The organism is Acinetobacter sp. GXMZU3951, assembly GCF_054457875.1.
Genome location: NZ_JBTLFO010000002.1, coordinates 1 through 230,686, shown reverse-complemented (window position 1 = coordinate 230,686; position 230,686 = coordinate 1). Strand labels below are relative to the sequence as shown.

Genomic DNA, 230,686 nt, shown 5'->3' with positions numbered 1-230,686 from the left:
TGTCCACACCTTAAAGCCTAAATCCTGATGCATCGTCGGTAAATCTAAAAAGATACTTGCGCCCAAGACTTGATGATGACATTTATCCATCAATTGTTTGACTGCTTTTAAGGTTCCACCGGTCGCCAGTACATCATCCACAATAATGACTTTTTGCGGTTGAATATCGGCTGCAATTTCTAAACGGTCGACACCATATTCAAGGCTATAACCCACACCTACCACTGGAGGCGGTAATTTACCTGCTTTACGGACCAGCAATAAGCCCTTGTTTAAACGCTGAGCCAACAAACTCGCAAGTACAAAACCACGTGCTTCAACAGCTACAAAACTTTCAACCTCTGCCAGCTGCTCTGCTGGAATGCTCGCAATCAACGCGTCAGCCAATGGACCAATATTGCTCATGAATAAAGGGGTTAAATCATAGAAGCAAATCCCTGGTTTTGGGAAATCTTGGACAGTACGAATGTGTGACCACAACACAGCAGACAAATTTTTCATGGGAGAGGATTTTAAAACAAAAGGAATAGGTGAATTTTAACGCTTATTCAACTTTCTGAATAGTAAATATACAGCATTTCCCGCTTGTTTCGTTTTTCATGATTCTTACAAGATATTGAATTTAAAAAATAATTTTTATATAAAATATTAACTATAGAATAGGGTTATCCTAATATAACAATTTAAGCCTTTTAAATCTGCTCGACTTTAGTCGGATAATACACGACTCATCCATTTTTTGAGCCTACAACTTGAAATTGTCTAACAAAAATACACTGCGGTGTTTGAATTGATATATTTTGTCCTGCTCAGCCATTCTGATTCATCATTCTCCAATTAAAATCCGATATTTGCTTTACATTCGTCCTAGAACTGCGTAAAAATTTAGGCGAAAATAACGCTAGCAATTAGATCATTAGAGCCATGCGGTATATGAGTTATTGCTGATCTTAATTGACCCGATCAGAATTGGAGAATCAGATGAAAAAGTATCAATGCATCGTTTGTGGATGGATTTACGACGAAGCAGAGGGCTGGCCGCAAGACGGTATCGTGGCGGGCACCAAATGGGAAGATATTCCAGATGACTGGACTTGCCCTGACTGTGGTGTTTCTAAAGCCGACTTTGAAATGATTGAAATTTAATAAGAACAAAAAGACCCTGAGTGTGGTCTTTTTTTACAACCTATTTGGGAGAACAAAATGCATCCTATCGTTATCATTGGTTCGGGTATGGCTGGCTATACTGTAGCACGCGAGTTCCGTAAGCTAAATGCAGAGCAGGAACTGGTTATGATTACTGCAGATGAAGCCAGCAATTATGCCAAGCCAACGTTATCGAATGCGCTAGCGGGCAAAAAATCTCCTGAACAAATTGCATTAGGTGATGCAGAAAAGATGAGTGCTCAACTCAATATGCGGATTGAAACACATACTTGGGTGAAAGAAATTCGTAGCGAGCAACATCAAATTATTTTAGAAAAAGATGGGCAAGTGACCACACTCGACTATGCCAAACTGGTTCTGGCGATTGGTGCCAACCCTATTCGCCTTGCGATTGCGGGCGATGGCAGTGACGATATTCATGTTGTTAACTCTTTAAATGATTATAAATTATTCCGTAGCAATTTAGACAAACGCCAAGACAAACGCGTCGTGATTTTAGGTGCAGGTCTGATCGGTTGCGAATTTGCCAACGATTTACAAAATACAGGGCATCAAGCCACTGTGATTGATTTGGCTGCCCAACCTTTAGGTCGTCTATTGCCTGCCCATATTGCGACAGCGTTTCAAGAGAATTTAGAAGAAACCGGCATTCATTTTGTGTTGGGCACAACGGTAGAAAAAGTCTCCAAAGTCGACAATGGTGATTATCTTGTCACTTTAGCCAATGGACAATCTGTCATCGCTGATATAGTACTCTCCGCAGTGGGTTTACAGCCCAACATCAGTCTGGCCAAAACTGGGAATATCCATACCAGTCGTGGTGTCATCACCAACAGTCATCTGGAAACCAATCAGGCGGATGTCTATGCGGTAGGTGACTGTGCGGAAGTGAATGGCACATTACTGCCTTATGTCATGCCTATTATGCAGCAAGCCCGCGCCTTAGCAAAAACCTTGAATGGTGAGCATACTGCGGTCCATTACCCTGCTATGCCTGTAGCGGTAAAAACACCTGCTGCACCGCTGACGGTTCTCCCCGCGCCGATTGATGTGGAAGTGAACTGGGAAACAGAAGAATTTGATGATGGCATGCTTGCCAAAGCACTGGATAATTCAGGCACGCTGCGTGGATTTGTTTTACTCGGTGCCACTGCTGCAAAGCAACGTCTAGCACTAACAAAGTTAGTTCCAGACTTGATTCCTGTCACAGTTTAAGTTCAATATATAGAGGACATTCACATTTTGAGTGTCCTCTTTAGGGGAGCAAGAAGAATGAATAGCGTATTACAATTCAAAAATTCACCTTATACCCCGTTTATGCATGAAACCAAGGTAGACTTGGGGAATGGTATTGAATTACACGTTGAAGTCGGTGGACATCCTGAGCATCCCACCATTCTGTTAATTATGGGTTTAGGCGCTCAATTATTATTCTGGCCTGATTTCTTTTGTAAAACATTAATTGACCACGGTTATCGGGTGATTCGTTACGATAACCGCGATATTGGCTTATCTTCTAAAATTCGTCATCAAGGGCCACGGCTGAATACCATTAAATTAATGGGACGTTTTGCCCTCGGTTTAGAAAATCAAGGGGCCCCTTATAATCTGCATGATATGGCAGATGATGCTGCGTTATTAATTGAACGCATGGGACTCGAGAACGTATTTGTGTTGGGTGCCTCCATGGGCGGAATGATTGCCCAAATTCTGGCGGCAAAAAATCCAGACAAGGTCAGTAAATTAGGGTTGGTCTTTACCAGTAATAATCAACCGTTATTACCCCCTCCTTTTCCCAAACAACTGTTCAGCTTAATTGGAAGACCTGATTCGAATGATGAAGAAGGCATTATCAACCACAGTTTGAAAGTGTTTAACATGATTGGCTCGCCAGGTTATATCAACCAACTCGAGACCATGCAAACAGCACGTAAATTATATCAACGAAGTTATTACCCAGCGGGTGTACTTCAACAGTTTTTAGCAATATTATGTACAGGCTCCTTGCTACAACTGGACAAGCAGATTCAACAACCGACCCTCGTGGTGCATGGTTCACGCGATCGCTTGCTCCCACCTAGCCATGGTAAGGCTGTTGCAAAAGCAATTACAGGCGCTAAGTTTGAATTAATTGATGGAATGGGGCATGATATGCCTCCGCATTTCATTCCTCATCTTAGCGGATTATTTGCTCACCACTTTAAATCTTAAACATTAGGACACTATGGCTGCATTACCATCCCTGAGACAGCTGTCATACCTTGTAACACTGTCGGAAACGCTGCACTTTACTGAAGCAGCGCGTCGTTCGTTCGTGACCCAATCTACTCTTTCAGGTGGGATCATGGAGCTTGAACGCTTACTGGGTGGCGTACTCGTTGAACGTGACCGCCAAAATGTACGTTTAACCCCACTTGGCGAACAAGTGGTCGCCCGAGCCCGTGTTCTACTTGCCGATGCTCAAGACTTAATGCGTTTAAGTCGTGAAATGAGTGAGCCTTTAACAGGTGACTTGCATTTAGGGGTCATTCCAACAATTGCTCCATTTATTTTGTCGCAGTTACTTGAAGAAGTGCATAAACAACTGCCAAAAATTCAGTTGCATTTGCATGAAGCACAAAGTGAAAAGATTGTTGAAAAACTTGAACATGGCAATCTAGACATGGTGTTGCTGGCGCTGCCGTTCGACACGCGTGGTTTAAAAGTTGCTGAAATTGCCAAAGAAGACTTGTTCTTGGTGTGTCACAAATCTGATCAGCGTTCAGCGCAGGCTGCGACACTGGAAGATCTGGATTTATCCCGTTTGATGTTACTTGAAGAAGGACATTGTTTACGTGATCACGCTTTAAGTGCTTGCCCGATTGGTGAACGTAAAAATGACCATCGCTTAAAAGCCAGTTCATTACCGACACTGATTGAAATGGTCTCAGCAAACTTAGGTTTTACCCTGTTGCCTGAAATTGCATTACATACCAATATGATTAAAGCCAATCCTGATTTGGTGGTAAAACCGATTGAGGATGCACCAAGTCGCACCTTGGCTTTAATTACCCGTAAAAGCACCCCACTTCAAAGCGAATTTGATGTGCTGTTACAAATTCTGCAAAAGATTACCTAAATCTTGGATCTTTAGCTCCACGATTAAAAAGACCAGTCATCATACTGGTCTTTTTTATGGCTGATTTTTTCAGGTAACTGATCCCCCCTCAAATACAGCCAAATTTTTTAGTATTGGATTGTGTTTTTTCTGTATACATCATGAGAAAAAACACATTTTTTTAAGAAAACTTTCAGCTTCAGTGTCTATAAATGCGCGATGAACAAAAGACCTTAGTCGGCTCTCAGAAATAAATACAAATTTGAGTTTTTGTGGTCACTAATCTCCCGTAAAAAATCGCATTTAGAAGATATCCATATGCTGACTCGTTTTGCATCTCCTTTGTTGCCGTTGTGCTTAGCCGTGTTATCTGCATTCAGTGCCACTCTCAGCACCGCAGCAGAACCCACAAAAATTGATCCCTCAACCCTGACCATTATTGGCTACCATGAAATCACGGATAGCAAAGATGCACTGATTCCAGCCTATGCTGTAACGCCACAACAATTTAGTCAGCACATGGATTGGCTCATCAAAAATGGCTTTCACTTTGTCAATGTCGAGCAATTGATTCAGGCACATCAAGGTAAATACCACTTACCGACCAAGCCCGTCTTACTCACTGTAGATGATGGCTATCAATCTTTTTATACCCTTGCCTACCCGATTATAAAAGCCAAACATATTCCCGTGGTGCTAGCGGTGGTCGGTTCGTGGCTCACGCCAAAAACAACTCAACCCGTGCATTTTGGTGATGATGTGATTAGCCGAGACAAGATTCTGACTTGGTCAGAACTCAAAGAAATGCAAGACAGTGGTTGGGTTGAAATTGGCAATCACAGTTTTAATTTACATCGCGGCATCAATGCCAATCCGCAAGGCAACTCTGAACCCGCTGCCATTACCCGCGAATATGATGCCCAGCATCGGCGTTATGAAAGCGATCAACAATATACCGCACGAATTACCCGTGACCTAAAAACTAATAATCAGCTCCTCAGCGCCCATGGGCTAAAAGCACCACGCGTCATGGTTTGGCCTTATGGCCGCTACAACATGCAGGATGTGCAGATTGCCAAACAATTAGGCATGCCGATTACTATCACTTTGGATGATGGACCCGATCATGTCCGTGGTTCATTACAAACCTTAAATCGCATCTTGATTGAAGGCAATATGACCACTGCCGATCTTGCTCAAGAAATCAAAAATCGCGAGATGAACTTGGGGGATAATAATCGTGCACAAAAAATCATGCACATTGATTTGGACTATATCTACGACCCAAACCCCGAGCAGCAAGAACGTAATTTGGGGATTTTATTAGATCGTATTCGTGCCATGGGCGTAAATACCGTCTATTTACAAGCCTTCTCTGACCCCGATGGTGATGGTTCTGCGGATATGGTATATTTCCCGAATCGCCATGTGCCTATGCGCGCTGATTTATTTAATCACGTGGCATGGCAGATTCAAACCCGCACCCAAGTCAGCCGGATTTACGCTTGGATGCCTTTATTGGCATGGGATTTACCAAAAAACAATCCTGTGAGTAAAGATGTAGTGGTGACTGAACAAGTCAGCGCGGATCACTTGAATATGGGCTATTTACGTTTATCCCCCTATTCTGCTCAAGCACGCCAAACCATCAGAGATATTTATCAAGATTTGGCCAAGTCCACACCATTTAACGGCATTTTATTCCATGACGATACCACCTTGTCCGATTATGAAGATGCTAGCCCAAATGCCTTAAAAGCTTATGCTGCACAAGGCTTACCGACAAATTTAGCGCAAATTCGTGCGGACGATGCGCTATTACAAAAATGGACCGCGTATAAAACCAAAAGCATTGATGATTTTGCCATGCAGCTTGCCAGCCAAGTTCGTCAATACGAGCCTTTCTTGCTCACAGCACGCAATCTGTATGCACAAGTGGCACTCAAACCTTATTCAGAAAACTGGTATTCGCAGTCTTTAGAGCAGTCATTACAACGTTATGATTTCACCGCCATTATGGCCATGCCTTATATGGAACAGGCCACTGATGCAGATCAGTTTTATCGTGACATTCTGCAACGGGTCAAAAGCTATCCGAACGGCATAAAGAAAACCGTATTTGAACTACAAGCTACCAACTGGCGCACCAATCAAAAAATTCCATCTCAAGAGCTAGCTTCAACCATTCAAGATTTGTATGCACATGGGGTCATGCATGTTGCCTATTATCCGGACGACCCCATTCAAGGACATCCTGATGCAAACGTGATGCATGATGTTTTTGCGACCAAATCTTCTCAATTAGTGCCTTAACAGGAGTTACGCATGTACCCGTATTTTACTCAAGGCTTGCGTCATGCACTCAACTTTGTATTTTATTATCCGCTGTTTATGTCTTATCTCTGGATGTTAGGGGCACTAATTTTCTATGCCAAAGAACGTAAGCAACCCGCCTATCAGCAGCCAGCAACCTTAAACCATTATCCCTTGGTTGCTGTACTTATCCCCTGTTTTAATGAGGGAGATAATGCTGAAGAGACCATCAGCCATGCTTTAAAACTCGACTATCCGAATTTTGAGGTAATTGCGATTAATGATGGCAGCTCCGACAATACTGCTGAAGTACTGAATCGATTGGCACACCAGCATGAACGCTTACGCGTGGTACATCTGGCGCAAAACCAAGGCAAAGCCATGGCTCTACAAGCAGGTAGTCTTGTGACAGAAGCAGAATTTCTGTTAGGGATTGATGGCGATGCCCTGCTTGATCCACATGCGGCAACATGGATGATGCGACATTTTATTCAAAACCCGAATATTGCAGCGGTGACAGGCAATCCCCGCATTCGTACCCGTTCGACACTATTGGGGCGAATTCAAGTCGGTGAGTTCTCCTCCATTGTGGGGATGATTAAGCGTGCGCAGCGTAGTTTTGGACGGCTATTTACCGTTTCTGGCGTGATTACCGCATTTCGTAAAAGTGCAGTGCATCAAGTGGGGTACTGGTCGCCCAATATGCTCACCGAGGATATTGATATTACTTGGAAGCTACAACGTGCAGGCTGGGACATTCAATTTGAGCCGAATGCCTTGGTCTGGATTTTAATGCCTGAAACGCTATCGGGACTTTGGAAACAGCGGTTACGCTGGGCCATGGGCGGTGCACAGGTGCTGATTAAAAATCTGGATGTATTGTTAAAGCCACAGTTAAATTTTTTATGGCCTTTGATGCTAGAGCTATGCCTGACCTTGGTCTGGTCCTATTTGATGCTCATCCTCGCCATCTTTTGGTTCATCCATTTCATTTTCCCAATCACAGCACTGAATGGCATTAGCTCCCCTTTCCTGCCTTATGGCAGTGGTGTCTTGCTGGGAGCCACCTGCCTGATTCAGTTTGCTTTAAGCAAATGGATGGATAGTCGATATGAACCAAACCTGGGGAAAAATTACTTCTGGATGATTTGGTATCCCTTTGTATTTTGGCTGATCACCCTCAGTGCCACCATTATGGCCTTCCCTAAAGTTTTACTACGTGGCGAAGATAAACGCGCCCGTTGGGTCAGCCCTGATCGTGGTATTCGTTTATAACGTTTTACATATTTAGAGTAACTTCAAATGAAATCACAACATGATTTAGTGATTGATTTACGCCAGCATTTACCATGGCATAAACGCTATGTGTCGAATACTAGCACCGCTTTAATGTGGGGGGCTTGGCTGATGCTGTGGCGTCCCTTTTTGCTGGTGTGGATTTTGATTCAATTACAAAAGAGTGCCGCAGTCCATCATCTCCTGAATGCCCTGAGTCTAAGTCTTGAATATGGCGGGCTAGAGTTACTGCTGTGTAGTGTGGGTTTATTGCTTTGGAGTCGATTTATGCCATCTGCAAGTGTGAAGACCGAATCACATGCGCAGCCTATAGCGACCCAGCAATATGCCGATTATTTTGCGCTGGATAACCAGAAAATTGAACAGTCACGGCAGCATAAAATCACCACCGTGCATCATAATGCCCATGGGCAAATTATCGATTTAGAATAAACAAATAAAGAAACAGCCTAGTCTAAGTACAAATAATTAACCTCAAGTTCCGCTTGAGGTTTTTTTATCTGTATACCATTTGAGACTCACCAAGTCCTTTAAATGGCTCCAGCATTCGGTTCAATCCTCTAGATCAAATCTCATTCTTGGCTCATAACCAGATCCTCTATCCAGCTATGTACTTCAATCATTGCACACTTCTCAGCTGCACGAGACTGATTGTCTGATTTAGACTCTGAAAGTCTATACCACACGATCCCACAATACTTTGCATAGCATTCTTGCAACCAATCCAGCATTCGATAATTTCACAAGCATAAAAAAGCGCTGACAGATGCAGCGCTTTTATTTCATTTCTTGAGCCTAGAAATATACTTAAGAAACGAACTGGAGGAATAACCAGTATAAACCGCCAGATAAACAGATAGTGGCAGGAAGTGTAAAAATCCATGCCGAAAGAATCGTCTTCACTGTAGCCAAGTTCAAGCCTGACTTATTGGCCACCATCGTACCTGCCACCGCACTATTTAATACGTGCGTGGTTGATACTGGCATACCAAAGCCATCTGCTGCTGCAATGGTAGACATCGCAACAAGTTCAGCCGACATACCTTGACCATAAGTCATGTGATGTTTACCAATACGTTCACCCACAGTCACTACAATACGCTTCCAGCCGACCATAGTTCCCAGACCAAGCGCCAAGGCAACTGCTACTTTGACCCATGTCGGGATGTATTGTAAGAAACCATCGAGATTGCTGCGGTATTCTTTCACGACTTTTTTGTCTGCCTCAGACATTGCAGGTAACTGATCTGCTTTGTCTAAGCGCTTGAATGCAGTCGTGCTTAAATACATGTCATTACGAATAGAAGAAACCGCTTCTTCAGGAATGTTCTTTAAGTCACCATATTCAGCAACACGGTCACCCAAATGATCAGTCAAACTTGCCAAAGCTGGTACTACAGCTGGCGTCATTTCTTTGGTTTGAATGTACGTGGTAATGGTCTGGCGCGCTTGTTCATCTGGAATATCCGCATGAGCAGGATAAATGGCTACTGCCGCTTGAGATGACAATTGCTCAAATGACTGGATATGCGCTTGATCAAGGTTTTTATTCAATGAATAAGCCAATGGCACCAAACCAATCAAGATCAACATGATTAAGCCCATGCCTTTTTGACCATCATTTGAACCATGTGCAAAACTCACACCGGTACAGGTAAAGATCAAAATGGCACGAATCATTGGTGGTGGTGGCTTATTGCCTTCAGGTGGTTGGAACAATTCCAGCTGACGCTTGAAGATTTTCTTCACCAACAAAAATACGATCGCAGCAAATGCAAAACCGATTAATGGAGAAAACAACAGCGCTTTACCCACTTTCATGACTTGGTCCATATCGACACCGCTGGCGCCACTGCCTGAATGCAACAGGTAATTCATTACCCCTACACCCAAAATAGAACCAATTAAAGTGTGCGAACTCGATGCTGGAATACCCAAGAACCAAGTGCCCAAATTCCATAGAATTGCCGCAATCAGCATGGCAAAGACCATCGCGAAGCCTGCACCCGAACTCACATTCATAATGAGTTCGACAGGCAGCAAGGCGATGATGCCGTAAGCAACTGCACCGCTGGCAACCATTACCCCAAGGAAATTACAAAAACCAGCCCACATGACCGCAACAGGTGCAGACAATGCGTTGGTATAAATAACAGTTGCAACTGCATTGGCTGTGTCATGGAAACCATTCACAAACTCAAAGCCTAAAGCAATCAGTAATGCCGTCGCTAAAAGAATAACTGAATACAAACTTAACGGTGGCACATGCGACAAATCAGCAGAAACCTGAAATCCGATATAAATCAGAGTCGCAATAATGACCGTAAAAAACACCGGCATAAAAAATTTCGGTGTTGGAACATGCACATTCGTCGATTTGTTCGATGCCGAATGCATACGATCTTGGACGGGAGGAATTTTTGAATTCATGCAGACGGTTTAAGAGGATAATAAAATCCCCTTATTGTTAAATTAAATTATGACAATTATATGACAAACAGGTGCCATATAAAGCCAAATTTTTAACAATTGACCTGTTTTAAATCATTCTGCCCTAACTTGGTGATGATTTTTTGTTGTAAATCAGTTTTTTTCAAATACTTATAACAAAAAAATATTTCATGCAAAAAAGTAAATGAAATTCTGAATTGTAAAAAAATTTATCGCCTATCGATGTGCTTTCACCTTGAATTCGAAACGGATTCATCTTGCCTGTGTAATATTTCATTTCTATGAAAACAACCGATAAAGCCATTTTTTTGCATGAATCCTGCTAACTCGCCAGTCGAAAAGCTGAATTAAACTCAAAATAAGCCTGAGTTCTGCTAAAATATGCGCCATTTCAAGAATTGTCGTGTATTGGGGTTATTTATGTCCACGCTTACCACCCTTAGAGAACTTCTCGCCGAGCGTATATTGATTATTGATGGTGCAATGGGCACCATGATTCAGCGCCACAAGTTAGAAGAAGAAGATTATCGTGGTGAGCGTTTTGCAGATTGGGCACACGATCTGAAAGGCAACAATGACCTCTTGGTACTTACTCAGCCGCAAATTATTCAAGGCATTCACGAAGCTTACCTCGATGCCGGTGCAGACATTATTGAAACCAACAGCTTTAACGGCACACGGGTTTCCATGTCTGACTACCACATGGAAGATCTGGTTCCTGAAATTAACCGTGAAGCAGCACGTTTGGCCAAAGCGGCTTGTGAGAAATACTCAACGCCTGAAAAGCCTCGTTTTGTGGCGGGTGTATTGGGACCAACCTCACGAACCTGCTCGATTTCACCCAATGTAAACGACCCTGCGTTCCGTAACATTACTTTTGATGAACTGAAAGAAAACTACATTGAAGCGACGCATGCGTTGATTGAAGGTGGTGCAGACATCATCCTGATTGAAACGGTATTTGATACCCTGAACTGTAAAGCGGCAATCTTTGCCGTGAAAGAAGTGTTCAAACAACTTGGTCGTGAACTGCCCATCATGATTTCAGGCACCATTACCGATGCTTCAGGTCGTACCTTAACCGGTCAAACTGCGGAAGCGTTCTGGAACTCGGTACGTCATGCCGACTTGCTCTCGATTGGTTTTAACTGTGCGCTGGGTGCCGATGCCATGCGTCCCCACGTGAAAACCATTGCTGATGTGGCGGATACCTTTGTTTCTGCCCATCCCAACGCAGGCTTGCCAAATGCCTTTGGTGAATATGACGAAACACCTGAACAAACTGCGGCATTCATCCAAGAGTTTGCTGAAAGCGGGTTGATTAACATTACCGGTGGTTGCTGTGGTACCACGCCAGATCATATTCGTGCCATTTACAATGCCGTGAAAGACATTAAGCCACGCCAAGTGCCTGAAACCGTACCTGCGTGTCGTCTCAGTGGTCTAGAACCGTTTAACATTTATGATCACTCACTCTTTGTAAACGTGGGCGAACGTACCAACGTTACTGGATCGAAAAAGTTTCTGCGCTTAATCCGTGAAGAAAACTTTGCCGAAGCCTTAGAAGTTGCACAGCAACAGGTTGAGGCCGGTGCACAGATCATCGACATCAACATGGATGAAGGCATGCTCGATTCGCAAAATGCGATGGTGCACTTCCTGAATCTGGTGGCATCTGAGCCTGATATTTCCCGTGTGCCAATTATGATTGACTCATCAAAATGGGAAATCATTGAAGCGGGTTTGAAATGCGTACAAGGTAAGCCTGTCGTCAACTCGATTTCCTTAAAAGAAGGTTATGACGAGTTTGTCGAAAAGGCCCGTTTATGCCGTCAGTACGGTGCTGCGATTATTGTCATGGCTTTTGACGAAGTCGGTCAGGCAGATACCGCTGCGCGTAAGCGTGAAATCTGTAAACGTTCTTATGAAATTCTGGTGAATGAAGTTGGCTTCCCTGCTGAAGACATTATTTTTGACCCGAACGTGTTTGCGGTGGCAACGGGGATTGAAGAACACAACAACTATGCTGTGGATTTTATTGAAGCCACAGGCTGGATTAAACAAAACTTGCCACATGCCATGATTTCAGGTGGTGTATCGAACGTTTCGTTCTCATTCCGTGGCAATGAGCCTGTGCGTGAAGCGATTCACTCGGTATTCCTCTACCATGCCATTAAACAAGGCATGACCATGGGGATTGTGAACGCTGGTCAAATGGCGATTTACGACGATATTCCACAAGAGCTGAAAGACGCGGTTGAAGATGTTGTTTTAAACCAGAACCAAGGTGAATCTGGTCAACTTGCGACAGAGAAACTGCTTGAAGTCGCTGAAAAATACCGTGGTCAAGGCGGTGCAGCAAAAGAAGCGGAAAATCTGGAATGGCGGAATGAATCGGTTGAAAAGCGTCTGGAATATGCCCTCGTTAAAGGCATCACCACTTATATTGACCAAGATACTGAAGAAGCACGCTTAAAAGCTAAACGTCCACTCGATGTAATTGAAGGTGCTTTGATGGATGGTATGAACGTGGTCGGCGACTTGTTCGGTTCGGGCAAAATGTTCTTACCACAAGTGGTGAAATCTGCACGTGTAATGAAACAGGCCGTGGCTTGGCTCAACCCGTACATTGAAGCTGAAAAAACCGGTAGCCAATCTAAAGGTAAAGTGTTGATGGCGACCGTAAAAGGCGACGTACACGATATTGGTAAAAACATCGTGGGCGTCGTCCTTGGCTGTAATGGTTACGACATTGTTGACCTTGGCGTGATGGTACCGTGTGAGAAAATTCTACAAACTGCGATTGATGAGAAATGTGACATCATCGGGTTGTCGGGTTTGATTACCCCATCTTTAGATGAAATGGTGTTTGTAGCCAAAGAAATGCAACGTAAAGGCTTCAACATTCCATTGCTGATTGGGGGGGCAACCACCTCTAAAGCACATACCGCAGTGAAAATTGACCCGCAATATTCCAATGATGCGGTGATTTATGTGGCCGATGCTTCACGTGCTGTGGGTGTGGCAACCACGCTGCTGTCTAAAGAAATGCGTGGCAACTTTATTGCCGAGCATCGTGCTGAATATGCCAAAATTCGTGAGCGTTTAGCCAACAAGCAACCAAAAGCAGCGAAACTCAGCTATACAGAATCGGTTGAGAATGGCTTTAAGATTGATGACAACTATGTACCACCAAAGCCAAATGCTTTGGGTACACAAGTGATCACCAACTATCCTTTAGCAACGCTGGTTGAATATTTCGACTGGACACCATTCTTTATTTCTTGGAGCTTGGCGGGTAAATTCCCGAAAATTCTAGAAGATGAAGTGGTGGGTGAAGCAGCGACAGATTTGTATAACCAAGCGCAAGCGATGCTGAAAGACATTATCGATAACAATCGTTTTGATGCACGTGCTGTGTTCGGTTTATACCCTGCACAACGTACCGGAGCGGATACGGTCAGCGTGTTTGATGAAGCTGGGCAAACCGTTACTCATACCTTTGAGCATTTACGTCAGCAGTCGGACAAAGTGACAGGTAAACCAAACTTGTCTTTGGCGGACTATATTAAGCCGACGACAACCCAGCAAGATTATTTAGGCGGCTTTACTGTGTCGATTTTCGGTGCGGAAGAGTTGGCGAATGAATATAAAGCCAAAGGTGATGACTATTCAGCGATCTTGGTTCAGTCTTTAGCAGATCGTTTTGCCGAAGCTTTTGCCGAACACTTACACGAGCGTATTCGTAAAGAGTTCTGGGGTTATAAAGCCGATGAAACGCTGAGTAATGAAGAACTGATTAAAGAGAAGTATGTCGGTATTCGTCCTGCGCCAGGCTACCCTGCTTGCCCAGAACATTCTGAAAAAGCGGCATTGTTCGACTGGTTAGGTTCTGAAGCGAAGATTGGTACCAAGTTGACTGAACACTTTGCGATGATGCCGCCTTCTTCTGTGAGTGGTTTCTATTACTCGCACCCTGAAAGTGAATACTTTAACGTGGGCAAAATTTCTCAAGATCAGCTTGAAGATTATGCAAAGCGTAAGGGTTGGTCTCTAGATGTCGCGAAGCGTTGGTTAGCACCGAATTTAGATGATTCGATTGTTTAATTAATCTCCCCTAACCCCTCTTTAAAAAGAGGGGGATGTCATGTGATTCAATTTGTTTCGTGACTGCTCCTCCCTTTTTCAAAGGGAGGTTGGGAGGGATTAAATCCAGTCCGTTGATTCTTTCATTCTTGGATGAGAGATATATTCAATCTCAGTTGTAATTGCTATTGATTTAACTTGTGAAATACTTAAACCAAGCCTTGATTCCTTATTCCATGAAAAATACATATTGTTATTCCCTTCTGAAAAAGAGGTATCTATTCCATCATCTGTAACCTCAGGAAATAAAATAATATTATCAGCAGTAGGTAATTGAACTGATTTCAAAAAAACCCCATGAATCTGATCTCCGAATTTCACTCTCAAGTACTCAAAAAAGTATTGGCTTACCAAATAATCAAATTTTCCACTCTCAAGTTTGGGTTTTGACACACTTGCTATAAGTTTTTTGAAAAATACATAAACATCCAATTTTTCCAAATAATTTTCATCTAAATGATTAGGATATAAACCCTCTGCTAATTTATTTAGATTTAATAATTTCAGTTCTATTCTATTAGAAAATTGTGCAATACCAACATATTGTCCAACTAAAGCTCTAATTTCAGCGACACATGCCATTTTATTTGTAGATAAATAAAGAGCAGATATCCCAAAAGGTGTCATTCGTTGATCACTAGCTAGGGATGAAGGTACTAGTCCAAATTTATCTCGAATATTTTTTGCAATATCTTCATTTTCTTGTTCATACTCAATCTCTATGTCATCTTTATTAATTTCTTTCATCAATAGCTTAAAACTATCAAAACTTCTGCCACGATATAAAATAGTGTTTGGCTTTATGATGGTTAAAAGTGATTGATTAACAACATTATCATCAAGTAAATATTCAAATGTATGATTTAAGAAATCCATCAGATTTGAATTAAAGAATCTAAACTCATGTTTAAAACCCTTTTGAATATGCTCCCATTCAAATTCTTTATTACAACCTTCATATTCTTCCAAAGAGTCGTCATATAACACTAATAACTTATCACTAAACTCCTTATCACCATCATCAGCTAATTTTTCTGTTAATTCCGCATCTAATTCAAGCCATTCAATTAAATTATAAAAATTACTTACTCCGTCTTCCTGATGCCCTTCATAAAACCAACCTGCTCTAGATGGTAAATCATCTAAAAATTTATAATTGGTGGTTATCACCTCAAATAACTTGTTTTTAAAATTTTCATAATCTAAATGCTGAGTTTCACTCAGACACTCTTCACAAAATTGTCTTCCAAAATTTTCATTATTATATGTATAAGATGGTAATTTCTTTCCAATACACATTTTACAAAGCAACATTTAAACAACCACCTCTGATTTTTTTTACACAGTAAATTCAATATATTACAAATAATTATATCAACCTTTTTTTTCAACAAATCCTCCCCAACCCTCCTTTTAAAAGGAGGGAGTACCGTGAATTCAATACCATCATCAAATTCACGGAAAGTCCCCCTTTGCAAAAGGGGGATTTAGGGGGATTCTTTCAAACAATATAAATAAATCTGCTCCACCACAGCATCCGTTTCAGCCAAAATCTGCCGATTACTAAACCTCAGTACCACAAGCCCTAAGTCACTTAAAGCTTGATCACGAATTTGATCAGCCAAACGACCATCTTCGGTGTAATGTTGTGCTCCATCACACTCAATGACAAGGTTCGCTGCGGAACAATAAAAATCCACAATAAAGTTTAGGATGGGCTTTTGCCGATAAAACTGTAATCCTAAAATTTGCTTACGGCGTAATCTTTGCCATAAACATTGTTCTGCATCAGTCATATTGCTTCGCAAATCACGCGATGGAAGCTTTAGGTTTTTATTATAAGGTTGCATCACACGCTCTTAGTTTTTATATCTTCTTTTAAGAATCTTGGCATAATATCTAGCAGAAAATAACAATGCACGAAACATCATCATGAACACTACCCAACTTTTCCTCGGTGTGATCTTTAGCTCCATTGGTTTAGGCTATTTTCTCTATGGCAAAAAGCAAAAAATGACTGTGCCCTTTGTTGCCGGTCTAGTTTTAATGGTTTTCCCTTATTTTATTGAGAGCAATTTCCTACTGAGTGGCATTGGTATTGTGTTGTCTGTCATTCCCTATTTTTTACGTTTTTAAGCTATTCAAAAGATTCAAATTTGATGTCCACGACATTCCAGTGATGCATCATCTCACGTAAAAATACAAAGTAAACTAGGCTGAATACCCCTTGTTCCGCCACTTTACACACATAATATTCACGACGCTCAATAAACGCATTAAAACCACTTTCAAGTTGTACGCGGTCTATGCTGTGCTGATTCGGGAAAAATAAAGTTAGTACGTCTTGCAGTAAACTATCAGTACTGATGGCTCTTTTCGGTTGAGCATATTGGATCGGAATGGATTCTAATATTTCTTCAATCACATAGATCATCAGCTCGATGGCCAATTCATCCAGCACACCATGACGCATACTGTTCGACTGAATAAAGCCTAAACCTTTATCCACCTGAAAGTGCTGCCCGTCTATGTCGAAGCTGAGCTGTTCTAAACCTAAGGAAAATTGAATTACAGCATCGGGATTCGTCATGGCTGTCATCCTCCAAAACTAAAGCGCGTCCACAGCCTCGGCATCAGATCTCTTACATCATTGCTGCACTCGCTTTATTTTTCTCTCATAGCGAAAAACAAAAAATCGGATGTAAAAAGTTCGATGCCGTACATTATTACAACGCAGCTAAAAGAAAAACGCGCCATCTTATTCTTTTAAGATAGCGCGTCTAAGCCTAAGGTTCTGCTGTAATCGGTTTAGTTTGCTTGAGTCTTCGGTAAAAATGCCGTGGCAAAACCGAGTAATGGCAATAACGAACACACGCCAAACACCCATTCAATGCCTTTTAAGTCGGCCAAATAACCCAAACCTGCTGCGGCAATCCCACTCACCCCAAACATTAAGCCAAACATCAACCCTGCAATCATGCCGACTCGCCCGGGTACCGCTTCTTGCGCATACACCACCATGGCAGCAAAGGCAGAAGACAACACTAAACCGGTCATGACTGACAGCACCGTAGTCCAGAACAGATTGGCAAAGGGCATCATTAACGCAAACGGTGCCATGCCAACAAAAGACACCCAAATCACTGCTTTACGTCCAATTTTGTCTCCAATCGGGCCACCTGCAAAGGTGCCTAAAGCCACCGCTGCCAAGAAGGCAAACAAATGTAACTGAGCCGATTGCAGACTGATCTGGAATTTATGCATGAGGTAAAAGGTAAAGTAATTACTGATACTGGCGATATAAGTAAATTTGGCAAACATCAACACGCAGATGGTGGATAAGGCAATCACCAACTGACGACCATGCAATTTGCTTGGTACCTGCTGTGCTTTAGCCACCAATTGTTTTTTACAGTGACCAATACTCCAGCGGCTCACACCAAACAATACCCAGATGGCAAGCAGTGCAAACACAATTAACAAGGCCACCGCATGTTGCCCAAACGGCACAATAATCAGTGCAGCGAGCAAAGGACCAATCGCAGTACCGGTATTACCCCCGACCTGAAAGGTGGATTGTGCCGTACCAAAACGCCCGCCCGATGCCATCCGAGCCACGCGGGAGGCTTCAGGGTGAAAGGTGGATGAACCCACTCCAATCAAGGCAGACCCGATCAGTAAGACGGTAAAGCTTGGTGAAAATGCCAGCAATAAAATACCGCTCAAGGTCACCAGCATCCCCAATGGCAACAAATACGGTTTGGGATGTTTATCGGTATACAGTCCAATCCACGGTTGTAGCAAGGATCCCGTAATTTGATACACCATTGAGATGAGTCCCACTTGGGCAAAACTGAGTGAAAAATTGGTTTTCAGCATCGGATAAATCGCAGGCAGAACAGCTTGAATCAAGTCATTCAGTAAATGTGCCAGCGCCACTGCACCGACAATTTTCACAATCATCCCTTGTGGCTGAAGACTTGCCACAGCGTCATCCATGCTTTCCTTGGCCTGTATTGAAGAGGTCATAGCCGAAAAACTCCAATCATTGATCTTTCAACCAATATTGTAAAATGTCATTCAGAGCGATATCTTCCAATAATCCCTGTCTAAGTGACAAATTTCATAAAAATGTCAGATTCGTTGATTGAAACCGAAATGTCCGAACTGGTGATTGGACTTTCTTCGGAACATACTTACCGAGAAATTACCCCTGCCCATCATCATTCACGCGCCCAGTTTCTATATGCCTCGACAGGGATTATTCAGGTTTTTACTCCGAATCATGTCTGGCTGATTCCGCCGATGTGTGCACTGTGGATTCCCGCCTATGTGGAACATAGTGTGATTTCTTTAAGTCGGGTCAAAATGAATACTGCACTGGTCGAAGCTCAAGCAGCATCGGTTTTGGGTCAGCAGTGTTTTATTATTCGAGTCAGCAAGTTATTGCATGAACTACTGATTCGTTTAAATGTGATCGAACACATTCCAGCATCCGAATTACTCAGTTCCGATGAACTTTCTCGCGCCTTACAAATTCTGATCTTTGATGAAATTCAAAAAGCCAATTCTCTACCGATTCAGATACCGTGGCCACAGGACAAACGCCTGATGAACATTTGCCAAACGCTTTTACATGCACCGCAACAGCATAAAGACTTAACGACTTGGGCCGATGAAATTGGCACCAGTGCCAGAACCCTCATGCGCATGTTTCAGAAGGAAACTGGGCTGTCTTATCGCGCATGGTTACAACAAATGCACATTGCCCAAGCCCTGAGTAAAATTGCCAGTGGTGAGTCGATTGCTCACATATCGGAGTCCCTTGGTTATACGAATCCGAGTGCTTTTAGTGCCATGTTTAAAAAGCATTTGGGACAAACCCCGCAGCAATTTAAATATAAAGAGGAATAGCGCGGTGAGCCTTAAGTTAAACCGACAAGCGGTCTACAAATAAAATTCCATTCAGATGATCGACTTCATGTTGCACAATCCGCGCTGGGAATCCCTCAAATGAGGTTTCCATAACATCACCTTCTAATGTGTGATAAAGCACTCGGATGGCTTGTGCCCGCTCAACCTGTGCACGTTCATTTGGCACACTTAGGCAGCCTTCTTCACCCATACAAGTACTTTCAGAAAACTCCAAAATTTGCGGATTGACCATTACAACGGGCTGCATTTCGGGTGCGTCGGGATAACGCGGATTAGGTCGTGAAGCAACAATAATGATCTGTTTAGAGATATACAATTGTGGTGCGGCAATCCCGACCCCATTACGTTCTAGCATGGTGGCATGCATAGCAGAAGCCAATTGCATGAGCCAATCACTATTAAATTCTGTGTCAGCAACTGGCGCAGCTTTCAGTTTTAAAATGCCTTCAACACGTTCTGCCACAGGTAAAATTACGCTCATCACTTAACCTTTTTAGTCTCAATTAACTCATCGTATCCTTATTTATTCAGGCTGCTATCATCTCTCTCCTAGAGGCAAGGTAGCGGCTCATTCATACTTATGGATACACCCGCTATCAACTCTAATATAGCCAATCCTCAGAAATTATTCCAATCTAGAAAAGTTAAGAAATCTCAGGCAAAACTTGGGATTTTTTTTAAATAATTTCAAATACTTTAAATAAAATTACTCTTTCTGTTCTTGGCTTTCTATACGGTCTGAACTAAAGCGTGGATATGTACCGTTCAGTCAACTTTATTGGGAAAAGGATGTGCTATGAAGTGATTACTTATTAATTCAAGTCTGTCGATCTTTGTTATAGAAAAAAGTGAAAAGTAAAATTGAATCGGCAGATTCAATTTATGCCTAGCTCTAAAAATTTATGCATGATTATGATGCTTAATGAATGCCGCTTAACGAAAAGCCCTATCGAAGGTGACAGGGCTTTTATTCTAAACAATGGATAACGGTTTGTACCAATTTCTAAGTAAAGGTGCTGTTATCATAGAATACAAAAACAGTAGCCAGTTTCAGACTTCTTCTAGCAGTAACTATTTGTTCTCCATGTGATTTAGAAATGGTGATCAAAGTATAGGCAAAACAAAAAGCCTGTCTACTTATTATTTTAAATATAAATGAATATATAATTTAAATAAATGATTAAAGATAGAAGTTTCACTAATTTATTTTTTTTAATTTATAATATTATTGTTATTTTTCAACATTTTGAATTTTTAAATTCACTTTTTTTGGTTAAGAAATTTGCAATTAAGAGTTTTGTAACTCAGCCTAAAGTCTTAAATTTTGATACAAATAAGCCCCGTGAGTTTGGGGCTTAGCTATAATAATAAATTTTACACTATGGATATTACAAAAGCTTATCTTTCAATTAAGTGCCAAATAAATAACGTATTCTTCACATGGAATAAAAATAGAAGCCTATTCCAAAGTTTTCTTCAGCATTCACGATATGCTTCTGAAATGTAGATTCATCCAATACTTCACATAGCCATTCAAATGACTTCGAAACAGTATCCATATTGAATACACAGCATGATTATTTTGATTATTTATCAATCTTTTCTACCAATAATTCTGCCGAGAAGGTGAAGAATGCTGTTTATACACTCGTATCTACAAAGTATTAAAATTACTCTAGAATACAAAATAGCAATTCTAGATTTATATATCAGAAGCCATATCTAACAACCAAATACCCAAAAGCCCAGCATTTTTCTGGGCTTTTACTTTTTAAATATTGCCAAAAATATCATTATATAAAGCTAACTCTAATTGCTCAGGTGCTTTACCAGTTTCAAGAATTTCTTGTATTTCCAACCATACCGTATCCAAATCCAATAAATCTCGATCAGAATAATGGAAAGTTGGAATTTGATAGCGCTTTAAAAACCGATTACTCTTGTCAATTTCTTTTTGGAAATTTGCTTGCGCCTCCTCATTTAACTGAACTAAAGTCTTACTCTTTCCACTCAATTGCCCATGCGTTGACCAAGGCGAAATTTCAAAACCAGTTTTTTCCATGGTAGCAGCATTAATAACCATAAAATCCAAGCGATATAAATGCTTTTTCTCTTTACCTCCAAATCTCATTTCCGGGATTAATAAAGGCAAATCCTCAGGATTAGAGTGCCCTTTTATATAAGTAATATATTGCTCAGCTATATATATTTGGTATGGAGACTTCGTTAGCTTTATCAAAGCCATATAAAAATTCAAAAAATCAGATAATTGAGTAAAAGTATATTTCTGATCTTTATCAGGTATACATAAACCTGTTTTAAGTATATGACCAATAGACCAATATTTAAATTGAACTGCTCTTATTTCAGAGTTATCATTTTCCCATTCTTGTTTTACCTGATTCCATCTTGGTGTAATAAAAAATCCATAAAAATTGTCATTATTACCAAACCATAAATGAGCATCATTAACATCAGGTCTTACTTTCGATAGTTCATTATAGTAGTTGAGAAATGATCTAGTTAAAAATAAGTGGACATATTTTTTAAAATGAGGCTTATTTTCATCTTGTAAATCATTAAAAATATTATTTGCTCTATTAGTCTTTGAAGCTTGATCCTTCATCCCCTCCAGCCATTTTAAAATATACTTCTGAGGTGTATCTATCACTTCATGTTTTAAATCAATAAAATCAGCAGCTTTTGAACCCACATAAGCATTTAATTTTAATTCACTTGCCCTATCCGGCAATTCTTCAAATACATTAGCCTGTAATAGTCTTAATTCATTCTTAATTTTTTGAATTTCTTTATTACGTATAGTTAAATTAATATCTCTCTTTGCCACAAATTATTACCTTTTAAAAAAGCCCGACATAAAGTAGGGCTTTTCTCAAACAATTTCAAATACTTTAAATTAAGCTGTTAATTGCTCTTTCTCTTCTTGGCTTTCCAAAAAGTCCTGAGCAAAACGCTGAAGTACACCACCCGCTTCATATACAGACACTTCTTCTTCTGTATCTAGGCGGCAAGTCACAGGCACTTCTACAGTTTCACTCTTACCATCAGCCGTGGCACGCTCAATCACTAAAGTTAAAGTCGAACGTGGTGCAATATTACCAATCACGCTGTATAGCTCAGTACCATCTAGCTTTAAGGTTTTACGGTCTGTTCCAGCTTTAAACTCAAGCGGCAACACGCCCATACCCACCAAGTTGGTACGGTGAATACGCTCAAAACCTTCCGCAACAATGGCTTCTACACCTGCAAGACGCACACCTTTGGCAGCCCAGTCACGGCTTGAACCCTGACCATAGTCTGCACCCGCGATGATGATCAGCGGTTGCTTACGGTTCATGTAAGTTTCAATCGCTTCCCACATACGCATTACTTCGCCTTCTGGCTCTACACGTGCTTTTGACCCTTGCTTAATGGTGCCGTCTGCACGAACCACCATTTCGTTATAGAGTTTCGGGTTGGCAAATGTTGCACGTTGTGCAGTCAAATGGTCGCCACGGTGTGTCGCATATGAGTTGAAGTCTTCTTCAGGTACACCCATTTTGTGCAGGTATTCACCCGCCGCAGAGTCCATCAAAATCGCATTGGAAGGCGACAAATGATCTGTGGTGATGTTGTCACCTAAAATTGCCAACGGACGCATATTGGCCAAAGTACGTGACGCAGCCAACGCCCCTTCCCAGTACGGCGGACGGCGAATATAGGTACTTTGTGGACGCCAGTCGTAAAGTGGGCTTTCGGCCTCTACGGTTACGCCCAAGTCAAACATAGGAATGTAGACTTTACGGAATTGTTCAGGCTTCACCGCTTCTTTTACTAAGGCATCAATTTCAGCATCCGAAGGCCAGATGTCTTTCAGGTAAATCGGGTTACCGTCTTTGTCTGTACCGAGTGCATCTTTTTCGATGTCAAAACGAATCGTCCCCGCAATGGCATACGCGACAACCAGCGGTGGAGATGCCAAGAACGCTTGTTTTGCATAAGGATGGATACGACCATCGAAGTTACGGTTACCCGAAAGCACCGCAGTTGCGTACAAGTCACGGTCAATAATTTCTTGCTGAATCTTCGGATCAAGCGCACCTGACATGCCGTTACAAGTGGTGCACGCATAGGCCACGATACCAAAACCGAGTTGCTCTAGGTCTTTCAGCACACCCGCTTCTTCAAGATACAATGCAGCCGCTTTAGAACCCGGTGCAAATGAAGATTTTACCCAAGGCTTACGCACTAAACCCAGCTCATTGGCTTTACGCGCCAACAAACCAGCCGCCACGGTGTTACGTGGGTTAGAAGTGTTGGTACACGAAGTAATTGCCGCGATGATGATCGCGCCATCAGGCATTAAACCATCGGTACGCTGCTCAACCACACCCGCAATGCCTTTTTCTTTCAGGTCAGCAGTCGAGACACGTGCATGCGGGTTTGACGGACCAGCAATGTTACGCGTCACGGTTGAAAGATCGAAACGAAGAACACGCGGATACTCTGCTTGAGTCATGTCCGATGACCACAGACCAATTTGTTTCGCGTATTGTTCAACCAATGCCACTTGTGCATCTTCACGACCTGTCAGGCGTAAATAATCAATAGTGTTTTGGTCGATGTAGAACATGGCAGCCGTTGCACCATATTCTGGGGTCATGTTGGAAATCGTGGCACGATCCCCCACCGACATGCTGTCTGCACCTTCACCGAAGAACTCAAGGTATGCACCGACTACACGCTCTTTACGCAAGAACTCAGTCAATGCCAATACGATATCGGTTGCGGTAATGCCCGCTTGACGCTGACCGACCAACTCAACCCCAATAATGTCTGGCAGACGCATCCACGATGCACGACCCAACATCACGTTTTCCGCTTCTAAGCCACCCACGCCCACAGAAATCACACCCAGTGCATCGGTATGTGGCGTGTGTGAGTCTGTCCCCACACAGGTATCTGGGAAAGCTACACCATCACGCGCCTGAATCACTGGAGACATTTTCTCTAAGTTGATTTGGTGCATAATGCCGTTACCCGCAGGAATCACATCGACATTTTTAAATGCAGTCTTGGTCCACTCAATAAAGTGGAAACGGTCTTCGTTACGACGGTCTTCCACCGCACGGTTTTTTTCAAACGCGTCTGGGTCAAAACCACCGTATTCCACCGCTAATGAGTGATCCACGATCAACTGGGTTGGCACCACAGGGTTGACTTTCGACGGATCGCCGCCTTTGTCTGCAATCGCATCACGCAAGCCCGCAAGGTCAACCAACGCAGTTTGACCTAAGATGTCATGACACACTACACGCGCAGGATACCAAGGGAAATCCAGATCCTGACGACGTTCAATCAATTGTTTTAAGTATGCAGTCAAGTTTTCTGCATCTGCGCGACGGACCAACTGTTCGGCCAACACTTTAGAGGTGTATGGCAGCGTCGCATAAGCACCGGGTTGAATATCTTCAACCGCTTGGCGAACATCATAGTAGTCTAATGATGTGCCTGGTAAATTCTTACGATACTGGGTATTCATTAATCACGCTCTGCTAATGGTTTAAATTCGAGATTTTCAGGGCCCGTATAGTTCGCGCTTGGACGAATGATCTTGCCGTCTTGACGCTGTTCAATCACATGTGCTGACCAACCTGCGGTACGCGCAATCACGAATAGCGGGGTGAACATTGCAGTTGGAACACCCATTAAGTGGTAGCTGACTGCACTGAACCAGTCGAGGTTCGGGAACATGTTTTTCACTTCTTTCATCACAGCTTCTAAACGCTCTGCGATTAAGTACATTTTTTTGTTTTCTTGCGCATCCGCCAATTCAAGCGCCACTTGCTTAATCACTTCGTTACGTGGGTCTGCAATGGTGTAAACAGGATGACCAAAACCAATCACCACTTCTTTGTTTTCTACACGCTTACGAATGTCCGCTTCTGCTTCATCGGCATTGTCATAACGCTGTTGAATCACGAATGCGACTTCGTTCGCGCCACCGTGTTTCGGACCACGTAATGCACCAATCGCACCAGCAATGGTGGAGTACATGTCTGAACCTGTACCTGCAATTACGCGTGAAGTAAATGTCGATGCGTTAAACTCATGCTCTGCATACAAGATTAATGAAGTGTGCATCGCTTGAATCCATTGTTCACATGGCTTTTCACCATGCAACAAATGCAAGAAGTGCGCACCAATTGAATCATCATCAGTTTCTACTTCAATGCGTTTGCCGTTGTGGCTAAAGTGATACCAGTACAGCAACATTGAACCGAAAGACGCCATCAACTTGTCTGCGATGTCACGTGCACCCGCATAGTTATGGTCTTCATGTTCAGGCGTTAAACAGCCCAGCACCGATACGCCTGTACGCATCACGTCCATTGGGTGTGCATACGGCGGTAGCTGCTCTAATGCTGCTTTGAGTGAAGCTGGTAAACCACGTAACCCTTTCAGTTTGTTTTTATACGCTTTCAGTTCGGCTTTGTTCGGTAATTTGCCGTGTACCAAAAGGTAAGCCACTTCTTCAAATTCGCTTTGACCCGCAAGGTCTAAAATGTCGTAACCACGGTAGTGCAAGTCATTACCACTACGGCCTACGGTACAAAGTGCCGTATTCCCTGCAACTTGACCGCTAAGCGCGACTGATTTTTTTGGCTTAAATCCTGTTGTTGTAGCATTCATGAGATCTTCCTTCTTCCATTGGGTGGATCAAATTATTTTTATTCATCGTGACAACTATATTTCCTGTGCTGACACGATGAATGGTCTAGTCAATAGTGTTGTTATTTATTTTTTACAAAAGACGCATCAAGGTATTGTTCAAACGCATGGTAGTTGATGCGGTCATACAATTCTTGACGGGTTTGCATGGTGTCGACCACGTTCTTTTGCGTACCTTCTTTACGTAAGGTGGTATACACATTTTCTGCAGCTTTGTTCATGGCACGGAAGGCAGAAAGTGGATACAAGGCAATGCTGACATCCGCAGAAGCCAACTCGTCGGTGGTAAAGAGTGGCGTCGAACCAAATTCGGTAATGTTGGCCAAAATAGGTACATGTGTCGCTTCCGCGAATTGTTTATACATTGCCAATTCAGTAATGGCTTCTGGGAACAGCATGTCTGCACCAGCTTCAATATAAGCACCTGCGCGGTCAATTGCGGCCTGTAAACCTTCTACTGCCAATGCATCGGTACGCGCCATAATCACAAACTTGTCGTCACCACGTGCATCTACAGCGGCTTTAATACGATCCACCATTTCTTGTTGTGAAACAATGGCTTTATTTGGACGGTGACCACAACGCTTGGCACCAACTTGGTCTTCAATATGCATCGCAGCAGCGCCAAACTTGATTAAAGACTTGGTGGTACGCGCAATGTTAAATGCCGAAGCACCAAAGCCTGTATCGGCATCGACCAATAGTGGTAAATCACAGACATCGGTAATACGGCGGACATCTGTCAACACATCATCAAGGTTGCTAATGCCCAAATCGGGTAAACCTAAAGAACCCGCTGCCACCCCCCCGCCAGATAAATAAATTGCTTTATAGCCTGCACGTTTAGCCAATAAAGCGTGATTGGCATTGATGGTGCCGACCACTTGTAATGGATGCTCGCTTGCGACTGCATCACGGAATTTTTGTCCTGCTGATAAGGTTGACATAGGTTCTCCCTCTTTCCTCATGATTAAGAAAAATGTTGTTGAATATTCTGGTATGACGCAGCAATGTGGCGTCGCATAAGCAGCTCAGCCAATTCCGCATCACCTTCGGCAATCGCGTCTAAAATACGAATATGTTCTGACAAGGCTCTGTGTGGACGATTTGGCGTTTTGGAATACTGAATTCGATACATCCGAATCAAGTGATACAACTCATCACATAGCATCTTTTCTAGGGTTTTATTGCCGCAGTTTTTAATGATGCAATAATGAAAATCGTCCTGACCCTCTTGTAAGTAATAGCCTTTCCCTTCTTTAAAATCTGGGTCTTGTGCATGTTTATGCAGCACTTCACGCAAGTTTAGAATCTGTTGTTTGTCGATGCTTTGCGCTGCCAAACGGCATGCTAGACCTTCTAGATTTTCACGGATTTGATATAACTCAAATAACTGTTGATCTGACAAAGACACCACACGTGCCCCCACATGCGCAGTCCGCTCCACCAATTTTTGTCCTTCAAGGCGGTGAATCGCTTCACGTAAAGGACCACGACTGATGCCATAAACCCGCGCCAGTTCAGGTTCAGAAATCTTACTGCCAGCTGCAAGTTCACCACTGACAATTGCAGTTTGAATCTTTCTGAAAATTTGGTCGGTTAGCGTCGCATTCGAGGCTTGTTTGGTCTGTGTAGACAGCTCATCGGTTCGCATATTGTCAACAATCAGTTTAATTATTAGCTAAAATAAGCACAAATAAATTAAAATGCAATAAGATTGTCAACAACTTTGGTCTTAGACTTGAAACCATGTCTAGAGATGACTTGACAATCCTTCCGTAGCATCATATCTGGCATCTATCCTGAAAATTGTGCATAAGAAAATCCATATAATTCATTTTAATTCAATGTTTTAAATCTTATATCTGTGTTTATTTTTTTAGCGTAACCACATTTTTTTACTATTAGTGTACTAGCCCTCGATTCGCTGCTGCGGTCGCAAAATCACAATCTCATGCCGAGTGACCCTTGAGTTTTATTGTCGACACTTTATAGATGGGACGACGCTCTCATTGTTATGCCGTAAACAGTAAAAAGCCTCAAGGGAATGCTTGAGGCTTTTGTTACGATTTATAAGCATGTAGTCAACATGCAAACTTATTTTGCCTTTTGTAAACGTAGCGCATTCAGCACCACTGAAAGCGAACTGAGTGACATGGCCACAGCAGCAAACATTGGGGTTAATAATAACCCTGTGAGCGGATAAAAAATCCCTGCGGCTACTGGCACGCCTAAACCGTTATAGACAAAAGAAAAGGCCAGATTCTGTTTCATATTGCGTACCCCCAGCTTCGCCATATGTAAGGCATCGGCGGCACCACGAATATCGCCTTTCACCAAGGTCACTTGTGCCGTTTGTTTGGCAATATCGGTGCCGTTCCCCATGGCAATCCCGACATTGGCTTGCGCCAGTGCAGGCGCATCGTTAATGCCATCCCCTGCCATGGCCACAACTTTGCCTTGTGCCTGATATTTTTTCACCAGCTCCAATTTTTCGGTTGGGGTACAGTTGCCATGTACATGTTGAATCCCCAGCTCTTTTGCCACCAGCTGTGCATTCTGCTCATGATCACCTGTTGCCATAACCACTTCAATGCCATCGGCCATGAGTTGCTGAATCACCTGCTGTGCATTGGCTTTAATCGCATCGTGAATCGCAATATACGCCAGTACTTCTTGGGAATTACTCAAGAAACTGATGACATTCCCTGTGGCACGTTGCTGATCTAACTGGCTTTGCAGATGTGCATCTAAACTAATGCCGAGTTGTTCCAGTAACTTTTGACTCCCGATATATAACGTTTGTTCGCCAATCTGCCCTTTGACCCCAAAGCCAGTCACATCTTCGAAATCTACCACTTTCAGCAATTGCTGCGCAGGTACAATTTGCGTCAGGGTTTGCGCAATCGGATGACTTGAATACTGTTCGATTGAAGCAATCCACTGCTCTACTTGCACCTGTTCCACTTTCGGACTCAGCAACTGGATTTCTTTGAGACTCGGCTTGCCTTCGGTCAAGGTTCCGGTTTTATCGACAATTAAGGTATTCACCTTGCTCAGGGCTTCAATCGCTTCGGCATCTTTAAACAACACGCCTTTTTGTGCCGCACGACCTGTGGTGGCCATCACCGACATCGGGGTGGCTAAACCGAGTGCACACGGGCAGGCAATAATCAGCACGGCCACCGCACACATCAGTGCCAAGTCAAACTGCGCGCCCCCAAAGATCATCCATGCCACAAAGGTCAATGCACTGATCAACAACACCACAATCACAAAATACTTGGCGAAGATATCGGCTAGACGTTGTAATGGCGCTTTAGAACGCTGGGCTTCCGCCACGGTCTGAATCATTTTGGCTAAGGTGGTATTGGCTCCCACTGCAGTGGTTTGTATGCGAATACTGCCTTGCTGGTTCACGGTTCCGCCAATCACACTATCATGCACTTGCTTTTTCACCGGCACAGGTTCACCGGTCATCATGGCTTCATCGACATAGGTTTTACCTTCAACCACCACCCCATCCAGTGGAATCTGTTCACCCGAGGCAATCTGTAAAATATCGCCCTGCTTGACCATGCTAATTTCCACTTCAACCACTTGATCGGCCTGTACCAATTTGGCGGTGTGGACTTGCAGTTTGAGCAAAGCTTTTAGTGAGTCGGCGGTTTTGGCACGAGCTTTCAGCTCCATGATTTGACCGAGCAAACTTAAGGACACAATCATACAGGCCGCTTCAAAGTACACGGCAACCCCATGTCCAGTTTTGGCTTCCACGGGAATCAGGCTTGGGAACAGGGTTGCCACGACACTGTAAATATAAGCGGCTAATACCCCAACCCCAATCAGGCTCCACATATTCAGATTGCCAGTTTTATAAGAGCTCCAGCAGCGCTCAATAAACGGTTTACCCGCCCACAACACTACAGGAGTCGCGAGGACTAGCTCAATCCACGGCTGAATATGCGGTGAAATAAAACTGTGAAGATGTGAACCCATCGCCATTACAAACACGATTAAGGTCAGCGGTAAAGTGACCCAAAAACGATGACTAAAATCCACCAACTCTGGGTTTGGTGCATCATTTAAAGTCGGTTGCATTGGCTCCAATGCCATACCGCAAATTGGGCAAGTTCCCGGACCTTTTTGCACAATTTCAGGATCCATTGGGCAGGTATAATCCATATCTGCGGCACCCTCAGGTACAGGACGCTGATCGGGCGGAATTAAATAAAACTCAGGATCAGCCTTAAACTTGTCTAAGCAAGAAGGGTTACAGAAATAATAGGTCTGCTGCTGGTAATCGGTTTTTAATTCTGTATTCGGATCCACAGACATACCGCAGACTGGGTCGATAAACTCAGCTGCCCCCGATGGCGCAGAATGCTCATGTTGATGTTTCCCTCCAGCACAACAGCTACTTTTGGCAGCTTCAACTTTAGGCTTTGCTGCGCAACAGCTCGACTGAGTTTCCTCTGCCTGTGTTACAGGGCTTTTCGATGGGCTATCGCAACATGAGGTGGTTTTTTCAGGCTGTTTTTGCTTAGAACCACAACAGCCCGAAGTGGATGCCGACAGTGCTGCTGTATCTTTAGATTTTACATAAGCCTCTGGATTGGCAATAAATTTTTGCTGACATTTTTCACTACAAAAATAGTAGTTCTGTCCCTGCCATTCCGTATGCGGTTTGCTTAAGTCCGTCACAGTCATGCCACACACAGGGTCAATATATTGTGCTAAGACTTGTGACTGCTCCTTCGCTTGCTGCTGTGATGTGCAACCACAGCTTTTGGACGCAACTGTTGCAGCTTCAACCTTAGCTTCAGATGAAGCCTCCGTTACATCCGCTTCTGTTTTGCTGCAACACGTCTTTGGCGCTTTTTCTGATGATACATAAGCCGCAGGATTGGCCGAAAATTTCGTTAAACAAGCTGAGCTACAAAACAAATAACGTACGGACTGATGCTCATAGACATATGGAGAATCTGCCGCAACTTTCATTCCACAAACGGGATCAATCTCGATTAGCATTGGCGATTCTTTTTCTTTGGAACAACAAGAGGTTTTATTTTGCTCGCTCATGGGGTTCACCATTTATTTCTAGATTGTGCTAGCATAAAGTCTGTACCTAGGTACTGAGTCAAGCCTTTTGGAGATTATTTTATGCTCACTATTGGCAAACTAGCAAAACACTGCCATGTGAATGTCGAAACCATTCGTTATTATCAACGGATTGGGTTGATGCGCATTCCGGAAACGACTCAAAACTATCGTTACTACAATCAACAAGATATTGAAACCTTAAGTTTTATTCAAAAAGGTAAAGATGCTGGTCTGCAACTGAGTGAAATTCAAGACCTGTTACAATTACAATTAGATGACCGCGAAAAAGTCCGTGAAGTCATTCAACAACGGCTGGAAAAAATTGACCAGCGGATTCAGGAACTGAATGCTTTAAAGCAACGCCTCTCGAGTTGGATTGATGAATGTAAAACCACTACAGACAGTTGCTGTCCTATTTTACAAGCACTCAAACAAGACGCTGAACATTAAGCATTTTTCAACTCGTTTAACGCCAACTTCCACAAGGATACTGCTCTGCCATGTCGCATGATCTAAATCAACTTCGTAAAAGCATTCGCCAAAAACGCAGAGCAGTATCGGCATTTCAACAGCGTCATTCTGAACAACTTATTATACAACGCCTCAGAATGCTGCCCGAATTTAAACATGCCAAACGGATCGGTATTTATTTACACGCTTTTGGTGAAATCCAGACCCATAAAATTATTCAGTATTGTTTTCATCAAAAAAAATCGGTCTATCTCCCGATGATTTGCAATATGAATCAGCACTTAGTTTGGGTCAAAATTTCTCAGAACCAGTTTCAAAATCGACGCTTTTCACATCATCCACTGGGTATGCAAGAACCTATGGCAACCCGTGGACAATCGGTGTCGCATTTAGATCTATTATTAATGCCTTTATTGGCATGTGACCGCTTGGGAACCCGTATTGGAATGGGCGGTGGTTTTTATGACAAAACCCTCGCTTTGGCACCTTATCATCGACCTTTTCGTTTAGGACTCGCGCATCATTTTCAATTGGTGCCTGAAACCTTGCATCGTGAAAAATGGGATCAGCCCCTCGATGCCCTACTTATGCCGGAACAATATTTACGCTTCAATCGTTAAAATTGGCATTTTTGACTGTTGTGAATACTTAAAAATCACATATTTAGTCATTTTTTATACAATTTGTTTTGACCTGCCCTTGTATTTTTTGAAATACCCATCACTATTAAAAACATGGCAACATCGTTGTCACTCATTAGGAGTGCCCATGTCTGAAATTATTATGAATCAAGAAACCTTAGAGCCTCAGGTTCCAAGTGTATTACCGCTTTTAGCGTTACGTGACGTGGTGGTTTATCCGCACATGCAAATTGCGCTATTTGTAGGTCGTGAAAAATCGATCAATGCAGTTGATGTGGCTCGTAACAGTGACAATCTAGTATTTGTAGTTGCGCAGAAAGATTCTCTGACAGAAGAAATTGATCATGACAACTTATACCAATACGGTACTGTCGCGAAGATTGTGCAAGTTGTGAATCATGAAAATGATGAGAACTGTATAAAAGTATTAATTGAAGGCTTACATCGTTCTAAGCTAGAAAAAATCATTGATGAAAATGATTATCTGACTGCAGAACATGTGCTTAGCCCAATGTCTGTCCACATCGACGAAAATACCCAAGAAACTCGTGTTCAAGAGTTACGCACCTTGTTTGCACAATACGCTGAAGCAAAACTGCGTAATGCCCGCGAACTGGTCGCGGCTGCCAACAAGATTGACGATTTACTACAATTGTTGTTCTTCGTGGCAACACGTGTTCCATTGAATATCGATGTGAAGCAAAAATTCCTCGAACATGATGAATTTGAAGCGCACTTACAAGAGCTCATGACCTATTTGTTGCAACAGTCTGAAGAGCAACAGATTGAACAGACTTTACATGACTCTGTAAAACGCCAAATGGAAAAAAATCAACGCGAATACTTCCTCAATGAAAAGATGAAGGTCATTCAGCGTGAACTTTCCGACATGAATGGCGGTGCAGAAGACGACGTTGCGGAAATTGAAAAACGTCTTGCTGAAGCGGACTTGCCTGAACATGTCCGCAAAAAAGCGGAAGCAGAATTCCGCAAGCTTAAAGCAATGCAACCCGCTTCTAGTGAAGCCGCTGTGGTACGCAACTATTTAGAGGTGATTTTAGATACACCTTGGAATAAAGCCAGCAAAGTCAGCATCAACCTTGCGAAAGCACAGGAAATTCTCGACGCAGACCACTATGGTCTAGACGATGTTAAAGACCGTATTGTCGAATATCTGGCTGTACAGTCACGCGTGAAAAAGCTTAAAGGTCCGATTCTTTGCTTAGTGGGTCCTCCTGGTGTCGGTAAAACCTCACTCGGTGAATCTGTAGCAAAAGCGACAGGCCGTGAGTTCGTGCGTATGGCTTTAGGTGGTGTACGTGACGAAGCTGAAATTCGTGGTCACCGTCGTACCTATATCGGTGCGATGCCGGGTAAAATTGTGCAGTCGTTAACCAAAGTTGGCGTGAAGAACCCATTGTTCTTACTCGACGAAATCGACAAGATGGCACAAGACTACCGTGGCGACCCTGCTTCTGCCCTGTTAGAAGTGCTGGATCCATCGCAAAACAACAAATTCAACGATCACTACCTCGATCTTGATCTGGATTTGTCTGAGGTGATGTTCATCTGTACTGCCAACAGCATGAATATTCCGGAAGCCTTACTTGACCGTATGGAAGTGATTCGTCTACCGGGTTATACCGAAGATGAGAAAATCAACATTGCTGAACGCTACCTCGTTCCTAAAGCCATTAAGAACAATGGCCTACGTGCCAAAGAACTGACTGTGCATGAAGAAGCGATTCGCGATATCGTACAACGCTACACCCGTGAAGCTGGTGTGCGTAGCTTAGAACGTGAAGTGTCTAAAATTGCGCGTAAAGTGGTGAAAGAAGCGGTCAGCAAAAAAGCGAAAAACTTGCAAGTGGATGTCACTTCGAGCAATCTTCCTGACTACTTAGGTCCATACAAATTTGACTTTGGTATGGCAGAAGATGAAGCTCAAGTCGGTCGCGTGAATGGTTTGGCTTGGACTTCGGTTGGTGGCGAGTTACTCACCATTGAAGTTGCTGCGGTTAAAGGTAAAGGTAAATTCATTACCACTGGTTCTTTGGGTGATGTAATGAAAGAATCGATTACCACTGCAATGACCCTTGTACGTACTCGTGCCGATGACTTGGGCATTGAATCTTCACGTTTTGAAGAAACCGATGTGCATGTGCACTTACCTGAAGGCGCGACTCCGAAAGATGGCCCTTCTGCAGGTCTGGCACTCACAACAGCATTGGTATCTGCGTTCACAGGCATTCCAATTCGTCCTGACATCGCCATGACGGGTGAAACCAGCCTAGGTGGTCGTGCCATGCGTATTGGCGGTTTGAAAGAAAAATTGCTTGCTGCTCACCGTGGTGGCATTAAATTGGTCTTCATTCCTCAAGAGAATGTCCGTGATTTAGCGGAAATTCCTGCCAATGTGAAAGAAGGTCTGGAAATTAAAGCCGTGAAATCCATTGATGAGATTTTACCCCTTGCCTTAACGTCTATGCCTGAACCGTTGCCTAAAACCCCCATTGTAAAAACAGTGGATGAAAGTAAAAAGGCAGCCCGTCACTAATTTCAGTGAAAATGAGAAAGAGAGCTTCGGCTCTCTTTTTTTATTACAATTTACTCTGCATAACACCACACATCGGGCTGCTTTTATCCCCTAAAATGAATGGCACACCAAGGATGCAACAGGACAATTACAATGAAAAACCCTGTCGGATGGTTTGAGATTTATGTGGATGATCTCGAGCGCGCTAAACAGTTTTATGAAGCTGTATTTAATATTCAACTCAGCACACTCACTCCACCTTCAGACGAGATGCGTCTGCAAATGCTGGCTTTTCCTTCAGATATGCAAAGTTACGGAAGCTCTGGTGCATTGGTGCACATGTCAGGAATTGCCGCAGGGGGCAATAGCACATTAATCTATTTTTCATGTGAAGATTGTGCCGATGAAGCTGGCAGAATTGATGCCGCAGGCGGCAAAATTCATCAGGATAAAATGTCGATAGGTGAATATGGATTTATTGCTTTAGCCTTTGATAGTGAAGGAAATCTATTCGGCTTACATTCAATGAAATAAGATCAAAAATTGATAATATCAGCGGTTTAAATTCTGAGTTCAAACCTAAATCCATCTACCATATTGTGCGATATTTAAACTTGAAAAAGTTTAGCTTAACCCCATATCTATTATAAGAAGATATATGCGCTGTATGTTTCTTCATTCATAAAGGTTATCTGTTTCTCCAGGCGGGTAACCTCTTGATCGCAGTCCTTAAACTATTCAAGGACTGCGTTTTTTTTCTAAATTTTAACTCAATCTTCAACTTGACCAAGATCAACTACCGTCATCTTTAAGCTCAGCAGCGTGTTTATTTTAAAAGTGTCTGGACCAAACCATTAATGACTTGCGTCATTTTTTCAAGGTTTAAAGTTTTTAAAGTATCCGCCGTTGTATGATAATTCTGGTTACGATAAGACGCCGTATCGGTCACCATAATCGCAGGAATGTCATAATTCCAATAATTGCTATGCCCTGAAAAATTAATTCCCGGTGTAAACGCTGGCGCAACCAAACGCTGACATTCCAATTGCCTTAATTGCTGCATGGCTTCACAAAAATTTTCACCTAAGCCACGTGAATTGATATCACTCACGGCCGCAATAAAATTGCCATGGCTTGGATAAATCCATTTCAAGCCCACAGGATATTCCTGTATCAGCGCGGCATCGTAATAGCCAATCATTTCCAGAATATACACCCCCTGAATTTTATCGCGCTGTGCCTGAATTGATTTGGCATGTACATAACTGCCCATGTATTCCGTGTTGGTATAAGGCGGCTCTTCTAGCGTATAAAACACAAATTCAACATTGTGACTCAGGTTGTTTTTCTCTTGCGACAAAATACGGGCAGTTTCTAAAACCCCTGCTACGCCAGAAGCATTGTCATCTGCTCCTACCTGTTGGCCAAACACGTCATAATGCGCCCCCACAATTGCTTTTTCGGGTCGTCCTACATTTAAAGCGCACACCACATTGCGATAGTTTTGTCGATTCACAATATAGTTTTGGAACTGGCAAGGAATGCCGAACAAACGCATTTGCTCTTTAATCCAAGCGGACACCCGATTTAACTCTTCAGTATTTTTATGGTTCCGGAACGAACCATTACCCATAATTTGCTGTAAATAAACCTGTAAATTTTGCACATCTGCCTGCTGGCTGATTGCAGAATTCGCCTGTATAGCGCTGGCATTCAACAGGAACATGAGGCTGAATACCCCGAGCCAGCTTGTTTTAAATACCCTGTTTCTTTGCATTTATTGTTATTCCATGACTTTTGCAAATTTTTAATCACTCTCTAGTGCATTAATGCAACAGCCAGTAATTATTTTCAATTGCAAAATGTATATGCGCATCAGATTACTGAGTTTCGACGTTATAATTCTGCTGAATTTATCTGCGATCGCGAAATATGAAAATACGGATTCTGACTATTGGTCAAAAAATGCCTGCTTGGGTGCTGACAGGTTTTGAAGATTATTTCAAACGAATTCAACCTTTTGTACAAACGCAAATTATTGAGCTTCCGATGGCCAAACGGGGCAAAAATGATTCAGAAGCAGATATTTTAAAGTACCGCCAAATTGAAGGTGACAGTATTTTAAATGCCTTAAAGTCCAATGAAACCCTGATTGCCCTTGAAGTTGGTGGGCGTGAATTCAGCACAGAAAAACTGGCTGAAACCATGAAATCATGGATGCTGGAAGGTAATGATGTCGCATTGGCGATTGGTGGTCCAGATGGTCACTCTGAAGCGGTGCGTAAGGCGGCTGCATGGCACTGGTCGTTGTCCAAACTCACATTGCCCCACCCACTGGTGCGTGTCATGCTGATTGAGCAGCTCTATAGAGCCATGAGCATTAACCACAATCACCCTTATCATCGTGCAGGCTAAAGCCTGTTATTCATCATTCCATTATTGCAACAATACGTTGAATAAAAGCTATTTCTTCATATATTTGCCTTTGGCATGATAACCCCATTCTCTCCTTCGACTTAGGCGCAAGACTATGAATCTTCAAACTTTACCTGGTTTATTTATTTCACATGGTTCGCCCATGCTTGCGCTTAATCCTGAACAAGTGGGTCCTGCTTTACATCGTTTAAGTCTGAACCTGCCACGACCTAAAGCAATTGTCATCATGTCTGCACATTGGGAAAGTCAGGCACTTGAAGTAAACACGGGTGTGCGCCCTGAAACGTGGCATGACTTCCGCGGTTTTCCGCCTGAACTCTACGAGATTCGCTACCCTGCACCGGGTCAACCTGAACTGGCAGAAGAGGTTTTAAAACATCTTTCTGAGGCTGGACTCGAAGCACATGCCAATAATAGTCGCCCGCGCGATCATGGCGTGTGGATGCCATTACTGCATATGTTTCCTGAGGCCGATATTCCTGTCGTTGAAATATCCTTACCCATGCATATGAGCGCAGAGCAGATTTATCAAATTGGTCAAATCTTGTCTGTATTAAGGGAACAGCAAATTTTACTGATTGGTTCTGGCAGCATCACCCACAATTTGGCTGAACTTTCATGGCATGGTGATCGCCAAGATGTGCCAGTTTGGGCTTCGACCTTCCGTAATTATGTGGTGCAAAAACTCAGCCATCAAGATTATGACGCGATTTTAGACTGGCAAACACTCCCTTATGTGCAGCGTAACCATCCAACCCTAGAGCATTTTGCACCCTTATTTTTTGCCATGGGAACAGGCAACCGATTCAATATTGTGCATAGCAGTTTTACCATGGGGGCTTTAGGTATGGATATTTACCGTTTTGACTAGAATTTTATGAATGTTAAAGAAATGAATACAAATGTTGTACAGGTATTCATTTCTTTTTTTTATTAATCAATTAACCTTTAGTTTTATATCTTTCAGACCAAAGTGTTAATTTAAAAATGAAATTGAAATACGTTTTACTTGCTTTATTGCCTTTTTCTTTAGCTGCTTGCCAATCAACTCAAACTCAATCAAATTTGGATCAAGCCGTGAATGTTCAAACAATTCCAAATCAGAACAAAACCCTTGCTGCCTATGAATGGATCAGCACCACATCCACGACACCAAAACCTTTAACCTTGTCTTTTAATGAACAAGGACAATTGGCCGTCAAAACCAGCTGTAATGGCCTAGGTACCAACTGGAAAATTGAAGGTGACAAAATAATCACGGGTGCCATGATGGGCACAAAAATGGCTTGCGCAGAGCCAGCCATGCAACAAGAGCGTTTAGCTGCTGAATTACTCGGTGAACGTGCAATTCAGTTCAGTTTAAATAGCCAAAATGTTGAAGCACCGACTTTAACGCTCACTTCAGCCAAAGGTGAAAAACACGTATTTGTCGGTCAGATGACAGCTGAAACCAAATACCAATCTCAAGGTGAAATCATGTTTCTCGAAATCTCACCTGAAACCAAAGCCTGCTCTGGTGTCGGCCCAATGACCTGCTTACAAGTACGTGAAATTAAATATGATGACAAAGGGCTAAAAACAGCCGTCGATAAAAATTGGACTTTATTCTACAGTCAAATCGAAGGTTATCAGCATGACCCTAAAACACGTCAAATCATCCGCGTAAAACGTTTTGAACGTCAAAACCCTGCCGCAGACCAATCGAAATATGCCTATGTAAAAGATATGGTGATCGAAACTGAAACTGTGAAATAAGTTCGATGAACAAAAAAGCCGATACAATGCATTGTATCGGCTTTTTCACATCATAAAAGCTTAGGTTTTAGAACACACCTTGAGCCAACATGGCATCTGCAACTTTTACAAAGCCCGCAATATTGGCACCATCCACATAGTTGACGCTACCATCGGCTTTGGTTCCGTACTTCACGCAGTTACGATGAATGTCTTTCATAATGGCATGTAAGCGCTCATCCACTTCTTCAAAGCTCCAGCCCAAACGAAGTGCATTTTGTGACATTTCTAAACCAGAGGTTGCGACACCACCCGCATTGGATGCTTTACCTGGTGCATACAAAATATTGGCTTGGACAAACTTTTCTACCGCATCTAAGGTTGAAGGCATATTGGCACCTTCGGCCACACACAAAACACCATTCGCCAACAGTAAATCAGCATCTTCACCAGTGAGCTCATTTTGAGTTGCACAAGGTAATGCGATGTCACATGGAATACTCCAAGGACGTTGACCTGCCAAGTATTCGAAACCATGTTGAGCCGCAAACTCTGAAATACGACCACGTTTTACGTTTTTCAGTTCCATCACTTCAACCAGAAGTTCGTCGGTAAAACCATCTTTAACGTAAACTGTCCCGTTAGAGTCAGAAAGTGAAACCACTTTCGCCCCTAAGAACATGGCTTTTTCAGCGGCAAATTGCGCCACATTGCCTGAGCCCGAAATGGTCACTGTTTTACCTTCGAAACTGTCACCACGGGTTTTTAACATTTCTTCGGCAAAATAAACCGTACCGTAACCTGTAGCTTCTGGACGTGCCAGTGAACCCCCAAATGCCAAGCCCTTACCTGTAAATACGCAAGACGTGTCATTGCTGAGCTTTTTCATCATGCCGGCCATATAGCCAACTTCACGACCACCAACACCAATATCCCCTGCCGGAATATCCGTGTTTGAACCTAAATGGCGATACAGTTCAATCATCAATGCCTGACAGAAGCGCATGATTTCACCTTCTGACTTGCCTTTCGGATCAAAATCAGAACCGCCTTTTCCGCCACCCATTGGCAAGGTTGTTAAGGCATTTTTAAAAGTCTGTTCAAAACCTAAAAATTTGAGAATCGATAAATTGACTGAAGGATGGAAACGCATTCCGCCTTTGAAAGGACCAATCGCTGAATTGTACTGTACACGAAATGCACGATTTACATGGGTATTGCCTTGATCATCTACCCAAGATACTCGAAATTGGATCGCACGCTCAGGTTCAACCAAACGTTCAAGTAAACCATGTGCAGCATATTTCGGATTCTTTTCAATAAATGGCCAAAGACTGGTCATCACCTCTTCGACGGCCTGTAAAAACTCGGGTTGCTGTGCATCACGGGCTTTTACGTAATCTAAGAAGTCGTTCAGGCTACTATATTTCAACACTTTATCCTCAGCAAAAAATGGATCAAAATAGGTCAAAATTAAAATAAGTGATAAATTTTGGCGCAAAACATTAAATAACTTTTGATCAACTTCCACAACATAAATTTAAAATACTGTAATATTTTTAATATATAACAAATAATTATATTAACTATTCCTAAAACTATTCCGCTGTACTTTATCAACCTAGACTTAACAATCCTGTCAAGAATTGCACCATTTAAAAACAGCCATTGCATTAATTTGGAACACAAGATAAATCATGGGAATCATGTTAAAATTCACAAAATTTGATTCTATTTTTCTAATCCTGTTTTAAACACAGGCGTGGTTTTCGCATGATTTCGCAAATTGCTCTCATCCAACAGATTGACTCCTTACTGCCACAAACCCAATGTGGTTTATGTGGTCACCGTGATGGTTGTTTACCTTATGCCAAGGCAATTGCAGAAGGTGAAGCAGCGAACAAGTGCGTACCAGGTGGGCAACCAGTTGCTGATGCCTTAGCCGATGTGCTGCAACGCCCGTATTTACAAGCAGAAGAAAGTGTCTGGCCCATTCAGCAGGATGGCCGTCCACAGCGCATGAAAGCTGTTATTCGTGAAGATGAATGTATTGGTTGCACCAAATGTATTAATGCCTGCCCTGTCGATGCGATTATTGGTTCAGGCAAATTAATGCACAGTATTTTGACTGACTTATGTACTGGCTGCGAACTGTGTATCCCGCCTTGCCCAGTCGACTGTATTGATCTGGTGGAAGATTTAAATGCGCTGCCGAACGATGCCGCGCGTCTGGCAGGGCAAAATGATTTGCGTCATCGCTATTATGCACATATTCAACGTGAAGAAACGCGTCGACTGCATCGTAAAGGTCCTGTGGTTCGTGCGGAAATTGACACGGCGCTTTTCGCCCAGTTCTCTACACAAATTGATTCGGTCCCTGCCATTGCCGTGACTGAAAAAGTATCGGCTCTCGTCGACACTCAGGATGCCAAGTCAACCATTGAACTGGCCAAGTTGCGAACCCAAATCAAGAAATTGGAAAAACAGTTAAGTGTCCGTGAAGATGCGACTAAACGTGCGCAATTACAGACCTTGACTGAGCAACTGAACGCGCTACAAGGACTGTGATCATGGCAACAAAAACATCAACTGTGAAAAACATGACCAAGAAGCAGATCCAAATCTTCTTTGAGCGTTTACGTGATCAACGTCCAAATCCAACCACGGAATTGAACTTTTCCAGCCCGTTTGAATTATTAATTGCTGTGACTTTATCGGCTCAGGCGACCGATGTGAGTGTCAATAAAGCTACTGACAAGCTCTTCCCGATTGCCAATACCCCAGAAGCGATTTTTGGCTTGGGCGTGGAAGGCTTAAAGGAATATATTAAAACCATTGGTTTATATAATTCCAAAGCCGAAAATGTCATTAAAACCTGCCAAATTTTGATTGAACGACACAACAGTGAAGTCCCCAATAATCGTGCGGATTTAGAGGCCTTGCCAGGAGTGGGGCGTAAAACTGCCAATGTGGTACTCAATACCGCATTTGGATACCCCACCATGGCAGTAGATACGCATATTTTCCGGTTGGGTAACCGAACTGGTTTGGCGGTGGGAAAAAATGTGCTTGAAGTAGAACATCGTTTGGTGAAAGTCATTCCGAAAGAGTTTATGGTCGATGCCCATCACTGGCTGATTCTGCATGGCCGTTACTGCTGTATCGCACGCAAACCGAAATGTGCCGAATGTGTCGTGGCTGATGTATGCAACTGGCCAGACCGTTTTGAATTTGGTGCGGCACGAGCCATACCTGTCACCAATCTCTAAAGCTAAAGTGCATGTCACCTCGGCATGCACTGCGATCTAAAAAGATTCTGCTTATTTTTCAGGATTTTTCTGTTTTAATTTCGGATGGAGTTCATACTGGGGCTTTGCCGCAGTTTTACTTGCTTCCTTTTGTTTTTGTTGAGTTTCTCTTAGCATTTTAAAGCTGATGTATAACAAACCAAGCAACAAGGCCAAGCAGGCAATCACTAAAATGATTAAACCAATTTTTAACAAAATCGTATCCTCAAAAAGTTCGGACAAATAAAAAGAGCCCTAATATGACTTAGGACTCTTTTAAAGTCAAAAATTCAGTTTTGAATTATTTTGACTGGTCTAAAATCGCGAACAAATCTTTTTGTACGTCTTCAATTGCACGTAAACCATTAAGTTTGTCGTAAGTTGGGGCATTTTCACCCGAAGCAGCACGACCTTGGTAGAATCCAACCAACTGTTCAGTTTCGGTATGATATGAACCAAGACGCTTACGAATGGTTGCTTCTTGGTCATCTGGACGTTGTACCAAATCTTCACCCGTTTCGTCGTCTTTACCTTCAACTTTCGGTGGGTTGTAAACAACATGATAAACACGACCAGATGCAGGGTGTTGGCGACGACCAGACAAACGCTGAACGATTTCTTCGTCAGGTACATCAATTTCGATCACGTGGTCGATGTTAATACCTTCTTTTTCCAAAGCTTCGGCTTGTGGAATCGTACGCGGGAAACCGTCAAAAATGCAGCCGTTTACACAATCAGGTTGAGCGATACGTTCTTTTACAAGACCAATGATCAGTTCATCAGAAACCAGACCACCGCTTTCCATTACGCTTTTAGCTTTAAGACCTAATTCAGTACCTTCACGAATTGCAGCACGGAGCATATCACCGGTTGAAATTTGTGGGACATTGTAGCGCTTACAGATCAACTGAGCTTGTGTACCTTTACCTGCTCCAGGTGGTCCGAGTAAGATAATGCGCATAAAAAAACATCCTCATTTAAAACAATATGTATGATACTTCGAGCCAACTTTCCTGCAGATTTGAACAGTCGGCATGAGCATCTAATTATAAGAAAGCCACAAACAAATGTATTGTACCAGCTATAAATCCAGTGACCCCACCTAATACAATCAGAATCCATTCGTCTTCCTGAAATGCAGGACGTAATAGGTTCTGGAATTCTTTCGGCGTTAACTCTCGAATACGCTCTCGGAACATTTGAAAGATTTTCTGTGCACGGCTCGCATTGAACGCAGGGTCGCATACTGGCACCATCGTAATTTCAATTGAGCGATCAATCAAGTCCGTCTTGAGTTTTGCGTACTCTTTTGGCCCTAAAGACAACTGTAATGAGGTCCGAACCAGAGGAGTTTCCATAATTTGGTTAATATGGCGTTTGACAATACGACGGGTTTTGTCTTTTTTCCCACCATACATCATTTCCGTCATGATGGATTTTAACGTAATCAGGTCTTCTGTGACTACACTTGCGAACACGTCAGAAACTTCTTCCTGACGTTTCATAAATGCACCCTGGATGTTATAGGTGCCAATTCTAGGCCAGACTGGTTTCACCCATGGGAACTTACGATCTTTAGTTAATTCAGTCAGTTGCGGATAACGTACATAATGCGGTTCAATCGGATTAAAGACCATCCAAATCGCAATCCAGTTGGTTAAAAAGCCCCAAATGGATGCCCAGAAGGGTACGGTCCAGTGCCATGGCACCACAAACCAAACGATCATCTGGAAAATACCAAAAAACATACCAATTAAGGCACTAATATGCCAAATAAAGTTGATTTCCTTCTGACCCACTTTCAGGAACATACGCACCATTAAACGGCGATCACCCTCCATTTGGCTGACCACCATCTCACGCATATCTACCAATGACTCAACGTTCACCGTTAATTCTGTTACCAGTTCTTTCAATACTTCGGGCAGCTGTTTATGTGCCTGCGCATAAATACGGCGCTTAATCGAATAAGGCAGGTTTTCCCACAAAACCGCATTACGGTCGACCATAACTTCATCAATCAGATGTTCCAGCTCAAAGCCGACTTGTTCACCAATAATCCGAGCCATATCCTCAGGATCCATGGCATCGAGAAATTCCCTTAAGGACCCCAGTTTAGACAAGGTATTATCGGTAATAATACCTGAAATACGTCCCGCTTTTCGTGGCACAATGCCCTGCCAACCAACAGGCAAAGGGCCCAAATGGAATCCCCAAAAATTAATTGGGTAGAACACCATTTTCAAAGCCATCCAGACGTGAGCCCAGGTCACAAAAGCAGTTACAGGAATAATGCTTAGCACAGCCCAAAAATCGGGACGGTTCAAAAAGGTTTGCCACAACTGATTGATGTACTCAAGCATGCATATATTCCAAAATAGTGACCAAATAACAAAGATTCATTCTTAATTTTTTTAAACAGGTTATTTTCTGCCTAAGCCCATACTAAGTGTATAAGAGAATTGTATTTTCGGTTCAATGTGCTCCACAACTGTCCCCTCACGATTCTTTAATTCTTCTCCTGCCCCGATACCTACGCTAAAGGTGCTAATGCGATCTGGATCTAATAGAACATATGCAAGATCCACACCCGCACCGAATCGTGTTTCATCTTTATTATCCACTTGCTTACTGCCAATATGCCCAGCATAGGCGCCAATATAATACCCATTTTTATCCTTACCCGTGAAATAGTAGGGATATCTAAAACCGAGTTGAGCCCCAAAAGGTGAATCATCTGTCAAAAAAAAACCGACCTTAGCATAGGCTATACCATAAGGGTTGACCCATTCAGTATTTAAATGAATTAATTGTTGAGTTACCCCGGCACCAAAATTCCACATTTTGGCACTTTCGGGTGTCAATTTCGCGTCAAGGAAATTATTCTGATCTTTTGCATAAGCTGTATTGAGTAACGTAATTAGAATTAACAAGGAATAAACTCTTGTCATTATTGTCACCTTTGTCCTTATTTTAATTTGTGCATGCATTCCAGATTTTTTGCATGTTTTTGACTTTAACAGAATTGTTTCTATTCCTATATACAACACCTTAGCTTTTTGCTGTCTGTAAAGTCAAATCGTCTGGTTGCAAGAAAACAACCCAGCCGCGCTTTCTCCGCGCAGATAAGCATTATCAAAGCCTGTGACTTGGGGTAGAATAGCCGCTTCCTGATTCCCTCCCAGCAGTGTAAGTCAATCGCGTATGAAGCAGCACTTTCCTTTAAAAAATGTCCAACAAGAAAAGCGCATTTATCGCAATCGAGTCTTTATTTCTATTGGGATAGTCAGTTTTTTTATGCTGCTGTTAGTGGCACGCTATGCCTATTTGCAGATCATGCAATATCAGCAGTTCTCAACAGCATCAGATCAAAACCGTATTCGACTACAACCGCTCGCCCCTGCACGTGGTTATATTTATGATCGAAACGGCATTTTGCTGGCTGATAATTATCCGGTATTCACCGCAACCATGAGTCGCGCTGATATCGATAATATTGATGATACCATTAAACGCCTTACCCCCATTTTAAATTTGACTGACGAAGATATTGAACGCTTCCAGTCACGTATTAAAACCTCAAAAAAAACCGAACGGGTTTCCATTAAACTGAATTTGACCGAAACCGATATCGCCAAATTCAGTGAAGTTAAATTTCAGTTTCCTGGCGTCAATATAGAGACCCAAATGACCCGTTATTACCCTCATGGAGAGCTGTTCGCGCACGTGATTGGCTATGTGGGACGTATTAACGACAAAGAGCTGAAAAGTATTGATAAAGATTTATATGCAGGCACCAACCTGATCGGCAAAATCGGGGTCGAAAAGTCTTATGAAGAATTACTGCATGGTGTTCCTGGCAATGAATCCGTAGAAGCGGATGCTCATGGCAACGTGCTGCGTCATTTAGGGCGGAAAGAACCTATTCGCGGCAATGATTTATATCTTTCTCTGGATTATGGCTTACAAGTCGTTGCAACCGAGCAGCTGGCTGGTCGTCGTGGTGCAATTGTAGCTATGGACCCACGCACCGGTGAAATTCTTGCTCTGGTTTCCAGTCCAAGCTTTAACCCGAATTTATTCGTGACCGGGATTAGTCATACTGACTATAGCGGCTTACGAGACAACCTAGATCAACCGCTCTACAACCGTGCCGTGCAAGGGGTGTATCCCCCAGGTTCGACCATTAAACCAATGTTTGGTTTAGGCGGTATTCATTACGGTTATGTTGACTGGGGCACGGCTATTTCGGATCACGGCTATTTCACCCTCCCCGGTGATTCACACAAATTCCGTGACTGGAAAAAATCAGGTCACGGCGTGGTAAATCTGCATAAATCCCAAGTGGTTTCCTGTGATACGTTCTACTATGTGCTCTCTTACCGTATGGGCATTGAGAAAATGAACGCTTGGATGCGTCAATTTGGTTTTGGGCAAAAAACAGGCGTCGATTTACCGAGTGAGAGTGAAGGTTTATACCCTAATCCAGACTGGAAAATGCGTACTCGCAAAAGCAAATGGTTAAAAGGTGAAACCATTTCGGTCAGTATTGGTCAGGGTGCTTTTACGGCGACCCCGCTGCAATTGGCCATGGCAACCGCCATTACGGCCAATCATGGCGCACATGTAATTCCGCATGTACTTCGTTCAAGTAAAGGTGCCAAACAGCATAAAGTCTTGAATGCACCAGATGGACACATTCAGTTTAATGGTACGGATGATGACTGGGTCAAAATGCGGGATGCTATGGTTGATGTCATTGAAATGGGTACAGGCCGAGGCATCCGTACACCAATGTATAAAATTGCCGGTAAAACAGGAACGGCACAGGTTAAGAGTATTGCTCAAGGGAAACGCTATAACGAAGCACTGTTAACCGAACGTCAACTCGACCACGGTTTATTTGTAGGTTTTGCACCTGCGGAAAACCCTGAAATTGCGATTGCCGTGGTTTGGGAAAATGGTCGACATGGCGGTTCTGCGGCACAACTTGCCCGCCCTGTATTTGACTATTGGTTACTCCAGCGCAATAAGACCCCGATTAAACCAGAAGGTCATCAAATCAGTGGTGGCTTAATGACTGCGGGCATTAAACCTGGCGAACTCCCAAGTGGCTCGGGGGTTCCAAATACGAATACCAACACACCAACTAACTCAGCAACGTCTACCCCCCCTACAGCACGCCCACAAGCGCAAGCTGCGGCTGCAAATGCTGCGGAGGAAAGTGAATAATATGAAAAATCAGCTCAGAATTATTGGCGGTGAATGGAAACGCCGCCAACTGGCTTTTGCCAGTATTGAAGGCTTGCGCCCCACACCAGACCGAGTACGTGAAACGCTGTTTAATTGGCTGATGTGGGATATTCAGAATGCTCAAGTCCTTGACCTATGCACAGGTTCAGGTGCCTTAAGCTTTGAAGCTTTATCTCGTGGTGCTAAACATGTCACCATGATTGAACCTGACCGTAGCCAAGCGCAATTTTTAAAGCAAAATATTCAGTTATTAAAAGCTGAGAACTGCGACTTAAAAGTTGCTACCGCACAGCAGACCCTGCCTAGCTTAAAAACTATGTTTGATCTGGTTTTTCTTGATCCACCTTATAGCTTAAATCTCTGGCAAGAATTGGCGCAACTCACGGACCCGCTGATTGCCGAAAATGGATGGATTTACGTAGAGGCAGATCGTGATTTAAGTAGCCTAAATTTACCGAGCACATGGCAACAAATCAAGCACACCAAAGCAGGTACGGTGCGGGCGGGCTTGTATCAAAAATCCAAAGCTGTTTAATGGCGAGAAATGCCGAGCGGCGGTTCTAGTTATTGTATGTGTTTTCCACAATTGAAGTCATCAATCTGAGGATTTGAGCATGATGGCACTGGTGAATCATGCTCCTGCTCACTTCCGCTAGCATTTTAAAAGCCCATCAACTGAATTACAGCTAAAACCCATCACACAATATTTTCGGTTCATTCTTTTACTTGAAGTTTTAGCGCTCAATTTTCTTATTCATAATGAAACAATCTAAATATCCCTCGATTGAATACCAAGGGATCTCAACATAAAAACCAGAAGGAGAAGCTGATCTCCCTCTGGCGTCATGATACTCATAAATCAATTAATGGGTATCGAATAAAATCAACGGTGGGAGATGAACCATTTTTATCCTTCATATATTTTTGATTCGATGGTTCTGGTTGATAATCCGTCGGTTGTAGCATCGGCGTAGAATTTGAGTTGCTCATACCCGTACTATTAGATGTACAACCTATAATCAAGCCTGCTGTAAGTGCAAGCAACAAGGCTGTTGTTCTCATTTTCACTCCCCTTTTAACTAGGGTCGAATCTATATTATTCTCCTTTCATCGAGCATAAAGCTTTTATGTTTGTGCGTTTTTTGTACTATTTTTTAAAATGTGCCAAGCTAGTCTCCAATATCCTCATGTGGAAACCCTGTTTGCAACGCCTAATCCCACTTTTAATCTCGTTTTGATCTAAACAAACATCCTTATTCAATATCTAAATCGTGAAGTTCAATCCATCATTAACTCTGGATTGCTTTTCTGAGCAGTATGTGACGATTCCTTAGCACTTTATTTAATGGGGCAATGGTCGAGTTTGCTTATAATCCGGTCGTTGACCAGGTGGTCGACCTTCTGGCGGACGATGCACTGGTGGCCGATTTTCTGGACGATGATTATGGGGTGGCCTATAGTCTGGATATCCATCATCCCAAGCATATGGTGGTCGATGATCATAGTCATAATCATAACTGTAACGATGGTGATGGTCGTACCAGTCATCGTCATACCAAACACAACCCGACAACATTACAACGGCAAACGATGAGAATAGTATGAGTTTTATCATGATGTTCCCCCTGTTGATTTGGGTACTTGTTTTTATTATTCAGTATAACCATGAATAAAAAACAAACAACATGTTCATTTTTTGTTATGTCTTGACCGTGATCTGCACCAAGCCTCCGCTATAAATGAATACAATATTCAGCAACATACCGCTTTGAACTGTCAGCCAGAATTCCCCCTTCAAAAGTATGCCCTAGGCTTATGTCATCGGACAGATCTATTCCTCTGGACACATCTGAAACATTACAGAACAGCATGAAATTGTTTCGCTGTATTTACGATCAAAATCCTGAAACCGTAATATTTTTTTACAAGTTCAATCAATCAGAATATTGAAGATCATGGCTGTTACGTAGCTTATTGTGCAATTTCCGTAAATCAGGCCCACTCGATTTCATGCATTTGAAATATTTACATACATATTCAGCCGAAGCTTTCATCTATTTGTTACCGTCGCTACACAGTTCCTATATTACTGTACTCTTCACGTAATTCCATGCGTTTCACTTTGTTGCTTTTATTGCTTGAAACAGCCTGAATCCTTAGCATGAAGCCTGTTCTTACTTAAGTGATGATGAGTAGAACAACTCTAATTAATCTCTTTTAACCACGATTCAGGATGCCAATTATGAAATTAACTCATATCCTATTTGCCACCACCTTTGCCGCTGCGACGACGACAACTTTTGCAGCAACCACAGAGCAGCCAAAAACAGAGGAAAAAGTGATTGTGTCGACTCAAGAACAGCCAGACACTGCTGCGATGGATGCGACATCTACACAACCAACTACAGCTACCGCGGCTGCGAGTAAAGCAGCTCCAGCACAATAAAACGTAGCCGACCAGTTTTTCTAGCACATTCACTCCACCTCATTCACTCGAATGTGTTAGAAAATCGCAGGTGAATCAGAAGCTTCTGATTCACCTGTTTATCTTGAAACATCAAGAAAACAACTCCACGTAGGATGCTCATGCATAGTTATTAATGATGACTCCCTTGGCAAATCTTATAACTTTAAAAATAATAAATAATTATAAATCAAATATATAATACAAATACTTGCACCTACTACAGCACAACCTAGACTAGATCTCCACTATGGCATAGCTTGTATGAAAGTACGGCTTGACCGTTAATAGCCTCATTGTGAATAGATTGAATGGAATTCGCTGTGAGCACACGCAATACTGAATTTTCGACTGAAGTGGCTATCTTAGGTGCAGGTCCTGTAGGCCTGACCCTAGCAAATTATTTAAGCAAACAAGGTGTGCAAGTCACGGTTATCGAACAACTTGACCAGCTCATTGATTACCCGCGTGCCATTGGTATTGATGATGAAGCCTTGCGTACAATTCAATCTCTGGGATTAGTTGAACAGGTATTACCTCATACCACCCCCAATCATGCAATGCGCTTTCTTACCCCCAAAGGGCGTTGTTTTGCCGATATTCAACCTTTAACTCGTGAATTTGGCTTCTCACGTCGTAATGCATTTATTCAACCCCAAGTGGATAACGTATTACTGCAAGGACTCAAACAATATCCGCACACTCAAGTGCTATTTTCGCGTCAGTTAACCGAGTTTAGCCAAAATGCTGAAGCGGTTACCTTAAAAATGCAAAATAAGGAAGGACAAGCGGAAGTCGTGAAAGCGCAATATTTAATTGCCTGTGATGGTGGCAATTCCGTGGTACGACGCACTTTAAATATTGGCTTCGATGGTAAAACAGCCCCCAATCAATGGATTGTGATTGATATTGAAAACGACCCATTGGCGACACCGCATATTTACTTATGCTGTGACCCAGTACGTCCTTATGTTTCGGCAGCCTTACCACATGGCATTCGCCGTTTCGAATTTATGGTAATGCCAGGTGAAACTCAGGAAGAACTCAGCAAACCAGAAAACATCAATAAATTATTGGCCAAAGTCTTACCCAATACAGCAAATATTGAAGTGATTCGGCAACGGGTCTACACCCACAATGCCCGTATTGCAGATCAATTCCGTGTAGACCGTATCTTACTGGCGGGTGATGCAGCGCATATTATGCCAGTTTGGCAAGGTCAGGGGTACAACAGTGGTATGCGCGATGCCTTCAATTTAGGCTGGAAAATGAGCTTGGTGATTCAAGGTAAAGCAGGACCTGAAGTATTAGATTCTTATCAAGTTGAACGTAAAGATCATGCCAAAGCCATGATCGATCTCTCTGTCATGGCCGGTCATGTACTGGCTCCACCAAAGAAATGGCAAGGTTTTGTGCGTGATGGTATTGCCTATGCTCTGAACTATATTAAACCGATTAAACAGTATTTATTGGAAATGCGCTTTAAGCCCATGCCGCAATATCATGACGGTGTATTAATTCCAAATACACAAAAGCACTCACCGGTCGGCAAAATGTTTATTCAACCTAAAGTTGAATTGGCCTCGGGTGAACAGGTGCTGTTAGATGAGGTGATTGGAAATGATTTTGCGATTTTGGCATGGGGTGTTGACCCACAATGGGGGCTATCTGAAAGCAGCATGCAGCAGTGGCAACAACTCGGGGTAAAATTCATTCAAGTGTTGCCTGCAATTCAGCTGCAAAATGAAAATCGCAAACAATATCATGGTGTGATTTGTGTCGGCGATATCGGTACAGAAATCCGCACATGGTTTGGTCGAACCAATGACTCGATGGTGGTTTTACGCCCAGATCGCTTTGTAGCCGCTCTGGCTATTCCGCAAAGTATTGATCAGGTGAGTCAGGCTTTATTTACCAAGCTACATTGCAGCGTATAATTCTTGTCAAATAACAAACAACCCAGCAGCAATGCTGGGTTGTTTGTTTACTAAAGTGCTTTATTTAATGGCCTGAAACCAAGCAATGTCTTGAACCGAATCACGTGTTTTCATTAACTGCAAAAAAGGGCGGGCTTCGTCAAAATAAGGAATGAGTTCATATGACATGGCATAGACCAACCAATAGGCCAAATATAAATCTGCTGCAGTACACTTTTCCCCAAGCAAATACGGTTTAGCCTGACTTAAACCTTGCTGTAAAAATTGGAATAGGCGCTGCTCATCCCCAAAACTGAGCCCCATCTTCTTACTTTCAATCTGCTCAGCAGCAACATTCAAGTTTTTGATATCCATATATTCGGTTAATGGCCCATGAATAAAGAACAGCCACTTTAAATACGCTCCACGTTTCGGGTCATCCAGTGCTGGGGCAAAATCTTGCGCAATATACTTATCTGCCAGATAAGCAATAATGGCAGGGACTTCCGTCACTACAATCTCACCATCCACCAGACACGGAACTTTTGCCATCGGATTTATGGCCAAATATGCAGCCTGATGGATCTCTTCATAACTCATATTGATCAGCTCGACCTGATCTTCAATCTTCAGCTCTTTCAGAAAAGGTAAAATCGTATTGCCTCGTGATTGCGGATGGGTATATAGCTGCATCATTGTTATGGTTCCACTGTCGTTATTTTACGCTACCTTAGCATGGCTGGCACGGCAACTACGTGGTTGTTCTGTCATGTTCTCGAGACTGCAGGATATCTAAAGAAGCATCTATGTCCAAAGGGTTAGAACATGGCCGTATAAAATTGTTCTTTCAGAATTTTTAAAATCAGTTCAATCGCTGCACTGCGTTGCTCTTTGCGATAACTGGCATACAGTCCAATGGTCGGTAAAGGTTCGAGGGTATTTTTCACCACAATTTTATCGCCCAACAAAGGAATCACATAGGCTGGTACCAAGCTCCATCCCACGCCCATGCCCACCAAATTTACATTGAGCAAGATATTGGTGGAATGCTGAACCACATTAACATTCAACTTCGATTGTTTAAAATAATCCTGAATAATTTTATAGAGTTGTGGTGAAGCACCTTCATCGCTGATAATAAAATCCTGCTGATTAAAACTTTTGATACTGACATGACGCTGTGCGGCCACAGCCGAATCTTTCGGAACAATCAGTGCCAAGGGTTCATTAAAAATTTGAACATTTTCCAGATCCTCTGAATCATCGATATAACGGGTAAAGGCAATATCAATATCGCCTTTTTTCAACGCCTTAAACTGCTCGGCATCTGTCAAACTATGAAAATCAATTTTCAGCTCAGGAAAGTGGGCACGAATATTGGGCATGATATAAGGAAATATTTTCATTTCTGCCACAGGCACAAAGCCAATATGCAGTTGGTCTTTACTTGTGTTTGCCACTTTGCGGGCATCAGAAATGGCTTTTTCCGCATGTTCCAGACTGAGTAAAGCTTCCTTTAAAAAGGCTTTGCCCTCCTCCGTCAGCTCTACTTTACGGTTGGAACGTAGCAGAAGCTGTACCCCCACTTCCTGTTCTAAATCCTTGATCTGCTGACTTAAAGAAGGTTGTACTGTACACATGCGCTGTGCGGCTTTGGTAAAGTTCAACTCCTCAGCCACCGCGACAAAATAGCGTAAATGTCGTAATTCCATCGATATTCTCCTCAGGGTTGAACCTGTTTGAGTTGAGGGGCAACGGCTATGCGGAAAACAGCTAAAGTGGCTAATGTAATCAGTGCACACAATAAATAGGTCTTACTGTAGCCCCAATAGGCAATCAAAATTCCCATAATCACCGAACCTAGCGCGAGCCCCAAATCAAACAAGGTGAAATAGGTCGAAACAGCATGCCCGATGCGATGTTTAGGAACCGTCTGAATGGCGACGGTTTGTAAGCAAGGAAATAACGTGCCGTAGCCCACGCCAATTAATATGGCCGAAAGCCAGAGTACCCAAGGCTGATGCAGTTGACTTACCACCGCCAAGCCTACGGCAAATAACACAAAGGACGGATAAATCACGCTACTTGGTCCTTTTTGATCGAACCAGCGCCCGACCCAAGGTCGGACCAGAATCATGGAACAGGCAAAGACCAAAAAGAAGGTGCTGGTATACGCCATCAGCTGTTGCGTTTCAGTGTAAGCCGCGATAAAACTCATCACACTGGAATAGGAGAAAGCGGTGAGCAGTGCCACCAATCCAACCGAAAGCACACGCATTTCAATGACATCTTGCAGCGCCAATTTGGATTGATGTGACTGGTGCTCCACTGGCGATGTCGGCTGGGCAATCGGAATAAATAAGCAAAACAAGAACCCCAGACTCATTAACCCAGATAAGACCGCAAACAGCAGGGTAAAACTGGCATATTGACTTATCGTGAGCGCCAATAGCGGACCGAAAACCACGCCAAGATTGGTCGACATGACAAAATACCCCATGCCCTCACCTTTACGCTGCTCAGGAATAAACTCGTTCGCGACAGGGACTGTAACGGTGGTTAAAATACTGAACCAGATCCCATGAATAAACCGCACCAACAGCAAACTCCACATGCTGTCGATCCATAAATAACTGAACGCAAACAGCACGAATAAAGCTTCTGAACCACGGAAACTGCGTTTAATCCCTATCTTTTCTGCAATTAAACCTGAAAATGGACGGACCAAAATGGAGGAGATAAGAAATAGCGTCAGAGCCAAACCCGCCTCTTTCACAGTCCCGCCAAGGTCTTTCATAATGTAAATTGGCAACACCGCCAGTAAGGCAAAGTAATAAGTAAATAAAAAAAGATTATTCACCACACAAAAAATAAAAGCACGATTCCAAAGCTTGAATCCATTTTCATCTGTGCCCATCTCATGAACTCAACTGTGCAGTAGAAGTTGCAACACGTGCAGGCTGTAACACTAAATTGAGTAAGGCTTGAATATAGGCTTCATCGGGCTGTCGATTAAAGAAAATCATTTGATAATGAATTGGTGCGTATAAGGTATCCAGCATCAGTTCAAAGGGATAATCGGCTCGAATTTCGCCACGTTGAATCGCCAAATCAATCAATTTCCGGGTTGCTTCACGACGCGGCAATAAATACTGACTAAAAAACTCACCAGCAGCTTCACGGTGTTCCGACAAAACCACCAATAGTGCACGCCCAATCGGGCGATGCAGTGCTGTCGCCAGTTTGAATAATTGTTGTTTTAAATTAAATTCAAGACTCTGTGCATAATCCAGTTCAAATACCGAAGCCGTTTCCTGTTTGAAAGCTTCAAACACCAAGTCTGACTTGTGTTTCCACCAGCGGTAAATGGTTGATTTGCCAACCCCTGCCCGTGCAGCAATCTCTTCAATGGTCAATTTACTGTAATCATAGTCCTCAAGTGCAGCAATGACTGCGTCTAAAATACATTGTTTACGACGCGAAGTTTTTTCAACATCTGACATAGCTCACCCAAAACGAAACGATACGTATCGTTTTATATTAAGATAAAATTTCTCGTTCTACCAGTGAACTACGACTAAGGTGAAATATTCTGGGCATTCGGCATCACAATAAAAAAAGCCAGTGGCTTTCACAACGCACTGGCTTTTTTGCATTCACTGAAAATCTTAACTCGGAGTCGAAGATTTCTTATAAATACTGCAAGAAGGATGATGGTTTTCTTGTAAACGTGCCACTTTGCGCTGTTCTGCGGCTTCAAAACGGCAACGCTTCCATTCATTGCTTAAATCAAGCGGTGGAATCTGTTTAGGCTTACCAGTTTCGTCTACGGCAACCATTGTGAAATAACAGCTATTGGTATGACGTACTGTACGTTTTTGAATATTTTGAGCTTCTACACGAATCCCAATTTCCATAGAAGTACGACCAACATGATTCACACTTGCCAAGAAAGTCACTAACTCACCAACATGAATTGGCTCTTTAAAGTTCACTTTATCTACCGATAGTGTCACAACATAACTACCTGAATAGCGGCTTGCACAGGCATACGCAACCTGATCGAGCAACTTAAGAATAGTTCCACCATGAACATTACCCGAAAAATTTGCCATATCTGGAGTCATCAATACAGACATGGTCAACTCCGACTGATCGTCTAAAATAGGAGTAATTTGATCTAATGGGGACATCGCGTTCTCTAGACTCTTGCAAAGATAGGAGGATATGTGGTGATTATTATATAACTTTTGTCATAAATAACATGTTCAAATCGGCAATAAAGTCATCATTATTACTTATAGTGATTAATACATCATTCAGTAAAATATATATTAATCCAGTCAACTTTCAGCCAAGCCTATGATTTTATTAATTTTGATAAAAATTCAGCAAAATTAATGGTAGAAAAATCAACTTTTATTATGCCATAACCTTCGACTCAATTATTGCAAAATAATGATGAACCTGACTCGATGATACTTTAAAGATGCACACTATGACTCTAGACAGCATTAGCTTAATGCCAGCATCTCTTGGGCTACATGGTCATATTCAAGTCGTTGCTGCCCCGCTATATCAGCGACTATGCGATAGGAACCATCATTATTATAGGCAACAATTTTGAAGATCATATGCGGTAAATTTGCCAGTTTGACCTGCTGCCCCACGTGCAGTTGGCTCCCAGCTATTGTCATTTTTGTCATGTGTAATAGATAAAATTATCATGTTAAAAATACAGTATATTCAGCACAAGGATTGAAGTAAATCGCTTGCGAATATTTCTGCTACAAAAGCACCATTCTTATACAATTTCTTTTTATTTCAACAATATATAAAAATATATAGCTTTCATTTACTCAACAATAAACGTCATCTATCTCATTCTATTTAGTCTAAGCGCTTTGCCAATACCATATTGTATGACAGGTAAATGCATCCCCTTACCGGTACAATCATCTTAATTTTTCACCGAATATTGCGGAATTTTATAGCCTTGAGAATAATGCTGTTGATCAAAAACTTTAAAAATCTGACTTAATTGTTGATCCGTGGCCTGAATACCAGCCTGCATGGTCTCCTCACGCCCTTTCACATCAAAAATATGTGATTTCTCCCTTAAGTCTGGTTGAATCACAATATCCGCATGTTTTAATTCCTCTTTGGCTAAATGGTTCTGCATAATATTAATATTCTGGTTAAATAACCCCCAAACATTGCTGGTTTCGGTATGTTCAGGTTGTGCCAAAATATCCACAGCTATCACAATGTCCGCACCCAAATCCCGCGCTACATTGACTGGTACAGGGCTAACCAATCCGCCATCCACATATTCTTCGCCTGCAATTTTGGTGGGAATAAACATGCTCGGAATCGATACAGAGGCACGAACCGCCTGCCCCGTATTGCCGTAATTAAACACCACCTTTTTGCCTTCTTTAAGCTCCGTTGCCACTACATACATCGGAATTTTTAAATGTTCTAGCGGTGTATTCAGCACTTGTTCATTCACATAGTCTTCGACTTTTTTTCCATCGAAGAATCCTGTCATCGCCAGTTTTACATCCCGAACATCATTCGGCTTCATACTCAGCGCCACTTCACGCAATTGTTGTGCATTTTTACCACTGGCATAAATCGAGCCCACAACACTTCCCGCACTCGTGCCGACAATTAAATCGGGATGAATGCCATATTGTTCTAATACTTGAATTACACCAATATGTGCATAACCCCGTGCACCACCACTGCCTAAAACTAAAGCCACAATCGGGCGATGTTGCGTTTGTTTCAGTTTTCTAAAATCGATACGCTCTGCTTTAACCTGAGCATCGACCAGAACATTTTTTGTTGCCGCATGACTAGGCAGCATGGCGGACTGCGCCATACTCTGCCCTGACACGTTGGTGAACAGCATTCCAATAACAAAACATGACTGAAGTGGCTTCAAGGCGAATTAAACTCTCTGCAAGACGGTGGCTATTCTATGCAAAACCCAACATTTGACTGTTGCATTTCGTAAAACTGACATTTAAGCCCGTTACAATAATGAATAAAAAAAGCGAAATCATGGAGAAAGTGCTGCTTTTTTGCAATTCCAGCCAGCTCGCATTAATGCTTGGCGAAGCCAATCTCGAAACATTGCACGTTTAGTTTACCCAAACAGCTTTCGGTCAAACCGAATATTCCAAACATAAAAAAAGCCAGTCTTAGATTTAGACTGGCTTTTTAGGGATCCAAAATTTAGTAGATTACCAAATATCTGAATTCACCTTATCTTTAAACTTAGGATGATTATCCAACTTAAACTCAGGTTCTTTAATTCCCTGTTTTAACTGTGAGGTATAGTCTTTCAAAAGCATTAAAGCAAAAGGCGTTAACAGCAGAATGGCAAATAAGTTGATGGTTGCCATTAAGCCCATTGATAAGTCAGCCATTGACCAAACCAGCGGTACGCTTGTAATTGCACCGAAGTACACCATAAATAGCACCAGTAAGCGGAACACAAACATCACTTTACGGTTGTTGTTAATGAACTGCATGTTACTTTCGGCATAAGCGTAGTTACCGATAATGGACGAAAAGGCAAACATAAACAAAATGATGGCAAGGAAGTCATCACCCCAATTACCCACTTGGCTTACCAACGCCATTTGCGTTAATTGCACACCAGCAAAGCCTGCATCATGATACATGCCAGATGACAAGATGATAATGGCTGTACATGAACACACCACAAAGGTATCCACGAATACACCTAGCATTTGAACCAAACCTTGGTTCACTGGGTGTTTCACATCAGATGCCGCTGCTGCGTTCGGTGCAGAACCCATACCCGCTTCATTCGAGAACAAACCACGTTTGATCCCCATCATCATTGCCATGGACACCATCGCACCAAAGAAGCCACCTGCTGCTGCATCGAACTGGAAGGCATGAGAGAAAATCAATTGGAAAATGTCAGGCAAGATCGGCAAGTTTTTCACGGCAATATACAACGCAACCGCTAAATACATCACAGCCATTAAAGGAACAAAGCTTTCTGCTACTTTTGCAATACGCTTAATCCCACCAAAAATAATGGCAGCGGTTAAGACAACCAATACGATACCTACCCAAGAAATTTCAAACGAGAAAAGTCCCAAGTTCATCATGAGATTGGCTTTATCCCAGCCCCATGCATGTGAAGTTGCATCAATAATCGAGTTGGCTTGTACTGCATTAAACACAAAGCCATAGGCTAAAATAAGTGACAGTGCGAAGACCACACCCAACCATTTTTGTTTTAGACCTTGGGTAATATAGTAAGCTGGTCCACCGCGAAACTGTTGGTTTTGCGTGTCGCGTACTTTAAACAGCTGTGCAAGAGATGATTCAACGAAGGCAGAACTCATCCCTAAAAATGCAGTAAGCCACATCCAGAACACTGCACCCGGACCACCAATCGCAATTGCAATGGCGACACCTGCCACGTTACCTACACCAACACGGCTCGCAAGACCAGTTACAAAAGCCTGAAATGGGGTAATCCCATGGTCATCATCGCCCTCTTTACGGCTCGATTTCATGACCTTAATACTGTGAAAAAACAGTCGAAGCTGCACAGCACCTGTAATGAGTGTATAAAACACCCCAACCACAACCAAAAATACAACCAGAAAATTCCATAAAGGATCATTCAGCATCTGTACCCAAGACATCAGGGTCGCATTTAATTGTTCATCCATTTTCTTATTCCTTAAGACTCAGCAGATATTGTTTGGCAATTCAAAAAAGGTCTTGAGAACAAGACCTTTTGCTATCTCTTAAGCGAAGAACTTAAGAATAAGTTGAATTACAGTTGCATTGATCAAGTCAACAAAGAATGCGCCACAGAGTGGAACAATCAGGAAGGCTTTATGTGAAGCACCGTACATATTGGTAATGGCTTGCATGTTGGCAACCGCAGTTGGGGTTGCCCCCATACCAAAACCACAATGACCTGCTGAAAGTACGGCTGCATCGTAGTTTTTGCCCATCACGCGGAAAGTGACAAATGCAGCATACAATGCCATGGTAATGGTTTGCGCACCCAAAATAACCACTAATGGGCCTGCCAAATCTGCCAATTGCCACAATTTCAACGAAAGCAATGCCATCGCCAAATACAACGAAAGTGAAGCATTACCAAATACATCAATCGCACGGTCAAAGATGTTCACTTTGAAAACACTTTCAAGGAGGTTACGTAAAATTACACCGCCGCCCAATGTCCACACGAAAGTTGGTAATTCAAACCAAGTTCCTTTACTGACACCTGTCATAAATTCTGCAAATGCCAAACATGCTGCAAACATACCTAAAGTGGTAATCGCATTATCTGCAGTAATTAAACGTACTTGGTGCGGATATTCAAACGGCGCTGATTCTTCAGCTTCCTTATCCGTCATTGGCGTATGATCACGTTTCTCAATCTGTGCATCAGTTTTTTCTTCAGCCAGTTGGTAACGGTTAATCAGCATCTTGGCTAAAGGACCACCAATTAAACCACCAATGATTAAACCAAAGGTGGCACTGGCCATACCCAGTGCCAAAGCACCTTGAATACCATGCTCAACTTCTAGAATTTCACCCCATGCGCCCGCAGTACCATGACCACCCGTTAAAGTGATCGAACCTGCAATCAGACCAATGAGAGGATCAATACCCAGTAAAGTCGCGAGACTCATACCAACAAAATCTTGCACCACAATGAATGAAGCAACGGCAATCAAGAAGATAACCAAGCCCATCCCACCTTCTTTGAGCTTAGAGAAGTTTGCGCTTAGACCAATAGAAGCAAAGAAAATCAACATAAAGCTGGTTTGCAGTTCACTGCTGGTGCTAATGCTGAAACCCCATAAGTTGTATACGACCAGGGAGAGGATCGCCGCAACCAAACCACCAGCAACAGGCTCAGGAATGTTATAACGACGTAAAAAGTCGATGCGATTCACAAGGAATCGACCCAATAACAATACAATGACTGCTGCGATTAGCGTATAAAACGCATTAAAAGTAAGTGCCATAATTCTTTTCCGCCAATTTTATCTGTTGTTATACAGATAAATAATAACGCCCTAGACATGAAAAGCTGCAAGCAGCAATTTGTACAAACAGTGAAACACTCTGTACAAAAAATACACTTGCAGTTTTACCCTTAGAGCAAGAGAATTTTAGAAGTTGTAACGTGCCATTGCGCCTACGCGATTATCTTTACCGGTTTCACCAGAGAAAGTTTCACGTTCACCATAAACATATTCAACCCCTAGCGTGACTGGAGTCACTGGGCTGTACATGACATTAAGCCAACCTTGTTGCAAGGTTTTGTTCTGTACTGTATCTGTAGAAGCTAAATTATCAGCATAATCATTACTGTCATTCGCCAGCATTAATCCATATCCTAAGGTACTGCGTACTTTTGGATTAAATTGGTAGGTTGCCCCTACAGTTAATGCATCAAACTCATTCAAGTTCACATCAGTAGTTTGCGGTCCCGTGTTATAGGCAGTATTGGTATATAACAGGAATTTATCATCACCTTTAACGTGAGAATAATCTCCCATTACACGGAGTTCATCCGTTACTTTATAGCTTGCACCTAAACCTAAGCCCCAACTAAATGCGGTTTCATTACCTGCATCAGTAGCACGAAATTCTTGTGCCAATGCGCGTAAAGAAGTAGAACCCTTACCTGCAGCAAAGTTTTGCTTCACTTTGGCTGTTAATGCCGGGAAACGGTTATCGTCACGGCCTTTTTCTAGCCCGACAAAATAAGCAGTATCTGCACTTAATTTGTCACTATAACGTATCATCGGTGTACGGAATGTGCCAATGCCTAATGGTGAGTTAAAATCAAGCATTTCAGGCTGTAAATCAGTTGCTAAAAAGCTAGATGTCGTTTGACCAAACAACCAATTATTCAGCGTTAAATAGGCATGACGAATACGTAAAGAATCATTCGTGCCGCGGAAATCAACTTCGATTTTTCCGCCAACATTCTGTCCTTCAATCGGTGATTTAAAATCTAAGCCCAAACGGGTTGTAGTCGCTGTGCTATAAAAACGATCTTCTGTTTTTGTTTTATCTGCAGCATTATCCAATGCCACCGCATTGATACGGTTAAAAATCGCATTGCCGCCCTCGAACTGATAAGAGGCATCACCACGAACAAAACCATATAACTTAACTTCAGCACCGCCCGCTGTTTTAAACTGCAAAGGTGAAGATTTTTCAACAGTCGGGTTATTCGCGACAGACGTTTTCTCAACGGCAGTCATTGTCGTATTTTTAGGCTGAGGCGCACTCGTAACTGTTGTGGCTTGCTGTACTTGCGGGAGATTTTGCTGGATTAAAGCTTTTAATGCTTCAACTTCTGCGCGTAATTGTGCAATTTCCTCTTGCTCTGCTGTTGCTGCATGAGTCGCTGTCATCATTAGAGTTGCGATAGTAACTGCTAAACTCTGACGAATCGCAGGCTTCTTCATGAGGGGTAAACTCATTCCAAGCTCCTTGTTCATGTTGTATTTTGCATAATCATCACGATCCATTTGAATGGATATGCACAAACAAATAGATCGATTCGTTCCTGCCAATTTCGCAATTGACAGCTACAGAATTGAAAGCGCAGTATTATGCTGCTTTTTTGTATAAAGTTTTATTATTTTTTATTAACTCAGTTTTAATTGATTCTAATTTAATCTAGAGCAACTATTCAGACACGCTTAATTATAACCCGATTATTTTCGCAAACTCATTGTTTAAAAACATAAAAAAAAGAGGCCTAAGCCTCTTTTTCACAGAATGATTGCAAAATTTAGAAATTATAGATGGCTACGACATTCACACGATTTTCCTCACCTGTTTTACTGGTTAAAGGTGTCGTTGCATTTGGTGCAGAGAAGGTCTCACGTTCACCATAAGTATATTCAAGACCTAAACTCACTGGTTTTACAGGGCTATAGAAGACGTTTGCCCAAGCTTGCCATAAATCTTTGTTTAACGCAGATGGATTAGCTGAGGCATTGATATAGTCTAAATCTTCGTCGTGAGTCATATAACCATAACCCAATGTACCACGCAACTTTGGATTAAACTGTTGGGTAATTCCGACAGTAATTGAATCAAACTCACTTTGTTGAATATTTTTATTTGCATCAATGGCATAACCTGGGTTTGACCAAGAAACAAAGCTGCTATCCCCTTTTACATGGTAATAGTCGGCTTTTAAAGTGGTGCTTGGGGTCACATTAAATTTTGTACCTAAACCGACACCCCATGCCACTTTTTCATCATCTGAAGTTTGCTTGTCTGCGACCATCGTACGTGCTGTCACAATACCGGCATTGTCGGCAAACTTGTGATTAAAACGTGCTGTTAACGCAGGAATACGCATTTGGTTATCAGGATCTGAACCTAGAGTAGTACCAGAGTTATCGCTATATTTGGAATCTTCAAGCGCAAAAATTAAATTGGTTTGTGGGCTAAACGTGCTGGTATAACGTACTTGCGGCGTACGTTTAACAGCACCACCCACATAACCTAAAGCATCAATTGATTCTGGCATATAGTCAGGTACGGCAAAGTTCGACCATGTTTGACCAATTAACCAGTTTGCATAAGTTAAATAAGCATGACGGATACGCAAAGTATCATTGGCGCCAAGGAAATCAACTTCGACCTTACCTGCAACATCACCACTTTGCGTTGGGGTTTTGAAATCAAAGCCTAAACGCGTAGCAGCCAAAGTTGATTTGAAAATATCACTATTGCCTTTCGTGCCTTCTAAAGCCGCTTTATTAATTTGGTTATATGGATGTGCTTTATTTGGGCCACCATCAATCTGGTAGGTCGCATCCGCGCGCACATTACCATAGAAATTGACTTCCGCGCCCCCCAACGTCATGCCTAAGCCTTTTTTCTCTGGCGCAGGTTTTGCGGGTGAAGTTTGTGCTGGTGCTTGAACTTGATAACTTGGTTGTGCAGCCATTTGTTTTTGCTGTTGAGCATACTGCTCCAACATGCCACGTAATTCCTGTACTTCTTTACGTAACTGTTCAACTTCCGTATTGCTATCTGCCTGTACAGTCCCCGCTGCGATCATACCCATCGCCAATACCAAGGTTTTTACACGTACAGACGTCTTCTGAATTGCCATTCTAAATTCCCTATTTATCACATTACAAGTTATTGGTTGTTCATTCCAATGAACATTTCTTGAGCCAAAATGTGACAGATAAGTCTAATATCGACTATATATGCTTTAGTCGAAGGCTATTTTTTTGTTTTTTATATAATTTACCATTTTGTTTGGGACTAAATTTGAGCTAAGTCTTTGTGTTCTCGACATAAGTATTGAATAATTATCTAAAAATAATGAATTAATATTCATTATTTCAAATTAAAGCGGTTCCCGGAATGATCTTTTTCACCCCACCCAATACCTTTAAGGTATTAAATTCAACCTATTAAATGTAAAATTTACGTAAATTAATACCTGAATATTTCATGCGGAACTTTGCATTCAGCATGCGCCACGGATTCTAAGCAAAGAAAAATTATCGATAAAAAGACTCGATATCGAATTACCATACTCAGTCCTGTTATTGCACTCAATTAAGTTCAAGTATTTAAGCCGCCATAGTAATGAGTCATCAGCGAACCATGAATAAAAATTATTTTTAAATTTTAATAAGATAGAAGTCACTTCATGCGGCGTATTGCTGTCTTCTTTTTTTTCTTCAAGTGGAATAAAGAATATCGATCAACAACCTCAAAGCAAATTTCCAATGGCATAAGCTCATCACACCATTGGAATAAAAGTAGGATTAGATCGCCTGATTAAAGGTATCACAGTCCTTCAGGTTGCCAGTTTGAAGTCCTGTCTGAAACCATTTCATCCGCTGCTGACTGGAACCATGGGTAAAGCTATCCGGCACAACCTGACCAGTTGCTTGTTTCTGTAGATAATCATCGCCAATTTTATGTGCCGCATCCATGGCTTCTTCAATATCACCCGACTGTAAAAATTGCGTGCGTTGCTGATTATGATACGCCCAAATCCCCGCTAAACAGTCTGCCTGCAACTCTTGGCGTACCGAAAGCTGATTCGCTTCTGCTCTAGACACTTGAGTCCGCGCTTGATGTACCTGTTCAGAGATGCCTAAAAGATTCTGCACATGGTGTCCTACTTCGTGAGCCACCACATAGGCTTGGGCAAAGTCACCCGCTTGATCTTGGCGAGTTAACTCGGTTTGGTTTTTCTCTCCACTAATCCCCATTTGCTGACGCATATCTTTAAAAAATGTCGTATCGATATAGACTTTCTGATCGACAGGGCAATAAAAAGGCCCCATGGCAGATTGTGCTGCACCACAGCCAGAATTCACGGCACCAGTAAACATCACCAGTTTAGGGGCAACATAGGCTTGATTGAGCTGTTGCTGAAACACCCTATCCCAAGTGTCTTCCGTATCGGCTAGCACCGTACCAATAAAGTCCATGGCTTCTTGCTGCTCGGGTGTCGGATGATCCAAACCTTTAGTTTCTGCTCCAGACGTTTGTTGTGTCACTTGCTGTGTGGCTTGATAAGCTTGTTGCGGATCTACTCCAAAAAACTTCCATGCAACAAATGCAACCACCAAACCGATAATGCTGATGCCACCCATTTTTCGACCACCGCCACCACGGCGATCTTCAACGTTGCGACTCACACGACGACCTTTCCATTGCATAGCCGTATTCCTTAATTTTTATGAAGTAGATTGCCATAGCTTAAGCCTGTTTAGAATTCGGCCAAATCTTTTTAAACACAGTCAGTACAAGAATCACAGCCACGCCAGCCGCAATACCAATCATTAAATTAATTAAAGTGGGGGTTAATGCTCCCACAATATTTCCAACATTCGGAATCAGTTCTAAATGATCAACGGTGTCTTCAGTAAAATGATGAATCAGTGGAACAGCATGGTTAATGATGCCACCGCCAACCAAAAACATAGCAATGGTGCCAACCACGGTTAAGGTTTTCATGAGTTTAGGGGCAAATGCCAACAAAAAGCGTCCGATTTTTTGCTTTGCGTTCGATGTTTGCTCGGTTAAATACAATCCAATATCATCAATTTTCACAATCAGGGCCACAAAGCCATACACACCTATCGTCATGGCGATCGCAATCACACTGAGCACCGTAAGCTTGCTGATAAATGTTGCTGTGGCAACAGTCCCCAATGAAATGACTACAATTTCAGCAGAAAGGATAAAGTCGGTCCGTACTGCCCCTTTTATTTTTTCTTTTTCATAGGTCACTAAATCAGTTTCAATGGTTTGTAGTTCTTCTTCTGCTTCCTTTTCATTGGTCGCCTTACGGTGTTGCAGGCTGTGTAAAACCTTTTCCACTCCTTCATAACACAAGAACAATCCACCCAGCATCAATAAAGGATTAATCAACCACGGTGCAACCACACTAATCAATAATGCCAACGGCACCAAAATCAATTTATTGACAAAAGAACCTTTGGCCACACTCCAGACGACGGGTAATTCACGCTCTGCACGCAAACCACTCACCTGTTGCGCGTTTAATGCCAAATCATCCCCAAGTACCCCCGCAGTTTTTTTTGCTGCAACTTTACTCATGACGGCCACATCATCTAATACCGTCGCAATATCATCTAATAATATTAATAAGCTACTCGCCATTATATTTATCCTAAAAAGTTTGCTTTATTTTAAATTGCTCTGAAGAAAAATACTGTATTTAGTTGATGATTTAAGATGAGATTTGATTTTTTTGTTTTTCTATTTTTTTGTGACTGACATTAAAAAAAATTATACCGTACAATGTAGCCATTTATTTGACTGCAGTTGTAGTGAAAACACTACTTTTTGGAAAAGAAAATGAGTAATCAAGATAATCGTCCCGTCATCTTGACTGGCGACCGTCCTACAGGGCAACTTCACTTAGGTCATTTTGTTGGTTCTTTACGTTCACGCGTAGGTCTACAAGATTCGCATCACCAACATTTGTTATTGGCAGATGCCCAAGCACTGACTGACAATGCGGATAATTTCGAAAAAGTCCGTCGTAATATTATTGAAGTTGCAACTGATTACTTAGCTGTGGGAATTGATCCAACAAAAACCACCATCTGCGTGCAATCTTGCCTGCCTGCATTAAACGAACTCACCATGTTGTACCTCAACTTTGTGACTGTGGCGCGATTAGAACGTAACCCGACCATCAAATCTGAAATTCAGATGCGTGGTTTTGAGCGTGATATTCCAGCAGGCTTCCTGTGCTACCCAGTTGCACAAGCAGCCGACATCACCGCGTTTAAAGCCACTGTTGTTCCTGTGGGGGAAGACCAGATTCCAATGATTGAACAGACCAACGAAATTGTGCGTCGTATTAATCGTCAAATCGGTCAAGATTTATTGCCTGAATGTAAAGCCCTCCTTTCCAATATGGGCCGTTTACCTGGCTTTGATGGTAAAGCGAAGATGTCGAAATCTTTGGGCAACACCATTGTGTTGGATGCCAGCGATAAAGACATTAAGAAAGCCGTAAATGCCATGTACACTGACCCAAATCACCTGCGCATTGAAGATCCAGGTCAGGTCGAAGGCAATATTGTATTTACTTATTTAGATGCATTTGACCCAAATAAAGAAGAAGTTGAAGAACTCAAAGCCCACTACCGTCGTGGTGGTTTAGGCGATGGTACTGTGAAAAAACGTTTAGAAGGCGTGTTAAAAGAACTGATTGGCCCGATTCGTGAACGTCGTATCGAATTAGCAAAAGATCCTGATTATATTATGGATATTTTGAAAGCCGGCACCGATAAATGTCGTGATATTACTCAACAGACTTTAGATGAAGTCAAATCTGGTTTGGGTGTATTCCACTTCTAACATCATTTTTGCATTCAATTTTCAATTAAAGACCTAAACTTAGGTCTTTAATTTTTTTAGCATAAAAATAAATCAGCTCAATCACAAGACTCTCTTACTCTTAACGTGATTTAACAGGATTTAACGTGATTGCTCATGAATTAAAGCGTATTTCCAATTATTCTAATTTCATAGTTTAGAGCACCTAAACTTATAACATTTCTCCTTAACCGAACTGTGTAAACAGATTCGTTGTTCTACGCAATGATCACCCCAATCGTTGCGTATTTTTTTGTCTCAAAGTTTCTTAGACTTAAATTCATTTCAATGCTATCTTAGAGAATAAAGAATAAATTTGTACTTTATTTGTTATCAATAACTTAATAAAAATAGAGAATTTGAACATGTGGGAACTAGTGACACACCCGTCAAATCTGGTATTCAGCATCTCCATCTGCCTGCTGTTTTTATTTGCCTTTTTAGAACTGACTTTATTGCTCCTAGGCGGTGGTACTCAAGGCGTTCTTGATCAACTTTTACCCACCAATCTCACCTCTCCCGAAGTGGAGATTGATACTGAAGCTGGTTGGTTGGTACAGGCTTTGGACTGGTTATATCTCGGACGTATCCCGCTGCTAATTTGGTTTATTATTTTTCTGACCATTTTTGGTTTATTTGGTTTCTTTCTACAAAGCCTCGCCCATCTGCTCACAGGAAACTTTTGGAGTGCTTGGATTTTGGCACCTGCGAGCTTGTTTTTATGTATGCCCTTGGTGCGTTGGACCGCGAAAATTGTCTCCAGAATTTTACCGCAAGATGAAACTACAGCCATTTTTAGCGAAGAGTTGGTGGGCCGCACTGCCATAATTATACTCGGTATTGCGAAACCACAATCACCTGCTCAGGCTAAAGTAAAAGATCAATTTGGACAAATTCATTATGTTCTGGTCGAACCTGAACAAAATGAATTCTTTAAGCAGGGTCAACACGTGATATTGACCCAAAAAACTAAAATTGGCTTTCAGGCCATTCGTTCTGAAACTTAACAATACTTCAATTTTGAGAATAAAATGTTAAATCCCAACCTTATCAATGCATTGGTGATTGCAGGCATTATTTTTGTCGCAATTATTGTGATTGGCTTCATTGTCGCCCGTTTATATCAACGCTCCAGCAAAGAGATTTCTTTTGTACGCACAGGGTTTGGCGGAGAAAAAGTCATTCTGAATGGTGGTGCCATTGTTCTGCCTATGTTACATGAAATTATTCCGGTCAATATGAACACCTTGCGCCTCGAAGTTGTTCGCGCAGAAGACCAAGCCCTGATTACCCGTGACCGTATGCGTGTAGATGTGATGGCGGAGTTTTATGTACGGGTAAAACCAACGGCTGAATCCATTGCAACAGCAGCACAAACGCTAGGCAAAAAAACCATGTCACCGAATGAATTGAAAAATTTGGTTGAAGGCAAATTTGTCGATTCACTGCGTGCCGTTGCTGCCGAAATGGCAATGGAAGAATTACATGAAAAACGGGTCGACTTTGTGCAAAAGGTGCAGCAAGTCGTTTCAGAAGATTTATTTAAAAATGGGTTGGAACTCGAAACTGTGTCTTTGACAGGTCTTGATCAAACCAGTTTTAAATATTTTAATCCACAAAATGCCTTTGATGCCGAAGGTCTGACCAAGCTGACAGAAACCATTGAAGATCGTCGTAAAAAACGCAACGTGATTGAACAAGATGCTGACCTTGCGATTAAAACCAAAAACTTGGAAGCAGAACAGGCGCGCTTGCAAATTTTGCGTGAAGAAGAATATGCCAAATTGCAGCAAGAACGTGAAATTTCAGTACGACGTGCTGAGCAACTGGCGGAAATTGCTGCCCAAGAAGCTGCGAAGAAGCGTGAAGCCGAAGAAGCACGTATTGCGGCTGAACGTGAGGTTGAATTAAAACGCATTGCCTCTGCACGTGATGTCGAAAATGAAAATATTCTTAAAGCACAAATGGTGCAAAAAGCTCAAGTCGAGCAAAAGAAAACCATTGAGCTAGCAGAACAGGAACGTGCTATCGCGGTCGCGGAAAAGTCACGGGCGGAGTCTGAAGCCAAGGCTCAAGCCGACCAAGCACGTGCCCAAGCAGTAAAAGCCGAAGAAGAAGTTTTAACCGTGCGCGAAACCCAACGTGCCGAACGTGAAAAAGCCGTTGAGCTGGTAGCCGCTAAACAAGCCGCAGAAAAAGATGCGATTGCGATTACTGTAGCGGCTGAAGCTGGTAAAAAAGCAGCAGTAGATGAGGCTGAGGCAATTCGTATTGCCGCAGAAGCGGAAGCAGAAAAAGCCCGCCTTAAAGCCAAAGGTGAAGCCGATGCCAAGGTGCTACTTGCTCAAGCAATGGAAAAACAATATCAAGTAGATGCTGAAGGTACCCGTGCTGTACACGAAGCCAATAACACCTTGTCGAGCGAGCAAGTGGAAATGCAGATTCGACTGGCTCTGCTCAAATATTTACCCGAAATCATTCGTGAAAGTGTCAAACCAATGGAAAATATTGATGATATTAAAATATTACAAGTCAATGGCTTAGGAAATATGGCTCATTCACAAGGTCACGATACTCCTCATGAGCATTCCAACACTTCACTCTCCGATCAAGTCGTTAACAGCGCTTTGCGTTACCGCTCTCAAGCCCCGTTGATTGATAGCTTAATGAGTGAGCTTGGTCTTCAAGGTGGCGACATTAATGGCTTAACACAGCAATTAAAACCGCAAGCTAAAGTCTAAACGCGATGAAAGTGAATCAAGCGCAACACATGTTGCGCTTTTTTCTGCAAAACATTACAGAGTTATTCACGTTATTCATTTAGAATTCAAGCATATAAAAACTCAGTCCAAGGAGCCTACATGCAGCTGCCGATCTATCCTGCTTTGTGGTTTGATAATCAAGCAATTGCAGCCTTTGAGTTTTATTGTTCGGTGTTTCCTGATAGTGAAATTCATCAGCACAATTCAACCGTAGTAAAAGCATCGCTTGCCAATCAATTATTTATTGGGATCAATGGCGGCCCGTACTTTTTGCCCAATCCTGCCATTTCCTTTAGCGTGCTTTGTTCAAGCCGTCAGGAAATCAATACGCTTTGGCAAAAATTAATGCTGGGTGGTGCCAGTTTAGTCGAGTTAGGGCATTATGAATGGAATGCTTATTATGGCTGGGTGCAGGATCAATTTGGCTATACTTGGCAGTTACAACTGGCACAACTCGAACTCAATCAGCAACGGATTATTCCCCATTTACTCTTTTGCGGCATGCATCAAAATCAATGTTCACAGGCATTACAGTATTATCAAAAAGTTTTTCCCGACTTTCACCGTCAGCACATGAGACGTTACGCTTCGGGCGAATTAAAAGGTCACATCCAACACAGTGTATTTAGCCTCAATCAGCTAAAATTCATGGCAAAAGACAGCCCTTCACAGCATATCTTTGACTTTAATGAGGCCGTATCCTTTGTTATTCCTTGCAAATCGCAGCAAGAAATTGACTATTATTGGAATTATTTTACTGCACACGGCTCAGAAAGCTGGTGTGGCTGGTGCAAAGATGTCTACGGTATTAGTTGGCAAGTGATTCCAGAAAATATCAGCGAAATCTTAGCGACCCGACACGGAGCACTCGCTGCGCTAACCCGCATGAAAAAAATCATCATTCAAGATTTACTGATTTAATTGATATTCCAGTTCAAATACAATTTATAAAACATGTACCCAGAATAATCGGATCAGTTGCCCTCGGTCATATGGAAAACTGGACAGATACTCATAGCCAACTTTATTTCTTTGATTTAACTTAATTTCAATGCCATAACCAAAAGAGATACTTAAAGCATCTAAATCAGTACTATTAAACTCCCCTGTACCTAATTTATGGCTAAAGTTATCCGTGTTATAAGCGGTATAGTTAAAAATACGAATGTATTCATTTTCATAAAAATTATGATCGAGCACGCTATAGTCTTTTTCTTCTTGATCATGCTTTTGCGCCAGTTTCTGATAATACTGAAAAATATCTTCATCCATAGATTCAGTCAGATATACATCTTCATTTTCCGCATGAGTCACGTTAAGGCTAAACAACACAAGAAACAACAACCGACAACTGAACAAATGAATTTGGCTTAACATCTGCAACACTATGTCTTCAAAGAATTATTTTAAACCTACTATAGCATAGCCAAATTCGAAGCTGCACCGAACCGCTGCATATTTCACGCGCGGTAATTTCATTTATGCATATGCAGAAAACATAAGCCTCATAATGAGGCTTATGTTTTAACTAGATTCTAGCGCGGGTCTTTGATTTAAAACTGTTTACTGAGCGAAAATACCACGCCACCTTTCATTATATTGGCATCGCTATCAATATTATTGTCAATCCAAACCAGTTCAGAATTCAAACCAAGTACTTCAGCCCCGAGTCCAATTTTATAATCGAAATAGTCATCTTGACCGCCATCACCACCAAAGGCTTTGCTAAATTGTTCATTGTCTTCGAGTTTGGTATAACCCAAACTCGAAACAAGTTTGATATTTTTATAAACAGGTAGCTTATAGGTGGTATTTAAATAAATTTCTGTACCCGATTTGAAAGCAAACTCAGGTGAATAGAACACCCCTGCGGTGAAATAATCCTCTGCAGTGATCAAGTCACTGTGATTATAATTCACCCCAAACTCACTAAAGTCGGTGTGGTATTCTTTTATCGTGCCAGGATAATTAACATCAGCATAGTTAATATCTAAAAATGACTTTTCTGTCAGCGGTAAAATATAGCCCACAAAAAAATCCGCTTCTACATTTCCACCTGCACCCACATCTGCATTCGAAGCCCAAAGACTTAAATAAGCACCTGATCGGTGAGAAAAGTTTAATGCCCCCTGAATCGCAGGGTCACGATTCGACATTGAAACACCACGAAAACGATAGTCCGTTGCCATGGTCATTGAACCTGATACGCTAATTGCAGGTGCAATTGCTAGACTGTCTTCTGCCCAAGTCGCAGCTGAAGCCACACATAACGACAACATTACTAAAGGTTGCACACATTTTTTGAACATAAATTTCCCCAAATCGATTAGATGACCATACCGCATAGGAGATATGGTCTTTTCAATTGTGATTCCCTGCTTAATGTTGATGAGTACTGTCTTTCGGTGTGTTCAAATTCAATGACGGTGTTTGATCAAAGAAATTCCATGGTTTCAATAACACGTTCACCCATTCTGTCGGCATAATTGGCCATTCTTCTGCGCGCGCAACATGTGTGGTACCTGTGGTTAACCAGACCACCAAGTCTTTGTTATCAATATCATCATTATTTTTAACAAATTGACCTAAACCCGTATCTTTATCCGAGCGGTTTGGATAGGCGCCCTCTGGATAGAGTTCATTTGGGTTATATTTTGTCACCCAAATTTGCTTATCCATAAAGTTCAACCGCTTGAATAACCACTCATCTGGGCTAAAGTTTGCACCTTTCGCGATTGGGTGCGTTCCGCCAGCATATGGAATAAGTTGATACGAGACAGGGTTACCCACCTTGTTCTCTTTTGAGTAATTACTGATTAAACGAATGGTGGATGGATCGAATTTTTCTGCTGCATTCTGCTCCGTACGTACCACATGTTGTTCAATTTCCATCGCACTTTTACGGATCCCCTTCTTGTTCACATTCACCACAGGGTTCATATGCGTCAGGGTATTCTTTTCACCATCGACATCTAAATCTAAACGGAAATTATAAATATGCTGGTGGGTCGTACCGACAATATTGTGATCCAGCAACGTTCCGTAACGTGTATCCTCTTTGGCTGTTGCATCATGCATGGTCGATGATTTGACCCCTTTTACCGCTTCAATGCCTGTTGCACCGGCATTAATGCCCATCGTCCCGTTATCAGAGAAGACCCAATCAAACATGTAGTCATAATTGCCCACGGTACTGATCCAACGGACCACCAACTCGCGGCGTTCCACACTCACATTGGCTTGCCCCATTTCCTGATGTTTGAATTCAGGTCCGGCATAGCGCTCAAATACGGCAATAGCATTCGGAATAGTGACTGGATTACCTTGATAATCTGCAATGACGGCATCAAGTAATACGGCATTTTCTGGCACATCTTTGCCCAATTCGATGGAAGAGGTCAGTGTGCCCATGCCATATTCACCAGAATCGAGATAAGACTTGAAGTACCAGCCCATATCCGGATCACCATAAGGTACGACCATACCGCCCAGATTCCCCTGATACATCACTTTGCGTTTCACGCCTTTATCTTTAAAGGTGACTGTACCCAGCTGTAAGCCCACGCGAGAATCTAGTCCGACGTGGAAGCACCAATTGCCCCAATGAATATATTGTCCCGTGATGCTGTAGTTTTTGCCCTCTGGCTCCGTAATATTTAACGGCTTACGGGTTTGAGCTTTCTGATCACGACCATCATATGGACGAGCCGCCATCGGCACTGGGACTAAACTGCCCTCTTCAATTTTGATGATTTTCTTTTTCTCTAAATCAACCACAGCCACCAAGTTTTCAATCGGATGTGCCCAGTAATTCCCATCACCCACATCTAAATAACTGACAATTTTTAGTAGACTCAGCTCTTTATTTAACCCATCCTGACCACCAAAATAGCCCACGGTTAATGGCGTTCCCACCACTTTGGTTACATCCGTGATGCCACGTTTTGCCAAAGCAGCATGATATTCAGGGCTCTTTTGAATAATTTCTTGCACCGTCATGAAATCATCTAGCAAAACCATACCATGTGTTGCAGGTAAGACTTTCCAGCTGGTCACTTGCTGCTTATTCAGGTCAACCACCCCCTCAATAATATTATCGTTCTGTAGGAGGCTAAATTCGGCTAAACGTGAACCATTATAGCTTTTATGATTCAGTACACTGTCCCACACCGCATTTTTCTCAGGCTCTTGCAAACGAACGCGGCTAAAACGCAAAGTTTTAGGTGCACGTTGATCGGCCTGAATCACTTTAGTGACAACTTGAATCTCTTCTCCAGTGAGTGTGTTCAAAGGGTGTTTAACTGTTTCAACCTGAAAAGTTTGATCCAAACCCGATTGGAAAATTTCATTTGCCAAGGTTTCAGAAGCCATGGCTTGGCCATTTTTAACCACAATCGGTGCTGAAATTTTTAATGGTTTACCATTCACCATAATGGTGGTTGAGTTCGGCTTGGCACGCACCAAGGTCGAATTTTTGCTGATGGTATAAACATTCGCATATTGATCTTGCTGTACAGTTGCACCAACCGATTGCATAGCCTGCTGCAACGGTAACATTTTAGCCGCCTCACCATGCGCCATCACTTGAGTTGTACATGCGCCAATCGCCATTACACCCATAATATTTGACATTTGCTTCAAATATTTGCTCAGTTTTTGTGAATGTAATTTCTTCATCTTGAATTCCCTTCGTCGCAGACACAATTTTTTCTATGCTGAAAAATTACGCTGTTCCTGAAATAAAAAAATCATCCCAAAGGATGATTTTTAAAATTCACGTCAGATTTCTCATTTTGAGGCTAAAGATGAATACCGCATAACACCCGACTCATTAACTCCTGCCGACTTTTCACCTGTGTTTTTTGATATATATGTTGTAAATGGGTTTTAATCGTAGACACGCCACAATGCATCTCATCGGCAAGTGCTTGGTTGTTTAATCCTTTACATAACAAATTCAGTATCCTGCACTCCTTTCGGGTTAAAGACTCAGTTAAAGCTTCATTAAAAGTATTTACCTGATGATGAGTCACAGCCAACACCTGATTAAAGCAGCTGACCGTTAAATCATAATACGACTCAACCAATTTAAGGTCTTGTAACGAAAACGGCTCAAGTGCATTTGAACGCACCAAACTCATTCCCTTTACGGGCACGCCATTTTGCCGAAAGAACAGTTCAAGGGTATCTTGTACATGCCATTTTTTTAAAAATTCATCATATTCTGGATTAGATGCAGCTGCGTGTAACACGCTAAATTTAGTTTCAGGCTCATAATAACTGTGCATGAAATGTACGGGATCAAATTGTTGTTTCTTCCCTAAATATTCATCTGCCGCCTGATGATTAATGCCTTGAAATGAATATTGACTCCCCGTCATTGCCGAATCGATATTAAAGGCAACGAATCCTTCGAAAGGAATCACTTTCTGAATATTTCGGCAAAATTCATCACTAAACTGGTTCCAATTAACTTCTTGCATTGAGGTAAGAGAATACTATTTCAAATTGTTGCCTCAATTCAGCAATATATATACCAAAGCCGTACTCCATAAAAAAAACCGCATACTAAAGCCTTAGTATGCGGTTTTTAAGATTAAAGCTCGAGTATTAAACCAGACCTTTGTCTTTTAAGACTTGATACATGGTCGAGCCCAGTTCTGCTGGACTACGTGTATAAGCCATGCCAGCACGTTCAAATGCTGCAAATTTTTCTTCTGCAGTACCTTTACCACCCGAAATAATCGCTCCCGCGTGCCCCATACGCTTGCCTTTAGGTGCAGTTACCCCAGCGATATAACCTACCACAGGTTTCGTGACATTTGACTGAATATATTCAGCAGCCTCTTCTTCTGCCGTTCCGCCAATTTCACCAATCATGATAATCGCGTCAGTATCTGGGTCATCTTGGAACAATTTTAATGCATCAATTTGGTTCATTCCTGGAATTGGATCTCCACCAATACCAATACAAGTAGACTGACCTAGTCCCAGTTTCGTAGTTTGCGCTACCGATTCATAGGTTAAAGTACCTGAACGAGAGATAATCCCAATACGACCGGGTTGATGAATATGCCCTGGCATAATGCCAATTTTGCATTCACCCGGGGTAATTACACCTGGGCAGTTTGGTCCAACCAAACGTGTGCCATTGCCATTGGTTTCTAAATAACGCTTGGCTTTTAGCATATCCAGTGTCGGTACACCTTCTGTAATCACCACAATCAGGCCAACCCCAGAATCTACAGCTTCTACAATAGAGTCCAACACATAAGGAGCAGGTACATAAATAACCGATGCATCCGCATGCGTCTCGCGCACGGCTTCTTTCATGGTATTAAAAACAGGTAAATCTAAATGTGTTGTTCCACCTTTACCCGGAGTAACACCACCGACCACTTTGGTGCCATAATCTAGGGCTTGAGCAGAATGGAATGTGCCGTTTTTCCCTGTAAAACCTTGTACCAAAACTTTTGTGTTTTTATTAATTAATACGCTCATGCTGGCACTCCTTATGCTTTCACTGCTGCAACAATTTTTTCTGCGGCATCGGCTAAGCCATTGGCAGAAGTTAATTTCAAACCTGATTCATCTAGAATTTTCGCGCCTAATTCTGCGTTATTTCCTTCTAAACGAACCACAACAGGAACTTCAACATGTACTTCCTGTACTGCAGCAATAATTGCTTCAGCAATCATGTCACAACGTACAATCCCACCGAAAATGTTAATCAATACCCCTTGAACCGAGGTATCTGCCAAGATTAATTTAAAGGCTTCAATCACACGCTCTTTGGTTGCACCACCACCGACATCTAAGAAGTTTGCCGGTTGTCCACCATAAAGCTTAATGATATCCATGGTCGCCATGGCCAGACCTGCACCATTGACCATACAACCGATGTTGCCTTCTAAAGCAACATAGTTCAAATCAAACTCAGATGCTTTCAGCTCACGCTCATTCTCTTGTGATTTATCACGTAAAGCAGCGACTTCAGGAATACGATATAGCGCATTCGAGTCGATCCCAACTTTGGCATCAACACATAGGATTTCACCATTTTCACGTACAGACAGCGGATTAATCTCAAATAAAGCAAAATCATTTTCAACAAATGCCTGATAGGCAGCGGTCATGATTTTTACAAACTGAGCAATTTGTCCATCTTTTAATTTCAAGGCAAAAGCGACTTCTCGCGCCTGAAAGGGTTGTAAGCCGACCAATGGATCAACTTCAACTTTAATAATTTTCTCTGGTGTTTCTTCCGCGACTTTTTCAATTTCGACACCGCCTTCAGTGGATGCCATAAAAGTCACACGGCGGCTGGAACGGTCTACCACCGCACCAAGGTACAATTCACGCTCTACAGGATATACATCTTCACAGACCAGTATGCTGTTGACAGGCTGCCCATTCGCATCAGTTTGATACGTGACTAAGCGAGTACCGATAATTTGGTTGGCATAGTCTGCGGCTTCTTTGCTTGATTTTACAACCTTGACACCGCCTGCCTTACCACGACCACCGGCATGCACTTGCGCTTTCATTACCGCAAATTTACCACCCAGTTGCTCAAAGGCTTGTACGGCTTCATCAGCGTTCGTTGCCAATACGCCTTCTTGAACAGGCATACCATATTTTTTTAATAACGCTTTGGCTTGATACTCATGTAGATTCATTGACTAACCTTTTACTACTTCTTCGCTTTGTTATGGGGTGACTAACCTTCAGACTCACGTCTATCCGGATTAGCTCTTGTTTCATTTTTTCTTTCTTATTTGTAGTAGATTGTGTGGCTAAAAACAACCTATAAAATTAAAAAGAGCGGTTAAACCGCTCTTTTTTTGATCTTACTTACGCTTACGCTGAATTGCGTGAATTGCACGGCCATCTACAGCCAATGCAGCTTCATGTACAACTTCAGAGAAAGTTGGATGACCAAATGTCATCAACTGAAGATCTTCAACACTTGATACGAATTCAAGTGCAATCATACCTTGGTGAACGATATCAGACGCAGCAGGTCCAATCACGTGCATACCCAACAAGCGGTCAGTTTTTGCATCCGCAACAAACTTCACAAAACCTGCATTTTCACCAGCAGCCATTGCACGACCATTTGCAGCGAAACCGAATTGACCAGTTTTCACTTCATGGCCTTTTTCTTTCGCTTGCTCTTCTGTTAAACCTACCCACGCCGCTTCTGGGTGTGTATAGATTACAGAAATGATGGTGTCATAGTTCACTTGTGCAGCATGACCGTGAATACGCTCAACAGCCATTACACCTTCTTCCATTGCTTTATGCGCAAGCATTGGACCACGGACTAAGTCACCAATTGCATATACACCTTCAACCGAAGTTGCACACCAATCGTTTACTTCAACTAAACCACGTTCAGTGAGTTTAATACCTGAATCATCAGCCAATAAACCTTCTGCATAAGCACGACGACCAACACAAACGATTAACTTGTCAAAAGTTTGAGTCTTGTCTTCGCCACCTTGCGTGTACTTAACTGTCACTTCACGACCGTTAACTTCAGTACCTGCAACTTTAGCGCCTACGCGAATGTCTAAACCTTGTTTAGTCAATACTTTTTGGTAATCTTTAGCCAATGCTTTATCAGCCATTGGTAAGAATGCGTCCATTGCTTCAAATACAACAACTTCAGCACCTAGACGACGCCATACTGAACCAAGCTCTAAACCAATTACACCCGCACCAATAACACCTAAACGCTTAGGAACTTCTTGGAATTCTAAAGCGCCAGTTGAATCAACAATAATGTCTTGATCAACAGGAGCTACAGGAATATTTACAGGTACAGAACCAGATGCAAGGATCACATATTTTGGCTCTAAAACTTGAGTTTCACCTTCATGAGAAACAAACTCAACTTTTTTACCCGCAAGTAATTTACCCGTACCTTTTAACCATTCGATACCATTACCTTTAAGAAGGCCGTCGACACCCATAGTTAATTGGTTAACGATTTTATCCTTGCGATCCAGCATTTTAGCCAAGTCAAACTTCACTTCACCTGTTGTAATACCGTGATCATCTAAATGATGCACTGTATCTTCATAGCGATGAGAAGAATCAAGTAAAGCTTTAGAAGGAATACAACCCACGTTTAAGCACGTACCACCTAAAGATGGCTTGCCTTTGTGAATACGTTTTTCGATACAAGCAACTTTAAAACCTAATTGCGCTGCACGAATTGCTGCTTCATAGCCACCTGGGCCACCGCCAATTACAACAAGATCAAATTGTTGAGACATGTTTATCTCCAAATACAGGCTTAGAGGATCGCTCTAAGCCTGATATTTTTATGCTATCGATTAAAGGTCAAGGATTAGTTTAGCTGGTTCTTCTAACAATTCTTTGATTGTTACTAAGAAACCAACAGCTTCTTTACCATCGATTAAACGGTGGTCATAAGAAAGCGCTAAATACATCATTGGCAAGATTTCTACTTGACCATTTACCGCCATAGGACGTTCTTGGATTTTGTGCATACCCAAAATTGCAGTTTGTGGCGTATTCAAGATTGGTGTAGAAAGCAATGAACCGAAAGTACCACCGTTAGTAATGGTGAATGTACCGCCAGTCATGTCTTCGATACCTAACTTACCGTCACGTGCTTTGTAAGCGTAGTCACGGATACCGTTTTCAACTTCTGCGTAGTTCATACGGTCAGTATCACGTAGAACAGGTACCACTAGACCACGGTCAGAAGAAACTGCTACACCGATGTCGTAGTAACCGTGATAAACGATGTCATCGCCATCAATTGAAGCATTAACCGCTGGGTAGCGTTTAAGTGCTTCAGTTGCCGCTTTAACAAAGAATGACATAAAGCCAAGACGCGCACCATGACGCTTCTCAAATGCATCTTTGTATTGCGTACGCATTTCCATGATTGGCTTCATGTTCACTTCGTTAAACGTAGTTAACATTGCAGTTTCTTGAGTTGCTGCAAGTAAACGTTCAGCAACACGCTTACGAAGACGTGTCATTGGAACGCGTTTCTCAATACGCTCACCTACTGCAACGCTTAATGGTGCAGCAGCAGGAGCTGCTGGTTTAGTTTGATGGTTAGCAACATCTTCTTTCGTGATGCGACCACCACGACCAGTACCTGCAACATCAGTAGCAGCAATACCAGTTTCAGTTAACGCTTTACGAACTGCAGGAGCTTGGTCTTGTACTTGTTGAGCACGTTCTACAACTGGCGCAGCACCCGCTTGAGTATTCGCAGCAGCTTGTTCAACTTTCGCTTCACCTTGAACTGCTTCAGTTGCAGCAGCACCAGAAACCGCACCTTCTTCAAACTGAGCAATTACTTCAGCAGAAAGAACTGTGTCACCTTCATTTTTGATGATTGCAACGATTGTACCGTCAGCAGGAGCAACTACTTCTAAAACAACTTTATCTGTTTCAATGTCACAGATCACTTCATCACGTGATACTGCTTCACCTGGTTGTTTGTGCCAAGTTGCAATCGTACCGTCCGCAACTGACTCTGGGAATACCGGTGCTTTAATTTCGGTTGCCATTATTGAGATTCTCCTGATTGTTCAGCTACGATCGCTAAAGCGTCATTAACCAGCTGAGCTTGTTGTTTTGCATGCAAATATGGTGAACCACAAGCCGGTGCAGCAGAAGCTTCACGACCTGCATAACTGATACGTACTTGTTTACCTGATTTCATTACATCTTCGTATAAACGAGGAGCAATAAACAACCAAGCGCCTTGGTTCTTAGGCTCTTCTTGAGTCCAAACTACATCTTTAAGGTTTGGATAAGAAGCCAATACTTCAGCAATACGTTGTTCTGGGTACGGGTACAATTGTTCAACACGGACAATTGCCACGTTATTTAAACCTTGTTCACGACGTTTTTCGAGTAAGTCGTAATACACCTTACCACCACAAATCACAAGACGAGTTACGTCCGATTTGTTGATTTGATCCACCTCATCAATCACAGTTTGGAATGTACCGTTTGCAAGTTCACTTAAAGTAGAAGTTGCAAGTTTGTGACGAAGTAAAGACTTCGGTGACATGATGATCATTGGCTTACGAATTGGGCGAATTGCTTGACGACGTAAAGCATGGAAAATTTGCGCAGGCGTTGTCGGTGTCATCACTTGCATGTTGTCTTCAGCACATAACTGTAAGAAGCGCTCTAAACGTGCAGATGAGTGTTCAGGACCTTGACCTTCAAAACCGTGTGGTAACAACATGGTTAAACCACAAACACGCTCCCACTTGGTTTCACCAGAAGCGATGAACTGGTCAATTACAACCTGTGCACAGTTAGCAAAGTCACCGAACTGAGCTTCCCAAATCACCAAGCTCTTTGGCAATGTCGTTGCGTAACCATATTCAAATGCCAATACTGCCATTTCAGACAATAACGAGTCATAAACAGCAACACGCGGTTGGTTTTCTTTGATGTGGCAAAGAGGAATATAAGTCGAACCATCAACTTGGTTATGCAGTTTCGCATGACGATGTGAGAATGTACCACGACCTACGTCTTCACCCGTTAAACGAACTAAATAGCCTTCATCTAACAGAGTTGCATAAGCTAAAGTTTCAGCAGCACCCCAGTTCAACGGCATTTCACCCGTTTGCATTTTCAAGCGATCATCAATCACTTTAGCTACTTGGCGCTGCATCACAAAGCCTTCAGGAAGCTGACGCATAGTGCGACCAAGTTCTTTTAAGCGATCTTCAGAGAACGTTGTATCCCAAACATCTGTATAGTCATGACCCAGGTACGGAGTCCAATCTACAAACATTTTTGTATTTGGCTCAAGTACCAGTGCATTCGCAACGTGATTACCCGCTTCTAAATCAGCACGGTAGTCTTCAATCATTTGATCAGCTTTAGCACGATCCAACACGTTTTCTTGAACCAATTGGTCTGCATATAGAGCACGTGTTGTTGTTTTCTTGTTGATGACTTGATACATCATTGGCTGTGTTGCAGCTGGCTCATCCGCTTCGTTATGACCACGACGACGGTAACAGAACATGTCGATGACAACATCTTTACGGAACGTATGACGGAAGTCATGCGCCAATTGAGCAACAAACAATACTGATTCAGGATCATCACCGTTCACATGGAAAATCGGTGCTTGGATCATTTTCGCAATATCAGTACAGTATTCTGTAGAACGTGCATCACGCGGATCAGATGTTGTGAAACCGACTTGGTTATTCACAACAATATGCACTGTACCACCTACGGTATAACCGCGAGTTTGTGACATTTGGAAAGTTTCTTGGTTTACACCTTGACCAGCAAATGCCGCATCACCATGCACAATCACTGGTAATACATCGTCACCGCCGATGTCTTTACGACGAACTTGACGTGCACGTACCGAACCTTCTACTACTGGTCCAACGATTTCTAAATGCGATGGGTTAAATGCCAATGCCAAGTGAACTTCGCCACCTGGAGTCATTACATTTGAAGAGAAACCTTGGTGGTATTTAACGTCACCAGAACCTTTTTTGTGTATGCTCTTACCTTCGAACTCACCAAATAGGTCTGCTGGGTTTTTACCCATGATGTTAACCAATAGGTTTAAACGGCCACGGTGTGGCATACCAATCACAACTTCTTTACAACCCACAGAACCTGCACGTTGAATCAAAGCATCAACCATTGGAATGAAAGATTCACCACCTTCAACACCGAAACGTTTTGCACCGACGTATTTATTACCCAGGAATTTTTCTAGGCCTTCAGCTGCAGTTAAACGCTCTAATACGTGTTTTTTCTGTTCTGCAGTGAAATTAAATTGACCGCGTGCACCTTCAAGGCGTTGTTGAATCCAACGTTTTTCTTTGGTATCAACAATATGCATGTATTCAGCACCAATCGAAGCACAATACGTTGCTTCCATGGCTTGAACCATTTCACCTAAAGTTGCTTCATCTTTACCGATAAGCAAATTGCCTGTATTGAAAACAGTATCTAAATCTGATTGGGTCAAGCCATGAGTAGCAAGATCAAGATCTGGAACGATTTCACGTTTCGCCAAACCTAATGGATCAAGCTTTGCTTTTTGATGACCACGGTTACGATACGCTGCAATAAGTTGTAATACGCCAATTTGACGACGCTCATGTTCAGTACTCACTGTGCTTTGAACCACGGCCTGTACACGACTTGAATTGCGACCTAATAAGAGGAATTGCTCACGTACATTGCTGTGTGGTTGATCACCTTTCGGGAATTTATCGAAGTATGTACGCCAATCAGCTCCAACTGATTCTGGTGACGTTAAATACTGCTCATAAAGTTCTTCAATATACGCTGCACTATCAGCGGAAAGTTCAGTGTCAAGACGCAAAGCGTCAGCAACTTCTTGCATTTGTGGACCCATTTCCTATTGCAAAAATATTTCAGGTGCTTTTTAAGCAACCCCATGATTGATAATGTCAAATTGGTAACATGACATCAGTCCCCAGCAGACATTTGCCTTTGGGCGTTATCACCACATTAGGATTATCCTGATGTGAAAAATGAACAACAACACCCTCAATGGCATCATCACTCATCCATAAATACTCGACCGAAACCGAGCAATTTTTTGCAAAATCGTTTTAGAAAAGGTAAATTCTCGATTTAGCTTTTCTAAAACCACTTATTGTTTAAATTTTGTGCTTATTTAACGAGAAAATGCACACAAATTAACCACATTTTTTCAATATAACGATGTATCAAATCGTAACATGAACCCTTACATGCAATTGATTTTTTTGACACATACCATTCATAAATCAGCTAAATACACATTGATTTACATCAGGTAAACTATGGTGCGTCATCACTCAACAAGATGCAATTTAGACCAAAGTCCAATTTCAGTTTTGCTAATAACAAAAAAGAGCACCTTTTCACAAATTGCCCTTTTATAACGTTACATCATAGCATTTATTTTACCCTACTACTGCATTCTCGCCATAGATAATCTTCACCTTTTTACATGAATCGCACAAATTCTGATTAGCCTTTCACCACTCCACAGCAATCCGATCATTTCAGCAGCAAAATTGCTATTCAATAAAAAAAGCACACTCGAAAGTGTGCTTTTTCTGCATTCGCTAACTGTAAAAATTAGCCAGCCATATCTAAAAGCATGTTACGGATGTGACCGATTGCTTTAGTCGGGTTAAGACCCTTAGGACATACTGACACACAGTTCATGATGCCTTTACAACGGAACAAAGAGAATGGGTCGTCAAGACGAGCCAAACGCTCTTGAGTTGCTGTATCACGAGAATCGATGATAAAACGGTAGGCATTCAACAATGCTGAAGGACCCAAGAACTTGTCTGGGTTCCACCAGAATGATGGGCATGAAGTCGAACAGCATGCACAAAGAATACATTCGTACAAACCATCTAAGTGTTCACGGTCTTCAGGAGACTGTAAACGCTCTTTCGGTGGCGCAGGTTGGTTGTTGATCAAGAATGGATGAATTTTGTTGTACTGATCGTAGAACTGATTCATGTCCACAACTAAGTCTTTAACCACTGGCAAACCAGGTAAAGGACGAACTGTAATCACTTCTGGTAAATCGTTTAGGTTCCAAAGACACGCTAAACCATTTTTACCATTGATGTTCACACCATCAGAACCACAAATACCTTCACGGCAAGAACGACGGAACGTTAAAGTTTCATCTTGTACTTTCAATGCAAGAAGTGCATCAAGCAACATACGGTGCTTATCAGTCAATTCAAGTTTAAAAGTCTGCATGTAAGGTGCTGCATCCTTATCAGGATCGTAGCGGTAGATATTAAATGTACGAGTACCTCTACTCATCTTACTTCTCCTAATTAGAATGTACGTGGTTTAGGTGGAATAGCAGCTACAGAGAGCGGCTTATAACGTACTGGCTTGTACTCTAAACGATTGTCAGCAGAGAACCATAACGTGTGCTTCATCCACTCATCATCACGACGACCATATGGGTATTCTGGATGATCTGGAGACTCTTCAAAATCAACAACCGTATGCGCACCACGACACTCTTTACGTGCAGCAGCAGAAATCAGAGTCGCTTTAGCCACTTCATACAAGTTTTCAACTTCTAATGCTTCAATACGCGCAGTATTGAAAACTTTAGATTTGTCTTTCAAATGAATGTTGCGAACACGCGATTCGATTGCAAGGATTTCTTTCACACCTTTATCAAGCAACGCTTCTGTACGGAATACACCAGCATGGTCTTGTACGATATCACGGATTGCATCAGCAACTTCTTGAGCATTTTCACCTGAAGTTGACTCATCCAATTTACGGATACGCGCAACAGTTTGCTCAAGTACAGTTGTAGGAAGCGGTTGATATTCATCACCGTGGTGTTTAGTCACGTAATCAATGATGTGTTCACCAGCAGCTTTACCAAATACAACCAAGTCAAGTAGTGAATTGGTACCTAAACGGTTTGCACCATGTACAGATACGCAAGAACATTCACCAATTGCATAGAAACCTTTAACAGGTTTCGTGAAGTTACGCTCACCCGCATTGGTCGAGTAAACATCAGTGTCTTTGTTGTAGTTGGCTTCAAGCGGTGAAGTTTCACGGCTTTCAGGTACAACAACTTGACCATGAATGTTCGTAGGAATACCACCCATTTGGTAATGGATTGTCGGTACTACAGGAATTGGCTCTTTAGTGATGTCAACGTTCGCGAATTTCTTACCAATCTCAAATACAGATGGAAGACGTTTCATGATTGTTTCAGCACCCAAGTGCGTCATATCAAGCAAGATGTAATCTTTCTTCGGACCACAACCACGGCCTTCTTTAATTTCTTGGTCCATAGAACGTGATACGAAGTCACGTGGTGCCAAGTCTTTTAAAGTTGGTGCATAGCGTTCCATGAACGGCTCACCAGCATCGTTACGAAGGATTGCACCTTCACCACGACAGCCTTCGGTCAACAATACGCCTGCGCCCGCAACACCCGTAGGGTGGAATTGCCAGAATTCCATATCTTGTAATGGAATACCTGCACGAGCCGCCATACCAAGACCGTCACCAGTATTGATGTAGGCATTAGTAGATGCACGGTAAACACGACCCGCACCACCTGTAGCAAACAATGTCGCTTTGGCTTGGAATACTGCAATTTTACCGGTTTCTTGGTCAATTGCCGTTACACCTAAAACATCACCCGCTTCGTTACGAATAAGATCAAGTGCAATCCATTCAACAAAGAATTGCGTACCCATTTTCACGTTGCTTTGATAAAGCGTGTGAAGAAGCGCGTGACCAGTACGGTCAGCAGCAGCACAAGCACGTGGAACCGCTTTTTCACCGTAGTTTGCAGAGTGACCACCGAATGGACGCTGGTAAATCGTACCATCTGCGTTACGGTCAAATGGCATACCCAAGTGTTCTAATTCATAAACAACTTGTGGTGCTTCACGCGTCATAAATTCAATCGCGTCTTGGTCACCTAACCAGTCTGAACCTTTAACAGTGTCATAGAAGTGGTAGTGCCAGTTATCTTCTTGCATGTTACCAAGAGATGCACCAATACCGCCCTGCGCCGCAACAGTGTGTGAACGTGTTGGGAATACTTTAGTTAGTACCGCAACTTTCAAACCAGCTTGAGCAAGTTGGTAAGACGCGCGCATACCTGAACCACCACCACCCACGATGACAGCATCGAAAGTTTCGTGTGGAATATTTGTGTAATCTTCTTTAGGGGTTATAGCGCCCATGATCTATTCCTATCAATTCGCCCAAAAAATCTGGATTGCCCAGATCGCATATGCAAATACAGCAATAATTACTGCTGAAGTCAGTACAAGGCGTAAACCTGAAGCTGAAGGACCCATTTGACGAGTAGTCACATAATCCGTGAATACTTGCCACATACCGATCCATGCATGTGCAACAAGAGATAAGACTGCTAATAAAGATAAGATCTTCATTGGAGCTGTCATCATAAAGCCGTACCACTGTTCGTAGCTAAAACCGCCATTGCATAGGATCCAACCTAATACAACAACTGTATACACTGCTAATACGACAGCACTTACGCGTTGGATAAACCAATCACGAGAACCTGAACCCGTTAAACCAGTAGCACTTTTCATTAGATAACAATCCATACAAATGCCGCAATGATACCGATTGCAGACAAGATCAATGAAATAGTAGCTGCGACACGACCACTTTGCAGTTCTTCAGCAAAACCTAGATCCGCAAGTAAATGCTTAACACCCGCAATAAAGTGGAAAATTAAGCCGGCTACAAATACCCATACGACAAAACGCACAATGAAACTATTAAAAATAGCTTGCACTTGCGTAAAACCTTCTGGAGAAGACAATGACTTGTCTAAAATCCATAAAAGTACCGGTACGAGTAAAAATACGATGACACCAGATAGACGGTGTAAAATTGATGCAATAGCCACAGGGGATTTTAAGTTTACTTCTAAAACTTGACCCATGGACAAATTGACAGGTCTGTTGCTTTTCACAGCGGGCATCCTGTAAGTAAAAACTCCATCCGGAGTTTGTTGGAATTAATTCGAAGGAAAGCTGGCATTGTCAGGCAAGCAAATGCCTAAACTTAGAACGACACCGAATTATAAAACGCGAAAAGTCAAAATACAAACAATCAAAGACTGGTTTTTTAACAAAAAAATTATAAACAAGAATCATTAACAACATTAAACATTCTATATAAACCAATAATTTAGCATCAAATCAATGCTATGCTATTGGTTTTTATCACTTATCCAGTGAATTTTACCGTTCATAGCCTCTCAGGTAGATACCCGATCTTTAGACTAAAGATATTTAGAACAATTACTCAGTTTTACCTTCAGTTTCTTTTATAGAGGGAGACTTGCATTTCCTATCAAAATGTTCACTATTTATTTAAAGCTATATTTTTAAGATATCACCAGATTAAATAACAACTTAGCCAAAATAAAATACAGAACACGAATAAATTTTATGGATTAAAATTACACAAAAATTGCAAAAACTAACGCTTAAAGTCTATTTTTTAATCAATTTTAAAAATTTAATGAGTTATTTTTTAACCAATCAGACACATCTTTAGTCTAAGAATTTCATGCCAAATTTCAGTCTAAAATGGAATAAAAACTAAACAAAAATAGATGTAAGTTATGAAAATTAGATAAATTTCAATTCTAAATGCTCGTACCATTTGTTCAAAAAAATATGTCCTTTATTTTTTATAAATACTTACAATTCAGCAGATGTCCCATTTTTTTTCTGCACCTCAAGAATAATTTGACTTATTATAGCGGCGCGGTGCTGTGATTTTACTCATTTTTCTAAGGAAGGATTTGACTAAACCTCTGTGGGCGCGTCAGTTTTTATCCATAAGTATAATTGACAAAATTCCAGTACTCTCTAATCTTATTAGCAAATTTTTGATCCGTCTGATTCGCGCATTAAAAGATTAGTACTACGAGTCAGATTAAACATTCACCAGGACAGGAGATCTATTGAATGTCTGAAGCAACTGGCAAAAAAGCCGTATTACAGCTTGATGGCAAAGAAATTGAATTACCAATTTACAGCGGCACATTGGGCCCAGATGTAATCGACGTTAAGGATGTGTTGGCCGCAGGTCACTTTACTTTTGATCCTGGTTTTATGGCTACAGCAGCTTGCGAATCAAAAATTACCTTCATTGATGGTAACAAAGGTGTACTTTTACACCGTGGTTACCCAATTGACCAACTTGCAACTAAAGCTGACTACTTAGAAACTTGCTACTTATTATTAAATGGCGAACTTCCTACAGCTGAACAAAAAGTTGAATTTGACGCTAAAGTTCGTAACCACACAATGGTTCACGATCAAGTAAGCCGTTTCTTCAATGGTTTCCGTCGTGACGCTCACCCTATGGCAATCATGGTTGGTGTAGTGGGTGCACTTTCTGCGTTCTATCACAACGGTTTAGACATCGAAGATGTTAACCACCGTGAAATTACTGCAATTCGCTTAATTGCGAAAGTACCTACACTTGCAGCTTGGAGCTACAAGTACACTGTAGGTCAACCATTTGTTTACCCACGTAACGACTTGAACTATGCAGAAAACTTCTTGCATATGATGTTTGCTACTCCAGCAGACCGCGATTACAAAGTAAACCCTATTCTTGCGAAAGCGATGGACCGTATCTTCACGCTTCATGCTGACCACGAACAAAACGCGTCTACGTCTACAGTACGTTTAGCGGGTTCTACTGGTGCTAACCCGTATGCATGTATCGCTGCTGGTATTTCTGCACTTTGGGGTCCTGCGCACGGTGGTGCGAACGAAGCTGTTCTTAAGATGCTTGACGAAATCGGCACTGTAGAAAACGTTGCTGGCTTCATGGAAAAAGTGAAGACTAAAGAAGTTAAGTTAATGGGCTTCGGTCATCGCGTTTACAAGAACTTTGACCCGCGCGCTAAAGTAATGAAAGAGACTTGCGACGAAGTTCTTGGTGCACTTGGCATCAACGATCCACAGCTTGAACTTGCTATGGAACTTGAGCGTATCGCACTTTCTGATGAATACTTCATCAAGCGTAACCTTTACCCGAACGTAGACTTCTACTCAGGTATCATCCTTAAAGCGATTGGTATCCCAACAGAAATGTTTACAGTAATCTTCGCTCTTGCACGTACTGTTGGTTGGATCAGCCACTGGTTAGAAATGCACAGCGGACCTTACAAAATTGGTCGTCCACGTCAGCTTTACACTGGTGAAGTTCAACGTGACATCCAGGGTCGTTAATTCGCAAGAATTGATGAATCAAAAAACCACCCTCTCGGGTGGTTTTTTTATCTTTACAGAAAACAAGTCGATACAGCTTCTGGCTCACTGCGACCAATCAATTAAGCTTTAACTGACCTGATAATTGTCTAAATCCAACTTTTGCAATTTTTGCTTTAATTGCTTAAGTGACCATGGCCAGGCTGCAAAATTACGGCCATTTTGATCCAGATAATACGATTTGCAGCCACCCCGATTAAACACCGTGGTCTGTAAATTTTTTTGCACATCATGATTATATTTCTGAATTACATTAGATTTAATTTCAATCCGCCGAATGCCCAAATCGCGCATTTGCAATAAGCCACTGATAATGTAATCTAGCTGCGCTTCAGCAATCCCAATAAATGAGTCATAGACCAAAATATTCGGTCCCAAGACTAAAAATGCATTCGGCACCTGTTCCAAACTGGTGCCTAAAAAGGCTTCTGGAGAGCTATCTTGCCAACGCTCTGCTAACAATTGCCCTTTGGTATCATAGACACATTTTCCAATCGGGGGATGTGAAACTTCAAACCCCGTTCCCCAAATAATCACATCAACCGCATGCTGTTCGCCATTGGCTGCAATAACGTTATTGCCTTATATTGCAACCAAACCTTGTGGCAGCAGTGTGACATTGTCTTGCTGTAGGGCTGGATAATAGTTATTGGCAAATAACAGCCTTTTGCAGCCAATTGAAAAGTTTGGAGTCACATTTTGACGCAAGCGTTGATCCTGAATTTGTAGTTTTAATAACTGCTTGCTCAGTAGATTGATGGGCTCAAGTACTTGCGGATGACGTAATCCAAAGTTAATGCCATTCAGAATCTGAGCGACACTGCTGCGCCAAATTCGTTGCATGACGGGATATTTTGCAATAATTTCCTTCGCCGTTGCATTCAAGGTCAAATCGGCTTTAGGTAACACCCACGGTGCGGTCCGCTGAAATACAATTAAGTTTTTGACTTTGGGCTGAATTTGCGGAATAAACTGAATGGCCGATGCCCCTGTGCCAATCACCGCAACCCGTTTTCCCGCTAAATCATAATCATGCCTCCAGCGGGCTGAATGAAACATTGCCCCTTGAAAGGTTTCAATACCCTTAATTTGGGGCAAGGATGGCTCAGTAATGGGTCCAGTCGAGAAAATGACCGTTTTGGCGAGAAACATCCCTTGCGATGTTTGCAGTTGCCATTGCTGTTGGGATTCATCCCATTTTGCTGATACAAGCTCATGATTGAACTTAATATTTTTCATCAAATTAAATTGCTGAGTCACCCCTTCCAGATATTGCAAGATTTCTGCTTGTTTCGCAAAAAGATGACTCCATTGATGGCTCGGTGCAAATGAAAATGAATATAATGCTGATGGAACATCACAACCACACCCTGGGTAGGTATTGTCACGCCACGTCCCACCCACCCGCGCGGCTTTTTCTAAAACAATAAAATTATGATAGCCTGCCTGTAGCATTTTATAGGCAGCGGCAATGCCTGAAATGCCCGCGCCAATCACAATACAATCATACACATGCAGGCTTACTTGGCTGTTCTCTTGCTCGCGTGTTTGTCTGGCTTTGGCTTTTCGTGGTTCTGAAGTCTCATCCGAGTCATTTTGTGGATTAGACATGGGGATGTCTAATATAACATCAGAGGTAGATCCTTCATTTAAGCTGTTTTCGGTCATGTTATTCTCTTATTTTTATTTCACATACTTTTTAAACAGTGGATAGCCCATTCCCAATAACTTGGCATATAGGTTAGGAGCTGCACGCTTCATCCACCAAAACAATTTGGCATCTGGCTGAGGAATGGTATACAACTTACCAGCATCGAGATGATCCAGCGTTTTGATTGCTACTTGCTCACTACTCACAAATGCATGATTCATCAACAAATCATCGGCTAATCCAGCATAATGCTGAGGTAAACGCCCATGCTTCATAATATTGGTTGGAACCAAGGTTGGACACAGCACATTGACGCGTATATTGGCACTACGCAACTCTGCCGCCAGCGTTTCAGATAGTGCCAGCACACTTGACTTGGTCACGTTATAGGCGGTCATTTCAGGGGCCGCTGTAAACCCCGCTGCCGAGGCAACATTTATAATTGCCCCATAGCCTTGTTGTTTAAATTGAGGTACAAAATAATGGCAACCATGTATTACCCCCCATAAATTGACCTGCATACACCACTGCCAATCTGCCAAACTGACTTCATCAAACTTCCCACCTAAGCCCACGCCTGCATTATTAATAATGAGTGTGGTGCTATGCCCCATCAATTGTTCGGCTTGATCAGCCAAAGCCTTGACCTGATCTGCATCCCCTACATCACACTGCAAGGCATAACTCGCGGTTGGATATTTTGCATGAATTAAAGCCACCGTTTCTTTAGCCGCGGCAAGATTGAGGTCGGCACATATCACGCGACTGCCACGCTTCGCCAGCTCTAAGGCAAAACTGCGCCCAATACCACTCCCTGCGCCTGTCACCACGGCATAAGCTTGATAACTTGGTTTGGAGCTGTGATTAAATTTCAACATTTCAATCCCTCTCTCCTTAACAACGTAAAGCTGGGGTAAATTCCCGCGTAAAATATGGCAATAAAATGCCATGTTCGGGATGTAGCAGTTTCTCTTTGTAATAACTTAAGTAGGCAGAAGTATCATGATCATTGGGGTGAAAATCAGGACGTAAATAGTCAAAAATATGCCGAAAAGTGCTGCCATAGACGCCATCTTTAAAACCAAAAATTAAACGCACACTCTGCGGCAGTTCCTTCCAATACCCCCAACGGATTAAGTTTTTCGGTTGTCGATAGAATGGCACCAAAACAGCCGCGGCTGAAATCAGCACCAGAATGGTAATTAATGCAGGAAAAAAACCGGCTACGCGTAAGGCATAATTATTAGAAAGCGATTGAAACACATCATAGGCAATATCTTTGTGTTCAGATTCTTCCAGCATGTGCCACATCCAGATGGCACGTTGTTTCTCATCTTGCGAACGAAAGAATATCGCTTCATGTTGCATCATATATTCAGCCAGTACTGCCGTAAAATGCTCAATACCAGCCATTAAAGACAACTTCATGGGTTGCGGTAAGCGATTAAAGCCATATTCGAAGACCCAACCTGCCCATGTCCGAAATAACTGCACAGGATAATCAACCTGCAATAAAGCATCGTTTAATTCATTGTGCATTTTGGAGTGAATGGCTTCCTGCCCAATTAAAGCCGTGACCCGCTGCTTTAATAACGGATCTTTGAGCAAGTCGCGATGATAACGCGCAGTATCTATCACCAAATCTTCGCCAAACGTCAGGAAAATCGAGAGGGATGCAAAATATGCACTGGCCAATTCTGCATTCAAAAAAAACTTATGATCAATCTGCTGGGGATCAAAATCAAAACGCATATGCCGAATCGGAATCATCGCTGACTGCTGTTTGGCATCAAATTTAGGGCCTGAAAATACATAGCGAAATGTATTTTTGAATGGCGTAATGAATTGCATACGGAATCCTTATTTTTCTACTGTAATTGCAACTTGCCAGCCCTACACCATCAAATTGGTCGGGGCTACAGTAAAAAATTAAGGGAGCTGTAAATCTATGCCATTAGCAATTCAATTCATTTGATTTGCAATTTATGCCTTTCCCCACGCTTGTCGGACAGTTTAAAGTGAGAATTATCTGGACGGGACAGAATCATGCTTTGCGTGCCAAGAACGGAATACAGTCCTCATAAGCACGACAGTCCTGCCGCTGCGCTCTTTTTATAAAATAGTCTTGAACCATTTGCGCCTGTTGCTCTATGCCATAATTCAAAAATAATTTACCTTGCTGCAAAACATAGCGATAACGACGATCAAAGATGGCTAAACGTACCACCGCAATTCCATGCTGAAATTGCCAAACATGAGTCATTTCATGAATAAACCAAGATTGCACACGTAAAGCGCTTTTAGAAAAATCTTCGCAGTAATTTTGTGGATGAAAATAAATCTGCCCGTTGGGACTGAGCGCATAATTTTTCAGTATCAGTTTATGCGCCACAATTTGGACTCGGTCCAGTGTTATGCTGTCTGCGAAGATACTGCGAACCAATGCTTTTTCACCTACTGTCAGCTCCCTGCGAGAGACTACGCCAAACCCGCGGAATTGCTGCATCAGTGTTGATAAGTATCGCGGCATATCTCTAACCTTTTCAGTGAAATAAAATATACAATTCATCTGTTATTATGAACAAATCTGCTGAATGCAAATAAGAATTTTTTTTGGATTTATACACTACATTTGTCGCAATTCGTATATAGTATCAACGCAAATTATTTATTTATTATTTTGTCGTTAATTACACAGTACTGAACCCACAACGATAAAAAACTCAGTCGTCTGTGTATACATCCCTATAGCTTTAGGATTAAGTTGGAATGAAAAGTTTTAAGATTGCCCTAGCACAATTCTCTCCGCACATTGGCAATATCGAAGCAAATGCTGAAAAAATGCAACAATTGGCAAATGAAGCCAAAAAGCAACAATCAGATTTAATTATCTTCCCAGAATTATCAACGATTGGATATCCAGCAGAAGATTTATTACTCCGCCCAAGTTTATCTAAACGTACTGAAACCGCCTTCGAACAACTGCGTCAAGTAAAAGACATCGTCATGGTGTTTGGTTTTGTGAACCAAACTGAAGATGGTCAACGCTACAACTCAGCAGCGGTCATGAAAGATGGAAAAATTCTGGGTATCTATAACAAACAGAATTTACCAAACTACGGTGTCTTTGATGAAAAGCGTTACTTCAACGAGGGTCATCAGCACTTAGTCTTTGAATATCTAGGGCACAAATTTGGCTTACTTATTTGTGAAGACATTTGGTCACTCAATACGGTTCAACAATTGGCACAACTCAATGTTGAAACGGTACTGGTACTGAATGCATCCCCTTATGAAGTAGGTAAACCGCAGCATCGTATTGATACCATGCAAGCGTTGGCGAAGCAGCTAAATATTAATTTGGTCTACGCCAACCAAGTGGGTGGTCAAGACGACTTGATCTTTGATGGAACCAGTTTCGTCATCAATAAAGATGGTGCTGTTGCCTTACAAGCACCGAGTTTTAAAGAAGCATTATTTTATGCAGACTACCAAGTAGAACAGCAAAGCTTCCAAATTGCAGAAAATGAGCCAACACTTGGCACTATGGCTGAAATTTACCAAGCTTTGGTCATGGCAACCCGTGATTATGTTCAACGTTCAGGATTTCCAGGTGTCATTCTTGGACTATCCGGTGGTATTGACTCAGCCTTAACGCTGGCAATTGCTGTTGATGCAATTGGTGCGGACAAAGTACAAGCCGTCATGATGCCTTATACTTATACTTCACAAATCAGTGTAGAAGATGCCGCAGCGCAAGCCAAAACGATGGGCATTACCTTCGGCATTGCTGAAATCAATCCAATTGTAAATAGCTTTATGCAGACGCTTTACCCATTCTTTGGTAATGCACCTGCCGATGCGACCGAAGAAAACCTTCAAGCACGTGCACGTGGAACGCTGTTAATGGGGCTTTCAAATAAGTTTGGCAATCTGGTGCTTTCGACAGGTAACAAATCTGAACTTGCAGTGGGTTATTGCACACTTTACGGCGATATGGTCGGTGGCTTTGCGGTACTCAAAGATGTGTACAAAACCATTGTATTTGAATTGGCAAAATACCGTAACAGCATTGCAGAAACCCCAGTCATTCCTGAACGCGTAATTACTCGCCCACCGTCTGCCGAATTACGTCATGATCAAACCGATCAGGACTCTTTACCGCACTATGATGTTTTGGATGCGATTCTTTATGCCTACATTGAAGAAGATCAAAGCCAAGATGACATCATTGCCAAGGGCTTTGATGCAGAAGTCGTAAAGAAAGTGATTCGCCTCGTCGACTTTAACGAATACAAACGTCGCCAAGGTGCTATCGGCCCACGTATTAGCTCACGTGCCTTTAGCCGTGAACGTCGTTATCCGATCATCAATGGCTGGAAAGCTGGCGTTTAAGTCTAGATAAAAACAAAAAGCCCAAACAACTGTTTGGGCTTTTTTATAGCTACTTTTTTTTAAATATATTTTTCACGCACAAAAAAAGAGACCAAGCTGAGAGCTTGGTCTATAAAAATGGTGGCTATGACGAGACTTGAACTTGTGACCCCCGCATTATGAGTGCGGTGCTCTAACCAACTGAGCTACATAGCCGTAAACTGTGTGCGCATTATGCAAAGTTCAAAGCCCAGCGTCAACCCTTTTTATACGCAAATGATCACCGAATAAACAAAAACACTTTAAACCATCAAATTTATAGCAAGCCACTCTTTTTAAACTTATTTTTATGCCGCATGCTGTACTGAAGTCGGCAAAATTTCTGCGAAAGATCATGAAAAAGAAATTCTATTTTTACTTCATGCTAAGTACAGCTGCATTGAGCAGTTGTCAGCGTATATCCACTGATGAGCGACTATAACGGTGTACGACGTGATGTTGCGAGCTATATCAACGCCAATCCTTTGTTTAACCTCAAAGATCGAGAACTCTTGGTTAACTCTGCCCAAGGACAACAAAAAATTCTGACCATAGATGGTTTATACCTCACAGAGCAACATAAGCTCGCTTTAGAGACAGTCGAAGCACGCTACTGCTCTAGTCAGCATATCAGCTTAAAAAAATTGAATTTAGTCGATCGTAAAATCTTTGCCCTAGCAGAACAACAGACCAATTTGCAGCAGATTCAAAACTTGCAGATGCGGATTAACTTTACCGCGGATACGCTTGACTGCACGAGTAAATTTTAAAATACAAAACTAATTTATAACTTTGACTTTTTTCAGGCAAAAAAAATCACGTTATAGGAACGTGATTTATAAAATGGTGGCTATGACGAGACTTGAACTTGTGACCCCCGCATTATGAGTGCGGTGCTCTAACCAACTGAGCTACATAGCCGTAAACTGTGCGCGCATTATGTGTTTTTCTCTGCGGTACGTCAAGTACCTAATGCACTTAATTGATCAAAATTTGATGAAGTGAGCCGATAAGCCGGGTTCTGTCGTGAACGATCATTCCTCTAGGCGTACAATCACTCATACGCTCCAGCGACCTACCCGGATCCAGCATGGGCCATGCCTAAAGGATCCCTATTTGGTCTTGCTTCCGGTGGGGTTTACCATGCCATGAACTGTTACCAGTCATGCGGTGCGCTCTTACCGCACCCTTTCACCCTTACCTCCGATTCCAATTGCTCGAAACCATAATGAAGGCGGTCTACTCTCTGCTGCACTTTCCGTCGGCTCACGCCGCCCAGGCGTTACCTGGCACCTTGCCCGTTGAAGCCCGGACTTTCCTCCCCTGCTTTAGTCACGGAGACCTCCACAGCAGCGATCGTCTGGCTCACTTCGAAGGCGCATCTTACCAAATTTAAAAACTATTTGCTTGTGCTTTTTTGAGCAATTAAACGTTGATACTTTTCCATCAACTGTTCTTGGCTTTCCGCATGATTGGGATCTAGCGGAATACAATCTACAGGACAGAACAGTTGGCACTGTGGCTGATCATGATGCCCGACACATTCTGTACAAAGATCAGGGTTAATTTCGTAAATCAGTTCACCCATGAAAATTGCTTCATTTGGACAAACAGGCTCACAAACATCACAATTGATGCATTCATCAGTTATATATAAAGACACTCTACCAACCTTGTTGATGCTTCTGCTCAAAGGCTTTGACCACCGCTTCAGGAACGAATTTGGTGACATCGCCTTTCAGACGTGCAATTTCACGAATTAACGTGGAAGAAATAAATGAATATTGTTCAGATGGAGTCAAGAATACTGCTTCAAAACGTGAATCTAATTGACGGTTCATATTTGCCAATTGAAATTCATATTCAAAATCAGAGACGGCACGCAAACCACGCAATACCGCTGTGGCATTTTGTTCACGGAAAAAATTCACCAATAAACCATCAAAACCAACAAATTCAACATTCGGAAGATGGCTCAGAGAAGCCTGTGCCAGTTCAACGCGCTCTTCTAACTTGAACAAAGGATTCTTATGGTGTCCAATCGCAATTGCAACAACCACCTCATCAAACATTTTAGACGCCCGAGTAACGAGGTCTACATGTCCATTGGTAATTGGATCAAATGTTCCTGGATAGATTACGCGAGTTTTAGACATCCATTTGTACTCTGATTCATTTTATTGGGGGCTATTTTAACAAAATCTTGTTTTTTTGGCGAAGAAACTCTATAAATTTGAAAAATCTTCACTATTTGGTCAAATATTAGTACGCATTTTCATTTTTTAAAATAGCCTATCCATCAGACGACAAGCTCTTCGCTTTATATTAAAGCGGGCCTAGAGCATTTAAGAATTGTCAGTGCCATCATGTTACGGCACAATAGTCATAACTTTGGAAGTGACGAATTATGGCGAAAGCAACTGTAGTGAAGAAACATAATGGCGGAACGATTGCGCAAAATAAGCGCGCACGCCATGATTATTTCATTGAAGAAAAATTTGAAGCAGGACTCTCCTTACAAGGTTGGGAAGTCAAATCCTTACGTGCTGGCCGTATGACACTGACGGAAAGCTATATTTTATTTAAAAATGGTGAAGCCTATTTATTTGGTGCACAAATTCAACCGCTTTTATCTGCATCTACGCATGTTGTGCCTGAAGCAACACGTACGCGTAAATTGCTGCTGAATCGTAATGAAATTGCCAAATTGTTGGGTGCAGTCAACCAAAAAGGGTTCTCATGTGTCCCTTTAGCCTGCTACTGGAAAGGTCCATTAGTCAAGTTGGAAATTGCTTTAGTTAAAGGTAAGCAACTGCACGACAAGCGTGCTACAGAAAAAGACCGCGATTGGCAACGTGATAAAGCCCGCCTATTTCACAAATAACAAAAACCTCCCGATTGGGAGGTTTTTTATGAAACGCATGGATCAATAGTCAGCCTTTAACTCGACTAAATATTTACCAAACTTACGTGCTGTTTCCAAGTCCCCTTCGGGTGGGGTAACTTCCACACTAGCATTGTCTGACTGTGTCATTAAGCCCAAAAAACTGGACATACGATTAATATCTTGCAGACCACGTCCCGTTGGCATAAACGGTAAACCTGCCCATAACATACCATGCTGCATCGCAAACAGATTAATCTGCTGCAATACCGCCAATTTATCGCCACTTAAGCCACCACCATTGGTAAATCCTGCCGCAAGCTTGCCCTGCCATGCACGAGCCAACCAGCGCTTGGAAGAGTCTTCCATAAATTGCTTAAGTGCAGAAGTCAGACTGCCCATATAGGTTGGACAGCCCATAATAATAATATCAGCTTGATCTAGAAGCTCCCATTGCACTGCGGCAACAGAAATCAGGTGCACATCTGCACCGGCCTGCTCTGCGCCTTGCGCAATATATTGCGCCACCTTAGCCGTATGACCATAAGGACTATGATAAACCACACACACATGAACAGGAGCAGGAGAAACAAGATCAGTGACAGACATGGAAACTTTTAAAACCAAATAATTAAGTCAAGTTTAACACTTTTCGCTCGTCGGAGGGAGAGCAGGCAAAATCAAAACATTACACCTTGCTTAACAGGCACAGGGCTCATTTTAAAAATACAAACGTCGCCATACGACCCGTCTTAGTATTACGGCGATATGAATAATATTCTTCCGCTTGGCGGTAGGTACATTGATCCCCACCTAAAATCTTCGATACCCCATGTTGCTGCAAGATATAGCGAGCAATCGCATATAAATCGGCAAAGTATTTCCCTGGTTCTTTGGCTGGTTCAAAAGCAGAGCTTAATGCAGGATATTTGGCGCAAAAAGTTTGTTTAACTTCAGCCCCAACTTCAAAACATGGCTGACTAATTGCAGCTCCTAACCACGCCCAAGCCGGTGGATGTTGCATCGCAGCAATGGTGTTTTCGACAATTCCATGCGCCAGTCCACGCCAACCGGCATGTAAATTGGCAACCTCTTGGGCATCGGCATCCCCTAAAACAATCGGCAGACAATCTGCCGTCATCATCATTAAGGCATGTTGTTTGCGCTGTGTGACCAGACCATCACCTTCAGGGGCAGCAAAATGAATTTGTTCATCCACGCGGTGACAGATTGTGCTATGGGTTTGCGTCATCCATGTGATTCTATCCACCCCAAAACTAGAAAAATCTTCGAGCAATTGCATACGATGCTGCTGTACACGTTTCGCATCATCTTGAACATGCAATGCTAAATTAAAGCCTTTTAACTCAGGCTGATCCGTAGCCAAGGCATGCGCATGATGTACGCGGGTTTGCCCTACACAGATCCCTTCTGGCAATCCTTGAACAAATTGCATGTTTTATTCCTTATTATAAAATCTTCATTCTTCACGGTACGACTGATGGAAAGCCATACCGTGAAGTCATTTCAAGTCAAAGACTTAATAGGCGGCGTCTTCGCTACGCAAAACATCAACTAAGGCGGCAAAATCTTCTGCCCATGGTGCTTCGAACATCATGTCTTTACCTGTACGTGGGTGAACTAGGCCCAACTGCGCAGCATGCAATGCCTGACGTTTAAATGTACGCAAGGTATCATTCAAAAGTTCAGATGCACCCGCTGGTACTCGAACACGCGGCATATAAACCTGATCACCCACTAGGCCAAAACCGATGTAAGAAAAATGCACACGAATCTGATGGGTACGACCGGTTTCCAAACGCGCTTGGATGCGGGTAAAATGTTGGAAACGCTCTTTCACGTTGTAATGTGTGACTGCATCTTTACCGCCTGGTAATACCGTCATTTTCACGCGATCCACTGGATGACGTTTAATCGGCTCATCAATCGTGCCGCCTGCAATCACGTTGCCATACACGATTAAATCATAAACACGGTACACCGATTTATTCGCCAATTGCTTGCTTAAAGCGAACTGCGCTTCGAGGTTTTTCGCAACCACCAATAAGCCGCTGGTGTCTTTATCAATACGATGTACCAAGCCTGCACGTGATAATTCAGCCGCTTTCGGATAATGATATAACAGTGCATTCACCAGAGTTCCTGAAGTATTGCCAGCACCTGGATGCACGACCATACCGACCGGTTTATTAATGACAATAATGTCATCATCTTCATAGACAATATTTAAAGGAATATTTTCAGGCTGGCTGGTGGTCTGTGCTTCAAGCTCAACATCGAGTGTAAGCAGCTCATTTCCTTCAGATTTGTACTTTGGTTTGACAATGTTACCATTTACCAACAAATGCCCGTCCTTTAGCCACTGCTTGAGTTTTTCGCGTGAAAAGTCGCTCCAAACATTGGCCGCAACCTGATCAATACGTTGCCCGAGGTAGCTCTCATCCAATTGAAATTGCAACGATAAACGTGTTGCAGTTGCATCAGAAGTATGGTTATCTGCTTCGTCTGTTTCTTCAAGTAAATTGAAATCAGTTTCTGCAAAATTTGTATCAGTAGATTGTGCTTGGGTCATTTGATCATTCAAACAAAAGTGGTTTAATAGCGCAATTGTAGCTCATTGCCCGTAATAACAGAGGAATTTTTATGTCGCTACCACGTTATAAAATTACAATGCTCGCTCTTTCTTTAGGCATTGCGTCTGCAATGGTGGGCTGTAGCAGTAATCCAAAAAAAGAAGTGGTGGATACAGGCCCACAATTAAGTGAGCAAGTGTATATACAAAAAGCTGAGAAAGCGCTGGATAACGGTCAATATACTGATGCAGCCAAGTACCTAGAAGCAATTGATACCTACTACCCGACTGGTGATTATGCACAACAAGCTCAACTCGAGTTGTTGTATACCAAATTCCAGCAAAAAGATTATGAAGCAACCATTAGCCTTGCCGAGCGTTTTATTCGTTTAAATCCGCAGCATCCAAATGTCGATTACGCCTACTATGTGCGTGGTGTCGCGAATATGGAACAGAACTATGATGGTTTAATGCGTTATACCTCATTAAAACAGTCCCATCGTGATACCAGTTATTTAAAACTGGCTTATCAAAACTTTGTCGATTTTATTCGCCGCTATCCATCGAGCACCTATGCGGTTGATGCTGCACAGCGTATGAAATACATTGGCAATGAATTGGCTGAAAGTGAAATGAATGTGGCACGTTTTAATATTAAACGTAAAGCATGGTTGGCTGCTGTAGAACGTTCGCAATGGGTGATTGAGCATTATCCGCAAACACCGCAAATTCCTGAAGCGTTAGCAACAGTGGCATATGGCTATGAAAAGTTGGGCGACCAAGCCACCGCGCAACAATATATTGATGTGTTAAAGCTGAACTATCCAAGCTTGGTTAAATCGGATGGAACTGTAAATTTACGTGCAGCTCGCAAAGAAGGCAGTTGGGTCAACCGTGCAACCTTGGGTGTATTTGGTCGTGAAGAACAAAGTACAATCGAAACACCAAAAACTGCTGCACCTGCTGAGCAACGCAGCCTGACTAACCGTATGACGTTTGGTTTGCTTGATCGTCCTGCAACTTCGACAGAAGCACCCGCATCGAGCACTTCTGCTGAATAAAAACCACAACACATCGTGCAATTTGATTAAGGGCAAGTTATCATACTTGCCCTTTTATATTTTGTGTATCACTTGATCGGACTGATCAAACCATATACAAATAAATAGTTTTCTTTTGCAAAAGTTGGGTTCAAGCAAATCTGGCTTTGCATTTTCATTTTGCTGCATATATCACGATAACGACTATGGCCATTCCTCAGCACACGATAGATCAAATTCTCGATCGAACTGATATTGTCGATTTAATTGGTCAACGCGTGAAACTTAAAAAAACGGGACGCACATACTCAGGTTGCTGCCCGTTTCATCAGGAAAAGTCGCCCTCTTTCCATGTCTATCGTGATAAACAGTATTATCACTGCTTTGGCTGTCAGGCCAATGGTAATGCTATTCGCTTTTTAATGGACATCGACAATCGTAACTTTGTCGATGTAATGAAAGACTTATCGAGCCAAGCAGGCATTGAACTCCCCAAAGATAATCAAGATTCCAAACGTCTATCCTATAAGCGTGAAACCAAGCCCACGCCAGAACAAAAAAAGTCCGTTCTGGAACAAAAATCAGCTTCTATTCCTAGCGCTGTAGCGGCACCCAATACCAATACTCCTATGGATGTAGATTATGATCCATTTGAGCAGTTTCGAAATGTCGATGATCCTTTTGCCCAGTTTGAGCCCTTTCAGGATTTTCATGAAGCACCGGCACAAGATGGTAATCTCTATGACCTGCTGGAAAATGTAGCGCAGTTTTATGAACGACAATTACCACAAAGTCAAAGCGCACAACAGTACTTTAGACACCGTGGCTTAGGCCCAGAAACCATTCAATTCTGGCGTTTAGGCTACGCACCTGAAGACTGGCAACATCTAGAAAAAGCCTTTCCGCAAGACATTCAAGGTTTAAAGTTACTGGGGTTAATTCGTACCAGTGATAGTGGTCGAGATTTTGACCTGCTGCGTGATCGGGTGATTTTCCCGATCCGTGATGCCAAAGGTCGTGTGGTCGGCTTCGGTGGTCGTGCCCTGAATGATGAAATCAAACCCAAATACATCAACTCACCTGATTCCGAAGTGTTTCATAAAAATCAGTTACTCTATGGGCTGTATGAAGGGCGTAAACAAAAAGCCCAAGACTGGCTCATGGTTGAAGGCTACATGGATGTCATTGCGCTACAACAAAATGGCATTTATGGCGCTGTGGCAACATTAGGAACCGCGAGTAATACCGAACATTTAAATATTCTGTTTAAACAGAATAACCGCATTACCATTGCCTTCGATGGCGATGCCGCGGGTCAAAAAGCGGCACGACGCACGCTAGAAATTGCCTTGCCTTTACTCAATGATGGTCGTGAACTGAAGTTCTTTGTCCTGCCAAATGATCATGATCCTGATTCACTGATTCGTCGCGAAGGTTTGGAAAACTTCCAACGCTTATTACAGCAAGCCCCTTTGCTTTCTGACTTTGTCTTTGCGCATTTAACTCAAAATCAGGATATCAGCAGTCCCGAAGGCAAAAGTCTGGTGATGGCAGAACTGCGCCAACTGACTGAACTGTTACCAAAAACAGGCTCCTTCCGTTATTTGCTCAACCAGTCTTTTAAAGAAAAACTCGGCTTTGGCAAACGCTGGACACCGCAGCTCAGTAATGATGCCTCTTTATCGTTTAATATTCGTACCAAAGATGAAGACTTTGCCATCGCAATTCTGATGCATCATCCTTTTTTATATATACATTTTGAAACTTTGCGGGCTTTTGTCCCCAACCACGAATTACTCTCGTATATTTTAACCATTCTGAACCGAATTTTTGATAATTTACCGGATGATCAGGAACTGGCGACCTATTATGTTTTGGGCGCTTGTAGCAGCTATAGTTTAGAAATTGCCGATATTATGCGTCGTACCAATATAGAAGTATTGACCCATGCACCGGAAATGGCAGATAAACTGGCCACCGAATATGCGCTAGCACTACAAGAAAAGTATTTACGCCAAAAACTGAAAGACCCGAATTCACTGTTAGAGTCGCGTAATTTACGCCAGCAACTGAATGAACTGACCAAGAAAATTGGCTTACGTTTACTTTCCTAAGCCAACTTAAATCAATTGATTATTTTTTAGCTTTGCGACGATGTTGCTCAACCTCTGTCAGGCTGTGCTGCAAGTGTTCTAAATAAGCAGGATCTTCCGCTTTTGCCGCTTCTCTTAAAACGATTGAAGTCGGATGTAATAACTTCTGCGTTAAGCGATGGGCAAATTCGCGCATAATCTGCTCGGCATTTTCACCTCTGGCTAAACGTGCTAAGGCCAGCTGTAACTCTTCTTGCTGTAATTCATGCCCGTGCATGCGGTATTGATGAATCGTTGCACCTGCGGCATTGACGCGTTCATGCGTCACCAGCTCAATCGCCAACTGATTGACCATGACTTCGGCTTCAACCGCAGCTTGGCGACGTTGTGCCAGGTTTTCATCTATCACCGACTGTAAGTCGTCCACCCCATAAAGATAAACGCCATCTAAAGATTCCACTTTCGGCTCAATATCACGCGGCACTGCCAAATCGACTAACAGCATCTGCTGATAACGACGTTTCTTTAAAGCGCGTTTGACATCCTGATAAGAAATGACCTGATGCAAACTACCTGTACAGCTAGAAATTACATCGGCACGATATAAGTGCTCAGCCAGTTGTGCAAAATCAATAATTTCCACATCGACCTGATGGGCAATTTCTTGGGCTAGTGACTCGGCACGTTCACGGGTTCGGTTACAAATCAGGACTTTACCCACCCCCATCTCGGCCAAATGTTTAGCGACCAAGCTATTCATTTCACCAGCCGCCACAATCAACACAGTCATTTTTTCAGGTTGGCTAAACACTTGCAACGCCAGCTGTGCAACAGCATAGCCCATGGAAACAGCATGGCTACCCACCGCAGTTTCTGAACGAACTCGCTTCGCAGCATAAAAGGCGTATTCAAAGATTCGGTTTAAATTACCTGAAACAGTATGGGCTTCTTTGGCAATAGAAAGGGCGGATTTAACCTGCCCTAAAATTTGCGGTTCACCCAGCATTAAAGAATCTAGTCCACTGGCCACCCGCATTAAATGCGTAACAGCTTGCGCATTTTCATAACGATAGACATGATTGACCAGTTGCTTAACATCTAAATCATTTGCTTGGGCGAGCCAGTTTAATACCTCATCCGCATTTTCAGAGATGGCATAAACTTCGGTCCGGTTACACGTCGACACCACCACCAAATCATTTAATTCGGTGTTGTGACTTTGCTGAGCAAGCAATACACTGAGCTTTTCGGCATTAAATGCAATTTGCTCACGCAACTCTACAGACGCGGTTTGATGGTTGACCCCCAATGCAAAGAAAGACATATCAGATCATCAATTCATTAAATTTATGCTATTGTGCAACATCGGTGTCATAAAAAGCATTACTTGGATCAAGAAAAATTGCGTCAAACATACAGCCGTATGAACGGCACGACGATAAAGCACTATTCTACCACATTCTTACTGCTTGGTAGCATGGCTTCTCTTCCTCATGTCAGAGCATCAGAGGCAGTTTATCATGCAAATTCAAATAATAATGCCATAAAGCAAAGTATGATAGCCGAATTCGCTTTGGCTTATCATGACATCCCGACCGCTTTACACAACTATACCGTCTTGGCTATTCGCAGCAATTCCACGCTCGTCAAGCAACGCGCCTTAAACATTGCGCTTGAACAGGATGACTTAAAAGCCGCACTGGATATTGCCACCCATTGGGTGGTGCAAGAACCAGAAGATGTCCCTGCCTTATTTTATTTATCTCACATTGCGCTAAAAGCACATGAATATGAGCTGGCAGCAGAAACGCTGGATAAAATTTTAAATATCGACCCGAATGCCGATCTAGAGCAAATTTTGGCCGGAATTTCCCCAGAATCGCAACTCGATCGTGACGTGCTCCTGAAGACCTTAGCTGCCAGCAAAGAAAAAGATAACCCTTCCGTACTGGTGCTGATTGCAGGACTAGAAGCACAAAATGGTCAATTCGAACAAGCACTGACCACCATTAATCGTGCATTACGTAAACGCCCGAAGGTTACAGGCTTTATCCTGATGAAAGCGAATCTGCTGAATGCCTTGGGCAACTCAGAAGAAACCCTGAAATGGTACAGCACATCGAGCCGCAAACATCGCAATAATTTAGAGGTCCGCCTCGCAGAAGCTAAATATCTGATTAAATTAAACCAGTCAGAAACTGCACTCAAAAAACTCGATAGCATTTTAAAAACCTGGCCAAAACAGGAAGAAGCTTTATTTCTTGCTGGCTTAACCAGTATCGATTTAAAACAGTATGAAAACGCTGAAAAATATTTGGTTGAACTCCGCTACTCCGCCCAGTATCAAAACGATGCCTATTACTATTTGGCAGTCAATGCCGAGCGCAAAGAGCACTTTGAAACAGCCAAAGCCTATTACCGCTTGGTGGATGGCAGCCTCTATCCTGTTTCCAGACGCAGCATGATTAACATCTATGCGCAGCAAGACAAACTTCAAGATGCCTTGCGCTTTTTAACCCAAGAGCGCGTCAATTATCCGCAGCACGCCAGTTTTTTATATCAGGCGCAAGCCGATATTTTAAAGCGCATGAACAACAATAAAGCAGCACGTCGCTTATTGGATGAAGCCATTAAAAATCTGCCCGATGATCCCGACCTGATTTATGCCGAAGTGCTATTACTCGATCCCTTTCAAGATCGGGCCAAGTTGGAACAGTTACTCAACAGATTACTGGAAATCGAACCGAATAGTCCGACCTATCTCAATGCTTATGCCTACACGCTTGCCTTGCAAAACCGACGTTTAGATGATGCTCGGCATTATGTTGAACTGGCCTTAGAATACACCCCAGATCAAGCTTCTATTTTAGATACCTTGGGCTATATCACCTATTTACAGAATGATTTTGAAACATCGGCTCAGGTGCTTGCTAAAGCTTATACCTTAAGCAATAGTGTCTCGATTGGCGTGAGATATGCCAAAGCTTTGTATATGCAAGGGAAAATTGCAGAATTTAGCGCGGTGTTACAACAATTAAAACAAAAACATCCAAATGATCCGCAATTGGAACAACTTAATTCGTTACTGTTACCTCAACAAGTGAAAAAGAGCTAATTCATTTTAATGCGTGTATTGTCCAAAGTCGGTCTTACTCTATTGACCAGCAGTGTTTTTGCCCTTGGCGGCTGTCAGCAATTTACTCAACCGCAAATTCCGGCTGAAAGCCCAAGTGCATCAGAGCAGAACAATTTTAATCTGCAAGGTAAAATTGGGGTCAGAACCCCCCAACAATCTGGCAGTGCTTTTTTCACTTGGCAGCAACAACAGCAAGAATTTGATATTGAACTCAGTGGCATTCTCGGTGTTGGCAAAACGCAAATCACAGGTAAACCTGGTGCTGTCAGCCTAAATAGCGCCAAAACAGGACTCATTCAAGCTGCAACACCCGAGGAGCTACTGGAACAAGCTACCGGTTGGCAAGCCCCGATTACGCATTTAATTAACTGGGTACAAGCCCGACCAGCAACCTTACATGCTCAAATCAATAAAGATCCAGCAAACCGCCCTCAGCAAATCATAGAGGATGGTTGGCAAGTCGATTTCAGCTATAACAATACTGCGCAGCTCCCAAATAAATTAGTTCTGAAACAAGAACTTGAATCTGGTAAAGAAAATCGTATTACAATGTTGATTCACAACCGTTAATTTGGCTGGCTATGATTCGTGTACCTTCACCTGCAAAACTGAATTTGTTTTTACATATCACGGGGCGCCGTGAGAGTGGTTATCATGAGTTGCAAAGTATTTTTCAACTCGTCGACTTGTATGACTGGCTAGAATTTGAACCCACGGAGCAAACTGACATTCAGATTCAAGGGTTGAGCAGTGTAGACCTTGAGCAAAACTTAATCTACAAAGCCACACAGATGTTAAAACCCTTTGCCCAGCACCCGACCGGACTTAAAATTCGGATTGAAAAAAATATTCCCATGGGTGCAGGACTTGGAGGCGGATCGTCAAATGCTGCCACCACCCTTATTGTTGTGAACCAACTCTGGCAGTGTGGATTAACGATTGAACAACTTGCAGAATTGGGTGTGAAGCTCGGTGCGGATGTGCCTATTTTTGTTCATGGACAAAATGCATGGGCTGAAGGCATTGGAGAACACTTAACATTCATAGATTTAGCTCAAAAAAGATTCATTGTGCTAAAACCTGACTGTTTTATCAGCACTCAACTACTTTTTTCACAAAAAAAGTTGACAAGAAACACGAAGCCATCTAAATTTTGCGCCTATCAGATAAAGCCATCTGACTTTGGAAATAACTTTGAACCTTTGGCAAGAAGTCTATATCCAGAAGTCGATGAAGCGATGCACTACTTAGATCAGTTCGGTGTTGCAAAGCTTACAGGTACAGGTGCTTGTGTTTTTACTGAGGTAACTGCAGAGATGCACGTTGATGAAATTCTTAAATATGCACCATGTAAAGCTTACTTGGTAAACAGTTTAAATGAATCTCCATTACGTCATTTCCAAGTTCAATAGGGGCGTCGCCAAGTGGTAAGGCAGCGGGTTTTGATCTCGCCATCCGTTGGTTCGAATCCAGCCGCCCCTGCCAATTTTCACCTGTAGATGTATGTATTAGGGGCGTCGCCAAGTGGTAAGGCAGCGGGTTTTGATCTCGCCATCCGTTGGTTCGAATCCAGCCGCCCCTGCCATATACACACATCAAAATTAGGGGCGTCGCCAAGTGGTAAGGCAGCGGGTTTTGATCTCGCCATCCGTTGGTTCGAATCCAGCCGCCCCTGCCAATTTCAAGTTTAAAAGACAGAACACTTCTTTGCTTCTTCTTGTTAATTTACCTTGACATGAACGCGCAAAAATATTAAAGTTCTGCCGCATTAGGGGCGTCGCCAAGTGGTAAGGCAGCGGGTTTTGATCTCGCCATCCGTTGGTTCGAATCCAGCCGCCCCTGCCATCTCATTTCAAACACACCAACCGCCAAGGGTGCTTCATGCCCAATCTTGTCGTTTTTAGTGGAACTGCTCATCCACAATTCGCTCAAAAAGTCGTAAGCCATTTGCACATTCCTTTAGGTGCAGCATCAGTTTCAACCTTCTCTGATGGTGAAATTGCTGTTGAAATCACTGAAAATGTTCGTGGTAAAGACGTATTTATCGTACAACCTACTTGTGCCCCAACTAACGATAACCTGATGGAAATCTTAGTGATGGCTGATGCATTGCGTCGCGCAAGTGCTGGTCGTATAACTGCTGTTATTCCTTACTTCGGTTATGCACGTCAAGACCGTCGTCCTCGTTCATCTCGTGTTCCAATCACTGCAAAAGTTGTCGCAGATATGCTGACTACTGTAGGGATTGACCGTGTTGTAATGATCGACCTACATGCAGACCAAATCCAAGGTTTCTTCGATATCCCTGTAGACAACATCTACGGTACTCCTGCATTGCTTGCTGACTTACGTCAACAGTCTCATGACAACCTTATGGTTGTTTCTCCAGACGTTGGCGGTGTAGTTCGTGCGCGTGCTGTTGCAAAACAAATGGGTGATATTGATCTTGCGATCATCGATAAACGTCGTCAAAAAGCGAATGAATCACAAGTGATGCATTTGATTGGTGATGTGAAAGGTCGTGACTGTGTCATTGTTGATGACATGGTAGATACAGCAGGCACTTTATGTAAAGCTGCTGATGCACTGAAAACATTTGGTGCTCGCCGTGTTGTTGCCTATGCAACTCACCCTGTACTTTCAGGCAAAGCCATTGAGAATTTGAAAAACTCTGTGATCGATGAACTCGTAGTTACAGATACAATTCCATTGTCTGAAGAAGCACAACAGCTTGGTAAGATTCGCCAAGTTTCGGTTGCCAGTATGGTTGCTGAAACAATTCGTCGTATTAACAACGAAGAATCTATTAGCGCAATGTTTGATAGTTATCTATAATATAGCGCTGAAATTCCAAAGCCCTGCCCAGTGCAGGGCTTTGTCTCACTAGGTCGGTCGCAGATCTAGTTTATTTAAACTTAAATTAAGGATGTCTATCATGGCAAACTTCGTATTAAACGCACAAGCACGTGAAGCAGCTAACCAAGGGAAAGGTGCGAGCCGCCGCCTTCGTCACGCTGCACAAGTTCCAGCAATCATCTACGGTGGCAGCGCTGAACCTGTAGCTGTTACTTTAGAACTTCGTGAGCTTGTTAAAGCTTTAGAAAACAACGCTTTCTTTGAAGAAGTTGTTGAAATCAAAGTTGGTGACAAAGTTGAAAGCGTTAAAATCCAAGCGTTACAACGTCACCCAGCTAAAAACACTCCTATGCACGCTGACTTCAAACGCGCATAAGTGTTGAATGGTGTAAATTAGTGTCAAATATTTCGCTAATTGTTGGTTTGGGCAATCCTGGAAAGGAATACGCCCAAACCCGCCATAATGCAGGCTTCTGGTTTGTAGAACGCATTGCAGATAAATATGGCATTACATTAAAAGCCGATCCTAAGTTCCATGGAATTAGTGGTCGCGGTAATATCGAAGGTCAAGACGTCCGTCTGCTTATACCAACAACCTTTATGAACCTTTCAGGCAAAAGTGTTGTTCCCTTCTGCAAATTTTATCAAGTTGCACCTGAAGCAATGTTAATTGCCCATGATGAGCTTGATATGAATCCTGGTGTGATTCGCCTGAAAACAGGCGGCGGTCATGGTGGTCATAATGGACTCCGTGACATTGTTCCACATCTGGGTCCGAATTTTCATCGTCTGCGTATTGGTATTGGTCATCCTGGTTCAAAAGAACGTGTCTCTGGGCATGTGCTTAGCAAAGCGCCAAGCAGTGAACAAGGGTTAATGGATGATGCAATTGACCATGCACTTTCACGACTCAAGTTACTCGTGAATGGTGATATCCAGCAAGCAATGAATCAAATCAATGCTTATAAACCCAACTGAATTTATTTGAATTGTTGAACAATCCTTCTTGCCATGTTGCTCATTTCAGAGCAAAATGCGTTTTTTGCCGATTACTCATCCAGTAAGAAGCGATTGATTTAACCATAAGATAACGGTCTTAGGTCCACTCAGGAGACGCTCGCCATGCTATCTCGTTTATTAAAATGCAAAATTCACCGCGCTGTTGTTACACATGCAGAACTTCATTATGAAGGTTCATGTGCAATTGATGGTGTGTTAATGGATTTAGCTGGCATTCGTGAATACGAAGAAATCCATGTTTGGAACGTTACCAACGGTAAACGTTTCGCAACATATGCGATTCGCGGTGAAGATAATTCTGGCATTATCTCTGTGAACGGTGGTGCTGCCCACCAAGCTGATGTTGGTGATCTAGTCATCATTGCAACTTTCGGTGACTTTACCGAAGCTGAAGCCAATGCACACAAACCACGTTTAGTCTACGCGAACCCAGACAATACCGTAAATCACACGGCAAACTGTATTCCTGTACAAGTGGCATAAGATGTTTAAAAAGCTCGCAGATTGCGAGCTTTTTTATTGCTGTGAAAAGATAAAACCCTCTAAGCTCCCCTTCTCATGATTCCTTTCTCTGCTTGCTTGAATCCATAGCTGATTTTCTCAAATGATTTTCAGAAATACAGATAATGCTGTCATTACATGAAAGATCACATTTTTTAAAAATCAGTTTATAATCCATTCACATCGCTTCAGGGCGGGGCGCAATTCCCCACCGGTGGTAATTTCAGTCATAGTATTCCCAATACTGTCTGATTCAGCCCACGAGCATAGAATGTTTATTCATGACATGCAGATTTGGTTCAATGCCAAAGCCGACGGTATAGTCCGGATGAAAGAAGACGACGTTAGCAAACCGACTCTTGATGGCTAAAGTCCATTAGAGTGCTTTGTTACGAGCCTATTTTCAAATGTCCTGAAATGTTCAAGCGTATAATCCACTTACGAGAGCGTTTCAATGTCTAGCTTAATTCAACCTGAAATCTTTTTTTCAGCTCTACCTCCTGCCGAACACCGTATCCAACAAGCTTTAGCCGATATCCGCCAAGGCAAACCAGTCTTGGTCATGGATGATTTTGACCGTGAAAATGAGGCCGATTTGATTATTGCGGCTGAGACTTTAACAGTTGCCACCATGGCACGCATGATTCGTGATGGCTCGGGCATTGTATGCCTATGTCTCACCAATGAGCTTGCCGACCATTTAGAACTGCCACCGATGGTGAGCGATAACTCTAGCCAGTTTAAAACTGCTTTTACCGTGACCATTGAAGCGGCTCAAGGGGTAACAACTGGGGTTTCAGCACAAGACCGTGTAACCACCATTCAAGCAGCTACCCGTACCGGTGCAGTTGCTCGTGATTTAAATCGCCCTGGCCATGTGTTCCCCTTGCGAGCACGAGATGGTGGCGTACTTAGTCGCCGAGGTCATACTGAAGGCACCATCGACCTCGCTCGTTTAGCTGGGCTTAAACCCGCTGGTGTTTTGTGTGAATTAACCAATCCCGATGGAACTATGGCTTCGGGCATTCAAGTATTGGCATATGCAGAAACGCACCAGCTTACGCTGATTACCATTGAGGAACTGGTGCAATATCGCTTAGCTCATCAAGTCTAAGAAATATGCCTCAGCCACTGTGCTGAGGCATACTCAATACTCATTGATCTAGTTTACTGCGCCATAAAGCCAATCCATACATTGCCCACTGATGCTTCGTTTTCAAGTTATTGAGAATATAAGCTATCCCAACCAAAATACATGCACCGATTGCCACAGGAAACACTAAAAAGCTCCAATCATAGTGGACCTGCTGTGCAGATAATAAAATCACCAAAGGATTTGCCCCCGCAGGTGGATGTACACAACGAAAATATTGCATACATGCGATGGCAGCCCCGACTGAAAATGTAATCGATACATAACTGACACCCAACCATTTCAAAAAGCACAAACCAATTGCTGCGGAAATTAGATGTCCGAAAATAATATTGCGTGGTTGTGCGAGTGGCGATTGCGATGCGGCATAAAGCAGTACACAACTGGCTCCAAAAGGCGCCATGATCAAGAGGTGACCACTCCAATCTCCCAATAGCAGCAATGCCAGAATACTTAAGCTACCACCAATAAACCCTCGCAACATGTCATACCCTGAGGGTGTCGAAGACAGTTTCTCTTTGCCTGTAAATATACGCATTGATATTCCCCTGATGTTGTTTTTCGCAAGTCGATAGCTTAAACTCAAAATAGTACAGATCTGTACTATTTACAAGGAATAAATCTACATGTCTAAATCTGCACAGAAAATATTAGATACGGCAGAACAATTATTTAATCAGCAAAGCTTTACCGGCGTTGGGGTTGACTTAATCCGAGATCTATCTGGCTGCTCCAAAACCACCATGTACACCTATTTCCACAACAAGCAACAGCTGGTGATACAAGTTCTAAAAGCACGTGATTTGAAATTTAGACAGAGCCTGTCCACATATATTCAAGGATCTGAAAACTTTGCTGCCATCCATAAAATTTATGACTGGCATATACACTGGTTCCAAACGGATACATTCAAAGGCTGTCTCTTTATTCGTGCCGTTGCAGAAAGTACTGCACAAGATCTAGCTATTCTTGAAATTGCGCAACAACATAAAAGTTGGATCAAAAGTTTGATTTACCAACAAGTTGCGAACTATAAGCACGCCAATGAAATCACTGAATTAAGCTATAATTTTCTAGAAGCACTTATTAGTCGTTTTTTGGTTGATGGTTTTGATCTTGCCCAAGCCGAACAAAATAAGGCATTGCTAGACAAGTTAATTAAAAGCTTAATCAATGAATAACAACACGATTAAGCAATACTAATGTAAATTCCGTAGAGTGCCACGACAATTAAAATGACGCCACAACAAGCTAACAAATGCTGATACAGCTTAGAGCGTGAAAAGCGGTTAAACATCAAATACACACAAGACAGTGTCGCAAAATCGAGTGCAATCCAACTGACGGTCAGAATACTTAAACTCAAATTCAAATTTGGCGTAATCTGTACAAATTGTGGGAAGAAGGAAGCAAAGAAAATAATATCTTTAGGGTTTGAAATGGCGACAAGGAAACCCTGCTTAAATCCACCATTTGCAACCGTGCCTGACGTATTCTCTACTCCAACGTCACCCTGCCAAACTTCTCTTAAAATTTGGATACCCAAATAAACAATATACAGACAGCCTAAAATCTTTACCGCATTGAACCATTGCTCACTCACGGTCAGGAAACCCTTTAAAATGGCAACAGAGGCTGCAATTAAAATCAGAGATGCCAGATTGGTACCAAAAATGGTTTGCAGTGTGCGTCGATAGCCCCCTTTTAAGCCCGCACTCGCCACCAGCAACATCACTGGACCTGGAGTTGCAATCATTACAATGACCGCAAAACAATATAAAAAGTATTCAATATAATTCACAAGTTCTAACTTTCTTTTAGTCCATATTCAGTTGAAAACAATCCTTTAATCACCCTCGGATTCACGTAATAAGCTGTGGCTAATCCCATCTGCACGTAAAAATGCCAAATCATAACTGGCCGTCGCCAAGGCCAAAACTCGACGTTCAAATTCTTGCCACAAGGGTTTCACTTGCTGCTCTGCTATACCCAAGCCACTTTGATGGGTGAAGTTTTTATTCTTTTCGCAAATTTTGAGGGCATGATATAACTTGCGCCCTTTCGATGCATCTGGTCGTAACCGCACGCGCTTGGACAACACAAAGCCTTCCACATGACGTAAATCGGCAAAGGGCAACATTGGAACTAAAATCTGATCCAGTTGAGCATCTAATCGCAGCCAAACTGCATGTTGTTGTTGTGCCGTGTAAGTATTCCACTTAATCACTTCATGATTAAAACGACGACACCCCCGACAAACTGCATCACCAAAGACCGTTGAACAACGCCCAGCACAAGGCGTAAGTGAAGCAATCCGACGATCATTACTCAAAATAAGCTCCTGAAATCAGCAAGATACAATCTTAAAAACAGTCATAAAGGTTTTTAACAGCCATTAAAAACCATGCCAGCATAATACCTTTTCTGACCACATTAAAAAACCATAATTCTTGATGGGTTTTCTCGCTTATTACAGCAATTCGCGCTAAAATACGCGCCTTAAATTTTATCCTTCGTTTATATTTGGAGTACTCCATGAACGCTACTGTAGAACAGCTTGCACCTGTAGAACAGCAAGCGACCTCTGGTTGGGTTGTTGCCGCACTTTATCAATTCAAAGAAGTTCAAGATCCTGCTGATCTGCAACAACGTCTTTTAGACTTGGTAAATTCTATCAACCTGTGTGGTACTCTAATTGTGGCGGGTGAAGGAATAAACGGTACGGTTGCCGGTGACCGTGCAGCTGTTGATGCAGTTCGTCAATTCCTGTTAAACGAAGGTTTTCACGCAATGGAATATAAAGAGTCGCATAGCTCTGATAAACCATTCCGCAAAATGAAAATTAAACTTAAAAAAGAAATCGTAACGCTCGGTGTTGAAGTTAAACCGCGTGATTTAGTCGGTCACTATCTCGATCCAAAAGAATGGAACGAACTGATTGCTCGTGATGATGTGATTCTAGTCGACACGCGTAATGACTACGAATACAAAGCAGGGACTTTTAAGGGTGCGATTGACCCGAAAACCGAAACTTTCCGCGAGTTTCCTGAATACGTAAAACAAAACCTTGCTGAACATAAAGATAAAAAAATCGCCATGTTCTGTACAGGCGGAATCCGTTGTGAAAAATCGACCTCTTTGCTTTTACAAGAAGGCTTTGAGGAAGTGTATCACTTGAAAGGTGGTATTTTAAAATACCTCGAAGAAACACCAGCCGAAGAAAGCCTGTGGGAAGGTGAATGCTTTGTCTTTGATGGTCGTACTGCCGTGACTCACGGTGTAGAAGAAGGTCAAAACATTAAGTGTCACGCCTGCGGTTGGCCATTACTTCCTACTGAAGTAGAAGAACCAAGCTATGAACATGGTGTGTCGTGCAAATATTGCGTAGACAAAACTACTGAGAAGCAAAAAGATGGTTTCCGTATGCGTCAATCTCAAATTGCAGCAGCAAAACGCAAACGCCTGTAATTTTGTCTATTGAAAAAAAGCCTCCCCCTGTGGAGGCTTTTTTACATGGCAAGATCATAGCAAACAAATACAAAACAATGCTTTACCCTACTTTCAAATCCCACTAGGATAAATGATCTTTCACTTTCATAAACGTCTATGAACCTGACAGACTGGATTATCTCCATTATGGAGCAATTGGGCTATCTCGGCATTGCCCTACTGATGTTTTTGGACAATGTTTTTCCGCCGGTTCCTTCCGAAATTATTATGCCCTCTGCAGGTTACTCCGCCTCACAAGGTGAACTTGTACTCTTTGGGGTTATTATTGCAGGGTGTATCGGCTCTTTAATTGCCGCTGCCGTGCTGTACTGGGTGGGCTATAAATTTAACCACGATGCTATTTTTCGTTTTGTCGACCGATACGGCAAATATTTTTTTATTAAATCGGCAGATGTGAAAACAGCGCTGGACTGGTTCGAGCATTATGGGCATCGGATCGTATTTTTTGGGCGCATGGTGCCCGCTGTGCGTTCCCTGATTAGTATTCCTGCCGGCATGAGTCATATGCCGTTTTGGAAGTTTATGTTTTATAGCAGTTTGGGCACCATCATTTGGACCACTTTTTTGGCCTGCGTCGGTTTTTATTTTGGTGAGAACCAAGCCTTAATGCATCAAATTTTCAGCCAAGTTGGCTATGTGATGATCGGGATTGTGATTTTAATTCTGTTATGGATTTTCTACCGACGACATCAGCGAAAATCACGATCTTCCACCGATTAAACAAATCTATTGAGGAATTTGCATGACCCATTATTTAAAACATTTTGCTGCCGTCTATAGCATTGCCTTGGTGCTTTTGGTTGCAGTCTTGATCTTTGGACTCCAGTTCAGTGGGATTACGCTGATTCCTGCACTGATTGCCTCTGCACTCATCAGTGCAGGACATTTTGTCAAAAAGGAACAACGTTTACCGAGCAATGATGAAAAAATTCAATTGGTCTGGGGCTGTAGTGCCGTTGCCATTATGATTGCCAGTTTCTTTGTATTCTTTTTGGTTCTCATGAATCCACAAGCCGAACAAATTTTAAAAGCAGCCGATGAAGCCGGACTAGGGCTTGCAGCCGTGATCATGCTCTGCCTCATTGCCATTCATGGAGCAATCTTTCATTTTGCCTATGGTGGGTATGCCACTTATCGTTTTCAAAAGCTGAAACAACGGCCCGCTGCATAACAGATGTTTACATTATTTCAGCATACTGAGTTTGGATTGGCTCGCCTGCATTTCCTCACTAAGCCATTGCTGAAAAATAACTTTGCGGGGATCATCTTCAAAAGGCAATGCAGAAAGTAAATAATAAGCAGAACCATCTTGAACTACAGGGGAAAGTATTTGTAATGTGTGAAAATCCAATTCTTTTTAATCATATATACCGATACAAGTGTTACCCCTAAACCTACTAAGCAGGCTTCTATGCCATCTTTTTCGAATCGATTGCTTTACCCCAGTCAAAATCATTGCATCTAAGCGCTAAATCAATATGCTGAGCATTAAAATCAGCGACTCCCCCAGCGGTTAATAAACTGATCTCAATCTCGGGAGAGTGCTGTTTAAATTGAATCAAACGTGGAATAAGCCATTTGATTGCTATCGTCGGTTCACAAGACAATATTAGCAGTTTCTTGAAATGATCCTGTTGTTGCAGCTGCTGTAAACACTGATCAATTTTCGGAAAAACTGGTTCGCAGCATGTGAATAATATGCCTCCCTCCACAGTTAGCTGTAGCTTTTTCCTTCTCGAACAAATAAATCACAGCCTAGAGTTTCTTCTAAGTTTTTTAATTGTTTACTCACAGCACTTTGCGTCACCAATAGCTTTTCCGCTGCAACGGTTAAGCTTTCATAACGAGCGACATAATAAAAAAACTTAAGGGAATTCAGTGACCATCGCTCAATCATTCCAAAAACTCATTAATCTGGCAGAAATAAAGTCGATTTTAAATATAGAAAATATATGAAAAATATATAAATCCTTTAATTCAACTCCAATCAGGATTCATGAGTGAATGAAATCATAGCAATTTTGATGATCACCGTACTGACCGTAATTAGTCCTGGAGCTGACTTCGCGCTGGTCAGCCGTAATAGTTATTTATATGGTAGGCAAAGCGGCATTTATACAGCATATGGTATTGCCTGTGCCGTATGGATACACATTGGCTATAGCGTGTGAGATCTCAGTTTTTTACAACACTTTATTCCCAACCTAGTCAATGTTATTCAATATGTCGGTGCACTTTATTTAATCTATATCGGCTATAAAACCTTTACACAACGTCCTATTGTTGAACAGACAGCATCGAACGCAGCTCAGCGCTGGCAAGCATTCAGACAAGCTTTTTTCACCAATAGCTTAAATCCAAAAACTACCCTGTTTGTAATGAGCATCATTGTACAGCGACTCTCAAGTCAAAATCTTGGGCTGAGCTTAATCAGATATGGCATTTTTATTTCAGGCAGTCATTTGATCTGGTTCCTGCCGATTTCCTTATTTTGTTCCACGCCTGCGATTAGAAATAAAATCTTACAGCAACAAATGACTATTAACCGTTTAATTGGCAGTATCCTGAGTTGTTTAGGTCTGGGTTTATTGCTTGTTCACTAATCCAAAATAATTGAGCTAGAGAAGCTCAATTATAAAATTTTGCAATAAAAAAACGTCCGCTAGGGACGTTTTTTATCTTTCGATGAATCCTACCTGCCATCAATAATGGCAAAAATACGCTTTAGGCTGGGGTGTGATACATCAAATACAATTCATTTAAATTGTCTGGAATTTCTTCAGCCAACTCATCCATCAACTGACCGTTGCGACGGAAAGATTCCATTTGCGGATCTTCTTCATCAATGCCACTAAACACCATGATCGGTAAAGTCAGGTCAACCAATTGCTCTTCATATTCAGGGGCAAACCATGCCTCTTCATTCAAGAACATCGCATCAACAAAACCGACACTCCAGTCACCTAGGCTTGATTCCACATCGGCTTCTTCAATCTCAAAAGGAAACTCAATTCCTTCTTCATTGGCCAAATTCTGACGAATACTGTCTAACCAAGATTTCACTTGTGCAATAATTTCGGCAGGAACTTTTTTCTGATTGCTTTCAAAAAGCTCATCTAACCAACCATCAAATTGCGGACCAACAGCAATTGCACATAAAAAACCATGAGTCGCTGCAAAATCTAGACCATACTCATTTTGGTCACCATCTAGATATTCACTCAAAAGGTCTAAATCTAAAGCACTCATTTCATATCCAAGCTTAAAATTGTAAGACGTAGCATAACACTTTCAACGCACGATTCTCATCGTGTGTATCAATCATCTTCATCATCAAAGTCGTCGTCATCGTCTATATCATAATCAAAATCTTTTAACTCGCGCTCTAAACGGCGTTGTGCGAGTAAATCATCGATTAATCGACGTTTTTCCAGCGACTCTTTTGCGCTAATCTTTCCTGATGCCTCGTCAAAATTGACGTCATCATCACCGTAGTTATCATCTAATTCAAAATCTGTTGAAGACACTCAAACTACCTCAGAATAAAAATATAATGGGTCTAGGCGCTATTTATCCTGCTTCAGAATCCTTGTCAAGATTTATTTAAATTTATCTCATTTAATTTGAATTTTAGTCTTTATTTTTAACCATTTTTTATGGCATGATATAATCCACCTTGCGTCTTTCTGTTTTTCGGTATTTTTAATATCAAATCCAAAAATTTTGATTTGGATTTTAAACTGACAAGCGTGAGGGATGAACTTGAAAATAACAATTTCACCCCCATCTTTATCACTGAATTTACATTTAATATTTTATCAGGCGGCTTATAAGCTGATTATTCCTGATGAGATACATTGCAATTTACAGATTAAATTTATGAAGCGAACTGAGCTATCTAGCGCGGTTTTTCACAATTACAGATTCAACCAAGAGTAAGCAAAGATGAGCGATATGACTTCCCCTACTTCGCAAGTAGCGGCTCTGATTAGCCGAGGCAAAGAGCAAGGTTACTTAACTTATGCTGAGGTTAACGATCATCTCCCAGACTCGATCACTGAAAGCGAACAGATTGAAGACATTATTCAAATGCTTCAAGACGTCGGTATTCCAGTTCACGAACGTGCACCTGAATCTGACGATACCATGTTCGAAGACAATGCAGAAGCTGCGGATGAGGTTGCTGAAGAAGAAGCTGCTGCCGTTCTTGCCTCTGTAGAAAACGAACCTGGTCGTACTACCGATCCTGTACGTATGTACATGCGTGAAATGGGTACGGTTGAGCTTTTAACCCGTGAGGGTGAGATTAGCATTGCGAAACGGATTGAAGAAGGTATTCGTGATGTCCTGCATTCTATTGCCTACTGGCCAAATGCAGTTGAAGTCGTTTTACAAGAATATAATGATTATCTAGAAGGCGAACGCCGTCTAGCTGATATTTTATCAGGTTATTTAGACCCTGAAACTGATGATGAAATTCCAGAAGTTCTGGAAGAAGTATCCGAGCTGGAAGAAGAGGAAGAAGCATCAACCAAGTCAACTAAAGACGTTAAATTGGATGATGATGACGAAGATGAAGAATCTGATGGTGATGATGACTCTGAAGGTGATTCAGGCCCTGACCCAGAAGTGGCAAAAGTTCGTTTTGAAGAGTTAGAAGCAGCTTGGAACGAAACCAAATCTGTAATTGCTAAACATGGTCGCAACAGTGAAGAAGCGAAGGCTTCGCTTGAAGCACTTGCCACTGTGTTTATGATGTTTAAATTTACCCCGCGTTTATTTGACATCATCTCTGAAATGATCCGTGGTACACACGAACAAATTCGTACCTCTGAACGTGAAGTGATGCGTTATGCAGTCCGTCGTGGTCGTATGGATCGTACGCAATTCCGTACCTCGTTCCCAGGTCAAGAATCAAACCCAGCTTGGTTAGATGAACAAATCGCGAAAGCACCTGCTGAGCACAAAGCACATTTGGAAAAAGTTCGTCCAGACGTGCTCGCATTCCAGCAAAAAATTGCCGATATCGAAAAAGAATTGGGCTTGAATGTCAAAGACATTAAAGACATTTCTAAACGTATGGCCGTGGGCGAAGCGAAAGCACGTCGTGCGAAAAAGGAAATGGTTGAAGCCAACTTACGTTTGGTAATTTCGATTGCGAAAAAATACACCAACCGAGGCTTACAATTCCTGGACTTGATTCAAGAAGGTAACATCGGCTTGATGAAAGCGGTGGATAAGTTTGAATACCGTCGTGGTTATAAGTTCTCGACTTATGCAACCTGGTGGATTCGTCAGGCAATCACCCGTTCGATTGCAGACCAAGCACGTACCATCCGTATTCCCGTACACATGATCGAAACCATTAACAAGATCAACCGTGTATCACGTCAACTTCTTCAAGAAATGGGCCGTGAACCGACTCCAGAAGAATTGGGCGAACGTCTGGAAATGGACGAAGTTAAGGTCCGCAAAGTGCTTAAAATTGCCAAAGAACCGATTTCTATGGAAACGCCAATTGGTGATGATGAAGATTCGCATTTGGGTGACTTCATTGAAGACAGCAACATCACCTCTCCAGTGGATGCGGCAACTTCAGAAGGCTTAAAAGAAGCGACTCGTGAAGTCCTTGAAAACTTAACTGAGCGTGAAGCGAAAGTCTTAAAAATGCGTTTTGGTATTGATATGCCAACGGATCACACTTTGGAAGAAGTGGGTAAACAGTTTGATGTAACACGTGAACGTATTCGTCAGATTGAAGCCAAAGCTTTACGTAAATTACGTCATCCTTCTCGTTCTGAACATTTACGTTCATTCCTTGAAAATGACTAAGACCGTATGACACGGATAGAGGCCTTGAAAAACAAGCAAGCGCCTCCATCTTGTATCTATGTGAAACACAACGCCTGCTCTCCCGCAGGCGTTTGAAATAAGGGCGCTACAATGTTAGACCGTACACCATCTCGCGAACTTCAAGAACATCTTTGGGTTTTCCCAATGGATTACCCAATTAAACTCATTGGGGCAGCAGGTGATGAGTTACGCGTTGCAGTCGTTGAAATTTTGGTAAAACATTTTCCAGAGTTTGATGACGGAAGCTTACGTATTCAACCATCACGTACAGGGAAATACCATTCTCTGACGGCTCAACTCCGTTTCGAAGAACTTGAGCAAGTCCATGCACTTTACGCAGATTTAGCCGCTTGTCCATTAATTAAGACCGCGCTCTAAATTCCAAAAAACACGCAATCAAGCGTGTTTTTTTATGCCAATTCTACCGCCCCGTTTAAGAATAACTCCCCTATCTTGCGCTGCTGAGCTTATAATTTCCTGTAATTGAAAATCTTAATAAGGACGCTGCAAACGTGACTGATCCTGTTCTGAAACCTACTTTAATCATTCGCCAATTTAATCAGCTAACGCCTTATGCAGACCGTTTTCAGGAAATGAAGCAGTTCACTGAACAACGTGATGCGGAAACACCCGATGAACTCTGGTTATTACAACATCCCGATGTGCTCACCCAAGGACAAGCTGGCAAACCAGAACACATTCTAATTCCATCCAATATTCCTGTGGTGCAAAGCGATCGTGGGGGGCAAGTCACTTGGCATGGACCGGGTCAGTTGGTGGCTTACTTTATGTTTGACTTAAACCGTTTAGGCTGGAATGTCCGTACGCTGGTGTCCTATGCTGAAAATTTGATGATCGAACTGTTGAAAAAATACGGCATAGAAGCTTATGCCAAACCAGATGCACCTGGCGTCTATGTAAATGATCGTAAAATTGGTTCACTCGGTTTTAAGATTCGCCGCGGACGCAGCTATCACGGGCTCGCCTTAAATATTGATTGTGATTTGACTGGTTTTCACACCATTAATCCTTGTGGTTATGCTGGACTCGAGATGGTGCGTATTCATGATCTTGTCCTACAAAATCCGCCAAATTTTGAAAACATATGTGCGGATATCATTGAAAGTTTAGAAAACAGCGGGTACTTTAATAAAGTCCAAATTGTTCAACAATAAGCACTTTACTTTTACCAGTAAAATAAATTAGAGTATTTGCTCTAAATAAAATAAAAGACTCCTAAACAAAGGGATAAGCTAGTGATTTTAAATAAATCAGTAAAGCCTGCTTTACAACTTGCCTATGTCAAACTCATGATGGATGTGATTGGCAGAGGTTTAGTCATGGCAAGTCAGGTGGATGATGAAATTAAGCAGGAGGTTGCCAAATTTCCAGCCAATTTTATCTTATCCATGAATGTTTTTCCGCGTGGACCCGCGTTTATTGCCCAAGTCACTGATGACCATCAATTGGTGCTCATAAACAGTACTGAGCAAAAACCTGATCTGACCATTACCTTTAAGCATCTGAGTCATGCTTTTCTGGTTTTTTCATTTCAAGAAAGTACAGCACAGGCTTTCGCTAATGATCGGATGATTGCCGATGGTGACCTGTCCTATGCAATTCGCTTGGTGCGCTGCTTAAATAAAATGGAAGCATTAATTTTACCGAAATTACTGGCCGAACTCGCAGTCAAACAATATCCACACGAACTTAGCCTAAAAGAAAAACTGACAGGTGCAGCCAATATCTATCTTAAATTGGCTCAATCATATTTCAAACGGAGTGCATAACATGGCAAAGCCTTATTACGAATTTTTTTGTCCAGTTAAAGTTATTGCAGGCAATGCAGCGTTAGAACACATTCCATTTGAACTCTCTACCCTAGGTGCAAAACGTCCGATGATCATCACGGACAAAGGCGTGCGTAGCAACCAGTTACTGGCTCCAATTGAGGCTGCTTTTGAATCGACAGATGCGGTGATTGGCTGTATTTTTGATGATGTTCCACCCGATTCAAGTTTAGATACGGTTCGCCAAGCTGCTGCTCTATACCGTCAAAACCAATGTGATGCCATTATTGCAGTAGGTGGTGGTTCTGTAATTGATACCTCCAAAGCCACCAATATTTTGGTCAGTGAAGGTGGTGACGATTTATTGCAATATTCAGGTGCGCACAATCTGCCAAAGCCATTAAAACCATTTTTTGTGATTCCAACCACATCGGGAACAGGCTCTGAAGTCACCATGGTTGCAGTGGTTTCAGATAAAGCCAAAAATGTGAAAATGGCTTTTGCATCTTATTATTTAATGCCTCATGCAGCCATTCTAGACCCACGTATGACGCTCACCTTGCCACCGCATTTAACCGCCATGACGGCAATGGATGCACTCACGCATGCGGTAGAAGCTTATACCTGTATGGCTGCCAATCCGATCAGTGATGCCTATGCGACTGCCGCGATTAAAAAAATCTGTAGTCACTTGTTTAATGTCTTAGATAATCCCAACGATGCGCAAGGCCGTTTAGAACTGGCTCAAGCGTCTACCATGGCAGGCATTGCATTTTCCAACTCGATGGTCGGTTTGGTGCACTCTTTGGGACATGCTTTGGGCGCTGTAGCTCATCTTCCCCATGGACTATGCATGAATCTGTTCCTTCCATATGTATTGCAATACAACAAAGAAGTGAATGGTGACAAAATTGCTGACTTGCTACTCCCTTTAGCAGGTGCTGATATCTATGCACAAACTCCTGCGCATCTGCGTGCAGAAAAAGCCATTAACACTATTCAAGCCATGCGTGACCGTTTGTTCAGCTTAACCAAACTCCCAAGAACGCTTCAAGAAACCGGAAAAGTCACTGAAGCACAACTGGATGAAGTGGCAGAAAAAGCATTGAATGATGGTTCTATCATTTACAATCCGAAAGAAGCGACTCTTGAAGACCTCCGAGCGATCCTGCAAAAAGCTTGGTAAAGCAGCGTGATCATTTAAAGCCTGATGTGTAAACATCAGGCTTTTTCGTCAATGACACTAGAGTCATTATTTTTTCACCCATTTGGCAGAGAATTTGCTAAAAAATTCTACAAAATTACTGACAAGTGCCATCAATTTAGGATAGATTGGCGCACTTTATTTACTCGTAGGGGGGATCGTTCGTCTCAAACGATCCTTATAAACATGACTGATCCTTGATCAACGATTAAGAGGATAACGCCGTTGACAAATATCTCTGGGACTCAATCGGCAGCTAAACTGCAGAAAACGCTTGGACTTTGGCACATTATCATCATTGGTTTAGCTTATATTCAACCAATGACTTTGTTCGATACTTTTGGCCTAGTATCAGAAGAAAGCCATTATCATGTTCCGACCTCTTATATTATTGCCCTGATTGCAATTTTATTTACCTCCATTAGTTATGGACACATGATCCGTCGCTATCCGTCTTCGGGTTCTGCATATACTTATGCACAAAAATCGATTCACCCGAATGTCGGTTTTATGGTGGGTTGGTCATCATGGTTAGACTATCTATTATCACCAATGGTCAATATTATTTTGGCGGTGATTTATCTTGAAGCCTTATTCCCTAATGTAAACCATTGGGTTTGGGTGTTTGGTCTAACTGCATTTATGACTGGTGTTAACCTTCGTGGTGCACGTTTTGTTGCCAACTTTAACAGTCTGATTGTTTTCGTTCAGTTAGGTGTAATTGCTTACTTTACATGGATGGTATATCAATTACTTGCTGCTGGTGTGAATGCAGATGGCACTTTAGTCAATGCAAGCTATCAACTCTGGAGTCTAGAACCATTTTGGAACGAGATGACCACTGTTGGTGCATTAATTACTGGTGCAACCCTACTCTGCTTCTCATTCACAGGTTTTGACTCGCTCAGTTCTTTGGCTGAAGAAACCAAAGATACTGAAAAGACTTTGCCTAAAGCCATCTTTATGACGGCATTAATTGCAGGTATTATTTTCATTATCAGTACCTACTTTATGCAGATCTACTTCCCGAATGATCCAAAAACCTATTTTGAAGATGTTGCTGCAACCCAGCCTGATATTTTACAGGCAGTTGGTGGCGTAGCCTTCAAAACAGCGGTACTGTATTTTGCGATTGTAACGGTTATGGCATCAGGGATTTCAGCACATGCTGGCGTATCACGCTTAATGTATGTGATGGGGCGTGATGGCGTGATCAATAAGAAAGTATTTGGTCATATTAGTCCGAGAACGTATACACCATCTTACAACATTTTAATTGTTGGTTTTGTTGCACTGACCGCGGGCTTTATGGATCTGGATATCGTGATTTCAATGATCAGTTTCGGTGCATTAACAGCCTTTACTTTTGTAAACCTGTCTGTGATCTCTCGCTATGCATTACGCGACGGTCGCACCAAAACAGCCAAAGAAATCATCAACTTTGTGGTGATTCCAATGCTTGGTTTCATCAGTATTTTTGCGATGTGGCTCGAAATTGAAGAAACCGCATTGAAATACGGTTTGTGGTGGGCAATGTTTGGTATTTTATACTTAGGCTATAAAACCAAAGGCTTCAAACAACCTGCTCCACAGCACAATGAATTTGATGATCATCACTAATTTGTAGTGTTAAATTCATTAAAAAAAGACGCGTTAGCGTCTTTTTTTATTCAACTTGATCTCAAGTTAAGCAACAAATTTCTGCGTAATTGCAGCAATACGCTGCGCATAAACTTCAGCTGTCTGCAAATCACCGGATGGGATCTCTTCGACACCAGCATCTGAAGGCGTTTGCACCAATAACCCAACAGAACCACCTAAATTATTCACATCCTCTCGGGTTGCCGATTTAGTATTTGCAGGTAATAAACCGAGACTCACCCAAATACCACCATGCTGTGAAGCCAAGGTCTGGAGTTGAATTAAGGTCACTTGCTTATCACCATTCAAACTTGCGCTATTGGTAAATCCTGCAAAAATTTTGTCTTGCCACGCACGAGTGAACCATTTTTTTGAGCTCGCATCTGCAAACTTCTTAAATTGCCAAGGGGCTGACCCCATATAGGTGGGTGCACCGAATACAATTGCATCAGATTGATCGAGCGTGTGCCAATCTTGTTCTTGAATTTCACCATTGCTATCAATTTCAATTAAATGCGCTGCAATTTTATTTGCCATGGTTTGTGCAATTACTTTGGTATGACCATAGCCAGAGAAATATACGACTGCAATATTCGACATCTTGTTTTCCTCATCTTGATAATATGCTGGGGTAGCCCCAACTGAGCTTCTCAGCAGAACCCCTTTCGCACCGAACAGCTTTACCGTGTATGAATCTATGATACACTTATGTAACCTAGTATCAATTAGTTACCACTTGGTAACTGGTCTAGCAAAACGGTGTTTGACTGTTTTAAACAGATAGATTCGGCAGGTGTAATATGAATAAACCAATGAAATTTAATATTTTTCACCCAGAATGTCCTGCACGACTATTTTTTGAAAAATTTGCAGACAAGTGGATTCTGTTAATTGTTTATACGCTGGATCAGCGGCCTCAGTACTTTAACGAACTGAAAAAGAATATCTTAGGTATTTCACCTAAAGTACTGTCGCAAAAATTAAAAATTTTAGAACGGGATGGTTTTCTAACACGGACAATTCATGAAGATAATGTGATTCGCGTGGAGTATCAACTGACAGGAATTGGCAAAGACTTTGCGCAAAATGCTTATCAACTCAAAGACTGGGTCGAAGCCAATATGGAAAAAGTACTCGATTTAAGGGCGGGATTTGACCAACGCCAAGAGCAAGTAGAGTGAGCTTAAACTCACTCTACTTTTATAATGGATTATTCGGCTAAAGACTTAAAGCCTTGCTGACGCCAAGCTTCATAAACAATCACGGCTGTCGCATTCGATAAATTCAAGCTTCTAGAATTCGGTGCCATTGGCAAACGAATCCAATGTTGCTGAGGAAACATTAAACGGACATATTCGGGTAAACCACGTGTTTCTGGCCCCATGAGCAAAGCAATCGGGCGATTCAAATCAGAAGTATGCGGCGTTTCAGTGCCTTTGGTAGTCAAAGGATAAACTGCATTTTGATCCACCCCTTGCGCAGCTAAAAATTCAAGACATTGTTCAATATTGTCCCAAATTTGCATACGTGCCCATTCATGGTAATCCAAGCCTGCACGTTTCAGTTTTTTATCATCCAACTCAAAACCCAATGGCTTAATCAGATGTAGCTGCGCTCCAGTATTGGCACATAAACGAATGATATTTCCTGTATTGGCAGGAATTTCAGGCTCGTATAAAACAACATGGATCACAGTTTTTCTCTACTTAATAACTTGACTATCTATGCTACTTGCCAATTACGGTACAGTGCCATACCGCAATTGCAAATAAAAGAGATAGCGAATGGATGAAACAATGGCAAGGTGCTATTGCCATTGTAATTGTTCGCGCAAACTCACTACTTCACCAATAATAGTTAAAGTTGGCGCTTGAATATGATGTTCACTGACTTTGCTGGCAATGTCTGCCAAAGTTCCCACCACAACTTTCTGTTCTGGAGTCGTGCCTTTTGAAATCAGGGCGACAGGCATGTTTGGGCGCTGACCATGCGAAATCAATTGTTGGCAAGTATTCTCTAGACCCACCAAGCCCATATAGAGCACCAGCGTCTGATTTTCATAAACCAATTCAGGCCAAGGCAGTTCGGGTGAACCCTCTTTAAGATGTCCAGTCAAGAATCGTACACTTTGCGCATAATCCCGATGGGTAAGTGGAATGCCTGCATAAGCGGAACAGCCTGATGCTGCTGTAATGCCTGGTACCACTTGAAAGGTAATGCCAGCAGCAAACAGTTCTTGAATTTCCTCTCCACCACGACCAAAGATAAACGGATCACCACCTTTGAGACGACAAACTCGTTTACCTTGACTGGCGTATTTCACCAATAAAGCGTTAATACCTTCTTGCGGAACAGCATGATTGGATCGTGCTTTGCCGACATAAATTTTTTCAGCATCACGACGACAGAGATCCATGATCGGTTGCGATACCAAGCGGTCATAAATCACCACATCCGCTTGTTGCATTAAGCGCAAGGCTTTTAAGGTGAGCAGTTCTGGATCTCCAGGTCCTGCTCCGACCAAATACACTTCGCCTTTGGGCGTTTTCCATGCCTCTAAGGCGAGTTCAATCAGCCGATCAGCTTCAGCCTCATTACCATGAAACACCTGCTCTTTGAGTGGACCCGCGTACAAGTCTTCCCAAAAAATTCGACGCTCATCAGGATTACTGATTTTCTCTTTCACCGTGGCGCGCCATTTACCAGAAAACTCAGCCAGCTTACCCATACCATGGGGAATTAAGGTTTCTAACTGAGTCCGTAACTGACGCGACAACACTGGAGAAGTACCGTTACTGGCAACTGAAATCACCAATGGGGAACGATCAATAATGGCAGGAACCATAAAGCGACAATGTGGCGGATCATCCACACTATTGACCAGTACCTTTTCGGCTTCGCAAGCTTCAAATACCTGCTGGTTGACAGCACGGTCATTGGTCGCAGCAATCACTAAACGATAGTCGCGCAAATTGACCTGCATGGCAAAATGTTCAGCAACATACTGACCTTGGGTTTGTTCTACCAACGCCAATAGATCATGTTCAATTTCAGGCGCAAGCACATGCAATATTGCCCCTGCTTTGGCTAATAAAACTGCTTTACGATAGGCAATACGCCCACCGCCGACAATCAGACACGCTTGCTGTTGCAATTTCAAAGAGATTGGAAATATCTCCACGGAATACCTCTAATATTTGTATCTGATCGTCTTAAAGCAATTTTCGTGCACAAATGCAGTCATTCATCGACTTCAATATTAGTCAATGAAGGTTAAGCCGCCCATATAGGGTTGCAATACTTCTGGAATCTCAATCGAGCCATCTGCACGCTGATAGTTTTCCATCACGGCCAATAAAGTACGCCCGACAGCAAGTCCAGAACCATTTAAAGTATGCACAAACTCGGTCTTCTTCTGATCTGCACGATAACGTGCCTTCATACGACGCGCTTGGAAATCCCACATATTTGAGCATGAAGAAATTTCACGATAGGTGTTTTGACTCGGCACCCAAACTTCAAGATCATAAGTTTTTGCAGCGCCAAAGCCCATATCACCGCCACATAATGTGATTTTACGGTAAGGTAGACCTAATGCTTGCAAAATACCTTCTGCATGACCGGTTAATTCTTCAAGGGCTTGCATTGAATCTTCTGGTTTAACAATTTGTACCATCTCAACTTTATCAAATTGATGTTGGCGAATTAAACCACGCGTATCACGACCATAAGAACCCGCTTCACTACGGAAACATGGCGTATGTGCTGCATATTTTAACGGTAAACGATCTGCATCAATAATTTCGTCACGCACAAAGTTAGTTACAGGCACTTCGGCAGTCGGAATCAAATAGTATTCTTTCTCGCCTTGTAATTTGAATAAATCTTCTTCAAATTTAGGCAGTTGGCCCGTACCACGCAAAGAGTCTGCATTGACCAAATACGGCACATACGCTTCGGTATAGCCATTTTTTAGCGTATGCGTATCGAGCATGAACTGGGTGAGCGCACGTTGCAAACGCGCTAAAGGCCCTTTGAGCACGCTAAAACGCGAACCAGTAAGTTTGGTTGCCGTTTCAAACTCTAAACCGCCCATCCACTCACCAAGATCCGTATGATCTTTAATGTCAAAGTCAAAGCTACGTGGCGTGCCCCACTTATACACTTCAACATTATCACTTTCGTCCTTACCTTCTGGTACAGACTCATGTGGCATGTTTGGAATAGACAATAATTTAGCTTCAAGCTCTGCCTGCAATTCTGCTAACGCAACTTCGGCCGCTTTGATTTCGTCACCAATCGCCGCCATACGCGTCATTATTTCAGAAGCATCGCCACCCGCTTTTTTAATTTGACCGACTTGCTTCGCACCCGCATTACGCTCAGCTTGTAAAGCTTCTGTTTTGGATTGTAAATCTTTACGGCGAGCTTCTAATGATGCCCACTCTTCCACATCCAACTGGATACCACGTTTTGCTAAGGCTAAATTTACAGCCTCAATATTTGTTCTGATTAATTTCGGGTCGATCATAGCCAATCTTTGCTAAGGGAAAAAACTGGCTATAGTGTAAGCTGTTCATCTTAAAAAATACAGTCAACAACGTTCCGACACCGAGACATTCAGGTAATAATCCATCAATTAAGCTGATGGCTGTAAACTTTAATGCTCAGGATATTGCGGCAGACTTGGTAAATATTCTGGACGGACAAATTTTTTCAGTGTGTAGTAGGGTAAAGTCAGCTCACTCATGCCTTCTGCATAGGAGGCCAGCTCATACAATGGATAAACAAAGACCAATCCATTCGCACCATAATAAAAATTATCACTCAGCTGCAATTTGCCTTTTTCAATATTATGTTCTTGTAGCCAATTCAAATTATTGTCATACAGTGCCTCTAAAACTTGTGCATCCACACCCTCAAGCAAAATATCCTGCAAGGCTAAACGTTTTTTCTGTTTCAAATCAAAATTCACAAACTCCTGATGGTACATGCCATGTGCTGCACCTGCGGAATAACTGTAACTTTGCATGGCAAAGGTGGCAAAATTATCGTTCTGTCCGACATAACGCACATAAGTCGAGCTTTGATTCAGGCTCGGTTGAGCATTATCATCCAAACGCACTTTTTGATTGGGCTGATTGGAAAAGGCTATTGGATCGGCTTTTTTTATTCGATCCATAAAATACTGATCAATCCATTGCATGTTCGTTTTCACAGTTTGAATATCATACTGTGTGCATCCTTCAGCCTCACAGGCTTCCGGTTTATTTAATTTCACCGCAACCACTTTGGCTTGAATGGCGGGAATCGTGTCTACAGTTGTCGTGTGTTCGGCCGCCTTAGAATCTGAAACCGGCTTGGATGCTTCCTTAGGTTGGCAAGCTGTTAATAAAATGGCAGAACAAAGCAGCGGTAAGACAAAATATCGTTGTTTTAATTGAAAAGCATTCATAAATAGACCTTAGGATCGGTATCTTTAAATATTGTCTTCACTATACAAAGTCTGACTTCTAGAAGACATTACAAAATGTAGCCCGGCCCTATCTAGCAACTATTTTCTTTTTACTCTTGTTAAAAAGCAGCGATCTGGTCGCTGCTTTTATGGCTCAATTTTCAATCAAAAACAAGATTCAGGTTATTGATCAATAATATCCGTACCCTTTGGCGGAGTAAAATTAAACGTCGATGCAGGAATTGCCGCATTAAGCTTTACATTATTGAACTTAACATAAGTGGTTTGACCCAATGAATCTTGTAAAATCATAAGATTAGGGGCTTTATTCACACCAAAACTAATCGTTAAGCTTTGGAAGGCACCATCATCACTTTTCGGATAAAGGGTATAATAGGTTTTGCCTTTATTCGGTTGAGTAATGCGATAAGACTTCATAATTTGGTTGGTATTACCCGACAATAACAAAGCTGGCGTATTCGCGACTTGTTCATCTAGACTCTGACGCACCGCTTGCTGTAAATCAGGATCATAAATCCATACTGTTTTGCCTGAAGTCACGATGGTTTGCTTAGCTGGCGATGTCGTTTCCCAGAAAAACTTCCCTGGTCGAGCGACTTTCATTGTACCTTTAAAAGCCTGATTCATATGTTGAGCCGTCAAGCCTTTCTTTTGACTGCTACCATTTCCGGATGTTGCCTTGGTGGTTTGTACAAAATTCGCACTTAAGCTCTGAATACCACTTAATTGTTTTACCAAGTTAGCTGTTGCTTGTTGCTCCGATGCCGCGACAGGTGCCGCAAAAACAGTCGTACTCATCATTGGAGCCAAGCTCGCAGCTCCCAATGTCATAGCACACATGGTTTTACGAAGCATATTCATGTCATCACCTTTCTTTTTTGCAAGTTTGCAATCTTTGGAAAGACTCATATTAAACTAAATTTTTAAGCTAATAATCGAGAAAATAAGAAGATTTGTATATTTATTAAGGTGAAATGTAGTGATCCATTCATCATGATGAAGATCTTATTGGTATTTTCAAATGCAGAAAAGCCCCTGAATCATCAGAGGCTTCCCTGCTTGAGCAAAGACAAGGATTACTTATTTCCATTGCCAACCCACTGAGGCGCCAGCTCCAAAGTCACCTTCACTATTAAATGTTACTGCTGCTTTATAGACATATTTATTATTTTCAGTCACACCACTCATACCAAAGGCATAACCTTGTTCACCTTCCCACATACCAGCACCAGCACTAAACATACTCATACCAGCCTCAGTGGGTTGAGGTAAGGAAGCAATCGCAATACTAGATGCAACCGCTGCATAGGTTTTGTCTTCTAAATTTCGCATGTCTCGATTTAACGCATCTACACGGCTGTCCGTATATGCTTTTGCATCATTTAAGGTTTGTTTTCCTACTTGATCAACATAAGTTTTTGCTTCATTCAAAACAGTAGTATCTGCAGCTGCCATGGCTTCTGGAGTAATACCATTAGTACCATCTGCTCCTTTTGCTCCTGTAGCCCCTTTGAGGCTTGCTAACCATTCTTTAATGGTACCTTTATACCCATTATTCACAGCTGTACTATACGCACTCACGCCTGTAGCGCCTGTGGCACCTTTTAAACTTTCTAGCCATTCAATAATAGTACCTTCATAGCCTTGTGACACTGCTTGTTGATAAGCACTCAGACCTTGAGCACCTAGTGCGCCTGTAGCTCCCGTTGCCCCTGTGGCTCCCGTAGCACCAGTTGCACCTGTGGCTCCCGTAGCACCAGTTGCGCCTGTGGCTCCCGTAGCACCAGTTGCGCCTGTAGCTCCCGTAGCACCAACTAGCGATGCTAACCATTCTTCTTCTGAACCATCAAAACCATTACCCACCGCAACTTGGTAGGCACTATCTCCATCTTGACCATCTTGACCATCTTGACCATCTGCGCCTGTAGCACCAGTAGCTCCGGTAGCACCAACTAAACTATCTAACCATTCTTCTTCACTACCTGAAAAACCATTATCAACAGCAACTTCATACGCACTTAAACCGTCCGCTCCATCAGCCCCCGCAGGTCCTGTAGGACCAGTAGGTCCAGGTATTCCATCGGTAGGACAATCACCTGTGTCTTGATTAGCATTACACGAAGCTGCAAAAACATTTGTATTCGCTGTCAATAAAATTGCACTTAAAAGAAGCACTTGCATAGCAAACTTTTGTTTACTTGAATAATGATTTGGCTCAAGTTGATTTAGATTCATTGCGGTGGCAATTGCATTGCTCACTGGGCTTTGCTCATTTTTCAACTCATTCACAAAGCCTTGCGTAATTTGGCTGTCCGAAGAGTTCAAGACATTTTTATCTATTTTTTTCATGTCTTACTTCCTTATCTTTCTCCTATTCACACCATTACACCCTTAAAATAATGTGATGTACATCACTATTTCTTGGTATATTGTGATAAAAGAAACTTTAACTAATAAGGCTTTTTCTTATCAGAACATGATTAAATTATTCTTTATTTATTAGGTATTAACGATAAAAAATTTAAATAAAAAAAACCCGCATAAAATGCGGGTTTTCTCGAACTATTTAAGCTTAAGCTTCAACAGTTACATAGCGACGGCCAAATTGACCTTTCACTTCAAATTTTACTACGCCGTCAGCAGTAGCAAATAAAGTATGGTCACGGCCCATACCAACATTTGCACCAGCGTGGAATTCTGTACCACGTTGACGAACGATGATGTTACCTGCAGTTACAGTTTGACCACCGTAAACTTTAACACCTAACATCTTAGGATTTGAGTCACGACCGTTCTTAGTCGAGCCACCGGCTTTTTTAGATGCCATGTCTATTTACTCCTCGTGATTAGCCTGAGATACCAGTAATTTTCAACTCGGTAAACCATTGACGGTGACCGGTTTGTTTACGGTAGTGTTTACGACGACGCAACTTAACGATGCGGATTTTGTCGTGACGACCATGGCCAACCACTTCTGCAGTTACTTTAGCGCCAGCTACAACTGGAGCACCGATTTGAATGCTTTCGCCGTTTACAACCATTAATACGTCATCAAACGTAATAGTCGCGCCAGTTTCAGCTTTCAATAATTCAACTTTAAGGGTTTCACCCTCAACTACACGGTGCTGTTTACCACCGCTTTGGATTACTGCGTACATAATGTACTCCAAACATGCCCGTGTCGTCGTGCCGATAAAGGGATATATCGATCTTAAAACGATCGCCACTGGGGTTATACAAGGGGACAGATTTTAAGTGATAATCGCACAAACAACAAGCCATCTTCAAAAAAAATCCTGAACTTGCTACTCAGTTGGAGTTAAAGGAGCAACATGCTAAATTAAAATAGAATGAAACACATACGACTGTGTAATAAACAATAGATTTTTAAAATCAATTCGCTACTATAGTCAGCAGATACATTTTTGATGTCGCTAATCGCGTCTTTAGCTGAATGAAGGCAAACCAATCGATGCTATTTTCTAACCTAGCAATGCTCTGTGTTCGGTTTTAATTTCAAAGATATCGATTGGTTGTCGTATCAATTTCCAGCGCAATAGATCAATACATCACCCAACCAGTAGAGGTTTCTATTCCTATGGCCATCGACTTTAAGCAAGATATTCTCGCCCCTGTAGCTCAAGACTTTGCTGAGATGGACACATTTATTAATGAAGGAATCACCTCTAAAGTAGCTCTGGTGATGGCAGTCAGCAAACATGTCGTAGAAGCAGGCGGTAAACGTATGCGCCCGATTATGTGTTTACTTGCGGCAAAGGCCTGTGGTGCAGAAGATTTGGCGCAGCAACGCAAATTGGCCGCGATCATTGAAATGTTACATACCGCAACACTGGTGCATGATGATGTCGTGGATGAGTCAGGTTTACGTCGCGGTCGCCCTACTGCAAATGCCACATGGAACAATCAAACCGCTGTGCTCGTTGGAGACTTCCTGATTTCACGCTCTTTTGATTTATTGGTCGATCTGAATAATATGACCTTATTAAAAGACTTTTCTACAGGAACTTGTGAAATTGCTGAAGGTGAAGTTCTTCAACTGCAAGCCCAACATCAGCCAGATACCACAGAACAAACCTATTTAGATATTATTCATGGCAAGACCTCACGCTTGTTTGAGTTAGCCACTGAAGGTGCTGCCATTTTGACAGGTACTCCACAATATCGTGAACCATTAAGAATATTTGCAGGCCATTTTGGTAATGCTTTCCAAATTATTGATGACATTTTAGATTACACTTCTGATGCAGAAACACTCGGTAAAAACATTGGTGATGACTTAATGGAAGGTAAACCGACGCTGCCATTAATTGCTGCACTACAACATACCACTGGTGAACAACACCAAATTATCCGTAAAAGTATTGCCACAGGCGGCACAGCACAACTTGAACAAGTCATCAATATTGTGCAGCAATCGGGTGCCTTGGACTATTGCCGCAAACGTGCCACTGAAGAAACTGAAGCGGCTCTATCTGCATTAACAGCCTTACCAGATAGCCCTTATCGTCAAGCCTTGTCTAACTTAGCACAATTGGCTTTACACCGAATTCAATAAAGAAGACTCGCCTATTTGCTTATGCATATCCAATTTAATCATGTGTTACGAAACATGCAGGAACAGCTTGAGAGCACTCAAGCTGTTGAAGATCGTTTACTGATTGAACTGGTCAATCTCATTCGACCAAGTGATAGCAAGAATGTCGATGAAATTGAGCTAAAATTTAGACAATTCATTCAGAGCCTGCTCATAACCCCTCAAGCAGCAAATACGTTGCAGTGCTATTTACTCCGCCTCATCAATCAATATAAACAGACCAGTTTATTTGCAGATACAGGCATTCTGTCGCTCGATGGTTTCTGGAATCAGCTGGCCCAACGTCTTGGTGCCCATGTTTTACCGCTCATAAATGACGACACGCAATTACAAGATCTGGTTCGTCGTGTCTTTCACCAACCGAATGACCAATACTGGTTGGACCAAATTTCGGAACAGCACTGGCGTCAATTGTTTCAGTTATTGAATCAGGGCCATAGCAATCAAAAAGAAAAGACCAAGATCAAAGATCAACTGATTAAAGCCATTACCGTCATTTCTTATCGTATTAGTGGCATTGGTCTCTATCCTGAATTTATTAATGCCCAGCCCGAACTGACAGAATACGAGTCTCCCTTTTTAGTCCAAAATCGCGAAATTATTGAGTTTATTCAGCAATATAAAACCCTGCATCAAAATCAGGATGAATTTGCGTTGATTGCCGTACCCGATGCAGCTCAAGCGATGGTCATGATTGATCAATGCCGAGAAGTTGTGCTGAAAATACGGCGCGCGACCAAACGCATTGGCGTGAGCATTAGCCTCACCTATTTGCTGTCCTTACTCGAACAATGCTTAGACCGTGTCGAACTGCTACTGCAATTGATTGTTGAAGATGATGACTTCCGCTACCAAGCCATGAGCAGTTTACTGATTGATATTACCCAAGCTATTTATAATGAGCGAAGTGTACGTGCACTTTTAGCCAACAATAGCGAACTCATTGCCTTACAAGTGACTGAAAATGCCAGCAAAACTGGTGAACACTATGTAAGTACAGACAAAAAAAGCTTTTGGTCCATGTACCGTTCGGCGGCAGGTGCAGGCGTCATTATTGCCATCATGGCGACTTTAAAAACACTGGCATCGCGTGTTGTGATGGCTCCCATCATGCAAGCCTTTGTGTTTAGTATGAATTATGCATTCGGCTTTATGTTCATTCATATTATTCACTGTACGGTTGCCACGAAGCAACCCGCCATGACAGCTGCGGCATTAGCAGCAACCGTACAACAGCGTAAAGGTTCCAAAACTGCTCAAATTGCAGAATTGGCAGCACTGATTATTAATATTATTCGCACGCAATTTATTGCGATTTTAGGCAATATTTCCATCGCTATTCCTGTGGCCGCATTGATTGCATGGCTGTGGCAAATCGGTTTACATGAACCGTTAATGAATCATGCCAAAGCAGCAAAAGCCTTACACGATCTCAATCCATTTACCTCTTTAGCCATTCCCCATGCCGCAATTGCAGGCGTCTGCCTATTTTTTTCAGGTCTGATCGCAGGTTATTTTGACAACATGGCGGTATATCGCAAGGTGGGACCGCGAATTAAAGCCCATGTCTATTTAAAATTAATGCTGGGGCAAGAACGGTTGAACACATTCGCTGAATACATTGAGCGAAATTTAGGGGCACTGGCAGGTAATTTTATCTTTGGCATCATGTTGGGGAGCATGGGAACCATTGGTTTTATTTTAGGTCTTCCCCTCGATATTCGTCATATTGCCTTCGCATCTGCCAACTTTATTCAAGGCTTAATGAATATTAACGATAGCCCTGATATTGGCCTCATCATCGTGTCCTTTTTAGGTGTGCTCTTAATTGGTTTAACCAACTTATTTGTGAGTTTTACCCTAACGATTATTGTGGCTTTAAGAGCACGTCGCGTAAGGTTTGAGCAATGGAAACCCTTGGCTAAACTGGTTCTCACTCACTTTTTGACCCGTCCAAGTGACTTTTTCTGGCCACCTAAAACGCCCTTAGTGGTTGAAGAAACTACAAATAATCACAAAACTTTAAGTAAATGATTTGTTATATTTTCACCTCACTATAGATAAATTTAACCGAGTTCACACAGACTTGAAAAAAAGTGTACTGACTAGTACACTTTGACCCAGAGATTAACTGGGGAGGTCCGGTTAAAACGAACAAGAGGTTAATGCATGCCATACTTGTTGTTAATTATTGGTTGTTTTTTATTATTTTTCAGTGTTTTGATCTTAAAAACTCCCACTTTGCTGACACTCGACTTAACAATTGTCGAATGGGCAAGTCTTCATCGCACTGAAGAACTCAATCAAATCACAACCCTTCTTTCAGCAGTCGGCGGTATGCCTTTCGTGCTTTTTTTTACCGCTTTATGGTGTTTAGCACTATGGCAGTATAAAAAACACTCACATATCTTTCTAATCTGTTTAGGATTATTTGGAAGTGGAGCAATTGCTTGGCTACTTAAATACTGGATTGCAAGACCGCGCCCACCTGAAATGCTGCATTTGGTTCAGAGTTATGGCGCCTCTTTTCCCAGTGCGCATAGTGTCTATGCAGCAGCATTAAGTTGCTTAGTTCTTTATCTCTATCAGCCCCACTCTAAGTCCATCTATATCTGTAGTTTTGCAGTGTTATGGCTGATGGTGATGGGATGTTCGCGAGTGTACTTGGGTGTACATTTCCCTTCCGATGTTCTTGCAGGTTGGAGCATAAGTTTTATTTGGATTAGCCTGCTTTATATAGTGTATACGCATTATACAAAGCGAAAAATAATTTAATTTTTAGATAATAATCTATCCGAGGTGGAACAATGATGTCTGCAAAGCTTTGGGCGCCTGCCCTCACCGCTTGCGCATTAGCAACAAGTATTGCACTTGTTGGTTGTAGCAAAGACCCTGAAGATGCTCAAAAAGCTGCAGCATCTCAAAAAATGCCCCCAACTGAAGTGGGCATTATTGTTGCTCAACCGCAAAACGTCGAACAATCTGTAGAATTATCTGGCAGAACCACAGCGTTTGAAGTATCAGAAGTTCGCCCACAAACCAGTGGTATTATTCTGAAGCGCTTATTTGCAGAAGGTAGCTATGTCCGTGAAGGTCAAGCATTGTATGAACTTGATTCTCGTGCCAACCGTGCGACTTATGACAATGCCAAAGCATCGCTCCTACAACAAGAAGCTAATCTAAGTTCATTAAGAACCAAGATGAACCGTTATCAACAACTGGTTTCGAGCAATGCTGTTTCAAAACAAGACTATGACGATTTAGTCGGTCAAGTGAAAGTGGCGGAAGCACAAGTCGCGGCAGCTCGCGCGCAGGTTAAAAATGCTGAAGTTGACCTCGGTTATTCAACTATTCGTTCACCTATTTCGGGTCAAACTAACCGTTCAACGGTAACTGCGGGTGCCTTGGTAACCGCAAACCAGACTGAACCCTTAGTTACGATTCAACGCTTAGATCCAATTTATGTGGATATCAACCAATCAAGCTCGGAATTATTGCGCTTACGCCAGCAACTCAGTAAGGGCAGCCTCGACAGCAGTAATAACACACGCGTGAAACTCAAACTAGAAGATGGCAGCGAATATCCTGTAGAAGGACGTTTGGCATTCTCTGATGCCAGTGTCAATCCTGATACCGGAACAGTGACGATTCGTGCGGTATTCCCGAACCCGAATCATCTGCTTCTTCCTGGCATGTTTGCCAATGCGAAAATTGTTCAGGGTGTGATTCCGAATGCAATTTTAGTCCCGCAAGCCGCGATTACACGTACTCCAACGGGTCAAGCCATGGCGATGATTGTGGATGCAAAAGGGACGATTGAATCGCGCCCAGTAACAACGGTGGGTGTTCAAGGTCAGGACTGGATTGTGACTGAAGGCATTAAAATGGGTGAAAAAATTGTAGTCGATGGTATGGCGAAAGTAAAAGCAGGACAAACTGTGACCACCAAGCCATATCAACCTCAAGCTGGAGCACCAACTGCTTCTGCACCTGCACCAACTGAAAAACCGCAAGCGAAGCAAGCTGAATCAAATACTGATCAAAAAGCTACTTCACACGCTTAAGGGGTAGACTTAATGGCTCAATTTTTTATTCATCGCCCCATTTTTGCGTGGGTGATTGCACTGGTCATCATGTTGGCGGGTATTCTCACGCTAACAAAAATGCCTGTTGCCCAATATCCAACCATTGCACCTCCTGTGGTGACAATTTCTGCTACGTATCCAGGAGCTTCGGCACAAACTGTTGAAAATACCGTGACCCAGATCATTGAACAACAAATGAATGGTCTAGATGGTTTACGTTATATTTCATCGAACAGTGCTGGTAATGGTCAAGCATCGATTAACTTGAACTTTGAACAAGGGGTTGATCCTGATATCGCTCAAGTTCAAGTACAGAACAAACTACAATCTGCAACCGCGCTTTTACCTGAAGATGTACAACGTCAAGGGGTAAAAGTGACCAAGTCTGGTGCGAGCTTCTTGCAAGTTCTTGCATTCCACTCACCAGATAACAGTCTGACTGCGGCAGACATTAAAGATTATGTAAACTCAAATATTTCTGAACCGCTTAGCCGTGTTGCGGGGGTGGGTGAAGTACAAGTATTTGGTGGTTCATATGCCATGCGTATTTGGCTGGATCCTGCCAAAATGACCAGTTTGCAAATCACGCCGAGCGACGTATCTGCTGCGATTAAAGCGCAAAATGCGCAAGTAGCGGTGGGTCAGTTGGGTGGTGCTCCAGCGGTTCAAGGTCAAGTATTGAACGCAACCGTCAATGCACAAAGCATGTTGCAAACTCCTGAACAGTTCCGAAATATTTTCCTGAAAAATACCACTTCAGGTGCTCAGGTTCGTTTGGGTGATGTTGCCCGTGTTGAATTAGGCTCAGATAACTATCAGTTTGATTCCAAATTTAATGGTAAACCTGCTGGTGGTATTGCAATCAAATTGGCCACTGGTGCGAATGCACTGGATACCGCAGCAGCTGTAGAAGAACGTTTAAGTGAACTGCGTAAAAACTATCCTGAAGGTTTAGAAGACACGCTGGCATATGACACAACCCCATTTATTAAGCTTTCAATTGAAAGTGTGGTACACACCTTAATTGAAGCGGTAATTCTGGTCTTTATCGTCATGTTCCTGTTCTTACAAAACTGGCGTGCGACCGTGATTCCTACGCTTGCAGTGCCCGTGGTTGTTTTAGGTACATTCGCAGTCATTAACATGTTCGGCTTCTCGATTAACACCTTAACCATGTTTGCCATGGTTCTCGCGATTGGTCTTCTGGTCGATGATGCGATTGTCGTGGTCGAAAACGTTGAACGTGTGATGCAGGAAGAACATTTGGACCCTGTGGTTGCAACTGAAAAATCAATGAAACAGATTTCAGGTGCACTGATTGGTATTACCAGTGTTTTAACCGCAGTATTCGTTCCGATGGCATTCTTTGGGGGGACAACCGGGGTTATTTACCGCCAGTTCTCCATCACCCTAGTCACCGCGATGATTTTGTCATTGATTGTGGCATTAACATTTACCCCTGCCCTGTGTGCAACCCTGTTAAAACAACACGATCCGAACAAGCCTGAAAGTAATAATATCTTTGCGCGCTTCTTCCGTTGGTTTAACAGCAGCTTTGAAAAACTCTCTGTGAAATACCAAGGTGGTGTCAATCGTATGACCCATCACAAAGTGTTCTCAGGTGTTGTGTATGTCTTGGTGATTGCTGGTTTAGTAGGTCTCTATAAAGTCCTTCCTTCTTCATTCTTACCTGAAGAAGACCAAGGTGTGGTCATGACCCTTGTACAACTTCCACCAAGTGCAAGTCTTGAGCGTACAGACAAAGTCGTCACCACGATGACTGACTACTTCTTGAATAAAGAAAAAGAGCATGTACAGTCGATCTTTACGGTTTCTGGCTTCTCCTTCACAGGGGTTGGTCAAAACGCCGGTCTAGCCTTTATTAAACTGAAAGACTGGAGCGAACGTACCACACCTGAAGCGCAGATTGGTGCCATCATTCAACGTGGTATGGCGTTGAACATGATTGTCAAAGATGCTTCTTACATCATGCCATTACAGTTACCTGCAATGCCTGAATTAGGGGTCTCTTCCGGTTTCGACATCCAATTAAAAGATGCAAGCGGTCAAGGTCATGAAAAATTAATTGCAGCCCGTAATGCCATTTTAGGTATGGCCGCTCAAGACAAACGCCTAGCGGGTGTACGTCCAAATGGTCAAGAAGATACACCTCAATACCAAATCACCATTGATCAAGCGCAAGCTGGTGCAATGGGTGTAAGTATTGCAGATATCAATAGCACAATGAGCATGGCTTGGGGTGGTTCATATATTAACGACTTCGTTGATCGTGGTCGTGTGAAAAAAGTTTATGTACAAGGCGAATCCAATACACGCATGATGCCTGAAGACTTGAACAAGTGGTATGTCCGCAATAATGCCGGCACGATGGTTCCGTTCTCAGCCTTTGCAACAGGCGAATGGACTTATGGTTCACCACGTCTAGAACGCTATAACGGCGTATCTTCAGTCAATATTCAAGGTACTCCAGCACCAGGCGTGAGCTCGGGTGATGCCATGTTAGCCATGGAAGAAATTATTGGTAAGTTGCCATCTATGGGCTTACAAGGTTTCGACTATGAATGGACAGGTTTATCTTTAGAAGAACGTGATTCTGGTAGCCAAACTGGACCGCTTCTGGTTCTTTCCATGTTGATCGTCTTCTTGTGTCTTGCAGCCTTGTATGAAAGCTGGTCTATTCCTGTTTCTGTATTGCTGGTTGTACCTTTAGGTATCGTCGGTGCGTTTACTTTAACTTGGTTAGGCATGATTATTAAAGGTGACCCTAACCTGTCGTTTAACATTTATTTCCAAGTCGCAATTGTTGCTGTGATTGGTCTTTCGGCGAAAAACGCGATTTTAATTGTCGAATTTGCCAAAGAATTGCAGGAAAAAGGTGAAGATCTGTTTGATGCAACCTTACATGCTGCAAAAATGCGTTTACGCCCAATTATTATGACGACCCTTGCCTTCGGTTTTGGTGTACTTCCGCTTGCCCTTTCTGCAGGTGCGGGTGCAGGTAGCCAGCACTCTGTCGGTTATGGTGTGCTTGGTGGCGTCATTAGTTCTACACTTTTGGGTATTTTCTTCATTCCAGTATTCTTTGTTTGGATTCGAAGTATCTTCAAATACAAACCTAAGAAACAAAATCATCAGGAGCAAACATCGTGATGCAAAACGTATGGTCTATTTCAGGTCGTAGCATTGCGGTATCGGCACTTGCGCTTGCTTTGACAGCATGTCAAAGCATGCGTGGTCCAGAACCCGTCGCTCAAGCGAATATTCCACAAGGTTACACAGCGAGTGCTTCTGGTACATCCGTTGCTGAACAAGGGTATAAAGACTTTTTTGCTGATCCGCGTCTGGTACAAGTGATTGAAATGGCTCTCGCCAATAACCGTGACTTACGCACTGCTGCCTTGAATATTCAACGTGCACAGCAAGCGTATCAAATCACTGAAAACAACCAGTTGCCGACCATTGGCGCAAGTGGCAGCATTTTACGTCAAGATACGCTCAGCACCACCAAGCCCATCACCTCTTACAATGTAGGTTTGGGGGTTACCGCCTATGAGCTGGACTTTTGGGGCCGTGTACGTAGCCTAAAAGACAATGCTTTAGACAGCTATCTAGCAACGCAAAGTGCGCGTGATGCCACGCAAATTTCCTTGATTGGTCAAGTGGCTCAGGCGTGGCTCAGCTACTCTTATGCCAATGCAGGTTTAAAACTTGCCGATCAAACTTTGAAAGCCCAGCTTGAATCTTACAATCTCAACAAAAAACGTTTTGATGTGGGGATTGATAGTGAATTGCCTGTACGTCAAGCGCAGATTTCAGTGGAAACTGCACGTAATGATGTAGCGAACTACAAGACTCAAGTGGCACAAGCACAGAACTTACTTAACCTGTTGGTGGGTCAAGCTGTACCAGAAAACTTGCTGTCTAAACAAGCCGTGACTCAGGTTAGCCGAAGCTCTGCCCTCGGTGCAGGTTTACCAAGTGATCTTCTGACCAATCGTCCCGATGTTCGCCAAGCGGAATATCAACTGTCTGCTGCGGGTGCCAACATTGGTGCAGCCAAAGCGAAGTTGTACCCAACCATTAGCTTAACGGGTTCTGCCGGTTATGCTTCGACAGATTTAAGCGACTTGTTTAAATCGGGTGGCTTCGTTTGGTCATTAGGTCCAAGTTTGGATATTCCAATCTTTGACTGGGGCACACGTAAAGCCAATGTCAAAATTTCTGAAATTGACCAGAAAATTGCCTTATCGAGTTATGAGCAAAGCATTCAAACCGCGTTCCGTGAAGTGAATGATGCGTTAGCAACCCGTGAAAACATTGGTGATCGTTTAGCCGCACAACGTCGTTTGGTTGAAGCCACCAACACCACGTATAAGTTGTCTAGTGCGCGCTTCCGTGCCGGCATCGACAGTTACTTAACCGTACTCGATGCCCAGCGTAGTGCCTATTCCGCACAGCAAAGCCTCTTGTTGTTACAGCAAGCGGACTTAAACAACCAAGTTGAACTGTATAAAACGCTCGGTGGCGGGGTCAAAGCCAATACTGGCGATAGCATTCAGCATCAACCTTCAACTGCAGAAATGAAATCTGCCAAGTAAAAGTTGAAGCGATCAAAGCTCACCTCGGTGGGCTTTTTTATTGCTTTTTATCTGACTTTTTCCTATCTTCAAGATTCTATTTCAATTTTCTCATTGGTTTTAACCTGCTTATGTTACTCAGTAATCTTGAAACTGTTCCAGGACATCATATTCGCCAACAACTGGATGTTGTCTATGGCAGTACCGTACGCAGTAAACATGTCGGACGTGACTTACTGGCAGGATTAAAAAATATTGTCGGTGGTGAACTCACCGCCTATACCGAATTATTGGAAGAATCACGCCAAGAAGCCATGAACCGGATGATTGAAAAAGCCCGCGCTTTGGGTGCCAATGCCGTGGTCGGCATTCGCTTTTCCACCTCGAATATTGCACAAGGAGCCTCAGAACTGTTCGTCTATGGCACCGCGGTGATTGTTGAACCCCAACAGCATATTCCCGATCCTTTTCCAGCATAAGGCACACTCATGGATGGTTTAATTTTCCAAGTCATCATCTTTGCCGTGTTGTTTGCTGTCGGTTGGGGCTTTGGACGTCACAATGAGCGTCAGCACCTCATGCAACTGGCGCAGCAGGAACAACGGCTCGCCTATATTCGCCTCGACAGTAGCCGTTTTAAGCAAAATACTGCGCAGGGACAACTGGTCAGCAGTAACGTGGTGATCTCACATGATTACTTCAAATACATCATTGCCAATCTGCAAAATCTACTTGGTGGTCGACTGACCAGCTATGAAACTGTGGTTGATCGCGCACGTCGCGAAGCGATTGTGCGGCTAAAACTCGAAGCAGAAAAACTCGGTGCGACGCAAATTCAAGGCTTACGCTTAAGCACCACAGAAATGGGTATGCAAGGCGGCATGGTTGAAGTATTTGCCTATGGCACTGCCATTCAAGCACCAGCCTCAACTTAAAATACAAAAAGCGAGAGGACCGCTATCCATCTCGCTTTTTAATCCCGCATGAACAACTTTATTTGACTTTGGCTTTACGAATCATACGGTACAGCGCACTTGGCGATAAACGCGACATAAATACCGCCAGTGTTTCTTTACGCCCACCGACCACAATATATTCTTCACCTTGCATTAAAGCTTTCACGGTGTCTTGGGCAAAGACATCCGCTTCTAAACCATTGGCCGTCACTTCGTTATCATAACCTTGTGCCTGTCCGGCCCCATTTAAGGCATTAATCGACACATTGGTTTTCACAAACCCGGGGAACACCACAGAAACATCAATGCCCTGATCCGCCATTTCAGCACGTAAGCTGTTGGCCCACATATGAATTGCCCCTTTTGCCGCAGAATAAGAAGCACGATATTGCACTCCCAATAAACCAGCAATACTGGAGACAAACACGACGCGACCAGACTGCTGCTTTAACAGGGTCGGTAACACGGTTTTGGTTAAAAACACCTGTGAAAAATAATCCACTTCCATAATGGTGCGTTCAGTCTGCATGGTGGTTTCAGCAATCAGGGCACGCTGACTTAAACCGGCATTGTTAATGAGCCAGTCGATCCGACCTTTGGCGGCCAAGACTTGTTCATAGGCATGTAAAACTTGGGCTTCATTGGTAATGTCCATACAAATAGACAAGTGCTGATCGGGGTTCAACAAACCAACACGGACAGTTTCCAACTCATCATAACGACGTGCAGTTAAAATAACTTGTGCGCCTTGCAAAGCACATTCCTGTGCCAATGCCTTCCCCAAACCTGAAGATGCTCCAGTAATCCATACCACTTTATTTTCTAAACTGTCTAGCTTTGCCATTGTTGTCTATCCTGATTCAATTGCGGCGTGCGCCCTCATTGTTGGTTGAATTTCTTAAAAAAACAAGAAAATGATTGAAATAATGACTCATGGTTTTCGCATCATATTGCGTGCCTAACTTGTCGAAACGCTTATAACCCATTTGCGTGGTGACGTGAATCACCCCGTTCAAGGTTTTATCCACCATGACATTAAATTTCAGCATCTGTTTCGGAATTCGAATCAGATGGGTCACCCCTTGATCGACAATGTCGGTAAATGCATGAAGTGCTGGCATGACAGCCTCATTAATCCCCTGTTGCATTTGTTCGGCATTACTCAGTAGTGCCTCTACACTTTGTGGATCGACAGGATAGGATAAGAAGTATTCCCCGTCTTGCTCCGACATCAAACCATGTAAATAATTCACCATTGGCAGCAAGCGTTCATTACCAAAAAGTGACACTGACCAAGGCATATATTTACGCGTGGTTTGCATAATATGCTGAATCACGCGAGCCGATTCCTGATCCCCCGACTGCGACACACGCGTAATCTCGCCAAAGACCTGATCAATCACTTCATAAGATATATCCGCCAGCACCTCCCCCAATGCCTTGGCTAAATTGTCATTTTGCCCTTGATTGAGTTGCTGATGAATGTCCTGAAAACGTTGATGGGTTGCTGATTTCAACTGAAGTGAAATAACATAACTCATTCTATTTTTTCCTTTTTATCAAGTTCTGCGATCTGATGCGCAGTCGTTCTACAAGCTTCATCATAAAACCTATCACCTGCCGTGACAATTGCAGAAACAAAGCATTTGACGAACATCCCAAAGCCCTTATTTTTTTGCTACACTAGGTGCAATTTTTTATTCACTTTTTATCTGTTCTGACTATGACTGATTCTGCGCAAAATATTGCTACGACTTACGATCCGACTGAGATCGAGAAAAAATGGTACAAGACTTGGGAAGACAAAGGCTACTTTAAGCCATCGGGTCAAGGCGATTCATTCTGTATCATGATTCCGCCTCCGAACGTCACAGGCAGCTTGCACATGGGTCATGGTTTTAACAATGCCATTATGGATGCCCTAACGCGCTACAACCGTATGTCAGGTAAAAATACCTTATGGCAACCGGGGACTGACCACGCAGGTATTGCAACCCAGATGGTGGTTGAACGTCAGTTGGGCGCGCAAAACATTAGCCGTCATGACTTGGGCCGTGAAAAGTTCATTGAAAAAATCTGGGAATGGAAAGAACAATCGGGGGGCACCATTACTCGTCAAATCCGTCGCTTAGGTTCTTCGGTAGATTGGTCACGTGAACGCTTCACCATGGATGAAGGTTTATCCAATGCAGTGAAAGAAGTGTTCGTTAAACTACATGAAGATGGCTTAATTTACCGCGGTAAACGCCTCGTCAACTGGGACCCGAAACTGCAAACTGCTCTTTCTGATCTTGAAGTTGAGTCAGACAAAGAAGAAGCAGGCTCATTGTGGCACTTCAAATACTTCTTTGAAGATAAATCACTGCGCACGCACGATGGTAAAGATCACATCGTGGTGGCGACGACTCGTCCTGAAACATTACTCGGTGATACAGCGGTTGCAGTGGCACTGGATGATGAGCGCTATACGCATCTTGTCGGTCAAAACATCATTCTGCCAATTACAGGTCGTGCCGTTCCTATCGTTAAAGATGAATACGTTGATAAAGAATTCGGGACAGGCTGTGTAAAAATCACCCCTGCACACGACTTTAATGACTATGAAGTCGGCAAACGCTGCGAATTGCCAATCATCAATATCTTCAACAAAAATGCGGAAGTATTGGCTGAGTTTGAATACATCGCCAAAGCGGGCGAGCAAATTTCTAAAACCATCGCTGCACCAGCAGACTATATTGGTTTAGAGCGTTTTGCTGCACGTAAGAAATTAGTTGAACAAGCCGAAGCTGAAGGCTGGTTAGACCAAATTCAACCGTATACCTTGAAACCACCTCGCGGTGACCGTTCAGGCGTGATCGTTGAGCCATTATTGACCGACCAATGGTATGTGAAAATTGCACCACTGGCTGAACCTGCCATTGAAGCAGTGAAAGATGGTCGCATCAAGTTCGTACCAGAGCAATACAGCAACATGTACATGGCATGGATGAACAACATTCAAGACTGGTGTATTTCACGTCAGCTCTGGTGGGGTCACCGTATTCCAGCTTGGTACGATACACAAGGTAATGTCTTTGTGGGTCGTGATGAAGCGGAAGTGCGTGCCAACAACAACATCCCTGCGGATGTGGCACTCAGCCAAGATGAAGATGTACTGGATACATGGTTCTCATCTGCCCTGTGGACCTTCTCGACTTTAGGTTGGACGGGCGACAAAGCTAAAGATGCGGAAAACTATTTCCTCAATACCTTCCACCCGACGGATGTGTTGGTAACAGGTTTTGACATTATCTTCTTCTGGGTCGCGCGCATGATCATGATGACCATGCACTTCATGAAGAATGAAGATGGCACGCCACAAGTTCCGTTCAAAACTGTGTATGTCCATGGTTTAGTGCGTGATGGTGAAGGCCAGAAGATGTCTAAGTCGAAGGGTAACGTACTTGACCCATTAGACTTGATTGACGGTGTAGACCTTGAAACTTTGGTACAAAAACGTACCACTGGTTTGATGAACCCGAAACAAGCCGCGAAGATTGAAAAATCGACCCGTAAAGAATTCCCAGAAGGTATTCAGGCTTACGGTACAGATGCGGTGCGTTTCACCTTCTGTGCGCTTGCCAATACGGGTCGTGACATCAAGTTCGACATGAAGCGTGTTGAAGGTTACCGCAACTTCTGTAACAAGATTTGGAACGCCACTCGTTTCGTGTTGATGAATGTTGAAGGTCAAACTGTGGGTCAAACTGCACGTCCTGATCTTTGGGAATTGCCTGAACAGTGGATTATGAGCCGTTTACAAAAAGCGGAAGCTGCGGTTCAACAAGCCTTTGCAACTTATCGTTTAGACTTGGCTGCTCAAGCAATTTATGACTTCATCTGGAATGAATACTGCGACTGGTATGTGGAATTGACCAAGCCAGTATTGAACGATGCAGAGGTGTCTGAAGAGCGCAAAGCGGAAGTTCGTCGTGTGTTATTAGCGGTGATGGAAGCATCTTTACGTTTAGCGCACCCAATTATGCCGTACTTGACTGAAGAAATTTGGCAAACGCTTGCGCCAATGCTCGGCATTCAAGGTGAAACCATTATGACTGCGGCATACCCTGTGCCTGCTCAAGAGAAAATCAATGAGCAAGCAGAAGCGGACATGCAGTGGTTACAAGGTTTGATTGGTGCGGTACGTAACATCCGTGGTGAAATGGGCTTAGGTAATGCACGTTTATTACCAGTTCTGCTTCAAAACACCACTGAAGCTGAAAAAGCACAGATCACGCGTATTGAAGCGTTGTTTAAAGCTTTAGCAAAAGTTGAAAGCATTACCTTCTTGGCTGATGCTGAACAACCGCCATTGTCTTCTTCCTCTGTTGTAGGTCACGTGTCTGTATTTGTTCCAATGAAAGGTTTAATTGACCCGAAAGCGGAATTGGGTCGCCTACAAAAAGACTTAGACAAAGTACAAAAGCAGCATGACCAAATTGCAACTAAATTGGGCAATGAAGGTTTTGTGGCGAAAGCACCTGCTGCTGTAGTTGAAGGCGAGAAAGCGAAATTGGCTGAGTTTGCTGACCAGTTAGCGAAGATTAAAGCGAATATGGAGCAGATTGCGGCGCTGTAATGTGTTGGTAATTTAATCTAAATTATTGTATAAAGGGCTGATTATTCAGCCCTTTATTTATAATAGAACAAATGAAAAATTCAATATTAATTCTAATGTGCATATGCATACTAACCGCATGTGATCGTGAAATTCATACTATACAAGTAGAAGATAAAACAGTTCAGTCAGAGCAAATTAAAAAGCCTAAAAATATTCAAAAACCTGAAAAAAATCAAAATTTAGTCAACAATCCAACACCTTTACCAAATGGTTATACTGTTGATATTACTCATTTAAAAAAACCAATGCTGATCGACTTTAATGGTGACAAAAAGCCTGATGCATTTCGTGTTCTGAAAAATCCCAAGAAGAATGGAATGAAATACTTATTTGAATTTCGTATTGCAGATAGTGATCAAGTTTATTTTTATGAAAATGATGATGAAGGGTACGATTTAGATGGCTTTGGTGTATTTGAAATTGCGCATAAAGGTGAGAAATTTGTAGATATGATGCAGCTTGATAATGCTGATATGACTCCTTTTGAGGAGGCCCCTCAAAAAGCTCGAATTATTTTAAAAAATGATGCAATTACAGTAAATGTTCTCGAAGATACCTGTGCTACTTCGCTATTTTACTTGAAGGATCATAAAATAAAGCGTGCTTTCCTTTGTTAACCAGATCCAATGCAACATAATAATCTTGAGCCAAACATACCAAATCAAGGTTTTGTGGCAAAAGAAGTTGATGAATACGCAATACGGCACAAACAAAACAGCCAGATGAACTAAATAAGTTCAACTAGACATATACACCCCACTTTACAAATGAATAAATACAAGGCTGTTTTACTATGCAAAAAAGACTGATTTTCATCTCATTGACGGCAGCAATGATAAGTGGTTGCACTCATTCAAATATTGAGGAAACATACTCCAAAATTCTACAGTCACAACCAAAATGGAAATTGGAAAAGTCTGATGACACCAGAAAAACATTCATTGATACCACGTTAACTTTTGACGAAGATAAATCTCCATTCTTGCGCGTTAAAACGCTTGGGGGTAAGTATGGTACTTCTGAAACAGTCTATATCTATCGATTGGACTGTGAAAACCAACGAGCAGCAAACTATTACCGCTTTTTAAACGACAGACCAGGCACTTACAAAGACCCTGACGACTATGGTTACATTGAGCACAGATCAGGCAATGTCGAAGAGAGATTCTTTTACAACCCTATTCAGCCAAAATCCATTGAACGGCTGTGGCGCTCATTTCCGTTGGGCGAAGATTTATTCAAAAATACTTGTAAACTTGATGCCTCGACTGTGAAGCCGCAGAATAAGATAATGACACGGTGGGCGTATCTCGAAGATTTATCAAAAGTTACCTTTTCCGCCACGTATGTAAATATGGATCAATCCACTCAATTGAAAAAGAATGGTAAAGGTGACTTAACGCTTAAATCATTTGATCCTGGCATCGCTGATGTCATGAGTTCGAGAGAAGATAAGCTCAAGATCGATTGTGCAGCTGAGATAGTTACAATGAGGGAGTCGATCTTGCGTGATAACGATTTTGAATATGCCCCTTCTACTGATCAAACCCATATCATCTATCATCGGGTCTTCAATGCGGATATCACGGAACGACTCGACAGTACTTCACTATCAGAGGCTTTAATTGAACATTACTGCAAGTAAAAGTTAGCGAAATATGCTACTAAACAATTGTATTGGTGGCATATAGTCTATCTTGTAGTGGGCTTTATATATGTTCTGAACTTCTTGATTTGAACGTTTGATTTTTCTTGAACCCAGAAATAATAGTCCATATCAATTTCAATAACAGACACGAAGTACCTATAAAACCAACGTAATATTAACATTGTAAATTTAATAGTTATTCGATACTCAACGTACCCTCTCCTTTCGGGAGATGAGCAGTACTGCTGCGCAAGGGGAGAGGTGCTTTTAAAAAAGCTTACAAAGCCCCATGCCCCAACAACATCTCCACCCCACTCACCTTTTTCATATGCTTTAAGCGTTCTTTTTCCCACTTCAACTGCTGCTTTAACTCAGTACAGTCTGCATCTATGGCTTTATACACATCACTCATATGCACATGCTCCGCTTTCACTTTCTTCGACAACTGAAAAGAATCTAAAATCTCAGTAATTTGGCTTTCAAGCTGCTGACTTTGCGTATCCAACGCCAGTTTATAAAACTTCACTTGCTCCGCAGATAACGCTTTCGCCCCTACGCCTTTATTCTGTTCAAGCCGTAATTGAAGTTTCAGCAAATAAAATAAATCCTGCTGTTCATAGGCCTGACTGGCTTGTTGGAACAACTCAGTTTTTTCCTCTTTCTTACTTTCGTCTTGTTCACGGTCTGGGTGAATCATCGCGGCAATTTTTAAATATACAGTTTTCAGCGACTGCGCTGCCATCTGCTCCGCTTGTTCTCGCTTTTGTTGCTGTCTTTGCTGTTTGGCTTGTTCACGCGCTTGTTGCTGCTCAGCAGCATAGTGTTCAAAGTTATCTTCAAATAATTCAGTTTGTTCTTCAGTTTCAGACTGATCGACTTCTACTTGCTGCGTTTTTTTAATTTTCTTTGCGGACTGTTGTGCATGTTGCTGATAAAAATTATAAATCTCATCGACAAGTTGTAGCTGCTCGTTGGAGAGCATTTTCGAATGCTTCAACATGCGCGCACGCTGGGCAATGCTTTCATCCAGTTGCTGCATATCGGCTTTGGAAAATTCATGCTGGTGTAGCACATCCCAAAGCTGTTGCAACTGCTGAAATAAGACACCATGCAGTTCGTTATAGACAGGCAGCAGTTTTTGCCGTGTATGTTGTTGAATTTCGGCTTGGGCATTTTGCCATGTGGTAAGGCTGATTTTTTGCTGTTCAATTTTATCAATCAGGCGATTCAGCTTTTTCTGCTGTGGAGACTGTTCCGCCCTTTGCTGTACGCTGACTTTAAGATCGAAGGACATCGCCAATCCCCACTAAAAACAAGCACTATAGCAATATTCAAGTCAGGGCGAAACGCCAACACAATATACAAACAAGACCATCATTTCAGCTGCTGTATAGGCATGTGCATTATTTATGGGCAACTGAGCAGCGTGGATTTCCCCATCAAATAAGTGTGCCCAAAAATTCAAAATTGCCGATTAAATATACAATCAGTAGCATAAATAGATATCCCTCATCAGATAAAATAACTATTTAATATTTTAAATTCAAATAGATAGTATTAAAAACACATCTTAGACATTGAATTTTCTTGCTGACGCTGTTCTTGAATTATTGTTTATTTATATTAAAAACATTATGTTATTTAATATCACAATCTTGCTTAGGCATAGTTTCTGCTTTGTTCACTGATGGCTTCGTCCATGACGCTTAAATTTGTTTAAATCTTAGACAGTTATCATTAACAAAGCATCAACAATCTAGGCTTCGCAAGCGGTTAAAACTCGCGCTAAGATGAAGTGAAAGCTGTTTGTCTAACAAACAGATATATGCAAAAAACAAATAAGCTGATGGATATTCAGTCAATAAATAAAGCGAATGATGACAACAAAACACAAGGAGTTTTATCTATGTTACTTAAACGGTCTCTAACCTCTCTATTCTGTGCCAGTACCTTAGTACTTGGGCTGAGTGCTTGTAGTGACAAATCACCAAGTAGTAATGAAACAGCGACCAAAGACAGCGCGACTTCGGGGACTTTAGACAAAATTAAACAGTCTGGCACCATTGTGCTTGGCTACCGTGACTCTTCTATTCCCTTTTCCTATATTGCCGATAATCCGAACCAACCTGTCGGTTATGCCCATGATTTACAGCTGAAAGTGGTGGATGCCGTAAAACAAAAACTGAATATGCCTGACCTGAAAATTCGCTATAACTTGGTCACCAGTCAAAACCGTATTCCTTTGGTCTCGAATGGTACAGTCGACTTAGAATGTGGTTCGACCACCAACAACAAAGAACGTCAGCAACAAGTCGATTTCTCGGTGGGCTTTTTTGAAGTGGGCTCTCGCCTACTCACCGCCAAAGATTCTGGGGTTAAAGATTTTGCCGACTTAAAAGGTAAAAAACTGGTCACGACTGCGGGCACAACCTCTGAACGATATATCCGCCAACATGAAAAGGAACTGGGGATTGGCGAGATTATCTCTGCCAAAGACCATGCTGAATCCTTCTTGATGCTACAAAACGGACGTGCCGCTGCATTTATGATGGATGATATTTTACTGGCCGGGGAAAAATCCAAATCGAAAGATCCCGATCATTGGGTGATTGTCGGAACATCGCCAGTCCATGAAATTTATGGCTGTATGCTGCGTAAAGGCGACCCTGAATTTAAACAAGTGGTGGATGATGCGATTAAATCGGTGTATAGCTCAGGTGAAATTAACAACATGTACAAGAAATGGTTTGAGCAACCGATTCCACCGAAAAACATTAACCTAAACTTCCCGATGTCTGACCAACTCAAAGCTTTGATTAGTGCACCGCATGACCGTGATCAATAATATTGTTGATCACTGATCTTTTATAATTCAGGCAGGTTCAACACCTGTCTGATAGAAAGACTGGAGCTCCTATGAACTATAGCTGGAACTGGGGCGTATTGTTTCAATCTACTGGTGTCGGTGACAGTACCTATTTGAACTGGATTTTAACGGGTCTAGGATGGTTACTGGTCATTGCCCTTGTGGCGTGGTCAATTGCTTTCGTGTTAGGCAGTCTGCTTGGCATTATGCGTACGCTTCCGAACAAAACTGCTCGTGCCATTGGCACAGCCTATGTGACCATTTTTCGTAATGTCCCATTATTAATTCAATTGTTTATTTGGTTTTATGTGGCACCCAATTTTCTACCCGGCTCGCTGCATGACTGGTGGGTGAATGACCTGAGTGCCAGTACCAGTGCACTGATTTCCGCCAGTATTGGTTTAGGCTTATTTACCGCAGCGCGGGTGTGTGAACAAGTCCGCACAGGGATTGAAGCCCTGCCGACTGGACAAGTCAATGCAGGCTATGCCTTGGGTTTTAGTACGGCACAGCTGTACCGTCACATTATTTTGCCGCAGTCATTTCGCACTATTTTGCCACCATTAAGCTCGGAACTGACCAACTGTGTGAAAAACACGTCAATTGCATCACTGGTTGGTGTGGCAGAAATTATTTCGCAAATGAAAACCATCAGCGAGTACACCCAAAACACCATCGAGATTTATACCTACGTCACCATTATTTTTATTGTGATTAATATCTGCCTGATTCAATTGATGACGTTGCTGGAAAAACGCTTACGCATTCCAGGCCTAATTGCGGGAGATAAATAATGGATTGGCTCACTGCATTTTTTCAAGATTTACATCTCTCTGCGCCTGCTTTATGGCATGGTCTGAGCATTACTTTAAAAGTTGTGATTCTAGCTACGCTGGGCGGGATTTTTATTGGTACCTTGCTGGCGCTGATGCGGCTTTCTTCGATCCGTGCCCTGAATTTAATCGCGCAGGCGTATGTGAATTTGTTCCGTTCCATCCCCTTGCTGCTGGTGCTGATGTGGTTTTACTTTGCGGTCCCATTTTTCTACACCGCGATTACGGGAACTTATCTAACCATTGATACCGCATTGGTGTCGAGTATTGTGGCGTTCATGTTGTTTGAAGCGGCTTATTTCTCGGAAATTGTCCGCGCAGGCATTCAGTCCATTCCCAAAGGTCAAAGTGCTGCAGCCTATGCTTTAGGCATGAATTATAGTCAGTCCATGCGATTAATTATTCTGCCGCAAGCCTTTCGGAAAATGACCCCGCTGTTACTGCAACAAACCATTATCTTGTTCCAAGATTCCACCATGGTCTATGCCATTGGCTTGCTGGATTTTTTCCGTACCAATTATGTCCGTGGCGACCTGATGTCATTATTGACCCAGTACATTCTATTTGCCGGTCTGGTTTACTTTAGCGTCAGTGCCTTGGCGACATTTGCCGTGAAAAAACTACAAAGGAGATTAAAAGTATGAGTGATAAAAAAGTAATGATTGATCTCCAAAACGTCAGTAAATGGTATCAAGATTTTCAGGTGCTGACCGATTGCAGCACGCAAATTTGCCAAGGCGAAGTGGTGGTGGTCTGCGGCCCTTCAGGCTCAGGTAAATCCACTTTAATTAAAACCGTTAATGGTTTGGAACCCTTTCAAAAAGGGCAAATTTATGTCGATGGCATTCCCATTGCCGACCCGAAAACCGACCTGAACAAACTGCGTAGCCGAGTGGGAATGGTGTTCCAGCATTTTGAATTATTCCCGCACTTAAGTATCACTGAAAACCTGACCATTGCCCAGATTAAAGTATTGGGGCGCAGTGCAGAGGAAGCCAAGAAAAAAGGACTCGCCTATTTGGATCGGGTTGGTCTGAGTTCCCAAGCCAGCAAGTACCCAGCGCAACTTTCGGGCGGTCAGCAGCAACGGGTTGCAATTGCCCGTGCATTGAGTATGGACCCAATTGCCATGCTGTTTGATGAACCGACCTCGGCACTCGATCCAGAAATGATTAACGAAGTACTGGATGTGATGGTTGGACTGGCAAAAGAAGGCATGACCATGATGTGCGTGACCCATGAAATGGGCTTTGCCCGCCAAGTGGCAAATCGGATTATTTTTATGGATCAGGGAAAAATTGTCGAAGACTGTACCAAAGATGAATTTTTTAACACTCCGCGCGGAGAACGTGCTCAGCAATTCTTAGATAATATTTTGCACTAAACCCTGTCTCACCAAGTGCTGGCATGTTGCTGCACTTGGTGAACGAATACCACTGCAAGGCTCGCTGCAACCCTCCCCAATCACTCTGCTCTCAGCTCTGAGTCCATCCACTGATGCTCTTGATAAGCGGGCTAATCAAATAGACCATCAGTCTTATGGATTTTCTGAACAATAATTTAATTTATCACTATGATTTCTAATTTAATTCTTCTAAATCTCTAATTTTCTTGTATTTAAAATATGTCAATTACAGCACTGTTTTAAGTCAATACGCACTATTTTCCACCCAATTCATCATAATTTCATCAAAATTGGTGCATTTTTTGCTTAGCTATTTTCATGAACGGAGTATTTTGAAGAAGGACTCCAATTTTTAGATTTACTAAACTATTTTGGTGCAAAATCATTTCCCATATTTGTACCTAAAGTCGTATTTAGCACTTTTTTCGAGCAAACTATGCAAGATATCGATTTACTTTTTCTACTGCTAGGCGCAGTGCTGGTACTGGCAATGCATGCTGGTTTCGCATTTTTAGAACTCGGAACAGTTCGACATAAAAATCAGGTCAATGCCCTCAGTAAAATCCTGACTGATTTTGCACTTTCTGCAATGGCATACTTTTTTGTGGGTTATTACATTGCCTACGGACACCATTTTTTCCACATGGGTGCAACCTTAGCCGCTGATCATGGTTATAACTTGATGCGTTGCTTCTTTTTATTAACCTTTGCTGCGGCCATTCCGGCCATTATTTCGGGCGGGATTGCAGAACGAGCCAAAATGCGTTCCCAAGCAATTGCCACCTTATTACTGGTGGCATTGGTTTATCCTTTTTTTGAAGGGATCGTCTGGAACGGAAACTTAGGCATACAAGCCTGGTTAGAGCACACTTTTGGTGCACCATTTCATGACTTTGCAGGTTCAGTGGTCGTGCATGCCATGGGCGGTTGGATTGCCTTAGCCGCGGTGATTCTTTTGGGTGCGCGCCATGGCCGCTATAAAAAAGATGGCCGTGTCAGTGCACATCCGCCCTCTTCCATCCCGTTTCTTGCGCTAGGGTCTTGGATTCTGATTGTGGGCTGGTTTGGCTTTAACGTCATGAGCGCTCAGCGTTTAGATGCCATTTCAGGTATGGTCGCGATTAACTCCTTGATGGCCATGGTGGGTGGCACCATTACCGCCAACATGATCGGTAAAAATGACCCTGGATTCTTACACAATGGCCCCCTCGCTGGCTTGGTGGCGATTTGTGCAGGCTCAGACATAGTGCATCCTTTTGGTGCATTAGTGATTGGTGCCATTGCGGGCATCATCTTTGTGAAATTCTTCACCTATACCCAAAACAAACTCAAAGTCGATGATGTGCTTGGGGTTTGGCCCTTACACGGCATTTGTGGCGCATTTGGTGGCTTGGCTGTAGGCATTTTCGGACAACAATGGTTAGGTGGCATCGGTGGCGTTTCCATGATGTCACAAGTAATCGGCACACTATTTGCGATTGCGATTGCGCTGGCTGGTGGCTTCGTGGTTTATGGCGGCTTAAAAGCATGTATTGGCATTCGTCTATCACAAGAAGATGAATTCCGTGGCGCAGATTTGTCTATTCACAAAATTTCAGCCAATTCCGATGACAGTATGTTTTAATCTTGTTCATTTTCTGCATGTTGCAAAGCGATTCTAAAGAATCGCTTTTTTTTATGGATGCTCTACACATAGAGACCTCGCCCAACCATCCGTGCTTGAGCACATAATTCTGCTGCTACTCCCCTGCGTTTAAGATTCAATTAAGTCTGCCTTAAGATCGCTTTGCTCTAATCAGTGCATCGAATCTTTCTCAGCTCGGCAAGATGATGTCAGAATTACAACGATTTAGTCTGTCCCAAGCCCTGATTTTATTGATCAGTTTTTTATTGCTACAGACTTTTTTTCCTGTCGCAGGACAACTCGACTTAAGCCTCATTCAGCCTTGGACAGGACTACATGGTGAGTTTCCTTGGCGCTATAACTGGTTTTTGGAAACCCTAAACCATCGTTATATCAAAAATCTCATTATTTGCTGTGATGTCTTTTTTTTGGGTCTTTGGCTTGCCAGTTTCAAATTGGAAAGTCTTGCCCCGCAGCGTTGGCAATATGCCTATCTGTTTTTCTTGGTTATCTTCAGTAGCAGTATGATTGGTATCCTTAAATCCCAATCAGGACATGCCTGCCCTTGGAATATGACCGATCCCACGGCTACAGGATTCCTGTGGAATTTTAGCCTGCGGCACGGGCACTGTTTCCCGGGCGGACATGCCGCCACTGGCTTTTCCCTAATGGCAGGCTTCTTTGCTTTTCGCCAAAGTCAGCCCAAACGGGCTTATTTTTATTTGCTTGCAGGCTTGATATTGGGCTTTGCGATGGGCTGGGCACAAATGATGCGTGGCGCACATTTTCTTAGTCACAATCTTTGGACGGCGTGGGTCATTTGGAGTTGTAATGTTTGCCTCTACCCGATGTTTAACAAATATTTAGTGCGTCAAGACATAACACATTCCGCTCAAGTGTCGTCGGACTTACCCGCAGTTCAAGCTATGACAACCACATCAAACAAAGAAGCCGCATAAGCGGCTTCTGGGGAAATCCATTTAAATCGACTTAAGATGGTAAGCAGAGTATCTGTACCATCTGCGCTAAATAGACCCGTATCGATTGCAGGGTATTATAAAACCGCGATCTTGAAACATCTGGGTCTAAATGACCGAACTGAGGCTATCCATTCAAACAAGCAAAATGCTTATCTTACAAAATGAGCCTGCATTTATTCATGGACCGGCTGATTTTGCGGAAATTGAATCTGTACAAATAATCCACCCAAGCTTTCACTGCGACCAAACTGGATTTTTCCACCGAGGTGTTCTGTCGCTTTCTGCACAATCGACAAGCCCAAGCCACTGCCCATTTCCAAATGATGATGAATCCGATAAAACCGCTTCATAATCTGCTGATACAGCTCAGGTTCAATGCCGGGTCCACTGTCCTCAACTTGAATCATCGCATTGCCATCTTGAGAAAAAATAGACACATTAATCACGCCACCTTTAGGTGTGTATTTAATCGCATTATCAATCAAATTATAAATAATGGAGCGTGCGGCAAATTCAATCCCATACACCACAACTTCTTCCTGCCGTTCCATACCCAAATCAATATCTTTTTGCAAAGCCACATGGATTAATTGCTCAACACAATTTACGGCCACTTGGTTTAAGTAAAAGGGATGCAAAGTGACAGTATCTAGGCTGCTGGCATCTTGCTTGGCCAAATCCAGTAACTGGCTAATCAGATGCTGAATACGAATAAGCCCCTGACTTAATTTTTCTAGTGCTGCATGTTCTGGAAATTCGCGTAATAAAATCTGCATCTGTAAATTCAGGGCAGTAATCGGCGTTCTGAGTTCATGTGCGGCATCGGCAATAAACTGGCGTTGTTCCTGCTGTGCTGAAGAAATACGCTCAAAGAGATAATTCATCTCTTGAATGGTAGGAATCAATTCCACAGGATAACGGTTCAAGCGAATCGGACTCAGTTCATCGAGTCCACGGCGTGCAATTTCTTGTCTAAATTCATCCAAGGGTCTGAGGCTACGCAAAATCACCCAGCCTAAGCCCCATAAAATAAAAGGAATCATCAGCAGATAAGGCACAAACATGCTGCCAGCCAATTCCAGTGCTAGATGACGTCGCACAGTTAAAGGCTGACTGACTTGAATTTGATAGGTGTCTGTGGGGAGAACATAGGTTCTCCAGTCACCTTGGCTGGTCGCCTGATCGTAAAAACCGGCCTGATTCACCTGATGTAACAATAAATTAAACTGATGATCTGGCTGCTTTTGTTTTTCCCAGACATCAACAAATAAATCTTCTTCGTGGTAGTGTTTGTGCATGTCGTAATGACTTTTGATCGGCTCGGGATCATGCGCTGCAACACGTTCCGCCAAATTTTGCATTTGCGCATCAATAATTTCATCAATTTCACCTAATGAAATCCAATACGCTGTAAAAATAAGCAATCCACCCAACAATAGACTAAAACCTGAAACAAATAGAATTAAGCGTTGCTTCAGCGACATTTTGGCCCGTTTTTCAGTCCATCGTTGCATCATATTTTTAGTCCAATTTACCTAAACGATAACCCAAACCACGAATCGTCCGAATAAAATCTTTTCCCAGTTTGGCACGTAAGTGATGTACATAGACTTCAATGGTATTGCTATTCACTTCACTGTCAAAGTCATACAGCTTATCTTCTAAATTGGCTTTGGAAAAAATCTTGTTCGGGAAACTCACCAACGGAACCAGAATCGCCCATTCTCGATTCGACAGCTCTAATTCCTGCCCATTCAGCAAGGCAATATGTTGTTCAACATCTAACTCCAAATTGCCATAGCGCAATAAGCTCACTTCTGAGCTGACGGTTTCATGATTGCTTCGACGTAACAAGGCCTGAATCCGTGCCAGTAACTCAACAAATTCATACGGTTTAACCAAATAATCATCTGCGCCCTGATTTAAACCATCAACCCGATTTTGAACCTGATCACGTGCAGAAATAATCAATACAGGCAAGGCTGGAAAGCTCTGACAGATTTTAGCAAGCACTTGCATACCATCCATCATGGGCAGCCCCAAATCCAGCAACACCAGATCAAAAGGCTGTTGCGACAACAGTTTTAACGCATCTAAACCGTTATTGACCCACTCAACGGCATAGTCGTGCAATTCCAGTAAGGTTTTACTGGATTCTGCAATCATAAAATCATCTTCAATCATTAAGATTTTAGTCATTCTTGTTATTCCGACTTAGGCTTTGCCCGTTGAGTTACTATTACATTGTTTTAACATATCATGTTTTTCATCAATCACTTGGGTTTGTACATCCAGTAGACTCAAAAGGGTTGGGAATAAATTGTCCTGACTACGTACAGCCTGTTTTTGTTGTTGCAAACAATTCACTTGCTCAGGATTATGCTGCTGCCAAGCCCCCGAGAACCACATGATCATCGGCACATGTGTTTGTTGACTCGGTGCAATCGCATAAGGTGCACCATGCAAATACATCCCACTTTCACCGGTTGATTCGCCATGGTCGGACAAATACCAGAATCCAATTTGATAACTTGGGATCGCCTTAATCGTTTCAATCACGTCACTAAGCACGTGGTCAGTGTATACAATCGAGTTGTCATAACTGTTTAGCAACTCATCATGACTACAGCCCTGAATTGCATTGGTATTACACATCGGTTTAAATGGCTGGAATTTTTCCGTCGAACGTTTGTAATAGGCAGGACCATGACTGCCCATTTGGTGTAAAACAACCAACTGTGGGGTTTGATCTTGAGCTGGAATGCTGGCGAGGTAGCTTTTTAAGCTATCCACCAAAAGTTCATCCCTACACTCGCCTTCAGCATCACACCATTTTTGTTTTAATGCCGCTGGAATTTCAAATTTGTGTACACGATCACAAGCGCCTTTACAGCCCGAATTATTATCAATCCAAGTCACTTTATAACCTGCACGTTGTGCAATATCGAGGAGACCTTCTCGGTGACTTGCCAATTTTTCATCATAATTCACACGAGGCATGCCCGAGAACATACATGGCACCGACACCGCTGTTGCCGTACCACAAGAACTCACCTGAGAGAAGTTTATGACGTTTTGTTTCGACAATTCTGGATTGGTATTTTTGGCATAACCATTGAACGAGAAACTTTCTGCACGCGCGGTTTCGCCCACCACCAATACCATGAGTTTAGGCAAATTTTGTCCACTGGTTTTTTCAACGCGATGGGCATCCGTTCCATAAGTGACTAAAGGTAGATTTTCTTTCGGGGCTTTCTTTTTATAGTAAGAGCTTAATGATGCAATCATGTTTTGCGGTGAAATCATGCCTTTTAAATCACGGTTTTCACGAAAAATTGCAGCAAAATCGACATAAAAAACAAACAACAATGCCAAGACCATAACCAACGACACGACCGCGGTGATAGATTTTTTCATGACTTGGTGAAACATTGGCTCCGGCTTAATTTGCACCATAATAATGGCTAAAATTGGTAATATGGTTATGCCAAGGGTCCAGGTCAGCAATTGCCATGACCAAGTATCACGTGCTTCAGCCATATCGGTTTGCATTAAGTTTTGAATTTGATCTGGGGTAATTAAAACCCCTAGACTACTGACCGCATAAGAGGCAAATCCTCCCAAAAGCACCAATACAATCGCAATTGGTTTCGCGGTATATCTCCAATTAAATAACTGAAAGATAAAAGTATAGGCTGCAATTAACACACCCGCTGAAGCAGCAACAAATAGGCCCGATTTAAACCCCGTATACGGGGTTAAAGCATGCAGTTTTTCATAAAAAGCATAGTTCAGAAAAACCGCCAACCAAATCGCAAGCAGCGAATTAAAGGTCAAAAGCGAAATTGGTCTGGTCTTGAATTTTTGTCGCAGCATTTGTTATCACAATTAAAAAATCTTAGCCTGTGAGTTAAGATAAAAAAATAAACTTAAAACTGACTTAAAATAAAAAAGGACGCTGCTTTTGCACCGTCCTTTTGAATGGTTTTTTTAGAGTTAAAATTAGAACTTGAATTCTAAGCCTGTACCGACAACAGGTTGTTTCGTTTCAAAATCACCACGCTCAAGTGTTAAGTAACCACCGTAACCATACAACTTCACTTGCTTGCTGAACGCATAGTCTACGCCTGCCATAATTTGGTCAGCATCGTAATCATCAGAGTTATCTTTAAAGCTAGTAGAGTTCGCGCTGTACTGTGCTTTAATGGTCCAAGCTTTCGCAGATGGGAAGTTATATTCCGCACCCACTAACCAGCCATCTGAATTATCAATATTTTGGGCATTTGCTAGGTTTGAAGCATAATCAGATGCTTTAGTATCTGCATATGAGGTTTCTTCTACTTCAGACGTTTGGTAAAGCGCTTTTAATGCCAAACTGTTGTTGAGCACATTTAAGCGACCGATCGCACGTAAAGTATTTGCTGCTGCAAATGCAGTACCCGCAACAGCAGTTGAAACTTCTGGTACTGACGCATTTGTCATACCACGGCCAGCAAACGTCGTTGGTACTGCTTTGTCATATGCCACACCTGCCACAAACATTGGGCTGTCATACACCAAAGATGCAGACCAGGTATCGCCTAAACCACGACCTGCAGCTTTAGAAGCACCATTACCTTTAGCAATACCGCTATCTTCACCAGTTGCAAGTAATGCATTAAATTTGATTGCACCTGTAGGTAATGTCAGTGCTGGTGCTTCATAAACCAAAACATTCGCTAAGCGAGTCTCACCCGTCATAATGCCTGTAATATCTGCTTTATTTGCAACATAGTTATTGAACGTATCTACAACACCAGACAGTTGTTTTAATGGCGTGTCATGTGCACCGACTTTCACTGTACCCAATTTTGCATCTTTTAAACCCACGTAGCGGTTACGAGCAGACCAATCAGTCCCGTCACCATCGGCATTAAAAGCCCATTCAGCTAAATAAACTGCACTTAGGCGATCATTTAATTTTTCATCCCCTTTAACGCCAAGGTAAGAACTGTTTGAACTAACCTCTACAACATCTTTATCTGAAGTACCCGAAGCATTATCTTCTGGTAAATAGTCCACACTTGCATCAATCTCACCATAGAACGTTGGTGCCGCAAAAGTTGAACCCGCTAACAAACTTAAAGCAATCGCTGCTGCAATTTTGGTTTTCATTAATCATTTTCCCTGGTGTTAATTTTGTTACAAATATTACATTGCAGTGACATATTACAAAAGGATGAATTTTTTATTTATATATATGTTTTAATACTTTAGGCTAACTTAGGCCAAACAACTGAATTGTAAGATTATTTTTCAACCACCATCCATCGAAAAATTGTAACAAGACAGAGAATTGCAATAAAAAGGATGAAAAAGAGGTAGTTTGCATAGCCTAAAGCATCTGCAAATACCCCACTCACGCTATATAAAAGGCCGCTAATGGTTGCCATTAAAGCAACCTGAAAGGTGAAATCTGTTGCGGCAAAATTGGGGCGACTATAGTGCATAATCATGGTGAGCATAACGACTAACAGCATGGCGGATACACAATCTTCAGCAGCATTAATCGCATAAATCAGCCATGTACTCACCGCCTGCTGTTGTTCATATTGATAAGCCAACCAGCAATAAGCTGCCAAACACATAATTTTAAGTAAAGAAAACCACCACAGCGCATGAGTACGCGGCATTCGCTTGAGCAATGCACCAGCCAGCCCGGCGCCACATAAAGCCGCCAGCGCCCCCAGCATCGTAATGTACAAGCCTATTTGACTAAAACTTAAGCCCAAATCCACCATCAAAGGTTTCAGCAAAGGGCCAGCCAAACCATCAGCAATTTTAAAAGTACACAGCACCGCTAGCCAACGCCATAAATTCGGGCTGCTACGGTAATACGCTAAATACTGACGGATAGCCCTATATTTTTGTGAGTAAGATAAGGACTGATGCTGAACCGTGTTATTTCTTTTGGGTTCTTGATAACGCCAAATGGGCAAGGTATTCAATAACACCAAAGCGGCGAGCAACCCGAAGCTTATACGCCAATCGAACAGATCTAGCATCCAGAGTACAGCACCACCTCCAATGATAAAGCCCAGACGCGACCCGATCACCTGAAAGGTATTGCCCCAATGCTGCTGCTCAGTTTTCAGAATGCGTACCGCAAGTCCATCGGTAGCGACATCCTGCGTTGCCCCCACAAAATTGATCGCCAGGAGCACAATAAAAAACAGGCCGAGATATAAAGGCTGCTGCAATAAATGAATCGGTAAAAATGACAACACGATCAGCAAAATGACGGTCAATAACTGTGTAGGTACAATCCAGCTACGATAATGTCCACGCTGATTATTGCCCAAGCGATCGACCCATGGTGCCCAGAGAATCTTAATCGACCAAGGCAACATTAACAGACCAAAGCCGCCAATATGAGTTAGCGATACGCCCTCTGCTCTTAGAATAACGGGCAGTGCATGCGTCATAAAGCCGACGGGTAAACCTTGTGCCCAATACAGCGAGAACAATAGCAGATATATATTCTGTGCTATGGGCATGGAGACCATCCGGTTGGTTAATTTTTCACAAAATGCTGAGCATTTTTGCATATTTCGGCTCACATTTTGCCAATGAAGCGCGAGAAGTGAAAGCGTAATATCAAGAAAAACCAAGAATATTTGTCAGGATGACAAGCCCATGTCTGCGTCTCGCTTCCCTACCTTACCGCCGCATGTGCCTGCACGAGGCTCGCGTTGGAGTAAATCTCTTTTCCGGAAAATTTTTCTGGCGCAAGGCTGGTCTTTTGAGGGTGAGTTTCCTGACTTAGCCAAAGCTGTCGCAATTATTTCCCCACATACCTCAAATATCGATGCCTGGCATGGTTTTACAGCCCTCTTAGGTTTGGGAATTCAAATTACCGTGTTTGGTAAGCACACCCTGTTCCATACCCCGCTTAAGCCTTTGCTAGAATGGGTGGGTGTGATTCCTGTTAATCGAGCGACCCCACATGGACTCACCCAGCAAATTATCCAGATTATTCAGAATAAAGATCAAATTTGGGTGGGTATGGCACCTGAAGGTACGCGTAAAAGTGCCAACACTATAAAAAGTGGCTTTTATCGAATTGCTGTTGGGGCACAGATTCCGATTGTGATGTTTGCTTTTGATTATGAAAAGAAAATGATTCGCTGTTTAGGCGTATTTCATCCCTCTGGAAATTTTAATGAAGACTTGCCTAAAATTCTGGCCTGCTATTCGGGACAATTCTCGGCAAAAAATCCTGCATGGTTAGCCAAACCGTTACAAACTCTCGTCAAAAAGTGACTGGAAAAACATGCCAAAATTTGCTCTGATGTGCGCAACTTTTATGCTATTTCGTGTGTAATGACCCAGCTACGTTTTTTCCAATATGGCCTGATTGGCTTACTCGGCTTGAGCCTTGCAGCGTGTGATAAAATTGCCACCAAACCACCTGTAACCACGCCAGTCCAAGCTCGTGAACCTGTTATCGCGATTGCACTTGGTGGTGGTGGGGCCAAAGGTTTTGCACATATTGGTGTACTTAAAGTGCTTGAATCACATGGTATTAAGCCAAAAATTGTGACAGGAACCAGTGCAGGCAGCTTCGTGGGCAGTATTTACGCCAGTGGAAAAACGCCCTACCAATTACAACAACTCGCTCTTCAACTCCAAGAGTCTGACCTACGTGACCTAACGCTCAACAGCCAGGGCATTGTGCTTGGGCAGAAATTGCAAGACTACGTCAATAAAAATGTCAGTAATAAGCCAATTGAAAAATTCCCGATCCGCTTTGCCGCGGTTGCCACCCGTTTGGACAATGGCAAGAAAGCCGACTTTATTATGGGCAATGCTGGTCAGGCTGTGCGGGCATCGTGCAGTATTCCGAATGTGTTTGTACCGACCACCATTCGTGGCACCAAATATGTCGATGGCGGCTTAGTCAGCCCCATTCCAGTCACCACGGCCAAAGCCATGGGGGCCGATATTGTGATTGCCGTTGATATTTCTGCCCGTCCAGTCGGCAATAAACCACTGAATATGTGGGGGCTACTTGATCAAACCATCAATATTATGGGGCAACAGAGCATTAATGCCGAATTAAATCAGGCCAATATCGTTATTCAGCCTAAAGTCGGTCATGTAGGTACACTGGATTTAAAAGCCAGCAATCAATCCATCTTAGAGGGTGAAAAAGCCGCCCAACTTAAAATCAAGGCCATTCAAGGGGCGATCAGTAATTTTAAAAAATCACCAGCCGCCTTTAAACCTGCGCCCAAAGCCAAATTCTAAATAAACACTTTTTTAATTTTCATCATCTTAGACATCTGATACAGTGAATGGTGCGTCTTTTATCATCACCATTCACTAACAGAATACACGAGTAGATGTATGGAATTTGTTTTTGAACCTTGGCATTGGTTTGTCCTCGGTGTTGTTTTAATGCTGTCCGAATTGATCATTCCTGCTTTTGCCGCATTGTGGTTTGGTATTAGCGCTATTTTAGTGGGCATTATCTTTTGGCTTTTCCCATCGCTCAGCCCAACCTTCCAATTGGTCTTATGGATTATTTTGTCCATTCTCTGCACTGTCGCTTGGTTTCGCTTTGTTAAACCGCTTTCGATTGATAAAACACAAGCGGGACTTTCACGCGAAGCCACCATCGGTCAAGTCGGCATGGTCATTCAGGTCAATATGGAACATGAGCAAATCAGAGTTCGGTTTCCTATGCCAGTTTTAGGCTCAGATGAATGGAACTGCCGCACACTGAGCAGCGTTAATGTCGGTGATCGAGTGCGCGTGGTCGATATTCTGGGCAATGACCTTGTGGTTCAACCACATCGTTCCAATAATGACAATCAATAAAAGCGAGTAAACTTATGTCAGCGGGATCTATTATTGTTATTGCGTTGCTGGCCTTTGTCGGCATCACGATTTTTAAAGGGGTACGTATTGTTCCTCAAGGCTACAAATGGATTGTGCAACGTTTAGGTAAATATCACATAACCTTGAGTCCAGGGCTAAATTTTGTCATTCCCTATATTGATGATGTGGCCTATAAAGTCACCACCAAAGATATTGTTTTGGATATTCCTTCACAAGAAGTGATTACCCGTGACAATGCCGTGTTATTGATGAATGCGGTGGCCTATATTAATTTAACCACGCCTGAAAAAGCCGTGTATGGCATTGAAAACTACACCTGGGCGATTCAAAATCTCGTGCAGACCTCGCTGCGCTCGATTGTCGGTGAAATGGATTTGGATGATGCCCTGTCATCACGTGATCACATTAAAGCCAAGCTTAAAGCTGCGATTTCCGACGACATTGCCGACTGGGGCATCACCTTAAAAACCGTTGAAATTCAGGATATTCAACCTTCGCAAACCATGCAGTCTGCGATGGAAGCACAAGCCGCTGCGGAACGTCAACGCCGTGCGACCGTGACCAAGGCCGATGGTGAAAAGCAAGCTGCTATTTTAGAAGCGGATGGTCGCTTAGCAGCGTCTCGTCGTGATGCCGAAGCACAAGTGGTTTTGGCAGAAGCTTCGCAACGTGCCATTGAAATGGTTACATCGGCTGTGGGAGATAAAGAAATTCCTGTGGCATACTTACTTGGCGAGCAGTATGTCAAAGCCATGCAAGAAATGGCGAAATCCAACAATGCCAAGACCGTGGTCTTGCCTGCCGACGTGTTAAATACCATTCGCGGTGTTATGGGTCGTAACCCTTAATTCCGATAAACAATTTCTGATTAGCTTTCAAAGTAATAGGCAGTTTATGACTGCCTATTCTTTTTTTTAGAACAAAAAAAACAGAAAACATTGTGAATTTATGTTTAAATCGCGCCCTTGTTCTTAGGATATTGTTGGCTTTTTGTAATTTTTTGCATTTTAAAAGCCATTTTTCAGTTTGTGATTTGACTCCCAAGGATAAGCGTATGAGTTCACTGAATCCGACCTTAATCACTTTTTTCTTCTATATCATTGCCATGGTTTTTATCGGCCTCATGGCATATCGTGCAACCACCAATTTTGATGATTACATTCTCGGTGGTCGTAGTCTGGGAAGTTTTGTAACTGCACTTTCTGCAGGGGCATCCGACATGAGTGGTTGGTTACTCATGGGCTTACCGGGTGCCATCTTCCTTTCTGGTTTATCTGAAATGTGGATCGGCGTTGGTTTAATTATCGGGGCTTGGCTCAACTGGCTTTTGGTTGCAGGGCGCCTACGTGTACACACCGAAGTCCAATACAATGCTTTAACCCTACCAGACTATTTTTCAAATCGTTTTAACGACCATAAAAAAGTCCTGCGTATTGTCTCGGCATGCGTCATTTTAGTGTTCTTTGCCATTTACTGTGCCTCAGGCATGGTTGCAGGTGCACGTTTATTCGAAAGCATGTTTGGAATTTCTTATACAACCGCGCTTTGGGTGAGTGCAATTGCCACCATCAGCTACGTATTTATTGGTGGTTTCTTAGCAGTGAGCTGGACTGATACCATCCAAGCTACACTTATGATTTTTGCTTTAATTCTCACCCCAATCGTGGCTGTACTCAGCTTTAGTGATACTCAAGAATTAACGCTAGCGCTAGAAGCTGCCCGCCCTCAAGCGATGAACCTGTTTGGGGATTTAAGTGTTGTCGCGATTATTTCGCTAATGGCATGGGGCTTAGGCTACTTTGGTCAACCGCACATTCTGGTGCGTTTTATGGCAGCCGACTCTGTGAAATCAATTCCGAATGCACGTCGTATTGGCATGGCATGGATGATTTTCTGCCTTGCCGGCGCGGTGGCTGCTGGTTTCTTCGGGATTGCTTACTTCCAACAACACCCCGAATTGGCGGCTGCTGTGAATGCCAACCCTGAAACGGTATTTATGGAATTAACCAAAGTGCTGTTTAACCCATGGGTAGCGGGTATTGTCTTGGCTGCAATCTTAGCTGCAGTTATGAGTACCTTAAGCTGTCAGCTCTTGGTTTGCTCAAGTACCCTCACTGAAGATTTTTATAAATCATTCTTGCGCAAAAATGCCTCACAAAAGGAATTGGTTTGGGTTGGTCGTCTGATGGTATTGCTGATTGCCATTCTTGCAATTTGGATGGCAGGTAATCCAGATGCGAAAGTCCTTGGCTTAGTGGCATATGCATGGGCGGGCTTTGGTGCTGCGTTTGGTCCATTAATTATTCTGTCTTTGTTCTGGAAACGCATGACCTTAAAAGGGGCTTTAGCAGGTATGATTACTGGTGCAATGATGGTTATTCTCTGGAAAAACCTGTTCAGTGCGACTGGCATTTATGAAATTATTCCAGGTTTTATCTGTGCCAGCATCGCGATTGTGGTGGTGAGTTTAATGGATAAACCCCCTGCAAAAGACATTACTGAACGCTTTGAACAAGCGGATACATTGTACAAATCATCGCACTAATGTGCGTAAAAAAACTCTATATTGCCTACGGGCGATATAGAGTGTTTAAGTTCAAGACCTGAGTGCTCAGTTCAGAAAGAGTCAGGGCAGCGGGTTAAAACTGGCGCGACAATAAAAACTGAGAAATCTGTTCTAATTCTTGAGCTTGACCTTCAAAGTAATGAAGTGCAGCAAATGCCTGATCATGTAAATCTTGGGCATAAGCTTGGGCCTGCTCTAGTCCCATTAACGCAGGATAGGTCGACTTCTCGACTTGCTCATCCTTCCCTGCAGTTTTCCCCAGTTGTTCGGTATTGGCAATAATATCTAGAATGTCATCTTGGACTTGAAAGGCGAGACCAATATTTTGGCCATATTGGCGTAATTGCGGAATCGCGGGATCTGTGCCCGGAAAAATGGTGACCGCAGCCATCATAATGGCTGCTGTAATCAACGCCCCTGTTTTATTACGATGAATATTTTCTAGCGCCTCTTGATCGATGTACTTGCCTTCGGCCTGTAAATCCAAAACTTGCCCACACACCATTTTTGACGAAGCCGTCGCCAGAATTTGCATCTGTTTTAAAACAATCGACGCCTCTACCGCTTCACCTTGATCGAATAGGCGGCTGCCCAAAACCTCAAAGGCCATTGACTGTAAAATATCCCCAGCCAAAAGTGCGGTGTCTTCGCCATATGCCACATGACAAGTCGGTTGACCGCGACGTAACTGGTCGTTGTCCATGCAGGGTAAATCATCATGTGCCAAGGAATAACAATGAATCAGTTCGACTGCGACCGCAGCACGACGCACAGCGGCACGATGTTGATTGGGACGAATGGCGGCAGTTGCATAGCATAAGGCTGGACGTACACGTTTTCCGCCCAACATCACGGCATGATGTACTGCACTTTTTAACGGCTCAGGTAAAGAAAAAGCCTGTAATGCAGCAAGGAGATCTTGCTGAATCTGCTGTTGCGCTTGTTGCAACGTATTATTTTGTACGTCGGTTAAAGATGACACATTCGCCTCGCGTATTTTCGCTAAACAGATCCATGAGGATGCTGTTTAACCATCAAACTTTGGATTGGCTGTGATTGTACGCTAAATGCGAATTTCGCCATACACCCAAATCCCAATTAGATCAAAGTTAATGCTCTACAATCCACACCCTGCTCAAAATCAAGCATCCCGCCAGAGGTCGTGTGAGAGTGAATGTCTTACAGCATTCGGCTTGGTCCAATAAAGATGAGCATGCCTTGGGAAATGACTTAACCACATGCAGCACCACGGCAACAGACGGATTTGAGTGGATACGAATAGCAATCGGTATGATTGGTGTAGTAGACACAATTTTTGCGCGAACTTTTCGCACAATACAGGGCTTGATCCGCCAGTTCATACAAACGACGTGCGAAGAGGAATTCCGCGGTATGCGCCACCCCCACCGAAATCGAAAACTCGTTTAAACACTGACCATGAAAGTCTTGCCCCAATGCTTCAACAGCTTGACGATATAGCTCGGCTTGGGCACAGCCCTGTTCTAAAGTCGTATTCGGCAACAAAATCGCAAATTCCTCGCCACCAACCCGATAAATATTCTTTGCCACCTCCACAGCACTCACATTCAATAAGGTTTTTGCCATGGTCTTTAAGGCATCATCTCCTAGGCTATGCCCATAGCAATCATTAATTTGTTTGAAATTGTCCACATCAATCAGCAGGAGTGTTAGTTCCTGAATCTCATTTTGTGCCAAGCTCTGCAAATAGTGCTGCAACTTCAAATCAAATGCTCGGCGATTGGATAAGCCGGTCAAATAATCCTTTTCACTGATACGACGCAACTCATGGTTACGTGCCTCTAACTGCATTTGATTCTGTTTTAAATCGGAAATGTCTGAACTGCACAAAAGTAATGATTCAATTTCACCATTTGGAGCACAGTTCGGTTTTACGACAATCCAGTAATAACGCCCCTCCATTTGATATTCAAACGGTTCCACAGGCAAGCCCTGCTTAAAGCGCAGCAAATTTTGCTCAAAGACCTGAAAGCATTGTGGCGAAAACTTGGCAATGTTTTGCCTCTGCATCTGTTCTACCGAAACAGCAAAGCATTCTGCAAAAAAACGATTGGCGAAAAGAATTTCTCCCGATGGTTTAAGCAATGCTGTCGCCAAAGGCAGTGAATCCAAGACTTCATGTGCATCAAAGTCACTGGTATTTTGAGTCGAATGAGCAACCATAATATTTACATTTTTTCAGGTTAAAGCTACGCAAAATGCTATCAAAATTAGAATGTCAAAATATCTAATAAATTACGAATAGTTTATGAAAATAAAATATATACAAATTTAAGATTTATATATTCATTTAAATGCATAAGAGATAAAAAAAAGCCCTTATCTTGCGATAAGAGCTTGTTATTTAAATCTATCTTTAAGAGGGATTATTTGAGACAGTCTTCAGGTATACGCACCCAGCCTTCCATTAATACCCGCGCACTCCGGCTCATGATGGCTTTTTTCACCTGCCACTGACCCTGTGCAAATAAGGCCTGAGCACCAACTCTTAAAGTCCCTGATGGATGACCGAAACGTACTGCTTCACGTTCCCCCCCACCGGCAGCCAAATTCACCAAAGTGCCTGGAATAGCGGCAGCCGTTCCAATTGCAACAGCAGCGGTGCCCATCATGGCATGGTGCAGTTTACCCATCGATAATGCACGGACCAATAAATCGGTATCGGCTTCCGTAATCGCTTTACCACTCGAAGAGACATAGGCTTTAGGCTTGGAAACAAAGGCGATCTTAGGCGTATGCTGACGCTTTTCTGCTTCAGAAATGTCTTGAATAATCCCCATCTTTAGCGCGCCATAAGCGCGAATGGTTTCAAAACGGGCTAAAGCGGCTGCATCACCATTAATCGCATCTTGCAGTTCAGTGCCGGTATAGCCAATGTCTTCGGCATTTAAAAAGATGGTCGGAATACCTGCATTAATAAAGGTTGCAGGGAATGAGCCAATATTCGGCACCTCCAAGGTATCCACTACATTGCCTGTTGGGAACATGGCACCACCGTCTTCACCATCATCCGCAGGATCTAAAAATTCAATTTGAACTTCTGCAGCTGGGAAAGTCACGCCATCTAATTCAAAGTCACCGGTTTCTTGAACCTGACCATTGGTAATCGGCACATGGGCAATAATGGTTTTTTCAATATTCACCTGCCAAATACGCACGGTGCAAATGCCATTTTCAGGAATACGTTCCGCATCGACCAAACCATTAGAAATCGCAAACGAACCGACCGCAGCCGTTAAATTACCGCAGTTACCACTCCAATCCACAAAAGGTTGATCAATCGAAACTTGTCCAAACAGATAATCCACATCGTGATTGGCTTGAGTGCTCTTGGCTAAAATCACGGTTTTACTGGTACTGGAGGTTGCTCCACCCATGCCATCAATTTGTTTAGCATAGGGATCTGGGCTGCCAATCACGCGCAGTAAAATTTGATCACGAATTTTACCTGGTACTTGAGCCGCTTCAGGTAAGTCATCGCGCTTAAAAAATACACCCTTACTGGTACCACCGCGCATATAAGTGGCTGGAATTTTAATTTGTGGTGCGAAACTCATGGCTTGTTCATCCTTCCTGATTCTTTGTTTTGGCGTATTTGCTCAATTTCAATCGTACTCATCATACTGCTTTTTATGAAAAAATTTGGCGTTGCAGGACTTAAGTATAAAAAAACAACGCTTGATCATTTTTTTCACAGCAGGCAGAACGTTAGAGTCATTTTTTAAATAAATCTAAACAATTGATTCATCATTCGATTTTATATGCAAAGAAACAATTCCCCCTAGTTAAATTATTTGACCGTTGGTTCATCTACTAGGCTAAGTGTAATCAATCCTTTACAATCCCTATACATTCATCGTCGGGCTGAGAACTTTGAACAATAACTCTTCACAACTTCAGCGTGGCTTAAAGAACCGTCACATCCAACTTATCGCCATGGGTGGCGCAATTGGTACAGGCTTATTCTTAGGTTCCGCACAGGTTATTCAATCTGCAGGTCCATCCATCATTTTAGGTTATGCCATTGGTGGTTTAATTGCATTTTTGATTATGCGTCAATTAGGGGAAATGATTGTCCATGAACCAGTTGCTGGTTCATTTAGTCATTTTGCTTATCGATATTGGGGGAAATTCCCTGGCTTCCTAGCTGGATGGAATTACTGGATTCTCTATATTTTAGTGGCGATGACCGAGCTGACGGCAGTCGCTAAATATATTAATTACTGGTGGCCTCACATCCCTGCTTGGGCTTCTGTACTCTTCTTCTTTATTGTCATTACGCTTATTAACCTTGGCAATGTGAAGTTTTATGGAGAATCAGAGTTCTGGTTAGCAATTATTAAAGTTGCTGCTGTCATTTCTATGATTGTCTTCGGTTTATACTTATTATTTACCGCAGATGCTACCTCTACAGCGTCTTTTAGTAACCTTTGGACTCATGGTGGATTCTTTCCGAATGGTTTTGAAGGCTTATTTTATATGCTGGCTTTCTTGATGTTCGCCTTTGGTGGGATTGAATTGATCGGGATGGCCGCAGCAGAAGCGAAAGACCCTGAAAAAACTATTCCTAAAGCCATCAACCAAGTCGTTTTTCGTATCCTGATTTTCTACGTGGGTTCATTGACCATTCTCTTGTCTTTGGTGCCTTGGAATCAGCTTGATTTAGGTGGTTTGGACAAAAGCCCATTCGTGATGATCTTTAGTCAAATGGGAATCCAATGGGCGGCACATTTACTGAATTTCATTATTTTGACCGCAGCACTTTCTGTATATAACAGCGGGATGTATGCAAATAGCCGTATGTTGTTTGGTTTAGCGGAACAAGGAAATGCGCCAAAAGTTTTCTTGAACGTGAACAAACAAGGGGTGCCTATTCCGGCTGTGCTGTTCTCTGCATTATTAATTTTCGGTTGCGTACTATTAAACTACTTCGTTCCTGAAGATGCATTGGGTCACTTGATGTATGTGGTTGTAGGTGCATTGGTTTTAAACTGGGCCATGATTAGCTTAACCCACTTAAAATTCCGTCAAGCGATGAAAGCGACGGCAACACAAACCAAATTCCCTTCACTGTGGTCTCCGCTAAGCAACTATTTGGTCCTGATCTTTATTGCGACAGTGCTTTACATTATGTGGACCCAAGGCTTCAAAGAATCTGTACTTATGCTTCCAATCTGGGTTGTACTGATGTGGATCTTCTTTAAAATGATTAAACCAAGCAAGAACTAAATCGTTTATTGCTTAGGAAAGAAGTTATTGTTTCGGCAATAACTTTTTTTTTACTTTAAAATCAGTTACATTATTTGCGCTTGGCGCTCTTAGCTTAACTGGATAGAGCAGTTGCCTCCTAAGCGACCGACGTGGGTTCGAGTCCCGCAGAGCGCACCATCCATTTATTATCATCGATCAAGCTCGGCTTTCTCAGTATTTAGACCGAGCTACCCGTGATCTGTTTTTTCTCAGCCCATTGCATGGCAAATTTTACTGGCTATCGTGATTGATGATGCTAACGAATAATGGTCAGCGCTTAGCTTTGTTATTATTCATACACAGCCTTGAAGTAAGCATTTCAAGGTCAAGACTGCTCTCCCTTGCAAAAAAAAAAGATTCGGTGCAGATTCGAGATCGTTTTCTATGCCTGCTCAGCAACATGGAGCAGCTATTCAGATTTGTACAGAACAACCTATTTCGCTAGGCTTATTCATGTACAAATCTCTGAATAACTACTTCTTCAATTAAAATCGAACGATGAATTTACCGGTATTTTCACCTTTAAATAACTGGATTAAACCATCTGGTAAGGCTTCAAAACCTTCGATCATATGAGTCTTAAATTTAATCTTACCCTCTGCAACATAACGACCCAGCGTAGACATAGCTTCATCGCTAATGCCCACATAGTCCGTCACAATAAAGCCCTGCACGCTTAGACTTTTAAGGTTAATATCCACCCAGCTTGGTCCTTTGGTTGGCGTGTCATTGCTGTAGTCTGAAAGTACGCCACATACGATGACTTTGCCATAGCGATTTAATTGTTTAAAAATCACCTCTTGAATTGGACCGCCCGTATTTTCATAGAAAACATCGACACCATTAGGTGCAGCGGCAAGAAGCTGTTCTTCTAAATTGTCAGACTTGTAGTTAATGGCTGCATCGAAACCCAATTCCTCAACTAACCATTTGCATTTTGCATCCGAACCTGCAAAACCAACTACACGCAGCCCCTCAGCTTTGCCCAGTTGGCCTACCAATGAGCCAACTGCCCCAGCAGCACCCGTCACAACTAGCGTGTCACCTTTTTTCGGTTTTCCGACTTTCATCAGACCAGCATAAGCCGTTAAGCCTGTGAAATAAAAAATTGATAATACCGCTTCAGGAGATAAGGCGGCATCTACAACATTCATTTCTTCATGCCCCAGCACATATTCACTCCAGCCGGTAATTCCCACCACCTGTGCATCTACTGGATATTTTGGATTCAGTGACTCGACAACAGTACCAACACCATATGAGCGCATAACTTCGCCAATTTGTACTGGAGGTAAGTAGCTGTCTTCACGCTGTTGTAGCCAAGTACGCATGGCTGGATCTAATGACATATGTGTCTGCTTGACCAGAAACTCTCCGTCTTTCAAAACGGGTTTTGGCAATGCCACTAAATCAAAAATATCTTTTGAAATATGACCCTGAGGGTACTTTGCTAATTTAAATGCCTTATAACTCATCTTCTTTCCTGAATATCATTCTGTATTTTCATACCGTTAAGTTGCAGCTATTTTGAATAGTGCATATTTTTTTCAGACACTTTGTAAAAGTGCTGAATCCTAATGAAGTATCACAAACTACAAAATAGTGAAGATGACCGATGAAGAAACCACTCAAATGAATGGTTTCTTGATATTTATTACTGTTCTGTACTTGCAAGCGAGAATGCAATTGCAATGCAATAAAAGCATAAGAATCTGAAAATAAATAATTTATGAAAAAATTAGGCTGTCTTTTCTCAAATATCGTAAAAATGGTGCTTGCTTGCAGCACTGAACAACAAGATGGTTGAAGCCGTTGCGATTCATCATTTTCAAATGCAGGCTATGCAAAGCTTCAGCAGTGTGCCTGAGCAACAAGTTTTTTCAGCTTGCTTCGCCCTATTGCACGCAAACGCGATGATTGCTCAAAGCAGAACGTTGTCTTCGGACTTAGCCAGCATGAAGCTAAGGGGTTCGAGTGTTCAAAGGTATATACCGTAGTAAACACGGTTTGACTCATTTATAAAGCACTTAAGTCCTTAAATTTAAAACAGATGCTCTTAGACTTCCCAAGCTAAAGATCCATCGAACTGGTTTTTAGCCTGATGCTGATGTCTCCCAAAGTTAAATATCTGTCTCATAAGGTCAAGTTTAATTTTGCTCAAAGGTTAGTATAAAAAGAAGAATACAAAAACTGCGACATGGAGCCGCAAAAATGCAAATGGAATATGATGTAGTCATTATTGGTGCAGGTTTGTCTGGAATTGGTATGGGATGCCAACTTGTCCAACAAAATCCAAATAAATCATTCACAATTTTAGAACGCCGCCAAGCACTGGGTGGAACATGGGACTTGTTCCGCTACCCAGGTATTCGCTCTGATTCTGACATAATTAGCTTTGGTTTTAAATTCAGTCCGTGGAACAGTGATAAAGTTCTGGCTTCAGGTGAATCGATTAAAAAGTATCTTGTCGAAACCGCAGAGAAGTTTGGCGTGAATCAAAAAATCCGTTATGGGATTAAAATACTTTCTGCAAATTTTTCTACGCAAACCAACCGCTGGACGGTAAATGCGATTGATGAGTCAAATAATGAAGCTTGCCAATTTACGTGTAATTATCTTATTACTGCAACTGGTTACTATAATCACGATCAAGGTTATACGCCAAAGTTTGAGGGTGTAGAAAACTTTAAGGGCCAATTTGTGCATCCACAGCACTGGCCTGAAAACTTGGATTACCGCAATAAACGTGTGGTGGTTATTGGTAGTGGTGCAACAGCCGTCACTCTGATTCCGGCTATGGCGAATGATACTGCGCATATCACCATGCTTCAGCGTTCACCAAGTTACGTGATTAATGTCCCAAATACCGACAAATGGGTGGATGCTTGCCGTAAAGTGTTATCGGAAGAACTGGTCTATAAAATTTTCCGTAAGCGAAATATTTTTATGCAGCGCGGTATTTATAAGGTCTCTAAACGTTTCCCTAAACAAATGCGCTCGTTCTTGCTTTCAGGAGTACAAAAAGCTTTGGGCGATGACTATATGTCACACTTTACCCCGAAATATATGCCTTGGGATGAGCGCCTATGTGCCATTCCAGACAACGATTTGTTTGATGTGATTCGTGATGGCAAAGCGTCTGTCGTGACCGATCAAATTGAACGCTTTACTGAGAATGGCATTTTACTCAAATCAGGACAAACGCTGGAAGCCGATATTATTGTGACTGCAACTGGTCTTGAGTTACAAATGTTGGGTGGTATTCAAATTTCGGTGGATCAAGAGTTAATTCAACCCAATGAAAAAATGAGCTATCGTGGTGTCTTGATTGAAGATGTACCGAATTTTGCTTATTTATTTGGCTATACCAATGCCCCTTGGACCTTAAAAATTGATTTAGCGTGTGATTATATCTGCCGCCTAATCAATGAATTGGATATTCGTCAAGTGCTCGCGGTCAAAGCTGTTGCACCGGTCAATGAAAAAACTGAACACAGTATTGTACATGGCATGCAGTCTGGTTATGTTCAGCGTGGTGACTGGGTCTTACCGCGTCAAGGAAAGTCGGAAGATTGGTTTGTCAGTCACAATCTGGAAAAAGATAAGACGATGTTCAGCCAGCCGATTGATAGCCCGCATTTAGTCTGGCTAAAAAAAAGCGAACAGCAAAATAAAGCAAAGGCTAAATCTAAAGCAGCTTAAGTCGTGAGTGACAGTGGATTCGATACGAGAATGAGTATCGAATCCACTATAAAGATAACAAGGGACTACAATCATGAACACCTCACAACTCAATTTTATTAGTCGTGGCACGCGTTGTGCAGCAACATTACAATTACCCGCAAACCATCGTAAAGCTCCCGTCATTATTATGGCGCAAGGTTTTGGTATGATTAAGGATGCTGGCCTGCCTAAATTTGCAGAACGCTTTGTTGCACAGGGCTATGCCGTATTTTCTTTTGATTATCGTGGTTTTGGTGAAAGTGAAGGACAACCTCGCCACTGGGTGAGCCCAAAGCGCCATTTAGAAGATTGGCGAGCTGCTTTAAGTTTTGTAAGAACACTCAATGAGATTGATACACAGCAAATTATTCTTTGGGGTTATTCATTTTCTGGTGGGCATGCTATTCAAACTGCTGCACGTGATGGGCAAGTCCAAGCTGTTATTTTACAGGCACCTCATGTTGATGGTCTGTCTGGTTTGAAAGGCGTTCCATTATCTAAACTTGCAAAATTAAGCCTTGCTGGATTTATGGACTTATTTGGTGGCTTAATTAACAAACCAGTTTATCGCCCGATTATTGGTCGTGAAGATGAAATTGCCGCGATGACCATGCCAGAAGCTTGGGATGGGTATTTATCTCAGCTACCTGATCATGCAAATTGGGAAAATAAAACGCGCGCCCGGGTTTTCCTAGAAGTAGGCACTTACAACCCGATCAATTTTGCACATAAATTATCTATGCCTGTTATCGTGATTTCGGGGCAACGAGATACTGTCATTCCAGAACATTCTATCCGTAAGGCTGTACAAAAAATGCCAAATGCACAGTACTTTATGTTGGATAGTAATCATTTTGAACTGTGTGATGGAGAGCTTTTTGAACAAAACATCCGTTTACAACTTGAATTTCTGAAAAAGCATTGTCATATACAGGGCGAAATTAAAATCGCTGCGTAACAACCTAGTCACTTAACTCCTAAAAAACTTAGTGCTGAAGTCATGAATCAGACCTTTTAGACAATTGAACAAGTAACGCAGTACTATGTATCAAAATTGAAAGACTATATTTAGTAAAGCTTATTGTTTGATCTCTAAAAAGGTTTGAGCTTCGCACTCGCCATTCTCATTAAGCCTTTAAAACTAAAAAATAATGTGCTGAGCAGTTCAATACAATTTATCTTTTTATCCATATTTTAGATTAAATTTGGATGAAACAATTCAACTACTGCATGAAATAGTAAAGGCTGATTCAATCGCTAAATGAAATTGAATCAGCCTAGTGCAATATAAGACTGTAACAAAAAGGCTCAGGGAAATGAGCTTATCGTTTTATGCACAGTATTCGTCACGTTGATGTTCAATCAGAGACAATGCGGCATTCCATGCTTTTAACATCACCATTTCAATGAGTTCACTTTCAAATTGTTGCGTTGTGTGTTGACGTACCGCTTCAGAAGGCAGGTGCAACTCTGCTCCACCCGCCATGGCTTTAATCTGGGCTTGGCAAGCACGCTCTAAGAAATAGATTTCGTGGAAAGCGCGCTGAATAGAATCCCCTGTCGACAATAATCCATGATTACGTAAAATCATGACACGGTTTTGCCCTAAGTCTTTCACCAAACGCTCGCGTTCTTCGGTCAATAAGGCTACGCCTTCATATTCGTGATAGCTGACCTTGTTGTAAAACTTAAGGGCATGCTGAGACAGCGGTAACAACCCATGCTTTTGCGCCGAAACAGCAATACCGTCCGCTGTATGGGTATGAATTACACAGTGCACATCTTTACGTGCATCGTGAATCGCTGAATGAATCACAAAGCCCGCAGTATTGACCATTTTACCTTGATCATAATCAGCAACAACTCTGCAGTCATAATCAATTTTGACCAGATGTGAAGCGGTCATTCTTTCAAATGGAATGCCATATTGATTAATCAGGAAATGCCCCTCTTCATCGGGGACACGTAAGCTAATATGGGTGTCAATTAAATCGGTCATCCGAAAATGCGCGATTAAACGATACAGTCCTGCCAACTGACAACGTGCTTCCCATTCTTTTTCAGATACCACATCTTTTAAACTGTGCATTGCTTGTAAACTGGTCATCCATCTACCTCTGTTTTTTTCCATGATTTTATACAGCACTGAACTGCGGTGGCTCCGACAAGTCCAGTGGCTATCTGCATCCATGCTGTGACATGGATTGTTGTGTTGTATTGATTGCATCCCGCAACTGAAATATGCCCACTCAACTCGAGTGCCGAGCAATTTCATCCAAAACTTTTTCAAAGTCTGAATTTTTAAACTATCCCAGCCTTAGGCTTTGCTCAATGTTATTTTCCATCACCACTTGTCCGCAGGCGCAATGATGGATCTGAGAAAATGCGTGATACCTTTGAGTAAAGGCTTTGATTTTTGCTAAAACCCACGTTTTATCCACGCCAATGCCCAAAGTCTTAACTTTTATTTAGCGATAGCTCGATTGCCAAAGTGTCCATTTTTAAAGATTTTGGGAACTGGACAGTTTCCCCAATCAGAGATGCAGGGATTACGGAAATAAAGCTGCTCTGATTCACGGCAAGACTGATAGTAATCAGGGGAAATTAGACTTCAAAACGTAAACCGACCCCAGCAATGGTCGAGATATATTGCGGACTGATGGCAGAGTCACCCATTTTTGTTCTGATTTTTTTTACCAAAATACGCAAATAATGCGTGTCTTCTTCATGCGTGATGCCCCACAATTCCGTCATAATCTGCTTTTGCGTAACAATTTTTCCTTGATGGCGAATGAGTAAAGCTAACAACTGAAACTCTTTTTTGCTGAGTAAAATCTCTTCTCCCGCCAATTGAACCACATGTTCCGCCACATCGACCCTTAAATTTCCATCATCAAAAATCAGATTGTGCGCTGCGGCTTGAGGCTGATTACGGAATAAAACACGAATGCGGGCGGATAACTCCTGAATACTGAAAGGCTTGGTGACATAGTCATTTGCACCAGCATCTAACAACCTAATTTTCTGCTGCTCATCTGGTCGTGCCGAAAGAACAATGACTGGAATTTCCGACCACTGTCTTAATTCAGTTAGTACCGCCTGCCCTTCCATATCTGGCAAGCCCAAATCCAGAATTACCAAACCTGCACCACGGCTTGCTAAGATTTCCAAACCCTGCATGCCATTTTCAGCTACCCCGACCTGATAGCCTTGTGCCCGTAGGGCAATCTCTAAAAACTTCCGAATTTGTGGTTCATCATCAATGATCAGAATGGAACCCTGTGCGAGATGAGAATGCGGCATAAAAATTATGAGTTTTCCTGCTGAAGGGGTAATCGTATGCGAATCCGTGTGCCTTGACCATCTTTAGCCGCAAAGGCTGCAATGCTGCCCATGTGCGCCCCAATAATGGCTTTGACAATTGCCAAGCCAAGACCTGTGCCAGTTTTACCGCGATCACCGCGTTGCATGGTGTAGAACATATCAAAGATTTGTTCACGTTCATCTTCAGGTATGCCCACACCCTGATCGGCAATCTCAATTTGCAGCATATCTTGATCGTGCTGAAGCGTAACGGTGATGGGCAACTGATCGGGTGAAAATTTCGCTGCATTTTCCAACACATTAAATAGAGCTTGTTCGATTAATGCTGGATGCACATACAAGTCTGGCAAATCGGGCTGTTGCGTGATTTCAATTTGTACACTGGGTTGATAACGCTTTAAACGCTGTGTGGCTGAGCCAATCAGCTCTTCCACTGAAATCCAATCCCGAGCCAACGTTAAACCTTGGTGTCCTAAGCGTGTCATGTCTAACAGATTTTGGATATAGCGGTCTAGGCGTTCACCTTCAATATGAATGGTGTCTAATAAACTGAGCCGATCTTGCTCGGACATCTGTGCGCCATAATATTTCAAGCTATCTGCCGAACCAATCATCGCAGCCAAAGGTGAACGTAAGTCATGTGAAACCGAGGATAACAGTGCCGAACGTAATTTTTCAGTTTCGGCAATAATCCGCGAGTTTTCCAATTGCTGAGCCAGCTGAATGCGGGCTGCTGTTTGAGCAATATCTTCAATCATCAGTTCGACCAATCGTTGTTGTTCAAAACTTAACTGTGCTGCATTTTGATTAAACCGAATGGCAATCACCCCATACTCGGCACCAAGATGACACGGGTTAAACCACCATGCCGATTGGGTTAAGGTATTGGTAAATCGACCGCAGGCTTTGCCCTGTTTTTGTGTCCAGTCCGCAGCAATACGGTCTTTATCGCTAAAGTCAGCCACATTTTCAGTTTCATGTGCAGCCAGTTTCAGCCAGGTGTGGGCATGCAACGCACTGTCCAAATGCTGTTTGGAAACTTCCACCACCTGCGCCAAATCCACACAACTGGACAGCTTGCGCTCTAGTTCCTGTAATTGCAGAGAGACTGAATTTGCCGCACGTAAATTGAGCACTTGGGCACGTAACTGGTTGGCTAAGCGTCCCACCAGTAGCGCTGCAACAATAAAAGTCATGATGGTTATCAAACCACGTTCGGCACTGATTCTAAAAGTGTAACGCGGCTCAATAAAGAAATAGTTATACAATAAAAAACAGGCCAATACGCTAATAGTGGTCATCAGCATGCGGGTTCGCATGGCCACCAAAAGTACCGTCACCAGAAAGATCAGTGCCAAATCGGTGTAGCCAATAAAATGGTCGCTAATCAGGGCCACCACCCAGCCCAACATGACAATCAAGCCACTTTCCAGACATTCACGCGGATTCAACTTCATGCCCTGTTCAAACCATGTCGCCCCAGTTGCCCCAGATGAGACAGGCTTAGGCTGCTTTTGCTGTAGCGGCTGAACAAAGGTAATTTCAAACGGATGTGGTTGTTCTAAAAGTTGATCGGCAATATGGTCGGAAAACACCCGTTTCCAGACTGATTTTTTTGGACTTTTACCCAACAGAATGTTGGAAGCGCCATGATCATAAGCAGCTTGTAAAATGGCATTAGCAATATGGTTGCTATACAGCAAGTGGGTATCAGCACCTAATTTACGTGCCAAATTAAAAGCTTGCGTCACTGCTAAAACATCTCGATGGGTAGACTGGCTTTTTTGGATCGAAATTACGCTCCAGCTGGCATTGCGACGCTCGGCAATACGATGTGCACGGCGTACCAAATCTTCGGAAAACTCCGAACCATCAATTGCGAGCAGCACATGATTCTGGATCGGGACGATTTGTCCCTGTGCGGTGAATTTTGCCCGATAATCCAGTTCGACTTGCCCCGCCACGGTTTGAATGGCTAAATCCCGCAGCGCGGTTAAATGGGCGGGTTTAAAAAACCCCTGCAAGGCCTGAGGCGCGACATCGGGCAGATAAATTTTGCCATTTTGCATACGCTCAAGCAGTTCCGGGACGGGCAAATCCACCAGACGAATATCTTTCAGTCGCTTGAGTAAGGCATCGGGTACGGTTTCAGTCACCCGAATCCCCGTGATCTGAAACACCACATCATTCAGGCTTTCTAAATGCTGAATATTCAGCGTGCTGTACACATCAATCCCTGCATCCAGCAGTTCGTTCACATCTTGCCAGCGATACTCATGCCGGCTCTGCGGCATATTACGATGCGCTAACTCGTCCACCAACACGATTTCTGGTTGCAGCGCTAATATCCGATCTAGATCCATTTCCTGCAAAATCCGATCTTGGTAAGTCACAGACTTTTTTGGAATTAGCTCAAGTCCATGCAGTAAGTTGGCGGTATCAGACCGACCATGTGTTTCTACCACCCCCACAACAATATGATGCCCCTGCCACATCAATTCGTGCGCTCGGGTCAGCATGGCATAGGTTTTCCCTACACCCGGTGCAGCCCCTAAGAAAATGGTTAAACGTCCAGATTGCTCACGCTGACTTTGTGCCAACCACGCCTCGGCTTTGTTATGTCGGTCGATCTGCATCGCGATCCTCTATTTCCCTGATGACATGGAGAGTTGATCCAAAGCCAAATTCAGCTCCAGTACATTGACCCGTGCTTGCCCATACAGCCCAAACTGTGCAGGTTGGATATGTTGCTGAACCAGTTGTCGAAGCTGTGGCTCAGGTAACTGCCGTTGTGCAGCAACACGTTTTAGCTGTAACAAGGCACTTTCTGGTGAAATATGCGGATCAATACCACTGCCTGATGCCGTGATCATATCATCTGGAACTTGCTGTTTTGTAATTTGATTTTTCTGGGCAAACTGTGCGGCTCGGGTTTGAATCAACTGCTGTAATTCAGGATTAGCAACTGCAAGATTACTGCCCGCCATAGCATCCACATTATAATTACTGGCACTTGGCCGTGAATGGAAATAGCGTTCACTGACAAAAGGCTGCCCCACCAAACGAGACCCCACGATTTGTCCCTGCTGTTTCAGCACACTGCCATTGGCTTGTTCTGGAAACAGCCATTGCGCCAGAGCCACACTGCTAGTGCAATACACCCAACCTGCAAAAAGGAATCCTACTAAACATAGCCCAAGGCTAGGTCGCAACAGTGAATTAGATGCTGCCGTTAAGGGCAGATGAACTAAATGATTCATGTTAATCTCCTAAATCCACATCGACACGATGACATCAATTAGCTTGATGACAATGAAAGGTAGAATCACGCCACCGACCCCATAAATCAGCATATTACGGCGCAACAATTGCAACGCACTGGCGGGTTTAAATTGCACGCCTTTTAATGCCAGTGGAATTAACATGGGAATAATCAAGGCATTAAAAATTAACGCAGAAATAATGGCACTTTGAGGGCTACTCAATTGCAGAATATTCAGCACACCCAACTCTGGAATCGCCACAGCAAACAAAGCCGGTAGAATTACAAAGTACTTGGACACGTCATTGGCAAGAGAAAAGGTGGTCAAGGCTCCGCGGGTAATCAGTTGCTGTTTGCCAATTTCCACCACATCCAGTAGTTTGGTGGGGTCAGAATCCAAATCCACCATATTGCCGGCTTCTTTGGCCGCTTGTGTGCCTGAATTCATTGCTAAGCCAATATCGGCTTGCGCCAATGCTGGTGCATCATTGGTACCGTCCCCCACCATCGCCACCAACTTGCCTGCTGCTTGTTCTTTACGAATGCAAGCCAGTTTATCTTCAGGTTTGGCTTCGGCAATATAGTCATCTACACCCGCTTCCGCGGCAATTGCGGCTGCAGTTAAAGGGTTATCGCCTGTGACCATAATGGTTTTAATGCCCATTGCACGTAATAAGGCAAAGCGCTGCTGAATCCCTGATTTAATGACATCAGACAATTCAATGACACCCAGAATCATCTGTTGATCCATCACCACCAGTGGCGTTGCCCCCTTGCGCGCAACCGTTTCCACAATCTGTTTCAGTTCGAGTTGGAGCGTTGAGTTACGATGCGGCAATTGCAAAATTGCATCATAAGACCCCTTACGAATCTGGCGGTTATCTGCCAAATCTACCCCTGAAATACGGGTCTGGGCACTGAAGGGAATAAACTCCATGGCAATATGGGATGGACTCAACTCACCTTGTTGTTGTGCTAATTTTACAATCGACTTGCCTTCTGGGGTTGGATCCGACAATGAAGATAATAAGGCGGCCTCACGTAGCTGCTGAATTGCAATGCCTTGCAACGGGTGAAATGCCGTTGCTTGACGATCGCCATAGGTAATGGTGCCCGTTTTATCGAGTAGCAGTACATCAATATCCCCCGCCACTTCGACCGCTTTACCTGATTTTGCCAATACATTGGCTTTTAAGGCTCGGTTCATGCCTGCAATTCCAATCGCCGGTAGCAAACCACCAATGGTGGTTGGGATCAAACAGACCAAGAGTGCCACCAGTAATACGATGCTGATTTGAATACCGACCATGGAACCAATTACAGGGAGGGTCAGCACCACAACAATAAAGGTCAGGGTCATGATATTCAGCAAAATACTGAGTGCAATTTCGTTGGGCGTTTTTTGACGATTTGCCCCTTCCACCAGTGCAATCATACGGTCTAAAAAGCTGTGCCCTACTTCGCTGCTGACTCGAACTATAATCTGGTCGGAAAGAACTTTGGTTCCACCAATCACCCCTGAACGGTCGGTATCGGCTTCGCGTAAGACCGGTGCAGATTCCCCTGTTACAGCAGATTCATTGATGGTGGCAAAACCCTGAATAATTTCCCCATCCGCAGGAATAATTTCCCCTGCATTTACGATCACTAAATCATCTTTTTTCAGCAGATTGGCGGCAACCGTAATTGCAGTCGCATGCAAATCCGCAATACGATGTGCGGTTAGATTTTCCCGTGCCTGACGTAAAGATGCTGCTTGGCCGCGCCCTTTGGCTTCAGCCACTGCTTCGGCATAATTGGCAAATAATACGGTCATCAACAAAATCAGGCTGAGGCTTAAACCAAAGCCCAAGCTGGTGCTCCCCAGCAAAGTGGCGATAAACGTGAGCAGCGTACCCAGCCAAACACATGCCATCACTGGATTTTTCAGGGCATGCTGCGGCAGCAACTTATAGATGGTCTGCTGAAGAATTTCTTTATTTAAAATATCTAGATGTGTCGTATTAGAAGGATGCATAGTTTTCACCTTATTGTTTGACAGTCAAAAAATCTGCAATCGGACCCAGTACCAATACCGGCATAAATTGCAACACGGTCAAAATCAACACCATCGCCACCAAGGTTAAGGCAAAGGTTGGCGATTCAATCTGTAATGATCCCTTGTTCTCCGCAGCGCGGGGTTTGCAAGCCAAACTCACGGCAATCAGAACTGGAATCATCAAAACGCTATAACGACCCACCAACAGGGCAACACTGGCACTCAGATTCCACCACAGCGTGTTATCTCCAAGTCCTTCGAAGCCTGAACCGTTATTGGCATAAGCGGAGACATATTCATAAAACACTTGGCTAATACCATGCGAAGCGGGATTGGAATTGCCCGTAAATGAGGGAATGGCGATCGCGAGTGCGGTCAAAGCTAAAATCACCACGGGTTGCAAGATAATGACCCAAGCCAAAAGCTTGATTTCTGCCACTTCAATTTTTCGACCAAACAGCTCAGGGGTACGTCCTGTCATCAAGCCTGCAATAAACACCGCAAGAAACAGGTAAATAAAGAACTGTAATAAGCCGCAACCAATCCCGCCCCAAATGGCATTGATCAACATATTGCCCAGTGCAACCAGCCCAGTCAGTGGCGAGGCTGAATCATGCATCATATTCACTGAGCCATTGTTCACTTGCGTGGTCAAACTGGACCACAAAGCCGATGCATCCGCACCGAAGCGTACTTCTTTGCCTTCCAATACTGCGGCATGCGAACTCAGTGAAGATTGCTCTGCCCATAGACTCAGCATGGTCGAAGACAGTGACATCAACAACATACTGGCAAAAATCATCCACATCAGTTGCGGACGCTGAATAAAACGCCCCAGCATAAACACCACCGATAATGGAATCAGTAAGATTGCCAACATTTCCAGTACATTGGAAAATGGCGTAGGGTTTTCTAGTGGCACACTACTGTTGGGGCCATACCAACCGCCACCATTACTGCCCAATTGCTTAATCGCCACCATTGGCGCAACGGGACCTAAGGGAATGTGCTGAGTCTGCATTTCACTGCTCGGGTCTAAAAGCTGTGCTTGAGGACCTGCTGACAGTGTCGATGGGACACCCTGAAAGCTCAATAACAAAGAAAATAGCAAGGCCAGCGGAATAAAAAAGCGCAATAAGGGACGAATCATATCCATCCAGAAATTGCCCAGATTAATCCTGTGCCATGTGGTTTTTTCTGTACTGGCCGCTGTGTCTGGTTGTAAAAACAATGCTCTTAACATCGCCACCAACATGGCCAGCCCCAACAGTGGAGATAAGTACTGCAAGCCAACAATCACGGTCATTTGCGCCAGATACGACAGTTGCGCTTGCCCCGAGTAATGCTGCTGATTGGTATTGGTTAAAAAGGAAATGGCGGTGTGCAAGGCTAAATCCCAATGCATATTCGGCGCATGATCGGGGTTTAATGGTAGCCATGCTTGCGTCATGAGTACCGCAACGCTGCTCAGCAGCAAGAAAATATTGGTCAGGATAAAAGCACTGAGATACTGCTTGCAGTTCATGCCCACAGGGCGAATATTCAGCGCAGCATAGATTGGACGCTCAATCCACTGAAAAACCGCATCACTTTTCATGGGTTTGGCTTGCATGACATCCGCGAGATAATGTCCCAGCGGATAAGCCAATAGCAAAGCCAGAAAAAATACGGAAATAAATTCCCACATAACAAATGCCATTCAAAATAGGTCAGCATTAGTATGGAAATCAGCCGCGTAAATTCTCTATATGCAAAACTGTTGTCGGCGTAAATTTTGCGTAAATTTTATGATGCTGACATGGCGTCAATCTGGAGAAAAGGCTCATCCCAGTGATAGTAAAATCAGGCAAGATCAAACAAATATGGGGAAATCAGAAAGCGCTATGGCTTTCTGACTGTATTTCGAGTTAAGAGGCTTGGCTTTTAATGACATGATTAGAATTAAAATGCATATGGGTCAAACGCTCAGCCGTGTTTTCAGCTAGCGGTTCAACTTCTTGCATCGTGGTGAGGCAGCGTGCGGTTAAATCCATATATTGCTGCGTGCCCTTAAATTTCCATGCAATCTCTTTTTCAGTCAGGGTACGAATGATCCGTGCAGGACTTCCCACCACCATCGAGTTGGCTGGAATCTCGGCTTTGGCCTTGACTGTGCTATTGGCACCGACAATGCTATTTTCGCCAATATAAGCCTCATCCAAAATCACGCTATTCATGCCAATCAGGACATTTTTCCCAATGCGGCAACCATGCAGAATCGCGCCATGCCCGATATGGCCATACTCTTCCACCACAGTCACATTATTCGGAAAACCATGAATAATGCAGGAGTCTTGCACATTGGCATTTTGATGGATATGAATACCACCAAAATCTGCGCGCAAGGCCGCAAACGGACCAATATAAGCCCCTGCTTCTACGATCACATCGCCAATCAAGACTGCGGTCGGATGCACATAAGCTTTGGGGCTGACCACAGGAATGACACCATCAATGGCATAACACGGCATAGTTTATTCCTTAAACTGTTAGATAAATTTTTATGTGCCTAGTAATTCAATTCTTCCTGTTTTAAGCCACCAAAACGCTTATAGAATTGAGGATGAGCAGGCGGCATAGAGCCTTCTGAAGTCCGCGCAATCTCCATAAAGAATTCATCGCCTGCCATGACCACGGTTTGATACAGATTGCTGCTCAAGTTGCGCGAATTCAGTGACAGCCAGTTGGATGGCAATAATTCAAAAGGTAAATTCGGATCTTTGAGCAAAATTCGGCGATATTGATGAATCAGTAAAATACGAATCTGAAACGCCTGCATAGGGTTCAGTTCTTCTTCACTGTCGACCAGATTAAAGAACTCTCTGAAATCGCTGATGAACTTTTCATAACGCTGATGCAGCTCTTGCACAGGCCAGTTAATTTCAACCATGCGTTTCACGGTCGGATAAGACTCTTGCCAGAGCTGCAAGGCTTCGGCTTTAAAGATCACCACTTGATCGGTCATCTTTAAGCTGAGCAACAGGTTTTGTAATTTGAGATGGTCACAGCCCGGATAGGCCATGACATTGGTCGCAATATTGGCAAAGCCCAGCCATTCCAGCTCTTTTTTCAAAGTAACTTTATTTTCCAGTTCCACCGAACTGAGCAAAACCAGATCCCATTTTTGGTCCCACTCTTGTTGCGTGAAACTGTAAATTTTCTGATCGGCCATAATAAAGCGCTGGCGACTGCTTTCCGTAACACGGTAATAACTGGTGCGGCCGATTTTCTCCGAAATCAGCCAACCATTCTGGACAAGGCGAAATACGGCTGTACGAACAGATCGTTCGTTAAAACCAAATACATCCATTAACTGAATTAAGCTGGCCAGGCTGATAATACCGCCACGGTGAAAAATACAGTCACCAAAGATGGTCATAATCAGCGAGGTACCACTGAGTGCTTCGTTGTTAATGAAATCATCGATTACTTGTTTTAATTTGAGATTCATTGCGTTCAACTATTACCTTGTCAGATCAGAATGATAAATCATGTGACCTATCATTCAACTAAAACTTATGCCGATTTTCGAATATCAAAGACGCGTTGCGCTTTCCCCTCTGAACGTGGCAGGCTGCCTTCAGGTAAAATTTCCACCATGACTGAAATACCGACCATGGTTTTAATTTGGGACTTCAGCAAGGCCGCAATTTGCGGGGTCAACGTTTCACTCACATCTCTGCGCATTTCAGCACGAATATGCAATGTATCCAAGTGGCCTTGTTTGCAAATTTGAATTTGGTAGTTCGGCACCAATTGTGGAATATGTAAAATCTGTTCTTCAATTTGCGAAGGGAACACATTGACCCCACGAATAATCATCATGTCATCACTACGCCCCACAATCTTGTCCATACGGCGCATGGTACGTGCGGTACCTGGCAGTAACCGGGTCAAGTCACGGGTACGGTAACGAATCACAGGCATGCCTTCTTTGGTAATGGTGGTAAACACCAACTCACCCAACTCACCATCTGGCAACACTTCACCTGTTTCAGGATTGATGATTTCTGGGTAGAAGTGATCTTCCCAAATGGTTGGACCATCTTTGGTCTCTAAACATTCCATCGCAACGCCCGGCCCCATCACTTCAGACAAGCCATAGATATCCAAGGCATCAATGCCTAAGCGATCTTCAATCTCACGGCGCATTTCATTGGTCCAAGGTTCAGCACCAAAGATGCCTGTTTTGATGGAACAATCTTTAGCTGTACCGAATTTCTTTTCTAGCGCTTCAATAATGTTTAAGCAATACGATGGCGTCACCATCAATGCTGTTGGTTTAAAGTCATGAATCAGCTGCGCCTGCCGCTCAGTTTGACCGCCTGACATTGGAATGACGGTCGCACCCAAACGCTCTACGCCATAATGTGCACCCAAACCACCCGTAAACAAACCGTAGCCATAAGACACCTGAATAATATCTTTATGTGACAAGCCTGCCGCACGTAATGAACGAGCAACTACATCCGACCAGACATTAATATCGTTTTGGGTATAACCCACGACTGTAGGCTGTCCTGTGGTGCCTGAAGATGCATGCACACGCACAATCTGTTCTTGCGGCACAGCAAACATGCCAAACGGATAGTTGTCACGTAAATCTTTTTTGGTGGTGAACGGGAACTTGGCCAAGTCATCTAAAGATTTGAGATCATCAGGATGCACCCCTGCATCATCAAATTTCTTTTTATACACTGGGCTATTTTGATAGGCGTGTTGCAGTGTCTTTTTCATGCGCTCCAATTGCACATGACGTAATTCATCCACTGAAACCGTTTCAATTTTTTCCAAAGCATTGTTATTCATATTCTGTACTCCTGACGCAGTCATCCTGACTGCGAGTTAATCCATTTGGGGATTATTTCCTTAATCCACATTTTCTATAATCAGTGCGACACCTTGTCCGACACCCACACACATGGTGCAGAGCGCATATTTTCCATTGCGACGCTTAAGTTCTTTCATGGCGGTAATGACCAAACGTGTCCCACTCATGCCGAGTGGATGACCCAGTGCAATCGCACCGCCATTGGGATTGACGCGATGATCATCATCCTGCAAACCGAGTTCACGCATCACCGCCAATGACTGCGCAGCAAAAGCTTCATTCAGTTCAATTACATCCATTTGCTCGAGGGTCAAACCGGTCTGCTTCAAAACTTTTTGCACCGCAGGTACAGGACCAATGCCCATGTATTTGGCTTCTACGCCTGCTTGAGCAATTGCCACCACTTTCGCCAGTGGTTTTAAGCCATGCTTGCTGGCAAATTCCTGACTGCCCAGCAACATACATGCCGCACCGTCATTCACACCTGAAGCATTGCCCGCAGTAACCGAACCGCCATCTTTACGGAACGGGGCTTTCAACGCGGCCAACGCCTCCACTGTGGTATCTGCACGCGGGTGCTCATCGCTATCAATGGTGATGCTGTTTTTCTTACGGTCTTGAATCACGACAGGCAAAATTTCTTCCGCCAAAACACCATTTTGCTGTGCCACTGCTGTTTTTTGCTGACTGCGATAGGCAAATAAGTCTTGGTCATTCCGACTAATTTGATACTTTTCCGCTACGTGTTCCGCGGTTTCCGGCATGCTATCGACACCAAAATGAGCCTTGAATTTTGGATTGATAAAACGCCAGCCAATGGTGGTGTCGAAGATTTCAGGCGTACGGCTAAATGCGGTGGTGGCTTTCGATTGAACAAAAGGCGCGCGGCTCATTGACTCTACACCACCTGCCAACACAAATTGCACTTCACCTGATTTAATCGCACGTGCTGCTAGTCCGACGGCATCTAAGCCCGAAGCACATAAGCGATTGACGGTAATTGCAGGGACTGAATCGGGTAAACCTGCCAACAGTGATGCCATACGCGCTACATTACGGTTGTCTTCACCCGCTTGGTTGGCACAACCTAAAATCACTTCATCCAGCTCCTCCCAAGGCAAGTGCGGATGCTGATTTTTCAAATACTGAATGGGTAATGCAGCCAAGTCATCGGCACGAATACCACTTAAACCACCTGCATAACGACCAATTGGGGTGCGAATCCCATCTAAAATATAAACCTGTTCCATGTGTCTCTTCCTTTAGCCTGCAATAAGTAATTGTTGAGATTGCGGGCTGTTTTGCACCTGTCCTCGTGCAGTTTTCTTCGCTAAATATATACTTGGTCTGTAGCGTTCTTCACCATAAACACGATACAGATTTTTCAAAATTTGTAAAATAGTGTTGTATCCTATTTTTTCCGCCCACTGGAATGGACCTTGCGGATAGTTCACGCCATATTTCATTGCTGAATCAATATCTTGCTCAGATGCAATACCGTGTAACACCGCTTCACAGGATTCATTCACCAACATTGAAATGGTTCGTAACACATAAAGTCCAGCATGATCCTGCGTCCACAGCGGTATCACATGCATGCCAATGAATAAAACATCAACAAGGCTCTGCTCCACTTCCGAACAAGCTACGGAAGCCACCACAGGAATTGCTTTGGCTTCTGCCCAGTCCGCATGCCAGTCCATCAACACGACTTTCTGATCCGCATAATCCAGATCGACCGACTCGCCCGATGAGAGACGAATAGAAACTTCCCCCACCAAAATTTCATCCTGTACAGCTTCGACAAATTTCACATCCAGATGTGAAGCTTGTGCCAAGCGTTGAATCAAACCTGATGAATGTTTCCAGTCGCCTTTCACAGTGATCGCCAGTTTCTCAACCGATTTAGCATAACGCACAGGCAACTCAAACTGTGGGCTTGGCGTGGCGTGGCTGTAATCGTAAAAACCTTGTTGGGTTTTACGCCCGAAACAACCTGCATCGACCAATTCTTTTTGAATCAGCGATGGACGATAGCGTGGCTCATAAAAGAATTCTTGATAGACACTTTGTGTGACGGAGAAATTGACATCCTGACCAATCAAATCGGTCAGTTCACACGGTCCCATGGCAAAACGACCACATTCACGCAGAATAAAATCTAACTGTTCAGGGCGTGTGACATTTTCCTGTAAGGCACGGAAGGCTTCGGCATAATATGGACGCGCCACACGATTGACGATAAAACCTGGGGTGGATTTTGCCAAGACGGGCACTTTATTCCACGACTTCATTAGCGCTAGCAAGGCATCTGCAATGGCCGTGGAACTTTTTAAACCGCGAATAATTTCCACCAGTTTCATCACCGGTGCTGGGTTAAAGAAGTGTAAACCCACGACACGCTCTGGATGTGGCACCGCAGCAGCAATCGCTGTAATCGAAATGGATGAAGTATTCGAAGCAAAAATCGTGTTTTCAGCACAAATCGCGGCTAACTGTTGAAATAAGTTTTGCTTCACTTCTTTCTTTTCAACAATCGCTTCAATAATCAGTTGTGCAGGAGCTAACTGTGACAATTCCTGTGCAACACTTAAGTTAGCAAAGGTGCTGTCAAACAGTTCCTGCGTCATTTTACCGGCTTGCACACGTTTTGTGAGTTGTGCAGCCAGTTGCTGTAATGCGGCTTCAGTTTTTGCGGCATCCACATCATACACAAAGGTGGGATGTCCATGCATTGCTGCTAACTGGGCGATACCAATTCCCATGGTACCGGCACCAATTACAGCGACGGTCGCCTGCTGTAAATTGATCTTTTCCATGTGTTAGCAACCTTTATATTCTGGAGTACGCTTTTGCATAAAGGCTTGTACGCCTTCACGGTAATCGCTGGAACGACCGGCCAAACGCTGTAAGTCACGCTCTAGTATGAGCTGATCATCCAGATTGTTGTGCGCTGCCGCATGAATGGCTTTCTTAATCAGTGACAAGCCATAAGTCGGTTGTTTGGCCAGATGTTCCGCCAATTTATGCGCTTCAGCTTTCAGCGCATCATCTTCTACCACTTGCCAGATCATGCCCAGTTGCACCGCTTGTTCTGCTGGAATTTTATCGCCCAACATGGCCAAGCCCATGGCCTGAGCACGACCGACCAAACGTGGCAGGAACCATGTGCCACCAGAGTCTGGCACCAGACCTAAACGGCAAAACGCTTGAATAAAAGAGGCTGATTTGGCAGCGATCACCAAATCACAAGCCAAGGCAATATTCGCCCCTGCACCTGCGGCTACACCGTTTACGGCACAAATCACTGGTTTAGGCATTTCAGTAATCAGTTTGATTAGCGGGTTATAATATTTTTCAATCGACAGGCCTAAATCTGGCGCATCGGCATTTGGATCTACCACGCGGTCATTTAAATCCTGCCCTGCACAGAAACCACGACCTTCTGCCGAAATTACCACGGCACGAATGGCACTGTCTTTCGACCATGCTTTCAGCACACTCGAGACTTCTTTGTGCATGGTTTCATTAAAGCTATTGAGTTGTTGTGGACGGTTAAACGTGAGATAGCCCACTGCATTTTTTTCTGCAACAATAATTGTTTGGTATTCCATTACACACCTCTAAATTCTGGTTTTCTTTTCTCTAAAAATGCATTAATGCCTTCTTGGCGGTCTTGCGTGGCGGCCAGCCAAACAAAATGCTGACGCTCGAGCTTTAAGCCTTGGCTTAAGGTCACTTCATGAATTGATTTCAGGGACTGTTTAATCACACGAATCGCCAATGGTGCCTGTTTGGCAATTTTTTCGGCCAATTCCACGGCATATTGCACGGTTAAACCGACTGAGCAGACTTGGCTAGTAATGCCATGTTGCAGTGCGGTTTGCGCTGAAATCATGTCGCCTGTCATGGCCCAACGCATGCTCAGTTGCTGCCCGACTAAACGAGCTAAACGCTGTGTACCGCCTGCACCGGGTAACATACCTAAGCCAATTTCTGGCAGAGCAAACTGTGCATTTTCACCCGTAAGTACGATGTCTGCATGCAGCGCCAGTTCAAAGCCTGCCCCCAAGGCATAGCCATTCACGGCCATAATTAAAGGTTTGGAAAACTCATCAATCCGTTTCCACAACTGTGGGCGTAGGTCTTGCTGAATGCTGACCACATCCAGCTTGGACAGCTCATTTAGATCTGCACCTGCAGCAAAACATTGTGGATTGCCGGTAAGTACCACTGCTTTAACCGCAGCATCAGCTTCAAGTTGTTGCAAACAGTCGCCAATTGCTTGCAAGGTGGCATTGTTTAAGGCATTGCGTTTTTCAGGTCGATTCAGTTCAATCAGGATTACACCTGATTTTGGAGAACTGGTTTTGATGAGTTCCATTCAACAGCTCCTTGTTTCAGGCTTATTCGTCAAAGCTTAAACGGACATTGGCAGAAGTCGGCAAAGCCTGACAGCTCAACACATAGCCTTTTTCAACTTCATCTTGTTCAAGGCTATAGTTAATTGCCATTTCGACCTGACCTTCCAGCACCTTACATTTACAGGTTGCACAGACACCACCTTTACAGGCATATGGCAAGTCCGCCCCAGCACGTAACGCTGCATCTAAAATGCTGTCATCTTGTTTAGACACTTCAATGATCAGTTCACGACCATCCAGAATAATGTTGACCTTTTCTTCGCTGCGGCTTTCAATTTGCTGTGCCGTGGCTTTTGGTGCAGTACCAGTATTGAAGCGTTCGGTGTGAATTTTGCTGCGCTCAATACCCAACTCTGGCAAGACTGTTTCAACCGCAGTCATCATCTCTTCTGGACCGCAAGCAAAACAGTGATCCGTTGCCGTATCAATCAAATCTGCTTTAAACAGTTGCTGTAATTTTTCAGCATCAATTCGACCATTAAAAATTTCACTGTCGTTCATTTCACGTGAAAAGATATTGATCAATTGCAGACGTTCTTTAAAACGGTCTTTTAAATCCATAATCTGTTCGGCAAACATGGTTTGCTTCCAAGAACGGTTGCCATACACCAAAGTAAACTGGGCATCGGCTTGACGGTTCAGCACCGATTTCACAATGGATAAAATTGGGGTAATCCCACTGCCCGCAGCAAAGCCTAGATAGTTTTTCCCACCGACTTTGGCCGCTTTCTGGAAAAACACGCCTTGCGGTGGCATCACTTCCAGCACATCACCCGCTTTAAGATGATCATTGGCCCAAGTAGAAAATTGACCTTGCTCAATTTTTTTAATCGCAATACTCATGTCTTCCGCAGCATCGCTACAAATGGAGTAGCAACGACGTAGCTCACCCTCTTCTGTAACATGGCGAATGGTCAGGTGTTGTCCTGGTTGATATTCAAAGGCTGCGAACTGCTCAGGTGCCAAATCAAAGGCAATGCAAATGGCCTGTTCAGTTTGTGGCTGTATGGATTTAATCGTTAATGGTACAAATTGGCTCATCTAAAATTCCCTCTTTCTTTTCGATTTTTCAATGCTTTTGCGACATGTTTTACATGCCCTGGTCTCGGCTTAAATACACTTGAAATAATCGAAAGGTTCTAAGCAGTCTTGGCAACGATATAAGGCTTTACATGCTGTCGAACTAAATTCACTTAATAATTTGGTGTGCTGACTGTGGCAACGTGGACACTGAATACCATCGGTCAAAGCGACATGTGTACCACAACTGTGTGAAGTGCCTTGCGGCGGCGCAATGCCATATTGCTGCAATTTTTCTTTACCCGCTTCACTCATCCAATCCGTGGTCCAAACTTCGGACAGATCCACCACCACTTTTACTGGTGTCAAACCTTTGGCTGCAAAAGCTTGGGTAATGTCTGCGGTTAAAACATCAGTTGCAGGGCAACCGCTATAGGTCGGCGTCAGTCGCACAACAATTTCATTCTGAGCGTTGAGCTCAACGCCACGAATCATGCCTAAATCAAGTACCGACAGAACTGGAATTTCTGGATCAGAGACTTCAGCTAAAGCATTCCAGCATTCATCTACGACATGTCGAATTAAATTCATGCGACTCACTCCCTGTGATTGCGTCTTACCAAGTCATATTTGGATAGGAACGTTGCAGATATTGCATTTCTGCCAGAATGTAACCGAGGTGCTCCGTGTGCAGTCCTTGTTTGGCACCACTGCGATAGGCACCTGCGTCTGGTAGGCTCAGTTGCATACGGACTAATTCTGCCTGTACCGTTTCCAACCATTGCGCTTTTAAAATCTCAAGATTTGGAATCAGACCAGTATCCACCAACTGCATTTCGGCCTCAGTGAGTTGGAACAACTCCGCTGTGAAACGCCATAATTGATTCAGACCTTGCTGAGTTTTTTCATGTGCTTCCGCAGTGCCTAAACTCAAACGTTCCATCCATGTGGTGGAAAAACGTAAGTGATACTTCACTTCCTTTAAAGACTTGAGTGCAAACGCAGAAACATCGGCATGGCTACTGTTGGTTAATGCTGCCAATAACAATGCGTGGTAGTGATCCATCAACCATTGACGCACGATGGTTTGAGCAAAATCACCATTTGGCTGTTCAGCCAGCAGTAAATTGCGATATTCACGCTCAGTTCTGAAATACGCCAATTGATCTTCATCACGCCCTAAACCTTCGACCTGACCTGCAAGACTTAAAGCGGTACGTGCCTGACCCAACAGATCCAGACCAATATTGGCCAAGGCAATGTCCAACTCTAATTCGGGTGCATGTCCACACCATTCAGCCAAACGGTGTGACAAAATCAGTTGACTATCACCCACATGTAACAGGAATTCTGCTAAAACTTGTTTACTCATTGTTTTTCTCCCCGTCCTTACATGTGCTCAATGCCATCTGGAATGTTGTAAAACGTGGGGTGGCGATAAACCTTGTCTAAAGATGGGTCAAAAAACTCTGGTTTTTCATCGGGTTGTGAAGAGGTAATCAGCTCAGATTTCACCACCCAAATACTGATGCCTTCATTACGGCGCGTGTAAACATCACGCGCATTTTGCAGCGCCACTTCATCATCAGATGCACGCAAGCTGCCCACATGACGATGACTTAAACCTTGTTTACTACGGATAAACACTTCGTAAAGTGACCAGTTATTTTTGTTATCCATGACCTTATTTCCCTTTATCTCTCAATCTGTTTAAGCAACTTGCTGTGCTTGTAGCTGTTCTTGCTGTTTCTTGGCATACACGGCAGCAGATTCACGTACCCATGCCCCGCCTTCCCATGCTTTACGACGGGCTTCAATACGCTCGTGGTTACATGGGCCTTTGCCTGCAATCACGTCAAAAAATTCATCCCAGTTCACTTCACCAAATTCGTAGTGCCCCGTGTCTTCATTGAATTTCAAGTCTGGATCTGGCACGGTGAGGCCAAGTTGCAACACTTGAGGCACGGTGTTGTCGACAAATTTCTGACGTAATGCATCGTTACTGAATAATTTGATTTTCCATTGCATGCTTTGCGCGCTGTTTGGCGAATTATCATCACTTGGGCCAAACATCATCAGCGCAGGCCACCAGAAACGATTCACAGCATCTTGCGCCATCTGTTTTTGTTCTGCTGTGCCATTAGCCAATTGCATCATCGCTTCAAAGCCTTGACGCTGATGGAAACTTTCTTCTTTACAGATACGCACCATAGCGCGGGCATAAGGCCCATAAGAGGTACGGCACAGCGCAACCTGATTCACAATGGCAGCCCCATCTACCAACCAGCCAATCGCAGCAACATCCGCCCAAGTCAGTGTCGGGTAGTTAAAAATTGAGGAATATTTCATACGGCCAGCGATGAGTTTGTCCATCATGTCATCACGGTCTGCACCCAGTGTTTCTGCTGCACTGTACAGATATAAAGCATGGCCTGCTTCATCTTGAACTTTCGCCAACAATACGGCTTTACGTTTTAAGGTTGGTGCGCGCGTAATCCAGTTGCCTTCTGGCAACATCCCCACCACTTCAGAGTGTCCGTGTTGACCAATTTGACGAATTAAAGTTTTACGGTAAGCGTCTGGCATCCAATCCTTTGGCTCGATTGAAATATCCTTTTCAATGCGCTGGTCAAACGTTTGTTGTTGGTTATTCATTTTTCCCTCACTTATCCCAAGTGTTGATACGCTTAAATTAAAACGATACACAAATAAAATCAATATTAATTTTTAGGTATCATTTAATTAAATCCCATACATCAAAATAAATTATTGTTTTTATTAAATATATTAAAATTATTATTTTACTTTGTTTTTTTAACCTGCGAATTACGATTGACTTTTACCCGTTTTAATACCAAATTATGAAACATCAAAACTAAAATACAGTTTAAAACGTATCATAAAAGGAGTTTTTACCATGCTAGAGTTAGAACAGAACTCAATGGAGCAACACGATACAACTGAAAACACCTCAACTCAGGCACTGAAAACCTTGAGCTCATTGGTGTATGGACAGGAATACGCTTCACAGGCAGAGTTACGTACGGTTTATCATGCGATTAGCGGTGAAGCGATCTACCAAGTCAGTAGCCATGGCATTAATACCAAAGCGGTGGTCGACTATGCCAAGCAGCAAGGGGCTGTTATTGCCACGTGGACCTTCCACCAACGTGCCAATGCCTTAAAACAAGTGGCGCAATATTTACTCGAGCGTAAAGAACACTATTACGACCTAGCAAAAGCAACAGGCTGTACTCGTAAGGATGCTTGGATTGATGTGGAAGGCGGTATCGGAACGCTATTTGCCTACTCTAGCCTTGTGCGTCGTGAACTCAGTGATGAAACTGCGTTAGTGGAAGATACATGGATTCCGCTGTCCAAACATGGCAATTTTGGTGCTAAACATATTCTGACCTCTAAAGCGGGTGTAGCCCTGCATATTGATGCCTTCAACTTCCCGATCTGGGGCATGTTAGAAAAAATCGCACCGACCCTTTTAGCGGGTGTACCGTGTATTGTGAAACCTGCTACTGAAGGTGCTGAACTCACGCATGCTGTAGTCAAAGACATTTTGGCCAGTGGCTTCTTACCTGCGGGTTCACTGCAACTCATTTGCGGTCAAATTTATGATTTAATTGAACATTTAAACCCACAAGATACGGTTACATTTACGGGTTCAGCAGCGACAGGTCAAAGCCTACGTGCCAACCCACATTTAAACCAATACTCCATTCCCTTCTGCATGGAAGCGGACTCGGTCAACAGTGCCATTTTGACCGAACAAGCCAATGATGAAACCATTGATTTATTTGTGCGTGAAGTGTTCCGCGAAATGACCACCAAGGCAGGTCAAAAATGTACCGCGATTCGTCGTGCTTTTGTTCCTGCGGCTTTACTGGAAACGGTGCAAGCACGTTTAGTGGCAAAACTGCAAAAAGTGGTGGTGGGCGACCCAGAACTTGAAGGCGTCACCATGGGAGCCTTAGCCAGCGTGAAACAAAAGTTCAGCGTGGCGGAAAAAGTAGAACAGCTCAGCCAAGATGCCAAAATTGTACTCGGCAGCCACTTACGTCAGGACTACACCATTCAAGCCAAAAACCCAGAAAAAGGTGCCTTTTACCCACCAACTTTGCTGCTTTGCGAACAACCGACTACAGCGCAGCATATTCATGAAGTCGAAGCTTTTGGTCCAGTTTCAACCTTGATGCCTTATCAAAATCTGGCGGAATTGGCAGACTTGGTGGCACGTGGTGAAGGAAGCCTAGTCGCGTCAGTGGTGCGTAATGTCGATGAAAATATTGAAGCGCTGATTAGCAAAATTGCGCCTTGGCATGGTCGTGTCCACATTCTGGATGCAGAAAGTGCCAAGGAAAGTACTGGACATGGTTCACCCTTGCCGTATTTGGTACATGGTGGTCCAGGACGTGCAGGTGGTGGCGAAGAACTCGGTGGTTTACGTGCCGTGAAACACTATATGCAACGTACCGCTCTGCAAGGTTCACCCAATGCCATGACCCAAGTCGGACACAGCTGGACTGCGGGTGCGCAAGTGTTTGAAGATCGAGTGCATCCGTTCAAAAAAGATTTTGACGAACTGCGCGTCGGAGAACGCTTACTCACAGCACGTCGGACCGTGACCGAAGCAGACATCGTCAACTTTGCTTGCCTCAGTGGCGACCACTTCTATGCCCATATGGATAAGATTGCTGCGGCCGACTCGCTGTTTGGAGATCGTGTGGCGCATGGTTATTTCATTGTGTCAGCTGCCGCAGGTCTGTTTGTCGATGCCGCGCCGGGTCCAGTCATTGCCAACTATGGTATGGATAACCTGCGTTTTGTTGAACCGGTGAAAATTGGCGATACCATTCAAGTGGAATTGACCTGTAAGCAAAAAACTCCGAAACCACTGCGTGACCCTGAACAAAAACCACATGGTGTTGTGGTGTGGGACATTAAAGTCAAAAATCAGCGCAACGAATTGGTGGCGACTTATGACATTTTGACCTTGGTCGAACGTGCCGCCTAAACCTGATTCATAAAAAAAGAGAATCATATGATTCTCTTTTTTTTATATTAAAAAATAAATGTATCTTTTTATCACAAAGCGATTGACCGCATGAAATTTAACCCGTAGATTAAAAACAAGACGATACATAATAAAAATAAAATTAAACATAAAAGTATCAAATTAACTCAAACAGTCAGCACAGGAAGTTGCATGATGAGCGATAAATCACTCGATATAGAACTGGTTGAAAGGACGCTTCAGCCAGAAACTCCAAACAACCAAACCGCACCCGCTTCAGTCGCTGCTGAAGTGCCTGAAACACGCAATAGTGCCTATCACTGGTATGTGGTGGTCATCTGTATGCTGGCCTACATTCTTTCTTTTGTAGATCGTCAAATCTTATCCCTGATGATTGAACCGATTAAACAGGACCTCATGCTCAGCGATACGCAATTCAGCTTGTTACAAGGTCTGGCATTTTCATTGTTCTATGCTTTTATGGGGGTGCCGATTGCGGCACTCGCCGACAAAAAATCTCGGATTAAAATTATTTCCATCGGCATCGCGTTTTGGAGTCTTGCGACTGCGGCCTGCGGTTTAAGTAAAAACTTTGTGCAGATGTTCCTCTCACGCCTCAGTGTCGGTGCAGGTGAAGCCGCCTTATCCCCTGCCTTCTATTCGATTGTTGCCGACCTGTTCCCAAAAGAAAAACTCGGTCGTGCCTTGGGGCTGTATGCGATTGGCGCCTTCATTGGTTCGGGGCTGGCTTTCTTGATTGGCGGTTATGTGATTGGTTTACTGAAAAATGTAAACTTGGTGACCCTACCACTCATTGGCGAAATTAAAACTTGGCAACTGACCTTTATGATTGTCGGTTTACCGGGGGTGTTATTGGCATTGCTGATGATTCTGACCGTGCGTGAACCTGAACGTAAAGGCTTGAAAGTTGGTCAGGATGGTCAGGTGGTGAAAGCCTCGTTCAAAAACTCGATTGCCTTTATTAAAACTCACAAGAAGACCTTCTTCTGTCATTTTATTGGTTTCTCTTTTTACACCATGATGCTGTATGCCTTACTGGGTTGGGCACCTGCTTTCTATATGCGGAATCACGGATTAGATGCCAGCCAGACGGGTTATATTCTTGGGATTATTATTCTCATTGCTAACACTTCAGGTGCATTATTCTGTGGCTGGCTGATCGACTGGTTCTCTAAACGTGGCTATAGCGATGCCGCGATTCGTAGTGGCATGCTTGGCTGTGCTGCATTAATTATTCCAAGTGTATTATTTACTCAAGTGGATAATATGTACCTCTCATTTGCACTAATTTTTGTGGCGATGTTCTTCTCGACCTTCCCGATTCCAGCATCTGCAGCCGCCACGCAAATGCTGACACCGAATCAGTTACGCGCACAAGTGTCTGCCAAGTTCCTGTTGGTGTCTAACCTGATTGCCTTAGGCATTGGCACCACGGCGGTGGCATTAATTACCGATAAATATTTCCAAAATACCGTGATGGTGGGTAACTCAATTTCGATTGTAAATGCCGTCGCTGGGGTACTGGGGGTCTTCCTGCTGTATAAGGGCTGCCAATATTACCGCGAAAGTATTGAGGTCGAAAAAAAGGCGGAACACGTCTAACAAACACGTAGCAGCCGATTGATTGCAGCGAAAGGTCTTCCCTTTCGCTTTTTTATGGCTGCTCGCGAATCGACGCTGCGCTTTAAGCGGCCTGTTCTAAGGCCTGAATAACCGCCAATGCAGTCGGGCGTGCAGAAAAGGGATTCTGCCCAGTAATCAGTTGACCATCGGTCACGACATTGGGTGCAAAAGGAATCATTTTTTTCGTATATAGCGCACCATGGTCTTTTGCCATCTGCTCGGCATTATACGGGACTTTTTTACTGACGCCTGCCAGTACCTCCTCAGTCCACGCAAAGCCCGTAACATGTTTACCTTGAATCAAATATTGACCATTGGAAAGTTTAACTTGCAATAAAGCACAGTAACCATGGCACACACTGGAAATAATCTTGCCATGCTCGTACATGTTTTGAGTGATTTGCTGTAATTCAGCCTGATCGAGAAAATCCCACATCACGCCATGCCCACCGGTAAAATAAATCGCATCGTAATTGCGCCAGTCGACATTGGAAGGTTTTAAAGTATGCTCAAGTAAACGCATAAATTCTGGATCATGATAACGCTTCATGACCGAAGCATCGGCAATCAGTTTTTTTAAGGATTTCGGTTCTATCGGCGACTGACCACCCAATGGACTGACGATATCTTGTAGATAGCCGCGTTGTTCAAATTCATCGTAGGCATGCGTGAGTTCCCCCAACCATAGCCCTGTCGCCTCGGTTTGATCTGCATAATGTGCCACATTGGTGACCACATGAAGAATGCGTTTTGTCATTATTATTCACCTTATATTGTCCAGAGCATTGCATTAGAGTTGAATGCGGCTCTTTGTAAACCCTGATGCGATGAAAGCTTTCTGCCAGATTCTCTTGCTGCACTGCTTTGGCCAGAGATTGGGGATAAATATTGCCATTGGCCAATGCCATGCCTGAAAGATAGGCAGGCGCCTTGCTCTATTAATTCCATGCTCCAACCTTAAGCTTAAAGTGAACTTTAGAGTCAATAGGGATTCGTAAATTTATATTGAATTCATATCAACATAATCATGCCCAAGAATACTTTTCAAGCATCATCCATTGAGCAGCAGCACAATACAATGCTGCCTCTGAAGCTGGGTTTTCAGGATGTTAAATTTATTGTAATCGACTAGAATAATTTTTTACTCCGAGCGACATATAGATATTCATTTGCCTATTTCAAAGCTAATTTGGTGCTTGGAAGGTCTAAGGCATCTTCAGTGGGGGAACAAACCTAAGCGCCACAGCATGAGGACTGTTTCGAGATAGTACTGAACTCCCCGATTAGCTTGAATCATGCAACCACACGCCCGACCGTTATCTACTCGTCCTCGAAGCAATGCAATCTGTTTAATTTTTTCTGATGCTTACTGGTCTAGAATCGCCTATGTCCCTCAATACCATCCCTGAGTCTGAGTACACCCTAATTGACTGTAATGAAGCCGATCACGCTCTGGCCATTTTAGACATTCTCAACGATGCGATTCTGCATTCTACCGCGCTGTATGACTATGAGCCGCGGACTCTACAAAGTATGCACAGCTGGTTTGCCAGCAAACGTGCGCATCATTTTCCTGTACTCGGCATCATCAATTCTGCTGGGAAATTACTGGGTTTTGCCAGTTGGGGCAGCTTTAGAACCTTTCCCGCATATAAATATACAGTTGAACATAGTGTCTACATTCATCCCGAACATCGTGGTTGCGGATTCAGTAAAATTTTAATGCAGGCGCTGATTGCAAGAGCACAGCAGCAACAGCTCCATGTCATGGTGGGTTGTATTGATGCCGAAAATACAGCCAGTATCCAGTTGCATCAAAAACTGGGGTTTAGCCATTCAGGTACCATCCGACAAGCAGGTTTTAAGTTTGGCCGCTGGTTAGATGCGGCTTTTTACCAACTCATACTCAGTACCCCATCGCATCCTCAGGATGGCTAAGGCGGTATTGCCATCCATCCCCCCTCAAAAAAGCGAGAGCTTCGGGCTCTCGTTTTGGTCATGTGTGACATCGTTTAACTGGCGTGTTGAAACGCAGGGATCGGGGCAATTTCATAAGGTAAACCCACATAGTTTTCTGCCAACGTAGTTTGCCCAGCCAATGAACCAAGAATATAACTCAACTCTGCTTGTTTAATCTTATGGTCAAACTCACTTTCAGTTTCAAAGCGATGCAATAAATGGGTCATCCACCAAGAAAAACGTTCGGCTTTCCACACCCGTTGCAAACATTTTTCTGAATATTCATTGATGCCCTGTTCCGAGCCATCTTGGTAATACTGAATGAACGCTCGGGATAAATAGGCAATATCTGAAGCCGCGAGATTTAACCCTTTTGCCCCTGTCGGTGGCACAATATGCGCGGCATCGCCAGCCAAGAATAGTTTGCCAAACCGCATCGGTTCAGTGACAAAACTACGCAGCGGTGCAATGCTTTTTTCAATTGATGGACCTGTGACCAATTTTTCCCGACTTTCAGGATCAAGACGGTTTTTTAACTCTGCCCAAAACTGCTCATCCGACCAGTTGTCGACATGATCCGTCAGAGGCACTTGTAAATAGTAACGGCTGCGAGTTTCTGAACGCATACTGCACAAGGCAAAACCACGTTCCGACTGTACATAAATCAACTCATCTGCGACAGGTGGCACATCGGCCAATACCCCCAACCAGCCAAAAGGATAAACTTTTTCAAAGGTTTTAATCTTGTCTTCAGGCACACTGGCACGGCACACGCCATGAAAACCATCACAGCCCGCGATAAAATCACATTCAATTTGATAAGACTGGTTGTGATATTCAAAAGTCACTTTCGGCTGGGTGTAAAAATCGTCAATCTGCACATTTTGTGCTTCATAGAATGAGCTTAAACCCGCTTGCTCACGTGCCTGCATTAAATCTTTGGTCACTTCAGTCTGACCATACACGGTGACTTGCTTGCCGCCTGTGAGTGCCACTAAATCCAGTCGGTGCTTTTGTCCCTGCGTCAGGATTTCAATACCTGAATGCGGCAAGCCATGCGCTTTGAGATTTTGATCGACACCAGCCTCAGCCAGCAAATCGACAGAAACCTGCTCCAAAATTCCTGCACGAATCCGCGATGCCACATAGTCTGCACTACGCTGTTCTACAATCACGTGATCAATCCCTGCTTTATAGAGCAACTGTCCGAGTAACAATCCTGCGGGACCTGAACCAATAATGGCCACTTGGGTTTTTACAATTTCCATGTTGTTCATCCTTGTTCGTTTCTTATTTCAAATTACGTCAGGTTGAATTTTTGAGCTATATCGCCAAAGTGAAATTGACCGTATATCATTAAGATTGTCCGCATAGCGGACAAAAGCCGTCATTATTCAGGGAAAAGCACATGCCAGCCGAACACAATGAGGTGATTCACCCACAGTCTCTAGAACGAATTCCACATGCGGACTACATCGCAGGCTTAGCCAAAGGCTTACATATTTTGGAAGCCTTCGGGGTGGATCGACAGCGCCTGAATGTGACCCAAGTAGCTGAACGCACTGGCATCAGCCGAACTGCGGCAAGACGGCATTTAAAAACCTTAAAATTTTTAGGTTATTTGGAGACTGATGAACATTATTTTTGGTTAACCCCGCGGGTCTTGCGTTTTTCCAGTGCCTATTTAAGTTCAGCACATCTGCCCAAAGTGGCACAATCTTTACTCAATTTACTTTGTGCACAAACTCAGTTGACCTTTTCCATGGTGGTTCTGGATGAGCATGAAGTGGTGCCGATTGCGCGGAGTTATCTGCCGCAACAGGAGCAATTTCGGGTTAATCCTTATGGCATGCATTTGGGAAATCGCTTACCTGCACATGCAACTTCGACGGGTAAAGTTTTATTGGCAGCCTTATCGGTTGAGGAGCAACATGCTTGGGTGGAAAAGTACGGGCTAAAACGTTTAACCCCACTGACCATTACCGATAAAGATCAATTTTATGCCGTACTGCAACGTATCGCTTTATCGGATTATTGCCTGTCCAAAGAAGAACATGAACTGGGGATTATTGCGCTTGCGGTGCCTGTGCTGAATGCACAAGGACAAACGATTGCCGCCATTAATTGTATGTCGCAGAGCAACCGGACCAGTGAAGACTATTTGATTCAGCAGGTTTTACCGTTATTGAGGCATGCTGCAAATGAATTACGTGCTTTAATTTAAGTCCTGATTAGATATTGGTACCTTAAATAAAAGAACACAAATTGCCACGAAGCTGACAATTAGCCAAGTACAAAAAAGCCACGGCTATGGCGTGGCTTTTTTTATAAGGCGGAAGATAAAAAGACCTGTTTAGCCGTTTATTTCACAGGAATCATAAGATGTTGATAAGGGGTACCGGACCACATGACATAAGGCACGGTGGTATCCGGTTGCGCACTTTTCGGATACATATCATAAAAACTTTGTGATGCCCCCACGATCATGACGTGCGGTCCTGTTTGTATCCAATGATTGTTGGCGCTCGGTTTACTTGCATAAGGGTCTACATTGCTCGCATCGGTTCCTCCCATGAGCATGTACATAAAGCCTACTTTACCTTCAACGGGTTTGGTGTGCCCAATCCAAGCTTCTGCCCATGCTAAAGCAGCGGGGTCCATACACATGGGGTCTGGTCCTGGCGTGGCTGGGTTATCTGGCATACAGGTAAAATTATTATGACCTTTGCGTAAGGTCCGCATTTTGCCTTTTGCATCCATTGCAATGATGGTTGCTTCGGCACTGACATTCATGGGAGCTGCACTCATGGCACTCATGATTGCTTTTTTATCATCTGCTGAAAGGGACATTTGCATAGATGCTTCCATACTTGCTCCACCATGGGATTCCATTGCGAATGCCATCGGGGTCAATAAGGAAATACATCCAGCACTGATTAAACATTTAAGAAAATTCATGGCATCTCCTCCGATTTTGAGGTTAGGTGTGTAATGCCAACTTCCGTTCTGCACTACACCTGCCATAGCTTTAAAAATGGAATGAAATTTAGGATTATCATTCTTATCAAGTCTATTTTTTAACCAGACCCAACCTAAGTCAATAGAAGGGACACCTTATATTACAAAAAGGCTTTGTTGCATAAACCTACCGTTAAAGGCTTATTCAACACTATAATTCTCAAATGAATAAACCTACACCTAAAATCTATCGCACAATCAATTGGTCTTCTTATAACAGAGCATTAATAAATCGAGGAAATATCTCAATTTGATTTGATCCTTCCACCCAATGGTATGCTCAAGCGAAATGTAAACAAGGGCGAAATCAAACTAATTCCGATACAGCCATCCAATGTTGTTTAATGATCAAATCGTTATTTCGTCTTTCTTTACGCATAGTCACAGGTTTTGTTCAGAGCCTCATTAGGTTATGTGGTTTGACTTGGATAGCGCCATATTACTCTACGCTTTGTAGAAGACAAAAGCATATTGATATTCAAATCAGCTATGAAAAGAGTTGCAATGGACTGCATATACTCGTCGATTCCACGGGCTTGAAGTTTTTAGGTGAAGGTGAATGGAAACGCAAGAAACATCAGCCTGAATATCGTAGCCAATGGTTTAGCCTTTTTTTTATTAACAATATGACCTGCCATTTAACTCTATTTAAAAACTACTTATTTTTATCAATTGCATTAACACATTTTTTTTTAGCCTCAGAATAGGATTTTAAAAAATATTTTTTAGAATAATTATAATAATTTTCTGAAACTACTCTTTTTGAATAGTCCAACGCCCAAAGCTCACTAGCGAGAGAAACCATCATAGTACAATACCTATATGGATTATCTACTTCCATTGAACCAAACTTTTCTTTACTTACTTCAAAAAGAATTTTATATTTAAGGCTATGATCTGCCACATCACTAATATTATTTAAGTTTATTTTTAACTCCTCATTTTTCAACTTCTCCAAATAATCATTAAGTTCTTCAAAACTATCCAAATCTTTAACTTGATAGTGAAAATCCACATGACGTTTTTTATCAATTATAATATTATTTAAATTTTCTTCATATTTCCTTCTACTTTCTATAGATTCAGGCTCATTAATGTAATGATATTCATCAGAACTCACCACCTTTTCCAAGCTATTTTTTTTAAATAAATAAACAAATAACACAACTATTACAACCAGAAAAAATATATTAAAATACTTAACCATAAATCACCTAAATACAAAAAAAAGAAAATAAAAATTAATCACCTCACCTCTAATATTCCATATAACTTCATTTTTTTATTTTGATAAGGCTTTGTTGCACAAACCTATCTCTAAAGGCTTATTCCACAATATAATTTTGAGATGAATAAGCCTACACCTAAAATCTACCGTACAACCAATTGGTCCACATACAACCGAGCTCTCATTAATCGTGGGAATATTGCCATTTGGTTTGATCCCAAAACACAATGGTACGCTCAACCAAAAAGCAAACATGGTCGAAATCAAACTTATTTCGATATAGCCATCCAATGCCGCTTAATGATTAAATCCATATTTCGTCTTTCTCTACACATGGTCAAGGGCTTTGTACAAAGCCTGATTAAACTTTGCGGATTAGATTGGGCGGCATCTACTTATCGACTCCACTGGTTTGAAATCTCTAGGTGAAGGTGAATGGAAACGTAAGAAACATCAGCCTGAATATCGTCGACAATGGCGTAAACTACATATTGGTATAGATGCGAAAACCCTACAAATACGAGCAGTTCAGCTCACAACGAATAATGTCAGTGATTCACAAGTCCTTGGGGATTTACTTGATCAAATTCCGTTGGATGAACAGATTGATTCAGTTTATACAGACGAGGCTTATGACACAAAACAATGCCGTCAGGTCATTGCAGATCGGCAAGCACATGCAATTATTCCACCCAGAAAAAATGCAAAGCCTTGGAAAGATACAAAAGTTCTTTCGCAAGAGAGAAATGAATTACTAAAAATAGTTAAGCGTCTAGGAAGATCCTTTTAGAAAAAGTGGTCTGGTTATCATCGGCGAAGTTTGGTCGAAACCAAGATGCATTGCATCAAATTATTAGGCGATAAACTCTGCTCAAAGAATTTTGACAGCCAAGTGAATGAGATCCATGCACGTGTAGCCGTATTAAATAAATTTACAGAATTAGGCAGACCTCATACCCAAGTTGTAACCTAAATTTTAGCAACTTAGGAAAACTTTACCTTCAAAGGCTTTATGCAAAAAAGCCAGATAAAAACAATACTGAAATAACTTTCATAAATTTACTCTTAATATTTAACCTAGAGTTAAAAAGGAAATACTAATCGAAGCATTAGAATAAATATTATTGCCTCTACTAAAACCAATTTATATAGCTTTGGGTGATTTTAAATTAAACCATTCACTTGATGGTATGGTCACACCTAGCCGCACATTACGAATATTTTTCTCCTGCACAAGCTGCACCACCTTTTAAAAAACCCATCACTTTCTATCTATATAATTAAAAAAAACCTCAACCATTAAAATACCAATGCTTATTATTACTCCACCTACAACACTTATCGACAACGCTAGCCCAATTGAACTTTCTTCACCACTTGAAATATCTGAAAAAACCATCAACAAAAACATTACTATAGAAATTAAAAAACCTCTTACTACAACATTAATAATAGGATGTTCATTTGCTTTAAAATTAGTGATAAAAATACTCATAATCACTTCAACTAGAATTGTAAACATTAAACTGTCCTATTTTTTACTCGGATTTTCTTTATCTTCTGCTGCAGCTTTTACTGCTCGGGAAGCTGCTTGTCCCATTATTTGCTCATTCGCAAATACAACCATTCCTGAAGCATTATTTTTGACAAATTTCCCAATATTTGGTGAATTTTCAGCCATACTTTTCCAACCTACTTGACCAAAACCAGCAGCAGCAGATGTTCCAGCCCCCCCAACCGCTCACAACTGCACTCGTTGCTGCTACCCCACCTGTTCGTACCAAATCAATATCCTTTATACATTTACAGTTGTATGCCTGTAAACCTACATCCATCCCGCCACCAATAAGAGCAGAAGTCCCTGCTGCTTTGCCAATAGTACTAGCTGACAGACCAGCACCTGGAAGCTTCGCACCAGTTCCAAGATAAGGCATAACTTTACGCGCGATCTGAGCGGCACCAGCTCCTCCGCCTGTTACCGCCCCAGCTACAGCATATGGTCCATACCCAGCAACTACAGCAGCTCCTAAAACGGTATTGTTAATCGCACCTTGATTTCTTAAATCTCTCCGTAATGCAGGATCTTTAGCAAACCCACTCATTGTATTTGGAAATAAATTCCCCAATAAACCAGGACTTTATGTTGGTTTATTATTCATGACAGGGAAATCATTTCGTCCCATACCTCGATTAACTTTAGCCTGCTCAGTCGCTTTACGCTGACGCTCAACAATCGGAGCATTCCTACGGTTAAAATCTTGAGAATAGCGTTCATAATTTAACTGATTAGAATTCTTATTTTTCTCTGCCATCAATCCCATCGGATCGACCCATTGAGTTGGATCACTTACATAGGCAGAAGTGTTATATCCACCAAATAACCCTATCGGATCTTTACTTACATACCTTGCACTATACGGCTCATAATGACGATAACGGTTATAATGCAGTCCTGTTTCATGATCATAATACTGGCCTTGGAATCTGAGATTACTCTGCTCAAATGGATTATGCTTATCTAGCATTTGAATCTCGAGTACAGTACCCCACGTATCCTGCGTAATTTCCCAGACACATTCACCTGCTGCATTACTCAATGTTTGTGGTGTTCCCACCTGATCACAATGATAAAAAGACGTTTGCTCTAAAGACACACGGTTTTTACGTGTATCTGTGTTCCAGACTGGATCTTTATAAATAGAATAAGGCTTGTGGAGATATTCACTATAATCAGGTGTTTCTATCAGCTGAATAAAACCTTGATACCCCGCCTGCATTAACGGTACAAAGCTATCAGGCTCATAGACATAATGTTTGGTATAGCTCTTCTGGGGATTGTCCGTATTTTGACTTGATTCCCAAATCATCAAATCACCATCCCAACCAAATAAGGTGAAGTCTTGGCTTGATGATTTCTTATATAAACGACGTCCAAAGACATCATAACCATACTGAGTCACTTGCCCATTCAAGTTACTTTGGATCAAACGGTTATGATTGTCCCACGTCAGTTTTAAAGTTTTACCATTTTGCGTGGTTTCAATCACATTGCCTTGTACATCATATTGATAATGCTTGCCTTGATACTGTTTGATTAAATTATTTTTGGCATGTGTTGTCTGATTCATTGGATCAACCAAATTCCCCGCTGGATCAAACTTAAAACTTTCGTTTTTATGCAGGCTCTGGGTTGAAATCAAACGTCCAATCGGATCATATTGATAATTGAGGTGTCCTAAACGACTGTCTTCAACTTGGGTGAGCAAATAGTTTTTATCATATTGATAATGTCTATACGCTTGATAACGTAAAAAATCTGAGGTTTCTTGCTCAGGCTCAATCTGTTGAGAAATCAATAACCCCACATCATTATAATGCTTGGTTTGTACCAAACCATTTGCCAGAAAACGTACCGTTTCACGATGCAAATCATCTCGCTGAAAAGAAACAATATCCTGTTGGTTAAATGCAATTCCGTAGATATGCCCTGAACCATAGCTTAGATTCGTCTGTTCCTGTCCATCGGGACGAATGGTTTTGACAGGATTGCCAAGTTCATCATATTCATAACGCAATACAGCCGTTACATTTAACATTTTATAATGCTGGTGTTCACGCACCAATTGCCCGAGCTCGTTACGATACATTTGAACTTGGCTCTCAGCATTACTGGCTGAGCTTAATTGTTGATTTAAGTTATATTCAAAATGCTCTGTCTGGCTTTGATGGGTATGCAGGTTGGTATAAGTTTTTGAAGCAATCTGTCCATCATCATGATAGCTAAATTCAGTCAAGATATTAGGTTGGCGAATCTGGAATAACTGACCATTCTCACTATAGCTATAATGCTTTTCTTCACCATCAAATGCTTGTTCGCGAACTAACTGACCAAACTTGTTATAGCCAAACTGGTATTCAGCCTGATTCTGGTTAATGAGCTTTTGAATACGTCCTTGTTTATCCCATGCATAACCCACACGGTGCTGATTGGCATCAATCCGATGCTCAAGCAAGCCGACAGTATTGTATTGATATTGAGTGGTTAAGCCGTTGGTGTCCGTATGTTTAAGCAAACGTCCTTCTTGATCATACTCAAATATCTCTTTTAATCCATCTGGATAAACAATAGCTTGCAGTTGACCTTTGTCTTTGCCTCGTGTGCTATAAAGATATTGAAATTTCTGCTCATTCGCTGCTTGCTGAGCACTCAGGTCACCTTCTTCATCATATTCCCATGTACTGCTTTTACCTGAACAATCGGTATAAGACAGCATTTGACCTTGATCATTGTACTGGATTTTTTTGATGCCTCCTTTGGCTTCAATTACTTCTACAACTTGATTATTGTTGTTGTATTTATATTGGGTAACATGACATAAAGGATTAATTTCTTTACTGATATTACCATTGGCATCATATTCACGTTTCCAGATTGAGATTCATGCCCTTGTGGCAATATTAAATAAATTGACGGATTTATGCAGATACCACGCCCGAGTTATAACTTAAATTTGAGTAGACAGGGAAAATCTTGATTTCTAAATACTTGTATAATAAAGCCATTTAAAATTAAAACCTTAAATCTTGTAGACTTTTATAACACTATTCGATTACAATTTAAATTTAATAAACCTTATTAATTAATGAAATTATTTATAAAAATTATTTTATACTTTGTATTTATTTTTCTTACCCTATTAATTGTAACTTCATCTCTCAACCTGCAATCAAAAGTTTTTAAATTATTTCATCCTGACTGGGTTAATATAAAAGATTACAAAATAATCAATTATAAAGTTTACTGCACAAGTAAACCTTGGCGACGAGGAATGGATAGAAATGCTCGTGGAGATATAAAATATGAGTATAAATATAAGAATATTGCATATACATCAGAAAAAGAAGATTTTTTAGTCTTATATAGATTAAAAATTTTTGAAAATTGTAATGAGATGAAAGAGAAAAATATCTCTATATTTAATGAGATAAAGAAAAACAATGAAATAAAAATTTTTATTTCACCAGACATGAAAAAATCGAAAATATTGATAACAAAAAAAGGTTTATCATTTAGAAACTCTTGGATGATAAACCTTTTTTTAGAAATCCAATTAATATTTTTTATCTTAATCGGATTAACTATATATTTAACAGTGACTTCTAAAAAGTAACCTGCTTAAAACTATTGAAACTGCTCTAAAGCTTCTTTTGCTGGCTCATATCCATTATCGGCAGCTTTCTTGAACCAAAATTTAGCTTTTTCATAATCTGAGTAAACATTAGCATACATATAGGCTAAATTATTTTGAGCCTCAGGTACGCCTTTTTCTGCTACTTTTGTATATAACTCTAGAGCTTTTGCATTATCTTGCTTAATAAAACTACCATCAGAATAAATATTTGCTAAATTATATTGAGCTTCAGAAAGATTTTGATCCGCAGCTTTTTTATATAACTCTAAAGCTAAATTAAAATCTTTTTCTACTCCATGTCCTTCAAGATAAGCATTTGCTAAATTGTATTGAGCTTTCGCATAACCTTGATTAGAGGCTAATTTATAAAACTCTAGAGCTTTTGATCTATCTTTATTTACATAATAGCCATTATCATACATTAAACCCAAATTATATTGAGCTTCTGGAAAATTGTTTTTAGCTGCTTTCTCATACCAATAGTAAGCTTTTTCATCATTCTTTTGAATTCCAATTCCTTTGAAATACATTCCTGCTAAATCATTTTGTGCAATAGGCAATCCTTTTTCGGCTGCCATTTGGAAATAAGATAAGGCTTTTTGATAGTCCTTAGGAACATCTTTGCCTAAGAAATATTTACCACCTTGTTCATATAGTTGGCTTGATTCATTTTGAGCTTTATTTTGTTGGGGAATAGGTTTTGAGCAGCCCACAGTACCTAATATAAATACACTTATAAGGCTAGAAATTATTAAATATTTTAAATTCATAATACATCTCTTCTAAATTAATCCGCTCCAACTATATGCCATTCTAACATTGGATCTCTTTTTATAGCCTCTTGTTTCTCTCTCTCTGCTGCTTTTGTCTCAACTTGATCCAATATATCTACCGCATTGAGAACACCTTGAGCTGTTTCTATAGCAGTATTTGTTTTTCCAACAGTTTCTCCTAAATTATTCCCCGATTCTTTTAACCCATATTTTAACCCTATGGCAGCACCAGCACAGGTAAGACCGACAACTGTAGCTTTTCTAGGATCTAACCGTTTTATTGCTACTTTAGCGCATTTTCCTGCAGCAGCAAGCCCTGCTACTTCACCCGTCTTTTCTCCAGCTTTAGATAGTACTAATGTAGAAGATTTTGTTGCAAGAGCTTCAGGATTTCTGTCAACTATAGCTAATGTTAACTCTACTCCATCTGCAAAGTTACCTGCTTTTGATCCCAATTTATCAATCTTGGTACCGAATTTTTTAGTATTAAATACTTTTGTATGTTGATTACCTTTAAATATTTGTCCTGTCTGAGGATTTTCTTTATAAAATCGAAATTCTTTAGCTTTTTCCAACCTTTTTTTGCTAAATAATGGAGTATTTTTTGAGTGGATAAGACCCCATCTAAAATTGTAATTATCTACAACAGAGGTTCCATCTTTTAAATACCCTAATACATCTGAAGTTTTTGCAGCTACATTACCCGCCGTTTCAAGATGTTCTCTAGTAAAAACTAAAACAGGTTTTCCATTTTGATTTACTTTCTGCTGTAAATTTTTCTGCTCATTTGCCATCATTATCACTCTCAATACTTTTTGAATATTCAATTATTTATGATAGTTACTTCTCAAATAATCACCTTTCTCTGTCGTTTCTTCTAACAAATTAATCTCTTTCAAAATCTTAGGGCTTACTAAAATTATCTCTCTTACCAAGTTGTTTTCTATTCTTAGTATTGGTTTAAATTCATTAGTAATTAAACTTTTAACAGATAGTATTGGAAAGTCATCTTTAGGACATACAAATACTGCTTCACCATCGTTATTTGTTCTACATACAACAAGAGTTTTATTATTATCATTACTTAAATTAAAATCTAAATTTGGTATAGGATCTCCTACAAGATCTAGAAATTTAATATAAGTATTATCCTCAATAGTTCCACCAAAACGATTAATATAATAGTGCCATTCATCGCCACCAATCAGGACTTTAACTTTTTCCTTTTCTTGAGATTTAATGCGTCCAGTCCTACCATACTGATCAAGGAAGCCAGTTTTTACTTGTCCATTTGAATGTAAAACAGAATATCTAATATTAGATGTATCAGGGAATAAATTATAAACATCTAATTTATTACTGAATGGCAATTGAACATTAGGAAACTCTGGTAAGGAAAAATTAACTTTCTTTCCACTTTTAAAAAGATGCTGCCCTGCCTTCACCTCAAACTTGCCACCCGTGGTCGGGAAAATACCTGAACCATCAATTTTAAGTTGCGAACCACCTGCGGTAATCACAATCTCTTTCGGACTGGTAATTTCAATGCGGTCTTCAGTCGAAACAATTTGAATATTTTGTTTGGCCAAAATACTCAAGGCATCACTTTGCGCTTGTATTTCAAACTTGCCTTTGGCCGCCACTTGCTTAATGCCGCCCTGTGCTGCAAATAAACTGGCTTTACCACTCACATGTGTAATCAGATTTTTTTGCGTGGTGAAATTGATGCTGTCGCCTGCAAACTGGTTAATTTGCCCATCTGCGGAAACATGAATGTCTGCATTGGTGCTTAAACCAATCCCATCTGGCGAGTTTAAAAGTAACAATGCCTTTTCAAATTTTGCAATCTGCGCTTGAATTTGGTCTGCAAACTCCTTGAGTTGTTCAATCGACTCGATTTCATCAGTTTGCTGATTCTTGGCGACTTCACTGAGGGCTTTGGCATTACTCTGGTTGTTTTCTAACTGTTGTTTGGCTGGTTGAGCATCCAGATGTTCGCCTTCTGCTTGTGCTTGTGCATGCGTGCTGATTAATAATCCTTCACCTGCACGTACTGCCCCCCATTGGTCAGTCCGAAGCTCAAAACCTTCACCACGGTCTTCACTTTCCGCCTGATCTTTAGGATGGCTGAGTTTGCCTAAATTAAGCTGACTTGCCGCATGACTGCTTTGCAACTGGGCACTGATTTGTCCCGTGGTATCATCAAAGCGTAACTGGTTAAAGCCCTGCCCCTGATATTCTTTGGATTTAATACCTGCCAGTTTTTTGGTCTCAGGCAGTTGTCCTGCATTATCGAATTTGGTTGGGTGGCGTTGTGCTTCATGAATTCGCCCCACCACAAACGGACGGTCAATGTCCCCCTGAAAGAAGTCAATCACGACCATTTCCCCAATACGTGGCAAGAAACGTGCCCCGTAGCCTTCACCCGCCCATGGGGTCAGTACATCCACCCAAGCCGAGTCGGTATCATTGTCGTTACTGCCTGCACCACCATCATGTGTATGGTCTTCATTTCTGGTGAATAGAAAACGGACTTTGATGCGCCCCCATTCATCGACATGAATTTCTTCACCACTTGGTCCGACCACTTTTGCCCGTTGTCGGTATGCAGATGGACGGTGCTGCTCAGGATGATAGGCTGGAACGGTTTTAATCTGCCGACGTTGTAACTGTAGTTGATTGGCTTGGCGTTGTTCTGGGTCTATGGTGCCATTCCAGATGGGTTGCTGCCAGTTGCTCTGTTGCAGTAGTCGGAGCAGCTGTTGATTGAGGTCTTTAGGTAGGTTGTTTTGACTATAAAAGGTTTTTTCCGTAATCAGAAACTCTTGGTCCGCACCGCTATGTAAATGAATTTCAGGGTGATCTTCCAAGATAAACCAGTAACCGACCTGAGCATCGCGTACCGTAGAATAGGCACTAAAGTGCTTGGCTTGTGCGTGGTAGTAGTCTGATAGCTGCTGATTGAATTGTTCCAGTTGCGGATTACCCGATGCGGTTGCCCCATCTTCTCCCTTCAGGTCTTGCATCCATGCGGGTGCAAAGTGCCAAGCTTGTTCTAGCCCTAGACTGCTGTGGTCATATTGTTCGCTCTGCTGTTGTTTGCTGTAGACGCTGCCTGCACCATCTTCTTGGCTCAAGGCATCAGCTTGCCAGCGTTGGACATGTACCGCTGTCGGTTGTAACTGACGTTGTGCCTGCCAGTGAGTAATGCTGTCTGCTGTTTGTACGGTACTGCTCTGCTGAAAGCGGATACTGCGTCTTGGTAGGGCTTGGTAGTGCTGATTGTCATCAATCAGGCGAAGCTTTTGTGCTTGAATCGGGTGATTGATGTGGGGAACTAAGGGCTGTGCTTCATCGATCAGCCAATTGATGCCTTCACTTCTCAGTAAGCGGGTTAAAAAGTCATCATCGCTTTCGTTACTTTGCATCATGAAGGGACGGACATCATAGTCTCGACTCAATCCTGTTAAATCAAGGCTTAGACTGGCCGCAAACAGCGGACTTTTTTGTTGCCACTCCTGGAACAGGATGTTGACCACATCCACCACGCTTTTATTCATAAACACACGACTATTACGACGTTGTTTCCATAATGCAGTAGGGTCTTGTACAGTGAGACGATATAGGGTGAGTGCACCATCATGCGCACCGACATCAGCTTGGGTAATGATCCCTGTGATACGACTCAACTGTCCTGTATCCGTCACTTGATCAATCGCAACCTGACAGCCAATAAACTGTTTTAGCGGAATAAAGGCATGCGTGGACAGACACATTAAGCTGGCTGTTAAACCTTGGTTCAACGCATGTGTCCCATCAATCCGCTGTAAATAGACCTGCTGATTGAGCATAGGATGGGAAAACTGAAGATGTAGCACACGTTTTTGCGCAGTGAACCCCAGCTGTTCAAGCGCCGCATAAATATGATTCAACATAATGTTTTTAATAAATATAAAGTTAATGTCGTAATTATAAAGTTTGCCGTATAGTATAAAAAATTAGCGACTATAGCCAGTGCTGATCTTAAATTTAGGGCACTTTGTGACATAAATTGGCAATATAAAAAGGAATCCGCGCAGACTCATTCTGTCTAAAGATGTATTAATCTTGGGTTTAAATTAATTTCAATGCCCGATGGCACAAAAAACAAAATAACAATAAAAATCAATGAAATAAATTCAACTATTTTTTAGCTACTATCCCATCGAAAATCTAGTTTATGACGTCATAATCATCACAATATTCGACTTATTCCTTGATGGTTGTGTTTACAAAATTATTTCCACCAAGGTTATACCAGACTTGCAGGATTAAGCCTGTGCTTTTAACCAGCTCACAAAAGCATCGACTTTCGGTAAACACCGATCTTGAGGTGAAGCCAGATAATAATGTTGCTGACATGCCATCCGCATTTCGGGAAAAGGCATGATCAACTCCCCTCGCTCGAGATCTTGCTGAACCAATCTTTTTCTGCCCATACAAACCCCAAGATGGTGCTTGGCTGCCAAAATCGCCAGATCAGAGCGATCAAACTGCATCCCTTTTGTGGTCTCCAGCTCTATTGCAAAATGATTGACCCAACTCTGCCACTCTTCAGTTCCCGTACCGTTACTCCATGCTTGACTGTCATGCAACAAAGTACAATCCTGTAAATGCTGTATATGACCGATTAAATTCATCTTTTTGGCATATTCCGAGCTACAGACTGGCACGATCTGTTCATCCATTAGATACTGATAATTCAGATTTACTGCAGGCTGATGGTCAAAATAAAGTGCCAGATCAATCCCTGTCCGTTGCAAATTAACAGTGTCATTACCTGTTAAAATCGACAACTCAATCAGTGGATATTTTTGAATAAAATCCTGAAGTTTAGGAATCAGCCAACATTGGGTAATAGAGGGCCGTGCATAAATGGTGAGCGAGCCTGCCAAAGCCTGATTCTGAATAGCATGTAGCTCATTATTCAATTGATCAAGCGAAGATTGCATCGCAATAAACAGCCGTTGACCTTCATGGGTCAATTCCACTTTACGATGTAATCTTAAAAACAGTGGAAAATTAAGTTCATTTTCTAATTGACTGATTTGATGGCTGACCGCACTGGGCGTCAAACACAGCTCTTCCGCAGCCAGAGCAAAAGATTGATGTCGAGCTGCGACTTCAAAGCTATACAGTTTGGCCAACTGAAACCCCGTCAAACTTTTATGGATGGTCGACATTTACACACTCCCCGCTACTCATTCAGCTGTATGTATGCCGATCTAAAACCAGCCTATTCAGGTGAGCATACATCATCATTTATAATAAAAAATCTGGTTTTATGTATTTTCAGATGAATCATTTTAATCTCAAAGCAAAATATCATCATTTGACTGCGCTGAATAAATACATTGAAATGCCAGAACAAGATTTTTTTAACACGACCATATTCTGTTTTCTGCCTGCCCATTTCTGAATGAGCCCCCATATGAACGCTCAGCAAATACATCGCCTCATTGAACAATTTCCCATCGTACAAACACTTATCGACTTAAAAGAAATACTTTGGCTCAATCCGAATTTTACGACCTTAACAGCGGGGCTGCCTTATGTCGGACTGAATCAAGCCGATATTGATGATGCACGTGATCGTTTAACACGTTTTGCACCCTATTTAATGCAAGCCTTCCCAGAAACAGCTAAAAATCAGGGTATTATTGAATCTGAACTGGTCCGTATTCCCAATATGCAACAACAGCTCGGCAGTCAGTTTGGTAAAAAACTGCAAGGCACTCTATGGTTAAAATTGGACAGTCATTTACCCATATCGGGTTCAATTAAAGCTCGGGGTGGCATTTATGAAGTGTTATGTCATGCCGAAAAGCTTGCCTTGTCAGCAGGATTACTCAAACTTGATGATGACTACAGCAAGTTAAATCAGCCGGAATTTAAAGCTTTTTTCAGTCAATACAGTATTGCAGTCGGCTCGACAGGAAATTTAGGACTTTCGATTGGCATCATGAGTGCTCAATTGGGCTTTAAAGTCACGGTACATATGTCCGCAGATGCACGGCAATGGAAAAAAGATAAATTACGTGCCCACGGTGTCAACGTGGTTGAATATCTTGAAGATTACGGAGTTGCCGTTGAGCAAGGACGCAAAGCGGCGTTAAACGATCCACACTGCTATTTCATAGATGATGAAAACTCCAAAACGCTATTTTTAGGCTATGCCGTTGCAGGTCAACGCTTAAAACAACAATTGCAGCAACGCCAGATTGAGGTTAATCAGGATCATCCTTTATTTGTCTATTTACCTTGTGGTGTGGGTGGTGGTCCTGGTGGAGTTGCTTTTGGTCTAAAAATGGCTTTCGGCGATCATGTGCATTGCTTTTTTGCCGAACCGACTCATTCCCCTTGTATGTTATTGGGCATTGCGACAGGTCTACATGACCAGATTTCGGTACAGGATATTGGTATTGATAACATTACTGCTGCAGATGGATTAGCTGTGGGTCGTGCATCTGGGTTTGTAGGGCGTGCTATGCAACGGCTACTGGATGGACTTTATACCTTGGATGACCAAACGCTCTATCAATTACTTGGTCTACTCCATCAAACTGAAGACCTAAAACTAGAACCTTCTGCCTTAGCAGGGATGTTAGGACCTCTCCTGATTTCGCAACATCCAGAATATGCTGCGATACATCATTTCACAGCCACACAATTGCAAAATGCCAATCATATTGTTTGGGGAACGGGCGGAGGAATGGTACCACCTGAAGAAATGCAGAAATACCTGAGTAAAGCACAGAAATAGGATTTCGTCTTTCTGCGAGCTGATTTTAACTATCCATAATCTGGTCAATTCAGCTTTGAAAAAACTGAAAATATAGTGATTGGCGTGGAAGCAAAGCTTCAACCTCAATCTACTCTTTTTTGAAATCATGCAAGTATAAAAAACCTCTCCAAAATAAAATTTGGAGAGGGTCGATTGAAACTAGAAAAAGCTTAAATCACAATCACTCCCATACCATTCACGATATCGTTATCAACATAGACCGTATTCGCCCCCAAAGTATATTGAGTAACTTGCACTCCACCAATCATGCTTGATGCACCTTTAATTGCACCGATCATTTCAACCTGATCATGGGCATCACCAAAAATTTGCAATGATGTGCCACCCGTGACATTTAAAACATCTGAAGCAGTTAAGGTGAGTTTTGAACCTGCTTGTTCATTACCCAAATCAATCCGTTCAATATTATGAATAGTAGATTCACTAGCGCCATTATAATTCGACAAATCCAAATCAATACCACCAAGCAGTGTCAATGTATCTGTACCAACACCACCATCTATCGCAGCGAAGCCAGTGCCTGAAATCATGATCAAGTCATTACCATTGCCACCATTGAGCGTGTCATAACCATTAGCATCAATCAGGATATCATTACCATCTCCACCGTTAAGGGTATCATTACCTGCACCTCCTCTTAGCAAGTCATTTCCATCACCGCCATTTAGAGTATCATCACCATCAAAACCGTAAAGTCGTTCATGAATAGAGCCAGATGGACTACTATTTAAAGTATCATTTGCAGAAGTTCCTTGAATACTATCGTAGTTTTCTTGACCACCTAACAAACTTTGAAGCACATCAGTATTGACTAAAGAGCTAAATGAATCGGAATCAGATAAACCATAGCTATCTGTTGCGGTAATGCTAAAACTACCTAAAGCACTAATGTCTAATCCAGTTGCCAATCCAAGTAAGTTTAGATCAGAACCAAGTTTAATCGTGGCTAACAACTCATTAATAGCCAAGTTATCAATATTACCACCATCGAGTGCCGTGATTGTCAACGTAGAAGTAGGGCCTACGAGGCCTAGAATACCTGTATTAACTACATTAATTTCAAGCCCTAGCTCTGCAGCCAACTGAGCAGATGCAGACAAGCTAAACTCTCCCAAACTCACACCGATAAGACCAGTGAACTTAACTTCGACAGACCGTAAATTTTGATTAGCATCAACAGCTACAAACGCTTGCTGATCTAAATCAACAATGCCAAGCACATCTGCACCAATTAACCCGAGTAATGTTGCATCTGAAGCCTGTGTTATAGGTGCCACATTATTCGCGCTCCCCACATATGGAGTCGCAGAATCGAATGTCACAGTCGTTGAAGCAGTATCACCATCATTATCGCTAATCACTGCATCAATTGAAGTAACCGAATTAACATTGATGAGCTGTTGATCTACCAACAGGTTGCCATTTTTAAGTAAATTTTCAATGACCTCTTGTTGTGATGACGTCCCAATTAAATCCACGCCAGTAAACGTGATTTGCTGATCGGCTGTTGTGGTTGGTGAAGCTGCTGATATAGCACCAGCTGTACTAATATATAAAATGGTATCTGCACCATTTTTTATAAAATATAAGAAGTTGGTTAAATTCCCTACATTTGTACCCAAAACCTCTGTATCGATTAATAGCCCACGCAGATCAAGAATATCGCCACCGCCTGCTGCAGGTTGCTTAGAAAAGTCAGTGATAGTATCCTTTGCTCTACCATTGCCTACTGTACCCTGATCATCCTTTTCCCATAAGAAAATGTCATTGCCTGATCCTCCTGTCAGGGTGTCATCCCCTTTGCCACCACTCAAAATGTCATTACCTGAACCACCAATGAGCGTATCATTGCCTATGCCACCACGCAGCAAATCATTACCTTCGCCACCATTTAATGTGTCATTACCGGCATGGCCGTATAAACGATCATCACCTATGGTTCCAACTTTATTCTGACTTCCACTTCCTCCTTCCCAAACGCCGGCCGTATTATTGGAAGGATTTAACAAACCAATTCCCACTAAATCCGTATAAGAATCAGTAGAGGTTTTACCCATACTGTCTGTAGCTGAAATAGAAAGTGTTGGTAGAACAGAGACATCTAATAATGAACTTAATGACACTGTTGCCAAAAACTCATTCAATTTTAAATTATCAATTGTTCCGCCATTGGCTGCTGTAATTACAATTTGAGAATATGTTTGAAGAACAAGTAAAGTAAAGTCATTCGTTAGAGAAATGTTTAAACCAAACTCACTTGCAATTGATTGTGACCAAGTCAAGTTAAATGGTGTAAGTAAAGCTAACGATACAGCCGTACTATAACGAACAGTAACCGACTGGATGTCATTATTCGGATCTACTGCCGTTAAGAGTTGATTACTTCCTATTTGAACTAAATTTAATACATCTGCACTAACCAAGCCCAATAAACTGGAAGATTTATTAATTCCAACAATTGGGACCTGTTGTACAACCTCGGTGTCATAGCCATAGTGACCCGTGAGCATATCAACAACTATAACTTCACCAGACCCTGTATGGATTGTTAGCTCATCACTTGCTGCATCAAAAGTATAAGTGATTAACCCCGCTGAGCCTGATGCAGTAATCGAGTCTGTTGTCGGCGAATAACTCAAAGTATAATCATCTAGCGTAATGCTTTTGACATAACCATGATCTGCACCATAACTCACAACCAGCTCACCTTCTTGTGCAGGAGAAAGCATATCTACCACATAGGTTGTATCAGGTTGAGCAATAGGACTATCATCTTCAACATTAATGACCAGTGTCGTATTACTTGCTCCATTAACTGCATCAATGGCAGTCACAGTAAAGCCTAACGCTAAAATATCCTCAAGGGTTGAATTCGAGTGATCTAAAGACTTTTGTAAGGTAAAGGTATAAGCACCTGATGTTGCAATAGTTAAAGTAGCAATATCTGTTGTGCCGACTCGTCCCGTCAAGGTATAAGAACTATCAGGATTTGAAACACCCGTCCAAACGACAGTTTGCCCACCTGAGGTAATCCCTGTTGGCCCAGTAACGATTACAGCATTAATTAAACTACCAATATTTAAATTTCCACTAATAGATGCAGCATCAGTCGTATCTGTTGGACTGCCATCCGTATCTTGATTTCCTCCTGTTAATCCTTCCTCTGATACAGTTGGAATCGATGTAATATCAATGCTGTAAAGCTGGCTATCACTCACTGGTGTTGACACGTTACCGGCTGCATCCGTAAAGGTTACCTGAGCATCTACCGTGGTATCTGGATCATTCAGCAAGTCATCACCAGCTACATCAACACTCCATGTACCTGCCACTGTATCTACTGTCGCATCGTAGTCTGTACCATTGATGGTTACGGTCACAGTCGTCTCCGCTGCATCTGCTGGAATACCTGTTAAGGTCCCTGTCAGGGTAACAGTACCAACGGATTCCACTGCATTCAGGACGTTGTCTGACGTAACAGGGTCTATGCTAATACTGGCTGCACTATTGTCTGGTGCTATGGTATCCACGGTATAGCTTTGGCTATCACTCACTGGTGTTGACACGTTACCGGCTGCATCCGTAAAGGTTGCCTGAGCATCTACCGTGGTATCTGGATCATTCAGCAAGTCATCACCAGCTACATCAACACTCCATGTACCTGCCACTGTATCTACTGTCGCATCGTAGTCTGTACCATTGATGGTTACGGTCACAGTCGTCACCGCTGCATCGGCTGGAATACCCGTTAAGGTTCCTGTTAGGGTAACTGTAGCAACAGATTCCGCTGCATTCAGGACGTTGTCTGACGTAACAGGGTCTATGCTAATACTGGCTGCACTATTGTCTGGCACTGTAGCATCAACAGCAAAGTCCACTTCATTACTTGGATCACTGCTGTTCCCCGCTGCATCACTGATTTGCGCCACAACACTGTAGTCGCCATCTGCTGGAATTTGTGTATTCGGA

Annotated in this window: 196 protein-coding genes, 7 tRNA genes, 1 other RNA gene, 5 pseudogenes and 1 riboswitch (1 of these 210 cut by a window edge); of the genes and pseudogenes, 91 read left to right on the top strand and 118 right to left on the bottom strand. The window is 42.6% G+C overall.

What is annotated here, in order from left to right; translation table 11 throughout:
* Window positions 1-501, bottom strand: partial view of an adenine phosphoribosyltransferase gene (locus ACX17N_RS04200; RefSeq protein WP_458891312.1) — the 5' portion only. Its footprint begins 39 nt before the window's first position; only the first 501 of its 540 coding nucleotides appear in the window; the start codon lies at window positions 499-501; its stop codon lies beyond the left edge, outside the window.
* Window positions 502-981: 480 nt separating this feature from the next.
* On the opposite strand from ACX17N_RS04200, the gene rubA reads away from it, so the two are divergent.
* The 7 genes from rubA to pgaD all read left to right on the top strand — a co-directional run bounded on the left by rubA (window position 982) and on the right by pgaD (window position 8,305).
* The gene (rubA, locus tag ACX17N_RS04195; protein ID WP_100241419.1) at window positions 982-1,146 is read left to right on the top strand and encodes a rubredoxin RubA; all 165 of its coding nucleotides are present in this window, start codon (window positions 982-984) and stop codon (window positions 1,144-1,146) included.
* 57 nt (window positions 1,147-1,203) lie between these two features.
* Window positions 1,204-2,382: an FAD-dependent oxidoreductase gene (locus ACX17N_RS04190; RefSeq protein WP_458891311.1), complete on the top strand. Its 1,179-nt coding sequence runs from the start codon at window positions 1,204-1,206 to the stop codon at window positions 2,380-2,382.
* 57 nt (window positions 2,383-2,439) lie between these two features.
* Window positions 2,440-3,378: an esterase EstB gene (estB, locus tag ACX17N_RS04185; protein WP_458891310.1), complete on the top strand. Its 939-nt coding sequence runs from the start codon at window positions 2,440-2,442 to the stop codon at window positions 3,376-3,378.
* A 13-nt stretch (window positions 3,379-3,391) separates the two neighbouring features.
* Complete coding sequence (gene oxyR / locus ACX17N_RS04180) at window positions 3,392-4,285, top strand: LysR family transcriptional regulator OxyR (protein WP_458891309.1); 894 nt, start codon at window positions 3,392-3,394, stop codon at window positions 4,283-4,285.
* Between the two features lie 297 nt (window positions 4,286-4,582).
* Window positions 4,583-6,577, top strand: a complete 1,995-nt coding sequence (gene pgaB, locus ACX17N_RS04175) for a poly-beta-1,6-N-acetyl-D-glucosamine N-deacetylase PgaB (protein ID WP_458891308.1) — start codon at window positions 4,583-4,585, stop codon at window positions 6,575-6,577.
* 12 nt (window positions 6,578-6,589) lie between these two features.
* Entirely contained in the window at window positions 6,590-7,852 is a 1,263-nt protein-coding gene (gene pgaC / locus ACX17N_RS04170; protein WP_458891307.1) for a poly-beta-1,6-N-acetyl-D-glucosamine synthase, read from the top strand.
* Between the two features lie 27 nt (window positions 7,853-7,879).
* On the top strand, window positions 7,880-8,305 hold the full coding sequence (pgaD, locus tag ACX17N_RS04165; RefSeq protein ID WP_458891306.1) for a poly-beta-1,6-N-acetyl-D-glucosamine biosynthesis protein PgaD: 426 nt from the start codon (window positions 7,880-7,882) through the stop codon (window positions 8,303-8,305).
* A 375-nt stretch (window positions 8,306-8,680) separates the two neighbouring features.
* On the opposite strand, the gene ACX17N_RS04160 is transcribed toward pgaD, so the two are convergent.
* On the bottom strand, window positions 8,681-10,303 hold the full coding sequence (locus ACX17N_RS04160) for an inorganic phosphate transporter (protein WP_458891305.1): 1,623 nt from the start codon (window positions 10,301-10,303) through the stop codon (window positions 8,681-8,683).
* Between the two features lie 441 nt (window positions 10,304-10,744).
* Here ACX17N_RS04160 and metH point away from each other — a divergent pair, with 441 nt between their 5' ends.
* Window positions 10,745-14,431 carry a methionine synthase gene (metH, locus tag ACX17N_RS04155; RefSeq protein WP_458891304.1) on the top strand — a complete coding sequence of 1,229 codons (3,687 nt, stop codon included), beginning with the start codon at window positions 10,745-10,747 and terminating at the stop codon, window positions 14,429-14,431.
* A gap of 99 nt (window positions 14,432-14,530) precedes the next feature.
* On the opposite strand, the gene ACX17N_RS04150 is transcribed toward metH, so the two are convergent.
* Window positions 14,531-15,784, bottom strand: a complete 1,254-nt coding sequence (locus tag ACX17N_RS04150; protein WP_458891303.1) for an RES domain-containing protein — start codon at window positions 15,782-15,784, stop codon at window positions 14,531-14,533.
* 173 nt (window positions 15,785-15,957) lie between these two features.
* Window positions 15,958-16,320 carry an endonuclease domain-containing protein gene (locus ACX17N_RS04145; protein WP_458891302.1) on the bottom strand — a complete coding sequence of 121 codons (363 nt, stop codon included), beginning with the start codon at window positions 16,318-16,320 and terminating at the stop codon, window positions 15,958-15,960.
* An 82-nt stretch (window positions 16,321-16,402) separates the two neighbouring features.
* On the opposite strand from ACX17N_RS04145, the gene ACX17N_RS04140 reads away from it, so the two are divergent.
* The gene (locus ACX17N_RS04140; RefSeq protein ID WP_458891301.1) at window positions 16,403-16,606 is read left to right on the top strand and encodes an amino acid transport protein; all 204 of its coding nucleotides are present in this window, start codon (window positions 16,403-16,405) and stop codon (window positions 16,604-16,606) included.
* 1 nt (window position 16,607) lies between these two features.
* Here ACX17N_RS04140 and ACX17N_RS04135 read toward each other — a convergent pair whose 3' ends face one another.
* Both ACX17N_RS04135 and ACX17N_RS04130 read right to left on the bottom strand, forming a co-directional pair.
* Window positions 16,608-17,060, bottom strand: coding sequence for a hypothetical protein (locus ACX17N_RS04135; RefSeq protein WP_458891300.1), 453 nt, complete (start codon window positions 17,058-17,060; stop codon window positions 16,608-16,610).
* A gap of 218 nt (window positions 17,061-17,278) precedes the next feature.
* The gene (locus tag ACX17N_RS04130) at window positions 17,279-18,499 is read right to left on the bottom strand and encodes an MFS transporter (RefSeq protein ID WP_458891299.1); all 1,221 of its coding nucleotides are present in this window, start codon (window positions 18,497-18,499) and stop codon (window positions 17,279-17,281) included.
* 102 nt (window positions 18,500-18,601) lie between these two features.
* On the opposite strand from ACX17N_RS04130, the gene ACX17N_RS04125 reads away from it, so the two are divergent.
* Window positions 18,602-19,384: an AraC family transcriptional regulator gene (locus ACX17N_RS04125; protein WP_458891298.1), complete on the top strand. Its 783-nt coding sequence runs from the start codon at window positions 18,602-18,604 to the stop codon at window positions 19,382-19,384.
* Window positions 19,385-19,400: 16 nt separating this feature from the next.
* Here ACX17N_RS04125 and def read toward each other — a convergent pair whose 3' ends face one another.
* The 7 genes from def to ACX17N_RS04090 all read right to left on the bottom strand — a co-directional run bounded on the left by def (window position 19,401) and on the right by ACX17N_RS04090 (window position 31,219).
* Window positions 19,401-19,886, bottom strand: a complete 486-nt coding sequence (gene def, locus ACX17N_RS04120) for a peptide deformylase (protein WP_458891297.1) — start codon at window positions 19,884-19,886, stop codon at window positions 19,401-19,403.
* Window positions 19,887-21,176: 1,290 nt separating this feature from the next.
* Entirely contained in the window at window positions 21,177-22,253 is a 1,077-nt protein-coding gene (locus tag ACX17N_RS04115; protein ID WP_458891296.1) for a hypothetical protein, read from the bottom strand.
* 69 nt (window positions 22,254-22,322) lie between these two features.
* Window positions 22,323-24,947, bottom strand: a complete 2,625-nt coding sequence (gene acnD / locus ACX17N_RS04110) for a Fe/S-dependent 2-methylisocitrate dehydratase AcnD (RefSeq protein ID WP_458891295.1) — start codon at window positions 24,945-24,947, stop codon at window positions 22,323-22,325.
* Window positions 24,947-26,098, bottom strand: coding sequence for a bifunctional 2-methylcitrate synthase/citrate synthase (gene prpC, locus ACX17N_RS04105; protein WP_458891293.1), 1,152 nt, complete (start codon window positions 26,096-26,098; stop codon window positions 24,947-24,949). The genes acnD and prpC overlap by 1 nt, the downstream gene beginning before the upstream one ends.
* Before the next feature lie 101 nt (window positions 26,099-26,199).
* Entirely contained in the window at window positions 26,200-27,084 is an 885-nt protein-coding gene (gene prpB, locus ACX17N_RS04100; protein ID WP_458891292.1) for a methylisocitrate lyase, read from the bottom strand.
* A gap of 23 nt (window positions 27,085-27,107) precedes the next feature.
* Window positions 27,108-27,791 carry a GntR family transcriptional regulator gene (locus ACX17N_RS04095; RefSeq protein WP_458891291.1) on the bottom strand — a complete coding sequence of 228 codons (684 nt, stop codon included), beginning with the start codon at window positions 27,789-27,791 and terminating at the stop codon, window positions 27,108-27,110.
* A 443-nt stretch (window positions 27,792-28,234) separates the two neighbouring features.
* Complete coding sequence (locus ACX17N_RS04090) at window positions 28,235-31,219, bottom strand: heavy metal translocating P-type ATPase (RefSeq protein WP_458891290.1); 2,985 nt, start codon at window positions 31,217-31,219, stop codon at window positions 28,235-28,237.
* An 81-nt stretch (window positions 31,220-31,300) separates the two neighbouring features.
* Here ACX17N_RS04090 and ACX17N_RS04085 point away from each other — a divergent pair, with 81 nt between their 5' ends.
* The 4 genes from ACX17N_RS04085 (at window position 31,301) to ACX17N_RS04070 (ending at window position 35,422) form a co-directional block, all read left to right on the top strand.
* Entirely contained in the window at window positions 31,301-31,690 is a 390-nt protein-coding gene (locus ACX17N_RS04085; protein WP_458891289.1) for a MerR family transcriptional regulator, read from the top strand.
* Between the two features lie 50 nt (window positions 31,691-31,740).
* Window positions 31,741-32,331 carry a 5-formyltetrahydrofolate cyclo-ligase gene (locus tag ACX17N_RS04080; RefSeq protein WP_458891288.1) on the top strand — a complete coding sequence of 197 codons (591 nt, stop codon included), beginning with the start codon at window positions 31,741-31,743 and terminating at the stop codon, window positions 32,329-32,331.
* Between the two features lie 148 nt (window positions 32,332-32,479).
* The gene (lon, locus tag ACX17N_RS04075; protein ID WP_458891287.1) at window positions 32,480-34,909 is read left to right on the top strand and encodes an endopeptidase La; all 2,430 of its coding nucleotides are present in this window, start codon (window positions 32,480-32,482) and stop codon (window positions 34,907-34,909) included.
* A gap of 132 nt (window positions 34,910-35,041) precedes the next feature.
* Window positions 35,042-35,422 (top strand): VOC family protein, encoded by a 381-nt coding sequence (locus ACX17N_RS04070; protein WP_458891286.1) that lies wholly within the window; start codon window positions 35,042-35,044, stop codon window positions 35,420-35,422.
* 292 nt (window positions 35,423-35,714) lie between these two features.
* Here the strand turns inward: ACX17N_RS04070 and ACX17N_RS04065 are convergent, their stop codons facing one another.
* Window positions 35,715-36,614, bottom strand: coding sequence for a M20/M25/M40 family metallo-hydrolase (locus tag ACX17N_RS04065; RefSeq protein ID WP_458891605.1), 900 nt, complete (start codon window positions 36,612-36,614; stop codon window positions 35,715-35,717).
* 206 nt (window positions 36,615-36,820) lie between these two features.
* Between ACX17N_RS04065 and rlmH the strand changes: the two genes are divergently transcribed.
* The 3 genes from rlmH (at window position 36,821) to ACX17N_RS04050 (ending at window position 39,079) form a co-directional block, all read left to right on the top strand.
* On the top strand, window positions 36,821-37,303 hold the full coding sequence (gene rlmH / locus ACX17N_RS04060; RefSeq protein ID WP_458891285.1) for a 23S rRNA (pseudouridine(1915)-N(3))-methyltransferase RlmH: 483 nt from the start codon (window positions 36,821-36,823) through the stop codon (window positions 37,301-37,303).
* Between the two features lie 115 nt (window positions 37,304-37,418).
* Entirely contained in the window at window positions 37,419-38,195 is a 777-nt protein-coding gene (locus tag ACX17N_RS04055; RefSeq protein WP_458891284.1) for a DODA-type extradiol aromatic ring-opening family dioxygenase, read from the top strand.
* Between the two features lie 116 nt (window positions 38,196-38,311).
* A complete protein-coding gene (locus ACX17N_RS04050) occupies window positions 38,312-39,079 on the top strand; it encodes a DUF4377 domain-containing protein (protein WP_458891283.1) in 768 nt (255 codons plus the stop codon).
* A gap of 67 nt (window positions 39,080-39,146) precedes the next feature.
* Here the strand turns inward: ACX17N_RS04050 and gdhA are convergent, their stop codons facing one another.
* Window positions 39,147-40,538, bottom strand: coding sequence for an NADP-specific glutamate dehydrogenase (gene gdhA / locus ACX17N_RS04045; protein WP_458891604.1), 1,392 nt, complete (start codon window positions 40,536-40,538; stop codon window positions 39,147-39,149).
* A 293-nt stretch (window positions 40,539-40,831) separates the two neighbouring features.
* Between gdhA and ACX17N_RS04040 the strand changes: the two genes are divergently transcribed.
* Both ACX17N_RS04040 and nth read left to right on the top strand, forming a co-directional pair.
* Window positions 40,832-41,626, top strand: a complete 795-nt coding sequence (locus ACX17N_RS04040; RefSeq protein ID WP_458891282.1) for an RnfABCDGE type electron transport complex subunit B — start codon at window positions 40,832-40,834, stop codon at window positions 41,624-41,626.
* Between the two features lie 2 nt (window positions 41,627-41,628).
* Complete coding sequence (nth, locus tag ACX17N_RS04035) at window positions 41,629-42,327, top strand: endonuclease III (RefSeq protein WP_458891281.1); 699 nt, start codon at window positions 41,629-41,631, stop codon at window positions 42,325-42,327.
* A 51-nt stretch (window positions 42,328-42,378) separates the two neighbouring features.
* Here nth and ACX17N_RS04030 read toward each other — a convergent pair whose 3' ends face one another.
* From ACX17N_RS04030 to ACX17N_RS04015, 4 genes are all read right to left on the bottom strand, one after another.
* Window positions 42,379-42,561 carry a hypothetical protein gene (locus tag ACX17N_RS04030; RefSeq protein WP_458891280.1) on the bottom strand — a complete coding sequence of 61 codons (183 nt, stop codon included), beginning with the start codon at window positions 42,559-42,561 and terminating at the stop codon, window positions 42,379-42,381.
* Window positions 42,562-42,646: 85 nt separating this feature from the next.
* A complete protein-coding gene (gene adk, locus ACX17N_RS04025) occupies window positions 42,647-43,306 on the bottom strand; it encodes an adenylate kinase (protein ID WP_458891279.1) in 660 nt (219 codons plus the stop codon).
* Window positions 43,307-43,391: 85 nt separating this feature from the next.
* On the bottom strand, window positions 43,392-44,708 hold the full coding sequence (locus ACX17N_RS04020; protein ID WP_458891278.1) for a hypothetical protein: 1,317 nt from the start codon (window positions 44,706-44,708) through the stop codon (window positions 43,392-43,394).
* A gap of 60 nt (window positions 44,709-44,768) precedes the next feature.
* The gene (locus ACX17N_RS04015) at window positions 44,769-45,296 is read right to left on the bottom strand and encodes a hypothetical protein (protein ID WP_458891277.1); all 528 of its coding nucleotides are present in this window, start codon (window positions 45,294-45,296) and stop codon (window positions 44,769-44,771) included.
* Between the two features lie 253 nt (window positions 45,297-45,549).
* Between ACX17N_RS04015 and mrdA the strand changes: the two genes are divergently transcribed.
* Window positions 45,550-47,577, top strand: coding sequence for a penicillin-binding protein 2 (mrdA, locus tag ACX17N_RS04010; RefSeq protein ID WP_458891276.1), 2,028 nt, complete (start codon window positions 45,550-45,552; stop codon window positions 47,575-47,577).
* 1 nt (window position 47,578) lies between these two features.
* A complete protein-coding gene (rsmD, locus tag ACX17N_RS04005) occupies window positions 47,579-48,133 on the top strand; it encodes a 16S rRNA (guanine(966)-N(2))-methyltransferase RsmD (protein ID WP_458891275.1) in 555 nt (184 codons plus the stop codon).
* A gap of 317 nt (window positions 48,134-48,450) precedes the next feature.
* Here rsmD and ACX17N_RS04000 read toward each other — a convergent pair whose 3' ends face one another.
* Window positions 48,451-48,660: a hypothetical protein gene (locus ACX17N_RS04000; protein ID WP_458891274.1), complete on the bottom strand. Its 210-nt coding sequence runs from the start codon at window positions 48,658-48,660 to the stop codon at window positions 48,451-48,453.
* A gap of 280 nt (window positions 48,661-48,940) precedes the next feature.
* Window positions 48,941-49,213 (bottom strand): hypothetical protein, encoded by a 273-nt coding sequence (locus ACX17N_RS03995; RefSeq protein WP_458891273.1) that lies wholly within the window; start codon window positions 49,211-49,213, stop codon window positions 48,941-48,943.
* Between the two features lie 627 nt (window positions 49,214-49,840).
* Here ACX17N_RS03995 and ACX17N_RS03990 point away from each other — a divergent pair.
* Together ACX17N_RS03990 and ACX17N_RS03985 are read left to right on the top strand one after the other, a co-directional pair.
* Complete coding sequence (locus tag ACX17N_RS03990) at window positions 49,841-50,044, top strand: hypothetical protein (RefSeq protein ID WP_458891272.1); 204 nt, start codon at window positions 49,841-49,843, stop codon at window positions 50,042-50,044.
* A 329-nt stretch (window positions 50,045-50,373) separates the two neighbouring features.
* The gene (locus ACX17N_RS03985) at window positions 50,374-51,999 is read left to right on the top strand and encodes a bifunctional 3-(3-hydroxy-phenyl)propionate/3-hydroxycinnamic acid hydroxylase (RefSeq protein ID WP_458891271.1); all 1,626 of its coding nucleotides are present in this window, start codon (window positions 50,374-50,376) and stop codon (window positions 51,997-51,999) included.
* A gap of 60 nt (window positions 52,000-52,059) precedes the next feature.
* Here ACX17N_RS03985 and ACX17N_RS03980 read toward each other — a convergent pair whose 3' ends face one another.
* The 13 genes from ACX17N_RS03980 to ACX17N_RS03920 form a co-directional block, all read right to left on the bottom strand.
* Window positions 52,060-52,671 (bottom strand): glutathione S-transferase family protein, encoded by a 612-nt coding sequence (locus ACX17N_RS03980; RefSeq protein WP_458891603.1) that lies wholly within the window; start codon window positions 52,669-52,671, stop codon window positions 52,060-52,062.
* Between the two features lie 125 nt (window positions 52,672-52,796).
* On the bottom strand, window positions 52,797-53,690 hold the full coding sequence (locus tag ACX17N_RS03975) for a LysR substrate-binding domain-containing protein (protein ID WP_458891270.1): 894 nt from the start codon (window positions 53,688-53,690) through the stop codon (window positions 52,797-52,799).
* Between the two features lie 11 nt (window positions 53,691-53,701).
* Complete coding sequence (locus tag ACX17N_RS03970) at window positions 53,702-54,895, bottom strand: MFS transporter (protein WP_458891269.1); 1,194 nt, start codon at window positions 54,893-54,895, stop codon at window positions 53,702-53,704.
* Between the two features lies 1 nt (window position 54,896).
* Entirely contained in the window at window positions 54,897-55,481 is a 585-nt protein-coding gene (locus ACX17N_RS03965) for a TetR/AcrR family transcriptional regulator (protein WP_458891268.1), read from the bottom strand.
* A gap of 165 nt (window positions 55,482-55,646) precedes the next feature.
* A complete protein-coding gene (locus ACX17N_RS03960; RefSeq protein ID WP_458891267.1) occupies window positions 55,647-56,171 on the bottom strand; it encodes an acyl-CoA thioesterase in 525 nt (174 codons plus the stop codon).
* A gap of 321 nt (window positions 56,172-56,492) precedes the next feature.
* Complete coding sequence (locus ACX17N_RS03955) at window positions 56,493-56,675, bottom strand: hypothetical protein (RefSeq protein WP_458891266.1); 183 nt, start codon at window positions 56,673-56,675, stop codon at window positions 56,493-56,495.
* A 263-nt stretch (window positions 56,676-56,938) separates the two neighbouring features.
* Window positions 56,939-57,850, bottom strand: a complete 912-nt coding sequence (locus tag ACX17N_RS03950) for a patatin-like phospholipase family protein (protein WP_458891602.1) — start codon at window positions 57,848-57,850, stop codon at window positions 56,939-56,941.
* A gap of 379 nt (window positions 57,851-58,229) precedes the next feature.
* Window positions 58,230-59,705, bottom strand: a complete 1,476-nt coding sequence (locus ACX17N_RS03945; RefSeq protein WP_458891265.1) for an alanine/glycine:cation symporter family protein — start codon at window positions 59,703-59,705, stop codon at window positions 58,230-58,232.
* A 78-nt stretch (window positions 59,706-59,783) separates the two neighbouring features.
* Window positions 59,784-61,025 (bottom strand): sodium/glutamate symporter, encoded by a 1,242-nt coding sequence (gltS, locus tag ACX17N_RS03940; protein ID WP_458891264.1) that lies wholly within the window; start codon window positions 61,023-61,025, stop codon window positions 59,784-59,786.
* A 147-nt stretch (window positions 61,026-61,172) separates the two neighbouring features.
* The gene (locus ACX17N_RS03935; protein ID WP_458891263.1) at window positions 61,173-62,498 is read right to left on the bottom strand and encodes a DcaP family trimeric outer membrane transporter; all 1,326 of its coding nucleotides are present in this window, start codon (window positions 62,496-62,498) and stop codon (window positions 61,173-61,175) included.
* Between the two features lie 314 nt (window positions 62,499-62,812).
* Window positions 62,813-64,153 carry a DcaP family trimeric outer membrane transporter gene (locus ACX17N_RS03930; RefSeq protein WP_458891262.1) on the bottom strand — a complete coding sequence of 447 codons (1,341 nt, stop codon included), beginning with the start codon at window positions 64,151-64,153 and terminating at the stop codon, window positions 62,813-62,815.
* 670 nt (window positions 64,154-64,823) lie between these two features.
* Entirely contained in the window at window positions 64,824-65,729 is a 906-nt protein-coding gene (gene ypfJ, locus ACX17N_RS03925) for a KPN_02809 family neutral zinc metallopeptidase (RefSeq protein ID WP_458891260.1), read from the bottom strand.
* 40 nt (window positions 65,730-65,769) lie between these two features.
* A complete protein-coding gene (locus tag ACX17N_RS03920) occupies window positions 65,770-66,696 on the bottom strand; it encodes a DUF808 domain-containing protein (protein ID WP_458891259.1) in 927 nt (308 codons plus the stop codon).
* Between the two features lie 198 nt (window positions 66,697-66,894).
* On the opposite strand from ACX17N_RS03920, the gene trpS reads away from it, so the two are divergent.
* The 4 genes from trpS (at window position 66,895) to ACX17N_RS03900 (ending at window position 71,609) form a co-directional block, all read left to right on the top strand.
* Window positions 66,895-67,908 (top strand): tryptophan--tRNA ligase, encoded by a 1,014-nt coding sequence (gene trpS, locus ACX17N_RS03915; protein WP_458891258.1) that lies wholly within the window; start codon window positions 66,895-66,897, stop codon window positions 67,906-67,908.
* A gap of 383 nt (window positions 67,909-68,291) precedes the next feature.
* Window positions 68,292-68,933, top strand: coding sequence for a YqiJ family protein (locus ACX17N_RS03910; RefSeq protein WP_458891257.1), 642 nt, complete (start codon window positions 68,292-68,294; stop codon window positions 68,931-68,933).
* Window positions 68,934-68,957: 24 nt separating this feature from the next.
* Window positions 68,958-70,667 (top strand): flotillin family protein, encoded by a 1,710-nt coding sequence (locus ACX17N_RS03905; RefSeq protein WP_458891256.1) that lies wholly within the window; start codon window positions 68,958-68,960, stop codon window positions 70,665-70,667.
* A gap of 120 nt (window positions 70,668-70,787) precedes the next feature.
* A complete protein-coding gene (locus ACX17N_RS03900) occupies window positions 70,788-71,609 on the top strand; it encodes a VOC family protein (protein WP_458891255.1) in 822 nt (273 codons plus the stop codon).
* A gap of 24 nt (window positions 71,610-71,633) precedes the next feature.
* On the opposite strand, the gene ACX17N_RS03895 is transcribed toward ACX17N_RS03900, so the two are convergent.
* From ACX17N_RS03895 to sdhC, 13 genes are all read right to left on the bottom strand, one after another.
* Window positions 71,634-72,065 carry a hypothetical protein gene (locus ACX17N_RS03895; protein ID WP_458891254.1) on the bottom strand — a complete coding sequence of 144 codons (432 nt, stop codon included), beginning with the start codon at window positions 72,063-72,065 and terminating at the stop codon, window positions 71,634-71,636.
* Between the two features lie 176 nt (window positions 72,066-72,241).
* Window positions 72,242-72,997: a TorF family putative porin gene (locus ACX17N_RS03890; RefSeq protein ID WP_458891253.1), complete on the bottom strand. Its 756-nt coding sequence runs from the start codon at window positions 72,995-72,997 to the stop codon at window positions 72,242-72,244.
* Between the two features lie 70 nt (window positions 72,998-73,067).
* The gene (tynA, locus tag ACX17N_RS03885) at window positions 73,068-75,320 is read right to left on the bottom strand and encodes a primary-amine oxidase (protein ID WP_458891601.1); all 2,253 of its coding nucleotides are present in this window, start codon (window positions 75,318-75,320) and stop codon (window positions 73,068-73,070) included.
* Window positions 75,321-75,487: 167 nt separating this feature from the next.
* On the bottom strand, window positions 75,488-76,171 hold the full coding sequence (locus ACX17N_RS03880) for a response regulator transcription factor (RefSeq protein WP_458891252.1): 684 nt from the start codon (window positions 76,169-76,171) through the stop codon (window positions 75,488-75,490).
* Window positions 76,172-76,298: 127 nt separating this feature from the next.
* On the bottom strand, window positions 76,299-77,189 hold the full coding sequence (gene sucD, locus ACX17N_RS03875; protein WP_458891251.1) for a succinate--CoA ligase subunit alpha: 891 nt from the start codon (window positions 77,187-77,189) through the stop codon (window positions 76,299-76,301).
* Window positions 77,190-77,200: 11 nt separating this feature from the next.
* Window positions 77,201-78,367 (bottom strand): ADP-forming succinate--CoA ligase subunit beta, encoded by a 1,167-nt coding sequence (sucC, locus tag ACX17N_RS03870; RefSeq protein ID WP_458891250.1) that lies wholly within the window; start codon window positions 78,365-78,367, stop codon window positions 77,201-77,203.
* A 171-nt stretch (window positions 78,368-78,538) separates the two neighbouring features.
* Entirely contained in the window at window positions 78,539-79,972 is a 1,434-nt protein-coding gene (lpdA, locus tag ACX17N_RS03865; protein WP_458891249.1) for a dihydrolipoyl dehydrogenase, read from the bottom strand.
* A 60-nt stretch (window positions 79,973-80,032) separates the two neighbouring features.
* A complete protein-coding gene (odhB, locus tag ACX17N_RS03860; protein ID WP_458891248.1) occupies window positions 80,033-81,250 on the bottom strand; it encodes a 2-oxoglutarate dehydrogenase complex dihydrolipoyllysine-residue succinyltransferase in 1,218 nt (405 codons plus the stop codon).
* Window positions 81,250-84,090, bottom strand: coding sequence for a 2-oxoglutarate dehydrogenase E1 component (locus tag ACX17N_RS03855; RefSeq protein WP_458891600.1), 2,841 nt, complete (start codon window positions 84,088-84,090; stop codon window positions 81,250-81,252). The genes odhB and ACX17N_RS03855 overlap by 1 nt, the downstream gene beginning before the upstream one ends.
* Window positions 84,091-84,836: 746 nt before the next feature.
* Entirely contained in the window at window positions 84,837-85,547 is a 711-nt protein-coding gene (locus ACX17N_RS03850; protein WP_458891247.1) for a succinate dehydrogenase iron-sulfur subunit, read from the bottom strand.
* 14 nt (window positions 85,548-85,561) lie between these two features.
* Window positions 85,562-87,460 (bottom strand): FAD-binding protein, encoded by a 1,899-nt coding sequence (locus ACX17N_RS03845; protein ID WP_458891246.1) that lies wholly within the window; start codon window positions 87,458-87,460, stop codon window positions 85,562-85,564.
* 12 nt (window positions 87,461-87,472) lie between these two features.
* Complete coding sequence (gene sdhD / locus ACX17N_RS03840; protein ID WP_004695554.1) at window positions 87,473-87,838, bottom strand: succinate dehydrogenase, hydrophobic membrane anchor protein; 366 nt, start codon at window positions 87,836-87,838, stop codon at window positions 87,473-87,475.
* Window positions 87,838-88,236, bottom strand: coding sequence for a succinate dehydrogenase, cytochrome b556 subunit (gene sdhC / locus ACX17N_RS03835; RefSeq protein ID WP_458891245.1), 399 nt, complete (start codon window positions 88,234-88,236; stop codon window positions 87,838-87,840). The genes sdhD and sdhC overlap by 1 nt, the downstream gene beginning before the upstream one ends.
* Before the next feature lie 997 nt (window positions 88,237-89,233).
* Between sdhC and gltA the strand changes: the two genes are divergently transcribed.
* Complete coding sequence (gene gltA, locus ACX17N_RS03830) at window positions 89,234-90,511, top strand: citrate synthase (RefSeq protein ID WP_100240904.1); 1,278 nt, start codon at window positions 89,234-89,236, stop codon at window positions 90,509-90,511.
* Between the two features lie 108 nt (window positions 90,512-90,619).
* On the opposite strand, the pseudogene ACX17N_RS03825 reads toward gltA, so the two are convergent.
* The 4 genes and pseudogenes from ACX17N_RS03825 to ACX17N_RS03810 form a co-directional block, all read right to left on the bottom strand.
* Window positions 90,620-92,114 (bottom strand): annotated as a pseudogene (locus ACX17N_RS03825) (flavin-containing monooxygenase); the annotation flags it as partial.
* A gap of 119 nt (window positions 92,115-92,233) precedes the next feature.
* Window positions 92,234-93,079 (bottom strand): SDR family NAD(P)-dependent oxidoreductase, encoded by an 846-nt coding sequence (locus ACX17N_RS03820; RefSeq protein ID WP_458891244.1) that lies wholly within the window; start codon window positions 93,077-93,079, stop codon window positions 92,234-92,236.
* A gap of 16 nt (window positions 93,080-93,095) precedes the next feature.
* The gene (locus tag ACX17N_RS03815) at window positions 93,096-94,052 is read right to left on the bottom strand and encodes a metal-dependent hydrolase (protein ID WP_458891243.1); all 957 of its coding nucleotides are present in this window, start codon (window positions 94,050-94,052) and stop codon (window positions 93,096-93,098) included.
* Between the two features lie 193 nt (window positions 94,053-94,245).
* Window positions 94,246-94,731, bottom strand: a complete 486-nt coding sequence (locus ACX17N_RS03810) for a type IV secretion protein Rhs (protein WP_458891241.1) — start codon at window positions 94,729-94,731, stop codon at window positions 94,246-94,248.
* A gap of 239 nt (window positions 94,732-94,970) precedes the next feature.
* On the opposite strand from ACX17N_RS03810, the gene ACX17N_RS03805 reads away from it, so the two are divergent.
* Window positions 94,971-96,596 (top strand): NAD+ synthase, encoded by a 1,626-nt coding sequence (locus ACX17N_RS03805; RefSeq protein ID WP_458891240.1) that lies wholly within the window; start codon window positions 94,971-94,973, stop codon window positions 96,594-96,596.
* A 118-nt stretch (window positions 96,597-96,714) separates the two neighbouring features.
* On the opposite strand, the gene ACX17N_RS03800 is transcribed toward ACX17N_RS03805, so the two are convergent.
* Window positions 96,715-96,791, bottom strand: a tRNA-Met gene (locus ACX17N_RS03800).
* 251 nt (window positions 96,792-97,042) lie between these two features.
* Between ACX17N_RS03800 and ACX17N_RS03795 the strand changes: the two genes are divergently transcribed.
* On the top strand, window positions 97,043-97,384 hold the full coding sequence (locus ACX17N_RS03795) for a hypothetical protein (protein ID WP_458891239.1): 342 nt from the start codon (window positions 97,043-97,045) through the stop codon (window positions 97,382-97,384).
* A gap of 74 nt (window positions 97,385-97,458) precedes the next feature.
* On the opposite strand, the gene ACX17N_RS03790 is transcribed toward ACX17N_RS03795, so the two are convergent.
* From ACX17N_RS03790 to coaD, 4 genes are all read right to left on the bottom strand, one after another.
* Window positions 97,459-97,535, bottom strand: a tRNA-Met gene (locus ACX17N_RS03790).
* A gap of 73 nt (window positions 97,536-97,608) precedes the next feature.
* Window positions 97,609-97,986: RNase P RNA component class A (gene rnpB / locus ACX17N_RS03785), an RNA gene on the bottom strand.
* 27 nt (window positions 97,987-98,013) lie between these two features.
* Entirely contained in the window at window positions 98,014-98,277 is a 264-nt protein-coding gene (locus tag ACX17N_RS03780; RefSeq protein ID WP_458891238.1) for a YfhL family 4Fe-4S dicluster ferredoxin, read from the bottom strand.
* Between the two features lies 1 nt (window position 98,278).
* Window positions 98,279-98,770 carry a pantetheine-phosphate adenylyltransferase gene (coaD, locus tag ACX17N_RS03775; protein WP_458891237.1) on the bottom strand — a complete coding sequence of 164 codons (492 nt, stop codon included), beginning with the start codon at window positions 98,768-98,770 and terminating at the stop codon, window positions 98,279-98,281.
* Between the two features lie 251 nt (window positions 98,771-99,021).
* On the opposite strand from coaD, the gene smpB reads away from it, so the two are divergent.
* Complete coding sequence (smpB, locus tag ACX17N_RS03770; protein WP_016165809.1) at window positions 99,022-99,498, top strand: SsrA-binding protein SmpB; 477 nt, start codon at window positions 99,022-99,024, stop codon at window positions 99,496-99,498.
* Window positions 99,499-99,540: 42 nt separating this feature from the next.
* On the opposite strand, the gene ACX17N_RS03765 is transcribed toward smpB, so the two are convergent.
* The 3 genes from ACX17N_RS03765 to rluD all read right to left on the bottom strand — a co-directional run bounded on the left by ACX17N_RS03765 (window position 99,541) and on the right by rluD (window position 102,091).
* Window positions 99,541-100,107: a flavodoxin family protein gene (locus ACX17N_RS03765; protein WP_458891236.1), complete on the bottom strand. Its 567-nt coding sequence runs from the start codon at window positions 100,105-100,107 to the stop codon at window positions 99,541-99,543.
* A gap of 106 nt (window positions 100,108-100,213) precedes the next feature.
* Window positions 100,214-100,954: a peptidoglycan editing factor PgeF gene (gene pgeF / locus ACX17N_RS03760; protein WP_458891235.1), complete on the bottom strand. Its 741-nt coding sequence runs from the start codon at window positions 100,952-100,954 to the stop codon at window positions 100,214-100,216.
* 84 nt (window positions 100,955-101,038) lie between these two features.
* The gene (rluD, locus tag ACX17N_RS03755) at window positions 101,039-102,091 is read right to left on the bottom strand and encodes a 23S rRNA pseudouridine(1911/1915/1917) synthase RluD (RefSeq protein WP_458891234.1); all 1,053 of its coding nucleotides are present in this window, start codon (window positions 102,089-102,091) and stop codon (window positions 101,039-101,041) included.
* Between the two features lie 71 nt (window positions 102,092-102,162).
* Here rluD and ACX17N_RS03750 point away from each other — a divergent pair, with 71 nt between their 5' ends.
* Window positions 102,163-103,152 (top strand): outer membrane protein assembly factor BamD, encoded by a 990-nt coding sequence (locus tag ACX17N_RS03750; protein WP_458891233.1) that lies wholly within the window; start codon window positions 102,163-102,165, stop codon window positions 103,150-103,152.
* Between the two features lie 185 nt (window positions 103,153-103,337).
* The gene (locus ACX17N_RS03745) at window positions 103,338-105,245 is read left to right on the top strand and encodes a DNA primase (RefSeq protein WP_458891232.1); all 1,908 of its coding nucleotides are present in this window, start codon (window positions 103,338-103,340) and stop codon (window positions 105,243-105,245) included.
* Between the two features lie 19 nt (window positions 105,246-105,264).
* Here the strand turns inward: ACX17N_RS03745 and hemA are convergent, their stop codons facing one another.
* On the bottom strand, window positions 105,265-106,548 hold the full coding sequence (hemA, locus tag ACX17N_RS03740) for a glutamyl-tRNA reductase (protein ID WP_458891231.1): 1,284 nt from the start codon (window positions 106,546-106,548) through the stop codon (window positions 105,265-105,267).
* Window positions 106,549-106,626: 78 nt separating this feature from the next.
* Between hemA and ACX17N_RS03735 the strand changes: the two genes are divergently transcribed.
* From ACX17N_RS03735 to ribB, 12 genes are all read left to right on the top strand, one after another.
* Window positions 106,627-108,339: a tetratricopeptide repeat protein gene (locus ACX17N_RS03735; protein WP_458891230.1), complete on the top strand. Its 1,713-nt coding sequence runs from the start codon at window positions 106,627-106,629 to the stop codon at window positions 108,337-108,339.
* A gap of 9 nt (window positions 108,340-108,348) precedes the next feature.
* Entirely contained in the window at window positions 108,349-108,930 is a 582-nt protein-coding gene (gene lolB / locus ACX17N_RS03730; protein ID WP_458891228.1) for a lipoprotein insertase outer membrane protein LolB, read from the top strand.
* 11 nt (window positions 108,931-108,941) lie between these two features.
* Window positions 108,942-109,772, top strand: coding sequence for a 4-(cytidine 5'-diphospho)-2-C-methyl-D-erythritol kinase (gene ispE, locus ACX17N_RS03725; RefSeq protein ID WP_458891227.1), 831 nt, complete (start codon window positions 108,942-108,944; stop codon window positions 109,770-109,772).
* Window positions 109,771-109,845, top strand: a tRNA-Gln gene (locus ACX17N_RS03720). Before ispE ends, ACX17N_RS03720 begins: the two co-directional genes overlap by 2 nt.
* A gap of 25 nt (window positions 109,846-109,870) precedes the next feature.
* Window positions 109,871-109,945, top strand: a tRNA-Gln gene (locus ACX17N_RS03715).
* Between the two features lie 18 nt (window positions 109,946-109,963).
* Window positions 109,964-110,038: transfer RNA gene (locus ACX17N_RS03710), tRNA-Gln, on the top strand.
* Between the two features lie 92 nt (window positions 110,039-110,130).
* A tRNA-Gln gene (locus tag ACX17N_RS03705) sits at window positions 110,131-110,205 on the top strand.
* A 36-nt stretch (window positions 110,206-110,241) separates the two neighbouring features.
* Window positions 110,242-111,195 (top strand): ribose-phosphate pyrophosphokinase, encoded by a 954-nt coding sequence (locus tag ACX17N_RS03700; protein WP_016165799.1) that lies wholly within the window; start codon window positions 110,242-110,244, stop codon window positions 111,193-111,195.
* Between the two features lie 100 nt (window positions 111,196-111,295).
* The gene (gene rplY, locus ACX17N_RS03695; RefSeq protein ID WP_241628088.1) at window positions 111,296-111,592 is read left to right on the top strand and encodes a 50S ribosomal protein L25; all 297 of its coding nucleotides are present in this window, start codon (window positions 111,296-111,298) and stop codon (window positions 111,590-111,592) included.
* 20 nt (window positions 111,593-111,612) lie between these two features.
* The gene (gene pth, locus ACX17N_RS03690) at window positions 111,613-112,194 is read left to right on the top strand and encodes an aminoacyl-tRNA hydrolase (RefSeq protein ID WP_458891226.1); all 582 of its coding nucleotides are present in this window, start codon (window positions 111,613-111,615) and stop codon (window positions 112,192-112,194) included.
* Window positions 112,195-112,338: 144 nt separating this feature from the next.
* Window positions 112,339-112,719: an aspartate 1-decarboxylase gene (gene panD / locus ACX17N_RS03685; RefSeq protein WP_004990637.1), complete on the top strand. Its 381-nt coding sequence runs from the start codon at window positions 112,339-112,341 to the stop codon at window positions 112,717-112,719.
* Window positions 112,720-112,918: 199 nt separating this feature from the next.
* Window positions 112,919-113,081, top strand: a riboswitch (FMN riboswitch).
* Between the two features lie 110 nt (window positions 113,082-113,191).
* Entirely contained in the window at window positions 113,192-113,851 is a 660-nt protein-coding gene (gene ribB / locus ACX17N_RS03680) for a 3,4-dihydroxy-2-butanone-4-phosphate synthase (RefSeq protein WP_458891225.1), read from the top strand.
* A 40-nt stretch (window positions 113,852-113,891) separates the two neighbouring features.
* Here ribB and ACX17N_RS03675 read toward each other — a convergent pair whose 3' ends face one another.
* Window positions 113,892-114,428, bottom strand: coding sequence for an HPP family protein (locus ACX17N_RS03675; RefSeq protein ID WP_458891223.1), 537 nt, complete (start codon window positions 114,426-114,428; stop codon window positions 113,892-113,894).
* Between the two features lie 88 nt (window positions 114,429-114,516).
* On the opposite strand from ACX17N_RS03675, the gene ACX17N_RS03670 reads away from it, so the two are divergent.
* Window positions 114,517-115,071, top strand: coding sequence for a TetR/AcrR family transcriptional regulator (locus tag ACX17N_RS03670; protein WP_458891222.1), 555 nt, complete (start codon window positions 114,517-114,519; stop codon window positions 115,069-115,071).
* 8 nt (window positions 115,072-115,079) lie between these two features.
* Here ACX17N_RS03670 and ACX17N_RS03665 read toward each other — a convergent pair whose 3' ends face one another.
* Complete coding sequence (locus ACX17N_RS03665; RefSeq protein ID WP_458891221.1) at window positions 115,080-115,691, bottom strand: LysE family translocator; 612 nt, start codon at window positions 115,689-115,691, stop codon at window positions 115,080-115,082.
* 45 nt (window positions 115,692-115,736) lie between these two features.
* Window positions 115,737-116,222, bottom strand: coding sequence for a DUF1289 domain-containing protein (locus tag ACX17N_RS03660; protein WP_458891220.1), 486 nt, complete (start codon window positions 116,220-116,222; stop codon window positions 115,737-115,739).
* A gap of 203 nt (window positions 116,223-116,425) precedes the next feature.
* On the opposite strand from ACX17N_RS03660, the gene trhO reads away from it, so the two are divergent.
* The 3 genes from trhO (at window position 116,426) to ACX17N_RS03645 (ending at window position 118,571) form a co-directional block, all read left to right on the top strand.
* Window positions 116,426-117,358 (top strand): oxygen-dependent tRNA uridine(34) hydroxylase TrhO, encoded by a 933-nt coding sequence (gene trhO / locus ACX17N_RS03655; RefSeq protein WP_458891219.1) that lies wholly within the window; start codon window positions 116,426-116,428, stop codon window positions 117,356-117,358.
* 138 nt (window positions 117,359-117,496) lie between these two features.
* Complete coding sequence (locus tag ACX17N_RS03650) at window positions 117,497-118,120, top strand: DedA family protein (protein WP_458891218.1); 624 nt, start codon at window positions 117,497-117,499, stop codon at window positions 118,118-118,120.
* A 22-nt stretch (window positions 118,121-118,142) separates the two neighbouring features.
* On the top strand, window positions 118,143-118,571 hold the full coding sequence (locus tag ACX17N_RS03645) for an ABZJ_00895 family protein (RefSeq protein ID WP_458891217.1): 429 nt from the start codon (window positions 118,143-118,145) through the stop codon (window positions 118,569-118,571).
* A gap of 12 nt (window positions 118,572-118,583) precedes the next feature.
* Here ACX17N_RS03645 and ACX17N_RS03640 read toward each other — a convergent pair.
* A pseudogene (locus tag ACX17N_RS03640) lies at window positions 118,584-119,297 on the bottom strand (LysR family transcriptional regulator).
* 103 nt (window positions 119,298-119,400) lie between these two features.
* On the opposite strand from ACX17N_RS03640, the pseudogene ACX17N_RS03635 reads away from it, so the two are divergent.
* Window positions 119,401-120,003, top strand: a pseudogene (locus tag ACX17N_RS03635) (LysE family translocator).
* 121 nt (window positions 120,004-120,124) lie between these two features.
* Here the strand turns inward: ACX17N_RS03635 and ACX17N_RS03630 are convergent.
* A complete protein-coding gene (locus tag ACX17N_RS03630) occupies window positions 120,125-120,649 on the bottom strand; it encodes a YecA/YgfB family protein (protein WP_458891216.1) in 525 nt (174 codons plus the stop codon).
* Window positions 120,650-120,717: 68 nt separating this feature from the next.
* Window positions 120,718-120,927: a PA3496 family putative envelope integrity protein gene (locus tag ACX17N_RS03625; protein WP_016165788.1), complete on the bottom strand. Its 210-nt coding sequence runs from the start codon at window positions 120,925-120,927 to the stop codon at window positions 120,718-120,720.
* Window positions 120,928-121,345: 418 nt separating this feature from the next.
* Here ACX17N_RS03625 and rpoD point away from each other — a divergent pair, with 418 nt between their 5' ends.
* The 6 genes from rpoD (at window position 121,346) to ACX17N_RS03595 (ending at window position 127,867) form a co-directional block, all read left to right on the top strand.
* Entirely contained in the window at window positions 121,346-123,232 is a 1,887-nt protein-coding gene (rpoD, locus tag ACX17N_RS03620) for an RNA polymerase sigma factor RpoD (protein ID WP_458891215.1), read from the top strand.
* A gap of 111 nt (window positions 123,233-123,343) precedes the next feature.
* Window positions 123,344-123,631, top strand: coding sequence for a YbeD family protein (locus ACX17N_RS03615; RefSeq protein ID WP_458891214.1), 288 nt, complete (start codon window positions 123,344-123,346; stop codon window positions 123,629-123,631).
* A 134-nt stretch (window positions 123,632-123,765) separates the two neighbouring features.
* Window positions 123,766-124,428 carry a lipoyl(octanoyl) transferase LipB gene (gene lipB, locus ACX17N_RS03610; RefSeq protein ID WP_458891213.1) on the top strand — a complete coding sequence of 221 codons (663 nt, stop codon included), beginning with the start codon at window positions 123,766-123,768 and terminating at the stop codon, window positions 124,426-124,428.
* 81 nt (window positions 124,429-124,509) lie between these two features.
* Window positions 124,510-125,043, top strand: coding sequence for a hypothetical protein (locus tag ACX17N_RS03605; protein WP_458891212.1), 534 nt, complete (start codon window positions 124,510-124,512; stop codon window positions 125,041-125,043).
* A 1-nt stretch (window position 125,044) separates the two neighbouring features.
* Entirely contained in the window at window positions 125,045-126,229 is a 1,185-nt protein-coding gene (locus ACX17N_RS03600; RefSeq protein ID WP_458891211.1) for an iron-containing alcohol dehydrogenase, read from the top strand.
* A 243-nt stretch (window positions 126,230-126,472) separates the two neighbouring features.
* Window positions 126,473-127,867 (top strand): APC family permease, encoded by a 1,395-nt coding sequence (locus tag ACX17N_RS03595; RefSeq protein ID WP_458891210.1) that lies wholly within the window; start codon window positions 126,473-126,475, stop codon window positions 127,865-127,867.
* A gap of 66 nt (window positions 127,868-127,933) precedes the next feature.
* Here ACX17N_RS03595 and ACX17N_RS03590 read toward each other — a convergent pair whose 3' ends face one another.
* Entirely contained in the window at window positions 127,934-128,488 is a 555-nt protein-coding gene (locus tag ACX17N_RS03590; RefSeq protein ID WP_458891209.1) for a flavodoxin family protein, read from the bottom strand.
* A gap of 200 nt (window positions 128,489-128,688) precedes the next feature.
* Here ACX17N_RS03590 and ACX17N_RS03585 point away from each other — a divergent pair, with 200 nt between their 5' ends.
* Window positions 128,689-129,069: a winged helix-turn-helix transcriptional regulator gene (locus ACX17N_RS03585; protein WP_458891208.1), complete on the top strand. Its 381-nt coding sequence runs from the start codon at window positions 128,689-128,691 to the stop codon at window positions 129,067-129,069.
* 29 nt (window positions 129,070-129,098) lie between these two features.
* Here the strand turns inward: ACX17N_RS03585 and ACX17N_RS03580 are convergent, their stop codons facing one another.
* The 8 genes from ACX17N_RS03580 to rplU all read right to left on the bottom strand — a co-directional run bounded on the left by ACX17N_RS03580 (window position 129,099) and on the right by rplU (window position 136,522).
* A complete protein-coding gene (locus tag ACX17N_RS03580) occupies window positions 129,099-129,581 on the bottom strand; it encodes a tRNA (cytidine(34)-2'-O)-methyltransferase (RefSeq protein ID WP_458891207.1) in 483 nt (160 codons plus the stop codon).
* Window positions 129,582-129,695: 114 nt separating this feature from the next.
* Window positions 129,696-131,069 (bottom strand): siroheme synthase CysG, encoded by a 1,374-nt coding sequence (cysG, locus tag ACX17N_RS03575; RefSeq protein ID WP_458891206.1) that lies wholly within the window; start codon window positions 131,067-131,069, stop codon window positions 129,696-129,698.
* Window positions 131,070-131,147: 78 nt separating this feature from the next.
* Window positions 131,148-132,419 (bottom strand): serine--tRNA ligase, encoded by a 1,272-nt coding sequence (gene serS, locus ACX17N_RS03570; protein ID WP_458891205.1) that lies wholly within the window; start codon window positions 132,417-132,419, stop codon window positions 131,148-131,150.
* Between the two features lie 129 nt (window positions 132,420-132,548).
* Entirely contained in the window at window positions 132,549-133,343 is a 795-nt protein-coding gene (locus ACX17N_RS03565) for an RsiV family protein (protein WP_458891204.1), read from the bottom strand.
* 183 nt (window positions 133,344-133,526) lie between these two features.
* Window positions 133,527-134,225, bottom strand: a complete 699-nt coding sequence (lolA, locus tag ACX17N_RS03560; RefSeq protein WP_458891203.1) for an outer membrane lipoprotein chaperone LolA — start codon at window positions 134,223-134,225, stop codon at window positions 133,527-133,529.
* 219 nt (window positions 134,226-134,444) lie between these two features.
* Window positions 134,445-135,713: a YadA C-terminal domain-containing protein gene (locus tag ACX17N_RS03555; protein WP_458891202.1), complete on the bottom strand. Its 1,269-nt coding sequence runs from the start codon at window positions 135,711-135,713 to the stop codon at window positions 134,445-134,447.
* 223 nt (window positions 135,714-135,936) lie between these two features.
* Entirely contained in the window at window positions 135,937-136,191 is a 255-nt protein-coding gene (gene rpmA, locus ACX17N_RS03550; RefSeq protein ID WP_054580114.1) for a 50S ribosomal protein L27, read from the bottom strand.
* 19 nt (window positions 136,192-136,210) lie between these two features.
* Entirely contained in the window at window positions 136,211-136,522 is a 312-nt protein-coding gene (gene rplU / locus ACX17N_RS03545; RefSeq protein WP_100242544.1) for a 50S ribosomal protein L21, read from the bottom strand.
* 440 nt (window positions 136,523-136,962) lie between these two features.
* On the opposite strand from rplU, the gene sdsA reads away from it, so the two are divergent.
* From sdsA to ACX17N_RS03505, 8 genes are all read left to right on the top strand, one after another.
* Complete coding sequence (gene sdsA / locus ACX17N_RS03540; protein ID WP_458891599.1) at window positions 136,963-137,940, top strand: All-trans-nonaprenyl-diphosphate synthase; 978 nt, start codon at window positions 136,963-136,965, stop codon at window positions 137,938-137,940.
* 21 nt (window positions 137,941-137,961) lie between these two features.
* Window positions 137,962-140,013: a site-specific recombinase gene (locus tag ACX17N_RS03535; RefSeq protein WP_458891201.1), complete on the top strand. Its 2,052-nt coding sequence runs from the start codon at window positions 137,962-137,964 to the stop codon at window positions 140,011-140,013.
* 135 nt (window positions 140,014-140,148) lie between these two features.
* A complete protein-coding gene (locus ACX17N_RS03530) occupies window positions 140,149-140,754 on the top strand; it encodes a phosphatase PAP2 family protein (RefSeq protein WP_458891200.1) in 606 nt (201 codons plus the stop codon).
* A 32-nt stretch (window positions 140,755-140,786) separates the two neighbouring features.
* On the top strand, window positions 140,787-142,043 hold the full coding sequence (locus ACX17N_RS03525) for an efflux RND transporter periplasmic adaptor subunit (RefSeq protein ID WP_458891199.1): 1,257 nt from the start codon (window positions 140,787-140,789) through the stop codon (window positions 142,041-142,043).
* Between the two features lie 12 nt (window positions 142,044-142,055).
* Window positions 142,056-145,235: a multidrug efflux RND transporter permease subunit AdeJ gene (gene adeJ, locus ACX17N_RS03520; protein ID WP_458891198.1), complete on the top strand. Its 3,180-nt coding sequence runs from the start codon at window positions 142,056-142,058 to the stop codon at window positions 145,233-145,235.
* On the top strand, window positions 145,235-146,683 hold the full coding sequence (gene adeK / locus ACX17N_RS03515) for a multidrug efflux RND transporter AdeIJK outer membrane channel subunit AdeK (RefSeq protein ID WP_458891598.1): 1,449 nt from the start codon (window positions 145,235-145,237) through the stop codon (window positions 146,681-146,683). Before adeJ ends, adeK begins: the two co-directional genes overlap by 1 nt.
* Before the next feature lie 110 nt (window positions 146,684-146,793).
* Window positions 146,794-147,141, top strand: coding sequence for a YbjQ family protein (locus ACX17N_RS03510; RefSeq protein ID WP_458891197.1), 348 nt, complete (start codon window positions 146,794-146,796; stop codon window positions 147,139-147,141).
* A gap of 9 nt (window positions 147,142-147,150) precedes the next feature.
* Window positions 147,151-147,597 (top strand): YbjQ family protein, encoded by a 447-nt coding sequence (locus ACX17N_RS03505; protein ID WP_458891196.1) that lies wholly within the window; start codon window positions 147,151-147,153, stop codon window positions 147,595-147,597.
* A 58-nt stretch (window positions 147,598-147,655) separates the two neighbouring features.
* Here ACX17N_RS03505 and ACX17N_RS03500 read toward each other — a convergent pair whose 3' ends face one another.
* Together ACX17N_RS03500 and ACX17N_RS03495 are read right to left on the bottom strand one after the other, a co-directional pair.
* Entirely contained in the window at window positions 147,656-148,462 is an 807-nt protein-coding gene (locus ACX17N_RS03500; protein WP_458891195.1) for an SDR family NAD(P)-dependent oxidoreductase, read from the bottom strand.
* A 16-nt stretch (window positions 148,463-148,478) separates the two neighbouring features.
* On the bottom strand, window positions 148,479-149,159 hold the full coding sequence (locus tag ACX17N_RS03495) for a hypothetical protein (RefSeq protein WP_458891194.1): 681 nt from the start codon (window positions 149,157-149,159) through the stop codon (window positions 148,479-148,481).
* A 182-nt stretch (window positions 149,160-149,341) separates the two neighbouring features.
* On the opposite strand from ACX17N_RS03495, the gene ACX17N_RS03490 reads away from it, so the two are divergent.
* The 3 genes from ACX17N_RS03490 (at window position 149,342) to ACX17N_RS03480 (ending at window position 153,923) form a co-directional block, all read left to right on the top strand.
* Window positions 149,342-152,236, top strand: a complete 2,895-nt coding sequence (locus ACX17N_RS03490; protein WP_458891193.1) for a valine--tRNA ligase — start codon at window positions 149,342-149,344, stop codon at window positions 152,234-152,236.
* 71 nt (window positions 152,237-152,307) lie between these two features.
* Window positions 152,308-152,895, top strand: a complete 588-nt coding sequence (locus tag ACX17N_RS03485; RefSeq protein ID WP_458891192.1) for a hypothetical protein — start codon at window positions 152,308-152,310, stop codon at window positions 152,893-152,895.
* Window positions 152,896-153,071: 176 nt separating this feature from the next.
* A complete protein-coding gene (locus ACX17N_RS03480) occupies window positions 153,072-153,923 on the top strand; it encodes a hypothetical protein (RefSeq protein WP_458891191.1) in 852 nt (283 codons plus the stop codon).
* A gap of 280 nt (window positions 153,924-154,203) precedes the next feature.
* Here the strand turns inward: ACX17N_RS03480 and ACX17N_RS03475 are convergent, their stop codons facing one another.
* Window positions 154,204-155,220, bottom strand: a complete 1,017-nt coding sequence (locus ACX17N_RS03475) for a molecular chaperone DnaJ (protein WP_458891190.1) — start codon at window positions 155,218-155,220, stop codon at window positions 154,204-154,206.
* A gap of 612 nt (window positions 155,221-155,832) precedes the next feature.
* Between ACX17N_RS03475 and ACX17N_RS03470 the strand changes: the two genes are divergently transcribed.
* The 6 genes from ACX17N_RS03470 to ACX17N_RS03445 all read left to right on the top strand — a co-directional run bounded on the left by ACX17N_RS03470 (window position 155,833) and on the right by ACX17N_RS03445 (window position 161,613).
* Window positions 155,833-156,771: a transporter substrate-binding domain-containing protein gene (locus ACX17N_RS03470; RefSeq protein ID WP_458891189.1), complete on the top strand. Its 939-nt coding sequence runs from the start codon at window positions 155,833-155,835 to the stop codon at window positions 156,769-156,771.
* A gap of 71 nt (window positions 156,772-156,842) precedes the next feature.
* Window positions 156,843-157,586, top strand: coding sequence for an amino acid ABC transporter permease (locus ACX17N_RS03465; protein ID WP_458891188.1), 744 nt, complete (start codon window positions 156,843-156,845; stop codon window positions 157,584-157,586).
* Entirely contained in the window at window positions 157,586-158,269 is a 684-nt protein-coding gene (locus tag ACX17N_RS03460; protein ID WP_458891187.1) for an ABC transporter permease subunit, read from the top strand. Before ACX17N_RS03465 ends, ACX17N_RS03460 begins: the two co-directional genes overlap by 1 nt.
* A 14-nt stretch (window positions 158,270-158,283) precedes the next feature.
* Window positions 158,284-159,009, top strand: coding sequence for an amino acid ABC transporter ATP-binding protein (locus ACX17N_RS03455; RefSeq protein WP_458891597.1), 726 nt, complete (start codon window positions 158,284-158,286; stop codon window positions 159,007-159,009).
* 457 nt (window positions 159,010-159,466) lie between these two features.
* Window positions 159,467-160,654, top strand: a complete 1,188-nt coding sequence (locus ACX17N_RS03450; protein WP_458891186.1) for an ammonium transporter — start codon at window positions 159,467-159,469, stop codon at window positions 160,652-160,654.
* 206 nt (window positions 160,655-160,860) lie between these two features.
* Complete coding sequence (locus ACX17N_RS03445) at window positions 160,861-161,613, top strand: phosphatase PAP2 family protein (RefSeq protein ID WP_458891185.1); 753 nt, start codon at window positions 160,861-160,863, stop codon at window positions 161,611-161,613.
* A 194-nt stretch (window positions 161,614-161,807) separates the two neighbouring features.
* Here the strand turns inward: ACX17N_RS03445 and ACX17N_RS03440 are convergent, their stop codons facing one another.
* The 5 genes from ACX17N_RS03440 to ACX17N_RS03420 all read right to left on the bottom strand — a co-directional run bounded on the left by ACX17N_RS03440 (window position 161,808) and on the right by ACX17N_RS03420 (window position 168,170).
* Entirely contained in the window at window positions 161,808-163,148 is a 1,341-nt protein-coding gene (locus ACX17N_RS03440) for a sensor histidine kinase (protein WP_458891596.1), read from the bottom strand.
* A 7-nt stretch (window positions 163,149-163,155) separates the two neighbouring features.
* Window positions 163,156-163,833, bottom strand: coding sequence for a response regulator transcription factor (locus ACX17N_RS03435; RefSeq protein WP_458891184.1), 678 nt, complete (start codon window positions 163,831-163,833; stop codon window positions 163,156-163,158).
* A gap of 15 nt (window positions 163,834-163,848) precedes the next feature.
* Entirely contained in the window at window positions 163,849-165,510 is a 1,662-nt protein-coding gene (locus ACX17N_RS03430) for a phosphoethanolamine transferase (RefSeq protein WP_458891183.1), read from the bottom strand.
* 126 nt (window positions 165,511-165,636) lie between these two features.
* Complete coding sequence (locus tag ACX17N_RS03425; protein ID WP_458891181.1) at window positions 165,637-166,788, bottom strand: porin; 1,152 nt, start codon at window positions 166,786-166,788, stop codon at window positions 165,637-165,639.
* Between the two features lie 134 nt (window positions 166,789-166,922).
* Window positions 166,923-168,170, bottom strand: a complete 1,248-nt coding sequence (locus tag ACX17N_RS03420) for an MFS transporter (RefSeq protein WP_458891180.1) — start codon at window positions 168,168-168,170, stop codon at window positions 166,923-166,925.
* 139 nt (window positions 168,171-168,309) lie between these two features.
* Here ACX17N_RS03420 and ACX17N_RS03415 point away from each other — a divergent pair, with 139 nt between their 5' ends.
* The 5 genes from ACX17N_RS03415 (at window position 168,310) to putP (ending at window position 173,062) form a co-directional block, all read left to right on the top strand.
* Window positions 168,310-168,936 carry a 1-acyl-sn-glycerol-3-phosphate acyltransferase gene (locus tag ACX17N_RS03415; RefSeq protein ID WP_458891179.1) on the top strand — a complete coding sequence of 209 codons (627 nt, stop codon included), beginning with the start codon at window positions 168,310-168,312 and terminating at the stop codon, window positions 168,934-168,936.
* A gap of 60 nt (window positions 168,937-168,996) precedes the next feature.
* Entirely contained in the window at window positions 168,997-169,923 is a 927-nt protein-coding gene (locus ACX17N_RS03410) for a patatin-like phospholipase family protein (protein WP_458891178.1), read from the top strand.
* Window positions 169,924-170,022: 99 nt separating this feature from the next.
* Complete coding sequence (locus tag ACX17N_RS03405; RefSeq protein WP_458891177.1) at window positions 170,023-170,496, top strand: NfeD family protein; 474 nt, start codon at window positions 170,023-170,025, stop codon at window positions 170,494-170,496.
* A gap of 14 nt (window positions 170,497-170,510) precedes the next feature.
* Window positions 170,511-171,365, top strand: a complete 855-nt coding sequence (locus ACX17N_RS03400) for an SPFH domain-containing protein (RefSeq protein ID WP_458891176.1) — start codon at window positions 170,511-170,513, stop codon at window positions 171,363-171,365.
* A gap of 206 nt (window positions 171,366-171,571) precedes the next feature.
* Window positions 171,572-173,062 carry a sodium/proline symporter PutP gene (gene putP, locus ACX17N_RS03395; protein WP_458891175.1) on the top strand — a complete coding sequence of 497 codons (1,491 nt, stop codon included), beginning with the start codon at window positions 171,572-171,574 and terminating at the stop codon, window positions 173,060-173,062.
* 94 nt (window positions 173,063-173,156) lie between these two features.
* On the opposite strand, the gene ACX17N_RS03390 is transcribed toward putP, so the two are convergent.
* From ACX17N_RS03390 to prpF, 3 genes are all read right to left on the bottom strand, one after another.
* Entirely contained in the window at window positions 173,157-174,065 is a 909-nt protein-coding gene (locus ACX17N_RS03390) for a polyprenyl synthetase family protein (RefSeq protein ID WP_458891174.1), read from the bottom strand.
* A 248-nt stretch (window positions 174,066-174,313) separates the two neighbouring features.
* Window positions 174,314-175,285, bottom strand: a complete 972-nt coding sequence (locus tag ACX17N_RS03385) for a sensor domain-containing diguanylate cyclase (RefSeq protein WP_458891173.1) — start codon at window positions 175,283-175,285, stop codon at window positions 174,314-174,316.
* 203 nt (window positions 175,286-175,488) lie between these two features.
* On the bottom strand, window positions 175,489-176,679 hold the full coding sequence (gene prpF, locus ACX17N_RS03380; protein WP_458891172.1) for a 2-methylaconitate cis-trans isomerase PrpF: 1,191 nt from the start codon (window positions 176,677-176,679) through the stop codon (window positions 175,489-175,491).
* Between the two features lie 316 nt (window positions 176,680-176,995).
* Here prpF and ACX17N_RS03375 point away from each other — a divergent pair, with 316 nt between their 5' ends.
* Complete coding sequence (locus ACX17N_RS03375; protein ID WP_458891171.1) at window positions 176,996-178,351, top strand: amino acid permease; 1,356 nt, start codon at window positions 176,996-176,998, stop codon at window positions 178,349-178,351.
* An 83-nt stretch (window positions 178,352-178,434) separates the two neighbouring features.
* Window positions 178,435-178,510 (top strand) — tRNA-Arg (locus tag ACX17N_RS03370).
* A 347-nt stretch (window positions 178,511-178,857) separates the two neighbouring features.
* Here the strand turns inward: ACX17N_RS03370 and ACX17N_RS03365 are convergent.
* Window positions 178,858-179,847: an NADP-dependent oxidoreductase gene (locus ACX17N_RS03365; RefSeq protein ID WP_458891170.1), complete on the bottom strand. Its 990-nt coding sequence runs from the start codon at window positions 179,845-179,847 to the stop codon at window positions 178,858-178,860.
* 736 nt (window positions 179,848-180,583) lie between these two features.
* Between ACX17N_RS03365 and ACX17N_RS03360 the strand changes: the two genes are divergently transcribed.
* Both ACX17N_RS03360 and ACX17N_RS03355 read left to right on the top strand, forming a co-directional pair.
* Window positions 180,584-182,074, top strand: coding sequence for a flavin-containing monooxygenase (locus ACX17N_RS03360; protein WP_458891169.1), 1,491 nt, complete (start codon window positions 180,584-180,586; stop codon window positions 182,072-182,074).
* Between the two features lie 73 nt (window positions 182,075-182,147).
* Window positions 182,148-183,053 (top strand): alpha/beta hydrolase, encoded by a 906-nt coding sequence (locus ACX17N_RS03355; RefSeq protein WP_458891168.1) that lies wholly within the window; start codon window positions 182,148-182,150, stop codon window positions 183,051-183,053.
* A gap of 372 nt (window positions 183,054-183,425) precedes the next feature.
* Here the strand turns inward: ACX17N_RS03355 and ACX17N_RS03350 are convergent, their stop codons facing one another.
* The 18 genes from ACX17N_RS03350 to paaA all read right to left on the bottom strand — a co-directional run bounded on the left by ACX17N_RS03350 (window position 183,426) and on the right by paaA (window position 203,688).
* Window positions 183,426-184,202: a class II aldolase/adducin family protein gene (locus ACX17N_RS03350; protein ID WP_458891167.1), complete on the bottom strand. Its 777-nt coding sequence runs from the start codon at window positions 184,200-184,202 to the stop codon at window positions 183,426-183,428.
* A 497-nt stretch (window positions 184,203-184,699) separates the two neighbouring features.
* A complete protein-coding gene (locus tag ACX17N_RS03345; protein WP_458891166.1) occupies window positions 184,700-185,398 on the bottom strand; it encodes a response regulator in 699 nt (232 codons plus the stop codon).
* Between the two features lie 5 nt (window positions 185,399-185,403).
* On the bottom strand, window positions 185,404-188,055 hold the full coding sequence (locus tag ACX17N_RS03340; protein ID WP_458891165.1) for an ATP-binding protein: 2,652 nt from the start codon (window positions 188,053-188,055) through the stop codon (window positions 185,404-185,406).
* A gap of 9 nt (window positions 188,056-188,064) precedes the next feature.
* Window positions 188,065-188,679 carry a potassium-transporting ATPase subunit KdpC gene (gene kdpC / locus ACX17N_RS03335; RefSeq protein ID WP_458891164.1) on the bottom strand — a complete coding sequence of 205 codons (615 nt, stop codon included), beginning with the start codon at window positions 188,677-188,679 and terminating at the stop codon, window positions 188,065-188,067.
* 9 nt (window positions 188,680-188,688) lie between these two features.
* On the bottom strand, window positions 188,689-190,698 hold the full coding sequence (gene kdpB / locus ACX17N_RS03330; RefSeq protein WP_458891163.1) for a potassium-transporting ATPase subunit KdpB: 2,010 nt from the start codon (window positions 190,696-190,698) through the stop codon (window positions 188,689-188,691).
* Window positions 190,699-190,708: 10 nt separating this feature from the next.
* Entirely contained in the window at window positions 190,709-192,406 is a 1,698-nt protein-coding gene (gene kdpA, locus ACX17N_RS03325) for a potassium-transporting ATPase subunit KdpA (RefSeq protein WP_458891162.1), read from the bottom strand.
* Window positions 192,407-192,626: 220 nt separating this feature from the next.
* Window positions 192,627-193,229, bottom strand: coding sequence for a gamma carbonic anhydrase family protein (locus ACX17N_RS03320; RefSeq protein ID WP_458891161.1), 603 nt, complete (start codon window positions 193,227-193,229; stop codon window positions 192,627-192,629).
* A gap of 38 nt (window positions 193,230-193,267) precedes the next feature.
* Window positions 193,268-194,209 (bottom strand): phenylacetic acid degradation operon negative regulatory protein PaaX, encoded by a 942-nt coding sequence (gene paaX / locus ACX17N_RS03315; RefSeq protein ID WP_458891160.1) that lies wholly within the window; start codon window positions 194,207-194,209, stop codon window positions 193,268-193,270.
* Window positions 194,210-194,274: 65 nt separating this feature from the next.
* Window positions 194,275-195,567, bottom strand: coding sequence for a phenylacetate--CoA ligase PaaK (paaK, locus tag ACX17N_RS03310; protein WP_458891159.1), 1,293 nt, complete (start codon window positions 195,565-195,567; stop codon window positions 194,275-194,277).
* Between the two features lie 60 nt (window positions 195,568-195,627).
* Window positions 195,628-196,839 (bottom strand): 3-oxoadipyl-CoA thiolase, encoded by a 1,212-nt coding sequence (gene pcaF, locus ACX17N_RS03305; RefSeq protein ID WP_458891158.1) that lies wholly within the window; start codon window positions 196,837-196,839, stop codon window positions 195,628-195,630.
* Between the two features lie 12 nt (window positions 196,840-196,851).
* A complete protein-coding gene (locus tag ACX17N_RS03300; RefSeq protein WP_458891157.1) occupies window positions 196,852-198,408 on the bottom strand; it encodes a 3-hydroxyacyl-CoA dehydrogenase in 1,557 nt (518 codons plus the stop codon).
* A gap of 3 nt (window positions 198,409-198,411) precedes the next feature.
* Entirely contained in the window at window positions 198,412-199,203 is a 792-nt protein-coding gene (gene paaG, locus ACX17N_RS03295) for a 2-(1,2-epoxy-1,2-dihydrophenyl)acetyl-CoA isomerase PaaG (RefSeq protein ID WP_458891156.1), read from the bottom strand.
* Complete coding sequence (locus ACX17N_RS03290; RefSeq protein ID WP_458891155.1) at window positions 199,203-199,973, bottom strand: enoyl-CoA hydratase-related protein; 771 nt, start codon at window positions 199,971-199,973, stop codon at window positions 199,203-199,205. The genes paaG and ACX17N_RS03290 overlap by 1 nt, the downstream gene beginning before the upstream one ends.
* A 22-nt stretch (window positions 199,974-199,995) precedes the next feature.
* A complete protein-coding gene (paaE, locus tag ACX17N_RS03285) occupies window positions 199,996-201,054 on the bottom strand; it encodes a 1,2-phenylacetyl-CoA epoxidase subunit PaaE (RefSeq protein WP_458891154.1) in 1,059 nt (352 codons plus the stop codon).
* A 69-nt stretch (window positions 201,055-201,123) separates the two neighbouring features.
* On the bottom strand, window positions 201,124-201,624 hold the full coding sequence (gene paaD / locus ACX17N_RS03280; protein ID WP_458891153.1) for a 1,2-phenylacetyl-CoA epoxidase subunit PaaD: 501 nt from the start codon (window positions 201,622-201,624) through the stop codon (window positions 201,124-201,126).
* 25 nt (window positions 201,625-201,649) lie between these two features.
* The gene (gene paaC, locus ACX17N_RS03275; RefSeq protein ID WP_458891152.1) at window positions 201,650-202,405 is read right to left on the bottom strand and encodes a 1,2-phenylacetyl-CoA epoxidase subunit PaaC; all 756 of its coding nucleotides are present in this window, start codon (window positions 202,403-202,405) and stop codon (window positions 201,650-201,652) included.
* A gap of 17 nt (window positions 202,406-202,422) precedes the next feature.
* A complete protein-coding gene (gene paaB, locus ACX17N_RS03270; protein ID WP_016167097.1) occupies window positions 202,423-202,713 on the bottom strand; it encodes a 1,2-phenylacetyl-CoA epoxidase subunit PaaB in 291 nt (96 codons plus the stop codon).
* A 30-nt stretch (window positions 202,714-202,743) separates the two neighbouring features.
* The gene (paaA, locus tag ACX17N_RS03265) at window positions 202,744-203,688 is read right to left on the bottom strand and encodes a 1,2-phenylacetyl-CoA epoxidase subunit PaaA (RefSeq protein ID WP_458891151.1); all 945 of its coding nucleotides are present in this window, start codon (window positions 203,686-203,688) and stop codon (window positions 202,744-202,746) included.
* 262 nt (window positions 203,689-203,950) lie between these two features.
* On the opposite strand from paaA, the gene paaZ reads away from it, so the two are divergent.
* Together paaZ and ACX17N_RS03255 are read left to right on the top strand one after the other, a co-directional pair.
* Window positions 203,951-206,059 carry a phenylacetic acid degradation bifunctional protein PaaZ gene (gene paaZ / locus ACX17N_RS03260; protein WP_458891150.1) on the top strand — a complete coding sequence of 703 codons (2,109 nt, stop codon included), beginning with the start codon at window positions 203,951-203,953 and terminating at the stop codon, window positions 206,057-206,059.
* Window positions 206,060-206,251: 192 nt separating this feature from the next.
* On the top strand, window positions 206,252-207,682 hold the full coding sequence (locus ACX17N_RS03255; protein WP_458891149.1) for a spinster family MFS transporter: 1,431 nt from the start codon (window positions 206,252-206,254) through the stop codon (window positions 207,680-207,682).
* A gap of 82 nt (window positions 207,683-207,764) precedes the next feature.
* Here ACX17N_RS03255 and ACX17N_RS03250 read toward each other — a convergent pair whose 3' ends face one another.
* Window positions 207,765-208,460 (bottom strand): type 1 glutamine amidotransferase domain-containing protein, encoded by a 696-nt coding sequence (locus tag ACX17N_RS03250; protein WP_458891148.1) that lies wholly within the window; start codon window positions 208,458-208,460, stop codon window positions 207,765-207,767.
* A 629-nt stretch (window positions 208,461-209,089) separates the two neighbouring features.
* On the opposite strand from ACX17N_RS03250, the gene ACX17N_RS03245 reads away from it, so the two are divergent.
* A complete protein-coding gene (locus ACX17N_RS03245; protein ID WP_458891147.1) occupies window positions 209,090-209,641 on the top strand; it encodes a GNAT family N-acetyltransferase in 552 nt (183 codons plus the stop codon).
* 74 nt (window positions 209,642-209,715) lie between these two features.
* Here ACX17N_RS03245 and pobA read toward each other — a convergent pair whose 3' ends face one another.
* Entirely contained in the window at window positions 209,716-210,930 is a 1,215-nt protein-coding gene (gene pobA / locus ACX17N_RS03240; RefSeq protein WP_458891146.1) for a 4-hydroxybenzoate 3-monooxygenase, read from the bottom strand.
* Between the two features lie 140 nt (window positions 210,931-211,070).
* Between pobA and ACX17N_RS03235 the strand changes: the two genes are divergently transcribed.
* The gene (locus ACX17N_RS03235) at window positions 211,071-211,886 is read left to right on the top strand and encodes an IclR family transcriptional regulator (RefSeq protein WP_458891145.1); all 816 of its coding nucleotides are present in this window, start codon (window positions 211,071-211,073) and stop codon (window positions 211,884-211,886) included.
* Window positions 211,887-212,023: 137 nt separating this feature from the next.
* On the opposite strand, the gene ACX17N_RS03230 is transcribed toward ACX17N_RS03235, so the two are convergent.
* Entirely contained in the window at window positions 212,024-212,620 is a 597-nt protein-coding gene (locus ACX17N_RS03230) for a hypothetical protein (protein ID WP_458891144.1), read from the bottom strand.
* 224 nt (window positions 212,621-212,844) lie between these two features.
* On the opposite strand from ACX17N_RS03230, the pseudogene ACX17N_RS03225 reads away from it, so the two are divergent.
* Window positions 212,845-213,291: pseudogene (locus ACX17N_RS03225) on the top strand (IS5 family transposase); the annotation flags it as partial.
* 44 nt (window positions 213,292-213,335) lie between these two features.
* On the opposite strand, the gene ACX17N_RS03220 reads toward ACX17N_RS03225, so the two are convergent.
* Window positions 213,336-213,887, bottom strand: a complete 552-nt coding sequence (locus ACX17N_RS03220; protein ID WP_458891143.1) for a hypothetical protein — start codon at window positions 213,885-213,887, stop codon at window positions 213,336-213,338.
* A gap of 141 nt (window positions 213,888-214,028) precedes the next feature.
* Between ACX17N_RS03220 and ACX17N_RS03215 the strand changes: the two are divergent.
* Window positions 214,029-214,881: pseudogene (locus ACX17N_RS03215) on the top strand (IS5 family transposase).
* Window positions 214,882-215,169: 288 nt separating this feature from the next.
* On the opposite strand, the gene ACX17N_RS03210 reads toward ACX17N_RS03215, so the two are convergent.
* The 4 genes from ACX17N_RS03210 to ACX17N_RS03195 are packed head-to-tail and all read right to left on the bottom strand — an operon-like array spanning window position 215,170 to window position 218,182.
* On the bottom strand, window positions 215,170-215,430 hold the full coding sequence (locus ACX17N_RS03210; RefSeq protein WP_458891142.1) for a hypothetical protein: 261 nt from the start codon (window positions 215,428-215,430) through the stop codon (window positions 215,170-215,172).
* Window positions 215,431-215,439: 9 nt separating this feature from the next.
* On the bottom strand, window positions 215,440-215,589 hold the full coding sequence (locus ACX17N_RS03205) for a hypothetical protein (RefSeq protein WP_458891141.1): 150 nt from the start codon (window positions 215,587-215,589) through the stop codon (window positions 215,440-215,442).
* A complete protein-coding gene (locus ACX17N_RS03200) occupies window positions 215,582-216,010 on the bottom strand; it encodes a hypothetical protein (protein WP_458891140.1) in 429 nt (142 codons plus the stop codon). Before ACX17N_RS03200 ends, ACX17N_RS03205 begins: the two co-directional genes overlap by 8 nt.
* A gap of 36 nt (window positions 216,011-216,046) precedes the next feature.
* Window positions 216,047-218,182 carry an RHS repeat-associated core domain-containing protein gene (locus ACX17N_RS03195; protein WP_458891139.1) on the bottom strand — a complete coding sequence of 712 codons (2,136 nt, stop codon included), beginning with the start codon at window positions 218,180-218,182 and terminating at the stop codon, window positions 216,047-216,049.
* A gap of 555 nt (window positions 218,183-218,737) precedes the next feature.
* Here ACX17N_RS03195 and ACX17N_RS03190 point away from each other — a divergent pair.
* Window positions 218,738-219,079: a hypothetical protein gene (locus ACX17N_RS03190; protein WP_458891138.1), complete on the top strand. Its 342-nt coding sequence runs from the start codon at window positions 218,738-218,740 to the stop codon at window positions 219,077-219,079.
* A gap of 11 nt (window positions 219,080-219,090) precedes the next feature.
* Here the strand turns inward: ACX17N_RS03190 and ACX17N_RS03185 are convergent, their stop codons facing one another.
* The 4 genes from ACX17N_RS03185 to dsdC form a co-directional block, all read right to left on the bottom strand.
* A complete protein-coding gene (locus ACX17N_RS03185; RefSeq protein ID WP_458891137.1) occupies window positions 219,091-219,870 on the bottom strand; it encodes a tetratricopeptide repeat protein in 780 nt (259 codons plus the stop codon).
* Window positions 219,871-219,887: 17 nt separating this feature from the next.
* Window positions 219,888-220,670 (bottom strand): hypothetical protein, encoded by a 783-nt coding sequence (locus ACX17N_RS03180; protein WP_458891136.1) that lies wholly within the window; start codon window positions 220,668-220,670, stop codon window positions 219,888-219,890.
* A 30-nt stretch (window positions 220,671-220,700) separates the two neighbouring features.
* A complete protein-coding gene (locus ACX17N_RS03175; protein ID WP_458891135.1) occupies window positions 220,701-223,808 on the bottom strand; it encodes a type VI secretion system Vgr family protein in 3,108 nt (1,035 codons plus the stop codon).
* A gap of 375 nt (window positions 223,809-224,183) precedes the next feature.
* Entirely contained in the window at window positions 224,184-225,095 is a 912-nt protein-coding gene (dsdC, locus tag ACX17N_RS03170; RefSeq protein ID WP_458891134.1) for a DNA-binding transcriptional regulator DsdC, read from the bottom strand.
* A gap of 248 nt (window positions 225,096-225,343) precedes the next feature.
* Between dsdC and ACX17N_RS03165 the strand changes: the two genes are divergently transcribed.
* Complete coding sequence (locus ACX17N_RS03165; protein ID WP_458891133.1) at window positions 225,344-226,675, top strand: D-serine ammonia-lyase; 1,332 nt, start codon at window positions 225,344-225,346, stop codon at window positions 226,673-226,675.
* Between the two features lie 191 nt (window positions 226,676-226,866).
* Here the strand turns inward: ACX17N_RS03165 and ACX17N_RS03160 are convergent.
* Window positions 226,867-230,686: beta strand repeat-containing protein (locus tag ACX17N_RS03160; protein WP_458891132.1), on the bottom strand; the 3,820-nt coding region annotated here is incomplete at its 5' end.

Excerpts from the sequence above, each read along its gene's own strand:
- rubA (WP_100241419.1), top strand. The coding sequence starts at position 982 with ATGAAAAAGTATCAATGCATCGTTTGTGGATGGATTTACGACGAAGCA.
- ACX17N_RS04190 (WP_458891311.1), top strand. The coding sequence starts at position 1,204 with ATGCATCCTATCGTTATCATTGGTTCGGGTATGGCTGGCTATACTGTA.
- estB (WP_458891310.1), top strand. The coding sequence starts at position 2,440 with ATGAATAGCGTATTACAATTCAAAAATTCACCTTATACCCCGTTTATG.
- oxyR (WP_458891309.1), top strand. The coding sequence starts at position 3,392 with ATGGCTGCATTACCATCCCTGAGACAGCTGTCATACCTTGTAACACTG.
- pgaB (WP_458891308.1), top strand. The coding sequence starts at position 4,583 with ATGCTGACTCGTTTTGCATCTCCTTTGTTGCCGTTGTGCTTAGCCGTG.
- pgaC (WP_458891307.1), top strand. The coding sequence starts at position 6,590 with ATGTACCCGTATTTTACTCAAGGCTTGCGTCATGCACTCAACTTTGTA.
- pgaD (WP_458891306.1), top strand. The coding sequence starts at position 7,880 with ATGAAATCACAACATGATTTAGTGATTGATTTACGCCAGCATTTACCA.
- ACX17N_RS04160 (WP_458891305.1), bottom strand. The coding sequence starts at position 10,303 with ATGAATTCAAAAATTCCTCCCGTCCAAGATCGTATGCATTCGGCATCG.
- metH (WP_458891304.1), top strand. The coding sequence starts at position 10,745 with ATGTCCACGCTTACCACCCTTAGAGAACTTCTCGCCGAGCGTATATTG.
- ACX17N_RS04150 (WP_458891303.1), bottom strand. The coding sequence starts at position 15,784 with ATGTTGCTTTGTAAAATGTGTATTGGAAAGAAATTACCATCTTATACA.
- ACX17N_RS04145 (WP_458891302.1), bottom strand. The coding sequence starts at position 16,320 with ATGCAACCTTATAATAAAAACCTAAAGCTTCCATCGCGTGATTTGCGA.
- ACX17N_RS04140 (WP_458891301.1), top strand. The coding sequence starts at position 16,403 with ATGAACACTACCCAACTTTTCCTCGGTGTGATCTTTAGCTCCATTGGT.
- ACX17N_RS04135 (WP_458891300.1), bottom strand. The coding sequence starts at position 17,060 with ATGACGAATCCCGATGCTGTAATTCAATTTTCCTTAGGTTTAGAACAG.
- ACX17N_RS04130 (WP_458891299.1), bottom strand. The coding sequence starts at position 18,499 with ATGACCTCTTCAATACAGGCCAAGGAAAGCATGGATGACGCTGTGGCA.
- ACX17N_RS04125 (WP_458891298.1), top strand. The coding sequence starts at position 18,602 with ATGTCAGATTCGTTGATTGAAACCGAAATGTCCGAACTGGTGATTGGA.
- def (WP_458891297.1), bottom strand. The coding sequence starts at position 19,886 with ATGAGCGTAATTTTACCTGTGGCAGAACGTGTTGAAGGCATTTTAAAA.
- acnD (WP_458891295.1), bottom strand. The coding sequence starts at position 24,947 with ATGAATACCCAGTATCGTAAGAATTTACCAGGCACATCATTAGACTAC.
- prpC (WP_458891293.1), bottom strand. The coding sequence starts at position 26,098 with ATGAATGCTACAACAACAGGATTTAAGCCAAAAAAATCAGTCGCGCTT.
- prpB (WP_458891292.1), bottom strand. The coding sequence starts at position 27,084 with ATGTCAACCTTATCAGCAGGACAAAAATTCCGTGATGCAGTCGCAAGC.
- ACX17N_RS04095 (WP_458891291.1), bottom strand. The coding sequence starts at position 27,791 with ATGCGAACCGATGAGCTGTCTACACAGACCAAACAAGCCTCGAATGCG.
- ACX17N_RS04090 (WP_458891290.1), bottom strand. The coding sequence starts at position 31,219 with ATGAGCGAGCAAAATAAAACCTCTTGTTGTTCCAAAGAAAAAGAATCG.
- ACX17N_RS04085 (WP_458891289.1), top strand. The coding sequence starts at position 31,301 with ATGCTCACTATTGGCAAACTAGCAAAACACTGCCATGTGAATGTCGAA.
- ACX17N_RS04080 (WP_458891288.1), top strand. The coding sequence starts at position 31,741 with ATGTCGCATGATCTAAATCAACTTCGTAAAAGCATTCGCCAAAAACGC.
- lon (WP_458891287.1), top strand. The coding sequence starts at position 32,480 with ATGTCTGAAATTATTATGAATCAAGAAACCTTAGAGCCTCAGGTTCCA.
- ACX17N_RS04070 (WP_458891286.1), top strand. The coding sequence starts at position 35,042 with ATGAAAAACCCTGTCGGATGGTTTGAGATTTATGTGGATGATCTCGAG.
- ACX17N_RS04065 (WP_458891605.1), bottom strand. The coding sequence starts at position 36,614 with ATGTTCCTGTTGAATGCCAGCGCTATACAGGCGAATTCTGCAATCAGC.
- rlmH (WP_458891285.1), top strand. The coding sequence starts at position 36,821 with ATGAAAATACGGATTCTGACTATTGGTCAAAAAATGCCTGCTTGGGTG.
- ACX17N_RS04055 (WP_458891284.1), top strand. The coding sequence starts at position 37,419 with ATGAATCTTCAAACTTTACCTGGTTTATTTATTTCACATGGTTCGCCC.
- ACX17N_RS04050 (WP_458891283.1), top strand. The coding sequence starts at position 38,312 with ATGAAATTGAAATACGTTTTACTTGCTTTATTGCCTTTTTCTTTAGCT.
- ACX17N_RS04040 (WP_458891282.1), top strand. The coding sequence starts at position 40,832 with ATGATTTCGCAAATTGCTCTCATCCAACAGATTGACTCCTTACTGCCA.
- nth (WP_458891281.1), top strand. The coding sequence starts at position 41,629 with ATGGCAACAAAAACATCAACTGTGAAAAACATGACCAAGAAGCAGATC.
- adk (WP_458891279.1), bottom strand. The coding sequence starts at position 43,306 with ATGCGCATTATCTTACTCGGACCACCTGGAGCAGGTAAAGGTACACAA.
- ACX17N_RS04020 (WP_458891278.1), bottom strand. The coding sequence starts at position 44,708 with ATGCTTGAGTACATCAATCAGTTGTGGCAAACCTTTTTGAACCGTCCC.
- ACX17N_RS04015 (WP_458891277.1), bottom strand. The coding sequence starts at position 45,296 with ATGACAAGAGTTTATTCCTTGTTAATTCTAATTACGTTACTCAATACA.
- mrdA (WP_458891276.1), top strand. The coding sequence starts at position 45,550 with ATGAAGCAGCACTTTCCTTTAAAAAATGTCCAACAAGAAAAGCGCATT.
- rsmD (WP_458891275.1), top strand. The coding sequence starts at position 47,579 with ATGAAAAATCAGCTCAGAATTATTGGCGGTGAATGGAAACGCCGCCAA.
- ACX17N_RS04000 (WP_458891274.1), bottom strand. The coding sequence starts at position 48,660 with ATGAGAACAACAGCCTTGTTGCTTGCACTTACAGCAGGCTTGATTATA.
- ACX17N_RS03995 (WP_458891273.1), bottom strand. The coding sequence starts at position 49,213 with ATGATAAAACTCATACTATTCTCATCGTTTGCCGTTGTAATGTTGTCG.
- ACX17N_RS03990 (WP_458891272.1), top strand. The coding sequence starts at position 49,841 with ATGAAATTAACTCATATCCTATTTGCCACCACCTTTGCCGCTGCGACG.
- ACX17N_RS03985 (WP_458891271.1), top strand. The coding sequence starts at position 50,374 with ATGGAATTCGCTGTGAGCACACGCAATACTGAATTTTCGACTGAAGTG.
- ACX17N_RS03980 (WP_458891603.1), bottom strand. The coding sequence starts at position 52,671 with ATGCAGCTATATACCCATCCGCAATCACGAGGCAATACGATTTTACCT.
- ACX17N_RS03975 (WP_458891270.1), bottom strand. The coding sequence starts at position 53,690 with ATGGAATTACGACATTTACGCTATTTTGTCGCGGTGGCTGAGGAGTTG.
- ACX17N_RS03970 (WP_458891269.1), bottom strand. The coding sequence starts at position 54,895 with ATGGGCACAGATGAAAATGGATTCAAGCTTTGGAATCGTGCTTTTATT.
- ACX17N_RS03965 (WP_458891268.1), bottom strand. The coding sequence starts at position 55,481 with ATGTCAGATGTTGAAAAAACTTCGCGTCGTAAACAATGTATTTTAGAC.
- ACX17N_RS03960 (WP_458891267.1), bottom strand. The coding sequence starts at position 56,171 with ATGTCCCCATTAGATCAAATTACTCCTATTTTAGACGATCAGTCGGAG.
- ACX17N_RS03955 (WP_458891266.1), bottom strand. The coding sequence starts at position 56,675 with ATGACAATAGCTGGGAGCCAACTGCACGTGGGGCAGCAGGTCAAACTG.
- ACX17N_RS03950 (WP_458891602.1), bottom strand. The coding sequence starts at position 57,850 with ATGCTGCCTAGTCATGCGGCAACAAAAAATGTTCTGGTCGATGCTCAG.
- ACX17N_RS03945 (WP_458891265.1), bottom strand. The coding sequence starts at position 59,705 with ATGGATGAACAATTAAATGCGACCCTGATGTCTTGGGTACAGATGCTG.
- gltS (WP_458891264.1), bottom strand. The coding sequence starts at position 61,025 with ATGGCACTTACTTTTAATGCGTTTTATACGCTAATCGCAGCAGTCATT.
- ACX17N_RS03935 (WP_458891263.1), bottom strand. The coding sequence starts at position 62,498 with ATGAGTTTACCCCTCATGAAGAAGCCTGCGATTCGTCAGAGTTTAGCA.
- ACX17N_RS03930 (WP_458891262.1), bottom strand. The coding sequence starts at position 64,153 with ATGGCAATTCAGAAGACGTCTGTACGTGTAAAAACCTTGGTATTGGCG.
- ypfJ (WP_458891260.1), bottom strand. The coding sequence starts at position 65,729 with ATGCAATGGAAAGGTCGTCGTGTGAGTCGCAACGTTGAAGATCGCCGT.
- ACX17N_RS03920 (WP_458891259.1), bottom strand. The coding sequence starts at position 66,696 with ATGGCGAGTAGCTTATTAATATTATTAGATGATATTGCGACGGTATTA.
- trpS (WP_458891258.1), top strand. The coding sequence starts at position 66,895 with ATGAGTAATCAAGATAATCGTCCCGTCATCTTGACTGGCGACCGTCCT.
- ACX17N_RS03910 (WP_458891257.1), top strand. The coding sequence starts at position 68,292 with ATGTGGGAACTAGTGACACACCCGTCAAATCTGGTATTCAGCATCTCC.
- ACX17N_RS03905 (WP_458891256.1), top strand. The coding sequence starts at position 68,958 with ATGTTAAATCCCAACCTTATCAATGCATTGGTGATTGCAGGCATTATT.
- ACX17N_RS03900 (WP_458891255.1), top strand. The coding sequence starts at position 70,788 with ATGCAGCTGCCGATCTATCCTGCTTTGTGGTTTGATAATCAAGCAATT.
- ACX17N_RS03895 (WP_458891254.1), bottom strand. The coding sequence starts at position 72,065 with ATGTTAAGCCAAATTCATTTGTTCAGTTGTCGGTTGTTGTTTCTTGTG.
- ACX17N_RS03890 (WP_458891253.1), bottom strand. The coding sequence starts at position 72,997 with ATGTTCAAAAAATGTGTGCAACCTTTAGTAATGTTGTCGTTATGTGTG.
- tynA (WP_458891601.1), bottom strand. The coding sequence starts at position 75,320 with ATGTCAAATATTATGGGTGTAATGGCGATTGGCGCATGTACAACTCAA.
- ACX17N_RS03880 (WP_458891252.1), bottom strand. The coding sequence starts at position 76,171 with ATGCAAGAAGTTAATTGGAACCAGTTTAGTGATGAATTTTGCCGAAAT.
- sucD (WP_458891251.1), bottom strand. The coding sequence starts at position 77,189 with ATGAGCGTATTAATTAATAAAAACACAAAAGTTTTGGTACAAGGTTTT.
- sucC (WP_458891250.1), bottom strand. The coding sequence starts at position 78,367 with ATGAATCTACATGAGTATCAAGCCAAAGCGTTATTAAAAAAATATGGT.
- lpdA (WP_458891249.1), bottom strand. The coding sequence starts at position 79,972 with ATGTCTCAACAATTTGATCTTGTTGTAATTGGCGGTGGCCCAGGTGGC.
- odhB (WP_458891248.1), bottom strand. The coding sequence starts at position 81,250 with ATGGCAACCGAAATTAAAGCACCGGTATTCCCAGAGTCAGTTGCGGAC.
- ACX17N_RS03855 (WP_458891600.1), bottom strand. The coding sequence starts at position 84,090 with ATGCAAGAAGTTGCTGACGCTTTGCGTCTTGACACTGAACTTTCCGCT.
- ACX17N_RS03850 (WP_458891247.1), bottom strand. The coding sequence starts at position 85,547 with ATGAGTAGAGGTACTCGTACATTTAATATCTACCGCTACGATCCTGAT.
- ACX17N_RS03845 (WP_458891246.1), bottom strand. The coding sequence starts at position 87,460 with ATGGGCGCTATAACCCCTAAAGAAGATTACACAAATATTCCACACGAA.
- sdhD (WP_004695554.1), bottom strand. The coding sequence starts at position 87,838 with ATGAAAAGTGCTACTGGTTTAACGGGTTCAGGTTCTCGTGATTGGTTT.
- sdhC (WP_458891245.1), bottom strand. The coding sequence starts at position 88,236 with ATGCCCGCTGTGAAAAGCAACAGACCTGTCAATTTGTCCATGGGTCAA.
- gltA (WP_100240904.1), top strand. The coding sequence starts at position 89,234 with ATGTCTGAAGCAACTGGCAAAAAAGCCGTATTACAGCTTGATGGCAAA.
- ACX17N_RS03820 (WP_458891244.1), bottom strand. The coding sequence starts at position 93,079 with ATGTTGAAATTTAATCACAGCTCCAAACCAAGTTATCAAGCTTATGCC.
- ACX17N_RS03815 (WP_458891243.1), bottom strand. The coding sequence starts at position 94,052 with ATGCAATTCATTACGCCATTCAAAAATACATTTCGCTATGTATTTTCA.
- ACX17N_RS03810 (WP_458891241.1), bottom strand. The coding sequence starts at position 94,731 with ATGCCGCGATACTTATCAACACTGATGCAGCAATTCCGCGGGTTTGGC.
- ACX17N_RS03805 (WP_458891240.1), top strand. The coding sequence starts at position 94,971 with ATGAAAAGTTTTAAGATTGCCCTAGCACAATTCTCTCCGCACATTGGC.
- ACX17N_RS03795 (WP_458891239.1), top strand. The coding sequence starts at position 97,043 with ATGAGCGACTATAACGGTGTACGACGTGATGTTGCGAGCTATATCAAC.
- coaD (WP_458891237.1), bottom strand. The coding sequence starts at position 98,770 with ATGTCTAAAACTCGCGTAATCTATCCAGGAACATTTGATCCAATTACC.
- smpB (WP_016165809.1), top strand. The coding sequence starts at position 99,022 with ATGGCGAAAGCAACTGTAGTGAAGAAACATAATGGCGGAACGATTGCG.
- ACX17N_RS03765 (WP_458891236.1), bottom strand. The coding sequence starts at position 100,107 with ATGTCTGTCACTGATCTTGTTTCTCCTGCTCCTGTTCATGTGTGTGTG.
- pgeF (WP_458891235.1), bottom strand. The coding sequence starts at position 100,954 with ATGCAATTTGTTCAAGGATTGCCAGAAGGGATCTGTGTAGGGCAAACC.
- rluD (WP_458891234.1), bottom strand. The coding sequence starts at position 102,091 with ATGACCCAAGCACAATCTACTGATACAAATTTTGCAGAAACTGATTTC.
- ACX17N_RS03750 (WP_458891233.1), top strand. The coding sequence starts at position 102,163 with ATGTCGCTACCACGTTATAAAATTACAATGCTCGCTCTTTCTTTAGGC.
- ACX17N_RS03745 (WP_458891232.1), top strand. The coding sequence starts at position 103,338 with ATGGCCATTCCTCAGCACACGATAGATCAAATTCTCGATCGAACTGAT.
- hemA (WP_458891231.1), bottom strand. The coding sequence starts at position 106,548 with ATGTCTTTCTTTGCATTGGGGGTCAACCATCAAACCGCGTCTGTAGAG.
- lolB (WP_458891228.1), top strand. The coding sequence starts at position 108,349 with ATGCGTGTATTGTCCAAAGTCGGTCTTACTCTATTGACCAGCAGTGTT.
- ispE (WP_458891227.1), top strand. The coding sequence starts at position 108,942 with ATGATTCGTGTACCTTCACCTGCAAAACTGAATTTGTTTTTACATATC.
- ACX17N_RS03700 (WP_016165799.1), top strand. The coding sequence starts at position 110,242 with ATGCCCAATCTTGTCGTTTTTAGTGGAACTGCTCATCCACAATTCGCT.
- rplY (WP_241628088.1), top strand. The coding sequence starts at position 111,296 with ATGGCAAACTTCGTATTAAACGCACAAGCACGTGAAGCAGCTAACCAA.
- panD (WP_004990637.1), top strand. The coding sequence starts at position 112,339 with ATGCTATCTCGTTTATTAAAATGCAAAATTCACCGCGCTGTTGTTACA.
- ribB (WP_458891225.1), top strand. The coding sequence starts at position 113,192 with ATGTCTAGCTTAATTCAACCTGAAATCTTTTTTTCAGCTCTACCTCCT.
- ACX17N_RS03675 (WP_458891223.1), bottom strand. The coding sequence starts at position 114,428 with ATGCGTATATTTACAGGCAAAGAGAAACTGTCTTCGACACCCTCAGGG.
- ACX17N_RS03670 (WP_458891222.1), top strand. The coding sequence starts at position 114,517 with ATGTCTAAATCTGCACAGAAAATATTAGATACGGCAGAACAATTATTT.
- trhO (WP_458891219.1), top strand. The coding sequence starts at position 116,426 with ATGAACGCTACTGTAGAACAGCTTGCACCTGTAGAACAGCAAGCGACC.
- ACX17N_RS03650 (WP_458891218.1), top strand. The coding sequence starts at position 117,497 with ATGAACCTGACAGACTGGATTATCTCCATTATGGAGCAATTGGGCTAT.
- ACX17N_RS03645 (WP_458891217.1), top strand. The coding sequence starts at position 118,143 with ATGACCCATTATTTAAAACATTTTGCTGCCGTCTATAGCATTGCCTTG.
- ACX17N_RS03630 (WP_458891216.1), bottom strand. The coding sequence starts at position 120,649 with ATGAGTGCTTTAGATTTAGACCTTTTGAGTGAATATCTAGATGGTGAC.
- rpoD (WP_458891215.1), top strand. The coding sequence starts at position 121,346 with ATGAGCGATATGACTTCCCCTACTTCGCAAGTAGCGGCTCTGATTAGC.
- ACX17N_RS03615 (WP_458891214.1), top strand. The coding sequence starts at position 123,344 with ATGTTAGACCGTACACCATCTCGCGAACTTCAAGAACATCTTTGGGTT.
- ACX17N_RS03600 (WP_458891211.1), top strand. The coding sequence starts at position 125,045 with ATGGCAAAGCCTTATTACGAATTTTTTTGTCCAGTTAAAGTTATTGCA.
- ACX17N_RS03590 (WP_458891209.1), bottom strand. The coding sequence starts at position 128,488 with ATGTCGAATATTGCAGTCGTATATTTCTCTGGCTATGGTCATACCAAA.
- ACX17N_RS03585 (WP_458891208.1), top strand. The coding sequence starts at position 128,689 with ATGAATAAACCAATGAAATTTAATATTTTTCACCCAGAATGTCCTGCA.
- serS (WP_458891205.1), bottom strand. The coding sequence starts at position 132,419 with ATGATCGACCCGAAATTAATCAGAACAAATATTGAGGCTGTAAATTTA.
- ACX17N_RS03565 (WP_458891204.1), bottom strand. The coding sequence starts at position 133,343 with ATGAATGCTTTTCAATTAAAACAACGATATTTTGTCTTACCGCTGCTT.
- lolA (WP_458891203.1), bottom strand. The coding sequence starts at position 134,225 with ATGAATATGCTTCGTAAAACCATGTGTGCTATGACATTGGGAGCTGCG.
- ACX17N_RS03555 (WP_458891202.1), bottom strand. The coding sequence starts at position 135,713 with ATGAAAAAAATAGATAAAAATGTCTTGAACTCTTCGGACAGCCAAATT.
- rpmA (WP_054580114.1), bottom strand. The coding sequence starts at position 136,191 with ATGGCATCTAAAAAAGCCGGTGGCTCGACTAAGAACGGTCGTGACTCA.
- rplU (WP_100242544.1), bottom strand. The coding sequence starts at position 136,522 with ATGTACGCAGTAATCCAAAGCGGTGGTAAACAGCACCGTGTAGTTGAG.
- sdsA (WP_458891599.1), top strand. The coding sequence starts at position 136,963 with ATGGCCATCGACTTTAAGCAAGATATTCTCGCCCCTGTAGCTCAAGAC.
- ACX17N_RS03535 (WP_458891201.1), top strand. The coding sequence starts at position 137,962 with ATGCATATCCAATTTAATCATGTGTTACGAAACATGCAGGAACAGCTT.
- ACX17N_RS03530 (WP_458891200.1), top strand. The coding sequence starts at position 140,149 with ATGCCATACTTGTTGTTAATTATTGGTTGTTTTTTATTATTTTTCAGT.
- ACX17N_RS03525 (WP_458891199.1), top strand. The coding sequence starts at position 140,787 with ATGATGTCTGCAAAGCTTTGGGCGCCTGCCCTCACCGCTTGCGCATTA.
- adeJ (WP_458891198.1), top strand. The coding sequence starts at position 142,056 with ATGGCTCAATTTTTTATTCATCGCCCCATTTTTGCGTGGGTGATTGCA.
- adeK (WP_458891598.1), top strand. The coding sequence starts at position 145,235 with ATGCAAAACGTATGGTCTATTTCAGGTCGTAGCATTGCGGTATCGGCA.
- ACX17N_RS03510 (WP_458891197.1), top strand. The coding sequence starts at position 146,794 with ATGTTACTCAGTAATCTTGAAACTGTTCCAGGACATCATATTCGCCAA.
- ACX17N_RS03505 (WP_458891196.1), top strand. The coding sequence starts at position 147,151 with ATGGATGGTTTAATTTTCCAAGTCATCATCTTTGCCGTGTTGTTTGCT.
- ACX17N_RS03500 (WP_458891195.1), bottom strand. The coding sequence starts at position 148,462 with ATGGCAAAGCTAGACAGTTTAGAAAATAAAGTGGTATGGATTACTGGA.
- ACX17N_RS03495 (WP_458891194.1), bottom strand. The coding sequence starts at position 149,159 with ATGAGTTATGTTATTTCACTTCAGTTGAAATCAGCAACCCATCAACGT.
- ACX17N_RS03490 (WP_458891193.1), top strand. The coding sequence starts at position 149,342 with ATGACTGATTCTGCGCAAAATATTGCTACGACTTACGATCCGACTGAG.
- ACX17N_RS03485 (WP_458891192.1), top strand. The coding sequence starts at position 152,308 with ATGAAAAATTCAATATTAATTCTAATGTGCATATGCATACTAACCGCA.
- ACX17N_RS03480 (WP_458891191.1), top strand. The coding sequence starts at position 153,072 with ATGCAAAAAAGACTGATTTTCATCTCATTGACGGCAGCAATGATAAGT.
- ACX17N_RS03475 (WP_458891190.1), bottom strand. The coding sequence starts at position 155,220 with ATGTCCTTCGATCTTAAAGTCAGCGTACAGCAAAGGGCGGAACAGTCT.
- ACX17N_RS03470 (WP_458891189.1), top strand. The coding sequence starts at position 155,833 with ATGTTACTTAAACGGTCTCTAACCTCTCTATTCTGTGCCAGTACCTTA.
- ACX17N_RS03465 (WP_458891188.1), top strand. The coding sequence starts at position 156,843 with ATGAACTATAGCTGGAACTGGGGCGTATTGTTTCAATCTACTGGTGTC.
- ACX17N_RS03460 (WP_458891187.1), top strand. The coding sequence starts at position 157,586 with ATGGATTGGCTCACTGCATTTTTTCAAGATTTACATCTCTCTGCGCCT.
- ACX17N_RS03455 (WP_458891597.1), top strand. The coding sequence starts at position 158,284 with ATGATTGATCTCCAAAACGTCAGTAAATGGTATCAAGATTTTCAGGTG.
- ACX17N_RS03450 (WP_458891186.1), top strand. The coding sequence starts at position 159,467 with ATGCAAGATATCGATTTACTTTTTCTACTGCTAGGCGCAGTGCTGGTA.
- ACX17N_RS03445 (WP_458891185.1), top strand. The coding sequence starts at position 160,861 with ATGTCAGAATTACAACGATTTAGTCTGTCCCAAGCCCTGATTTTATTG.
- ACX17N_RS03440 (WP_458891596.1), bottom strand. The coding sequence starts at position 163,148 with ATGCAACGATGGACTGAAAAACGGGCCAAAATGTCGCTGAAGCAACGC.
- ACX17N_RS03435 (WP_458891184.1), bottom strand. The coding sequence starts at position 163,833 with ATGACTAAAATCTTAATGATTGAAGATGATTTTATGATTGCAGAATCC.
- ACX17N_RS03430 (WP_458891183.1), bottom strand. The coding sequence starts at position 165,510 with ATGCTGCGACAAAAATTCAAGACCAGACCAATTTCGCTTTTGACCTTT.
- ACX17N_RS03425 (WP_458891181.1), bottom strand. The coding sequence starts at position 166,788 with ATGAAAACCAAAATTGCAGCAGCGATTGCTTTAAGTTTGTTAGCGGGT.
- ACX17N_RS03420 (WP_458891180.1), bottom strand. The coding sequence starts at position 168,170 with ATGCCCATAGCACAGAATATATATCTGCTATTGTTCTCGCTGTATTGG.
- ACX17N_RS03415 (WP_458891179.1), top strand. The coding sequence starts at position 168,310 with ATGTCTGCGTCTCGCTTCCCTACCTTACCGCCGCATGTGCCTGCACGA.
- ACX17N_RS03410 (WP_458891178.1), top strand. The coding sequence starts at position 168,997 with ATGACCCAGCTACGTTTTTTCCAATATGGCCTGATTGGCTTACTCGGC.
- ACX17N_RS03405 (WP_458891177.1), top strand. The coding sequence starts at position 170,023 with ATGGAATTTGTTTTTGAACCTTGGCATTGGTTTGTCCTCGGTGTTGTT.
- ACX17N_RS03400 (WP_458891176.1), top strand. The coding sequence starts at position 170,511 with ATGTCAGCGGGATCTATTATTGTTATTGCGTTGCTGGCCTTTGTCGGC.
- putP (WP_458891175.1), top strand. The coding sequence starts at position 171,572 with ATGAGTTCACTGAATCCGACCTTAATCACTTTTTTCTTCTATATCATT.
- ACX17N_RS03385 (WP_458891173.1), bottom strand. The coding sequence starts at position 175,285 with ATGGTTGCTCATTCGACTCAAAATACCAGTGACTTTGATGCACATGAA.
- prpF (WP_458891172.1), bottom strand. The coding sequence starts at position 176,679 with ATGAGTTTCGCACCACAAATTAAAATTCCAGCCACTTATATGCGCGGT.
- ACX17N_RS03365 (WP_458891170.1), bottom strand. The coding sequence starts at position 179,847 with ATGAGTTATAAGGCATTTAAATTAGCAAAGTACCCTCAGGGTCATATT.
- ACX17N_RS03360 (WP_458891169.1), top strand. The coding sequence starts at position 180,584 with ATGCAAATGGAATATGATGTAGTCATTATTGGTGCAGGTTTGTCTGGA.
- ACX17N_RS03355 (WP_458891168.1), top strand. The coding sequence starts at position 182,148 with ATGAACACCTCACAACTCAATTTTATTAGTCGTGGCACGCGTTGTGCA.
- ACX17N_RS03350 (WP_458891167.1), bottom strand. The coding sequence starts at position 184,202 with ATGACCAGTTTACAAGCAATGCACAGTTTAAAAGATGTGGTATCTGAA.
- ACX17N_RS03345 (WP_458891166.1), bottom strand. The coding sequence starts at position 185,398 with ATGCCGCATTCTCATCTCGCACAGGGTTCCATTCTGATCATTGATGAT.
- ACX17N_RS03340 (WP_458891165.1), bottom strand. The coding sequence starts at position 188,055 with ATGCAGATCGACCGACATAACAAAGCCGAGGCGTGGTTGGCACAAAGT.
- kdpC (WP_458891164.1), bottom strand. The coding sequence starts at position 188,679 with ATGAATCATTTAGTTCATCTGCCCTTAACGGCAGCATCTAATTCACTG.
- kdpB (WP_458891163.1), bottom strand. The coding sequence starts at position 190,698 with ATGCATCCTTCTAATACGACACATCTAGATATTTTAAATAAAGAAATT.
- kdpA (WP_458891162.1), bottom strand. The coding sequence starts at position 192,406 with ATGTGGGAATTTATTTCCGTATTTTTTCTGGCTTTGCTATTGGCTTAT.
- ACX17N_RS03320 (WP_458891161.1), bottom strand. The coding sequence starts at position 193,229 with ATGCCGTGTTATGCCATTGATGGTGTCATTCCTGTGGTCAGCCCCAAA.
- paaX (WP_458891160.1), bottom strand. The coding sequence starts at position 194,209 with ATGAATCTCAAATTAAAACAAGTAATCGATGATTTCATTAACAACGAA.
- paaK (WP_458891159.1), bottom strand. The coding sequence starts at position 195,567 with ATGAATAACAATGCTTTGGAAAAAATTGAAACGGTTTCAGTGGATGAA.
- pcaF (WP_458891158.1), bottom strand. The coding sequence starts at position 196,839 with ATGGAACAGGTTTATATTTTAGATGGGATTCGCACCCCAATTGGTCGT.
- ACX17N_RS03300 (WP_458891157.1), bottom strand. The coding sequence starts at position 198,408 with ATGGAAAAGATCAATTTACAGCAGGCGACCGTCGCTGTAATTGGTGCC.
- paaG (WP_458891156.1), bottom strand. The coding sequence starts at position 199,203 with ATGGAATACCAAACAATTATTGTTGCAGAAAAAAATGCAGTGGGCTAT.
- ACX17N_RS03290 (WP_458891155.1), bottom strand. The coding sequence starts at position 199,973 with ATGGAACTCATCAAAACCAGTTCTCCAAAATCAGGTGTAATCCTGATT.
- paaE (WP_458891154.1), bottom strand. The coding sequence starts at position 201,054 with ATGAGCCAATTTGTACCATTAACGATTAAATCCATACAGCCACAAACT.
- paaD (WP_458891153.1), bottom strand. The coding sequence starts at position 201,624 with ATGAATTTAATTCGACATGTCGTAGATGAATGCTGGAATGCTTTAGCT.
- paaC (WP_458891152.1), bottom strand. The coding sequence starts at position 202,405 with ATGAGTAAACAAGTTTTAGCAGAATTCCTGTTACATGTGGGTGATAGT.
- paaB (WP_016167097.1), bottom strand. The coding sequence starts at position 202,713 with ATGGATAACAAAAATAACTGGTCACTTTACGAAGTGTTTATCCGTAGT.
- paaA (WP_458891151.1), bottom strand. The coding sequence starts at position 203,688 with ATGAATAACCAACAACAAACGTTTGACCAGCGCATTGAAAAGGATATT.
- paaZ (WP_458891150.1), top strand. The coding sequence starts at position 203,951 with ATGCTAGAGTTAGAACAGAACTCAATGGAGCAACACGATACAACTGAA.
- ACX17N_RS03255 (WP_458891149.1), top strand. The coding sequence starts at position 206,252 with ATGATGAGCGATAAATCACTCGATATAGAACTGGTTGAAAGGACGCTT.
- ACX17N_RS03250 (WP_458891148.1), bottom strand. The coding sequence starts at position 208,460 with ATGACAAAACGCATTCTTCATGTGGTCACCAATGTGGCACATTATGCA.
- ACX17N_RS03245 (WP_458891147.1), top strand. The coding sequence starts at position 209,090 with ATGTCCCTCAATACCATCCCTGAGTCTGAGTACACCCTAATTGACTGT.
- pobA (WP_458891146.1), bottom strand. The coding sequence starts at position 210,930 with ATGGAAATTGTAAAAACCCAAGTGGCCATTATTGGTTCAGGTCCCGCA.
- ACX17N_RS03235 (WP_458891145.1), top strand. The coding sequence starts at position 211,071 with ATGCCAGCCGAACACAATGAGGTGATTCACCCACAGTCTCTAGAACGA.
- ACX17N_RS03230 (WP_458891144.1), bottom strand. The coding sequence starts at position 212,620 with ATGAATTTTCTTAAATGTTTAATCAGTGCTGGATGTATTTCCTTATTG.
- ACX17N_RS03220 (WP_458891143.1), bottom strand. The coding sequence starts at position 213,887 with ATGGTTAAGTATTTTAATATATTTTTTCTGGTTGTAATAGTTGTGTTA.
- ACX17N_RS03210 (WP_458891142.1), bottom strand. The coding sequence starts at position 215,430 with ATGTTTACAATTCTAGTTGAAGTGATTATGAGTATTTTTATCACTAAT.
- ACX17N_RS03205 (WP_458891141.1), bottom strand. The coding sequence starts at position 215,589 with ATGGCTGAAAATTCACCAAATATTGGGAAATTTGTCAAAAATAATGCT.
- ACX17N_RS03200 (WP_458891140.1), bottom strand. The coding sequence starts at position 216,010 with ATGAGTGGGTTTGCTAAAGATCCTGCATTACGGAGAGATTTAAGAAAT.
- ACX17N_RS03195 (WP_458891139.1), bottom strand. The coding sequence starts at position 218,182 with ATGCTGTCTTATACCGATTGTTCAGGTAAAAGCAGTACATGGGAATAT.
- ACX17N_RS03190 (WP_458891138.1), top strand. The coding sequence starts at position 218,738 with ATGGATAGAAATGCTCGTGGAGATATAAAATATGAGTATAAATATAAG.
- ACX17N_RS03185 (WP_458891137.1), bottom strand. The coding sequence starts at position 219,870 with ATGAATTTAAAATATTTAATAATTTCTAGCCTTATAAGTGTATTTATA.
- ACX17N_RS03180 (WP_458891136.1), bottom strand. The coding sequence starts at position 220,670 with ATGATGGCAAATGAGCAGAAAAATTTACAGCAGAAAGTAAATCAAAAT.
- ACX17N_RS03175 (WP_458891135.1), bottom strand. The coding sequence starts at position 223,808 with ATGTTGAATCATATTTATGCGGCGCTTGAACAGCTGGGGTTCACTGCG.
- dsdC (WP_458891134.1), bottom strand. The coding sequence starts at position 225,095 with ATGTCGACCATCCATAAAAGTTTGACGGGGTTTCAGTTGGCCAAACTG.
- ACX17N_RS03165 (WP_458891133.1), top strand. The coding sequence starts at position 225,344 with ATGAACGCTCAGCAAATACATCGCCTCATTGAACAATTTCCCATCGTA.